This window comes from Micromonospora sp. WMMD734 (assembly GCF_049178975.1).
GTDB lineage: Bacteria > Actinomycetota > Actinomycetes > Mycobacteriales > Micromonosporaceae > Micromonospora > Micromonospora wenchangensis.
The window spans coordinates 5630195-5858209 of sequence record NZ_JBMHMK010000001.1; the positions used below are offsets into that span (position 1 = coordinate 5630195).

Here is a 228015-nt window from a genome sequence, read left to right on the forward strand (position 1 = left end):
GAGCGCCGCCGCCCGCGCCACCTGCTCGGCGAAGAAGTCGGCGCTGCGCAGCGAGAAGACCGGCGCCGAGTCCAGCGAGAGGTAGCGGGGCAGGCTGGCCGGATCCCGGCCGACCTCGTCGAGGGTACGGTCCATCCAGGCGCAGAGCGTCGCCACCCCGTCCCACCAGGCCGTCAGCTCCTCCTCACCGGTGCCGGTGGTGACCCAGCCCTGACCGAACCGGGCGGCCAGCCGCATCGACCGGGGCCCGTTGGCGGCCATCACGAACGGCACCCGGGGCTGCTGCACGCAGCCGGGGTTGTTCCGGGCGTCCACCGCGCTGAACCAGTCGCCCCGCCAGGTGGTGCCGTCCTCCCGCAGGATCAGGTCCAGCAGCTCGGTGAACTCGCCGAACCGGTCCACCCTCGGCCGGGGCGGCAGCGTCTCCCCGCCGAGCACCGCCGAGTCGAAGCCGATGCCGCCGACGCCGAGGCCCAGCAGCAGCCGCCCGCCGGAGATGTCGTCGAGGGTGGTGACCTGTCGGGCGAACGCGGCCGGATGCCGGAAGTTGGGCGAGGCGACCAGGGTGCCCAGCCGGACCCGTTCGGTCACCATCGCGGCGGCGGTCAGCGTCGACATCGAATCGAACCAGGGACCGTCGACCAGATCCCGCCACCCCAGGTGGTCGTACGTCCAGGCGTGGTCGAAGCCCCACGCGTCCACCTGCTGCCAGCGCCGACGCGCCTGTGGCCAGCGCTGGTCGGGAAGGATCACGATGCCAATCCGCATGATCGCCAGCGTAGGCAACAGGCCCGCCTCCGAGAGGGCCGAGGGTGGCACCTCATTCGCGCCGCGCCGCCGATTGTCGATCATCTGCCAGTACGGAGTGCTGTGCCGCATCTGCGCCCACAGTAGGGTGGGCCACACCGAAAGGATGGTGCTGCCGTGAACGTGCTTGACCTTATAGGTCACGTTGCCGACATATCGGCAGTGCCAATCGCGATCATCGGCTTCGGGGTCACCTACAATCAGGTAAAGAAGACGCGCAAGGCTGCGGAAGCCGCCGAAAGCGCCGCCCGAAATTCGCAAAAGGCCATCGGAAGAAGCAGTCTTTTGGGCCTGATCCCTCAGTTGCAGCGAGTCGAAGAGGAACTGGACCGCGCGATCAGAAGCGGCTCGGAGCCCGTCGTCGCCTCCTCGCTTCAATCCTGGCGCTGGCAGGCGGGCCAGGTACGCGGCCTCCTACAGGTTGGCAAATTGGCAAGACGTGAGCTGCTGGTCGACATCCAGGATTCCGTGTCGGCCGCGTCCCAGGCCCAGATTGAGCTGAGTGGGTCAGGTGGTGACCTGAACTTGGCCGCGGCGACAAAGGACGTGCGGGACGCGATAGCCAAGGTAACGAACGAGCTGGGCGCAATTGCGACCGTGCAGGGCATCCAAGCTGGAGGCGTTGACGATGCAAGGTGATTTTACGATTGGCCGCCTGCTCCACTTGGTTAGACTGCTGAACACAAGAACCGACCGCGGGTCCATCGAATGGAAACCCACCCCACGCATGAACCCGTTCGGCTCCAAGGCGTTCCGAACTTCCACCCCCTCCTCCTCCCTGACCCTCTCCTTCAACGGTCGTCGACACAACATCCGGATCATGGACGAGAATGGAAGTATCGTCGCAGAGTATTCAACCGGGAGCGACTCGCCCGAATCTCATGAGCTGGATTCTGAACTCGAACGGCTCTACGATCTGGTTCACGTCGAGACGTCGCGGGTGAACGAATCGATCGAACGGGTGATTCGCGAACTCGAAGGCGGGCTCTAGCACAGGGACCGCATATGCGCAGCGGTGGGCACTGGGCGTACCTCCGCGCTCCCGTGGGTCAGCGACGTCGGAGCCGGTCGTCGGGCTCCGGCCACGGGGTGGCCGGCATCTCGACCGGCCGGCGCGCCGACGCGCGGTCGACGACCTCAGTGGCCGTCAACTCGGGGACGGTGGTGAAGATCAGATCGGAGACGTCCGGACAGGCCAGATCACGGCCGAGCCTCTCCAGCCAGTCGTGCAGTTCGACGTCGTCGGCGTAGTCGAGCCGCATGATCCGATCGACGAGGGCCACGGCCTCGTCCCGGGTCAGCTTCGCCGGCACGGCAACCTCCTCGGTGCAGGAGGACGGCACCCGCATGAGCCTCGACGCAAAAGTGCCGACGTTTCCACCTCGGCCTGTCGCCCGGGTCATCCTGGGCAGGGTAGTCCTGGCGCGTCCTTTCGAGCTGATGTCGTCAACGAATCAGGCAGCAGGCGACGGACGGCGGGATAGGCAGCAGGCGACGGACGGCGCGCTGTGCTGACGTCCGACACCGCTGCGGTCATCGGTGTGAATCGTTCACGTCATCAGGTCTAAAGGGCGCGCACGGGCATATGTCCCCGCCATGCTCACCCGTGGGGCGTCAGGCCGCCGGGATCCCGGTGACCGGCGGGCAGTGGGGCGGCGAGCGGTGGTTCGGACGGGGTGGGCCCGGCGCGCCACCCTCGCCGTCGCGGGCACCAGAGGCGAGCCCGCGCGCCATCACGGTCCGGATGAGACACCGAAGGCCCTGACTCGGATTCGCATCCTGGTCAGGGCCTTCGCGGTGGAGCGGGTGACGGGAATCGAACCCGCACTGTCAGCTTGGGAAGCTGATGTTCTGCCATTGAACTACACCCGCAAGCGGGACCACTGTACCTGAGGTGACCGCGCCCGCGCACCCGGGCACCCCGCACGCCACCGATCACCTTGCGTAGGCAACCAGCCACCACCTGCTGAAACAAAACGGTCAGATGTTTCACAGAAGCAGCTTGGGGACGTTCTCAAACGTGTCGATCAGTTGTAACGTCACCCCCACGTTCACGACCTCGGCGCGACATACCCCCTGCCGCGCCGCCAGAAAGAGGTGGGCCCATGGGACTGCGTCCCAACCTGCTGACCCGGCGTGCCGCCGGTGTCGCGTCGACGACCTTCGCGCTGCTGTTGAGCACCGCTGCGGTGGGCGTCGTACCTGCGGCTTCCGCGTACTCCGCAGCCCCCGACAACACTTCCTGCGCGGAGCCGGCCGACGCCCACGCGGACGTCCACTCCGACGCCCGCGTCCGTGGCGGCAGCAAGGCTGCCCACAAGCGGCACGACCCCAACGAGCTGACCGCCAAGCAGGTCCAGGAGCGGGAGGCGGAGTTCGCCGCCGCCCTGCGCAACAGCGCCCTACAGTCGAAGTCCAGCTACCGCAGCGGCTCGACCGAGGGCACGACGGTGGCGCTGGCCCCGATCAGCATCCCGGTCGTCGTGCACGTCATCCAGCGGGACAGCACCCGGGCCGGGGGCAACATCCCCGACTCGATGATCAACTCGCAGATCAGCGTGCTCAACCAGGCGTACAGCGGTGCGACCGGTGGGGCCGCCACGGGTTTCACCTTCCAGCTCCAGAAGATCAACCGGGTCACCAACGCGTCGTGGTACCCGATCGTGCAGGGTTCCTCGGCCGAGCGGGCGATGAAGACCTCGCTGCGCACCGGCGGCAAGAACACCCTCAACATGTACCTGGGTGAGCTGAGCGACGACCTGCTCGGCTGGGCCACCTTCCCCAAGCGCACCCTGGACGTCATGGACGGCGTCGTGGTGCTCGGCGAATCGCTGCCGAACGGCACCGCCACCAACTACAACCTGGGCGACACCGGCACCCACGAGGTCGGCCACTGGCTGAACCTCTACCACACCTTCCAGGGTGGCTGCTCGGGCTCGGGCGACGGCGTCTCGGACACCCCGGCCGAGCGCGAGCCGGCCTACCAGTGCCCGACCGGCCGGGACACCTGCACCGCGACCGGCAAGGACCCGATCACCAACTTCATGGACTACACCTACGACTCGTGCATGTACCAGTTCACCGCTGGGCAGGCGAGCCGCATGGTGAACGCCTGGACCGCGTACCGCGCGTCGGCCTGACCGGCGGCGCCGCACAGCGTCAGGTGCCGGCTCCGTCCCCTGGGGACGGGGCCGGCACCGTCGTTTCCGGGGTCAGGCGGCGGTGCGACGGGTGTCGAACCCGTGCCGACCGCGCCGGGACGGGCGCTGGTCGGGCAGGCCGGCGACACCGTGCCGACCGGGCACCGGGTCGAGCCAGACCTGCACGGCGGGACGCCCGGCGTCACCGCTGAACGGGCCACCGTGCTCACGGCGGGTGAGCATGGCGACGTCGACGCTGAATTCGAAGAGCCGCCAGTCGACCTGGGGCGCGGCCCGGCCGATCTCGGCCACCAGCGCCACCCGGGCCGGGTCGGTCACCGGCTCGGCGCGACCGGCGACGTACGCCTCGTCGTCGCTGTCCTCAGGCGGAAACGAGTGGAGCGCGTAGCGGCCGTCGCGTTCGAGGTCACGCCGCTTGGGCGAGTCGACGACGAAGCAGAACAGCCCGCCGTCGGTGACCAGCGGGCAGACCGGGTGCACCCGGGGACCGCCGTCGGCGCGGACGGTGGCCAGGTAGCCGAAACCCGACCCGTACTGCTGGAGGAGAAGGCGGATCCCGTCGGCGAGTCGGGGCTCGTCGGCGGCGAATGCGGACCAGGATGCCATGTCGTCATCCTATCGAACAGGCGTTCGAAAATCAGTCCGACACGCAGGTCGAACGGCCCGACGTACGCCTCGGAGCCGGCGACGACGCCGGCCGGTGGGGCGGCCCGGTGGGCGGGTCCGGCCGAGGCGCTGGATATGGTGTCCCGATGCTGCTCTCCGACCGGGACCTCGTCTCCGAGATCAAGGCGGGCGCGCTGGCGCTGGAGCCGTTCGAGCCGAGTCTGGTGCAGCCGTCCAGCATCGACGTGCGCCTCGACAAGCTGTTCCGGGTGTTCAACAACCACCTCTACACCCACATCGACCCGTCGGTGCAGCAGGACGACCTGACGTCGATGGTCGAGGTGCCGGCGGGCGAGCCGTTCGTGCTGCATCCGGGCGAGTTCGTGCTCGCCTCCACGCTTGAGGTCATCTCCCTCGGCGACCAGCTCGCCGGCCGGTTGGAGGGCAAGTCGAGCCTGGGCCGGCTGGGGCTGCTCACCCACTCGACCGCCGGTTTCATCGACCCGGGCTTCTCCGGCCACGTCACGCTGGAGCTGTCGAACGTGGCCAACCTACCGATCACCCTCTGGCCGGGCATGAAGATCGGCCAGCTCTGCATCTTCCGGCTCTCCTCGCCGGCCGAGCACCCCTACGGCTCCGCGGTGTACGGGTCGCGCTACCAGGGCCAGCGGGGGCCGACCCCCAGCCGTTCCTGGCAGAACTGGCGCACCTGGACCATCGGCTGACGCGGCGTGCCGTGTCGGGGCCCCGGGTCCGGGGCCCCGACACGGTGGCTCAGCCGGGTCGGCCGTAGCTGTTGACCGGCCCGTCGTCGACCCGCTTCATCGTGATCGGTTTGCCCGCCTGGGAGGCGTGCACGACCCAGCCGTCCCCGACGTACATTCCGACGTGGTGCAGGTCGGAGTAGTAGAAGACCAGGTCGCCGGGGCGCAGGTCGGCCCGGCTCACCCGGTCGGTGACCTGGCGCTGCTGCCGGGCGTTGTGCGGCAACGACACCCCGGCCTTCGCCCAGGCCGCCATGGTCAGCCCGGAACAGTCGTAGTTGTTCGGTCCGGCCGCGCCCCACACGTACAACTTGCCGATCTGGGCGCAGGCGAACTTGACCGCCGTACCGGCCGGACCACCTGGGTAGCCTGCGGGGCACGGCGCCGGGCGCAGCGGCCCGCCGCCGCCGTTGCCGTAGACCTTGAGCCGCAACTTCTGCAACCTGTCGATCTCGGTGTTGATCTGCTTCTTGCGGGCCGCGAGCTGCGCTTCGGTACGGGTGAGCTGGGCGACCATCTCGTCCAGCGGCGCCTTGGTCGCGGCGAGTTCGTCGCGCAGTTCGGCGACGGCCCGCACCTCGCGCTGCTGGCGGCTGGCGAACCGGTCCAGCAGCCCCAGCTGTTCGACCACCTGGCTCGGGTTGCGGCTGCCGAGCAGGGCGTTGACGGTGGACATGTTCTCGCCCTTGTACGCCTGCACGGCGAGGCCGCTGACCTGGTTCATCGCCTGGTCGACACGGCGTTGCAGGGGGGCGATGCGCTTGCCGAGCGCGTCGGCCTGCCGGCGCTTGGCGGCGAGGTCGATGCGGGTGGCGTTGTGCTGTTCGATGAGCGGTTCGAGCTTGTTCCAGTCCTGGTCGATCTGCCGTTCGATCTCGGCGACCGAGGGGTCGGCGTGCGCCGCCGTAGGGCCACCGGTCAGTACGACCGCTGCGGCGGCCAGGGTGGCGAGGGTGGTGGTGAAGCGGGACCAGCGTGGGCGCGGCACCGTCGTGTTCCGGGCGACCTGGGTCGTCCGGTGCGACGGCGGCCGCGGGGCATGGTGTGCCACCGGGCTCCGGGCTCCTTCTTCCTCGACCGCCTACCGGGTTAGCTGACGGGTTCGGGCGGGAAGGGAGCGCCCTACCGCGGCGGTCGCGGATTCACCCCGGCGTACCTGGGTCCCCGGCTCGCCCGGAGGCGACTCGGCGGTGCCGGCCGACGCCACCCCGGGCGGGGCGGACCTGGTGCCGACCGACGATTGACCAGAGTAGAGATGGTCGTTATCGATCCGCAACCCGCCGGGCCGGCACACTCGGTGACCGGAAAACACGCAACCCCCGGCCCATCGGGCCGGGGGTTGACGTCTGCGCTGGTCAGGGGCGGCGGAAGCCGGCCACCGGCATGTAGTTGATGCTGGTCACCTGGACCGGCTTACCGGTCCGGGGCGCGTGCACCATCATGTCGTTGCCCAGGTAGAGCCCGACGTGGTGCAGGTCGCTGAAGAAGAAGACCAGATCGCCGGGGCGGGCCTCGGAGCGCGGGATGGCCTTGCCCTCGTTCCACTGCGCACCGGTGAAGTGGGTCAGCGAGATACCTGCCGCCTTGTACGCGAACTGGGTGAGCCCGGAGCAGTCGAACGAGTTCGGCCCGGTGGCGCCCCAGACGTACGGGTCACCGACCTGCGCGCAGGCGGTCGCGATCGCGGTCCGGGCGGCGGAGCTGACCACACCGTTGATCGTGGGGCAGCCGTTCACCTTCACCGTGGTCTTCGGCATCGCCGCCTGCAGCCGCTTGATCTCGGCATTGATCTGCTTCTTCTTGGCCGCGAGTTCCTTCTCCTGCTTCACCTCGGCGGCGATCAGCGTGTCGAGCTTCTGCTTCTCGGCGTCGTACTTGCGGCGGACCACGAGCACGGCCTCGACCTCCCGGCGCTGCTCGGCGGCGAGCCGGTCCAGGATGGTCAGCTGCGTGGCGAGGGTGCCCGGCTTGGTGGTGGTGAGCAGCGCGCTCAGCTCCTGCGAGGGGCCAGACTTGTAGTAGCGGGAGGCGAGGTCGCCGACCCGGCCCAGGGCGAGTTCGCTCTGCAGCGCCAGCGGCTCGATCTTCTTCTGGAGGTCGGCCGCCTTCTTGCGGTTGACCTTCAGCTGCTCCTGGACTTTGTGGTGGCTCTCGATGGTCGGTTCGATCTGCTCCCACTGCTTGTCGAGGGCCGCCTCGATCTCCTCGGGCGACGGCGCGGCGTGGGCCGGCACGGCGAACATCCCGGCACCGACGGCGACCGCCGCGACCAGGGTGAGCAGGCGGCGGGCGATCCGCCGGAGGGCTGCCGGCCGTACGGGCGGCTGGCCCTGGGCGTGACGGTGAGGGGGCATGGTTGCCACCGGCGTCGACTCCTTTGCAACCGACCGCCGGGCGCCTCGCTAAGGGGAAGAAGGAGGCAGACGTCCCACAGCGGCCGGTGCAACATTAGGGGCAGTCGCGGTGGGGAATCAAGGCGGGTGGGCAATCCATCACATCAGTGCAATCGCTTGCACACAAAGGGTGTCCACTCAATTTCCAACGATGGCAGTCAATACGTCGTCGAGCGTGACCACCCCCAGCGGGCGGCGACCGTCGCTCACCAGCACCATGTGCCGCCGCTCGCGCCGCATCGCCAGCAGCAGATCGGCCAACGTACGGTCCGGCGGGACCACCGCCAGCGGCCGGTAGACCTCGGCCGGCACCGGCGCGCGACGGGCCACCCCGGCGTACCCGAGGACGTCCTTGACGTGCACGAACCCCAGCACCCGGCGGGTGGAACGCTGCACCACCGGGAACCGGGACCGGCCGGTGCTCGTCGCCAACACCTCCAGCGAGGCCGGTGAGACGTCCTCGGCCACCGTGGTCACCGTGGACCACGGTTGCAGCGCGTCGGCCGCCGTCCGGTCGTGCAACGCCAGCGCCCCGGTGATCCGGGCGTGTTCCCCGGCGTCGAGCAACCCCTCGGTGCGGGCCTGGGCGACCAGCCCGGCCAACTCCTCGGCGGTGAAGACCGTCTTGACCGCGTCGGCCGCCTCCACCGCCCACAGCCGCAGCACCTGCCGCGCCGCCCACTTCATCGCCAGCAGCAACGGCTTGGTGGCCAGGCAGAACGCCAGCATCGCCGGCCCCAGCCAGAGCGCCGACGGCTCCGGCCCGGCCAGGGTGATGTTCTTGGGCACCATCTCGCCGACCACGGTGTGCAGGAACACCACCACGCCCAGCGCGATCAGGAAGGAGACCGGGTGCACCGCGCCCGCCGGCAGCAGCACCGCGTGGAACACCGGCTCCAGCAGGTGGGCCAGGGCCGGCTCGGCGATCGCGCCCAACCCGAGCGAACAGACCGTGATGCCCAACTGCGCCCCGGCGATCATCAGCGGGATCTGGTTCATCGCCGACAACGCCCACCGGGCCCGCTTCGAGGTGGCGGCCAACGGCTCCACCACCGTACGACGCGACGCGATCAGGGCGAACTCGCTGCCCACGAAGAACGCGTTGCCGAGCAGCAGCACCACCGCGACCAGCAGCTCAGTCATCGGCGTGCGGCTCCTCGGGGCGGACCACCCGGACCTGTTCGATCCGGTGCCGCTCCACCTCGACGACGGTGAACGCGTAGCCGTCCGCCCGGGTCGTCTCGCCCGGCAGCGGAATGTGCCCCAACCGGGCCATCAGGAAGCCCGCCAGCGTCTCGTACGGGCCCTCGGGGAGCCGGAAGCCGGTCTGCTCGAACAACTCGTCCCCGCGCAGCACCCCGTCGACCAGGACCGTCCGTTCCCCGCCCGGCACGGTCAGCCCGGTGGCGTGGACGTCGTCCACGGTGGCCGGGTCGAACTCGTCGGCGATCTCCCCGACCAGCTCCTCGACCAGGTCCTCGACGGTCACCACCCCGTCGGTGCCCCCGTACTCGTCGACGACGATGGCCAGGTCGGACCCGGCGGCCTTCAACGCCGCCAGCACCCCGTCGAGGTCCAGGCTCTCCGGGACGTACACCGGCTCGCGGGCGACCGAGGCGACGGTGGTGCGGGCCCGCGCGGCCAGCGGCACGCCGAGCGCGTCCGGCACGGCCGCGACCCCGGTGACCAGGTCGAGGGTCTCCTCGAAGACGGGGAACCGGGTGCGGCCGGTACGCCGGGACAGGTCCAGCAGCTCGGCGACGGTGGCGGTGGCCCGCAGCGCGATCACGTCCACCCGGGGGGTCATCGCCTCGGCGGCCCGTTTGTCGCCGAAGCGGATGGTCCGGCGCAGCAGCATCGCGGTGTCCGGCGGCAGCGCGCCCGCGCGGGCCGAGATGGCCGCGAGCAGCCCGAGCTCCTCCGGGGAGCGGGCGCTGGCCAGTTCCTCCTGCGGTTCCACGCCGAGCTGGCGGACCAGCCGGTTCGCCGAGTCGTTCAGCCCGCGGATCAGCCAGCCGAAGGCCCGGGAGAAGGCCCGCATCGGGCCGGCGGTGGCCAACGCCGCCGGCATCGGCCGGGCCAGCGCCAGGTTCTTCGGCACCAGCTCACCGAAGAGCATCGAGAGCAGGGTGGCCAGCGCCAGGGCGAGCAGCGGGCCGAACCGGTCGGTCCCGCCCAACGGGGCCAGCAGCGGGGCGAACAGCCGGGACAGGGCGGGTTCGGCCAGGTAGCCGGTGAGCAACGCGGTGAGGGTGATGCCGAGCTGCGCCCCGGAGAGCTGGAAGGACAGCTCGCGCAGCGCCCGGCGGACGGTGGCGGCGGTGGCGTCGCCGGCCTCGGCCCGTCTGTCGATCTCCGCCCGGTCAACGGTGACCAGGGCGAACTCGGCCGCGACGAAGAACGCGTTGCCGGCGGTCAGCAGCACGAAGCCGGCCAGGGGCAGCAGCGTGCCGAGCAGCAGTGAGTCGATGGACGTAATTGTTTCAGATCCTCCCCCGGCGGTCACCGGGGCGTGGCAGACGGTCACCGGCATCACCGCCGGGTCCGCCCACGGGCGGGGTTCGCGGCACGGAGTTAGCGTGGACGGCATGGCACCGCTGACCCTCGCTGACGAACTGGTCCTGCTCGCCTACGACGACACCGGCGTGAACCGGCTCGGCCGGCCGCACCTCGACTATGGGCTGTCCGGTGCGGTGCTGCTCGAACTGGCTCTCGCCGGTCGGGTCGAGGTGGCCGACGACCGGGTGGTGGTGACCGACCCGACGCCGGTCGGCCGTCCGCTGCTCGATGACGCCCTCGCGCAGGTGGCCGCCGACGGCAGGCGTCGCCGGCCCAAGGACTGGATCAGCCGGCTGGCCAAGGGGCTGCCCGACCGGGTGCTGTCGGGCCTGGTCGACGCCGGGGTGCTGCGCCGGGAGTCCGACCGGGTGCTGCTGGTCTTCCCGCGTACCCGTTACCCGTCGCCGACCGGCGCGGAGCCGGTGGCGGAGACGGCGGCCCGGCAGCGGATGGTCGACGCGCTGCTCGCCGACGGCCCGGTGGAGGCCCGGACGGCCGCGCTGCTCGGCCTGACCCGCGCGGTGGGGCTGGACCGCAAGCTCTTCCGGGAGCTGCCGAAGGAACGGCTCAAGGCCCGCGCCACGGAGATCGCCGACGGGGACTGGGCGTCCGCGGCGACCAAGAAGGCGATCGAGGAGACCCAGGCCGCGATCATGATCGCGACCACGGTCACCACCACGGCCGCCATCATCACCACCACGTCGTCCTGAGGGCCGCTGCGGCGGCGGCACCGGGTGGGGTGCCACCGCCGTCGTGCGTCCGCCCCGGCGGCGGTACGGCCTCAGCCGGCGGTCGGCGCGGTCTGCTTCTCGCCGGGCGCGGTGTCCGGCCTGACCGAGCGCAGCAGCACGCTGGCCACGTCGACCACCTCGACCTGTTCGCCGGCGCCCTTGCCGTTGACCCCGTCGTTGAGCATCGTCGAGCAGAACGGGCAGCCGACGGCGACGGTCCGCGCCCCGGTGGACATGGCCTCCTCGACCCGGTCCACGTTGATCCGCTTGCCGATCTTCTCCTCCATCCACATCCGGGCGCCGCCGGCACCGCAGCAGAAGGAGCGCTCGCTGTTGCGCGGCATCTCGATCAGGTCGGAGCCGGCCCCGCCGCCACCGTTGAGGGCGCTGCCGAGCACCTCCCGGGGGGCGGCGAAGACCCGGTTGTGCCGGCCCAGGTAGCAGGGGTCGTGGTAGGTGACGCCGCCGTCGACCGGCTGCACCGGGGTGAGCCGGCCGGTGCTGACCAGGTGGGCCAGGAGCTGGGTGTGGTGGACCACCTCGAACTCGCCGCCGAGCTGGCCGTACTCGTTGCCGAGGGTGTTGAAGCAGTGCGGGCAGGTGGCGACGATCTTGCGCTTGGCCTGCTCCCGGCCCTCGAACGCCTCGTTGAGGGTCTCGACGTTCTGCTGGGCGAGCATCTGGAAGACGAACTCGTTGCCGATCCGCCGGGCCGGGTCACCGGAGCAGGTCTCGCCCTCGCCGAGGATGGCGAAGGAGACGCCCGCCTCGTTCAGCAGGGTGGCGACCGCCCGGGTGGTCTTCTTGGCCCGGTCCTCGAACGCGCCGGCGCAGCCGACCCAGAACAGGTACTCGAAGTCGTCGACCTCGCCGACCCGGGGCACCTCGAAGCCCAACCCCTTGGTCCAGTCCTCGCGGGTGTTCTGCGGGGCACCCCACGGGTTGCCCTTGTTCTCCAGGTTGCGCAGCATCACGCCGGCCTCGGACGGGAAGCTCGACTCGATCAGGACCTGGTAGCGCCGCATGTCGACGATGTGGTCGACGTGCTCGATGTCGACCGGGCACTGCTCGACGCAGGCCCCGCAGGTGGTGCAGGACCACAGCACGTCCGGGTCGATGACGCCACCGGCCTCGGCGTCGCCGATCAGCGGCTTCTCGGCCTCGGCGAGGGTGAGCACGTCGAGGTGGGCGAGCTGTGCCGCGGTGGCCTTCTCCTCGCCGGTGAGGTCCTTGCCGCCGCCGGCCAGCAGGTAGGGCGCCTTGGCGTACGCGTGGTCGCGGAGGCTGAGCACGAGCAGCTTGGGCGACAGCGGCTTGCCGGTGTTCCAGGCCGGGCACTGCGACTGGCAGCGCCCGCACTCGGTGCAGGTGCTGAAGTCGAGCAGGCCCTTCCAGGTGAACTGCTCGACCTGGGCGACGCCGAACTGGTCCTTCTCGGGGTCGGCCTCCTCGAAGTCGAGCGGCTTGCCCTGGCTGGTCATCGGGCGCAGCGGGCCGAGCCCGGAGCCGGCGGGCCGGGCCGGCTCGCGCTTGAAGAAGATGTTGAAGAACGCCAGGAAGCGGTGCCAGGCGACGCCCATCGTCACGTTCAACGCGATGACGATCAGCCAGGTCATCGAGATGGCGATCTTGATGAGGGCGGCCACGCTGACCCCGGCCGGCCAGGCGGGCAGCAGCGCGCCGACGGCGTGGCTGACCGGGGTGGCCCAGACCGGGTACTCGAAGTGGTCGGTGGCGACCTTGAAGCCGCGGATCACGAACCCCATGATCAGCACGGCGAGGACGACCGCCTCGACGAAGTAGCCCTGCCACATGGTGGAGCCGGTGAACCGGGAACGCCCGCCCGGACGGGTCGGCCGGTTGCGGACCCGGATCGCGATCAGCACTACGATGCCGATCGTGCCGAGCACCGCGATCACCTCGGTGACCAGGCCGTAGACGGCGAGGCCGCCGATCAGCGGCAGGCCGCCGGTCGGCGAGACGACCTCGAAGTACGCCTCCAGCACGAGCAGCGACAGCACGATGAAGCCGACCATCACGAACCAGTGCGCGGCCCCCACCACACCCCACCGGAGCATCCGGGTGTGGCCGGCCGTCTCGACCAGCATCGTCTTCGCCCGGGTGCCCTTGTCGGCGAACCGTTCCGGCGCGGGTTGCCCCAGCCGGATGACGGCCACCATCCTCAGCACCGCGCGCACCGCGAGCCACACCGCCACGGCGGTGATGGCGGCGGCGAGGACCGTGGTGACGATCTGGACGCTACCCATCGAGTTGGCCTCCCGGTCTGCTGCCTGTCGAGCGGCTCGGCGACCGGGGGCCGGCTCAGGGGGTGGCCGGCGTGCTGCCGCCGCACCCCCGACCGGACCGGTCGATGACCTCGCTCCGCTCGGTCATGCAGTGCAGCCTACGCGAAAGTTACCCGACGGTAACGTGAATCTTCTCGCACCAGGCCACGCCGCCCTGCGGACACCATAGGGCTCCCGACGCCGAAGCGCCGGGCTGGGGCCGTCCGGGGTGACCTGGGACGTGTCGCGGGACGCGGCGGAGCGCCGCGCTCAACGCCAGCGGGAGAGCAGGACCAGCGAGCCCACCATCGCGCCGAAACCGACCGCGAGGTTCCAGTAGCCCCACGAGGCGACCGGGTACTCCTGCTCGGAGAGGTAGTAGACCACCAGCCAGCCGATGCCGCCGACGATCAGCGCGACAGCGGTCGCCGGCAGCCACACCGGGCTAGGCTTGCGCGTCGCCGCCGTCGTCGTCGGACGGACGTCCGTCGGCGGGGTGTACACCTTCTTCTTACGGACCTGAGACTTGGGCACGACGCTCTCCAGAGGGGTGACGACCTCGTCCGGCCTGACAACCGGGCGCGGGGGCGACGGTCCATGGCCAATAATGTTCGACAGCTAGCGTAGTCCGGAAGGCCGCTCCAGGCCATGAATGGGGTCGATCCGGTGCCCACGGTGACCGGATTCGGGCGGGTCGACGCGATGCCGGTGACCGTCCCGGGTCGTGACGGGCGTCACCACACGACGGGAGAGGAACGCTCGGTGGAGTACACATCCGGTGCCGCGTCCTGGCAGAAGGCCATGCGCCGGGCGGTCGCCGCCTTCCTGCCACGACGCCCCCGGCAGCGCCGGCCGGGCTGGTCGGTGGGCGTGCCGCTGATCGCCGCCGCGGCCGGGCTGCTCTTCACCACCACGGCGACCACCGCCGGCGGCACCGCCCTGCGCGAGGACCGCCGACCCCAGCTGACCCAGCTCATCGAGGACCGCCGGGAGCAGGTGGCCGAAAGCGAGCTGCGGGCCGCCCGGCTGCGCGCCGACGTCGAGGGCGAGACGGCAACCCTGGCCGACACCGACGAACCGATCAAGGAACAGCGCGACCGCGCCCAGGCGATCCAGCAGGCGGCCGGGTTCACCCCGCTCGCCGGGCCCGGGGTGACCGTCGAACTGAACGACGCCCCGAGGCGCAGTGACGGCACGTTACCCAAGGGCGCCACCAACGACGACCTGGTCGTCCACCAGGGTGACGTGCAGGCGGTGGTCAACGCGCTCTGGGCCGGAGGTGCGGAGGCCATGTCCATCATGAACGTCCGCGTGCTCTCCACCAGCGCGGTACGCTGCGTCGGTAACACCCTGCTGTTGCACGGCCGGGTGTACTCGCCACCATTCAAGATCGTAGCAATCGGCGATCCCGCTGCCCTCCAGCAGGCCCTCGCCGGCTCTCAGGGAGTCGGGTTGTTCAAGCAGGCGGTCGACCACTACCAGCTCGGTTACTCCGAGCGCGTCGGCTCCGTCGGCGTGCCCGCGTTCGAGGACTCGACGGCGCTGCGATCGGCGACGGTGCCGCGATGACCCGGCAGGGCGGGGACCCGCGCCGCGGCGACCAGCACGACGGGCCGACCGCCTTCCTCCCCCCGGTCGACCGGTCCACGCCGCCCGCCCCCGCCCGCCCGCAAGCCGGCGGCCCGCAGACCGCCCGTCCGCATACCGCCGACCCGCGAACCGCCCGTCCGCAGGCCGCCGGCCCCTGGCCCGCACCGGTGCTGCCCAACCGCCAGCCGCCGCCTGCCTGGCCGGGCCGCCCCACCCCACCCGCGCCCACCGGCCGGCAGCCGGACCGCACGGTCGACCCGGCGGCGACGGCGCTGCTCCCGGTGCTGCCGGCCCGGCCGACCAGCCCGGCGCTCGACTCCACCGCGCTGATGGGGGCGGTGCCACCGGCCCCCGAACCCGACGGGTCAGGCGACCCCGTCCCGCCCCCACCCCCGCCCCGCCGCGGTGAACGGGTGGTGCAGCTACGCCCGGAACAGACCGGGGAGGGCTACAAGAGCGTCTACTCGGAGCTGACCCGGCCCACCTTCGCCTCCCGGCTGCGGACCGGCGTCCGGGTCAGCGGCGAATTGCTGATCACCTTCGGCCTGGTGGTGCTCCTCTTCGCCGGCTACGAGATCTGGGGCAAGTCGGCCCTGGTCGACGCCCATCAGAGCAAGCTCAACAAGCAGCTCGCCCAGGCGTGGGGCCCGACCGGCGACCCCACAGTCAGCCCCACCGGCCCGGCCAAGGCGGTCGCCCCGGCCGAGGGCCAGCCGATCGCCGGGCTCTACATCCCCAGCCTCGACAAGAACTGGGTGGTCGTCGAGGGCGTCACCCAGGAGGACATCCGCTACGCCCCGGGCCACTACCCGAAGAGCGCGCTCCCCGGCGAGGTGGGCAACTTCTCCGTCGCCGGGCACCGCAACCGGGCCACCTTCTGGCGGCTGGACGAGCTGAAGACCGGCGACGCGATCCTCCTGGAGGGCAAGCAGGACTGGTACGTCTACAAGGTGTACCAGTCCCAGATCGTCCGCCCCGACCAGGTCGAGGTGGTCGCCCCGGTGCCCGGCAAGCCGAACGTGAAACCCACCCGCAAACTGCTCACCCTCACCACCTGCAACCCGAAGTTCGACAACTACCAGCGGCTGATCGTCCACGCCGAACTCGACCGTACGCAGCCCAAGTCGCAGGGGCCCCCGCCGGAGCTCGAGGGCTGACGGCGATGTACTCCTGGATCTGGCGCAAGCTGCCCTTCGGGCTGCCCGGCAAGCTGCTCGGCTCGGTGCTGATCGCCACCGCGACGGTGGCGCTGCTCTGGTACGTGGTGTTCCCCTGGGCCGAGCCGCTGCTGCCCTTCGACGACGTGCAGGTCACCCAGGACTCCGGCAATCCGGGCGGCGACTCCGCCGTCGACCCGGACGCGCCGGCCGGTGACGGGCACGACCTGCCGTACGACACCGACCAGAACAACACCCCACCCGCCCCCTCCCCAAGCCGGTGAGCCCATGCGTGTCCTCGTGATCGACAACTACGACTCCTTCGTGTTCAACCTCGTGCAGTACCTGGGGCAGCTCGGCGTGGAGTGCGAGGTCCGGCGCAACGACGAGATCGCCGTCGCCGAGGTCGGCCGGGTCGGCGCGGCCGGCATCCTGCTCTCGCCGGGGCCGGGCAGCCCGGACCGCGCCGGCATCTGCCTCGACGTCATCCACCGGTACGCCGGCGAGCTGCCGATCTTCGGCGTCTGCCTGGGCCACCAGGCGATCGGGGAGGCGTTCGGCGGCACCGTCACCCGGGCGCCCGAGCTGCTGCACGGCAAGACCTCCGAGGTGCGACACCACTCGGTTGGGGTGCTGGCCGGCCTGCCCGACCCGTTCACCGCCACCCGCTACCACTCGCTTGCGGTGCTACCCGAGACGCTGCCCGACGAGCTGGAGATCACCGGCTGGACGGCCTCCGGTGTGGTGATGGCGATGCGGCACCGGACGCTGCCCATCGAGGGGGTGCAGTTCCACCCGGAGTCGGTGCTCACCGAGGGCGGCCACCTGATGCTGGCCAACTGGGTCGCCGCCTGCGGCCACCCGGAGGCGCTGGAACGCGCCCCGGAGCTGGCCGCCGAGGTCGACGCCCGCCGCCGGGCCGCCTTCGCCACCCTCTGACGGGTCGCCGCGCCGGCTCCCGTCGTGTCCGCCGCGTCCCGTCGGCAGATCCGTGCCCGCCGTCCCCGACGGATGTCCGTCCCGACCCGCGCCCGCCGTGGCTCCCGGAAGAGGCGGGCCCGGCCCCTACGGACCGGGCCCGGCACGACGGGCGATACGGGTCAGTCGTCGTTGCTGCGGAACGGTGGGGTGGGTAGCGGGAACCCGCCCCCCGTGCCGTCGCCGGGCGGCGTGGTGGTCGGCGCCGGCGTGGTCGGCGCCGGCGGCGTCGGCGACTCGGTCACCTCCGGCACGCTCACCACGATGGTGACCGTACTTCCCTTGGCCTTCTTGGTGCCGGCCTTCGGGTTCTGGCTCTGCACCTTGCCGGCCTCGTCGGCCGGAACCTCCGAACCGAGTTCCGGGTTGACCTTGAAACCGGCGTTCTCCAGGGTCCGGGTGGCCTCCGTCTGGCTGAGGTCCTTGACGTCCGGCACCTCACGGACGTTGCCCCGGGAGACGGTGAGGGTCACCTCGGTGCCCTCCGGCACCTTCTCGCCCTCGGGCGGGGCGACGTCGAGGACGATGTCCTCGCTCTCCTCGCTGTCCTTCGTCACCACCTTGACCCTGAACTTCTCGTCCTTGAGCCGGGTCTCGGCGCTCTCGACCTTGCTGCCCTTGAGGCCGTTGGGGATGCTGACCTCGGGCTTGCCGCCGCAGAGGCTCACCGTCACCTGGCCGTTCTCCTCCAGCGCGGTGCCGGCCGGCGGGTCCTGCCTGACCACCGTGCCCACCTTGCAGGTGCTGTCGAAGACCTGGTCGCCGGTCGCCGGCACCAGGCCGGAATTGCGGATCTCGGCGAACGCGACGTCCTGCGTCTTGCCCGCCAGGTTGGGCACCGGGCTCTTCTTCGGCTCCTGGCCGTTCATCAGCAGCGCCGCGACCAGGGCGATCACCGCCAGTACGCCGACCGCCGCGAACGCCGCGATCACCCAGGCCGAACTCTTGCGCCGCTGCGGGTCGCCGACCCGGGCCGGAATCTGCCGGGTCTGCTGGCCGACGACCTGGGTCGGGTAGCCGCTCGCCGCCGCGGCCATCGGGGTCGTCTCGTCCTGGCTCAGGACGGGGGTGGCCATCACCGGCCGACCGGCGGCGGCGCGGAGCAGGTCGGCCCGCATCTCACCGGCGCTCTGGTAGCGGTTGAGCGGGTTCTTCGACAGTGCCTTGAGCACGATCGCGTCGATCGCCGGGGTGACGTCCGGGTTGATGTCGCTCGGCGTCGGCGGGGCCTCCCGCACGTGCTGGTACGCCACGCTGACCGGACTGTCGCCGACGAACGGCGGGTGGCCGCAGACCAGCTCGAACAGCACGCAGCCGGCGGCGTACACGTCGGAGCGGGCGTCGACGGCCTCACCGCGCGCCTGCTCGGGGGAGAGGTACTGGGCCGTGCCGATCACCGCGCTGGTCTGCGTCATCGTGGTGGCACCGCTGGCCAGCGCGCGGGCGATGCCGAAGTCCATCACCTTGACCTGGCCGGTCTGGGTGAGCATCACGTTGCCGGGCTTGATGTCGCGGTGGATGATCCCGTGCCGGTGGCTGAACTCCAGGGCCGCGCACATGTCGGCGCAGATCTCCAGCGCCCGGCGCGGCTGGAGCCGCCCCTCGACGCCGAGGACCTCCTTGAGGGTCCGCCCGTTCACGAACTCCATCACGATGAACGGGAGGGTCTCCCCGGTCGGGGCGGTCTCCTCACCGGTGTCGTAGACGGCGACGATCGCCGGGTGGTTCAGCGAGGCGGCGTTCTGCGCCTCCCGACGGAACCGCATCTGGAAGGTGGCGTCCCGGGCCAGGTCCGTCCGGAGCATCTTGATCGCGACGTCCCGACCGAGCCGGAGGTCCCGACCGCGGTGCACCTCGGCCATGCCGCCGTAACCGAGCAGCTCGCCGACCTGGTACCTGCCACCGAGCAGGCGGGCCTGGGCTGTCATCGCGTTCGTCGTCCTTCGCTCGTCGTCGTCTCGCCGGCATCCGGTCCGAGCCGTACCACCCGACGGTACGACGTCCCGGCCGGATCGTCGCGTCCGAGGGCACTCAGCGCGCCGGACGTCGTGCCCGACGTACCGGGGTCGCCGGTGCTCGTCCGCTGCCGCGCCGCGTAGGCGAGCACACCGGAGCAGACCAGCACCAGCACCGCCAGCAGGATCGCCAGGGTCACCATGCCGGACCGGGAACGGGCAGGTGGGGCGGGGGGTGGCAGGGGCTGTCGGGCGTACACGGGCCGGTCGGCGCGCAGCTGGGCGGGCGGCACCGAGGCCGCCCCCCGGAGCTGCTGCGGATAGGGCCGGGTCATCGGGGTGGCCTGGACCGGCGGACGCTGCGGGGTCACCGGCGGCTGCGGGTGCCGGGCCGCGACCGGCGGCCGGGCCTGCCCACCCATCGGCGGCCGGGCCTGCCCACCGACCGGGGGCCGCGCCTGCCCGCTCACCGCCGGCCGGTGCGGGTGCGCCGGCACGCCGGGCTGCTGCCGGGGTACGCCCGGCACCTGGGCGCGGGCCATCGGGCCGGCCGGGGAGGCCGGTGCCCCGGAGACCGGGCCACCGGAGACCGGGCCGGGATGCCCACCGTTACCGGCGCGGGCCTGCTGGGAGAGGGCCTGCTTGGCCTGCCGGGCGACGGAGGCCAGGGCGGCGGCGCTCGGCCAGCGGTGGCCCGGCTCCTTGGCCATTGCCCGCTCCACGATCGCCTTGACCTGCGGCGGAATGTCGCCGGGCAGCGGCCGGGGAGTGTCCCGCACGTGCTTCATCGCGATTTCGAGCGGGTTGTCCCCCTCGAAGGGCCGCCGGCCGGCGAGGCACTGGTAGGCCACCACACCGAGCGCGTACACGTCGGAGGCGGGCGTGGCGGTGGCGCCGGTGGCCTGCTCGGGGGAGATGTACGAGGCGGTGCCGAGCACCGACCCGGCGGCGGTGAGCTGGCCGACCAGCTCGGACCGGGCGATGCCGAAGTCGGTGAGCACCAGCGTGCCGTTCGGCCGGACGAGCAGGTTGCCCGGCTTGACGTCGCGGTGCACGATGCCCTTCTCGTGGGCGGCGTGCAGGGCGTCGGCGGCCTGGGCGAGCAGGGCCATCGTCCGGGCCGGGGTGAGCCGGCCGACCCGGCTGAGCGTCGCCGACAGGGCGTCACCCTCGACGTACTCCATGACCAGGAAGGCGATCTGCTGGTCGCTGCCGAAGTCGTAAACGTCGACCACGCCGGGGTGGTTGATGGTGGCCATGGTGCGCGCCTCGCCGCGGAAGCGTTCGGCGAAGCCGGGCTCGTCGAGCAGCGCCGGGAGCAGGCTCTTCACCGCCACCGTACGGCCCAGCACCTGGTCGGTGCCGCGCCAGACGTCGCCCATGCCGCCGCTGGCGATCCGCTCGTCGAGACGGTAGCGGTTGCCGAGCTGCACCCCGGGGCTGAGCATGTCAGCGGCCCCCCGCATCGGCGATGGCCGCCTGCATGATCTTGCCACCGATCCGGGCGGCCTCGGCGCTGCCGCCGCTGCCGGCCTGCTCCAGCTCCACGCAAACCGCGGAGACGGCGTTGCCGTTCTTGTCCAGGGCGAAGCCGATGAACCAGCCGTGGTCGGGCCGGTCCGGGGCGGACTGGGCGGTGCCGGTCTTGCCGCCGACGGTGTAGCCGTCGATGGCCGCCGAACTGCCGGTGCCGTTCCTCACCACGCTGACCATCATGTCCCGCAGGTCGTCGGCGACCTGGCCGCTGACCGGCTGGCGCAGCTCCCGGGGCTGGGCGTTGTAGTAGCTGGTGGTGCGGTCCGGCCCGAGCAGCTGCTTGACCAGGTAGGGACGCATCTGCCGGCCCTTGTTGGCGACCGAGCCGGCGATCAGCGCCCCCTGCAACGGGGTCATCCGCACGTTGTTCTGGCCGATCGAGGACTGGGCCAGCGCGGCCGGGTCGGTGCCGCCGTCGGGGTTCTGCATGTCGCCGGTGCGGCTGGCCGCCACCGGCAGGCCCCCCTCGCCGAGCTGCCCGACGGTGAGGTCGTCCTGCTCGAAGCCGAACTGGCGGGCCTTCTCCTTCACCGTGTCCGCGCCGAGCCGGACGCCGAGCTGGGCGAAGCCGGTGTTGCACGACTCGGTGACCGCGTCGATCAGGGTGACCTGCGCCTCCGGGCAGATCGACGCGGCGGCGTTGCGGATCGGCGTGCCCGAGGTCGGCGGGGTCCAGCTCGCCCCGGCCGGGATCTCGGTGTCCTTGCCGACCCCGTTCTCCAGCGCGGCGGCGGCGATCACGATCTTGAAGGTGGAGCCGGGCGGCAGGACCTCCGACAGCGCCCGGTTCTTCAGCGGGCCGTCCGGGTCCTGCTCGTACTTGTTGTAGGCCGCCGAGGCCACGTTGGTGTCGTGGTCGGCCAGCGGGTTCGGGTCGAAGCCGGGCATCGAGACGAGCGCCTGAATCGCACCGGTACGCGGGTCGATGGCGATCGCCGCGCCCTTCTTGACCCCGTTGCGGTTGTTACGCAACTGCTCGTAGGCGGTGTCCTGGGCGCGCTTGGAGATGCTCAGCAGCACGTTGCCGCCACCGCTCTCGTCGCCGGTGAACATGTCCTTGATCCGGTTGCCGAGCAGGGCGTCGCTGGTGCCGGCGAGGAAGTCGTTCTCCAGCCGTTCGATGCCGGTGTCGCCCAGGTTGACCGGCTTGTAGCCGAGCACGTGCGCGTACTTCGACCCGCCGGGGTAGGTGCGCTGGAACTTCAGCTTGCCGCCGGTCTCCTTGCTGGTGGCCACGGCGGTACCGCCGGCCTCGATGTTGCCCCGCCGACGCTCGTACTCGGCCACCTGGACCCGGCCGTTGTAGTCACTGTTGCGGTACTCGTCCGCCTTGTACGCCTGGATCCAGTTCAGGTTGGCGAAGAGCAGCCCGAACAGGACCATGACGACGACGCCGACGCGGCGCAGGGGCGCGTTCACGGGCGGATCACCTCCGTGGGAGCACCGTGCAGCTGTTCCGGCGGCCCGCCACCGGGCCGGCCCGCCGGGCCGCCGCCCTGGGCCACCGGCCGCCGGGCGGCGTCGGAGATGCGCAGCAGCACCGCGATGAGCAGCCAGTTCGCCATCAGCGACGAGCCACCGGCGGACAGGAACGGGGTGGTCTGACCGGTCAGCGGGATGAGCTTGCTGATCCCGCCGACGATCACGAAGACCTGCAGGCCCAGGGTGAAGGCGAGCCCACCGGCGACCAGCTTGCCGAACGAGTCCCGCACCGCCAGCCCGGCCCGTAGCCCCCGCTCGACGATGAGCAGGTAGACCACCAGCAGGGCGGTCAACCCGAACAGGCCGATCTCCTCACCGATGCCGGCGAAGATGAAGTCGTTCTGCACCTCGGGGATCTCCAGCGGCTCCCCGGCGCCCGGCCCGGAGCCGAACAGGCCACCGCTGCCCAGGCCGAGCAGCCCCTGCACCAACTGGTAACCCCGGTCGTACGGCTCGGCGAACGGGTCGAGCCAGATTTCGGCACGGGTGTAGAAGTTGGCGAACGGCCCACCCACCGTGCCGCCGAGCACGTACGCGAGGTAGGCGCCGCCGAAGAAGAGGACCAGACCGATCAGCAGCCAACTGACCCGTTCGGTGGCGATGTAGAGGGTCACCACGAACATGCCGAAGTAGAGCAGCGAGGTGCCGAGGTCCTTCTCGAAGACCAGGACCAGCAGACTGATCATCCACACCCCGAGCACCGGGCCGAGATCCCGCCCGCGCGGGAAGTCGATGCCGAGGATGCGGCGGCTGGCCAGTGAGAGCACCTCACGCTTGCGGACCAGGTAGTAGGCGAAGAAGACCAGCAGCGCCAGCTTGGCGAACTCACCGGGCTGGATGCTGAACCCGCCCACCCTGATCCACAGCTTCGCGCCGTTGATCTCGGAGAACCGGCCGGGCAACACCGCCGGGATCATCACCAGCACGATGCCGGCCAACCCCAGGGTGTACGCGTACCGGGAGACCGCCCGGTGGTCGCGCATCAGCACCAGCAGGCCGGCGGCCAGGATCACCGCCGCCAGCGTCCAGGCCAACTGCCGCCCGCCGGTGCCGGCGAAGATGGCGAGCGTCTCCCGCTCGGCCGGGGCGGCCTTGCCGAGGTCGAGCCGGCGCAGGAAGCCCACCCCGATGCCGTTGAGCAGGGCGACCGCCGGGAGCAGGGCCGGATCGGCGAACGGCGCCCGCCACCTGATCACCAGGTGCATCCCGAGGAAGACCAGCCCGAGCGCGGCGGCAGGCATCCAGAAGTCGCGGGTGACGGTGTCGAGCAGGTTCGCCTCGACGATCGCCCCGTACGCGGCCACCAGCACCATCGCCAGCACCAGCAGGGACAGTTCGGCGTTACGCCGGGACCGCGACAAACGTACGCCGGGCCGCTCGCCCGTCGTGGCGGGCGAGACTACCGGGTGGGCCGCTGCGGTCAAGGAGGTGTCCCTCGGATCTCAGCCGACGGTCACTCGGGCGACCGGCAGCCCGCCGGGTCTCCGGCCGGCGGAACCGCGTCGGAGGCCGAGGCGTCGGGTGTGGTGGGCGGCGTGGGAGTGCCGTTGGCACCCGGGACCCCGGTCACGTCAGGGCTGGGTGAGCCCGGGACGACCGGCGTCGACGGGTTCGCCGGCACAGGTGAGCCGGTGACCAGCGACGGCACCGGCGGGCAGACCGGCTTCAGGTTCGGGTTGGTCGGGGTGTCGCTGGTCAGCTCGGCCAGCCGGCGCAGCGCGTCCGGTCGGCTCTTGGCCTGGATGCCCTGCTTGACCTGCTCCTGGGCGGCCGGGGTGAGGTCGTCGAGCTTGGCCTGGCTGGTCGAGTGCACGCTGGACAGGTCGAGGCCGACCACCTGGCCGGGGACCCCGCGGAAGACCGCGAGCTGCCCGCTGTCGGTCGCTCCGACGTAGTACTGCCGCTGGGTGTAGCTCCACCCGGCGAAGAGGCCGCCACCGAGGATGACCAGCAGGGCCGCCAGCATCGCCGCGGTGCGCAGCGGCCGGCGCGGGCGCTCCGGGTCGTCGTCCCGGTTGGCCGCCGGCTCCTCCGGCGCGGGCGGACGCGGCGCGGACAGCGCCGACGCACGGGCGGCCGGGGTCGAGTCGTCGGCGGCGGTGGCCATGCCCCGGTCCCGGGCCGCGGCCCCGCCGACGATCGGGCTCGCCTCGACGATGTCCTGGTCGGTGGCGTCCGCGATGATCACGGTGATGTTGTCCGGGCCGCCGCCGCGCAGGGCGAGCTGCACCAGCCGCTCGACGCACTGCTGCGGGTCGGTGTACTCCCGGAGGCTGTCGCCGATGGTCTCCGCGCTGACCACACCGGAGAGGCCGTCGCTACAGATCAGGTAGCGGTCCCCGGGCAGCACCTGCCGGACGCTGTATTCCGGGTCGATGTCCCGGCCGTCGAGGGCGCGGGTGAGCAGCGAGCGCTGGGGGTGGCTGCTCGCCTCCTCCGCGCTGATCCGCCCCTCGTCGACGAGCATCTGGACGTAGGTGTCGTCCTTGGTGATCTGGGAGAACTCGCCGTTGCGCAGGAGGTAGGCCCGCGAGTCGCCGATGTGGACCATGCCGAGCTTGCTGCCCGAGAAGAGGGTCGCGGTGAGCGTGGTGCCCATCCCCTCCAGCTGCGGGTTGGCGTCCACGGTGTCGCGGAGCTGCTGGTTGGCGGTGCCCACGGCCGATCGCAGCGCGTCGACGAGCGCGTCCCCCGGGACGTCCTCGTCGAGCGGCGCCATGGCACCGATGACGATGTTGCTGGCGACGTCACCGGCGGCCATGCCGCCCATGCCGTCGGCGACGGCGAGGAGCCGCGGCCCGGCGTAGACGGAGTCCTGGTTTCCGTCTCGGATCAGACCGCGGTCGCTGTGGGCCGCATAGCGCAGGGTCAGAGTCATGGCCGTAATTCGAGAGAGGTGCGGCCGATGCGGATCGGCACGCTGAGGGGGACGGGGGTCGGTCCGGTGACCTTAGCGCGATCGAGGTACGTGCCGTTAGTCGAACCGAGATCCTCGACGAACCACTGCCCGTCCCGGGGCACCAGCCGGGCGTGCCGGGCTGATGCGTAGTCGTCGGTGATGACGAGGGTGGAGTCCTCGGCCCGGCCGATGGTGATCTGCGCTTCGCCGAGGGTGATCCGGGTGCCGGCGAGCTGGCCGGCGGTGACCACCAGCTGGTGGGCCGCCCGCCCCCGTTTCACCTTCGCCGGCTTCGCCGGCGGCTGCTGGGTGGCGGCCCCGACCGTGCGCGGCGCGGCCACCAGCCGCCCCGACCGGGCACCCGCGAAGAGATCCCGACGGATGACACCGACCACCGTGAACACGAAGATCCACAGCAGGATGAGGAACCCGAACCGGGCGACGGTGATGACGAGTTCCGGCAAGGCGGGTCAGCCGTCCACGCGGAAGGTCAGCGTCGTGGTGCCGAGCTGGATCATGTCGCCCGGGTTCAGGGCGACCGCCGAGACCCGCTGGCCGTTGACCATGGTGCCGTTGGTCGACCCGAGGTCGGTCAGCACGACCTGGCCGCCGTCGAAGTCCAGCCGGGCGTGTCGCCGGGAGATCCCGACGTCGGGCAGGCGCAGGTTGGCCTGGTCGCCCCGGCCGATCACGGTCGAGCCCATCTGCAACGGATAGGTACGGCCGTCGCCGGAGACCAGCCGGACGTTGCGCGCACCGCCGCCGTGGCCGGGCGGCGGCCCGTAGCCGCCCCCCTGGTCGTACGACGGGTAGGCCGGCGGGCCGGGGTCGTAGCCGCCGGGGGAGGAGACCGGAGCGACCTCGCCGCCGGTGTAGACCTCGGCGGTGACCCGGAACATGCCGGTGTCCAGCCCGTCGCCGCGCTCGACCTCGACGATCACGTCGCCGTAGACCGTCCACGCCTGCTCGCCGATGAACTCCGCCTGCGACTGGGCCAGCTCCTGGGCCAACGCGGCGGCGTACGGCGCCAACCGGCTGTGGTCGTACGGGGAGAGATCGATCACGTAGCGGTTGGGCACCAGGGTGCGGCCACCAGCGAGGATGGCCTTGTGCGCCTCGGCCTCCCGCTGCATGGCGTTGAGGATCTCCACGGGGTGGACCACCCCTTTGAAGACCTTGGCGAAGGCCCCTTCGACCAGGCCTTCCAGACGCTTCTCGAAGCGTTGCAGCACGCTCACCGGCTCCTCCTCGGGTCCCGAGGACATGATGGTATCTGGACGGCGCGCGTGCAGCTCGCGCGCCGCTCGGCCACCGCGCGGCGGCCCGTTCGGAGCGGCCCCCACGCCCGTGCTACTCTTTCGTCCGCCACGAAGGGTGACCGCTCGCAGGAACGGTAACCGGTCGAGGCGAGACCGCAGGACCGGGTAGCATGTTGCCGGCCCGCCGGAGACGGCGAAGTCGACATGTGACACCGCGTTCGACGGTTGTGCCACGGGGATGTGGCGGAATGGCAGACGCGCACGGTTCAGGTCCGTGTGTCCGAAAGGACGTGGGGGTTCAACTCCCCCCATCCCCACCACCAGATGAGGGCTCCGCAGCTGCGGGGCCCTCACTTCGTATCGGGGCGTAGCGGACGTCAGGCTATGCTCCGATGGTTTTTTCCAGCCTCCTACCTTGACCAGGAGTGTCGTGTGAGTGTCGCGTTGGTGACCGGGTCGGGCGGTCTGATCGGTTCCGAGGCGGTCCGGCACTTCGCCGGGCTCGGCCTGGACGTGGTCGGCATCGACAACGACATGCGGCAGGAGTTCTTCGGCGCCGAGGCCTCGACCGCGTGGAACGTCCGGCGGCTGACCGACGAGCTGGGGTCGGCGTACGCGCACCACAGCATCGACATCCGCGACCGGGACAGCCTCGGCAAGCTCTTCGCCCGGTACGGCCGGGACATCGCCGTGGTGATCCACACCGCCGCCCAGCCGTCGCACGACTGGGCGGTGCGGGACCCGTTCACCGACTTCGACGTCAACGCCGGCGGCACCCTCAACATCCTGCAGAACGTGCGCGAGCACTGCATCGACGCGCCGGTGATCCACTGCTCGACCAACAAGGTCTATGGCGACCGCCCCAACAGCCTGCCGCTGGTGGAGCAGGAGACCCGGTGGGAGATCGAGCCGGGGCACCCGTACGAGCAGGGCATCCGCGAGGACATGTCGATCGACGCCTGCCTGCACTCGGTCTTCGGGGCCTCCAAGGTCGCCGCCGACGTGATGGTCCAGGAGTACGGCCGCTACTTCGACATGCGGACGGCCTGCTTCCGGGGCGGCACGCTGACCGGCCCGGCGCACTCGGCGACCGAGCTGCACGGCTTCCTCGGGTACGTGATGCGGGCCAACATGGAGCGCCGCACCTACAAGATCTTCGGTTACCAGGGCAAGCAGGTCCGGGACGCGATCCACAGCTCGGACGTGGTGTCGGCGTTCGAGGCGTTCTTCCGGGAGCCCCGCTCGGCGGCGGTCTACAACCTCGGTGGCGGCCGGCACTCCAACACCTCCAACCGGGAGGCGTTCGCCCTGGCCGAGCAGATCACCGGCCAGGAGATGATCACCGAGTACGTCGACGCGAACCGGATCGGCGACCACAAGTGGTGGATCGGCTCGAACGAGGCGTTCCAGGCCGACTACCCGGGCTGGAAGCAGGTCTACGACGTACCCATGATCATGCGGGAGATCTACCAGGCCAACGTCGACAAGTGGGTGCCGGGAGCATGACCGCCCAGGGCAAGCGCAACGTCCTCGGCGTCCTGGTCGACGCCACCGACTACGCCTCGGCGACCGAGCAGGTGGTCGCGGCGGCCCGGGACCGCCGGCCGCTGGCGCTGACCGCGCTGGCCGTGCACGGGGTGATGACCGGGGTGCTCGACCCGGCGCACAACGCCCGGCTCAACTCCTTCGACGTGGTCACCCCGGACGGCCAGCCGGTGCGCTGGGCGCTCAACCTGCTGCACCACGCCGGCCTGGCCGACCGGGTCTACGGCCCGACGCTGACCCTGCACGTGCTGCGCCGCTTCGCCGACGAGGGCCTTCCGGTCTACCTGTACGGCTCGACCGAGGAGACGCTGGCGAAGCTGCTCCCGGCGTTGGAGCGGATGTTCCCGGCGCTGAAGATCGCCGGGGTGGAGCCGTCGAAGTTCCGTGCCGTGCAGCCCGGCGAGGACGTCGAGATCGCCGACCGGATCCGGGCCAGCGGCGCCCGGCTCGTCCTGGTCGGTCTGGGCTGCCCCCGCCAGGAGGTCTTCACGTACGCGATGCGGCCCCTGCTGGACATGCCGCTGATGGCCGTCGGCGCGGCCTTCGACTACCACGCCGGCCTGCTCCGGCAGCCGCCGCCGTGGATGCAACGGGCCGGGCTGGAGTGGTTCTGGCGGCTCGGGTTGGAGCCGAAGCGGCTCTGGCGGCGGTACGTCATCCTCAACCCGGCCTACCTGACCCGTCTCGCCGGCCAGAAGACCGGCCTGTGGAAGGCCCGGCCGCCGGCTCCAGCCACCGAACGGCCGGCGACCTTCGCGGTCTGATCCGTCCACTGCGGACGACCGGCCGGGACGACGAACCGGCCGGTCCGGTGCCGTTGGGCCGACCGGTCGGGGCACGGCCACCCCTACGGGATGCTCCGGGGTGGGAACAGGGGCCTGTCCCGGATTCGCCGCCCTCCGTTGTGGGCAAGGCTGTATCCATGGATGGGCATCTCGTCGTGCTGCTGTCGATCGCCGCCGTCTGGCTCGCCGCCGGCGTCGTCGCGGACGGACTACCCCGGCTGGACCGGGCCCGCGCCCTGCGCCGGCGTACCGGATGGCTGCTCGCCCTCTCGGTCGCCGGACTGGCCCTGACCGCGACGGTGTTGGCCGCCGGCACGATCAGCGGCGGGGACACCCCGGTCGACCGGGCCGCCGGGCAGCTTCCGCTGGTGGCGGTGCCGGCACTCGCGGTGGCCGCCTGCACGGTGCGCCGGGTCCGCCGGCTGCGGGCCGGGGCCGGCGCGTTCACCGCCGCGCCGGAGACCCCCGCGCCGTACGGCCTGCGGGCCGCCGCCGGGCACCCACTGATCGGGCTGCCGTTGCAGGTGACCGCGTTGGCCGCCGTGCCGGGCCTGTTGCGGGCCGGCGGGCTCGACCTGAGCGCCGGCAACGGGGTGACCGGGGTGGCGCTCACCGTCGGCGGGTTGGCCGTCCTCGCCATCGGGGTCCGCCACGGCCTGCGGCACAACCGGCTCGCCGAGCGGACCCTGCCGGGTGCCCGCCCCGCGCTGGCCGGGCTGCCCGCCTCATCGGCTGCGGCCGGCTCCCTGCACGTATAGCAGTTCCAGGATCGCCCGGGTCGCCTCGAACCACCGGTCCAGCCAGCCGGGCGGCGGGACGCTGCCCTTCGGCGGCAGCTCCAGCAGCAGTCCGCGCAGCAGCGGGTGGTCGATCATCGATTCGGGTGCCTCGGTGAGCCAGACGTCCCGGGCGGGCGACGGCTCGGCGAGCAGGTTGGGGTCGATCGACATCGGCGGCCCGACCTGTTCGGGCGCGGTGACACCGTCGTGATCGAAGTCGATGTCACCGGCACCCACCTCGGTGAGCATCGTGTCGCGGCGGACACTGCGGTACTTGCCGCCGAAGCGCTCGGCCCGGCCCGGGCCGTGGGTGAGGTTGTCTGAGCCGATCGTCGTCATCTGCGTATCGCCTGCCTCGCTCGGTTGCCGCCGTCTGCGGCGGATCGTCGACCAGCGCCGTACCGAGGGTTCAACGACCCGGGGCGCGAGTGGCGACGGGCCGGCCGGGGAGTGTCCCCGACCGGCCCGCGGTCAACGCCACGCTGCGTTGGTCAGTGTTGGCCGAACGCGCCGTTCCGAGCGTCGGCGACGAAGGCGTTCCATTCCCCGGGGGCGAATACGAGGGCGGGACCTGTCTTGTCCTTCGAGTCCCGTACCCCGACCGCCCCGATCACGTAAGCCACCTCGACGCAGTTGTCACAGTTCGGCCCACTTTTTGAGCTCTTGAACCAGGTTGCCTGCGTCAGGTCCTCGGGGAACCTCTTGGTCGCCATTTCCACAACGGCTCCTCTGCCAGTTCTGCGATGTGTGCTATGGACTCCTCGGGCTGCCTGGCTGCTGCTCGAATGTGATCGAAGATGAAGCTGTACTTCTGTAGCTCGTCGCTCTTCTCCAGGAAGAGCCCACCCGTGGCGTTCTCCGCGTACACGACATCCGGATCAACCGATTCGGGAAAGCTGAGAATGGTGAACGTCCCGTCCATGCCGGCGTGCGCCCCCACCTCGAAGGGCAGGACCTGCAACGTCACGTTCGGCAGTTCGGCCACCTCCACCAGCCGCCGGAGCTGGTTACGCATCACCGCGTCACCGCCCACCGGCCGACTCAACACCGCCTCATCGAGCACCACCCAAAGATCGACCGGATCGTCCTGGGTCAACAACGACTGACGGCCCAGTCGGACACGCACCCGTTGCCGCACCTGGTCGGCGGTGAAGTCCGGACGGGCCGCCTGGATCATCGCGCTGGCGTACTCCTCGGTCTCCAACAGACCGGGCACGACCTGCTGTTCGTACGCCCGGATGTGGCCGGCCGCCGCCTCCAGGCCGACGTACGCGCCGACGAGCACGGTGCTGTAGGGGTGCCACCACCCCTTCTGCCGCGCCTCGCGGGCGATCTGCACCAGTTCCTCGCTCTCCGCGCCGACCACCCCGTAGATGCGGAGCATGTCCCGCACGTCGCGGGGCGTCGCGGAGGTGTGCCCGGTCTCGATCCGCGAGATCTTGGAGGCGGAGCACTCCAACTGCTCGGCGACGACCTCAATGGTGATGCCGGCCCCGTCGCGCAGGCGGCGCAGCTCGGCCCCGAGCCGACGACGCCGGATGGTGGGACTCCGCCGTTCGCTCATCGCATCGCCCCAGGTGCCGATGACGGGGGAAGCTGCTGCCTCGCGCTCACCCGGTTACCTCCGGTCGATCGCGCCTACGTCCACACCCGCCGGAGGCGCGATCGACGGGCGGCGGGCGATCGTTCGCGGCAAGGGGTGGAACCGGTCGTCGGCCGGCCGCGTCGGGCGGAACCGCGTCCAGTGTGCCGCTCCGGAGTCGGCGTGATCAAGCGCCCGGTTCACGTGTCGCCCTCACGTATCGGCAAAAGTCGACGTGCAACTTGCATCCCGCATCACACTGATGCACTCTGTCCGTATGGTTCGAGTCACTCACCGTTTTCGGTCGATTTCCCGGTGTGATCAACGCCCCGGGCTCGCCCGGCCGGGTGGGTGCCCCGGGCCGCAGGATTCCACGAGACCTGCCCCGGGTTGATGACCCCGCCGCTGCACGCCCGAAGGCTGCGGCGGCGGGAGCGGTAACACCCGTGAGCAGCCGGGTGATGGCCGGGTGGCGCGATCCACCACCAGCGGGTACGCCCCCGGCCAGCACCACATCGAGCACCGGCCCGCGAGGCACAACCCCGTCGCCGGACCCGCAACCGTTCCCGTTCCGCACCGGCCGGCCACGCGACGCCGGCCATATCCTCCCAGGAGCCCATGTGCTTCCCCGCTCCGGTGACGTTCTGCACGTGACCCGCGCCGCCAGTGTGCAGTTCCTCAGGCCGATCACCTTCCGGGTAATCCGGGTGCTCGACTGGCCGACGTACGACGGCTGGCTCTGGCTCGACGGCTACCAGCTCAACGCCGCGGGCGACGCGGTCAGCCGCCGCTCGATCTTCGTCCAGCGGGCCGGGCTGACCCAGCTGCGGGCCGCAGCCGTACCGCGTCAGCACACCGCACGGTCACGCCGGCCGGTCAACCGCGCGCCGATCGCGGTGGGCTGACTCCCCGAATACCCGGCCGGAGGGCGTACCGCCGCCATAGAATCGGTACGCCCACCCCGGCGAACGTCTCCACCCCGCGCGTATCCGGCCCCTGAACCTGGGATGGCCATGGTCTATCTGCCCGCCGCGCGGCGGCACCACAGGTCCCGCCTCGGACCGGCCTTCGGGCTACTGGTCCTGATCGGCGTGGTCCTCACCCTCGTGGTGGTGACCCGTTACCCGGCCGAGTCGGCCACCCGGCTCGCCGAGCCGGTGCCGGCCCCCGAGATCACCGTGGCCGGGCCGGCCGACGCCCCGGCCGGCGACGACGGTACCCGGCCCGGCCTGCCGCCCCCCGTCGGGAGCAGGCCCGACACCCCACCCCCCGACACCTCATCCGGGGACGACCTGCCCGCCGACGGCGACGAAGCGGCCGACCCGGGCGGGGACGCGGCGGCCGACCGGGGGACCGCACAGTCCGGCGTCGGCGGCGGCGGTGCGTCCCCGCTCGCCGAGCCCCGACACCCGTCGGACGACCCGCAGACCGTCGTCCAGTCGCTGTTCTACTCCGGCCTGCTCGGGCTGGCCATCTCGCTGGCCGGGCTGGGCCTGGTGGGGACCAGACGCCGGATGTGGTGAGCCGGGCCGATGCGGGGCCCCGGCTCCGTCACCCGGTGGGGGTGGTGGTCGGGGTGGCGGTGCCGGTCGGCGACGTCGCCGGCTCGGCGGCCACCACCAGCGTCACCTCGTCACCCGCCGACACCTGCTGACCGGCCTCCGGATCGGTGGACAGGACGGTGCCGGGTGGCCGGTCCGACTCCCGCGTCTGCACCCGGGCGGACAACCCGAGCCGCCCCAGCAGGGCCTCCGCCGTCTCCTGGGAGAGGCCGACCAGCGGCGGCACCGCGATCTTCGCCGCTTCGGTCGACGGCGCGGTGGTCGGTGGGGTCGTCGGTGGCCCGGTGGTCGGTGCGCTGGTGGGCGGTGCGGTGGTCGGGGCGGCACCCGTCGTCGGCACTGCCGTCGGTGGTGGGGTCGGTGTCCCGTCCGAGGGCGTCTCCACCGCCCGCAGGGCCAGCCAGATCCCCACCCCGACGAGCCCGAACAGGACGAGCCCGAGCACCCCCAGGAGGATCGGCGTCCACCAGCGTCGGCCGCGCTGCTCCTCGGCGTACCACTCGGTCGGCTCCCGGGGACCGGCCGCCCGTGGCGGCGGCACCCCGGCCCGGCCGGACCAGACAGGCGTACCGGCCGGCTCGGGCCGGGTCGTCGCGTCGGCCGGGGGCAGCGGGCGGGTCGCGTCGTCGGCGGGCGGGTCCTGGCGGTCGTCGCTCATCGCACGTCCTCTCACCACCTGGCGGACGGCGGGCGCTCGACCCACGTGCGCGGCCCCGGGCCGGCCGGGCGGTCGTGGCCCTCGGCCCACCACGGTAACGGTCGGGGCCGGCATCCACCGGGACCGGCGCGGCGACCCGCCCGGTCAGAGCGTCGGCGTCGCCCCGGGGGTCGGCGTCGGCGTCTGTCGGTCACCGCAGGAGATGGCCACCTGGTCGTTCCAGTGCGCGGTCGCGTCGGCCGCCGGCAGCTGGGCGGTGACCTCACCCCGGTTGCCGGTGGGGTACCGGGGGAACAGGCCCACCTCGCCCAGTTCGTCGGCGGCGTCGTCGCAGTCCTCGCCGATCAGGTCCGGCACCTCGACCTCGGGGGCCGGCCCGCTGACCTCGACCCGCACGGTGGTGCCCGCCTTCACCGACGTGTCCTGGGCGGGCACGGTACGGGTCACCGTCCGGCCCGACCCGGTGCCGAACACCAGCCGCCAGCCGAGCTTCCGGTCGTGCAGCGTGTCCCGCGCCTTCTCGAAGTCGAGCCCCACCAGCCGGGGCACGGTCAGCCCGCCACCGGTGGCGGCGGGTGGCGGCGGTGCGCCGGTCCGCGCGGCGGTCGGCCGGGCGGTGGTCGGTTCGTCGACCGGGGTGGACGGCCCACCGGCATCCGCTGCCCCGGGGGTGCCGGTCTCCTGGGCGTCGGGTTCGGCAAGCGCCCACCCGACGGTGCCCCCGACGGTGGCCAGCAGGACCGTCGCCAGGGTGCCGCCGAGCAGCAACCTGGCCCGGCCCGGCCGGTCCCGTCGCACACTGTCCTGTTCGGTGTAGTCGTCGTCCATGCCGCTCCCGCCTCGTCCCCGAAACGGTACCGGCCGCTGCCCAGTGGTCACCGGCCGTGCTCCGATGCTCGTCCGACTCGCCGCCCCGACCGGGGAACGCTACAGTCCCGGCATGGCGGGACGGGGCTGGGGAGGATCGGTGCTCACCGCGCTGGGCGTCGCCGCCGGTGTGGGCGCCGCGCAGCTGGGCTTCGGCTACGGCCTGGGCATCATCAACTGGGCGCCGGTCGACGTCGGGGCCACCGAACCGTCCTGGTTCGCCAGCCTCGCCTGGGCTACCTGGATCGCCGCCGTCTCCACCGTCGCCGGGGCGGTCTGCGCCCAGCGGCTGCACGAGCGGGGCGGGGACGTCGCCGCCGGCAGTGCGCTGCACCGGGTCACCCTCGCGGTGGCGGGCGCGGTCGGCGCGCTGATCACCGTGCTGCTGGTCGCGGTGCCGTCGCGGGCCGCCTCGGTACCGGAGACCTTCTCACCGCAGACCGTCGCGGCCGGGTACGCCGGGGTGGGCGTGCTGGTGGGCCTGGTGGCGGCCGTCTGGGCGCTGCACTCGCGGGCCGCCGCGACGAACGTGATCGCCACCGTCGGCTGGCTCTGGCTGCTGGCCGTGGTCTCCGTCGTCGACGGGGTGCTCGCCGGCCGGGGGCTGACCAGCGCCCAGCTCGGCATCTGGCAGATCGCCCAGGACAGCCCCCGGTTCTGGTGGCGGGACCACCTCTACTGGCCGGGCGCGCTGCTGACCCTGGGCTCGGCCCTGCTGATCGGCGCGTCGGCCGCCCGACGGGCCGCCCGAACGCCCGAGCTGCGGCTCGGTGCGGTGGTCTCCGGGGCCGCCGGGCCGCTGCTCGTCGCGGTGGCCTACTTCCTCGCCGTGCCCCGACTGGCCACGATCTCCCCGGCCCAGGTCTCGGCCCACCTCGTCGCGCCCTACGCGGTCGTCGTCGGCGCGGCCGGGTCGGTGCTGGTGGCCTCGCTCGCCCAGCGGGCCGAACGACGGGCCGCCGCCCGGACGACGCCGTCGGTGCCCCGTCCGCGTACCGGCGGACCGGACGACCTGCCGGCCGGCACCGACCCGGTCGCGCCCTCCGAACCGGACACCCGGCCCGACCTCCCGGCCGACGCGGCGGAACCGTCGACCGGCACTGTGGTCGACGCCACCCCCGACCGGCAGCCGACCTCCGTCGCCGGCACGACCGGTCCGGCCGACCCGGGTGGTCACGCCGTGCCGACGCCGGCCGCCGGGGACGGTTCCCCCACGCCCGTGCCGGACGCCGGGGGCGGTTCCGCCGCGCCGGCGGTCGGTCGGGCCCGGCCGGTCCGTCGGGGCCGGAGCGCCCCGGCCACCGGTGCGCCATCCGCCGGCCCCGGGGCGGACCAGGACGCCGGAGCGCCGGGCGACGCCCAGCCGGGCGACGGGCCGGCGGGGGTACGCCCGACGGATCCGCCCGCCGTGCCCAGGCCCCGCCCCGGTCGCCGCACCCCCTGACCGTCGACCGCCCGCCGGTGGTTCAGTCCACCGGCCAGGTGTGCACCGGTTCGTTGCTGCGCTGGAGTTCGGCGTACCGGTTGGCCATGTGGCGCAGCGCCGCGTCCCGGTCCAGGTTGCGGTGCCGCTGCGCGGCCCACACCGTCTCGGTCTGCCAGACCGCGCCGTTGCGGCCGGTACGGCAGCGCTGTTCGATGATGCCGAGCAGGCGGTCCCGTTCGGCCGGGGCGACCCCGAACCGGTCCAGCCCGGTGGCCGCCTTCGGCAGGAGGGTGTCGAGGACCAGCCTGGTGACCGGCACCTCGCCGAGCCGGGGCCAGTGCAGCACCGCGTCGAGGCCCCGGCGGGCGGCGGCGTGGAAGTTCTCCTCGGCGGAGCTGAAGGTGAGTTGGCTCCAGATCGGCCGGTCGGACTCGGCCAGCCCGCGCGCCAGCCCGAAGTAGAAGGCGGCGTTGGCCAGCATGTCGACCACGGTCGGGCCGGCCGGCAGCACCCGGTTCTCCACCCGCAGGTGCGGACGGCCGTTCATGATGTCGTACACCGGGCGGTTCCAGCGGTAGACGGTGCCGTTGTGCAGTCGCAGCTCGGACAGTTGCGGGACACCACCGGAGTGCAGCACCTCGACCGGGTCCTCGTCGGCGCAGATCGGCAGCAGCGGCGGGAAGTACCTGACGTTCTCCTCGAACAGGTCGAAGATCGAGGTGATCCAGCGTTCCCCGAACCACACCCGGGGGCGTACCCCCTGGGCCTTCAACTCGTCCGGGCGGGTGTCGGTGGCCTGCTGGAACAGGGCGATCCGGGTTTCGGCCCAGAGTTGCCGGCCGTAGAGGAACGGCGAGTTCGCGCCGACGGCGACCTGGACGCCGGCGATGGCCTGGGAGGCGTTCCAGTAGTCGGCGAAGCTGTCCGGGGCGACCTGGAGGTGGAACTGGAGGCTGGTGCAGGCGGCCTCGGGGACGATCGAGTCGGTGTGCGTACGGAGCTGCTCCACCCCCCGGATGTCCAGCTCGATGTCCTCGCCCCGGGCACCGACGATCTGGTCGTTGAGCACCCGGTAGCGCTCGTTGGTGGAGAGGTTGTCGGCCACCAGGTGCTGCTCGGTCAGGGTGGGCAGGATGCCGACCATGACGATCCGGGCGTCCGACTTGGCCGCCCGCTCGTCGGCCCGGTCCAGGCTGCTGCGCAGGTCGGTCTCGTAGTTGGCGAACCCGGCCCCCTCGATCAACCGGGGCGTCGCGTTCAGTTCCAGGTTGAACTGCCCCAGCTCGGTCTGGAAGAGCGGGTCGGCGATCGCGGCGAGGATCTCGTCGTTGCGCATCGCCGGCTCGGCGTCCGGATCCATCAGGTTGAGTTCGATCTCCAGGCCGGTCATCGGCCGGTCGGCGTCGAAGCCGAAGTCGTCGAGCATCAACGCGAAGACGTCCAGGCAGCGCCGCACCTTCTGCCGGTAGCGGACCCGGTCCTCCCGGGAGAACGCGCCCTGCTCGACGTCCCTACCCATGTTTCCTCCAGGCGTGAGACGCGCGGGACGGTCACCGTCCCGGCGCGCAGTGTGAACCACCATAGGAGCGCCCACGCGCCGGGGCCAGTGCCCACCGGGTATGCGCTGTCCCGCTTTTCTACCCAGCGGCCGTCCACCAGCACCGGATGCCGCCGTCGCCGGACAGTGACAATCCGCACGCGGACATGGGGAAGCCCCCGCTCGCGGTGAGCGGGGGCTTCCCGTGCCGGGCTCAGGCCTGCCGGATGGCCTCGCCCTCGATCTCGATCTTGATCTTCTTGCCGACCAGCACGCCACCGGTCTCCAGGGCGACGTTCCAGGTCAGGCCGAAGTCCTCACGGTCGATCTCGGTGCTGGCGGTGAAGCCGAACACGTCGGTGCCGAACGGGGTGCGGCCGACGCCCTCGAACTCGACCTCCAGCTCGACCTGGCGGGTGACGCCCTTGATGGTCAGGTCACCGAGCAGGACGAACTCGTTGCCGTCGTGGGACTTCACGGCGGTGCTGCGGTATTCCAGCGTCGGGAACTGCTCGACGTCGAGGAACTCGGGGCTGCGCAGGTGGCCGTCCCGGTCGGCCTGGGCGGTGTTGATGCTGGCCGCCTGGATGGTGGCGGTGACCGAGGACTGCAGCGGGTCCTCGGCGACGGTGATGGTGGCGGTGGCGTCGGCGAACTCGCCGCGTACCTTGCTGACCATCATGTGCCGGGCGACGAAGCCCACCCGCTTGTGCGCGGCGTCCAGCAGGTAGGTGCCGGCGGCGGGGATGGTGAGGCCGTCCCAGTCGCGGGTAACCGACTCGGTGCTGGTCATGTAACTGCCCTCCGGGGAAGATTGTTTAGTAGCCCAACGACTGCCTGAGCAACTATAACCGCAGCAATATTCCCCGTGTCAAGCACTGCTAGGATGGCCTGGTGGACGAGACTGTGTTCGACGACCCCCGGATCACCGCCGTCGGCCTGCTGGTCGAGGCGCACGCCGGGCTGACCGCCCGGTTCACCGCCCAGTACGAGGAGCACGGCGTCTCCGCGGTCGAGTTCGAGGTGCTGATGCGCCTGGCCCGCTCCCCCGGTAACCAACTACGGATGACCGACCTGGCCGCACAGACCTCCCTGTCCACCAGCGGCGTCACCCGGGTGGTGGACCGGATGGAACGCGACGGGCTGCTCCGCCGCCGCGCCTGCCCCTCCGACCGGCGCAGCTCGTACGCGGTGGTCACCCCGGCCGGCATGCAGCGGCTGGACGAGACCCTGCCCGGCCACCTCCAGATCATCGAGCAGTGGTTCACCGGCCAACTCGAACCCGCCACCCTCGCCGCCATGCTGGACGGCCTGCGCCGGGTACGCGACGCCGTCCACCCGGGGGCGACCGCCGGCAGCACCGACCAGGCACCGACCGACGAGCCGCCGGCATCCTGCTGACCGTCCGTCACCAGGATGCCGGCGGACCGGCAGAAAAAGCGGCAGAACCCGTCCGACCCACCGGTCACAGAGCCGCCGATCGCCGCAAAACGGACGGCCCGGCTGGCTAGCCTTCATCCCGCGGGGGAGCACCGGGGGGTGCCGGCGCGAGCGATCGAGCGAGGGGTTTGACCAGGGGGCTCGCTCGCTCGCGCCACCCCCGCGTCTAGCCCAGCAGGCGTTCCTCGTCCGGCAGCAACCGGATGCCGCCGCGCCGGCACGCCTGCGCCAGCCGCTCCCGCACCTCGGCCGAGCCGGTGCTCACGGCCAGCCCGACCAGGGCCTCGACCACATCCCGCCGGTCCTGACCGGCCGCACCGGCGGTCTCCGCCACCGCGAACCACTCCGCCGCCAGCTCCCGGTCCCCCCGGTGCCGGGCCATGGTGCCCTCGATCAGCGCGCACACCGACTCCTCCGCCCGGACCGGCCCGCCACCGCCGGGCCGGCTCCCGGCCGCGCCCGGCTCCGACCGGGACCCGGGCGGCGTCGGACGACCGTCGCAGCGCAGCTCGGCCAGGATCTCGGCGGCCTCGTCGAGCCGGCCCGAGCGGGCCAACGCCAGCCCCACGGTGCCGAGCACCCGCCGCCGGTGCCCCGGATCACCCACCCCGGCCAGCGCGGCGACCACCCGCCGGCCCTGGTCCACCGCGTCACCGAGACGCCCCTCCAACCGGGCCACCTCGGCCAGGTCGGCCCGGGCCAGCAGACGCAGCCGGGGCTCCCCGCACTGGGCGGCCAGCCGGTCCACCGCGGCCAGCCGACGCCGGGCCGCCGACAGGTCGGCGAGACGGATCTCGTGCCAGGCCAGATGGTGCTGGGCGACCGCCATGTCCCGGGTCCGGCCGTGCCGGGTGGCCAGGGTCAGCACCGCGTGCGCCTGCTCGGCCGCCTCGTCGTAGCCACCGGTCGCGACCAGCAGGGTGCCGAGGATAGTCCGCGCCGCCAACTCCCCGGCCACGTCGGCCCGCCCGGCGAGCACCGCGAGCGCGGCCCGGGCGGCGGGCAGTTCCTGCGCCGCCGCGCCGTGCTCGGCGGCCAGCCGGGCCACCCCGAGCAGCGCCCAGGCCCGCAGCACCGGATCGGCGTCGGCGGTACGGGGATCGGCCAGCAGCCGGCACAGCCACTGCCGGCCGCTGACGTCCCGCCCCCGCATCCGCCACCAGCGGGTCAGGCAGGCGGCCAGCCGCAGCGCGGTGACCGGATCGTCCCCGGCGGCGTGTGCCAGTGCCGCGCCGATGTCGCCTGTCGCCTCGTCGAGCTGACGGACGGCCGCCGGCTGTCGCGCCCCGACCAGGTCCGGCGCGGTACGGGTCACCAGCCTGGTGATCACCACGGCGTGCCGGCGACGGACGGCGGTCAGCTCGCCCCGGCCGGCGGCCTGCTCGACGGCGTACTCGCGGACCGCGTCGAGCAGGCGGAACCGCAGCGGCCCGGCACCCCGGACGCTGAGCAGGCCCAACTCGACCAGCCGGTCGAGCAGCGGCACCGGGTCGACCACCACCGCCGGGTCCGGGTCGTCGGCGAGCAGTTCCTCGGCCAGCTCCACCGACCACCGGTTGGCGAACACCGAGAGCCGGCGCAGCGCCGCCTGCTCCCACCCGTCGAGCAGCCGGTAGCTGGTGGCGACCGCCTCGCGCAGGGTCACCGCGACCGTGGACCGGGCCGGGTCGTCGGTACGCCCCGGCGGCGCGGCCTCCCAGCCCCGTCCGCCGAGATCCGGGCCGGCCAGGTCGAGCACCCGGTCGCCGTACCGGTCGAGCAGTTCGGGCAGGTCGAGGATGCGGCCCCGGGCCGCCATCAGCTCGATCGCCAGCGGCAGGCCGTCGAGCCGGCGGACCAGCGCGGTGAGGGCGGGCAGCTCGTCCGGGCCGGGCGGTTCCGGGCGGACCCGGGTCAGCCGGGCGGTGAACAGGGCCGCCGCCGGCCACCGGCCCAGCTCGGCCGGGTCGACCACCCCGGCGGGGGGCACCTCCAGCGGGGCCACCGGGCGGACGAGTTCGCCGGGGATGCCGACCGGATGCCGACCGGTCGCCACCACCCGCAGGGTGGGCACCGCCGCGACGAGCAGGTGCACCACCTCGGCCACCGGGTCCGGGGCCCGTTCGATCGCGTCCACCAGCAGCAGCGCCGGGCGGCCCCGCAGCCGGGCGGCCAGCTCGGCGAGCCGGGCCGCGCCGAGCACCGCGCAGGCCGCGGCGAGCACGTCGTTGGCGTCGGAGCCGGTGCCGACCAGCACGCCGGCCACCCCGCCCGGGTGGGCGTCGGCCACCGCGTGCGCCACGGCCAGGGCGAGCGCGGTCTTGCCCACCCCGGCCAGGCCGACCAGGCTCAGCACCGGCGGCCAGCCGTCACCGGTCAGCAGGCCGGTCAGCTCGGCGAGTTCCCGTTCCCGGCCGATCAGCTCGACCGCCGGGGGCAGCGCCATCGGCGTACCCGGGAGGTCGGGGTCGCGGGGGACGGTGCCGACGCCGGGCGTGCGGTCCGGCAGCCCGGCGACGCCCGGGGCGACCGGGGTGGTCGCGGCCTGGCCGCGGGCGCTGGCGAGGAAGGCGGCGCGGGCCGCGCCGGTCAGGCCGAACGCCCCGGCGATCAGCTCGGCGGTGGTGCGGTGCGGCCGGTGGGCCCGGCCGCGTTCCAGGTCGCGGACCGTCCGCACGCCGACCCCGGCCCGCTGGGCCAGGTCGGTCTGGGTGAGACCGGCGGCCAGGCGGTGGGCCCGCACCAGCTCCCCGATCGGGGTACGACCACCCGCGGGCGAGTGATCATGATCCGGGGTCATGGGCAGGAAGGGTACGGACGGGATACGACGTCGGGCAGCCCTTCGTCGGCCTACTGACGAAGGGCTGCGGATACCCGACAGAGCACCGTTCCCGGCCGGCGGCGGACCCGTCGCGCGGGTATGGTCACAGCCCCAGGTCGCGGGCGATGATCATGCGCTGCACCTCGGAGGTGCCCTCGCCGATCTCCAGGATCTTGGAGTCCCGCCAGAACCGGGCCACCGGGTACTCGTTCATGAATCCGTAGCCGCCGTGGATCTGGGTGGCCTCCCGGGCGTTGTCCACGGCGATGGTGCTGGCGTGCAGTTTGGCGATCGCCGCCTGCCGCTTGAACGGCTCACCGGCGAGCATCCGGGCGGCGGCGTCGTGGTAGGCCAGCCGGGCGGTGTGCGCCTTCGACTCCATGTCGGCGATCTTGAACTGGATGGCCTGGTAGTTGCCGATCGGCTGACCGAACGCCTGGCGCTCCTTCGCGTACTTCACCGACTCGTCGACGCAGCCCTGGGCGAGGCCGACGGCCAGCGCGGCGATGGCGATCCGCCCCTCGTCGAGGATGCGCAGGAACTGGGCGAAGCCCCGACCGCGCTCGCCGAGCAGGTTCCCGGCCGGCACCCGGCAGTCGTCGAAGGTCAGCTCGTGGGTGTCCGAGGCGTTCCACCCCACCTTCGAGTACCCGGGCGCGACGGTGAAGCCGGGTGTCCCCGACGGCACGATGATGGTGGAGAGTTCCTTCGAGCCGTCCGGGTTGGTGCCGGTGACCGCGGTGACGGTGACCAACGCGGTGATGTCGGTGCCCGAGTTGGTGATGAACGCCTTCGACCCGTTGATCACCCACTCGTCGCCGTCCAGGACGGCCCGGGTCCGGGTGCCACCCGCGTCCGAGCCGGTGCCCGGCTCGGTCAGCCCGAACCCGGCGAGAGCCTCGCCGCTGAGCAGCTTCGGCAGCCAGCGGGCCTGCTGCTCGGCGGTGCCGAACCGGTAGATCGGCATCGCGCCGAGGGAGACCGCCGCCTCCAGGGTGATCGCCACGCTGGAGTCGACCCGGGCCAGTTCCTCCAGGGCCAGGCAGAGCGCGAAGTAGTCGCCGCCCATGCCGCCGTGCTCCTCGGGGAAGGGCAGGCCGAACAGCCCCATCTTGCCCATCTGCCGGACGATCTCGTACGGGAAGGTGTGCCGCTCGTAGTGCTCGGCGATCACCGGGGCGACCGTCTCGCGGGCGAAGTCCCGCACGCTGTCCCGCAGCGCCTCGTGCTCCTCGCTGAGCCGGAAGTCCATCGGTTCCTCCTGGTACGGGTGCCGCCCCCGGGCGCTCGTGACGCCGGGAACGGCGGATCGGGTGGGCGACCGGTCGGACCCGGTCGACGGTGGTGGCGGCGGCTCGACCGGGCGGGCCGGTAGGGGTCTGGCGGTCGGTCAGACCGGGGTGACCCCGTGCCGGCGGCGGGAGAAGTGCCGGTCCTTGCTGCGGGCGGCGGCGAACCGGCGGACCAGTTCGGCGCGCAGCTCGTGCGGTTCGACGATCGTGTCGATGACCAGTTCGCTGGCGAGCCGCACCACGTCGATGTCCCGCTCGTACTCGGCCCGTTTGGCGGCGACGAAGGCGGCCCGTTCGGTCTCGTCGGCGATCGCCGCGATCTTGTTGGCGTAGACGGCGTTGACGGCGGCCTCGGCCCCCATCACCGCGATCTTCGCGGTGGGCAGGGCGATCGTCGCGTCCGGCGCGAAACCGGGGCCGGCCATCGCGTAGAGACCCGCGCCGTACGCCTTGCGGACCACCACACAGATCTTGGGTACGGTCGCCTCGGAGATCGCGGTGATCATCTTGGCCCCGTGCCGGATGATGCCCTGCTTCTCCACCGCGCTGCCGACCATGAACCCGGGCACGTCGCTCAGGAACAGCAGCGGCACGTTGAACGCGTCGCAGAGCTGCACGAACCGGGTCGCCTTGTCGGCCGAGTCGACGAAGAGCACCCCGCCCTTGAACATCGAGTTGTTGCCGACCACGCCGACGACCTCACCGTCGAGCCGACCGAAGCCGACGGTCAGCTCCCTGGCCCAGAGCGCCTGGATCTCGAAGAACGAACCCTCGTCGAGCAGGCCCCTGACGTACCGGCGCATGTCGAACGCCTGCCGCTCGCTGGCCGGCACCAGCGCGGCCAGGTCGGCCTTGGCGGGCGCGGCGACGGCCGGGGCGGCCGGCGGCTGCTGTTGCCAGTTCGACGGCAGGTACGACAGGTAGGTCTTCACCACGTCGAGCGCGTCGGCCTCGGTCCTGCACAGGAAGTGCCCGACACCGGACTCGGCGCAGTGCACCCGGGCCCCGCCCATCGCCTCCAGGGTGGTCTTCTCCCCGGTGACCATCTCGACCATCCGGTCGGAGCCGAGGTACATGCTGGCGTTGCCCTCGACCATGGCCACCACGTCGCAGAACGCCGGAATGTACGCCCCGCCGGCGGCGCTCGGCCCGAACAGCGCGCAGACCTGTGGGATCGCCCCGGAGGCGCGGACCTGGTTCCAGAAGATCTTGCCGGCGCCCCGGGGGCCGGGGAAGAGGTCGACCTGGTCGGTGATCCGGGCGCCGGCCGAGTCGACCAGGTAGACCATCGGCACGCCTGTCGAGTAGGCCCGCTCGATGATCCGGATGATCTTCTCGACGGTGCGCGCGCCCCAGCTGCCGGCCTTGACCGTGGAGTCGTTGGCCATCAGGCAGACCGGCCGGCCGTCGATGGTGGCGGTGCCGGTGACCACGCCGTCGGCGGGCAGCCCCTCGGCCAGGGCGTTGGCGTAGAGGCCGTCCTCGACGAAGGAGCCCTCGTCGACCAGGAGCGCGACCCGTTCCCGGGCGAACAGCTTGCCCTTGCCGGCGTTGGCCGCATGGTATTTGTCGGCACCGCCGGAGCGGGCCCGCTTGCGTAGCTGCTCCAGTGCCTCACCGTCGAGCGTCACGCCGACCCCCTCGCCCCGCGCCTCGTGGGCGCGCCCGACCGCCATGCCGCCGTGGGCGTCGTGGTGGACGCGCCGACCAGCCTGAACGATCGTTAGGCTAGCGCATCCGGGCCCCGCCCGACCACCCGACCGACTTCCCCCCTGGATATTGATACTCAACTATCGATATGGCTACGCTCCAGACACCCCCTCCGGATTGGAGTGAGTCATGAACTCACGCGTCAAGCGCCTCGCCGTCGCCGCCCTGGCGACCGCGACGGCGACCCTCGGCATCACGGTCGCCAACCCCGCGCCCGCCTCCGCCGCGATGACCATCTGCTACAACACCAGCCAGGCGCCCAGCTACGCGAGCGTCGCCAACCAGGCCGCGTCGATCTGGAACAACGCCACCACCAACCTGACGCTCACCGCGAACTGCGGCACCAACCTGCGGATCTACCAGATCACCGGCGGCGGCTCGTACGCCCAGCGCACCAGCCTCGGCAACGGCCGGGTCTACATCGACACCCAGCAGGCCGCCCAGTACAGCCCGCTGCGGATCATGACCCACGAGATCGGGCACATCCTCGGCCTGCCCGACAACTACAACGGCAACTGCGCGATCCTGATGTCCGGCGGCAGCGCCGGCACCAGCTGCACCAACCCGTACCCGAGCACCACCGAGGCGAACCGGGTGAGCAGCCTGTTCGCCGGCACCCTCAGCGCCAACGACCGCCGCAGCGGCACCGGCAGCCAGGTCTTCAAGGACAGCTGGCCGGGTCTGCTCACCGTGGGCTGACCCGCGAGGCGATCCGACGGAGGGGCCGGCACCACGCCGGCCCCTCCCCGCGTCTCTCCGGTCTCCCAGCCGCGCGGTCGGCCGCCCCTCAGCGGGCGGTCAACCGGGTACGCGGGCCGGCCCGCAGCACCCCCGACGGCAGCCGCTTGCCGAGCAGTTCCTCGGCCAACTCGGCGACCCCGACCAGGGCGTCCAGGTCGATGCCGGTGTCGATGCCCATGTCGTGCAGCATGTGCACCGCCTCCTCGGTGGCCAGGTTCCCGCTCGCCCCCGGCGCGTACGGGCAGCCACCCAGGCCGCCGACGCTGGCGTCGAACTCGGTGACCCCCAGTTCCAGGGCGGTCAGCAGGTTCGCCAACGCCGTTCCCCTGGTGTTGTGGAAGTGCAGCAGCACCGGCACGTCGGGCTCCCGGTCGCGGACGGCGGTGACCAGCTCGCGGACCCGTCGGGGCGTACCCATGCCGGTGGTGTCGCCGAACGCGACCCGGTCCGCGCCGTCGCGGACCACCCGCTCGACGATCCCGGCGACCCGCCCCGGGTCGACGTCCCCCTCGTACGGGCAGCCGAAGCTGGTCGCCACGATCACCTCGGCCCGCGCGCCCGCGCCGTGCAGCAGGTCGATCAGCGCGGCGATGTCGTCGAGCGACTCGGCGGTGGAGCGGTTGACGTTACGCCGGTTGTGCGTGTCGCTGGCCGAGACCACCACCTCGATCTCGGTGAAACCGGCGGCCAGGGCCCGCTCGGCACCACGGGTGTTGGGCACCAGCGCCGAATAGCGGACCCCCTCGACCTTCCCGGCCCGCCGCCACACCTCGTCGGCGTCGGCCATCTGCGGGATCGCCTTCGGGTGCACGAACGACACCGCCTCGATCCGGCGCACGCCGGTGCCGGAGAGGGCGTCGAGCAGCCGCACCTTGGCCCCGGTGGGGATCGGCTCCTCGTTCTGGAGCCCGTCGCGCGGCCCGACCTCGCGGATCGACACCGCCGCTGGCATCTGACTCATGGTCACCTCGCTGTGACATCTGGTCGCCGGGGGTGTCCCGCGTCGCCGCCCCTCGTGGGGGCGACGGCCGGCGACGCCGGACGACAGGTGGTCCCTCCAGGGAACCACCACGCCGGCCGCCGCCGCCACGTCACCCCCGGACCGCCCGGGTGCCGGCCGCCCCGGGAGATCACCGGGCCGGCGGTCCCTCCACCAGCTCGGCGGCGCTACGCAGCACCGCCGCGACCGCGCCCGCCCAGGCCACCGCGTCCTCCCGGCCCAGGACCAGCGCCATCGCCACCGCACCCTCCGCGAACAGCGACATCGACCGCAGGTTCCGGCCCACCCGACGACGGTCGGGGCGCGGGCACGCGCCGTCGGTCAGTCTTCCGCTTCCCATGTTCTCCGCCCCCACGCCGCATGACAGGCGATGGCCTCTCCACCGCCCCGGTGGCGCGACCGGTTCCCGCCGCGCGGGCGTCGACCGACCGCCGACGAACGCGCGGCGACCGATCCGGTCGCATGACGGGCCCAACGACCGGCCGGGCCGCGCCGCACGCCGTTCTGGCCGGGCAGCACCGGGACGGGCGGCCAAAGTGGACCGTCCACCGACTGCTGCCGGACACCGGCACCGCACCGGGCCCGGGACCGTCCAACCCGGACGGCACCCGGCCCTACCCGGACAACGACCCGGCCAGAAACTGACCACGGAAACAGGCCGAAACGCTCACGATTTGCGGATGGAGGGTACGAATACCTTCCCGGGTCAGGCAGCTCTCCGCACGAAAGGTCCGCCCATGTCCTCCCACACCAGCACGCCGTCCCCGGACCGGGGACGGCACCAGCGGCACTGGCTCGTCCCACGCGAGCACCTGGCCGCCGGCTACGCGGCCCGGTACGGGTCGCCGGCGGTGTCCGAGTACGCGCTGGCGGTCCGCGACCTCATCGAGCGGTCTCCGGAGTTCGGGACTGTCGACACCTGGAGCAGGCTGGCCGAACGGATCTGCCGCAACCGGCCGGGCCGGGACCGGGACACCTGGCGCAAGCGGCTGTCCCGGCACTTCACCACCGAGACCAAGGGACCGCCGTGGCAGACCGTGGTGCTGGTGGTCGAGTGCACCGTCGCGGCAGCCGACCGGGCGGCCACCCTGAGCCGGTTCGAGCGGCTCTACGAGGCGGCCCGGGGCGAGCCGCCGACGGACCGCCGACCGGCCGCCGACCGGGCCCACCCCGACGGCTGCGGGCCGCCGGGGACCGCCACCGGCGGGGCAGCCCGTGCCGAGGGTGACGCCGGGCTGGTCATCGCCCAGCTCCGCGCGGAGAACGCCGTGCTGCGCCGTACGGTGGCCGCGCGGGAAGCCGAGAACGAACTGCTCCGCGCCACCCTCGACGCCGTGCACCGGACGGTCCCGAAGGGCCGCCCCCACCGGCTCCCCGACGGGGGCACCCACCCGGCGGACCCGTCCGGACGGGAGGCGGCCCTGCTCGACGGGCTGGCCCGCAAGGACCGCAACCCGGGGCACTTCCCCGCCGGCCCGACCCCGACCAACGACGCCCCGGCCGGTCGGCACCGCCCACCCCGGATCGACACGGTGTCGCTGCCGCCCCGCCTCGACGTCGTCGGCCCGCCACCGCACCGGCCGATGCCCCGGCCGTACCCGCCGGGCGGGACGCGGCGGGCCTGATCCCCCGGGCCCGCTCCAGGCGGACCCGGGGGATCAGGCCGGCCCGACCACGGGATCCGGGTCGGCGGACCCGTGGTCGGCCACGCCGGGGTCAGCGCATCCGGCCGACGATGCCGGTGTCGTAGTCGCCGGAGACGAACTCCTCGTTGTCCAGCAGCTCGGCGAAGAAGGGCAGGTTGTTCTTCGGGCCGGCGACCGCGAAGCCGGCCACCGCCGTCCGGGCCCGTTCGATCGCCTCGGCCCGGTCCGCCCCGGCGACGACGAGCTTGGCCAGCAGACTGTCGTAGAACGGGGTCACCGTGTTGCCGGCGACGTAGCCGGAGTCGACGCGTACCCCCGCGCCGGTCGGCTCCACCCAGGTGCCGATGACGCCGGGGCCGGGCAGGAACCGCTTCGGGTCCTCCGCGTTGATCCGCAGCTCGATCGCGTGCCCGCGCGGGGTCAGCGCGTCCGGGTCGAAGGTCGGTGGCAGGCCGGCCGCCACCCGCAGCTGCTCCTCGACCAGGTCGACGCCGTAGACCAGCTCGGTCACCGGGTGCTCCACCTGGAGCCGGGTGTTCATCTCCAGGAAGAAGAACTCCTGCGTGGCCGGGTCGAGCAGGCACTCCACGGTGCCCGCGTTGCGGTAGCCGACCGCCTCGCCGGCCCGTACGGCGGCGGCCAGGAACCGCGCCCGCAGTTCCGGGGAGACCGCCGGGGAGGGGGACTCCTCGACCAGCTTCTGGTTGCGCCGCTGCACCGAGCACTCCCGCTCGCCGAGCGCCACCACCCGGCCGTCGGCCAGGCCGAGGATCTGCACCTCGACGTGGCGTACCCGGGGGAAGTAGCGCTCGATGAGCACCGAGCCGTCGCCGAACATCCGCTCGGCGAACGCGCGGACCTTGTCGTACTCGGTGCGCAGCGCGGCCTCGTCGGCGGCCACCGCCATGCCCATCCCGCCGCCACCGGCGGCGGCCTTGACCATCACCGGGTAGCCGATCCCCGTGGCGGCGGCGACCGCCGCGTCGAGGTCGGTGGCCGGCTCGGTGGTGCCGGGCGCGACCGGTACCCCGGCCGCCGCCATCAGGTTCCGCGCGTTGATCTTGTCGCCCATCGCGGTGATCGCGTCCGCGCCGGGCCCGACCCAGACCAGCCCACGGGCCTGCACCGTACGGGCGAAGTCGGCGTTCTCCGACAGGAAGCCGTAGCCGGGGTGGATCGCCTGCGCGCCGGTGGCCTCGGCGGCGGCCAGGATCGCCTCGACGTTGCGGTAGCTCTGGGCCGGGTTCGCCGGTCCCACGCACACCGCCTCGTCGGCCTCGACCACGAACGGCAGGTCGGCGTCGGCCTCCGAGTGCACCGCGACCGCCCGGACACCGAGCCGTTTCGCGGTACGGATGATCCGGCGGGCGATCTCGCCCCGGTTGGCGACCAACAGCGACTCGATCATGTTTCCTCCAGCGTCCAGGGTGGGGACGGTTGCTCGACGTCCAGGGGTGCGGACGGATGCCAGGAAACCACGGTCGGGCCGTCGGCCACGAGTCGGGCGGGAGGGTCAGGAGTCGGTCTCGGCGAGCAGGGCGGCCAGCGCGGCGGCCCGCAGCAGCGCCGCCCGACGCCGCCGGTCGACCTCGCCGCCGAGGAACGGGGTCGAGTTCATCAGGCCGAACGCGGCGTGCGCCAGCACCCGTGCCTCGCCGTCGGGCAGCCCCGGGTGCAGCGCGGTCAGCACGGTCACCCACTCCTCGACGTACAGCCGTTGGAGCTTGCGGATGCGGCGGCGCGGCTCGTCCGGGAGGCGGTCCAGCTCGTGCAGGTGCAGGGCGATCACGGCCGGGTTCGCCAGCGCGAAGTCGACGTGGAAGTCGATCAGGGACTCCAGCGCGCCACGCGGGTCGCCGGGACGGCTGGCCGCCCGGTCCCGGCCACCGTCGAGCAGCCCCTCGCTGACCGGGATCAGCGCGGCGGCGAGCATCGCCTCCTTGCCGGCGAAGTGGTGGTAGAGGGCGGGGCCGGTCACCCCGGCGGCCGCACCGATGTCGTCCATGGAGACCCCGTGGTAGCCGCGGGCGGCGAAGAGCCCGACAGCGATCTCCAGGATCTCGTCGCGCCTCGACCGGCGCCGGCCCGCGCTGCCTGCGCTGCCCCTAGCCTGCTGCCCCACAGTCACCCGGCAAGCGTAGACCTCGGGCCGGACACCGGGGCCCCTCGGTTACCCGCGGGTTCACCAGGCGGACAGTGGCCGCGTGCGGGGGTGCCGCCGGTGATCGCCGGACGGCACGCCCCACCGGCCCTAGCCTGGGAAGGGAGGGAGGGTGGGATGACGGCACGACGGCCGGACCGGTCGCTGCTGCTCGCCGGTGGCCTACTGGTCGGCGCGGGCATCTTCGACGTGCTGTCCGGGTTCGGCGACGTCGACAGCGGCGACGTCTACGTCTCGCTGCACGCCGACGGGCTGGTCTTCTACGACCTCACCAACTGGGCCTGGCTGCACGTGGCGAGCGGGGTGCTGCTGGTGGCGACCGGCCTGGTCGTCACCTTCGGTCGCCGCGGGTGGGTGACGGCCGCCCTGGTGGTCGGGGCAGCCGTCGTCGTCGTACACGTGCTGTTCGCGCCGTACCACCCGATCGAGGCGTTGATCGTGGTGGGACTGACCCTCGCCGCCGTCCGGCTGGTCGTCCGGCACCGGCGCGGCGACCGGGACGGCAGCCGGGTCAGGACGGCTGGCAGACCTTCCCGGTGAAGGACGGGTCCGGCTGGCGGGCGTCGTTCCAGGCCGGGTTGACCCGGATCGCCAGCGGCGGTGCCTGCCAACCCGCACCGAGCTGCTGGAGCAGCGGATACTCCCGCCGCATCCGGCTCTCCGGCACCCCGGCGAGGAAGTGGATCAGGCGGTCCTGGACCAGGGACCGGCCCAGCAGCCCGCCGTGCACCCCGGGCATCTGGAACACCGGAATGCCCGTGTACTCGCCCGGGGGCGCCTCGGTGGCCGTGGTGGTCGGCAGGAACGCCACCATCCGTACGCCCGGCACCGGGCACATCAACTGGTTGCGGTAGAACGGCGCGTTGTCCAGCAGGGAGCGGATGAACGGCTCGTCCGGCCCGGCGTCGGTGACCCCGAACAGTTCGATCGTCCCGAGCAGGGCCCGGAGCTGCCAGCCGGTGGCCACACCCCAGCCGTGGGCCGCCCCGGCCGGCGGGTAGTACGCCCGCCCCGCGTTGATCAACGGGCTGAACATGACCAGGGTGTCCACCGCCGGGTGCGGGTGCTTTGCGAGGTAGGTACGGGCGAGCATCGCCCCCTCGCTCTCCCCGATCAGCGCCACCGGCCGGCCGGTACGCCCGTGCAGGCGGTCCACCTGTGTCCGGAGCAGGGCGGTCCCGCTCTCCAGCGACCGGTTGGTGTCCGACGACCGGTACGGCAGCGGTCGACCGTCCCCGTCCAACCCCCGGTAGGAGAACCGTTCCACGTTCGCGTCGACGGGCGGGGTGCCGTCGTAGGCCGACCCGTGGCCGGCGAGGACGATCACCGCGTGCCGGACGTCGGCGGGCAGCCGCTGCCCCAGCACCACCTGCTCGATCGTCACCCCGGCCGGGACGACCTGCACCAGCAGCGGGATCGCCAGCGGTACGGCGAGGGCCAGCGCGACGGCGATCGGGGTGACCGGCACCCGCGCCCAGCGCACCCGGGGGGCCAGCACGGCGACGTGCACGGTGCGTTCCCAGAGCAGCCCGTTGGCCGCCCCGGCGACCAGCGCGACGGGCACCGTCCACCAGCCGGGAACGCTCCAGCACAGCGCGCTCGCCACGGTGATCACCACGAAGTTCAGCAGCGACCAGCCGACCAGGGAGATCGACGGCAGTCCACGCCACCACGGCCCGACCACGGCGGCGCGTTGCAGGAACGGCGCGAGCAGGAACATCGGCAGCAGCGAGGCGAGCAGCACCCAGGAGAGCGCGACCACCGAGGCGGCCACCGAGATCAACGCCCACGGTGCGACCAGCACGACGACCACGACGGACAGGCCGAGGTTGCGGCCGAGCAGCCAGCGCAGACCGGGCCGGTCCACCCCGGCGGGCCAGGCGAGCGTGACCAGCCCGGTGGTGAGCAGCGCCCGGAACCCGATCACCAGCAGCAGTCCGACCAGGAAGTCGGGCCACGAGTCGTGGTAGACGTACAGCCAGCGCAGGTCGTGGTAGGTGTCGTACGGCCAGACGGCGGTGACCTGGGAGGACAGCCCTTCGGCGGCGACGAACCCGAGGCGGACCAGCAGCACCGCCTCGATCGCCGGGGGCAGGGCGGCCAGGGCGCACAGCGCTGTCAGCCGGGCTCGCGGTCGGTGCACGCCCTCTCCTCACCAGGTGACCGGGGTTCCCCTAGCAGGTTCCCCCGCCTGACGACCGCGTGTCGGGTCTACCGCCGAACTACCGCCGACCGGCTTGCCGCTCGTCCTCCCGATGGGGGGCGTCGCGCGCTGCTGGAGGCCGGCGAGCCGCAGCGCGATCCGGCGGCGCACCGGCGGCATCCCCGACACCGCGCGTAGCGCCAGGTCCCGCAGCGGCCGGCCGGCGGGCGGCAGGGTGGCCAGCCGGGTCAGCCTGGCGGCGAAGCCGACGACCTCCTCGGCGAGCGGTCGACGGCGGGCCGCGTAGTCGTCCAGCAGGGTGTCGGGGTGGCCGGCGAGGACGTCGCCGAGGGCGGCACCGAGGGCCACCGCGTCGCAGATGCCGAGGTTCATCCCCTGCCCACCGGCCGGGCTGTGCACGTGCGCCGCGTCCCCGGCGAGCAGCACCCGGCCACGGCGGTAGCGGTCGGCGATCCGGTGGTGGACGCGGAACCGGGAACTCCAGAGCACGTCGGTCACCCGGTCCGGCCGCCGGGTCGGGCCGCGTTCGTCGAGCAGCGCCTGGAGCCGGGCGGCGTCCGGGTCGCGGGGCGCGTCGGCAACGGCGGCGACCAGCCGGACCACGCCGTCCGGCAGGGGTGCCCACACCAGCGGACCCGGCCGGGCGAGGAAGAGGGCGACCTCGTCGCGGGGGAGCACGCTGTTCACCCGGACGTCGGCGAGCAGGAACGACTCGCCCCGGTCGGCCGGCCCACCGAAGCCGATGCCGGCCAGGTCACGGACGGTGCTGTGCATGCCGTCCGCGCCGACCACCCAGCGGGCCCGCACGCTCGTCCCGTCGGCGAAGCCGGCCACCGCTCGGTCGCCGTCGTGGTCCAGGCCGGTGAGCTGGTACGGCCGGTGCACCTGCCCGCCGAGGGCGGCCAGCCGCTCGGTGAGCACCGCCTCGGTCACCGACTGGGAGACCAGCAGCGCGTACGGGTACGTCGACGGCAGGTCCCCGAAGCCGAGGGTGAGCAGCACCCGGTCGCGGTCCCGCACGGTGAAGCGCGACGCCCGCAGCCCCCGGGCCACCAGTGGCGCGGTGACGCCGATCCGGTCCAACACCTCAAGCGTGTACGCGTGCACGACGGCGGCCCGGGAGGTGACCGGCGGCGCGGACGCCCGGTCGACCACTGTCACCTCCACGCCCTGTCGGGCGAGGGTGGCCGCGACGGTCAGTCCGGTCGGGCCGGCTCCCACCACCAGGACGTCGGTCTGCGCGGGCAGCATCTCCCACCTCCGTTGCCAACGAGCGTTTGCCAACATTTGTTGGCAACGGTAGGCCGGGTGGACACCGGAGGTCAACGCCTGTTGGCATAGAGTCGGGGACATGACCGCCCGCCGATCGGACGCCACCCGGGCCGCGATCCTGACCGCGGCCCGGCAGCGGTTCGCCGCCGACGGATACGAGCGCGCCACCATCCGGGCCATCGCCGCCGACGCCAGGATCGACCCGTCCATGGTGATGCGCTACTACGGCAGCAAGGAGGGGTTGTTCGCGGCGGCCGCCGAGTTCGACCTGCGGCTGCCGGACCTCACCGACCAGCCCACCGACCAGCTCGGTGAGGTGCTGGTCCGGCACTTCCTCGACCGCTGGGAGGGCGACGGGACGCTGGTCGCGCTGCTGCGTACCGCCGCCACCAACCAGGGTGCGGCCGACCGGATGCGGGCGGTCTTCACCGACCAGCTCGGCGCGACGGTGGCCGCCGTCGTACCCGATCCGGCGCAGGCACCCCGGCGGGCCGGTCTGGTCGCCAGCCAGATGCTCGGCCTGGCGCTGACCCGGTACGTGCTACGCCTGCCCCCGGTCGTCGACATGCCGCCGGCCGACCTGGTCACCTGGCTCGCCCCCACCGTCCAGCGCTACCTCCGCGCCCCCACCTGACCGCCGTCCGCCGAACGGCCGGCCGCCGGGTGCAATTGGGCGGATGTTGCGGTGTCCCGGGGCTGGATACCGCAACATCCGCCCAAGCGTGACCCAGCCGGGGGCGACCCGGGGCACGGCGGAGGGCTGGTCAGCCGGCCAGGCCGCCGGGCTGGTCGCCCCGGACCACGGGGGCCCGGACCAGGTTGCCCCACTCGGTCCACGAACCGTCGTAGTTGCGCACCTGCGGGAAGCCCAGCAGGTGGTGCAGGACGAACCAGGTGTGGCTGGACCGCTCACCGATCCGGCAGTAGGCCACCACGTCGTCGGCCGGGCTCAACCCGAGCTGGTCGGTGTAGATGGCCCGCAGCTCGTCGGCCGATTTGAAGGTGCCGTCGTCGTTCGCGGCGGACTTCCACGGCTTGCTCACCGCGCCCGGGATGTGCCCGCCGCGCAGCGCGCCCTCCTGCGGGTAGTCGGGCATGTGCAGCATCTCGCCGGTGTACTCGCCAGGCGACCGGACGTCGACCAGCGGCCGGCCCGCCGCCACGTGCGCCATCACCTGCTCCCGGTACGCCCGGACCGGCGCGTCGTTACGCTGCGGCACCGGATAGGCGGCGCGCGGCCGGACCGTCTTCTCCCGGGTCAGCTCGCGCCCCTCGGCGATCCACTTCTGCCGGCCGCCGTCGAGCAGCCGGACGTCGGCATGACCGAACAGGGTGAACACCCACAGCGCGTACGCGGCCCACCAGTTGAAGTTGTCGCCGTAGAAGACCACCGTGTCGTCCCGGCCGATGCCCTTGGCCGCGCACAGTTCGGCGAAGCTCTCCGCGTCCAGGTAGTCCCGGGTGACCTGGTCGTTCAGCTCGGTGTGCCAGTCGACCTTGACGGCCCCGGGGAGATGACCGGTGTCATAGAGCAGCACGTCCTCGTCGGATTCGACCACGACGAGACCCTCGTCGCCGAGGTGCTCGGCCAACCATTCGGTGGTGACCAGCCGCTGCGGGTCGGCGTACGACTGGAGGCGGGGATGCGGATCACTCGGCACAGACATGAGCCCAAGTTACGCCGGTATCCGGGGCGTCGGCCGCCCAACGGGACGGGACCGCCGGTCAGGCGCGGCGGTGGAGCAGGCGGCCGGCGACGACGGTGGCGAGGCAGCGACCGTCGTCGGCGAAGACGGCCAGGTCGGCGCGCCCGCCGACGGTGAGGGCCGGGGGCCGTGCCGCGTCGAGGACGGCGACGTCGTTGCGGGCCGCCGCCGCGCGTACCGCCGGGTCGGTGAGGTGGGCGGCGAGCACCGCGCCGACGCCCGATCGCAGCAGCACGTGCACCCGTTCGCGCGGGGTGGGGGCCGGCGGCAGCGGCCCGTCGTGCACCAGCGCCGGCCCGAGGGTGCCGGGCCACCGCCGCACCCGCACCGTCGGGTACGCCTGCGTCAGCTCCCCGACCGGCCCGACCGCCTCGATCCGGTCCCCGTCGACCAGCACCGCCCAGCCCGAGAGCGGCCCACCGTCACCCGGGGCCGGCCAGCCTGAGAGCGGCCCGCCGTCGCCCGGGGCCGGCCCGGCCGGCGGCGACCCACCGTCGCCCAGGGTCGACCGGTCCGGCTGTGACCCAGCGGAGACCTGCGCCGGCCGGCCCGACAGGGGCTCGTCGTCGGCCGGGACCGCCCGGCCCGGCGGTGGCCCGTCGCCTGGCGTCACCCGGCCCGGCGGAGACTCGTCGCTCGGTATCGTCCGGCCGGGTGGTGGCTCGTCGTTGAGGGTCAGGCGCAGCAGGGGGGCGGTGTGCAGGGTGCGCACGTCAGTCGGCGACCGGGCCGAGGATGGGGCGCTTCGCGGTGACCGTGTCGCCGGAGGACCGGCCGGTGAGCCGGCGGGTGACCCACGGGGCCAGGTGCCGGCCGACCCAGCTCAGGTCGGCGGCGCGGGCGGCGAGCCACGGGGTGGCGGCCGGGTGCTCCGGGACCAGCAGCCACTCCTCGTCGCAGCCCACCCCGAGCGCGGTCAGCACCTGGGCGGCGACCCGCCGGTGCCCGGCGGCGGACAGGTGCAGCCGGTCGGGGCTCCAGAGCATCGGATTGAGCCGGTACGTGTCGTCGGCGAACAGGTCGATCAGGATCGCGCCGTGCCGCTCGGCGATCTCGCCGACGATCCGGTTGACCAGCTCGATCCGGGGGGAGACGAGGCGCTGGCCGGGCAGCCGGGCCAGCACGTCGGCGAACCGGAAGAGGATCACGTCGGCACCGTTGGCGCGCAGTCGGGCCACCACGGCGTCGAACCGGGTCGCCAACGCGTCCGGGTCGAAGGTACGGCGCAGCACGTCGTTGCCGCCGGCCGCGAAGCTGATCAGGTCGGGCTTCATGGCGAGCGCGGCGGGCACCTGCTCGGCGACGACACTCGGGAAGAGCCGGCCCCGGATGGCCAGGTTCGCGTAGCCGAAGTCCGGCCCGGCCTCGGCGGCCAGCCGGGTGGCCACCAGGTCCGCCCAACCCCGGTAGGTGCCGTCCGGGTAGGCGTCGTCCATGCCCTCGGTGAAACTGTCCCCGACCGCCACGAAGCTTCGCCAGCGCACGCCGCCCCCTCATGCCCTCGTTGCCTGCGGCGACCAGTCTGTCACCGGCAGACCGTCGTGCGTCGCCGCCCACCGCCCCAACGTGGCGCAGGTCATCGACCAGCACTACGGGGGTGGGCCGGCCGGTCCCCGGCGGTAGGGGGCCCAGGCGACGAACCGCTCGAAAAGGTCACGCGGCGTCGGCCCGTCCTGCGGGTTCAGCCGGAACAGGTCGTGGCTCGCCTCGTGATAGAGCCCGGACAGATAGACGGCCAGGTCGACGGGGTGTGCGTCGTACTCGATGCGGAGCAGCAGCCGGGCCTCGGCGCACGGCCACGGGCCGCCGCAGGCCCGGCACACCCACAGCGGTCGCAGCGGCAGGTGCGGCCGGCCGCCCGGCGGGTGGGAGCGGGGCCGGTCGGCGTACGGGCCGAGACGCGGCACCGGAAACGGACGGAAGTTCACCGGTCTCGACCTCCTGGTGATGGAAACGGGGCCGCCCCCTGCACGGGGAGGGTCACCAGCGGGCCGGAGGGAAGGCGACCCGCTGGTGACATTCTGGTGATGACACCACTACGGTCGGAAGGCATCGACGCCGGCCGGGGCGAGGCCGGGTCGACGGAGAGGGCCGCCCGGTCGGACCGGGGAGGCGGCCGGGACAACCGTGGAGGACGTGTGGAAAGTGAACCGACCGCCGACCTGATCCGGGCACAACTGCGCAGACTGCGGCTGCATGCGGAGCTGAGTCAGGAGGAGTTCGGCAAGCTGGTCCACTTCTCCGGCTCGCAGATCTCCGCCATCGAGCTGGGCCAACGCCCGTTCGACAGGCTGTTCCTCAGGCGGGCGGACGAGGTCCTGACGACCGGTGGGCTGCTCACCTCACTGCTCAGGCTGGCCGAGCGCTACTCGCAACCGAACTGGTTCCGGCCCTGGCTGGAGGCCGAACGCCAGGCACAGCAGCTCTGGTGTTACCACCCGACGCTCGTCCCGGGTCTGTTGCAGACGGAGAACTACGCCCGTGCGGTGATCCGGGCCGACGACATGCTCAGCGACGACGAGGTGGAGCGGCGGCTCGCCGTCCGGATGGACCGGCAGAGCGTGCTCAGTCGTCAGCAGCCGCCGAAGCTGATCGCGGTGGTGGAGGAGGCGGTGCTCCGGCGCGCGGACGAGGGCTTCCGGGGCCTGATGGTGCAGCAGATCGCCCATCTGTTGGAGTGCGTCGACCAGCCGAACGTCAGTATCCACGTGATACCCGCCGAGGTCAGCACCCACGTGGGTCTCGCCGGCCCGTTCACGCTGGCACTCGGCAACGACAGCGGTTGGGTAGGCCATCTGGAGAATCAGCTCAGTGGCACCACGATCGACAAGGACGGGGAGCTGACTATCCTGATTGCACGGTGGGAGAGCGTCCGCAGCGAGGCCCTGCCCCACAACCAGTCGGCACTGCTGATGAAGGAAGTGATGACGTCATGGAGCTGACCGGTGCCACCTGGCGCAAGTCCACCCGCAGCGGCAACGGCGAGTGCGTCGAGGTCGCCGACGGTCTGCCCGGCGTCGTCGGGGTGCGCGACAGCAAGGACCCGACCGGGCCCGTCCTCACCTTCGACCGCCGGGCCTGGCGCTCGTTCGTCGCTGCCACCGGCAAGGGTGTCGGCACCCACTGACCCGTTCCGGCCCGCCGAGGCCGGCCGGCTACGTCGGAGGCCGACGGTCGCGTCGGAGGCCGGCGGCTAGGCCAGGCGGTAGACGGAGACGTGGGAGCGGGATTCGGCGGTGAACTCGCCGCCGGCCCAGTCCGCGTGCCGGCTCTCCAGGGTGAACCCGGCGAGCTGCCCCATCAGGTCCAGCTCGGCGGGCCAGACGTAGCGGTGCGGGGTACGGAACAGTTCCGCCTGCCGGCCGTCGCCGAACCGGAAGTGGTGGGACACCACGTGCTGCGTCAGCACGTCGTAGGTGTCCAGGCCGACGTAGCCGGGTTCGGAGTGCCACACCACCGCCTGCTGCCCGGGTGGGAGTTTGCGCAGCTCAGGCACCCACAGTTCGACAATGAACCGGCCGCCGGGGGCGAGGTGCCGGGCGGCGTTACGGAAGCACGCCACCTGTTCGGCCTGGGTGAGCAGGTTGGCGATCGTGTTGAAGACCAGGTAGACGAGGGAGAACTCGCCGGGGGCGACCGTGGTCGCCATGTCGCCGGGGACCACCGGGACGGTGTCCGCGTCCACCTTGGTGCGGAGTTGGGCGATCATCGGCGCCGACAGCTCGATCCCGGTCACCGGCACCCCCCGGGCGGCGAGCGGAACGGCGACCCGACCGGTGCCGATGGCGAACTCCAGTGCCGCCCCGTCACCGGCGAGCGCGGCCAACCGGTCCACCGTCGGCCCCAGCACGTCGGGTGCGAACATCCCCTCGCCAGGCGTGTCGTAGTGCCGAGCAGCCTCGGCGTCCCAGATCTCGTCCTGCCGCATGCCCCGATGCTCACCGCCCCAGAAACCCATGTCCATCGAATTACCCCCACGCCACCCCGCCGCCCCTCGCCCCCTCACCCTCTCGCCCTCTCGCCCCGGTGATCAAGAGGTTTGCGTCAACTGATCAAGAGCTTTGCGTCAACCTGAAGATCAAAGCTGACGCAAACCTCTTGATCACCGCGAAACGGCGGGGGCGGGGGGCGGGGGCGGGGGGCGGGGGCGGGGGCGGGGGCGCGCAGGGTGGGAGGGGGTGAAAGGGATCGCTGGGGTGGGGGGTGCGCCGGCTCGACGTGGCGCTCGACCTCGGCGGCCGGTTGTCGGCGGCTGGCTTGCGCGTGCTCGTCGACGACCGGGCCACCGTCTCGGCCGGGGTGAAGTTCACCGATGCCGAGCTGATCGGCATCCCGTGCGTCGTCGTGGTCGGCCGCCGACTCGTTGACGGGTACGTCGAGGTGCGCGACCGGGCGACCGGCGGACGCGACGAGGTGCCGTGGGACGGCCTGGCCGACCACCTGCTGAGTCGGGTTCGCGGCAACGGGGTGTAGCGGACGCGCCACGGGGTACCAAAGTCGGATCGACTACGGGTGTTGTGCGGAGGCTCTCATGTACCGGGTCAGTGACGTGATGACCAAGCAGGTGGTCTATCTGTCGGCGGAGACCACTCTGGACGAGGCGGCCAGGGTGATGAAGGAGGCCGACATCGGGGATGTGGTGGTCACCGACGGTTCCACGCTGGCGGGTCTGCTGACCGACCGGGACATTGTGGTCCGGGCCGTGGCCGAGTGCAGCGACCCGGCCAGCACCTCGATCGGCTCGATCATCACCCGGGAGGTGGTGATGATCGAGCAGCACGCCACGGCCGGCGAGGCGGTGGCGTTGATGCGCGAGCGGAACATCCGGCGCATCCTGGTCTGCGACAACGAACGCAAGCTCGTCGGCATCGTCTCCCTGGGTGACCTGGCGATGCAGCTCGACCCCAGCTCGGCGCTTGCCGACATCAGCGAGGGCGCCCCGAACAACTGAGCCCGAACGAACTGAGCCGGACACGACGGCCGGTTACCGGGCGGGTGGCAACGACGGCCGGTGCGCACGGGTGACGTGGCCGGGGGCAGGTGGACCCACCCCCGGCCGGGCCGGGTGCCCGGGGCGGGCCGACCGTCGGGCGGGGACGGCAGGGGACGGCGGTAGCCTGGCGGAATGCCCGAGATGCCGACGAAGCTGGCCGAGATCGTCGAGGAGTTCGCCGACGCGCCCCGCGACGTGGTGCTGGAGATGCTGCTGGAGTACGCCGACGTGGTCCCGCCGCTGCCGGCCGGGGTGGACCGCGACGACCTGGAGCAGGTCCCCGAGTGCCAGACGGCGTTCTTCCTGCGCGCCGAGGTCGCCCGGGACGGCACGGTGACCACCGTGTTCGACTGCCCGCCGGAGGCGCCCACCACCCGGGCCTTCGCCGGCATCCTCGCCGAGGGGCTGGCCGGGGCGAGCGCCGCGCAGGTGCTGGACGTGCCGGACGACCTCTACCAGCGGATGGGCCTGGCCCAGGCGATCAGCCCGCTGCGGGTACGCGGCGGCACCGCGATCCTGGCCCGACTCAAGCGGCAGGTACGGGAACAAGCAGGCTGAGCTGGGGGTTGTCTCCGGTCATGGAGATCGAGATCTACGCCGACGTGGTCTGCCCCTGGTGCTACATCGGCAAGCGCCGCCTCGAACAGGCCCTCGCGTCGTACGACGGCGAGGTGACCGTCAGGTACCGGCCGTTCCAGCTCGACCCGTCGCCGGTGACCACGTCCCGACCGCTGCTCGACGCGCTGGCCGCGAAGTTCGGTGGCCGGGAGCGGGCCGAGTCGATGGCCGGCCAGGTGACCCAGGTGGCCGCCGGGGTGGGGCTGACGTTGAACTTCGACCGGGCGGTGAGCGCCAACACCTTCGACGCGCACCGGCTGGTCCGGTTCGCCGACGAGCACGGTCGGGCGGGTGAGCTGGTCGAGGCGCTCTACCAGGCGCACTTCACCGACGGGGTCGACGTCGGCTCGCCGGAGGCGTTGGTGGCCCTGGCCGTCTCGGTCGGGCTGGACGAGGGCGAGGCGCGCGAGTACCTGGCCTCGAACGCGGGTCGTCGTGAGGTGGCCGCCGACCTGACCACCGCCCACCAGCTCGGGGTGTCCAGCGTGCCGACCTTCGTCCTGGCCGGCAAGTACGGCGTCACCGGTGCGCAGGAGCCCGAGACGCTGCTCGCCGCCCTGACCGAGGTCGCCCAGCGGGAGTCGGCCGCCTGACGCCCCGCGCGCCGGGGCGACATCGACGGGCACGATGTTTCACGTGCAACAACATCGATGAATGCGAATGACTATGCGGGCCGGGCCAGGCCCTCCACCACCCGCGCCCCGGGCAGCGCGCCGAGCGCCGGCCCCGGCAGGGCGATCTTGCTGTGCCGTACGCCGGAACCGATGATCACATGCGGGGTGGCGATCACCCGGGCGTCGACCAGGATCGGCCAGGACTCGGGCAGCCCGATCGGGGTGATCCCGCCGTACTCCATCCCGGTCGACTCGACCGCCTCGGCCATCGGGGCAAAGCTGGCCTTGCGGACGTCCAGCGTCCGGCGGACCACCCCGTTGACGTCGGCCCGGGTGGTGGCGAGCACCACGCAGGCGGCGTACCGGATCTCGCCCTCCCGCTTGCCGGCGATCACCACGCAGTTCGCCGACACGTCCAGCCCCACCTCGTACGCCGCGCAGAAGGCCGCCGTGTCGGCCAGCGTGGCGTCGATCGGGGCGACCAGGACGGCGTCCACGTCGACGGGGGCCTGTGCCGGCCACGCCGTCAGCGCGGCGGCCACCGGTGCCGCCAACAGGTCGGGGCGGGTCCGGGCGGGCTCGGTCTGCAAGGTTCCCATCACGGCAGCGATCCTCGCACCCCTGGCGACCGGCCGCCCGACGGGCCACCCCGCAGGTCAGCGCGGAGCGCCACGGGCCGACAGGTCAGTTGCCGCCGAGGAAGCTGTTCTCCCGCAGGAACGCCCGGTCGTCGGCCGACGCCGACTGCGCACCCCGCAGCACCTGGGGCCGACGGGCCTCCAGATCCTCCATGCCGTGCCGCACGGCGAGACGGATCACCCCGTAGAGGAAGACCAGACCGAAGACGTAGAGCAGCACCGTGACGACGAAGACCACCATGGGGTCACGGTAGGCAGGACCGGAACCCGTAGCCGGCTCATCTTCGGCCGGTCCCCCGTACGTGTCGACCTCACTTCAGCAGGTCCACGACGGTCAGCACGAGGAAGAACCCCACCACCGCCTCGCTGATGATCCACGAGTGCCGGTCCGCCCAGTCGCGCATCCGGGGCAGCACCCGGTCCGCCCGCTTCCCGAGCAGCAGCAACGCCAGCAGGGGCAGCGCGAGCAACAACAGGGTCAGCAGCACGAACGGCACCAGGTGCCACCACGGCAGCCCGTGCCGGGCGGCGGTCGCCCCGACCGTCACCATGGTCAGGTCGTCGGAGGGCATCACCACGAACAGCAGCAGGCCCAAGCGGAACGCGTACCCGAAGCCGGCGTGCTGGAGGCGGCCCATCCACGCCGGCTCCCCGGCCGAGTGCCGGCGCAGGAACACCACCACCGCCAGCACCACCAGCAGCGCCAGCACCACCCAGTCGATGACCGTCTCGACCGGCTTGCGGCCACCCCCGCCGCCCCCGCCGGCCGCATCCCTGACCAGGCGGAAGACCAGCCAGGCGAGGGTCGTACCGGCGGACACCACGAGCGCCGCGCCAGCCAGGAAGCCCAGCGACGCCCGGCGGGGCCGGTCACCGGAGGCGAGGAAGACCGCCGCCACCAGCTGCGTACCGGCCACCATCACCACGGCCATCGGCAGGATCGTCAGGACGTTCATCGCCCACCATCCTCGCCGCCGGGCCGGCCCGTCCGACGGGATTCCCCGGGATCAGGCGGGACCTCCCCGGGCCGGCACCACCCGCCCGGCGAGCAGCGCGCCGAGCAGCGCACACGCCACCGCCACGGCGAGCGTCCCCGCGTACCCGGCCGGGCCGGGCGTCGTCCCGGCGGCGAGCACCGTGCCGGTCAGCGCCAGCACGGTGGCGGTGAACAACGAGTCGGCCAGTTGCAGCGAGGAACTGTTGCGGCCCTGCTCGTCGGGGGCCGACAGAGCCAGCGTCAACACCGACAGCGACGGGAACGTCAACCCCATCCCCAGCCCGGCCACCGCCCAACCGGCCACCGCGACCGCCACCGGCACCGCCGGCCAGACGGCGAGGGCGACGGTGGCCGTGCCCGCCGCCACGCAGGCCAGCCCGAGCCGGGGCAGGGTCGCCGAGGACCGGGGCGGCGGCAGCCGACTCTGCGCCCAGGAACCCACCGACCAGGACAGCGCGCCGACGGTCAGCACCAGCCCGGCGGCGGTCGGCGAGAAGCCGCGTTCCCGGGACAGCATCAGCGGGATGACCACCTCCGCGCCCGCGAACGCCGCCGCCGCCAACCCGCGCAGCCCCACCACGGTGGGCAGGCCCCGGGCCGCCCGCAGGAACCCCGCCGGCAGCAGCCGGGGCGCACAGACCCCCAGGCCGGCCAGGGCCACCGCCACCAGGGTCACCGCGAGCACGCCGCGCTGCTGCCCCCCGTGGTGCAGCAGTGCGGCGCTCACCCCCGCCCCGGCCGCCCACCCGATCCGGGCCGCCGCGCCCGCCGGTGGCCCGGCCGGCGACGGGCGGTGCAGCGTCCGCAGGCCCGACTCGACCAGCAGCACCGCCGGCAGCGCCACCACCGGCACCGCGAGGAACACCCACCGCCAGCCCAGGTACTCCACGATCAGCCCGGCCACCGCCGGCCCGACCAGCGCCGGCACGACCCACGCCGCCGCGAACGCGGCGAACACCCGACGCCGCAACTCCTCCGGGTACGCCTGCCCGACCACCACGTACAACGCGACGGAGAGCAGTCCGGAGCCGAAGCCCTGCACCGCCCGGCCGACCACCAGGGTGCCCATCGCGTCGGCGCTCCCGGCGACGAACAGGCCGGCGACGAACAGGCCGACCCCGGCCCACATCGGCCCCCGCGGCCCCCGGGCGTCGCACCAGATACCGGAGAGCACCATGGCCAGCACACCGGCGGCGAACGAGCCACCGAAGGCGAGCGCGTACAGCCCCAGCCCGTCCAGCGCGCGGGCCACCGTGGGCATGGCGGTGCCCACCGCCAACGCCTCGAAGGCGAGCAGCGACACCAGGGCGACAATGCCCACCGTCATCGCCCGCAGGCGCGGGTCGTACAGGCGGGTGGCCGGGGTGAGGGTGGCGGTCACCGGACGACGCCGGGCGGTACGTCGGACATGCGCCCAGCCTGCGACCTGCACCCCGGTTCAGGTCAAGGGTGAGCCCGGTCTCGTCAGGCCGATTCCAACGCCTCGCCGAGCCCCTTGGCCAGCCCCGACAGGTGCTGGTCGGCGAGTAGGTGGCCGGCGGTGACCACCAGGGCCAGCGGCCACTCGATGACCTGGAGGGCGGCGAGCAACCCCACCCCGGCGTAGTAGGCGAGCTTGTCCGGTGGCGGCACCGCCACCTCACCGAGCATCGGCACCTCCACCCGCCTGGTGTACGCCCGGACCGTCTCCCGGGCACCGCTGAGGTCTCGCGTGATCGTGCTCATTCCGGCCTCCCTGCCTAGCCGTCGGGTCGTCAGCCGGATTCCACGGGCAACGCCGTCCATGCCCCGCCCCCGACGGAAACTTCCCCCGCCCGGGGGGCATAACGGACGCCCGGCCGGGAAGCCAGGCCGCCTGACGAACGCGGGAGGCGAGATGGCGTACGGCGGCAGTGGGCGGGACCGATCCGGCCGTACCCCTCGATGACCACGCTGGGCCGGGTGGCCGGCCGGGTGCTCCCGTCGGTGCCGGTGCCACCGCTGCTCGGCGAGGCGTCCCGTACCGTCGGTTCGGCCGCCGGCCGGCTGGCCCGGGTCGCCGGGTTGGCCCGCCGTCAGGTCTGGTCCCGCGACGGCCGGCACCACATCGAGGTGCACGGCGTCTGCCAGGACGGCGGCGACCGGCTGGCCCGTCAGGTCGAGGCGGCGTTGGAGCGGATGCCCGGGGTGGCCTGGGCGCGGGTGAACGCCCCCTCCGGCCGGGTGGTGGTGGCCGTCGGGGAACCGAAGCCGAAACTGCGCGACCTGATCGACACGGTGACCCGGGTCGAACGGATCTGCCCGCACGAGCCGGACCCGGAGATCCCGCCCCCGCACCCGCCGGAGGACGGGCCGCGTACCCCCCGCACGCTGGGCGCGCTCGCCTCCGACGCGCTGGGCCTGACCATCTCCGCCGCCACCCGCATCCTGCCGTTCACCCCGGTGCCGGGTGAGGTGGCCGGCCTGCTCAGCGCCGTCGACCTGCACCCCCGGCTGCACGACCTCGCCGGCCGGGGCTGGCGGGCGGACCGGCGCACCGAGGTGCTGTTTCCGCTCGCCGAGGCGGTCGTGCAGGGCCTCACCGGCGGCTGGGCGGGCATCGTCCTCGACGGCGCGCAACGGATCGTGCAGTGGGGTGAGGCGCGCGCCCAGCTCACCGCATGGACCCGCGCCGAGCCGGGGCTGACCGGTGACCCGGAACGCGCCGTCGCCCGCTCACCAGGCCCCGGGCGGCCCTGCCCCCGGCCCGACGGCCCCGTCGAACGGTACGTCTCGACGATGCTCGCCACCGGGGCAGCCGCCGGGGCAGCCGCGTGGCCGGTAGTCGGCCCGAAACGGGCCGCCGCGCTCGCGCTCGCCGCGCTGCCCAAGGCCCCCGGCAGTGGCCGCGAGGGGTACGCCGCCCAACTCGGCCGGGTGCTGGCCCACCGCGGCGTGATCGCCATGGACCGCAGTGTGCTGCGCGAACTCGACCGGATCGACACGGTGGTGCTGGACGCGGCCGTACTCGGCTCGGACCGGGGTGTCCTCGCCGACCTGGCCCCGCTGGCCGGCACGGACACCGGGGAGGTTGCCGGCCGGGCGTTCGCCCTCTTCGACCCCGACCGGCCGGACGACGTACGCGAGGCCGACGGCTGGCGACTCGGGCCGCTCGCCGGCCTCGACGCCGCCGACCCGGGTGACACCCCGCAGAGCCGACGGCTGCGCGCGACGGACGGCCCCCTGCTCGGCCTCGTCCACGACGGCACCCTCGCCGCCGTCGTCCGGGTCGCCCCCGAGCCGGCACCCGGCGTCGACGTGCTGCCCGCCGCCGCCCGGCACGCCGGTCTGCGCCTGGTGGTCGCCGGCCCCGACCCGCAGCGGTACGGCTTCGCCGACGCGGTGCTGCCCGGCGGGGACCGGCTCGCCGGCTCCGTCCGGGCCCTGCAACGCGACGGCGCGGTGGTGATGCTGGTTTCGGGCGACCGGGTGGCGCTGGCGGCGTCCGACTGCGGGCTCGGCACGGCCGGCCCCGACGACCTGCCCCCGTGGGGCGCCCACCTGCTCGTCGGCACCGACCTGCGGATCGTCGCGCTGCTCATCGAGGCGGCCGGGGTGGCCCGACGGATGACCGGGCAGAACATCAGGCTCGCCATGGCCGGCACCGGCCTCGGCGCGCTGGGCGCGTTCACCGCCGCCGTGCCGCAGCTGCCCGACCGCAGCCTCTTCGCCGTCAACGGTGCGGCGGCGGTGGCCTTCGCCAACGGGGTGTGGCGGGCCCGCCGGCTGCCCGGCCCGGACGGGTCCCCGGCACCGGCCGCCACCGCCTGGCACCTGATGCCGGTCCCGACCGTGCTGCGTCACCTCGACACCGGCCCGAACGGGTTGACCGACGCCGAGGCGCAACGCCGGCACCGGGTCGACCCGGACCCGTCGGGCGGACCGGTCGGCCTGTTCCGGGCGTTCGTCGACGAGCTGGCCAACCCGCTCACGCCGGTGCTGGCCGCCGGTGCGGTCCTGTCGGCGGCGTTCGGCTCGCTCGTCGACGCGGCCCTGGTCGGCGGGGTGGTCGGCGGGTCGGCGCTGGTCGGGGCGGTGCACCAGCGCAACACCGACCGTGCGCTGGCCGAGCTGCTGTCCCGCTCGGCGGTCACCGCCACGGTGCTGCGGGACGGGGTCGAACGGGTGACCGCCGCCGAGGACCTCGTCCCCGGCGACGTGGTGCTCCTCGGCCCCGGGGACGCGGTGCCGGCGGACTGCCGGGTGCTCACCGCCGACGGTCTGGAGGCCGACGAGTCGTCGTTGACCGGTGAGTCGCTGCCGGTGCCCAAGGGGGCCGCCCCGGTGGTCGCCGCCGCCCTGGCCGACCGTTCCTCCATGGTGTACGAGGGCACCACCGTCGCCACCGGTCGCGGCACCGCCGTGGTGGTCGCCACCGGTTCCGCGACCGAGTCGGGGCGGAGCCTCGCGCTGGCCCGGCAGGCCCCACCGGAGAGCGGGGTGGAGGCCCGGCTCGGCCGGCTCACCCGCTCGGCGGTCCCGCTGGCCGTGGCCTCGGCGGTCGCGGTGGCCGGGGCGGGGCTGCTGCGGGGCGTACCGCTGGGGCAGACGGCGGCGACCGCCGCGAACCTGGCGGTGGCGTCGGTGCCGGAGGGGTTGCCGTTCCTGGTCAGCGCGGCCCAGCTGGCCGCCGCCCGACGGTTGGCCGAGCACGGCGCGCTGGTCCGCAACCCGCGCACCATCGAGGCGCTGGGCCGGGTCGACGTGCTCTGCTTCGACAAGACGGGCACCCTCACCGAGGGCCGGCTGCTGCTCGCCGGGGTCGGCGACGGCGAGCGGTTCGCACCCGTCGACCGGCTCGACGACGGGTTGCGCCGGGTCCTCGCCGCCGGGCTGCGGGCCACCCCCGACGCGGCCGATCCGCAGGAGCTGCCGCAGCACACCGACCGGGCGGTCCGGTACGGCGCGCGGCAGGCGGAGACCACGGAGCAGACCGGCGCGGCCGGCTGGGCTGCGGTGGGTGGGCTGCCGTTCGAGCCGTCCCGGGGCTACCACGCGACAGTCGGGCGCGCCGCCGACGGTCTGCTGCTGAGCGTGAAGGGCGCCCCGGAGACGGTGCTGCCCCGGTGTGGCGCGTGGCGTCGGCCGGACGGCCGGGACGAGCCGCTGGACGACGAACGCCGGGAGCGGCTGCACACCGTGCTCGCCGACCGGGCCGGGGCGGGGCACCGCATCCTCGCCGTGGCGGAGTGCCGGGCCGGTGCCGCGACGGTCACCGACGACGAGGTACGCGGGCTGGTCTTCGTCGGTTTCCTCGCCCTCGCCGACGGGATACGCGACAGCGCCGCCCCGGCGGTCCGCCGGATCAGGCAGGCCGGCGTGCACACCATCATGATCACCGGGGACCATCCGGCCACCGCCGAGGCGATCGCGTCGGCGATCAGCCCGGATGCCGACGGGCAACGGGTGGTCACCGCCACCGACCTGGACCAGTGGGACGACGCGGAGATCGGTGAACGGCTGGGCCGGACCGACGTGGTGGCCCGGTGCACCCCGGCGCACAAGGTACGGATCATCCAGGCGTTGCAGAAGTGCGGGCGGACCGTGGCGATGACCGGGGACGGCGCCAACGACGCCCCGGCGATCCGGCTGGCCGACGTCGGCATCGCCCTCGGTCAGCGGGGCACCCCGGCCGCCCGCGCCGCCGCCGACCTGGTGGTCACCGACGACCGGCTGGAGACCATCATCGCCACCCTGGTCGAGGGACGGGCGATGTGGTCGTCGGTACGCCACGCGCTGAGCATCCTGGTCGGCGGCAACCTCGGCGAGATCGCGTTCAGTGTGCTCAGCGCCGCCGTCACCGGCCGGTCGGCGCTCAACGGCCGGCAACTGCTCCTGGTCAACCTGCTCACCGACCTGGCGCCGGCACTGGCCATCGCCGTCCGGCCCCCGGACGCCGACCACACCGACGGGTTGCTCCGCGAGGGCCCGGACGCGTCCCTCGGCGGCACCATGACCCGGGAGATCGGGTTGCGGGCCGCCGCCACCACCCTCGGGGCGACCGCCGGCTGGACGGTGGCCCGGTGGACCGGCCGGGAACGACGAGCCGGCACGGTGGCCCTGGTCTCGCTGGTCGGCACGCAGCTGGGGCAGACCGTCCTGGCCGGGGGCACCAGCCCGACGGTGCTCGCGTCGACGGCGGCGTCGGTCGGGGTGCTCGCCGCCGTGGTGCAGACGCCCGGGGTGAGCCAGTTCTTCGGCTGCACCCCGCTCGGCCCGGTGGGGTGGACCATCGCCGCCGGGTCGGCGCTCGGCGCGACCTTCGCCAACGGCGCGCTGACCCGGCTGGTGGAGCAGCTGCCGACCCGGGGACGGCCCGCCGACCCGAAGCCGGCGGGCTAGATCTTCGGCGGGGGTCAGGCCGGGGGCGGGGACCAGGTGGCGGCGGCGCGGCCCAACCGGTCGTTGACCGCCCGCCCGACCCCCTCGTCGGGGGCCGGTTCGGCGAGGATCTCGGTCACCCCGGCCGCGTCCAGCCGGTGCAGCGCGTCGAAGAGGCGGGCGGCGGCCTCGGTCACGTCACCGGTGGGCGACAACACCTCCACCGCCGCGTAGCCGGCCGGCGGGGCCGCCCGGAAGGCCAGGTAGCCCCGCCGGACGCCGCCGTTCGCCGCCGGCACCGCACCCGCCACCACCCGCAACGGGGTACGCGGCGCGTAGTGCGCGGCCAGCGTGCCGGGGGCCACCGGCTGCCCGGAGCTGCCCGACCGGACCGTCACCGGGCCGACCGCCGCGACGAGGTCCTCCACGGCGAGCGCACCGAGGCGCAGCACCACCGGCTGCGGGCCACGCGCGTCCACGATCGTCGACTCGATCCCGCACCTGGTCGGACCGCCGTCGAGCACCACGTCGACGGCCGCGCCGAGCCCGCGTACGACGTGCTCGGCCCGGGTGGGGCTGAGCTGCCCGAACCGGTTGGCGCTCGGGGCGGCCACCGGCACCCCGGCAGCCCTGATCAACGCACGGGCGGACGCCTCGTCGGGCACCCGCACGGCCATCGTGTCGAGGCCGGACGTGACGATCGGCGGGATCACGGCCGGCCGGTCCACGATCAGGGTGAGCGGCCCCGGCCAGAACCGCTCGGCCAGCGCCGCGACGGTCGGGGGCAGCCCACCGACGAGGGCCGGCAGGTCGGCGGCGTCGGCCAGGTGGGTGATCAGCGGATCGAAGCTGGGCCTCGCCTTCGCCTCGAAGATCCGCGCCGCGGCCCGGGCGTCCAACGCGTTCGCGCCGAGCCCGTAGACCGTCTCGGTCGGGAAGGCCACCAGCCCGCCGGCCCGCAGCACGTCGGCGGCCTCGGCGATGCCGTCGTGTTCGGCGGGCAGGACGCGGGGGAAGCCAGTGGTCACCCCCCGACGCTAGCCTGCCGTCGACGCCCGGACCGGTGCGGGTGGCCGTCGCCCGGCCGGTGGGGCGACGGTCGGCGCTCCCGGCCCGGTCACGCTCGCCGGCCAGCCGGGGACGACGTCGCGATGCCGCCTCACTCCGCCCGTCGGACCGGCAGGGACGGTTGTCCGGCCGGGTCGGGGCACGCTGACGGCCGGCCGCGCCGGGTCGCTGGAGGGTGACCCGGCAGGACTATTCCGCCGGGTCCGGTGCCGTCGCGGGCCGCCCGCCGGTCGGGGCGAACGACGCGCGTGGCGGGCCGGTCTCCGCCCAGCAGACGCCGCCCCGGAACTCGACGCCCGGGATGGTGTCGACGACCCGGGTGACGTCCGCGACGGAGGCGAGCGCCCGGGTGAGGTCAGCCCGTAGCTCTGCGCTGGCGGACGGCAGGTCGTCCTCCTCCTGCGCCCAGTCGACGTCGGCGGCGTGCAACTCGGCGACCGCGTGGTCGGTCAGCGCGGTCGGGTCGGTCACGGTGACGTCGATCCGGCAGTAGAGCTGGAGACGGCGGCTGCCCGGGTCACCATCGGTCGTCATGCGGCTCAACGGCTGACTGCTCCCATCGTGTGGAGGCTAGGGGATGCCCGCCGACCGTGCCGCCCCGCGCGGTCGGTCACCCTGCTGGAGAATTGCCGGCATGCTCCGCTCGCCGCGCGCCCTCCTGCTGGACTTCGGCGGTGTCCTGGCCGATGCGCCCCCGCAGCCGCCCGCCCCACCGGAACTCGTCCGACGGCTCTCCCGGCTCGTCGACGGCGCGGTGTCCGAACGGCAGATCGCCGCCGACCTGACCGGGGGCGCGCGACGGTACTCGGCCTGGCGCGACGACGCGGGCCGGACGGCCGACCCGGTGGAGCTGCCGCACGCCCGGGTGTGGGCGGAGTTCGTCACGGCATCGTGGCCCCGCCCGGCCCGCGACGCCGTCGACCGTGAGGCGACCTCCCTGTCGTACGCCTGGACCTGGCGGGCGGACTGGGCGGTGCGCCCAGGTATCCCCGAGGCGCTGGCGGCGGCCACGGGAGCGGGCCTTCCGCTGGCCGTGGTGAGCAACACCCTCTGCGGCGCCGCGCACCGGGATTTCCTGGCCGCCGAGGGGCCTGGCCGGGTCGTTCGCCGCCCAGTTCTACAGCGACGAAGCCGGTCCCCGGAAGCCCAACCCGCGCCTGGCGCTGCTGGCGGCGGAGGCCGTCGGGGTTCCGATCGGTGACTGCTGGTTCGTCGGGGACACCCTCGGTCGGGACGTCGAGTGCGCCCGCCGGGCCGGGGCGGGGGCGGCGATCCTGATGCGTTCCCCCCGCACCGACCGGGAACCACCACACCCCGCGGTCACCCCGGACGCCCGGGTCGAGGACGGCCACGGCCTGCTCGACCTGCTACGTCTGGCCCGAGGCTCCGCCGGCTGAGGAACGACCCGCCCGCATCGTGACGTCCGGGGTGCCGGAGGTACCACCCACGACATCCCGCATTTTGGCGGGTTCTCCTTTGCCATCGACTGGTAGGAATTCCGCGACCGGGCAATGTTGCCAGCGAAGGGTGGAATGGTGGCTGACGCGGGGAACCCGACCCGACACGTCGTCCTCATGGTCGACATCGAGCGTTACAGCGGGCGGAACAATGTGCTCCAACACCGCGCACAGCAGGCACTGGCAGAAGTCATGCGGGCGGCCTGGGAGGAGTTGGGCATCGTGCTGCCCGGGACGTTGCGCCAAGACAACGGTGACAGCCAGCTCGCGGTCCTGCCGCCGGAGACGAGTGAGCGGCGGGTCCTTCGGATCGCACCGCTCCTGGACCGGTTGTTGCGGGAGCACAACCAGGGCCTGTCCGCCGAGGCCCGGGTCCGGGTGCGGGTCGGCGTCCACCAGGGGCTGGTCCATCTCGACAGCGCGAACGGCTTTGCCGGCAGCGCTGTGGTGACCGTCTGTCGACTGGTCGACTCGCCGCAGCTCAAGAGCATGCTGCGCCGCTTTCCCCGGGCGGAGGTCGCGCTGGTCGTGTCGGATCTGATCTATCAGGACGTCGTCCGCCAGTATCAGGACCTGCCGCAGGATCAGTTCCTGCCGATCACCGCCAGCCTGCCGGACAAGGGTTTCGCGGCCCCCGCCTGGGTCTTCGTGCCGGGACAGGATGCCGCCGCATCGACCGTGCCGGACGCGTTCCCCGCCGATCCGCAGGAACGGACGGACCTGAACCGGGTGGACCGTCCTCAGGAGGTCGGCACGCCACAACCGCCGGCTGCCGGGCAGGTGTTCCAGCACATCACGTCGCACGGACCGGCCGCGTTCGGCAACGGGAACACCGTCACGACGTACGGTTCCGCCGACGACACCCGTCCGGGGCGGTCACCGCGGTGAGTACCGTCGACCCCCCTGCCGACCAGCCGGAGGAACCCCCCGTCCCGGCCCCGGGGAACGTCTACTCCGGGAACACCTCCCACGGGCCGACCGCCTTCGGTGACCACAACACCATCAACCAGGTGAACTACGGGAGCGTCCCGCCCACCCACTCGAGCGACGTCCTGTTGTCGAAAGCTCTGGAGACCCTGGCCGACGAGGTGGCGGTACGACGTCAGCGGGACGAGGAACGCAGCGGGGTGCTCAGCCGCCCGCTGCCGGTGCGATGGGCGGCAACCGAGGTCGCCGAGGCGTCGATGGGCGAGGTCACCTGGTCGTCGCTCGGCCTGACCCCGGCACAGCCTCCCACCGGCGGCCTCGACGATCTCGCCGACCTGCTCACCCACCGGCTACCCCATCGCCGTCTGGTGATCCTCGGTGCGGCAGGGTCGGGCCGGACCGTGCTGGTCACCCGGCTCGTCAGCACCCTGCTCAAGGAGCGGCTTCCCGGTCAGCCGGTCCCGGTGCTGTTGCCCGCCGGGACGTGGAACCCGGGCAAGCAACTCCTGCGTGACTGGATGGCGGAGCAGTTGGCCGGGGACTACCCGCATCTGCGAGCGTCGGTGCCCCTGTCCGGACCCCGTAAACGCCTCTTCGGCAGCCGTAAACGCCGGACGCTGGCGGCCTACCTCGTCGACAGGAACCTCGTGCTGCCCGTCATCCAGGGCCTGGACATGATCGGTGACGGGCTACGCGAAGAGACGATGAACGCGTTGCACGAGCTGGGGTCCACGGTCCCGCTGGTGGTGACCAGCCTCGTCGCGCCGTACCGGAGGGCGGTCGAGAGCGCGGAACGCGGCCTGTCCCGCGCCGCGGTGGTCGAGGTGTTGCCGCTCGCCTTTGCCGACATCCGGGGGTACTTCGCCCCCGAAGGGGTGAACAGTCGGTGGGGGCAGACGTTTCTCGATCTGGATGCCGATCCGGAAGCGCCGTTGACCAGAGCCCTGCGCACGCCGTTGCTGGTCTGGCTGGCCCGCACCACCTATGCCGGTGCCGCCGCCGACCCACGCGAGTTGTGCGACCGGGTCCGGTTCCCCGATCAGGCCGCCGTCGAGAATCACCTCCTCGACGGTCTGGTGTCGGTCGCCTATCCACCACAGCCGACGCCGGCCCGTCGGCGGGACACGGACGAGACCTGGCATCCCGACGATGCGAGGAGTTGGCTGCGCTTCCTAGCGCGGCACCTGCGCGACACGGATACCCACGAGATCGCCTGGTGGCAGCTGCACCGGACAATGCGGTTCCTCAGGCCGGCGCAGTACGCGGTGACGAATCTGCTGTTCTGGGCGTCGGTGTGGCTCGTCCACGGCAATCTCATCGTTACGGTCCTGTTCGCGGCCGTGACCACGCCGGTTGCGGTGAGTGAGCGACTCCGGACCCGACTCGGCTTCGTGCCGGCCACGCCGATCCACCGGGTGCAGGTCAGTGGACGCCGGTTGCGGCACCTCCTGCGTACGACATCCGTCAGGCTCATGCTGGCGTCCTTGCTGGCCGGCTCGGGAGTGGTGTTGTGGTACCTGTCAGGTGACAGCCTGCCGGGCATCATCGGTGGGCTCGGCCTGATGGCGTCGGCCGTGGTCGTTCCCGTCTGGAGCCTCCACCGACACAGGGTTAACGACCCATCCCGCGAGATCGTGATCGCCGAGGATCCCGCCCGCGCGGACAATCCCCTCGCCACCTTGCGGGCCGACCGCAGATCGGTGCTGGCACCCGCTGGCGCCCTGCTCGTCGCGGGGGTCACCCTGGCGCTGCTGTTCGGTGGTGGACTGCGGTCCCCGGTCGCCTACATGCTCGCGTTCGCGATCGGCTGGGTGGGCTACGGCGCCTGGACCGAGTATGCGATCGCGCGGGCCGTCCTGGCGATGCGGGGTCGGCTGCCCTGGCGGACGATGGCCTTTCTCCGCGACGCGGCCGAGCGGGGCGTACTCCGCCAGGTCGGTGCCGTCTACCAGTTCCGTCACCCCCGGCTTCGCGACCGGTTGGCCGCCGACCCTCCCGCACCGCCACGTCCCGACCACCTAGCCCCGCGGTAGCGCACCGTCCACGGACGACGCGCCCGGCACCTGGTGGACCGCGACGACAGCATCGAGCGGCAGAGCCGAGTAGACGTGCGGGAAGGGCTCACCGTCGGGGACGCCCTCCCAGCGCACCGCCGCGCCGAGAAGCCGGGCGTCGAGAGCGGCGACCACAAGCGCCGGCTCCTGCGCGAAGAACCGCAGCGCGGTCGCACCCACCTGCTCGCGCGAGGAGCAGTGGATGAAGCCGCTGCTGTGGTCGAGCGGTGAGCCGTCGAAGCGGCCGGCGGCCTCGAACTCGGCCCACTCGGCGGGCAGCAGGATCTTGTAAATCAGCACAGCCCAGGGTGGCAGATGGCCGGGTGATCCGCAGCCACCGCAACCCGTCAGCCTGGCCGAAGTTGGTCTGCGCCGGCGAAGGTACACGTGGGTTGTCCGGCCGGCGTCGGGTGCTGCGCGTGCCCGGTATCCCGCGCGTGTCCGGCCCGGCGGCTGCCGCTGTCGATCGCCTCCGCCTGCTATGCCGGTGGCGTGACCGGCCGCCAGGCTGCACGGGCCCCAGGACCTGTGGCCATCATGTGCCCGTTGATCTTCACGAGCTGTAACACCTGGTCAAGGGTGATGCTGGTGGAGCCCAGGGGACTCGAACCCCTAACCCCTGCCTTGCAAAGGCAGTGCTCTGCCAGTTGAGCTAGGGCCCCGAGGGCGGGTCGAGCCGCCGGGTGCTGGCTGGTCAGCGCAGGTCGGGCGAGGTGGTGGCCTCGTGCCAGAGGGCGCGCTCGTCGTTGGATTCCTTGACCTTCTTGGCCACCACAGCGGCGACGCCGATGATGCCGACCAGGAACAGAAGCTTCTTGAACATGGGGCGACCCCTCGCGCTCGACTCGACTGCCCGTCGGAACGGTGTGCGGTGGGGCTAGCTGGAATCGAACCAGCGACCTCAGAGTTATCAGCTCTGCGCTCTAACCGACTGAGCTATAGCCCCGCGTGGCGACGAGCAAGATTAACCCATCGCGTCGTCCGCTCCCAAATCGGGGTGGCCGACGCTCCCGCGCCTTCCCGACCGTACCGGTCGGCCCGCGACGGGGCGAGCCCTTTCCGCCCGCTCCCCGGGCCGGAGATCGATTCCGTTGAGCGGAGACAGCGGTATCGGGGCGGCCTGGACCACGGCTGGATCGACCCACGAGCGAGCGCCCCGAGCCAGGCGGAAAGCACGACGCCGGGGCGGCCGCTGTTCGCGGCGCCCCGGCGTCGGGTCGGATCAGTCGCGCTCGGCGAGCGTCAACTCGATCCCGCCGACCAGGTCGGCGCAGACGTTGTAGACGAACGCCCCCAGGGTGGCGAGCGCGGTGAACAGCACCACGTTGACCAGCCCGACGAGGGCGGACGTCAGGATGACGCCCTTCGCGGTGATCTGGAAGCCGCTGTCGGTGCCCTGCCCGCCACTGGCGCTGACCAGGTCGGTCAGGCTGTCGTTGACGCTCTGGAACACGCCCATCGCGTCCAACGCGAGGTAGAGCACCGAGGTCGCCACGACCACCACGATGAAGAGCACCACGGAGACGGCGAACGCGAACTTCATCACGGACCACGGGTCGATCCGCTTGAGGTTCAACCGGGCCCGGCGCGGCCCCCGGGAGGCGGCCGAGCTGACCGAGGTACGCGCGGCGCGTACCGCGTCACCCACCCGCGCCGCACCGACGGCGGCCGCACCACCGATGCCCGGGGGCAGGCCGCCACCGTTGGCGGGACGGGTGGTGTCCGGGCTCGGCCGGAAACCGCCGATCTTCGGCTGGGTGCCGGTCGTGGACGGGGAGGTCGCGGCCCCGACCGTGATCGGCTGTGTCGTGTTGCTCGACCGGCCCGCCGCAGCCACCGGCTGGGTGGCGGACGAGGGCGCATCGGTGCCGCCCGTCGGCTGGGGCTTGTCGGTCGTCCCCGAACCCTCACCGGGCTTGTCCGGCGGCGGTGCCATGCCGGGTGCCCGGGTGAACTTCGGGGCAGGCGCGTCGGCGGGGACGGTGGCCCGACCCACGGCGGCGCGGCCGGCGGGGGTTGTACCGCTCTTGGCGGCCTCCTCGTCGACCGGGGTGGCCGAGGTCCCCTTGTTCCCCGACTTCGCCTGTGTCTCCGTCATTCAACTAGTCCTGTTCGTCAGGCTCGTCGGCATTGCGAGCAATCGCCACGATAGTCACGCCGTCCGGGAGGTCCATCAGCTTGACCCCCATTGTGTTCCGGTCACGGGTACGGCGTACAGGCTTCACCGGAGTCCGGATGACGCCGCCGTTGCTGGTGATCGCGAACAGCTCGTCGTCCGGGTCGATCACGACCGCGCCGACCAGACCACCGCGGCGCTCGGTGATCTTCGCAGTCAACACGCCCTTACCTCCCCGGCCCTGGACCGGGTATTCCTCGATGGGGGTACGTTTCGCGTATCCCCCGTTCGTGGCCACCAGGACGTCCAGGCCCTCCCGGACGACCTCCATGGCCAGCAGGACGTCGTCGTCGGTGAAGCGCATGCCGATCACACCCGAGGTGGCCCGGCCCATCGGGCGCAGCGCCTCGTCGGAGGCGTTGAACCGGATCGCCTGGGCCTTCTTGGAGACGAGCAGCAGGTCCTCCTCCGGCGCCGCGAGCACGGCACCGACCAGCTCGTCCTCATCGCGCAGGTTGATCGCGATGACGCCGCCGGACCGGTTGGAGTCGAACTCCTCAAGTCGGGTCTTCTTCACCAGGCCGTTTCTCGTGGCCAGTACCAGGTAGGGAGCCACCTGGTAGTTCGGGATTTCGATGATCTGCGCAATCTGCTCGTCCGGCTGGAAGGCGAGCAGGTTGGCCACGTGCTGGCCCTTGGCCACCCTACTGGCCTCGGGCAACTCGTACGCCTTGGCCCGGTACACGCGGCCCTTGTTGGTGAAGAACAAAATCCAGTCGTGGGTGGAGCATACGAAGAAGTGGCTGACAATGTCGTCCTGCCGCAGCGTCGCGCCGCTCACTCCCTTGCCGCCGCGCCGCTGTGAGCGGTAGAGGTCGACCTTGGTGCGCTTGGCGTACCCGGTGCGGGTGATGGTGACCACCACGTCCTCGCGGGCGATGAGGTCCTCCATCGAGACCTCACCGTCGAACGGGACGATCTTGGTGCGCCGCTCGTCGCCCCACTTCGCGACGATCTCGCTCAGCTCCTCGGAGACGATCTTCCGCTGCCGCTCCGGCTTGGCGAGGATGTCCTTGAGGTCGGCGATCTCCAGTTCGAGCTTGGCCAGGTCGTCCAGGATCCGCTGCCGCTCCAGGGCGGCCAGCCGGCGCAGCTGCATGTCCAGGATCGCGGTCGCCTGGATCTCGTCGATCTCCAGCAGCCGGATCAGGCCCTGCCGGGCGTCGTCGACCGTGGGCGACCGCCGGATCAGGGCGATCACCTCGTCCAGCGCGTCCAGCGCCTTGGACAGACCGCGCAGGATGTGCGCCCGCTCCTCGGCCTTGCGCAGCCGGAACGCGGTCCGCCGCCGGATCACCTCGATCTGGTGCTCGACGTAGTACCTGATGAACTGGGCCAGGTTGAGCGTGCGCGGCACCCCGTCGACCAGGGCCAGCATGTTGGCGCCGAAGGTCTCCTGGAGCTGGGTGTGCTTGTAGAGGTTGTTCAGCACCACCTTGGCGACCGCGTCGCGCTTGAGCACCAGCACGATCCGCATGCCGGTACGCCCGGACGACTCGTCCCGGATGTCGGCGATGCCGCCGAGCTTGCCCTCCTTGATCAGCTCGGCGATCCGCTCGGCCAGGTTGTCCGGGTTGACCTGGTAGGGCAGCTCGCTGACCACCAGCGCCGGCCGGCCCCGCTTGTCCTCCTCGACCTCTACCACGGCGCGCATCCGGATCGACCCGCGACCGGTCCGGTACGCGTCCTGGATGGCCGACTGACCGACGATCAGCCCGTGGGTCGGGAAGTCCGGACCCTTGACGATCTCCAGCAGCGCTTCGAGGGTGGTCGCCTCGTCGGCCTCCGGGTTCTCCAGGCACCACTGCACCGCCGCGCCGATCTCGCGCAGGTTGTGCGGCGGGATCTTGGTGGCCATCCCGACCGCGATGCCCTCGGAGCCGTTGACCAGCAGGTTGGGGATGCGCGACGGCAGGATGGTGGGCTCCTTGGCCCGGCCGTCGTAGTTGTCCTGGAGATCGACGGTGTCCTCGTCGATGTCCCGCAGCATCTCCATCGCCAGCGGGTCGAGCTTGCATTCGGTGTTGTGGCTGACGAAGCCGTCGGAGACGAAGGAGTGGTCCTCGGTGTCCACCCGGACGCTGTAGACCGGCTGCACCCCCGCGTCGGTGATCTCGGTCACCTCGGCGTAGTAGAACCGGCCGTCGACCAGCGGCTCGACCACGTCGAGCACCCCGGCCTCGGTGATCCGGGCGGCGATCTCGTCGCGGTCCCGCTCCCAACGCTCGATGCGGTCGACGTTGTGCCGGCGCAGCCAGTCGCGCTCGGTCCAACGGGTCGCGCCGTGCTCCCGGATGAAGTCGCCCACCAGCGGCACATGGTCGCTGGACAGCGCCGTGCTGCTCGCCGGCGCCTGAGCCAGCTCGGACTCCAGCTTGGCCTGCTTACGGCCGAGGAAGCCGACGTGGGCGGCGAAGATCCGGGCGTCCCGGCGGTTGGTCACCACGACCTTGATCTCGCCGTCGTCGTACCGGGTCTGTCGGCTGATCACGCCGAACTCCAGCAGCAACTGCTGGACCTCGCGGGCCAACCGCTCGCTGCGGGTCGAGTACGAGACCTGGATGGTGTTGCGCGGCAGCAGCGACGAGGAGCCGTCACCCTCGAAGAGCGCCTGGAGGAACGCCCGCTTGATCGCGGCCGGCCCCTGCCACACGAACTCGGGCACGAACTTCGCGGCGCTGCGCGCTCCGGCCAACTCGCCGAGGATGCTGGCGCGCAGCGCCGACAGGTCCTGTACGTCCAGCTCGTGCAGGGTGCTGCCGGAGGCGATCACCCGCTCGCTGACGTACCGGGGGCCGCCGACGGCCAGGTCGTAGGCGGCGACGACGCGCAGGAAGTAGTCCCGGTCCACGTTGTTGAAGCCCGCGCGGGCCGCCGACACCCAGCCCTCCGACACGAACGCGCCGGCGAGCACGGCCGCCTCGACGTGTTCCAGCGTCGGGTAGCCGATCTCGTCCGGCACCGTCCGCTGGAGCACCACCCGGTCGCCCGGGGAGATCTCGGCGAGCAGCTTCCACAGCAGGGTCGGCACCCCGGCCACGTCCACCAGGCAGAGCACCGGGTGGTTGTGGGTGCCGGTCAGCTCGTACCCCTCGCGGGTGCGCAGCCGCAGCGTCGGGTGCTCGCCGGAGTGGAAGAACTTCGACGCGCGGACCAGGTCGCCGTTGCGGTCGCGGACCTTGAGGTCGACGTCGGTCTCGCTGCTCGGCGCGACGCCCGGCACGATGTCGCCGAGCCGCACGCTGCCGTCGGCGGTACGAATGCGGACGTCTGCGGTCAGGCAGTAGCGCATCGCGGCAGCCGGATCGTTACCGGGCGAGCCGAAGTTGCCGTTGCCGTCTACCAGCGGGTAGCGCAGCGCCCAGGGCTGGGCCATCCGGACCAGCGCGTCGTAGATGGCCGAGTCGCCGTGCGGGTGGAACTGCCCCATCACGTCCCCGACGACCCGGGAGCACTTCACGTAGCCCCGGTCCGGCCGGTAACCCGAGTCGTACATGGCGTAGAGGATCTTGCGGTGGACCGGCTTGAGCCCGTCCCGGACGTCCGGCAGGGCCCGCCCGACGATCACGCTCATCGCGTAGTCGAGGTACGAGCGCTGCATCTCGACCTCAAGCCCGACCGGCTCGATCCGGTCGTGCTGGACGACCGCCGCGAGTGGTGTCTCGGCGGTTTCCGGCTCGTTCGGGGTGGACTCGGGAGTATCGGTCACTGTTAACCCTTATCAGACTCAGAGTCGTGTTCGTGCTGTGGATAACGCTGTGGAAACCGGCCAGGCTGTGGATAACCCGGTGGACGACGGCCGGCCGGTGCGGCACCGGCCGACCGGGCCGTCAGATGTCGAGGAACCGCACGTCCTTCGCGTTGCGCTGGATGAACGAGCGGCGGGCCTCGACGTCCTCACCCATCAGCACGCTGAACAGCTCGTCGGCGGTGGCGGCGTCGTCGAGGGTGACCTGACGCAGGGTCCGGGTGGCCGGGTTCATCGTGGTCTCCCACAGCTCGGGGTAGTTCATCTCGCCGAGACCCTTGAACCGCTGGATGTCGTCCGGCTTGGCGTTGGGCTTCTTCTGCTGGCGCAGCGCGATCAGCCCGTCGCGTTCCCGGTCGGAGTACGCGTACTGGGCGTCGTCGCCCTTCTTGTTCCACTTGATCTTGTAGAGCGGCGGGGCGGCCAGGTAGACGTGGCCCAGCTCGACCAGCGGACGCATGAAGCGGAACAGCAGGGTGAGCAGGAGCGTCTGGATGTGCTGGCCGTCGACGTCGGCGTCGGCCATCAGCACCACCTTGTGGTACCGCAGCTTCTCCATGTCGAAGTCGTCGTGGATGCCGGTGCCCAGCGCGGTGATCAGCGCCTGGACCTCGTTGTTCTTGAGCACCCGGTCGATCCGGGCCTTCTCCACGTTGAGGATCTTGCCGCGGATGGGCAGGATCGCCTGGGTACGCGGGTCGCGACCCTGCTTGGCCGAGCCGCCGGCCGAGTCGCCCTCGACGATGAAGACCTCGGACTCGCGCGGGTCGGTGGACTGGCAGTCGGCCAGCTTGCCGGGCATCGAGCCGGACTCCAGCAGCGACTTGCGGCGGGCCAGCTTGCGCGCCTGTTGGGCGGCGATCCGGGCCCGGGCCGCCTGGGACGCCTTCTGGATGATGGTCTTGGCCTCGGCCGGGTTGCGGTCGAACCAGTCGACCAGCCGGTCGTTGCAGACCCGCTGCACGAAGCTCTTGACCGGGGTGTTGCCCAGCTTGGTCTTGGTCTGGCCCTCGAACTGCGGGTTGGCCAGCTTGACCGAGATGATCGCGGCCAGGCCCTCGCGGATGTCCTCGCCGGAGAGCTTCTCGTCGCCCTTGAGCAGCTTGCGGTCGGTGCCGTAGCGGTTGACCACGCTGGTCAGCGCGGCCCGGAAACCCTCCTCGTGGGTGCCGCCCTCGTGCGTGTTGATCGTGTTGGCGAAGGTGTAGACCGACTCGCCGTACGACTCGTTCCACTGCATGGCGATCTCGACCGACATGCCCTCTTCCTCGGCGGCGAACTCGACGACCGTCTTGTGCATCGGGTTCTTCGAGGCGTTGAGGTGCCGGACGAAGTCGGCGATGCCGCCCTCGTAGAAGAAGGTGACCTCGCGGGGCTTGCCCTCCTCGCCCTCGGCGACCCGCTCGTCGAGCAGGTGGATGGACAGGGCCCGGTTGAGGAAGGCCATCTCCTGGAGGCGGCGGTAGATGGTCTGGAAGTCGAAGTCGACCGTCTCGAAGACGTCCGGGTCCGGCCAGAAGGAAACCGCCGAGCCGGTGCGGTCGGTGGTCTCGCCCTTGTCGAGCGGCTCCGGCTTGGAGTTGTGGTACTTCTGCCGCCACACGTGGCCGGACTTGTGGATCTCGACGGCCATCCGGGTGGAGAGGGCGTTCACCACGGAGACGCCGACGCCGTGCAGACCACCGGAGACCGCGTACGCCTTGCCGTCGAACTTGCCACCCGCGTGCAGCACGGTCAGCGCGACCTCGACGCCCGGCTTCTTGAGCTTCGGGTGCAGATCGACCGGGAAGCCACGGCCGTTGTCGGTGACCCGGACCCCGCCGTCGGCGAGCAGCACCACGTCGATGGTGTCGCAGTAGCCGGCGAGCGCCTCGTCGACCGCGTTGTCCACGACCTCCCACACCAGGTGGTGCAGGCCACGCTCGCCGGTCGACCCGATGTACATGCCGGGCCGCTTGCGGACCGCCTCCAGCCCTTCGAGGACGGTGATCGACTCTGCGCCGTAATCCTGCTTGTCCTGCGCTGCCACCCTCGGCCACTTTCTCGCACCATCCGCGCCGGGGCGCGGGGGCGCGGGTTCGGCGGACAGGACGCGACGTCGGCGTGCACAGCGAGAGCCCCGCAGGGCGGTCGCGGATCGTGCGCGCCGGTCGCCGCGGTTGCCCGCGGATCGCGATCGGCCAGACCCGACGCGGGACGTTGATCAGGAGCCGGTGAGGGCCCCTGTCCGTCGCACCGCGTCAGGTCGTCGTCTCAGCGTCAATCTTACTGTGCGCACACGACAGAACCGCCACTCGGCACCCCTTGAAGGCGGCTCAGACCCTCGTAGCCGGCCGAATCTCGCTGTCCGCGACTCCCCCTACACGCCCCGGTCCGGTTTCCGTGCCCGCCGCCACCGGATCGTCCGGCTCGCCGGGTGGCACGGGGTCGCGTCGGGCGGTGGTCGTACCGTAGCTTTGCGGCGCGCGACGAAGTCGCTCGTCTTGATCTTTTCCGCCCGTAACCGGACGATGGACCCGATCGATCCGACACGTGCTCTCGAAAGGTGACACCAGATGGGGCTGGACAATGTCGCGGTGCACTGGCCGCGGACCGGCCGCTTCTACGATCCGGTCGCGCCGGCCGAGTTCGTCGACTTCGGCGAGATCGTCGATGTTCCCGGCATCTCCGCGCCGACCGCCGCGCTCGCCGAGCACATCGCCAAGACCGGCACGGTCCGGGCGACCGCCTACACCGAGCTGGTCGACCTGATCCTCGGGCTGGAAAATGTGCTCTACGCCACCGACGCCGCCGCCGAGGACGAGGATCCGGTGATCGACCCGGACGGCTGCGCCTGGATCGCCGGCGGGGTGGAGAAGTTCGTCGCCCAGCACCGGCCGCACGGCGAGACGGTGACCTTCGAGTCGGTCAGCGACGTGCTCCGCGCCCTGCTCGGCGACGGCCGCCTTGCCGAACAGCAGTTGCGCTGGCTGGGCAGCCGGCTCGACCGGCTGCGCGACGAGAACGGCGACCCGCCGCAGTGGGACTTCACCTGCGCCGAGCTGGGCGTGCTGGCCGCCTTCTACCGGCGCTGCGCCGACCGGGGGTTCGCGATCTACGCCGACGCCGAGCCCGGCCGTCGTCCCGGTCCGCAGCCCTGAGCCGACCCGGCAGCGGGGTCAGCTGTCCGGCGGCGTGGGTGCGGCGGTGACCGCGCCGTTCGCGGCGCCGATCACCCGGGTCAGCGCCGCGTGCAGGTCGCGTAGCTCGGCCAGCGGCAGCCCGAGCCGGGCGACGACCGCCGGCGGGATCTGCTCGGCGCGTGCGCGCAGCGCCCGACCGCTCCCGGTGAGCGACACGGCCAGGCTGCGTTCGTCGGCCGGGTCCCGCTCGCGGCGCAGGTAGCCGGCCACCTCCAGCCGCTTGAGCAGGGGCGACAGCGTGCCCGGGTCGAGTTGCAGCAGCCGGCTCAGCTCCCGGACCGACAGCGGCGCGTACTGCCAGAGCGCCAGCATGACCAGGTACTGCGGGTGGGTGAGCCCCATCGGCTCCAGCAGTGGCCGGTAGACCGCGACGACGCCCCGGGCGGCGACGGAGAGCGCGAAGCAGACCTGCTCCTCCAGGGCCAGCGGGTCCCCGTCGGGCTGTCCGTCCACGTGTGCACCTCCTCGTCGCCGTTGCGATGCTACCAATGATTGGTGTACCAATGGTTTGTACACCAATCGTCGAGGAGGGGTCGGTGCCGATGAGCGAGGACAAACCGGCGGCGAAGGCACCTGGCGAGGGTGGCCGGCTGCTGGCCTGGGCGTTCAAGAACCTGGCCGGCCCGCCGGAGGTGGCCGGCGCGGTGCAGGGCGGCTCCCGGCAGGCCCGCGACGCCTGGAAAGAGGACCTGGAACGACGCAAGCAGTGGAGCCGCGAGCAGCGCGAACGCAAACGCGCCGAGCGGGAGGCCCGCCGCGCCGAACGGTGAATCTCAGCCGTAGGTGTCGCGCGGCCCCCGACCGCGCACCCGGCGCGGACCGCGCGACCAGGACGGTGCCGCCGGCCCGTGGATGTGCAGCTTGCGGACCACGTTGTGGCCGACCTCCCCGGCGATCCGCTTCAACAGCGATCCGGCGAGCAGCCGCAACTGGGTGGCCCACGCGGTCGAGCGGGCCTCCACGGTCAGCTCGCCGTCCTCCAGCTTGACCGGGCGGCTGTGCTGGGCGATCTCCGGCCCGACGACCTTTTCCCAGGCGCCGAAGACGGTCGCCTCGGCCGCCGGTTGCTGCCAGCCCCGGGCCTTCATCAGCCGTTCCAGCACCGCGCCCAACGGCTGCGGGTCACGCGGGTCCGGTCCCGGCCCCGAATAGCCGCGCAGCCGTCGCCCACCGCCGTCGGCCGCGCCGGTCACCCCCGGCCGCCGGTTACGGGCCGCCGACTCCCGCCGGGCCCGCGCCGCGTCCAGCACCGCCCGTGCCAGTTCCGGCCCGCTCGCCTGCGCCGCCCCGGCGTCGGCACCCGACGCTCCGCCGGAACCCGCACCACCACCGGCCCCGTCGCGGCCCCGCGAGGTGGCCTCCGAACCACCGGCCCCGGCGTCCGCGCCGGTCCCGGCCGGTCGGCCCCGCGCGCCGTCCGCACCCCCACCGGCTCCCCCGGGGGTACGCGCACCGCGTGCCCCGCCCGGGGCGGTGCGCCCCGGGCGGCCCGTCGACCCGGCGGGCTGCTCCGGTTCAGTCGACACGACGCACCGTCCCCTCCCCGACGGCGTACCGGGTGCCGCGCAGGGCCACCGGGACGTCGTCGTCCACCGCACAGGTCACCAGGAGCTGACCGGCCCCGCCGACCAGTTCGGCCAGCCGTTCCCGGCGGCCCGTGTCCAGCTCGGCGAAGACGTCGTCGAGCACCAGCACCGGTTCGATCCCGTCGGCGCGCAGCAGGTCGTACCCGGCCAGCCGCAGCGCCAGCGCGTACGACCAGGACTCGCCGTGGCTGGCGTACCCCTTGGCGGGCAGCGGGCCGAGAGTGAGCACGAGGTCGTCGCGGTGTGGCCCGACCAGCGTGGTTCCCCGCTCGATCTCGGCCGACCGGGACTCGGCCAGCGCGGTCGTCAGCGCCTCGGCCAGCACCTCCCGGTCGGTGCCCACCCCGGTCAGCTCCACCGACGGCCGGTACGCGATCCCCGCCGCCCCGGTGCCCGCCGCCACCGCGTCGTACGCCTTGGCCACGTGCGGGGTGAGCGCGGCGACCAGTTCCAGCCGGCCGGCGAGCAGCTCGGCCCCGTGCCGCGCCAGGTGGGCGTCCCAGACCGCCAGGGTCGACAGGTCACCGCCGCGCGACCCGCCCGTCTTGCGGGCCAGGTACGCCGTACGCAGCAGGGCGTTGCGCTGCTTGACCACCCGGTCGTAGTCGGCGCGTACCCCGGCGTACCGGGGCTGCCGGAGCACCAACAGGTCGTCGAGGTAGCGGCGGCGTTCCGCCGGGTCGCCCCGGACGAGTTCCAGGTCCTCCGGGGCGAACAGCACCAGTCGCAGCGCGCCGATCACGTCCCGGGCCCGCCGGGCCGGAGAGCGTCCGAGCCGGGCCCGGTTGGCCTTTCCGGGAACGATCTCCAGCTCGATCAGCAGTTCCCGGCCGTCGTGCACCACCGCGCAGCGGATCACGGCGGCGCTCGCCCCCAGCCGGACCAGGGGGGCGTCGGTGGCGACCCGGTGCGAGTCCAGGGTCGCCACGTAGCCCAACGCCTCGACCAGGTTGGTCTTGCCGACGCCGTTCGCGCCGGTCAGGACGTTCGGCCCCGGCTCCAGATCGACGCCGACCCGCTCGTACGAGCGGAAGTCGACCAGTTCGAGCCGGCGGACGTACACAGCCTGTGGATGCCGCTCAGCGCTTGTGCACGGCGTGCCCGCCGAACTGCTGGCGCAGCGCGGCGACCGCCTTCATCGCGGGCGAGTCGTCCTGCCGGGAGGAGAACCTGGCGAACAGGGCGGCGGTGATGACGTTGAGCGGGACGGCCAGCCGGATCGCCTCGTCGACCGTCCAGCGCCCCTCACCGGTGTCGTCGGTGTACCCGGTCAACGTGGCCAGGTCCGGGTCCTCGTCCAACGCGCGGTCGAGCAGGTCGAGCAGCCAGGACTGGACGACGGTGCCCTCCCGCCAGGACTTGATGATCCCCGGCACGTTCGTCACCATCTCGGCGGCGGAGAGCAGCTCGAAACCCTCGGCGTAGGCGTGCATCAGGCCGTACTCGATGCCGTTGTGCACCATCTTGGCGTAGTGGCCGGCACCGACCGGGCCGGCGTGCACGAAGCCGTGGTCACCTGCCGGCTTCAACGCCTCGAAGATCGGCATCAGGTGGTCGACGTGCTCCTGCGCGCCACCGACCATCAGGGCGTAGCCGTTCACGTTGCCCCAGACCCCGCCGGAGACGCCGACATCGACGTAGCCGATGCCCCGGGCGGCCAGCCGTTCGGCCCGGGGGGCGTCGTCGCTGAACCGCGAGTTGCCGCCGTCGATGATGATGTCGCCCTCGCCCAGCACCTCGGCGAGCGCGTCGATCGTCGCGTCGGTGACGGCGGCGGGGACCATCACCCAGACCGCCCGGGGTGACTGCAGCTTGTCGGCCAGTTCGGCGAGGCTCGTGACGTCGCTGCGGTCGGCGTTGCGGTCGTAGCCGACGACCTCCTGGCCGGCGGCGCGCAACCGCTCGCGCATGTTGCCGCCCATCCGGCCGAGTCCTACCAGGCCGAGCTGCATCTGCTCCTACCTCCGTGCGTCCGGGTGCTGCCGGTGCCGATCAGCGGGACACGCGGATCGGCATGATGAGGTACCGGTACCCAGGGATGACCTCGCCATCCTCACCTGCGGGGGAAATCACCGCCGGCTTGAAGGCGTCCACGAAGCGCAGCAGGGCGTACTGGGCCCCCAGGTTGGCCAGGCCGTCGATCAGGTACTGCGGGTTGAACCCGATGGTCAGCGGCTCGCCGGTGAAGGTGGCCTCCATGGCCTCGCTGGCGCGGGCCTCCTCGGTGCCGCCGGCCTCGACGACCAGCCCGTCGGAGCTGAAGCTGAGCAGCACCGGGGTCGTCCGCTCGGCGACTAGGGCGACCCGCTTGACCACCTCGATCAGGGTGCTCACCGGCACCCGGGCCTCGGCGTTGCTGGTGGCCGGGAAGAGCGAGCGGACCGGCGGGTAGTTGGCCCCGTCGAGCAGCCGGCTGGTGGTGCGGCGGGTGCCGCCGGAGAAACCGATCATGCCTTCGCCGGCGCCGCCCTGGGACAGCGCCATGGTCACCTGGCCGCCGAGCGGGCCGAGCGCCTTGGCGGTGTCGTTCAGGGTGCGGGCGGGAACGAGCGCGTTGATGCTGATCTCGGGGTCGTCCGGGTTCCACTCCATCTCGCGCAGGGCGAGCCGGTAGCGGTCGGTGGCGAGCATCGCCAGGGTGCCGCCGGAGAGTTCCAGCCGGACGCCGGTCATCATCGGCAGCGTCTCGTCCCGGCCGGCGGCGATGGCCACCTGGCCGACGGCGGCGGCGAACGCGGCGGCCTCCACGGTGCCGGCGCTCTCCGGCATCTCCGGCAGGGCCGGGTAGTCCTCCACCGGCATGGTGGGCAGGGTGAACCGGGCGCTGCCGCAGACCAGTTCCAGGTGGGCGCCGACCGCGGCGATGTCGACCGGCTTGGCCGGCAGCGCCTTGGTGATCTCGGCGAGCAGCCGGCCGGAGACCAGGGCGGCCCCGTCGGCGTCGCCCTGCACCTCGACGGTCACCTGGCTGGAGACCTCGTAGTCGAAGCCGGAAACCTGGAGGTTGCCGTCGGTGACCCGCAGCATCACCCCGGCGAGCACCGGTACGGACGGCCGGCTGGGCAGGCTCTTCGCGGTCCACGCCACCGCTTCGGCGAGCGCGTCGCGCTCCACTCGGAACTTCATCAATGCCTCCGCGTCGACGTCAGCGACAACTCTCTCATGCCGACCGCTGCCCACCGTCCCGCCCGACCGTGCGGGTACCCATCGCACCTTAGGGCGCGTGGGCATCGGCTGTGCGCCCGACCCCGTGCTTCCGGTGCCGGGGCGACTGCCGACGGCAGCGCTGCGGCCCGATCCACAGGAAGTCCAACGGTGATGATTGGTTTTTGATTCTTCAGAAGAGATAACTCATCGTCTTCATCGCACCTGTGCAAACTGTGGGTAACTCGCGTCGTCGCAGCTCAGACACGTTATCCACCGGTGGGTTCGCTGTGGAGAACCGGGGGGTAAACCCCCTGCGCCCTCCACAGGCACCCGGTGTCCCCAGAGTTGTCCACCGTTGTCCACCGGTTGTCCACCGGTAATCCACCGGGTTTACCCCCAGCGCTGTGGACAACCGGTCGGGCCCGGACCGCCGTCGTCCCCAGAACCTTCAACAGGTTGCCCACAGGCCCACCGTCGTCGGTGGACAACGCCGAGGTTGTCCCCAGCCGTCCACAGCACTGTCCCCAGGGTTTGTCCACAGTCTGTGGGTAACCGGCTCCGGACGGAGCGTGGTTATCCACCGGTTGTGGAACAGGGGGTGTGGACAACCGGGTGGTCCTGTGGACAACGACGACGCCGTCATACCCCGATCGTGGCCCCTCGACCCGGTCGAGGGTCAACCTCGCCGGGGCGTACCGCCACGCAAACGCCCGGCCGAAGGGCTCGGCCGGGCGTCGGTGGTGCAGCGGGAGTGGCGTACGTCTCAGGTGTTCTGCTTGATCCGGTTGGTCAGCTCGGCGATCTGGTTGTAGAGCGAGCGCCGCTCCGCCATCTGCTGACGGATCTTCCGGTCGGCGTGCATCACCGTGGTGTGGTCCCGACCGCCGAACGCCTGCCCGATCCGGGGCAGCGACAGGTCGGTCAGCTCCCGACAGAGGTACATGGCCACCTGGCGGGCGTTCACCAGCACCCGGGAGCGCGAGTGCCCCCGCAGGTCCTCCAGGCTCACCCCGAAGTACTCCGAGGTGGAGACCATGATCTGGTCGGCGGTGATCTCGGGCCCGGTGCCGTCGGGGATGAAGTCCCGCAGCACCTCCTCGGCCAGCGACAGCTCGACGTTGGAGCGGGTCAGGCTGGCGAACGCGGTGACCCGGATCAGCGCCCCCTCCAGTTCCCGGATCGAGTTCGACACCCGGGAGGCGATGAACTCCAGCACGTCCGGTGGGGCGTACAGCCGCTCCTGGGCCGCCTTCTTCTGCAGGATCGCGATCCGGGTCTCCAGGTCGGGCGGCTGGATGTCGGCCAGCAGCCCCCACTCGAACCGGGTCCGCAGCCGGTCCTCCAACGTCGCCAGCTGTTTCGGCGAGCGGTCGGACGTGATCACGATCTGCTTGTTCGCGTTGTGCAGCGTGTTGAAGGTGTGGAAGAACTCCTCCTGGGTCCGCTCGCGGTTCTCCAGGAACTGGATGTCGTCGATCAGCAGGATGTCGACGTCGCGGTAGCGGCGCTGGAACGCGCTGGTCTTGTCGTCCCGCAGCGAGTTGATGAAGTCGTTGGTGAACTCCTCGGTCGAGACGTACCGGACCGAGCGGGCGTTGCCGAGCGTCTGGGCGTAGTGCCCGATCGCGTGCAGCAGGTGGGTCTTGCCCAGCCCCGAGCTGCCGTAGATGAACAGCGGGTTGTACGCCTTGGCCGGTGACTCGGCCACCGCGACGCTCGCCGCGTGGGCGAACCGGTTGGACGAGCCGATGACGAACGTCTCGAACATGTACTTGGGGTTGAGCCGGTTGCCGCTGGACTCCGTACCGCCGGGGCGTCGGTCACCGGCACCGGGGCGGTGGTCGACGCCGGCCCGACCGGGCCCGCTGTCGGTGGTGCCGTCGCGGGCCAGGCCGCGCGGACCCTGCGGGTCACGCGGCGCGCGCCCCTGGTCCCGGTACGCGGGCTCGTAGCCGCGCGGGTCGGCGTCCGGCCCGGGGGGGCGGTGGCGTTCCTCGACCCCGTGCCGCTCAGGGGCGGGGTGGTGCGGCGGGGGCTCGGCGAAGGCGACGCCGAAGAGGGTGTCCTGGCCGCCGTCGCGGCTCACCGGTACCTGGGGCGGGCGGTGCCCGTCGCGCTCCGGCGGCCCGGCCGGTGGCGGCTCCTCCCCGGCCTGCTCCGACGGCCGGGCCTCCCGCTGGTACGGCGGCGCGGGGTCGTCGTAGGCCGGCGACCGGAAGCCGGGATGATCGTCGACGGACGGTCCGGTGACCACCGGGGCGGCCTCGGGCCCGCTGCGGTAGACGGTGCCGGCCGGTCGCCCGGAAGCGTCCTCGGCGATCCGGACGGTGACCGCGACCTGGATCGGGCGGCCCAGCCGACGGGTGAGCGCCTCGGTGATGGCCGGCCGTAACCGGGACTCGATGACGTCCCGGGTGAAGGCGTCCGGCACCGACAGCAGGGCGGTGTCCTCGACGATCGCCCGCAGCCGGGTCAGCCGGAGGTAGGCGCGCTGCTGGGCGGAGATGATCTCGTCGGCGAGTTCGTCCGTCGCCGCGGTCCACACCGCGGCAAGGTCGATCGTTCCGGCCACCGTCGTGCCACCCCCTCGCCTCTGCTCCCGGCCGCCGCTGTGGTCCAGCGGATCGTGCCGGGCCCGCCACCGCGTTCGAGCGGGTGGTACCTCTCACCCACCGGACGGCTGACCGGCCGGCATCCACAAGTTATCCACAGCCTGTGTGTACCGACCGATTGTGGCCGCCCGCCGGACGCGGGTCGGACCTGCCCCCCTTGTCGCGAGGGCGTTGAAGCGGGTTCACCGTGCCGAACGATTCACTGCCGGGTCCGGTCTTGCACTCCGAACGACAACCCGGACCTGAAGCTGACCGCAAACGCGCACGGTAACAGCGACGGCGGGCCGCCATCAACCGACACCGCCCCGACGCCCCGTCGGAACCGGGACGCGGGGCCGGATCGGCGGCGGTACCGACCTGCGGAGCCGCAGCCCAGGGCGGTTTGACGGGCATTGCCCCCCTGCGTAGGCTGGAGGGGCTGCTCTGTCGCCCTCTGCTAGGGTGATGGGTGCTCGCTGTCCGTGGTCGCCGCCTCGCCCGCCGAGGTTCCGTGCCGCCGGGCAGCACCGATCGGAGGCCACCGGCGAGGTGGTCTGGTCCATCAAACGACCCCGGGCGAACCCGCACCGGGGACGTACGAAAACGGAGAGCCTGACGTGAGCAAGCGCACCTACCAGCCGAACAACCGCCGGCGCGCGAAGACCCACGGCTTCCGGCTGCGCATGCGCACCCGGGCCGGCCGCGCCATCCTGTCGACCCGCCGCGCCAAGGGTCGCGCCCGCCTGTCGGCCTGAGGCCGACCGGTCCGGCGACGTGGACAGTCGTGCTGACGGCCGCACAACGACTGCGGCGTAGCACCGACTTCGCCGCAGCGGTTCGGGGCGGTCGACGCGTCGGTCGCGGCGCGGTCGTCGTGCACCTGACGCTGCCGGCGGCCTCCACATCCACCGCGGCCACACCCATCGGGACAACCTCGCCGGAGCCGGCGCGGACCACCGACCCGGAGTTGATCTCCGAGTCGAGCCGCGCCGGCTTCGTCGTGTCCAAGGCCGTCGGCCCCGCCGTGGTCCGCAACAAGGTCCGCCGCCGGCTGCGGCACCTGGTCCGCGAGCGGCTGGCCACCCTGCCCGCCGGCAGCACCCTGGTGGTACGCGCCCTGCCCACCGCGGCCGGGACGCCGTACCTCCGGCTGGCGGGCGATCTGGACGCGGCCATCGCCGTCGCCCGGCAGCCCAAGCCGCGGAGGCCGCGGTGAGCAACAGCCCGATCGCGCCGCCGCGCCGGAGCATGGGTGCCCGGATGCTCAGTGGCCCTATCATCGCGTACCGTCGTTGGATAAGTCCGGCGTTGCCGGCCCGCTGCCGGTTCTACCCGTCGTGCAGTGCCTACGCCCTGGAGGCGGTGACCCGTCACGGTGCACTGCGGGGAGCCGGCCTGACGGTCCGGCGGCTGTCGCGCTGCCACCCTTTCCACCCTGGTGGACACGACCCGGTGCCGGAGCCGGGCCGCCGCCGACGCGCCGACGTGACTGGAGTCTGAGAATTGAGTCTCGACTGGATCTACTACGCGATCTCGTGGATCCTGCTGACCTGGCACTCGGCGTGGGACGCCATCGGGGTGCCTGTCGACGCGGTCCTCGGCACCAACTGGTCGTGGATTCTCGCCATCGTCTTCCTGGTGGTCACCGTCCGGGTGATCCTCTTCCCGGTCTTCGTCAAGCAGATCAAGTCCCAGCGGGCGATGCAGGCGCTCCAGCCCAAGGTCAAGGAGCTCCAGGAGAAGCACAAGGGTGACCGGGAGACGCTCCAGAAGGAGATGATGGAGCTCTACCGGAAGGAAAAGGCCAACCCGCTGATGGGCTGCCTTCCGATGTTCCTCCAGATCCCCGTCTTCCTGGGCCTGTTCCACGTGCTGCGCCGGCTCGACCCGGCCAAGGAGGCCAAGAGCCTCTACGGCTGGACGGCCGAGCAGTTCGACAGCGCCTCCAGTGCCAAGATCTTCACCGCCCCGATCGCCGGCAAGTTCGGCTCCACCGCCGACGAGTTGGCCCGCCTCGGTGCGAACGGCACCACCGTGAAGGTGATCGCCGGCATCCTGGTCCTGGTCATGATGGGCACCACCTACCTGACCAGCCGCCAGATGATCCTCAAGACCGGCTGGGCCGAGGACCCGCAGCAGCGGATGATCCAGCGGCTGATGCTCTACGGCATCCCGCTCTCCCTGCTGGTCTCCGGTTCGATCTTCCCGATCGGTGTGATCATCTACTGGGTCACCAACAACCTGTTCACCCTCGGCCAGCAGCAGTGGGTGCTCCGCAAGTTCCCGCCGCTGGTGACCAACAAGGGGGTCACCGGCACCAAGGCGACGACCCCGGGTGGTCGGAACCCGGTGCAGCCGGCCAAGTCCGGTGGTTTCCTCAACCGGAACAAGCCCGCCGCGCAGGTGCCGGCCAAGCCCGCCGCGCCGAAGGTCGCCGGGCCGAAGCCCGGTGCCAAGCCGGCCAACCCGAAGAAGGGCCCGGCCAAGCGCCAGGGTTGAGCCAGCCGGGCTGCCGCCGGCACGACCGGCGGCAGCCTCCGGTACCGCGCAGCCGCCGTGACGGCCGGCGCCGGGCCGGATGCGCCGCGCCCGACGCGGCAGCCGGGACTGCCCCTACCAGACGTGCCCGTGTCGACCGGCCCCCTTCCGCCGGCCGTCCCGGGAGACCAACGGACCCGACGGTCCGGCCGAGCTAGTACGGAGATGACACCGTGACCGACACCAGCATCCCCAGCGCGGACGCCTCGCTCGACGAGGAGACCGTTCCGACCGCCGCGACCGGTGAGGGTGAGCCCGCCGACGGCGGCAGGGAGAAGAAGTCCGCAGGCGAAGGCGAGTTGTTCGCCCAGAGCGAGATCGCCGCCGACTACATCGAGGGCCTGCTCGACATCCTCGACTACGACGGCGACATCGACGAGCTGGTATCCGGTGGTCGTCCGGTCGTCGAGGTGGTCGGCGGCCGGTTGCAGAACCTGGTCGGCCAGCGGGGTGCCACCCTGGAGGCGCTCCAGGAGTTGGCCCGGCTGGCGGTGTTCCGGCAGACCGGTTCGCCGAGCCGGCTCCTGCTCGACGTGGGTGGCTACCGCGCCACCCGGCGCAAGGAACTCGCCGCGGTCGCCAAGAACGCGGTGGAGAAGGTCAAGGAGCACGGTGAGCCGGTCCGGCTGGAGCCGATGTCGGCCTTCGAGCGCAAGTGCGTGCACGACGTGGTCAACGCGATGAGCGGCGTGGAGAGCGAGTCCGAGGGTGTCGAGCCGACCCGACGCATCGTCGTCCGGCCGGCGGACTGAACTGGTGTCCACCGACGACGCCACGACCGATACCGCTGCCGGCCCGGGTGGACCGCCACCCGGGCCGTCGCCCGAGCCGCCCGTACCCTCGGCGCAGGACGCCGCGCTCCCGACCGGGCTGGCCGCCGCCGCGCGGACGCTCTTCGGTGACCGGCTCGACCTGGCCACCGGGTACGCCGAACTGCTCGCCACCGACGCAGTGGTACGCGGCCTGATCGGCCCCCGTGAGGCACCCCGGATCTGGGACCGGCACCTGCTCAACTGCGCGGCCGTCGCCGAACTGATCCCCGAGGGCGCCAGCGTGATCGATGTCGGCTCCGGTGCCGGACTGCCCGGGGTGGTGCTGGCGATCGCCCGTCCGGACCTCAACGTCGTGCTGGTCGAGCCGCTGGCCCGGCGTACCTCGTTCCTCGTCGAGACGGTGGAACGGCTCGGGCTGGCCAGGACCGTCCGGGTGTTCCGTGGCCGGGCCGACGAGGCGTCCACCGGAGCGAGCGGTGTCGGCCCGTTCACCGCCGACGTGGTCACCGCCCGCGCGGTGGCGCCGCTGGACCGGCTCGCCACCTGGAGCCTGCCGCTGGTCGTCCCCGGTGGGCGGCTGATCGCCCTCAAGGGGGCCTCCGTAGCGGACGAGATCGTCGAACATGCCGGGGCGGTCGCCGCGCTGGGCGGCGGCGAGCCGACGGTACGACTCTGCGGAGCCGACCTCCTCGACCCGCCCACCACCGTGGTGGAGATCGTCCGGGAGCGGGTGCTCCGCGCTCCTGGCGCGAAGAAGGCCCCGAAGCGGTCGCGTAGCGGTCGCAAGCGCGTCCGCTGAACCCTGACCTGTCGGTCTGGAGCGCCACACGGTGTCACGGACTGCCCGACGGGTGGGGGAGCATCCATCCATCCGACAACGAAGATGGACCCGCCGCGCCCGTCCCCCGTAGGCTGACCGCGCGTCGATAGTGTGGGGCGGGCGGATGTTCGGGGCACCGGGTACCGATCGCCCCCGCCGGGCCGTACGCCCCGCGGTGTGAGCGCGTGTACGGCAAGCGAGACGGGGTGCGGACCGACCATCCGGAGCGGGTAGGGATGACAGGTGCATGACGACGGCAGGTACGACGACCCACGGGTGAACCGGCCCGAGGGGCCGGGCTCAGGCGTGGACCCTGTTTCACGTGAAACCGACCATCAGCAGGGCTGGACGACCGGCGGGCAGCCCACGATCCGTCCGCCGGAGCACGACCCGGGGGTACGCCGGGAGCCGCCCGCGGTCGGTGCCGCCCGTCCGGTGCCCGAGTCGTACGTGCCACCGCCCCCCGTGCCGGCCGGGCCCGACGGTCGACCGGTCAACGCCCCGGACGACCGGGCGACCACCGCGGTACGACGGAACGCGGGGGCATCCTCGCGCTTCGATACACCGGTGCACGGCAACACGCCACCGGTGCCCGTACAGCCCTCTCCCGGCGCGGTGCCCGATGCCGTGACCGTGATCGGTGCCCCCGCTCCCGGGGCCGCCGGTGCGGCGCAGGCCGCGTACGTTTCACGTGAAACCCCGACGCGCGAAGAGGATGATCCACCGTTGGCTATGGAGGCGATGCGCGCCGTGCAGATCCTTAATCCGAGTGGCGAGGTGACCATGCCCCGTCCCGAGCGGACCCGGGTGATGTGCGTTGCCAATCAGAAGGGCGGCGTGGGCAAGACCACGACCACGGTGAACCTGGCGGTGGCCCTGGCCCTGCACGGGAACCGGGTGCTGGTGGTCGACCTCGACCCGCAGGGCAACGCTTCCACCGGGTTGAACGTCCCGCACCATACCGGTGTGCCGGACGTCTACGACTGCCTGATCGACAGCGTGCCGCTGGCCGAGGTCGCCCAGGAGGTGGAGGGCATCCCCAACCTGTGGTGTGTGCCGGCGACCATCGACCTGGCCGGCGCGGAGATCGAGCTGGTCTCGGTGGTCGCTCGGGAGTCCCGGCTGAACCGGGCCATCGAGGCGTACCCGGGGCACTTCGACTACGTGTTCATAGACTGCCCGCCCTCCCTCGGACTGCTGACGGTCAACGCTCTGGTGGCCGCCCAGGAGGTGCTGATCCCGATCCAGTGCGAGTACTACGCGCTGGAAGGACTCAACCAGTTGATAAACAACATCAATCTGGTACGCCAGCACCTGAACCCGAAGCTGGCCGTCTCGACGATCCTGCTCACCATGTACGACCGCCGTACCCGGCTGGCCGACGCGGTGGAACAGGACGTCCGTAACCACTTCGGCGACAAGGTCCTTCAGGCCGTCATTCCCCGCAACGTCCGCGTGTCGGAGGCCCCGAGCTACGGGCAGTCTGTGATGACCTACGATCCCGGATCGCGGGGGGCCACGAGTTACTTCGAGGCCGCCCAGGAGATTGCCGAGCGCGGTGCCAAGGAGCCGGTGATCCGGAATGCGTAGTGCGGACGAGTCGCTGGGAGGCGTCGCATGAAGAACCGTCCACGGGGCGGTCTGGGTAGAGGGCTCGGTGCGCTGATCCCGACCGGGCCTGTGCAGGAGAGCAGCACGGCCACGGCGACCATGCCCGTGGAGGTCGACCCGGCGCGTCCGGTGATCGAAACGTCCGCCGATCCCGTGAGCCCGGCCCTGTCGATGCCCACCCCGACGGTCAGCGCGCCGCCGCCCGAGGAACCCCAACTCAGCCCGGTGCCCGGCGCGCGCTTCGCGGAGATCTCCGTCGACGCGATCGTGCCGAACCCGAAACAGCCCCGGCACGTCTTCGACGAGGAGGCGTTGGAGGAACTGAAGACCTCCATCCAGGAGGTCGGCTTCCTCCAGCCGATCGTCGTGCGTCAGCTCGACGGCGAGAAGTACGAACTCGTCATGGGCGAGCGGCGCTGGCGTGCCGCCCAGGCGGTCGGCCGGGAGAGCATCCCGGCAATCGTCCGGGAAACCAAGGACGACGCGATGCTCCGGGACGCGCTCCTGGAGAACATCCACCGGGCCAACCTCAACCCGCTGGAAGAGGCCGCCGCGTACCAGCAACTGCTGGAGGAGTTCGGCGCCACCCACGAGGAACTGGCCCGCCGGATCGGACGCAGCCGGCCGCAGATCTCGAACACGATCCGACTACTGAACCTGCCCCCGCAGGTCCAGCGTCGGGTGGCGGCCGGTGTGCTGTCGGCCGGCCACGCCCGTGCGCTGCTCAGCCTCGACGAGTCGGAGGCACAGGAGCAGCTCGCCCTGCGCATCGTCGCCGAAGGACTCTCCGTGCGGGCAACCGAGGAGATCGTTGCTCTGGCGCTCAGCGACGGCCCTACGAAGACGCCGGCCGCCAAGCGTCGGGCCAAGCCGCACGCGCCCGCGTTGACCGACCTGGCCGACCGGCTCTCCGACCGGTTCGACACCCGGGTGAAGGTGGACATCGGCCGGAGCAAGGGCAAGATCACGATCGAGTTCGCCACGGTGGACGATCTGGAGCGGATCGTCGGCATCATCGGCGTCGGTGAGGAAGAACAGGCGGAACCCGAGGACTGACGACCGTCCGGCCCGCCGGCACAGCCCCGTCCGCCCGAGCCTGCCCTGATCGTCGTTTCCGGCCGCGTACCCCGAGTGGGTACGCGGCCGGTCGCTTCTCCCGTGGAACTGCCAGTCGGAGTTGCTCGACCGTCCGGCTTGCTGTCGACGGGGGACACGAGGCTGGGCATGGTGCATTCCGGGATTCCCGACCTCCCATGCCGTCGAGGGCGGCGGATGGTCGGTCGACCTGACAACGGGACACCTGCGGAAGAGGACGTCGGCGTTGTCCGCCCGAGCGGACGGTTTCCCGGTGGAAGTCCGCTTCCGGGTGGCGTCAACTCGGCTGCCGCTTCCGGGGTGGCCGCCGTGGGCCCGACTGACCATGGCGGCGACGGCACCACTGGCCTACCCCGAGGTCCGTTTCACGTGAAACCCGGGATGCGGCGGCGATGCTCGGCTCCTCGTCACCGTGTGGCAAGCGGTGCTCTGGTGAACGACCAACCAAAGAGAACCGGACCCGACGGGTACGGACGGTGGCGAGCCAGCGAGCGCCGCGCTTCCAGTGTCGGTACGACCGGGCTCCGAAGCAGTGAGGCGGGGTGGTCGACGGCGCGCGAGCCTCGACTGTCCGGTGTGGCTGGCGGGAGTCTCGCCTCCCCCCATCCGACCCGGTGAGCCTTGTGAGCATGGACGACGACGGTAGAGGTGGAACCAGCCGGAACCGCAGCGCAGAGATCAGCCCTGGTTGGCTGCTCAGATCGCCTGGGACGCGATGAACGGCGTGCCCCACAACTGGGTCTGTCCGGGAGGCGTGAAGGCCGGCACGATTGAGCTGAGGGGCCCCACGGCGCGATCACGCCCGACCGGGCGTCGAAGGAGTGACCAGGAGGGTCCAACATCGCAACGTTTCACGTGGAACACCGGGTCAAGCGGCATTCATGACCACTCCGCCACTCCGCCGAGGTGACTCTCGCCAGCCGCCAGCAACAACCGCGCCGCGGCTCCCCACCCGATGACCTGCCGGGCCTACACCCCAGGTTGTCGACCACGCGGCGACCCAGCTACCGCTCACCATCCGGACCGGACCGGACCCGCGCCGCCACTCCCTTGTCTCCACCCGGCTGATCTCCTCGGTGCACCTCCGCGCGCGATCCGACCGATGGCCGGCTCTGACTGCGGGCCGTTGCCGGTGTGGAATCCATCGGCAGCGGCACGTCCATCCGGGTGACGTCGAGACCGGCCGAGTGGTGCCGGGCCGCCCCGCCGAGGACGCGACGCCGGCCCACCTGCACCCTCGAACACGCAACACGGGGCGCTGTTTCACGTGAAACCCGCCCGATCAGGTACCGGCCGGCTGCTTGCTCGGTGCCGATCGCGGTGTCCCGCAGTGCCACCTCCACCGAGGAAAGCAAAGTGGCCGACGTGAAGGGTGACCGGACCCCGCCGGTGGCCGCTCCTGCCTGCCCGCCCCGCGCCAGGGGCCAGAAGAGTGGACCCGGGTGACCTGATCCCCGGCACCCGTTGCGGAAAAACGGCGGTCACCCAGCAGCCAGGCGAAGCCCTCGATCGTTGAGGAAGACGGACCCCTGCATCCTGTGAACAGTGCTGTGGATGAAGCGCCGAAGTTATCCACAGAAGTTTTCCACAGGCCGCACCCGTTTCACGTGAAACAGCGCGTCAGAACCCTCCCCAGCCTGTGGATGACGGGGTGTGGTGGTGATCTCATCAGCCTGTGGACAACCGTCGTGACGCCCACTCGCGCCCACCCGTCAGCCGCCTCCCACTGGCCGAAATCACCTCATGATCAGCGGCGTTCGGGGTAGGGACAGCGGTCCTCGTCTCGGTTAGGGTCAGCGTCGTGCACGACACCCCTTCCCCCTCAGTTCCGGACTTCACCCAGTGGCCGTCGTTCCCCTTCGAAGGTGACCTGCGGGTCAAGCAGCTCGACGAGCCGGTAGCGGTCGAGCCTCCCCGCAAGGGCGAAGGGCTTCGGGAATGCATCGCCTGCAACGCGCCGGATGACGCGTACATCTGGGTGGGTGAGCGCTGGCGGGTCCGGGCGATGGATCGCCCCACCGGCCTGCCGATGGTGCTCATCCTGGAGTCGCGGTCCCACCTCGACCTGGGCGACCTGCCCAACCTGCTCGCCGCCGAACTCGGGGTGATGACCGTTCGGCTGGAGCGCGCCATCCGCTCGCTGGACGGGGTCGCCCGGGTGCACGTGAACCGGTGGGGCGACGGGTCCGCCCATCTGCACATGTGGTTCCTGGCCCGGCCCTACGGTCGGCTCCAGCTGCGTGGCACGTTCCTGTCGCTCTGGGACTCGATTCTGCCCCCCATCTCGGAATCCCAGTGGCGGGAAAACCTCGCGCACGTCGCGGCCTGGCTGGCCGAGTTCGGTGGACGCCCGCTCGCCGAGCCGCCGCGCATCCAGTGGCAGACGCCCTCCAGCATCGCCGCGCAGTCGTCGGCCGAAGCCGCAGCGGCAGCCGCCGAGGACGCCGTCTCGGTGATCGAATCGGAGGAGGAGACCCCGCTCCCGCTCCCGGAGCACGGGGCCACCCCGGACCTGCCCACCCCGCCGGCAGCACCCGCCGTCGCGGAGGACGCCGCATCGGGAAACGCCCAGGCGGAGCCGCCTGGCAACCGCACGCGGGGCGACGACGGTGCCCTGGGCGACGACCTCGGCCCGGAGACCGACCGGGACAGCGGTCAGCCCACCGAGGCCGCAACCCACCCGCGCAGCCCGGCAGGAAACCCGGGCACCGATCCGGCCACGAGCGGCCCCGACGATCCAACGGTGGAGGCCGCCCGGACCACCACGACCGACGACCCGACCGGAACCGGGGACCACACCGGCGGAACGGTCACCCCGGACCCCGCCCGGCGTTGACGGAGCCTCGGCGGCGGGCCGGTGAACCGCCGCGGGGCCGGTGGACAGCAGAGGGTCAGGATCGGCGGGCGGCGGCCCGGCCGACCAGCGTGCCGAGGACCTGACCAAGGTCAAGCCCGGCCGCCTGGACCGCCAACGGCAGCAGCGACGTCTCCGTCATGCCGGGCGAGACGTTGACCTCCAACACGTGGGGCTGGCCGTCCCCGTCGACGATCAGGTCGACCCGGGACAGGTCACGCAGCCCGAGCGCGGTGTGTGCGGCCAACGCCACCTCGGCCACCGCGCCGGCCACGACCGGATCGAGCCGGGCCGGCGCGTGCCAGGTGGTACGGCCGGCGGTGTAGCGGGCCGCGTAGTCGTACACCCCGTTGCGGGGGACGATCTCCACCGGCGGCAGCGCCTGCGGTCCGTCGCCGAGATCGAGCACCGACACCGCGACGTCCATGCCGGCCACGTACCGCTCGACCAGTGCCGTGGAGTCGTACGCGAAGCAGCCGACCATCGCGGCCGGGAGGGCGGCGGCGTCCTTGACCACGGCGGCGCCGAGGCCCGAACCGCCCTGCGTCGGCTTGACCATCAGTGGCAGCCCGAGCCGGTCCACGATCCGGTCGAGCACGGCCACCGCGCCCAGCTCGGAGAAACGGTCGTGCGGCAGGGCCACCCAGTCGGGGGTGGGAATGCCGTTCTCCCGCAGCACCGCCTTGGCCGACGGCTTGTCCCAGGCCAGCCGGGCGGCCCGCGCGTCACACCCGACGTAGGGCGCGTCGCAGAGGTCGAGCACGCCGCGCAGTGAACCGTCCTCGCCTGTCGCGCCGTGCAGGGCGATCACCACCGCGTCGGGCGGGTCGGCGGCGAGCGCGGGCAGCAGCGCCACGTCGGCATCGCGCAGTTCCGCCTCAACCCCGGCGCTACGCAACGCGTCGAGAACCCGCCGGCCGGACCGCAGGGAGACGTCCCGCTCGTAGGACAGGCCACCGGCGAGCACGAGCACGTGCAGGTCGGTGACGGTGGAACCGGTCACGAGGGAGCGTTCGACGGGGGTGACAGCCATGCCGGAATCATGCCAAGTCGGGGCCGGGGACGTCCGGACCACCCCGCCGGCCGCCGGTCGGGGTGACCGGCCCGAAGACCTGCCGCATCGCCAGCTCCTGCTCCATCACCCGGGCCAGCCGGCGCACCCCCTCGCGGATCCGCTCCGGGGCGGGGAAGGAGAAGTTGAGCCGCATGTTGCCGGTGCCGGTGCCGTCGGCATAGAAACCGGTGCCCGGCACGTACGCGACCCGGGCGGCGATGGAACGCGGCATCATCGCCTTGGCGTCCAGCCCGTCGGGCAGGCTGGCCCAGACGAACAGCCCACCGGTGGGCCTGGTCCAGGTGGTGCCCTCGGGCATCTGGTCGTGCAGTGCGCCGAGCAGCGCGTCGCGGCGCTCCCGGTAGAGCTCCCGGTAGACCTTGAGCTGTTCGCGCCAGGGCATCGTCGACAGGTACGTCGAGACGGCGGCCTGCGCGAAGGCGCTGGGGCAGAGGATCTGCGCCTCGCTGGCGATGACCAGCTTGTCGCGGACGGCGTGCGGGGCGAGGATCCAGCCCACCCGTAGCCCGGGGGCGAAGGTCTTGGAGAAGGTGCTCAGGTAGAACACCCCGTCGCGGCGGCGGGCCCGCAGCGGCGCGGGCGCGTCGCCCTCGAAACCCAGCTGGCCGTAAGGGTCGTCCTCGACCACCAGCAGGCCGGCCCGCTCGCAGATGTCGAGCACCCGTTCCCGCCGTTCGTCGCTCAGCGTCACGCCGGCCGGGTTCTGGTAGGTGGGGATGGTGTAGAGGAACTTCACCCGCCGGCCGGCGCGGGCCTGGTCGGCGATGGCCACCTCCAGAGCCTCCGGGATCAGCCCGTCGTCGTCCATCGGCACGTGCACGACCTGGGCCTGGGCGGCCTGGAACACCCCGAGTGCGCCGACGTACGTCGGGCCCTCGGCGAGCACCACGTCACCCGGGTCGAGGAAGAGCCGGGCCACCAGGTCGAGCGCCTGCTGCCCGCCGACGGTGACCACCACGTCGTCGGGGGAGGCACCGCAGGAGGCGTCGATGCCGGAGAGCGTCATCACCTCGCAGATCCGTTCGCGCAGCTCCGGGCTGCCCTGGCCGATGCCGTACTGGAGGGTGGTGGAGCCGTGCTCGGCGCCGAGCCGGCCGAGCATCTCGCCGACCGCGTCGAGCGGCAGCGCGGCGATGTAGGGTGCGCCACCGGCGAGCGAGACGACCTCCGGCCGGCTGGCGACCGCGAAGAGGGCCCGGATCTCCGAGGCGGTCATGCCCCGGACCCGCCGGGCGTACCGGTCGGTGTAGTCGTCGAGCGTCGTTCCGGTCATGACATCACCTCGATCGGGTGTCGGTCGGGCTCCCGCCCGCTGGGGTACCCGCGGTGCCGGCGACCATGGCGGCGCGGGACGCCGGTCGGCCGATCGTAGTCCCCGCCCGGCAGCCCAGCGGTCACGATTCGGGTCGGGTCCACATCCCGGACGCCCCGTCCCCGTCCCGGGTGGCTATTCGCGCGTCCCCTCCCGTACGGTCGGCAGGCGGCGTACGATCGCTCGTCGGGGACGCAGCGGGCGATGCTGCCGCCGCGGGCTGGTCTCGCCTCCGAGCCTAAGTGTGGGGATGCTCTGATGTCGCGACGTCTGGTCAGTCTGACCCTCGACACCCTGGAAGACCTGCCTCGCCCGTGCCGGCAGTGCGTCTACTGGGAGCTGGACCCGGTCTCCGCCGAGCGGGCCTGCGCCAACGGCGACCCGGGGCTGGAGAAGGAGGCGTGGGTCTCCCAGACACTGCTGGAGTGGGGTTCCTGCGGCAAGCTGGCGTACGTCGACGGGATGCCCGCCGGGTTCGTGATGTACGCGCCGCCGGCCTACGTACCCCGGTCGATGGCGTTTCCGACCTCACCGGTCTCGGCGGACGCCGCGCTGCTGATGACCGCCAACGTGGTGCCCACCTTCGCCGGTGGCGGGTTGGGCCGAATGCTGGTGCAGGGTGTCGCCCGGGATCTGACGAAGCGGGGCATCAAGGCGATCGAGGCGTTCGGCGACGCGAAGTTCGGTGACGAGCCGGACGACACCCGGGCCTGTGTCGCCCCGACCGACTTCTTCCTCTCGGTGGGCTTCAAGACGGTCCGCCCGCACCCCCGCTACCCACGCCTGCGCCTGGAGCTGCGCACCGCGCTGAGCTGGAAGTCCGACGTCGAGTACGCGCTGGAGAAGCTGCTCGGCTCGATGAGCCCGGAGAGCCTGCTGCGGCCGGTGCGCCCCGCCCCGGCCACCCGCTCCAGCGCGGGCTGACCGGGCGTCGACGCGGGCCGCGCCCGGCTCAGTCGCGGACCGCGCCGGCCGCCACCACCGCCCGCAGGGCGCTGACGTCGATCGAGCCGGTCGGCACGTCCCGTTCGACCGGGAAGAACATCCGCTGTACGGCCGCCACGAGCGCCTCGACGATCCGGTCCCGGAACCGGGGGTCGACCAGCCGGGCCCGGTCCTGCGGCGAGGTCAGGTAGCCCACCTCGACCCGTACGGCGGGCATCCTGGTCAGCCGCAGCAGGTCCCACGCCTTGGCGTGGGTACGGCAGTCGCGCAGCCCGGTCCGCGCCACGATCTCCCGCTGCACCAGCCCGGCGAGCCGCTCCCCGGTGGCCGAGGTGACACCGTTGTCGGTGCCGTAGTGGTAGGTGGCGACCCCGTCGGCGGCCGGGTTGGCGTGGCCGTCGGTGTGCAGCGAGATGAACACGTCGGCACCGAGGGAGTTGGCCAACTCGGCCCGGTCGATGTCCGGCAGGCAGGTCCGGGGCGCGGGACCCCGGGTCAGCTGCACCCGGACGCCGGCTGCGGCGAGCCGCCCCTCCAGCCGGCTGGCCAGGTCGTGCACCAGATCCGCCTCGGTCCAGCGCAGCGTCCCGTCGGCCACCACCATCCCCGGATCGGTGCCGCCGTGACCGGGGTCGATGACGACGGTCCGCCCGACCAGGGTGGGACCGGACTGCCGGATCGCGTCGGATTCGCGTAGCCACTGGGGTCGTCCGCCGACCACCTTGCGGCCGAGCCGGCGCAGCGCGCCCATCGTGTACGGCCCGCAGGAGCCGTCGGGTTTCAGCCCCACCTCACGCTGGAACTGCGCCACCGCCCGCGAGGTGCGTACGCCGTAGACGGCGTCGGCACCGCCGACGTCGTATCCCATCTCCAGCAGGCGTTCCTGTAGGGACCGGACGTCCTCGCCGATCAGCGGGTCGGGCACCGCGTGGTAGAGGGTCCGGGCGCCGAGCCGCCAGCGGGCGGCGTCCAGGGCCCGCCAGGTCTCGGCACCGACCCGCCCGTCCGCGCTGAGCCCACGCGACTGCTGGAAGGCCCGGACGGCACGTTCGGTGGCGGCGTCGAACTCGTCGCCGGGCGCGGTGAGGAGGTCCAGGCCGGTCAGGACGGCACGGATCTCGGTCACTGCCGGTCCGCGGTCACCGGGTCGGATCGGACGCACGCAGGACCCCCTCAGAGGTTGGCTGCCGGGCACCTTCGCTGACGGCCACGCTTGCGCCTCCGGTAGGACCAGCGCTTACGGAGCGTACCGTGGCCGGTTGCCGCCGGCCGGTGGTTCGTGCAGGTCAGCGGCCCGAACGGCCGGAACCCCGCACCCGGAGGGGTGCGGGGTTCCGGTGGTGGAGCGGGGTTTACAGGGCCGACTCGATCAGCCGGACCAGTTCGCCCTTCGGCTTGGCGCCGGCGATCGACTGCACCGGCTCGCCGTTCTTGAAGATGGTGAGGGTCGGCACGGACATCACCCGGTAGGCGCGGGCGGTCTCCGGGTTCTCGTCGATGTTGAGCTTGACGATGGTGACCTGACCGGCCATCTCGCCGGCGATCTCCTCCAGCAGCGGCGAGACCTTGCGGCACGGCCCGCACCACTCGGCCCAGAAGTCCACCAGGACCGGCTTGTCGGACTTGAGCACGTCAGCGGTGAAGCTGGCGTCGGTGACGACCTTGGTCGCTCCCACTATGACCCTCCTTCTCAGTTGTGGTGTTGCAGTCGTTCAGCTCAGGGTGGCGATGAACCGCTCGGCGTCGAGTGCTGCGGCGCAGCCGGTGCCGGCGGCGGTGATCGCCTGCCGGTAGGTGTGGTCGACCACGTCACCGGCGGCGAAGACGCCCGGCACACTGGTGCGGGTGCTCGGCGACTGCACCTTCACGTAACCCTCGTCGTCCAGCTCGACCTGGTCGCGGAAGAGTTCGCTGCGCGGGTCGTGGCCGATCGCCACGAAGACGCCGGTGACGTCGAGCACCTTGACGTCGCCGGTGTGCACGTTGCGGACCCGGACGCCGGTCACCTTGCCGTCGTCGCCGAGCACCTCCTCGACGGTGCTGTTCCACTCCACCCGGATCTTGTCGTTGCTCAGCGCGCGGTCGGCCATGATCTTGCTGGCCCGGAACGAGTCGCGCCGGTGGATGATGGTGACCGACTCGGCGAACCGGGTGAGGAAGCTGGCCTCCTCCATCGCGGAGTCACCGCCGCCGACCACCACGATGTGCTGGTTGCGGAAGAAGAACCCGTCACAGGTGGCGCAGGACGACACGCCGTGGCCGAGGTACTCCTGCTCGCCGGGCACGCCCAGCGGACGCCAGGCCGAGCCGGTGGAGAGGATGACGGCCTTCGCCCGGTAGGCGGTCTGCCCGACCCATACGGTGCTGACCGCGTCGGAACCGGTGTCGCCGGTGTCCTTCAGCTCGACCCGGGTGACGTCGTCGGTCAGGAACTCCGCACCGAACCGCTCGGCCTGCTTGCGCATGTTGTCCATCAGCTCGGGGCCGAGGATGCCGTCGGCGAAACCGGGGAAGTTCTCCACCTCGGTCGTGGTCATCAGCGCACCGCCGGACTGCACACCCTCGATCACGAGTGGCTTGAGGTTGGCGCGTGCGGCGTAGACCGCCGCCGTGTACCCGGCCGGCCCGGAGCCGATGATGATCAGGTTGCGGACCTCGTCCACTGCCGTCTCCCGATGTGTGTGTACGACATCGGCGGCGCACCGACGTCGATCCGAGCGCCGACGGTTCAACGACGTCGGCGGCTGACTTGCAGAACGTCATCGTACGAACCGGGGATTCCCGGACCGGTCGTCCGGTGGGTCACGTCACGCCATGCGGGACGAGTGGTGACCGGGCCCTCACCCTACCCGCGACTGGTAGCGGGTGTCCGCGCCGGATCCCGGCACACCGCACTCCGCGCCACTCACCCACGCCCACCGCGCGCCCGTGGCATCGACGAAGTGGACCACCAGCGCCGGCTCGCCGTTGAACGTGGCGTAGTCGACCACCTCGACGGTGACCGGACCCCGCCGGTGCGCCGCCGCGATGTCGGCCAGGCAGGCGTCGAGCGCCGCCCGCCCGGTCAGCCGGTCCAGCCCGGCGGGGGCGGCGAGCCGTTTGCTCTCCGGTGCGCCGGGGCTGATCTGGGTGGTGACCTCCGGCTCGTCACCGGGCTGGAGACCCGGCGGGGTGACGGGTTGGACCAGCGGGGCGTCCGTGCCGCCCCGCAGCGTCGACGGGGACCAGTCGACGCCGCTGCGCCGGGTCTCGCCGCTGAACCGGAATCCGCGCTCCGCGTTCTCCTGCGCCGGCCGGGCCATCGAGGTGGCCGCGTCCCGGCCGGTCGTACCGTCGATCAGGTGGGCGACGCCGAAGCCCACCGCGGCCAGCGATGCTGCGGCCAGGGTGACCGGCCCGGCGAGCCGTACCCAGCGTCGCCGCCGGCCGGGGCCCGACGGATCGGCACGCCCGTCGCCGGGTCGACCGCCGGGGGTACGCCGACCGCCCGGCTGCGTCGGCACCGGGCCACCCGCCCCGACCGGCCGGGTGTCGCCAGGTGCGGCCGGGCGCGCGGCCCGGCGGGACGGCTCGACGTCGTCGTCGGCGGCCGGACCGGCACCGGCGAGCACGGCGGTGAGCCGTTCCACCACGGCCAGGGGCATCTCCGGTGCGGCAGCACCCCAACCCGTCAACTCGTCGTGCACCCGGGCCATGGCGGGGGCCAGTGCGTCGTGTGCGTCGGCCCAGGCCGGGTCCTCGGCCACCAGCCGGGCGACGGCGGGGTGCTCCGGGGTGCCGTCCAGTGCCCCGCCCACATAGTCGGCGAGCAGGTCGTGGTCGACCTCCCTGAACTCCCGGCCCCTCACGTCTCCTCCTGGATGGCGTCCCGCCGGGCCTGCCCCGACCCCGATCGGACGCCGCTGGCCGGCTGCCGGTTCCCGGGTGTGACGTCGGGAACGCCCTGACTCGCCGGGTGGGGGCCGGTCGACCCGGCCGGGGGCGGCGACTGCCGGTCCCCGCCGGTACGCAGGTGCCCCAGCACGCCGGCCAGCCGGGCCCGGCCCCGGGCGCACCTGCTCTTCACCGTGCCCTCGGCCACGCCGAGGATCCGGGCGACCTCGGCGACCGGATAGCCCTGCACGTCCACCAGGATCAGCGCGGCCCGCTGCTCCACCGGCAAACCGGCCAGCGCCTGGCGCACCACCAGGGCGGTGTCGTGGTCGGTGGCCGGGGCGGCGGGCTCGACGCCGCCGGTGCCCCGGGCGTCGTCGGTGTGGTTGCCGTCGGGCAGCGGGACGGTGGGGTGCGCCTGCCGGCGGCGGAGCCGGTCCAGGCAGGCGTTGACCACGATCCGGTGCAGCCAGGTGGTGACGGCGGAGTCGCCCCGGAACCGGCCGGCGGCGCGGTGGGCGGAGAGCAGCGCGTCCTGGAGGGCGTCGGCCGCCTCCTCCCGGTCGCCCGTGGTCCGCAGGGCCACCGCCCAGAGCCGGTCGCGGTGCCGGTGGAAGAGTTCGGTGAAGGCGTCGCGGTCACCGGCGACGTGGGCGCGGAGCAGATCCAGGTCGGTGGTCTCGGGCTGCGACACCACGACCGACGCCGGCCCACCGGTCGCCGGGTCGGGTGACTGCCCGCCGCGACCGACCATCACCACGTCCGGCGGAGGCGGTGACGGAGGCGCGGCGGGCGGATCACGATCCCTGGACCGAGATCTCCTGGACGCCCAGCTTGAAACCCCGCTCGGTAGAGGGCAGTTCGGTGATCCAGAAGAGCAGGTACTGGTATTTCTGCTCGGGGTCGAACCCGTCGAAGGCCATCTTGGTGCCGTCGTGCTGCTCGAACGGCTGGCCGATCCGGGTCTTGAAGCCCTTGACCAGGTCCTTGTCGCCCTGCGAGGTGGACGGGAAGTCGCCGTCGCCGGTGAACAGCGCGGCGGAGACGCCGGAGTCCGACAGGGTGGCGGTGAGCGACTTGACCGTGTGCGGGGCACCGAGGTCGATCCAGACCCCCATGCCCTTCTTGTAGTTGCTGAAGTTGGCCGAGTAGTAGGTGTCGGTCTCCCAACCCTTGTCCTCGTCGCCGTCCATCATCTTCTCGGCGTCGTCCAGCTCGTTGCGCTGCCGGCTGTCCGGGTCGATGATCCGGATGTCCTGGATGGCGAGCTTGCGCACCACGGGGGCCGGGGTGGCGTCGCCGGCCGGCGCGCTGGTCGAGGGACGGGCCACCGGCTCGGTCTCCGGGCTGTCGTCGCCGCCCAGGGTGGTGATGCCGATGAGCAGGCCGACGAGGGCGACCGCCAGCAGCCCGGCGATGCCGATCGCGACCTTCCGGCCGCCCGCGGCGGCGAGCGGCGACCGGTCCTCGACGCCGTCGGCGGTGAACCGGATGGTGCCGGTCTGGTCGAGGAAGTGGTCCTCGGCGGGGATGTCGAGCCGACCCAGCTCGGCGGAGAGCACGTCCGACGACGGTGGGGCGATCTCGGCGTCGAGCAGGTCCATCGTCAGGTCGTCGAGGTACGCCGGCACGCCGGCCCGGACCTGCCGGGGGGCGGCGATGGCGCCGCTGGCGTCGCGGACGGCGTCGGGGATGGCGGCCCGGCCGTGGCCGGCGGTCGCGCCGCGCAGCGGGGCCTCGGCGTGCGGCCAGTGACCGGTGAGGGCGAAGTAGAGGACGCCACCCACCGCGCGGATGTCGGCTTCCTGGCTGTCGTCGCCGTCGGTGCGGGCGTCGGCCAGGACCACCCGGCCGTCGTCGCTGATCATCACGGTGCCGGGGTGCACGTTGCCGTGGACCATCCCGGTGGCGTGCACGGCGGCGAGGGCGCTGGCGACCGCGTTGCCGACGGCGGTGGCCCGGGCCGGGTCCAGCGGACCTTCGGCGACCAGGTCACGCAGGGACCGGCCGTCGACCCACTCCCGGACGACGTACGCCCGGACGTCTTCGTCGATCGCGTCGTAGACGCCGACCAGGTTGGGGTGGATGACTCGGCTGGCCGCCACGGCGGCCTGGAGCATCTCGGTGGCCGAGTCGCCGCCGGGGTAGCGGAGCACCACCGCCACGGGCCGGCGCAGGATGACGTCGACCCCCCGCCAGACCAGACGCCCGGCGCTGTCGTTGTTGATGTGCTCGACCAGCTCGTACCGCTCGGCGAGGATCTCACCGGCCGTGGGAGCACCGAAGGTCATGACCGGAGGAGCAGTTTCCTCCGCCTCCTGACCCTCGCCGACCTGGGTCACCCGTCCTCCCTCGGTGATCGTGTCGATCGATGGACCCGCGCTGCTGGGCATGTGGCTTCCCGCTCCGCCGTCGCTGGAACCGACCGGCGGCGTCGACTCGGGCGTCGGCCACCTGCCGTGTCCGTCGACAGCGACCTTACCCGGACCGCCCGTCATACCGACATGTCATCTTCCCGCCGCGCTCGACGGCCTGTCGCATATGGGGTGGAAAGTCCGGTTAACGCCACTCTCTCCCACGTTGCTGACACATGTACTGGCCAATCTAGACGCCCGTCGCAAACCGTCGACCTCCGGGCCGACCCACCGGCGACAATCAGGTGTCGACAGGTCTGGTTCCCGCCGAACGGCCGTACATGCTCAGCCTTACGGTTGGTTATCCACAGCCCTTTACGGTGACTGAGCGGCCAGTCATCGAGTTATCCACAGGCGTGTCCCCAGGCTGGTGATCCTCGTTCACCCTGCGTGTCCTCTGCCCGGCCCCGGGCTGGCCGGCGGGTCAGCGGCCGAGCCGCCGCCGCACCATCGCGACCACCTCGGTGATCTCGCCGATCCGCAGCACCATCGCCAGGCCCAGGTACGTCCCGCCGATCACCACCCCGCCGAGGACCAGCCGCACCGCCGCCGCCGTCCAGCTCAGGTTGCCCGGGTCGCCGGGCAGCAGGTTGACCACCAGCAGGCCGACCAGCGCCGCACCGAGCGCCGCCACCAGCACCTTGCCCATGGTCCGCATGATCCGGCCCAACCCGATCCGGCCCACCCGGGGCCGCAGCAGCATCGCCGAGAGCACCGCCGCCGCCACGTACGAGATCGCGTTGCCGAGCATCATGCCGGCCGCCGCGAAGGTGGCCGAGAAGGCGACGAAGACCCCGATCTGCACGGCCACCCGCAGGATCACCACCGGGATGTTGACCAGCGCCGGGGTGCGGGTGTCCGGCAGCGCGTAGAAGGCGAAGGTGAACAGCTGGCTGATCGCGAACGGCACCAGGCCCAACGCGGCGACCAGCAGCACCAGCGAGGTGGCCAGCGCGTTGTCACCGGTGAACGCGCCGTACCGGAAGACCACCACGGAGACCGGACCGGCCAGCACCGCGTAGCAGACCGCGATCGGGGCCAGCACCGCCGTCACCATCCGGGTGCCCCGGGACAGGTCGGCGGTGACGTCGGCGAACCGGCCCTCGGCGGCGGCGGCGCTCATCCGGGGCATCAGCGCCGTGATGATCGAGACGGCGATGATGCCGTGCGCCATCATCAGCAGCAGGAAGACGTTGTTGTAGATCAGCAGGCCGGCGTTCTCCTCGTCGCCACCGGCGGCCCGGGTGAGCAGGTTGACCACCACGAACAGGCCGAGCTGGTTGACCGCGACGTAGCAGAACATCCAGCCACCGAGCCGGGCCAGCTCACGCAGACCCAGCTCGCGGAAGTCGAACCGCAGCTTCCACCGGAAACCCACCTTGCGCAGCGCCGGCAGCAGCCCGGCCGCCTGCACCGCCACGCCGAGCAGGGTGCCCCCGCCCACCAGCAGGATCCGGTCCCAGCCGATGTCCTCCGGACCCAGCGCCTGCGCGCCGTACACCGCGATGTAGAGGCCGAACGTGCCGATGACGACCAGATTGTTCAGGATCGGGGCCCACATCGGCGCGGCGAAGTGCCCCCTGGTGTTCAGCACCGCCGCGATCAACGCGCTGACGCCGGTGAAGAACAGCATCGGCAGCATCAGGTACGACAGGTTGGTGACCAGGCCCGTGTAGGCCGCGTTCTTGCCACCGGCGTAGAGCGTGGTCAGGGTCGAGGCCAGCAGCAGGGCCAGCACCACCGTCACCGCGAGGGCCAGCACCGCGAGGGTCAGCAGCCGCTGGGCGTACGCCTCGCCCCGGTCCGGGTCGGCCTTGCGGCGGCGCACCAGCACCGGGATCAGCACGCTGGTCAGCACGCCACCGAGCAGGAATTCGTACACCTGGTTGGGCAGGAACTGGGCGGTGGTGAACGCGTCGCCGACGGCGCTGCCCAGCGCGGCGCCGATCATCAGGTTCCGCACGAAGCCGGTGCCCCGGCTGACCAGGCTGCCGATCGCCATCACCGCGCTGTTCGCCGCCGCGCTGGTCTCGGCGACCACCTCCTGCGGCGGCGCGGTCGCCTCCACCCCCGGCTGGTTCAACGGCTCGGCGGAGATGAAGGTCGCCCCGTCGTACGGCCGGGGCCCGTCGCCCCCCTGCGCGGCGTTCGCGCTGCGGTAGAGCCCGCCGCTCATCTCCAGCCTCCCCGGGGTACGTCGGAGCCGGCACCGGTCCGCACGTCCATGACCATAGTCAACCCGCACCCGACACCCGCGCCCGGCGGATCGGTTCCCGTCCCCGCCCGATAGGCTGGCGATCCCATGTCCGAAGCCTCCACACCCCACGCCGCCGCACGCCGTGAACTGACCACCGTGCAGCGCAACGCCGTCGCCGAACTGCTCCGCGTCTCCCCGGTCGCCGACGAACTGGGCCGCCGGTTCGCCCGTGCCGGGCACGAACTGCACCTGGTGGGGGGTTCCGTACGCGACGCCCTGCTCGGTCGGCTCGGCGACGACCTGGACTTCTGCACCGACGCCCACCCCGAGCAGACGCTGCGGATCATCAAGGGCTGGGCCGAGTCGATCTGGGAGACCGGTCGGGAGTTCGGCACCATCGGCTGCCAGCGCGACGGTCTCCGGCTGGAGGTCACCACCTTCCGCGCCGAGGCGTACGACCAGGTCAGTCGCAACCCCGTCGTCGAGTACGGCACGAACCTCACCGACGACCTGAAGCGGCGGGACTTCACCGTCAACGCGATGGCGGTCAGCCTCCCCGACCACCGGTTCACCGACCCGTACGGCGGGCTGGACGACCTGGCCGCGAAGATCATCCGTACCCCGGGCACGCCGGCCGAGTCGTTCGGCGACGACCCGCTGCGGATGCTGCGGGCCGCCCGGTTCGCCGCCCAGCTCTGCTTCGCCGTCCACCCCGACGTGCGGGCGGCGATGGTGGCGATGGCCGCGGACCTGGACCGGATCACCGCCGAGCGGGTCCGCGACGAGTTCACCAAGCTGCTGTGCGGCACCGACCCGATCACCGGGCTGCGGCTGCTGGTCGACACCGGGCTGGCCGACCGTTTCCTGCCCGAGCTGACCGGCCTCAAGCTCACCATCGACGAGCACGCCCAGCACAAGGACGTCTACGAGCACACCCTGACCGTGGTGAGCAACGCGGTGTCGTACGAGACCGACGGCTGCGACTTCGTGCTGCGGATGGCCGCGCTCATGCACGATGTGGGCAAGCCGGCCACCAAGGCGGTCGGGCCGGACGGCCGGGTCAGCTTCCACCACCACGAGGTGGTCGGTGCCCGGCTCACCAAGAACCGGATGAAGGCGCTGCGCTACCCGAAGGACGTCACCGCCCAGGTCACCAAGCTGGTCGGCCTGCACCTGCGGTTCTACGGCTACGGCCGGGGCGAGTGGACCGACTCGGCCGTGCGCCGGTACGTCACCGACGCCGGTGACCTGGTGGACCGGCTGCACAAGTTGACCCGCTCCGACTGCACCACCCGCAACCGGCGCAAGGCGGCCCAGCTCGCCGCCGACTACGACGCGCTGGAGGAGCGGATCACCCGGATCGCCGCCGAGGAGGACCTGGCCCGGGTCCGGCCCGACCTGGACGGTAACGCGATCATGGAACTGCTCGGGGTGCCGCCGGGGCCGGTGGTCGGCCGGGCCTGGCAGCACCTCAAGGAGCTGCGCCTGGAACGCGGCCCGCTCGACCGCGACGAGGCCGAGGCGGAACTGCGGCGCTGGGCCGCCGAGCAGGGCCTGAGCTGACCTGAACGACCCGAGGGGCCGCCCGGCACACGCCGGACGGCCCCTCGTCGCGTACGGTCAGCGGGTCTCGACCGCGCTGCCCTCGACCGAGGACTTGCCGTTGGCCGGGGAGCCGGCCGACGCCGCGCCCAGCTTGGCGAGCAGACCGGCCAGGTCGATGCCGGTGAGGTCGGAGCCGAGCTGGAGGCCCTGCGCCACGTTGCCGGCCACCGACTTGGTCAGCGACGACGCCCCGTCGGTCGAGATCACCGTCATCTTGTCGATCGCGCCGATCGGGGCGCTGGCCGCCTCGACCACCTGCGGCAGCACCTTGACCAGCAGGTCGAGCACGGCCGCCTCGCCGTACGCGGCGAACGCCTCGGCCTTGCGGGCCATCGCGTCGGCCTCGGCCTGACCCCGGGCCAGGATGGCGGTGGCCTCGGCCTGACCCTCCCGCTCGACCGCCTCGGCGATCGCGGACCGCCGACGCTGCTCGGCCTCACCCTCCTTGGCACCCTCGATCGCGTTCGCCTCGGCCAGCGCCGCCCGGCGGGCCCGCTCACCCTCACCGGTGAGCCGGGCCTGCTCGGCGGCGGCCTGGGCGGCGGCGATGGTGGCCTGCCGCTGCGCGTCGGCGTTCAGCACCGCCGCGTTGCGGGCCGCCTCCGCCTCCTGCTCCACCTTGTACCGGGCCGCGTCGGCCGGCTTGCGGACCTCGGTGTCGAGCTGCCGCTGCTTCAGCTCGGCGTTGCGCTCGGCCACCTTCTGCTGCTCGGAGAGGATCGCCTGGTCCCGCTCGGCCTGGGCGAGCGGCCCGGCCGCCGCCGACTTGGCCTTCGCCGCGTCGATCTCGGCCTGGATGCCGGCCTGCTTCAGTGACAGGTTCCGGTTCGCCTCGGCGATCGCCTCCTCGGCCAGCAGCCGCTCCTGCTCGGCCTGCTGCCGGGCGCGCGCCTCGGCGATGGCCGCGTCCTTGAGCACCCGGGCCGCCTCCGGCCGCCCCAGGTCCTGCAGGTACGACCCTTCGGCGAGGATGTCCTGGAGCTGGAAGGTGTCCAGCACCAGGCCCTGGTTGGTCATCGAGTGCTCGGCCTCCTCGGCGACCGCGTTGGCGAACGCGGCCCGGTCCCGGATGACCTCCTCGACGGTGAGTCGGCCGACGATCGAGCGCAGTGCGCCGGCCAGCACCTCCCGGGTGAAGTTGTCGATCTCGTCCTGCTGGTGCAGGAAGCGCTGGGCGGCGGCGCGGATCGCGTCCTCGGTGCCGCCGACCTTGACGATGGCCACACCGTGCAGGTCGGCCCGGATGCCCTGCTTGCTGACCGCGCCCCGGATGCCGACGTCGATCCGACGGCTGGACAGGTCGAGCGACTGGAGCTTCTGCACCACGGGCAGGACGAAGACCGACGCGCCGAGGACGACCTTCTGGCCGGAGTTGTCGGTGGACCGGCCGCCGTCGGCGGTCTGCGTGGTCCGACCCTTGCGGCCCGTGACGATGAACGCCTCGTTCGGCCCGGCCACCTTGATCCGGGAGAGCACGAACAACACGAGGACGAGGGCGAGGACGACCGCGCCGACGATGGCGATGAGCAGTGGCATGAGGTTCCGTCTCTGCGAGAAGAGGGGTCAGTAGGTCTCGACGTGCACGCTGGTCTCGCTCAGCGTCTGCACCACGAAGATCTGCGCGCCGAGCGGGATGGGCCGGTCGGCGCGGGCGTTGAGTTTCACGGGTTGGCCGGCGACGCGGACCCGGACCTCGCCGTAGCCGGCGTCCGGGATCGGGGTGACCACCAGGCCGAGCGCGCCGACCAGGTCGTCCCGGGTGGGGGTGGCGTCGGTGCGCATGTCGCGCGCCGCCCGGCTCAGCCGCCCCGCCAGCCACGCGGTGGGCACCGCGGCGAGCGCGCCGCCACCGACCGCCGCCGCGATCATCCCCGGGGTACGCCCACCGAGCAGTTCGTTGACGATGGCCGCGCCGAAGCCGAACGCGCCGAGGAAACCGGCGACCGCCTCGACGGAGACCGGACCGTCGACGTCGGGATGACCGAAATGCAGAAGTTCACCGCCGAGCAGGGCGAGCGCAAGCACGCCGACGCCCGCCCCACCGATGATCAGAAAGATGAGCGTCCCCGTGGCCACGACCTGCACGGTAGCGACCCGACGCAACGTCCCGCGTGATCATTTGGGGGCGACGGACACCGTCCGTTCGGCCAACTCCCGCGGCAGCGGCAGCCGTTGCAACTCGTGTCCGGCGGGGTTGGCAAGCACGACGTCCCGGTAACCACCTGGCCGCCGGTACAGCAGCCGGTCGTCGTCGACCCAGGCGACGTCGGCCACCGGCAGCGTGCCGAGCACCGTGCCGGTGACCGCGTCGACCAGCAGCGGCTCCCGCTGCCCCTGGACCACCACCCGGTTCCCGTCGGGCGACCAGGACCACGGACCGGCCGGGTCGCCGGGGATCTTGACGAACCGGGTCGGCCGCCCGTCGTCGGCGGAGAAGAACTGCACCCCCCAGCGCGAATGGCGGTTGCTCTCGGACTGTGGCGCGAAACTGTCGGTCAGGGGCAACGTCAGCTCCCGGCCGTCCCGGGTCCAGGTGAAGACGCAGTGGTCGGTGCAGCGGTACCTGACCGGGTCGATCCGGTACTCCCGGTACCGCCCGCCGACCTCCAGCACACCGAGGCGGTTCACCCCGCCCCGCAGGACGGTCACCGCCAACCGGCGGCCGTCCGGCGACCACTGGACGGCCAGCGCACCCCGGACCCGCTGCCAACGCAGCTTTCCGGTGGCCGCGTCGGCGAGGCCGAGCTGGCCGGGGTGCTGCTCGTCCCGGACGGCGGTGACCGTGCCGGTGGGGGCCGGCCACACCTCGGCGTATCCGCCGGCACGGACGTAACGGGACCGGGTGCGGTCCAGCACGTACCCGGTGCCGCCGGTCACGCCGCCGGTGACCACCCAGCCGCCGGGCAGCGCCAACGGCCGGGCCGGCCAGTCGGCACCGGGGGTGGGCAGCAGCGTCGTGCCGGGGGTGGGGCTCGGCGTGGGCTGAGCCGGTTGGACCGGTCGGTCCGGCCGGAGCAGCACGAGCGGCACCAGCAGGGCCGTGACCGCCGCCACCGCGACGCCCGCGGCGGCCACCCGCCGCCGGGTCCGCCGCCGTCGGCCCCGGATCAGCGCCGCCAGGGCCAGCCCCGGTGCCGGTCGCGCCTCCTCGGCGAGATCGTGTACGGCTGCCCGCAGCGCATCCTCCGCCGGCCGGTTCATCGCTCCACCTCCGGACTGCTGGCGGGATCGAAGGACGGCACCAGCTCCCGCAGCCGGGCCAGGGCGCGCGACGCCTGGCTGGCGACCGTGCCGGCCCGGCATCCGAGGAGCGCGGCGGTCTGCTCCACGCTGAGGTCCTCCAGGTAGCGCAGGGTCAACACCGCCCGTTGTCGGGGCGGCAGGCTCCGCAGCGCGTCGCGCAGCAGCATCCGCAGCTCGCTGTCGTGGCCGCTGTCCCGATCCCCGGGCCGCTCGGGCAGGACGGGCATCGGCACCTCGCGTCGCCGGGCCAGCCGTCGCCAACCGGAGACCTGGTCGTGGTAGAGGATCCGGCGCACGTACGGCTCGGCGTCACCCCGGATCCGGGGCCACCTGGCGTACGCCTTGGCCAGCGCGTTCTGCAACAGGTCCTCGGCGGCGTGCTGGCTGCCCGCCAGCGCGTACGCGACGCGCAGCAGCGCGTCCCCCCGTTCGTTGACGAACGCGGTGAACTCCCCGTCGGTGCCTTCGGTCACCGTTCACCTCCGTACCAAAGACGCCCGGCGGTGGCTGAACCTTGCCTCGTCCGACACACTTTGTCGCCGTCGCCTGCCGACCGCTGCCGCCTGGTCCCGAGCGGGACCAGGCGGGGAGGCGTCGGGCGCCCGTCCCGGGATCGGGCGGCGGTCCGTTGCGCCGCGCCGCACCTGAAGCGCCTTCCGCTGCACAGCGCGTGTATAAAACTACTTTCCCGCGCAATTATCGGTAGATGGGAGTTGACCGTTCCGGGCGAGGGGGAATGCCTTGCGCTAGCCGTAACTCCTATCTAGCATATTGACAACGCCGAATTGCTGATCCGAGGTGAAGATCCGGATAAATCGGACCTTGACGCGTACCTCTCCTCTCCAGGGGGCGCCAGCAGGGGCGTTCCTTTGCGAACGAGGAGGAATTCATGAGGGAATTCAGAATCAGTCGACGGGACGGGCTCACCGCGCTGGCCGCCGGCCTGGGTGCCGCACTGCTCGGTACGGGCCCTGCCGGTCGGGCGACGGCCGGGGTGGGCGGGGGCACCGGGCTGGCCACCGCGTCCCCGAAGGACCCGGTCGGGTACGACATCACGATTCTGAACGAGTCCGCGCTCGACGGCATGAATGCCATCCTCTTCCAGGAGATGCCCCAGCTCCCCAGCGACGCGGTGACGCTCGCCTGGATGTCGAAGATGTGCCACCCCTCCACCACGGTCGAATACCAGTGGACCATCGACTACAACTTCGTCTGGGGTCAGGTCGGCACACTCGTACCCGGAACGCAGTTCGTGGCGGGCCAGACCCTGTCGGCCGACCTGACCCAGAACAACCTGGTCACCCTCTCCTACGTCAAAGGCGGCTTCGAATTCGGGCCGACCAGTTCCTCCGGAAAGAACGGAAGCCTGATAATCAAGGAGGACGACACCGTTCCCGGGCCGGGCAACCAGGATCAGGGAAGCGTGGGCATCGGCATGTCGGGGGCCGGTACGTTCGTCGTGCCGACCCTGACGAACGCCGGAGTCGAGTTCGACCCGAAGCCCACCTACTGGGTCGCCTTCGGGAGCTTCGAGAGCAGCGAGGTGATGGACGTCTCCGAACTCACCACGCCCGCACAGGTGTCGTACCCCGACGGCATGACCAGCGCGAAGGCCGCCTTCGACGGCAAGAGCTGGAGCATCTCCTACGGGAACTAGGGCCGGCCCCGCCGCCCTGCCACCCCCGGTGTCGGTCGGGGCGGGAAGAATGGTCGGTATGCGCTGGACCGTGCTCGACTCGCCGATCGGGGAGTTCTCCGTGGCCACCGACGACACGGCGGTCTGCGGCACGCACTTCGGTCGGGTCACGTCGGCCGCCGACCGGCCCGCCGACGGGCTGGCCGGCCGGGCGGTCGCGGAGCTGCGGGCGTACTTCGCCGGTGAACTGACCGGGTTCACGGTGCCGGTGGGGGCGCCGCGCGGCTCCGAATTCGAGCGCGCCGTGTGGCGGGAGATGACCCGCATCCCGTACGGGGAGACGCTCACCTACGGCGAGGTGGCCCGGCGGGTCGGCGATCCCGGGGCGGCGCGGGCGGTCGGGGTGGCCTGCAACCGCAACCCGGTACCGGTGATCGTCCCCTGTCACCGGATCGTCGGCGCGGGCGGCAAACTGGTCGGCTTCGGTGGCGGGCTGCCCCGCAAGGTGACGCTGCTGGAGTTGGAGGCGGGGGTGGCACTGCGCCGCGCCTGGCTGCCCGAGGGGTGATCGCACAGTCCGTCCGCCCCGATCCGAGCGATCCTCGCCACCATCGTCCCGGACGATGACCCGGCGAGGAGGAGACGTGGCGTCGAGCGTGGTTGACCAGCCGACCGACGAGTTATACAACTCTGGTATGGCCTTCACCCTGAACCTGAAGCCCGAGGTCGAGCAGCGACTCAAGGAGCTCGCCGAGGCGGAGCACCGGTCGATGCACAAGACGGTCGAGGTGGCGGTACAGGCCTACCTGGACCGGCACGACCGGGACGAGTGGACCCGCCAGGCCGCCCGCCGGGTGTTCGAGGAGGACGCCGAGTTCTTCGCGATGTTGGGGGACAGATGACCCACCCCTGGCCGGACGCCGAGGATCTGCTGATCCTGCTCGCCGAGCACACCGGCCCCCGGAGTCAGGTACGCGACGCCGGGATACTCGTGGCGGCGGCGGCCCGACCGTACGCGCGGTTGGTCGGACAGGCCGCCTACCCGACCGCGCTGGACAGGGCGGCGGCACTGCTGCACGGGTTGATGATCTGGCGTCCCCTCGACCTGTGGAACGCCGGGCTCGCCTGGGCGGCGATGCGCATCCTCCTGTCCCGTTCCGGCCTGCGCCTCACCATGCCGGCCAAGGACCGGATGGCGTTGACCGACGCTTTGACCAGCGGCGAGGTCGACTCGGTCGAGGAGTTGGCGCTGCGGCTGTCGCCGTACCTGGAGATGGCGGACTGAACGCGCGAGGGCCGGGTCCGTGCGGACCCGGCCCTCGGCGGTGCGGTGGTCGGCGGGTCAGCGCTCGACGTCGCCGGTGATGAAGCCCTCGACGGCGGCGTGCGCGTCGTGGTCGGCGTACTGCACCGGCGGGGACTTCATGAAGTACGAGGAGGCCGACAGGATCGGGCCACCGATCTTGCGGTCCAGCGCGATCTTGGCGGCCCGGACGGCGTCGATGATGACACCCGCCGAGTTCGGCGAGTCCCACACCTCGAGCTTCAGTTCGGCGTTGAGCGGGGTGTCACCGAAGGAACGACCCTCCAGGCGGATGTACGCCCACTTGCGGTCGTCCAGCCACGGCACGTGGTCCGACGGGCCGATGTGCACGTCGCTCTTGACCATCTCGTGCGGGATCTGGGACGTGACCGACTGGGTCTTCGAGATCTTCTTCGAGACCAGCCGGTTGCGCTCCAGCATGTTCATGAAGTCCATGTTCCCGCCGAAGTTGAGCTGGTAGGTGCGCAGCAGCTCGACCCCACGGTCCTCGAACAGCTTCGCCAGCGCGCGGTGCACGATGGTGGCACCGACCTGGCTCTTGATGTCGTCGCCGACGATGGGCAGGCCGGCGTCGGTGAACTTCTGCGCCCACTGCGGGTCGGAGGCGATGAAGACCGGCAGCGCGTTGACGAAGGCGCAGCCGGCGTCGATCGCGGCCTGGGCGTAGAACTTCGCCGCCTGCTCGGAACCGACCGGCAGGTAGCAGACGACCACGTCGACCTGGGCGTCGCGCAGCGCCTTGGTCACGTCGACCGCCTCGGCGTCGGACTCCTCGATGATCTCGCGGTAGTACTGGCCCAGGCCGTCGAAGGTCGGGCCGCGCTGCACGGTGACGCCGGTGGGCGGCACGTCGCAGAGCTTGATGGTGTTGTTCTCGCTGGCGACGATCGCCTCCGCGAGGTCCATGCCGACCTTCTTGGCGTCCACGTCGAACGCCGCGACAAAGTCCACGTCCGATACGTGGTAGTCGCCGAAGGTGACGTGCATGAGACCCGGGACGCGGTCGTTCGGGTCGGCGTTGCGGTAGTACTCCACGCCCTGCACGAGGGACGAGGCGCAGTTACCCACACCGACGATGGCGACGCGGACGGAGCCCATAGCGTCTGCCTCCTTCTTCTTCATCACGGCCGCTCTTTCCTGGACTCTCCAGGCGGAGGCGGGCTGTTGTTGTCTCGTGGACCGTCGGCCACCCCGGGTCGCGGGGCGGTCGGGGCACGGCCGGAGCGCTCGTTGGCGATGAGCTCCTCCAGCCAACGGACCTCACGCTCGCAGGCGTCGAGGCCGTGGCGTTGCAGTTCCAGGGTGTACGCGTCGAGTCGCTCGGCCGCCCGGCCCAGCACGTCCCGAAGTCCTTCGCGACGTTCCTCGATCGTGCGCCGGCGGCCCTCCAGGATGCGCAGCCGGGTCGCCTGGTCGGTGCGGGCGAAGAACGCGAAGTGCACGCCGAAACCCGTGTCGTCGTACGTCTCCGGGCCGGCCTGCGCGATCAGCTGCGCGAACCGTTCCTTGCCCTCTGCGGTGATCTTGTAGACCACCCGACCGCGTCGGCTGGTCAGCGCGGGGACCTCCTCGGCGGTGGCGGGTGTCCCGGCCGCCTCGGTGATCCAACCTGCCGCCTGCAACCGGCGCAGGGTCGGATACAGGGAGCCGTAGCTGATCGCCGCCCGGATGGCGCCGAGCTTGGCGGCGAGCTCCTTGCGGAGTTCGTAGCCGTGCATCGGGGACTCCTGGAGGAGGCCGAGGATGGCGAGTTCCAGCACGGGCCATCCTTCCCCTGCCGTCGGGACGGAAGGTTAACCGCCTCGATGTATCGGACCGATACATCGCACGTTAGTACCTCGATCGGCGTCCGGGCAAACCCCCGTTGTGCGCCGACCTCTTCACGGATCGTGACGGTGGTCGCCCCGCCCGACCGGAGCGCGTACCCTTTGCCGCATGCGCACGTCTCGCCAGGTGGTCGACTACTCGCTCCAGAAGCGGGCGGTGCTGCGTGACCTCCATGCCGGGCGGGTCGGCACGTACGACGTCTGCGACGCGTCGCCGTACCTGAAGAACGCGGCCCGCTTCCACGGCGAACCGACCGAGCAGCGGTGTCCGATCTGCCGGAGCGAGAACCTGATCCACGTCCACTACATTTACGGGGACGAACTCAGGCAGTCGGCCGGCCAGGCACGTTCCCTGGCCGAATTGCCCGTGCTGGCCATGACGCTGCGTGAGTTCCAGGTCTTCGTGGTGGAGGTGTGCCCCGGCTGTGACTGGAACCATCTCGTCGAGCAGTTCCTGCTCGGCCGGGACGGGCTGGCCGAGGGTGGCCCGGAGCAGGGCACGGCGGAGGCCACCACCGCTGCCACGCAGGGGCGAAGGCGAGAGGCGCAACGGTGAACCTGGCTGATCCGGTCAACTCGGGTGGCGTACGACACAGTCACCGTGACCGGCGGCCCCTCGGCCCGAATGGCCCGAATGATGTGGAATTTGCAGCGCGTCCCCGGCTCCGCGCCGGCCTCCCGACGCGTGTGTCAACTCACGGCAACCCGGTGGTGACGCCCCCGCGTCCCACCGCGACCGGCAGGGTGTGAGGAATGAACTCGTACGGCGATCCCAGTTCCCCGCGTGCGCGGGCCCAGGTACCGGGTTCGAACGGCGGCCCCGGACCGGGGGCGGATGACGGGTACCCCCGGCGGGGCGGTGACGCCCGGGGCGCGGCCCCGGCTGGCCGGGCCCCGGTCGGCGGTGCCGCGCCCACCGGGCGGGCCTCGGCGGCGGTCCCGCCGCCGCGCGCGACAGGTGGCGCCGCCGGATCGGCCTCGGTCGGCCGGGCGACCCCGGGCCGGGCTTCAGTGCCGGTCTCGCCGGCCGGGCCCGGCCGGGCGTCGGTGCCGGTCTCCCCGGCATCGCCGGGATGGGGTGGCCCGGGTCGGGCGTCGGTGCCGGTCTCGCCGGCGGGCGGACCGGCCGGCCGGGCCTCGGTGGGGACAGCCTCTGCGGGCCGGGCCAGCGTCGGCGCGGCCTCGGTCGGCTCCGCCGGGCGGGCCTCCGTGGCGCGGGCCGGCGTCGCACAGGTCGGTGGCGGGCCGGGTGGCCCGAACGGGCCGAACGGGCCGGGGCGTGGCTATGGCGGTGGCGGCGGGCGCGGACGCGGTCCGGGGGACCCGGACGCGATGGCGCGGGCGAAGCGGCGCAAGCGGATCAACCTGCTGATCGCCGGCTTTGCCGTCTTCATCATGCTCGCCGGCCTCGGCGTGGTCGGGTTCACCTACTACTCCACCACCGTGGTACTGCCGAACCAGATCAAGCTGCCACTCGCCACCACCATCTACGCGAGCGACAACAAGACGGTCATCGCCAAGGTGGGCGAGCAGAACCGTACCTTCGTCTCGATCAACCAGATCCCGCAGCACATGCGCGACGCGGTGGCGGCGGCGGAGGACAAGAACTTCTACGAGCACGCCGGTGTCGACTACAAGGGCATCGCCCGCGCCGCCTGGAACAACCTCTCCAACGGCGACAAGCAGGGTGCCTCGACGATCACCCAGCAGTACGCCCGCAACGCCTACGAGAACCTCCAAGACGACTCGTACGCGCGGAAGGTGAAGGAGGCGATCGTCGCCTCCAAGCTCAACGATCAGTTCACCAAGGAACAGATCATGGAGCACTACCTCAACACCATCTACTTCGGTCGCAACGCGTACGGCATCGAGGCGGCGGCGTGGGCGTACTTCGGCAAGTCGGTCTCGAAGGTCGACGTGGCCGAGGCCGCCGTGCTCGCCGCGTTGATCAAGCAACCGGAGCCGAGCGCCACGCACAAGGGCTTCGACCCGTCGATCAACCCCACCGAGGCCAAGGACCGCTGGGACTACGTCATCAAGAACATGATCGAGATGCACTGGGTCGACGCCCCCGGCCGGCCGGCGCATCCGACGGAGTACCCGACGAAGACGTTGCAGACCCCCAAGGAGTCCCGGTCGGGCGTCAAGTTCGGGGTCAACACCCCGATCGGTAACGTCATCAACTACGTGTCGGCGGAGATGCGGGAGAAGAAGCTCTGCACCGACAACGACGCGGAGGTGACGGAGCGTAAGCCGCGCTGTTCGGCGATGCTCCGCGAGGGTGGTTACCGGATCAGGACCACCATCGACAACAAGGTGCAGAAGGCCGTCACCAGCGCCGCCCAGCGCAGCACCAAGGGCTCCGAGCTGGACGGTGCCCGCAAGAACCTGATGGCCGCCGTGGTCTCCATCGACCCGCGTAACGGTCGGGTGCTCGGCTACTACGGCGGGGACGACGGCACCGGTACCGACTACGCCGGCACCAACACCGACACCAACGGCAACGTCACCGGTGGGCACTCGCCCGGCTCCAGCTTCAAGATCTACACCCTGGCGGCGGCGCTGGAGGCCGGCAAGTCCGTCGAGTCGCGCTGGAAGGGCCGGGCCTTCACCCCGGAGGGCGTGGAGTTCCGGGTCAGCAACGCCGGCACCGACAACCCCAGCTGTGGGGACTCCTGCACGCTGCGGGAGTCGACCCTGAAGTCGTTGAACGTCCCGTTCTACCACGTCAGCCTGGACATCGGCCCCGACAAGATCGTCGACATGGCGGCCAAGGCCGGCGTCAGCATGATGTGGCAGACCAACGTGAGCCCGCCCAAGGGGCACGACCTGACCAAGGAGAAGGCCGCCGACCTGGCGCCCGACCCCTTCTACCACGTGGTCGCCTACGGCCAGTACCCGATCACCGTGCTGGACCACGCCAACGGCATCGCCACCTTCGCCAACAAGGGCATCTACAACAAGGCCCACTTCCTGATCTCCGCCGAGAAGCAGAACAAGGAGACCGGCAAGTGGGAGAAGCTCGGCGGTGAGCAGCTCAAACCGCAGAAGCGGATCAACCCCGACGTGGTCGCCGACGTGACCGACGTGCTGGAGGACTACCCGGGCCGGATCAACCACACTCTGGCCGACGGCCGGAAGGCGACCGCCAAGACCGGTACCTGGGAACTCAAGGAGGGCACCACCCAGAACGGTGACGCCTGGACCGTCGGATACACCCCACAGCTTGCCACCGCCGTCTGGGTGGGCAACAAGGGCAAGCGGGAAGCGATCAAGCTGAACAACGGCGACAACATCAGCGGTGCCACCATGCCCGGCGAGATCTGGGAACGGGTCATGAACGGCGCGCTCAAGGGCGAGGAAAAGCTGGACTTCCCGCCGGCGGCGAAGGTCGGCGACCCGGAGTCCGGCAACGGCACCCCGCCCCCGCCCCCGCCGCCGCCGTCGAACCCGAACGGGCAGAACTGCGCCCCGACCGACCTGCAGTGCCTCCTCGGCGGCGGCAACCAGGGCGGCAACCAGGGTGGGAACCAAGGCGGCAACCAGGGCGGAAACCAAGGCGGCAACCAGGGTGGTAATCAGGGTGGGAACCAGGGGGGCGATCCGCCGAACCCGCCCAACCAGAACCTCCCCGGCGGAAACGGCGGCGGCCTGCTGCCGACCCCACGCGCCCGGGACTGAGCCGAACCCGCACCGACAAGCATCAATGCCGCTGCCGGCGACCCGCAGACCTGCGGTCGCCGGCAGCGGCATGTCGCGGATGGGATGGTCCGCGTCGGGCGTACGGATTCCGCACCGCGACATGCTGCTCGTCCGGGAGCCATTCATAGGGCAGGATGCATTCTCATGAGCACCCAGCCGACGGCCGGCATCGACGACGCCGGGAGCAGCGACCACCCGTCCCGATCGGACGGCTTCGTCCGAGGCGTCTCCGAGGCGATCGGCGGGCCGCTCGGCGACCATGCGGTCGCCGTCGACCGGCCCGCCGGTCGGGAGAGCCGGTTCTGGACGGCCGCCCGGATCGTGCTGGCCCTGGCCTGCCTGACCCTGGCCCTGCACTGGGTGCAGAAGGCGCCCTGCCAGAACGGTGCCTGGCAGAACAACATCCAGTACACCCGGATGTGCTACACCGACGTGCTGGCCCTCTACTACGCCGAGGGCCTGCACGAGGGCAAGGTCCCCTACCGGGACCACCCGGTGGAGTACCCGGTGCTCACCGGCTACATGATGGGCGCGCTCGGCCTGCCAGTGCATTCGCTCGGCGTCGACGACCCGACGATCAACCAGGGCCGCTGGTTCTACAACGCCAACGCGTTGGCCCTCAGCGCGCTCGCTGTCGCCACCGCCGCGGTGATACTCGCCCTGCGCCGTCGACGACCCTGGGACGCGGCCCTGTTCGCGCTGGCCCCGGCGCTGTTCCTCACCGCCACCGTCAACTGGGACTTCCTCGCCATCGGACTGGCCGCCTTCGGGCTGGCCGCCTGGGCGAAACGACAACCCGCCCTGGCCGGCATCCTGCTCGGCCTCGGCGGCGCGGCGAAGATGTGGCCGCTGTTCCTGCTCGGCCCGATCCTGATCCTCGGCCTGCGCGCCGGTCGACTACGGGCCGCGCTCACCGCCGTCGCCACCGGCCTGGTCGCGCTGGTCGCGGTGAACCTGCCGGCGGCGATCCGCTACCCCGACAACTGGGGACGCTTCTTCGAGCTGAACACCACCCGGCCCATCGACTGGGGCACGCTGTGGTACATCGGGCGGTACCTCGACGGCAAGGTGAACACCGGCAGCCCCGGCGACCAGGGCCCGTTCCAGTGGCTGAACGCCAACATCCCGACCCTCAACAACCTGTCGTACGCCCTGTTCGGGCTGGCCTGCATCGGCGTGGCCGTACTGGCGCTGCGGGCACCCCGACGGCCCCGGCTGGCCCAGCTCGCGTTCCTGGTGGTGGCCGCATTCCTGATCTTCAGCAAGGTCTGGTCGCAACAGTTCGTGCTCTGGCTGCTGCCGCTGGCGGTGCTCGCCCGGCCCCGCTGGGGCGCCTTCCTCGCCTGGCAGTTCGCCGAGGTCTGCTACTTCGTCGCCTTCTACGGCGAACTGCTCGGCTCGGCCACCAGCCGTCCGGTCTTTCCCGAGGGGGTCTTCGTGCTGGCCTCGTCGCTGCGGCTCGGCACGGTGGTGGTGCTCTGCGTCCTGATCGTCAAGGACATCCTGCACCCGGAGCGCGACGCGGTCCGCCAGACCTACTCCGACGACCCGGACGGCGGCGTGCTCGACGGGGCCCCCGACGCCCCCTGGCTGTCAAAACTCCGCAGTAGGACCTCCGCCCCCGAACCCGAACCAGCCCCCACCCCCGCCTGAAACCCACCCCACCACCCCGACGCGCAAGTTCGAGACGGCCGTGCGCCCGTCAGGTTTGCGGGGGAGCCCAGCCGGCGCAGGGATCAAGCCTGACCGCCCGGAGCCGGCTGGGCTCCCCCGCAAACCCCCACCGCAACCCCGACCTCAGAGACGGAACACCACGGCGTTGCCGACCTGCTGGCGGGTGATGCCCAACTGTTCGACCGACGCCTCCACCGTCACCTCCCACGGCGTACCGACGATCTGGTCCCGCAACACCACCACGTTGCGGACGCCGAGGGTGCGCAGGTAGTCGACGCTGGTCTGGTCGGGGAAGGCCGCCGACACCCGGCGTACGTCGTCGAGCTGCTTCGGGGTGAAGCCGCTGCCCCCGTTGACCACCTGCTGGAACCGGCTGGTCGACCAGAGCATCACCGGCTGGTCCTGGTTCTGACCGCTGGGCAGCACCAGCAGCGGACCGTCCACTGTGCGCATCGCCTCCGGCTGCTCCGGCACCACCGGGTGCGGGGTGTTGTTCAGCCCCTCCACCAGCACCAGCAGCAGCGGCAGCAGGGTGACCGCCCGCAGCCACGGCGACGGCCGGGCGGACACCCGGTCGGTGCTGATCTCGCGTACCCGCCGGGCGAAGGCGCTCACCGCACCGGCCGCGAGCAGGCCGAGCAGGAGCGTCGTCCAGAGCATCATCCGTCCCGGGGTACGCAGCCCGTTGAACCCGGGCAGGTGTTCGAACAGCGGGGCGTAGGTGAAGGTGCCGTCGAAGAACCGGGTCCCCATCGCGAGGACCATGGTGACGATCACCCCGGCGAGCATCAGCAGCCGGTGCCGCAGCCGCCACACCGAGAAGAACAGCCCACCGGCCGCCAGCGCGTACAGCACGAAGCCCGGCAGCAGGGTCATCTCCGGATGCCAGGGCAACGCGGCCCGAGCCCCCTCGTGCAGCCCGCCCCAGATCCACGACTCGGCGGGCGCGGTGAAGAAACCGCTGGCCGGCGGCGAGTAGACGCCGATGTCGCCGAGGGTGCGTTCCGCGTTCGGGTGCAGCTCGGCGACCTTGAAGTACGGCACCGCCAGCAGCGCGCCGACGGCGGCGAAGAGCAGCCCGCCGACCAGGTCGGCGACGAACAACCGACGACCGAAGGGCCGCCGCGCGCCCCGTAGCCGCCGCCAGAACCACACCGCCGCCGCGACCAGCAGGACCAGCGCGAGGACGTACGCGAAGACCAGGCCGATGCCGAAGCCCAGGCTGAGCTGCCAGGCGGCCACCGCCCACCCGGCGTACGCCCAGCCGACCCGGCGGCGCTCGGGACGGTAACCGTGCCGCAGTGACCAGCCGTGTCCCCGGGCCAGCATGGCCAGCGCCAACGGGATACCACCGTTGGAGACGATGTGCAGGTGACCGGCCTGGGCGAGCAGCCACGGCGCGTAGGTGTAGCTGACCCCGGCGACGGCCGATCCGATCCGGCCCGCGCCCAACTGCCGGGCCAGCACGTACGCCCCGAACGTGGCCATCGCGTGGGCCAGCACGAACATGATGTTGTAGCGGAGCACGGCGGCGTCCGGACCGGTGCCGAGTAGGCCGGCTGGGGCGTACCCGAGCAGCATGTCGGAGAAGGCGAAGCTCCACGGTTCCGGGAAGAACGTGTTGGACTGGAACAGCTGCCCGGGGTTCGTTCGCAGGGCGTGCCCGGACCAGGCCATCTGCCAGGCCTGGAGACTCGGATCCCAGTAGTCCTGGGGGAGCGTGTAGAGCGGGTAGCGCAGGGTCGGCCAGGTCAGTCCCACGGCCAGGGCGAGCGAGGCGAGGACGGCGAGCGTCCACTCGTGCATCAGGAACCGGCCGGTGGCGCGGACGGCGCGTCCGGGGCGGCCGGGCACCGGCTCCGGCGCGGGCGCGAACGAGGTCCACGGATCGGCCTCGGCGGCCGGCTCCTGCCGCTCCGCTCCGCTCCCGGCCGGCTCGTCGCTTCGGTCCTTGCCGGCCTCGTCTTTCCCGGCCTTGTCCTCGCCGGGGTCGTCCTTCCCGGCCTTGTTCGTGCCGGGGTCGTCCTTGCCGGCCCTGCTTCTGCGGAACATATCCTTCCAGGTCCTGCGCCTGCCGGTCTGGTCGGGCGTCGTGCCGGTCTGGTCGGCTGCCGTCGCTGCGGGCTTCTCCGTCGTCGTCCCCGCCAGCTGGGCCTCTGCGCCGGACCCGGCCGGCTTCGGGTCGGAGTCGGTGGTCGGGGGTAGCCCGTTACCGTCCGGCTCGGAGCTGTCGCGCGCGTCGGGTGCCGGCCGGTCCTGCGGCGATCCCGCCCCGGGGGTGGGGTCCGTGCCGCCGGTCTGCCGTGCGGGTGGGCTGCCGCCCGTCGCGTTGGTGGTCATCGGAGTTCAGGCCCCCACGCCGAGCTGCTCGCGGAGGAAGGCGATGTCCGCGCCCTGACCCGCGGCCCCGCCGGGGGTCTCCACGATGACCGGGGCGTCGGCCGCCCGGATCACCGCCACCAGCAGCTCCGGGTCGATGGTGCCGCCGTCGAGGTTGTCGTGCCGGTCCTGCCCGGAGTTGAATCCGCCCTTGGAGTTGTTCGCGTGCACCAGGTCGATCCGGCCGGTGATCGCCTTGACCCGGTCGACCAGGTCGAGCAGTTCCTCGCCCCCGGCGTACGCGTGGCAGGTGTCGAGGCAGAAGCCCACCTCGTAGTCACCGAGGGCGTCCCAGAGCCGGGCCAGTGCGTCGAGCCGCCGGGCGCAGGCGTTGTCGCCCCCGGCGGTGTTCTCGATCAGCACCGGTACGGGGAACCCGCCGGAGTCGGCCGCGTACGCGAAGGTCTTGCGCCAGTTGTCGAAGCCGACCGCGAGGTCGTCACCGGCGTTGACGTGGCCACCGTGCACGATCAGCCCCCGGGCGTCGAGCTGCGCCGCCGCGGTGGCGTGGCCCAGCAGCAGCTTGCGGCTGGGGATGCGGATGCGGTTGTTGAGGGTGGCCACGTTGATGACGTACGGGGCGTGGACGTAGACGTCCACAGCGGCGGCGCGCAGCTGGTCGGCGTCCTCCCGGGGTTTCGGGGCCTTCCAGCCCTGCGGGTCGGAGAGGAAGAACTGCACCGCCTCGGCGGCACGGGTGGCCGCCTCCGTCAACGGGTCGGCCTGGTCGACGTGGGCTCCGATACGCATGCAGGCGAGCCTACGTCCCACCCCCGACGTGCGAGGGGTGACGGTGGTGGGCAAGTCGCGCCCGCGGGACGTGCGGCGTCACCGGTCGGGGCCGGCGATCGTTGAGGGGAGTGGAACAGCCGGACGAATAGTTTCAATTCGGCTATAACGTGACGATCGCCGTTGTATCGTCAGATAACAACAGGATGAAGCTCCGCGGGGTGTCCTCGATCCAACCTCATCGGTGTGGTCGTTCCTCCCCAGGTCCCACCCAAGGAATGCGGACGGGACGCCCCGCGGCCCCGTGGACAGGGGTCCGCCGTCGGCCTTCGGGTGTCGCGGCGGGCCCCTGTCACCGTCGTCGTCCCCACCGCCGACCTGCCGGGTCGACCTGCCCGGGGGTGATCGTCGGGACCGGGTATCCTGGTCCGGTTGTCCGCGTCCGGCCGGGTTCCCCCGGCGCGGGGCGGGCACGACGCACGACCTCCTGCCACGGAAGGACCGTGGCCGCCTAGCCCACAGGAGGTGAGCACGTCTTGCGTCACTACGAAGTCATGGTGATCCTCGATCCCAGTCTCGAGGAGCGCACCGTCGCCCCGTCGCTCGACACGTACCTGAACGTGATCCGGACCGCGGGTGGCTCGGTGGAGAAGACCGACGTGTGGGGCCGCCGGCGCCTCGCGTACGAGATCAACAAGAAGGCCGAGGGCATCTACGCCGTCGTCGACCTTCAGGCGACGCCGGAGGCGGTGGCCGAACTCGACCGCCAGCTGCGGCTGAACGAGTCCGTGCTGCGCACCAAGGTCATCCGACCGGAAATGCGCTAAGCATCCAACCCGGTTCGCCCGGATCAACCTCATCGTGATGTCGGAGGGCTCTGAGAGCCTGTACGGCAGAACGCTGAGTGCGCGAGGAGTTGGTCATGGCAGGAGACACCACCATCACGGTCATCGGCAATCTGACCGATGACCCCGAGCTGCGGTTCACCCCGTCCGGTGCGGCGGTCGCCAAGTTCCGGGTCGCATCGACGCCCCGGTTCATGGACAGGACCACCAACGAATGGAAGGACGGCGAGCCGCTCTTCCTGGCCTGCACCGTGTGGCGGCAGGCGGCGGAGCACGTCGCCGAGTCGCTCCAGCGGGGCGCCCGCGTGATCGTCTCGGGTCGGCTGCGCCAGCGGTCGTACGAGACCCGCGAGGGTGAGAAGCGCACCGTCATCGAGCTTGAGGTCGACGAGATCGGCCCGTCGCTGCGCTACGCCACGGCGAAGGTGCAGAAGATGTCGCGCTCCGGTGGCGGCGGTGGTGGCTTCGGCTCCGGTGGCGGTGGCAACCAGGGCGGCGGCGGAGGCAACTTCGACGACCCCTGGGCCTCTGCTGCCCCGGCCCCCTCCTCCCGCGGTGGTTCGGGCGGCAACTTCGACGAGGAGCCTCCGTTCTAATGGCGCCGAGCGCCCGCGATCGCAAACCAGGAGCACGTGCAATGGCCAAGGCTGCGGCACTTCGCAAGCCGAAGAAGAAGGTGAACCCGCTCGACAAGGACGGGATCACCTATATCGATTACAAGGACACCGCGCTGCTGCGCAAGTTCATCTCCGACCGCGGCAAGATCCGCGCTCGGCGGGTGACCGGGGTCACCTCCCAGCAGCAGCGGCAGATCGCCCGTGCGGTCAAGAACGCCCGTGAGATGGCGCTTCTGCCGTACACCGCCACGGCCCGCTGAGAGGAGGCACCGACATGAAGATCATCCTGACCCAGGAAGTTTCCGGTCTCGGTGCCCCCGGCGACATCGTCGAGGTCAAGAACGGCTACGGCCGTAACTACCTGCTGCCGCAGGGCTTCGCGATCAGCTGGACCAAGGGTGCGGAGAAGCAGGTCACGGTCATCAAGCGGGCCCGCTCGGCCCGGGAGATCCGCGACCTCGGCCACGCCAACGAGGTCAAGGGCCAGCTCGAAGGCCTGAAGGTCAGCCTGAAGGTCCGCGCCGGCGACGGTGGCCGGCTCTTCGGCTCGGTCACCCCGGCCGAGGTCATCGACGCCGTCAAGGCGGCCGGTGGCCCCGTCCTCGACCGTCGTCGGCTGGAGATGCCCGGTCACATCAAGTCGACCGGCTCCTACCCGGTGAAGATCAAGCTGCACCCCGAGGTGTCCGCCACGTTCGACCTCAACGTCGTCCAGGGCTGACCTCAAGCACCAGCAACATCCGTAGTGGCCCGCACCGGCATCCGGTGCGGGCCACTACGCACTTCCCACACTCCACGCCGCGGTGCACCGGGTCCGGCCGGGCCGCGCCCCGACAACCCGTGCGGTCAGCCGATCGGCTGACCGGTGACCGCGCTGATCATCACGGTGGACAGGCCGCCACCGACCACCGCCGCCGCCAGCGCCACCGTCGCCGGCCGCCAGGTCGTCCCGACCCGGCGCAACAGCACCGCCACCACCAGGCTGCTCAGCAACGACAGACCGAACCGGGGACCACCCGCGACCAGCGAACCCAGCGCATGGGCCCGGGGCGGCTCACACCCGCCACCGCTGATGTCCGTGACACAACCGGCCGGCGGCTGACCGTCCAGGGTCAACAGCCACAGGAACACCAAAACCGCCGGCACCAGGTAACAGGCCGCCGTGTAGACCAACGGACGCAGCGGACCACCCGGATCCGGGTCCAGTAGATCGTCCTCCAGGCGACGGTTCCACGAACCGGCACCCACCGCGCCGATCCGCTCCCGCAGCGAGGACGCCGACGCCGCCCGCCCGGCGGCCCGCCCGGACACCGGCTCCGCCCGACGACGGGGGGCCGCCCGGGGGCGCGGCGCGGTGTAACCCACCACCGGCGACCGGGGCGCCGAGGTCGGCGGATCCATCCAGCGGGGATCGTCACCCGCCAGGCGGGTACCCGACCAGAAACCCTCCGGCTGCCCACCCCACGGCCAGCCCTCACCGGTGACCGGCTGCGACGACCGGGGCGGCACCGACCGCTCCCACCGGTCCACCCCACCCGCGTCCCGCCGGTCGGGCCCGACCCGGTCCCACGGGCCCACCTCGTCGCGGTCCGGACGGTCGACCCGGCCCGAATCCCGACCGTCCCACCCGTCACCCTCCGCCGTCACCTGACCCCACCGGCCGACGTCCGTCCGGTCCCACTGGGCGGTGTCGGTGAAGCGGTCCCACTGGCCGGTGCTGTCGCTCTGCCCCCACCGCGACGACCCGCCGAGGCGGTCCCACCGGTCGTCGGTGGGAGGACTCTGCCAACCGTGCACGCCGGAGGCGTCCCACGGGTCCACCGCCGGGCGGTACTCCGGCTCCGCTTCGGCCGACCGGCTCCACGGGTCGGCCGCCGGGCGGCTCGCCGGGTCGGTCAGCGGCCGGGCCCACGACTCGTCGGTGTTGCGTCGCCGACGCCGGGGCGGCTGCTCGGGAACGGCCTCCACAGGCAGGTCGGAATCGTCACCACCGGACCAGATCACCTCGGGACGACGGGACGACGCCCGACGCGGGCGGGCCGTCGGGGCCGCCCCGGACACCGGCTCACCCTCGTCGGCGTCGGCCCGCCGGCTCCCGACGTACCCCTGCTCCTGCTGGGGACGGTCGAAGGTCCACTCCCGGGTGTGGTCGTCGGACCCGGGGCCCGCACCGACCGCCCGTGCCTCCCGGCGTTCGCTCTCCCGCCGCCGGCGGGCCGCCCGCCGACCCACCCCGGCGACCCGCCGGGTGTCGTCCTCGTCGTCGTCCGGGGCGGCGTGCCGACCCCGGCCGTCGGCGTGCGCGATGCCCGACTCGACCGCCCAGCTCGGCAGGTAGGCGTCGACAGGCTCCTGCTGCCCACGCTCGACCGCCCGACGCCGACTCGGCGTACGGTAGCGGTCCGTCGAGGAGTATGAATCCGACGGAACCGGGTCGCCGAGGTCGTCCCACGGGGCGATCGGCTGACGCGCGCGCGGGCTGCCCTCCCCGCGCTCCCAGTCCCGGTAACTCACGGCCGGAGCGTGACCCTTCTCAACCGAAAGTGCAATCCGCTGTCCAGGTGTAGCCGTTTCGCAGAGATAGTACGGGAAGACCGACCCAAGAGCCTTACCGGAAAATATTCGTCCACAGGCTGTGGATAGTGAACCCCCAGGTCGCAGCGCCTACCCTCAGAATTCCCCCACAGTTTTCCACAGGCTGTGCACACGCTGCGCACATGGTTGTCCACGCGCGTCCACAGGTTGTCCCGAGGCTCGTCCACCGCGCCGGTTGAGGGTCTGACCTCGGGGTCCGTATCGTGGGGCACCGACCGGTCGCGCGATGGCCCCCCGATCGACCTGACCGGACGGTGTCACACCGCCGGCGTACCGCCGGGCCGACCGCGACGCTGTGGAGGGGGAACCGTGTCGATCACCGACGACATGCGGGCGGAGCCCCGGGTCGCGGGGCAGTCGTCCGCCCCGCCGCCCCGCGACGGCCAATTCGACAAGACCCCACCCCAGGACGTCGCCGCCGAGCAGTGCGTCCTCGGCGGCATGCTGCTCTCCAAGGACGCGATCGCCGACGTCGTCGAGATCCTCAAGTCCACCGACTTCTACCGGCCCGTCCACGCCACCATCTTCGACGCCATCCTCGACATCTACGGTCGCGGCGAGCCCGCCGACGGCATCACCGTCGCGGCGGCCCTCGCCGACTCCGGCGACCTCGCCCGGGTCGGCGGCGCCCCCTACCTGCACACCTGCATGGCAGCCGTGCCGACGGCGGCGAACGCCTCCTACTACGCCCGGATCGTCGGCGAACGCGCCGTGCTGCGCCGCCTCGTCGAGGCCGGCACCCGGATCGTGCAGCTCGGCTACGGCACCGCCGCCGGCGGCAGCCGCGACGTCGACGACGTCGTCGACCTGGCCCAGCAGGCGGTCTACGAGATCACCGAACGGCGGGTCAGCGAGGACTTCGCGGTGCTCGCCGACATGCTCCAGCCCACCCTGGACGAGATCGAGGCGGTCGGCGCGCAGGGCGGCGTGATGACCGGGGTGCCGACCGGCTTCACCGACCTGGACCGGCTGCTCAACGGCCTGCACCCCGGGCAGCTCATCATCGTGGCCGGCCGCCCCGGCCTCGGTAAGGCACTGGCGCTCGACACGCCGCTGCCCACCCCCGACGGCTGGACCACCATGGGTGAGGTCCGCGTCGGCGACCGGCTGCTCGCCGCGGACGGCACACCGACCACGGTCACCGCCGCCTTCGCCGTCATGCACGGGCGACCCTGCTACGAGGTCGAGTTCTCCGACGGCAGCGTGATCGTCGCCGACGCCGGGCACCTGTGGCGGACCACCACCCGGACCCGGGCCCTCGCCCCGGCGGGCGGCACGCCGACGGGCGCAGCCCCGGACCCTGCCGAGGACGGCGTGTTCACCACGGCGCAGATCGCGGCGACGCTGCGTACCGGGCCGCAGGGACTCCCCCGCCACGCCGTCGCCACCTGCGCCCCCCTGCAACTGCCCGAGCGGGCGGTGCCCATCCCCCCGTACGGCCTGGGCGGCTGGCTCGGCGACGGCCGGGCCGACCCGGGCCACCTCGCCGGGTCCTTCCTGACGACACTGCGGGAGGTCGGTGTCCTCGCGGACAAGCACATCCCCCGCGACTACCTACGTGGTTCCGAGGCGCAACGTCGGGCACTGCTCGCCGGGCTGATGGACACCGCCGGCACCCTCACCCCGACCGGCGAGCACCGGTACACCTCGACGTCGCGGCGGCTCGCCGGCGACGTGCGGGAACTCGTGGTGGGTCTCGGCTACCGCTGCACGTTCACCGAGCGGCCGGCACCGGGTCGGACCGGGACGTCGTACACGGTCGCCTTCGCCACCCCGGACGCCGTCTTCCGGCGGGAGCCCAGGGCATCCGCCGAGGCCGTCCGCCTGCGCACCGACCCGGGTGTCCGGTACGTGGTGGACGTCCGGCCGGTGGCCAGCGTGCCGGTGCGCTGCGTGACCGTCGACAACCCCGACCACCTCTACCTGGCCGGCCGGTCGATGATCCCCACCCACAACAGCACGGCCAGCATGGACTTCGCCCGCAACGCGGCGATCCGGGCCAACCAGGCCGCCGCCATCTTCTCGCTGGAGATGAGCAAGGTCGAGATCGTCATGCGGCTCCTGTCGGCCGAGGCGCGGGTCCCGCTGCACGTGCTGCGCAGCGGTCAGCTCTCCGACGACGACTGGACCAAGCTGGCCCGTTGCATGGGGGAGATCAGCGAGGCGCCGCTGTTCGTGGACGACACCCCGAGCATGAACCTGATGGAGATCCGGGCGAAGGCGCGGCGGCTCAAGCAGAAGCACGACCTCAAGATGATCGTCGTCGACTACCTCCAGCTGATGACCTCACCGAAGCGTACCGAGAGCCGTCAGCAGGAGGTCGCGGACCTGTCCCGTGGCCTGAAGCTGTTGGCCAAGGAGGTCGAGTGCCCGGTGATCGCGGTCAGCCAGCTCAACCGTGGTCCCGAGCAACGTACCGATAAGCGACCACAATTGTCCGATTTGCGCGAATCTGGCTGTCTGACCGCGGAGACCCGACTGATCCGGGCCGACACCAATGCGGAAGTCACCATGGGTGAGCTGCTAGAGGCCGGGACGAGAGAAATCCCGGTCTGGGCGCTGGACGAGAATCTGCGGTACTCGCCCCGGACCATGACGCACGTCTTCCCCAGCGGTCGGCGCAAGGTGTTCCGGCTGACCCTCGCGTCGGGAAAGCAGATCGACGCGACGGCGAACCACCCCTTCCTCACCTTCGCCGGGTGGGTGCCGCTCGGTGAGCTGGCCGTCGGAGCACGGCTGGCCACGCCGAGACACCTGCCCCCGCCGCTGGCGATCCGGCCGTGGGTGGAGGCGGAGGTGGTATTGCTCGCGCACCTGCTCGGTGACGGTTCGTTCGTCAGACGCCAGCCGATCCGGTACGCCAGCAGGGACGAGGAAAACCTGGTGGCCGTGGCCGAGGCCGCGAAGCACTTCGGGATCAGCGCCATACGGGACGAGTACGAGGCCGCCCGGGTCACGACGCTCCGGCTGCCCGCCCCGTACCGACTGGCCCGTGGACGGCGTAATCCGATCGCAGAGTGGCTCGATGGACTGGGGCTCTTTGGGCTGCGTTCGCACGAGAAGTTCATTCCGCAGGCGATCTTCAGCATGCCCAAGGAACAGATCACGCTTTTCCTGCGCCACCTCTGGTCGACCGACGGCTCGGTCCATGTCAACAAGTCGGGTAGGGGCGGGCGTGTCTACTTCTCCTCCACCAGTCGCAGAATGCTTGAGGACATCTCCCGCCTCCTCCTGCGGTACGGCATCACCGCCCGCCTCAAAGTCGTTCCGGTAGCTGACCACCGTCCCCAGTACACCCTCGACATCTCGGGTCGGGACGACCAACTGCGGTTCCTGCGGGAGATCGGGGTGCACGGCGAGCGCGCGGCTGCCTGCGAGGCGCTGCTCACCGTGTTGGAGACGGTCGTGAGCAACACCAACGTCGACACGGTACCGACCGAAGTGTGGAACCAGGTTCGGGATGTCCTGGTAGAGCGGGGCATCAGCCACCGCGAGTTCGCGCAAGCAATAGGCACACAATTCTGCGGCAGCGCGCTGTGGAAGCGCGCACCGAGCCGGTCCCGACTGGCGAAGATCGCCTCGGTGCTCGACGCCGCCGACCTCGAACTGCATGCGACCAACGACATCTTCTGGGACGAGATCACCTCGATCGAGTCGCTCGGCGAGCAGGACGTCTTCGACGCGACGGTACTCGGCACCCACAATTTCGTCGCCAACGGGATCGCCACCCACAACTCGATCGAGCAGGACGCCGACGTCGTCATCCTGTTGCACCGCGACGACTACTACGACAAGGAGTCGCCGCGCGCCGGGGAGGCGGATTTCATTGTTGCCAAGCACAGAAATGGACCCACCGACTCGATCACGGTAGCGGCCCAGCTGCACCTGTCCCGCTTCGTCGACATGGCGATCGTCTGACCCGACGCCGACGCCGAGATCAGCCGAGCAGCGGAAACCAGCCGGCGGCCTCGCCCAGCGCCACCCGGTCCCCGTCGGTCAGCGGCTCCCGACCGGTGGCCTTGCCCAGGTAGGTCAGGTCGTCCCAGTCGGCGGGCCGGACGGTGTCGTCGCTGAGCAGGCCGTCCATGGTGGCGACCGCGACCTCGACGGCCAGCGGACCGGGCGGCGGCGCGGCGGGCAGGTCGGACACCAGGTCGAGGTGGTGCACGACGGCCTCGGTGGTCAACGTGGCCAGGAAGTCGGGCACCCGCAGCACGTGCCCCTGGGTGGTGACGTGGCCCCGCGGGTCGGCGGCACCCGCCGCGCGGACGGCGGCCGGGGCGGTGTCCGCCCAGATCCGGACCACGCCGGTGGGCCGGTCGAAGGCGGCGGCCGAGCGGCGTACCCACCACGCGTGCCGGGCCCCGGCGTCGGGGTCGGCACCCGCCGGGAACGACCGCCAGTAGCTGACATCGTCGGTGTCGGCCGGCCCGTCGACCGGGCTGGCCAGGGTGACCAGCGCCCGCCGGGCGTCGCCGAGCAGGTGGAAGAGCAGGTCGGCGACGAGCCAGCCGCGACACCGGGTGGGGCGTTGCAGGGCGTCGTCGTCGAGGTCGGCGACCACCCGGGTGATGCCGTCGTAGGCCTGCGCCAACGCGGTGTGCTGCCTGACGAACGTCATGCCGTGCAGCGTCGCACGCCCGGCGCGGTCCGGCATCCGGACCCGGAACCCGCCTGCCGGAACCCGGGCGGCCGGCGGCGGTGAAGGGACCGGGCCGGGCGCGGGAGGACCCGGCCCGGCCGTCGACGGAACCGGTCAGCCGAACATCTCGTCGAGGAAACCCTTGTGCTTCTTGCGCTTGTAGTGGCCGTGGTAGCCGTAGTGCTGCTGGTGGCCGTAGCCACCGTGGCCGCCGTACGCGGGCTGCGGCGGGTAACCCGGCGGGGGCGGAGGCGGCGGCACGGCACCGTAGCCCGGCTGGTGGCTCGGGACCGGCGGCGGCGGGGGCGGCGGCGGATACCCGCCCGGTGCCTGGACGTGCTGCTGACCGGGGACGGTGCCGGGCTGACCGGGCGCGCCCGCACCGCGCTGCCGGTTCCAGTTCGCCTCGGCCTCGAACAACTTTTCGAGTTCGCCGCGGTCCAGGAAGATTCCCCGGCACTCGCCGCACTGGTCGATGACGACTCCGCTGCGCTCGTACTGGCGCATATCTCCGCGACACTTGGGACAGGTGAGCTCCATCGCTCGACGGTACCCGGTCGGCGCAGCATTTCAGGCGGTGGTGATCAGCGCCGAGGTCACCTCGTCGTCGTCGACCTCGTGGAAGTCGTCGTAGTAGGCGCTGACCGCGGTGAAGTCGACCGGGTGCTGCGGGCAGACCACCTCGTCGGCCTCGGCGGCGAGCATCTCGTACGCCTGTTGTGCGCCCACCGGCACCGCGACCACGACCCGTCGGGCGCCGAGCCGCCGGGCGACCTGTACGGCGGCGCGGGCGGTCGCGCCGGTGGCCAGGCCGTCGTCGACGATCAGGGCGGTACGTCCGGTCAGGTCGAGCGGGGGTCGGCCGTGCCGGTAGCGGGTCTCCCTGCGGTCGAGTTCGGCCTGTTCACGGCGTTGCACCTCGGCGCGGTCGGCGGGGTCGAGCGGGGCGGCGACCTGGTCGTTGAGGACTCGGACCCCGCCGGGGCCGAGCGCGCCGAAGGCGACCTCGGGTGCCCGGGGCAGGCCGAGCTTGCGGACCACCAGCACGTCGAGCGGTGCGCCGAGCCGGTCGGCGACGACCCGGGCCACCGGCACCCCGCCGCGTACCAGGCCCAGCACGACGACGTCGGGCTGACCGGCCAGGGCGGTGAGCCGTTCGGCGAGTCGGCGGCCGGCGTCGGCGCGGTCGCGGTAGCTGCTCATGTCCTCAGGTCTACGCCCTGTGGGCAGGGTGCGTCGGGAACTCGGCGGAACCGGTGCCGGGCGGGTGGTGAGGGCGGGGGCCCAGGACAGCAGGGCGATCGGGTAGAGCAGGTAGCCGAAGCGGGTGGTCGGCATCAGCAGGATCGCGGCGAGCAGGCCGTACCCGCAGATCAGTGCGGTGGCGGCGGCGGTGCGGGGCGGGCGGCGGAGGAGCCGGACGGCGATCGCGGCGCCGACGGCGACGAGCAGGACGGCGGCGACGACCCGGCCGCCGGGCAGGGCGGTGGCGATCAGGTGGCCGGGGAACGGGGACTGGGCGGGGCTGGTGACCTGGCCGTGGCCGAGTGGGAAGCGCAGCACGTTCTCCACCAGCGCGTCCCGGTCGACCAGCAGGGCGGGGAACAGGGCGAGGGCGGGCAGCCCGAGCGCGCCGGCGGCCACCCGCAGCCCGGCCCGTCGGGTCGTCCCCCAGAAGATCAGGACCAGCGCGACCGGCCAGGCGAACAGTTTCAACGCGCCGGCCAGCCCGACCGCCAGCCCGGCCCCGCCGGGCCGCCCGGTGGCGGCGAGTGCCAGCGCCAGCAGGCAGAGCGCGAGGACGGGCAGGTCGTCGCCGCCGGTGGCGAGGGTGAGTGCGCAGATCGGTAGGACGGTGGCGGCCTGTACGCCGCGTAGCACCGCCGCTGCTCCGGCTGTTGCGCCGGTGGTCGGGGCGGGGCGGCGTAGTGCGACCACGGCCCAGGCCAGGGCTGCGGCGGTGGCCAGCGCGAACCAGACGCGGGAGTCGGTCCACCAGGTGTCGGTGGCGGCCCGGGGCAGCCCGAACAACGCCATCCCCGGCTGGTAGGGGGTGTAGCCGAGCAGCCGTTCGTCGGCGGGCAACGCGGCGATGGCGTCCGGCCCGAGGTAGGGGGTGCCGTGTTCGGCGAGCCGGATGCCGGCCTGCTCGACCACCACCACCTCCTCCTGGGCCCGGTCGGTGCGCCCGGCGGCCCGCTGCCCGGCCTGCATGATCAGCGGGAGCAGGGCGGTGCCGGCCCAGGCGAGGCCGGTGACCACTGCGCGGGCGGTGGTGCCGGCCAACCGGGGGTGGTGGCGGAGGAGGAACTGGGCGGCGACCAGGACGGTGGCGGCGAGGTAGCCGACGGCGGCGATGCCACCCCAGGCCCGGTGCGGCGGCAGGGTGGAGGTGGCGGCGGTGACGGCGGCGAAGATCGCCGAGAGCAGGTAGAGGCCGAGGTCGAGGGCGAGTCCACCGGCGGCGGTGTCGACGGCCCGGAGGCGGCGGGCGGCACGGTCGGCGGCGGTCACGCCGGCAAGTGTGGCAGACCCGTCGGGCGGTTCCGGGCGGGCTGGCGGCGGCCGGGGGTGCTGAGTCGGATGACCGCGCCGGTGTCGTGCAGCGGGGTGGCGAGACTGCCGGGGCGGCCGCCGGAGCCCCGTTGCAGCGCGGCGAGGAGCGCGCCGGCCGGCAGCGGGCGGGCGAACAGGTGTCCCTGGCCGGCGGCGCAGCCGAGCGACCACAGGGCCCGGCGCTGCGGTTCGCTTTCCACGCCCTCGGCGACGACGGCCAGGTCGAGGCTGCGGCCGAGGTCGAGGGTGGAGCGGATGACGGCCGCCGCCTCGGCGGAACTCTCCATCGCGGTGACGAAGCTGCGGTCGATCTTCAGTTCGTGCACGGGGATGCGGGAGAGCAGGGAGAGCGAGGAGTAGCCGGTGCCGAAGTCGTCCAGGGCGAGCCGGATACCGGAGTCGCGGAGCCGGTTGAGCACCCGGTCGACCACGTCGAGTTGGCTGAGGGTGAGGGTTTCGGTCAGCTCCAGGACGAGCCGGTCCGGGGGGAAGTCGTGGGCCTGGAGCCGGGCCAGCACTGCGCCGGGGAACCGGGCGTCGAGCAGGCTGCGGGGCGAGACGTTGACCGAGACGGGCAGGTCGAAGCCGGCGGTCCGCCAGCCGACGGCGGCGACGAGCGCCTGGTCGAGGATGGCCTCGGCGAACGCGGGGAGCATGCCGGAGCGTTCCACCGCCTCGATGAAGCGCAACGGGTCGATCACCCCGTGCCGGGGGTGGTGCCAGCGGGCCAGCGCCTCGGCTCCGGTCACCTCGCCGGTGCCGAGGTCGACGATGGGCTGGAAGTTGACGGTGAACTCGTGGTCGGCGACCGCGCGGGGCAACTCACCGCCGAGGGTGAGCCGGCGCAGGTCGGCGGTGTCCCGGGTGGGGGCGTACGTGGCGATCCGTTGGCCGGCCCGTTTGGCCTGGTACATGGCGACGTCGGCGCGGCGCAGCAGTTCGGGCATGCCGCCGGTGGCCGGGGCCGCCGCGATGCCGCCGCTGGCCTCCACGCTGATCCGCATGCCGTCCACGTCGATCGGTTCGTGCAGGGCGCCGAGCAGGGTCTCGGCCCGGTGGGCGGCGATGGCGGGGGCGGGCAGGTTGCGCATCAGCACGGCGAACTCGTCGCCGCCGAGGCGGGCGACCAGGTCCTCGTCGCGGGCGGCGGCGCGCAGCCGGTCGGCCACCCGCATCAGCACCTGGTCACCGGCGGCGTGGCCGAGGGTGTCGTTGACCTCCTTGAAGTGGTTGAGGTCGATCAGGACGAGGGCGGTCACCCCCTCGGCGTGCCGGGTGCCGAGCTGTTCGGTGCCCCGGTCGAGCAGTTGCCGGCGGTTGGCCAGGCCGGTGAGGGCGTCGTGGCTGGCGGCGTGGGCGTGTTCGGCGGCGACTCGGGCGAGTTCGGCGTACGCCTGGGCGTTGCGGACGGCGGTGCACAGCGCGGAGGCGAAGGTACGCAGGGTGTACTGCTCGCGTTCGTTGAGCCGGACCGGCCCTCGGAAGCGCAGCCGCAGCATGCCGACGTCGACGGTGCGGTCGTGGCCTTCGAGGCGGGCGGGCAGGACGGTGCCCTCGATCTCGCTGGGGGTGCCGGACGGGCCGTCGTAGGTGATCGTGCCGCTCGCGCCGCGGACGGTGCGGCCGGCGTCGCGCAGTTCGATCTCGACCTCGTCGGCGGAGAAGAGTTCGGTGGCCTGGGTGACGGCGGTGGTGAGGACCTTGTCCAGGTCGACCACGTTGAGCGCGTCGGTGGTGCGGGCCAGCCGTTGCCAGGCCTGTTGTTCGGTGCGGGACTTGACCTGGTTGGAGTAGAGCAGGTGCAGGCTGAGCACCAGGGGTGGCACGGCGAGCAGGAGCCGGGGGTCGGCCTGGAGGATGGCCAGGGTGACGGCGATCAGGAAGAAGCGGGCCAGCGCGCTGGTCAGGCGCAGGCCGAGGTCGTCGGCGAAGAGCCGGGGCAGCGGGGTGCCGGTGGCCAGCGCGATGACGGGCAGGGTGAGTAGTTCGTCGAGGACCACGGCGACGACGTAGGCGAGCCCGATCATGCCGATGGCGTTCGGCAGGGCGGTGTCCTGCGGGGACCAGCCGAGGGTGTGCAGGGCGACGCCGCCACCGGCCGCCAGCAGCATGCTCTTGGCGATGCCGAAGGTGGTCTTCAACGGTCCGCGTTTCATGGACAGCAGGGCTATCGCGACGCCGGTCCCGGTGGTCAGGACGACCAGGGGCGCCGGTGCGACGGCCAGCCCGAGGACGATCGCCGTCTCACTCCAGGAGACCGCGTGGACGGTGGCGCGGATGCGGATCTGCCAGTTGATCCGGACGCTGAGTGCGGCCATGAAGGCCAGTGCGACGGAGCGGGTGAGGTCGCCGCCGGTGAGGTCGAGGTGGACCAGTTGGTAGAGGGCGACGACGGCCGCTGCGGTTGCCACCACGCAGACGAGGCCGACGTGCAGCGTCAGCTGCCGCTCGGCCTCCGTCTTGCCTTCGTCCGGTCGCGCCACCGTGTCCTCGACAACCACTCCGTGTCGCTGAGCAGAGGCCAAGGCTACGTGGGGTCACGCCACCACCACAATCGTTCAGAGCCACTCGTGTGCGGACATCGCGTTCGCCCTCCCCTGGTCGTTGTCGCCGACCCTTGCGGTCGGGATCTGACAGGGGACAGCCTAAGGGCGGTTAGGCCGATTTTGGAGGTATAAATGTAACTATGAGCGATAGGTGAGAATTGAGTGCGTCTTGGTGACTTTCCGTTTCCATGGGGAAACGGAGTGCTGAGCGCTCCCGACGGTTCTCGTTAACGCTAGATAATGGTGCAGACGGCGGCTTCGCGACATCGGACGAGAGGGGTCGTTTGCCGTACGTCGAGGTGGCCGGTTGTGCGAGTGCGACAGATCACCCCATTGCGGAACGCAGCGTAGTCGGGTCGGCGCGGTGGTGCCAACGTCGTCGAAGTGGCCCGGTGGCGATTCGCGGTCACGGCGCGACGTAGGGTTTCTCGGGCATGACGATCTCGCGCGTGATGGTGTTTCCCGCTCTGTCGTCGATGCCAGAACCTATTAGTGGCGACCGATGAAATCGACGATGAACTACCGATCACGAATCGTCCCCAAGCGCTCGGTGTCGCTGTTCCCGGTCGTCGTCGCGCACCGGGCCGTACCCTCTGGTCGGAGCGCACCGCTAGGCTCCCGGACGTGACCGATCCCGCGCAGCTCAGCCACGTCGACGCCGCGGGCGCGGCCCGCATGGTCGACGTCTCCGCCAAGCCGGTGTCCGGCCGGGTCGCCGTGGCCGCCGGGCGGCTGCGCACCACCGCCGAGGTGGTGGAGCTGCTGCGCCGCGACGGGCTGCCCAAGGGCGACGCGCTGGCCGTCGGCCGGCTCGCCGGCATCATGGGTGCCAAACGCACCCCCGACTTGATCCCGCTGTGCCACCCGATCGCCCTGCACGGCGTCACCGTCGACCTCGAACTCACCGACGACACCGTCGAGATCACCGCCACCGCCCGCACCGCCGACCGGACCGGGGTGGAGATGGAGGCGCTGACCGCCGTCGCCGTCGCCGGGCTGACCCTGGTCGACATGGTCAAGGCGGTCGACCCGGCCGCCGCCGTGGACGGCGTCCGGGTGCTGCGCAAGACCGGCGGCAAGACCGGCGAGTGGGTCCGCCCGCAGGACCGGCCGTGATCCGGGCCCGGGTCGTCGTGGCGTCCAACCGGGCCGCCGCCGGGGTGTACGCCGACACCAGCGGCCCGCTGCTCGTCGCCGGTCTGCGCGAGCTGGGCTGCCAGGTCGACGAGCCGGTGGTGGTGCCCGACGGCGAGCCGGTCGGCGAGGCCCTGCGCGCCGCCCGCGCCGACGGGATCGACGTGGTGCTGACCAGCGGCGGCACCGGCATCACCCCCACCGACCGGACCCCGGAGGTGACCCGGGCGCTGCTCGATTACGAGATCCCCGGCATCGCCGAGGCGATCCGCGCGTACAGCCGGGACCGGGTGCCCACCGCGGCGCTGTCCCGGGGGTTGGCCGGGGTGCTGGGCCGGATGCTCGTGGTCAACCTGCCCGGCTCGCGGGGCGGCGCGAAGGACGGGCTGGCCGTGCTCGGGCCGATCCTCGGCCACGCGGTCGACCAGTTGCGCGGCGGCGACCACTGACCACACGCCCGGCGCGGCGGCGATAGGCTCGCGGAGGTGTACGCGTCCCGTTCGAACGGAGGCCCCCGGTGAGCACGGAAACCGCCGCTGCCACGGCCCAGGTCGCCGCGCCGCCGCCGGCCGGATGGGAGGAGGCCCGCTCCCGGGTGTACGCGGTCGGCCTCGCCGCCGCCCTGCCCCCGGTCAACCGGTCGCTTTCCGACGCCGACGGGTACACCCTGGCCGAGCCGCTGACCACCCGGACCGACCTGCCCGCCTTCCCCACCTCCAGCGTCGACGGCTGGGCGGTGCGCGGGGCCGGCCCGTGGGACGTGGTGGGACGGGTGCTCGCCGGGCAGACCCCGGCCGGGCTGACCGCCGACGGCACCACCGTCGAGATCGCCACCGGCGCGATGGTCCCCACCGGGACGACCGCCATCCTGCGGATCGAGGACTCGGGGCGTACCCCGGACGGGCGGGTGACCGGCACGCCACGCCCGAACCCGGAGTGGCGGGAGCCGGGCGAGGAGGCGGTGGCCGGCGAGGAACTGCTGCCGGCGGGCACCCCGGTCGACCCGGCGCTGATCGGGCTGGCCGCCTCCTGCGGGCACGACCAGCTCGCGGTGCGCCGCCAACCGCGCGCCGCGCTGCTGGTCTTCGGCGACGAACTGCTCACCGCCGGGCCGCCCGGGTCGGGCCGGGTCCGCGACGCGCTCGGCCCGGCGGTGCCGTCCTGGTTGCGGCGCTACGGCTGCCAGGTACGGCCCTCCGACGTGGTCGGCCCGGTGGCCGACACCCTCCCCGCCCACGTGGCCGCCCTGCGCGCCGCGCTCGCCGGGGCCGACCTGGTCTGCACCACCGGCGGCACCATGCACGGACCGGTCGACCACCTGCACCCCGCGCTGGAGGCGCTGGGGGCCGACCATGTGGTGAACACGGTCGCCGTGCGGCCCGGCTTCCCGATGCTGCTGGCCCGGCTGGTCGACGCCGACGGGCGGGTGCGGTTCGTGGCCGGGCTGCCGGGCAACCCACAGTCCGCGATCGTCGCCCTGGTGTCGCTGGTCGCGCCGCTGCTCGCCGGACTCCAGGGCCGGGCGCTACCGGCGCTGCCCCAGGCCACCCTCGCCGGGCCGGTGCCCGGCCGGGGGGATTACACCCACCTGGCGCTGGTCCGGCTGGACCGGGCCGCCGGCACCGCCCACCCGGTCCGCCACGTCGGGTCGGCGATGCTGCGCGGGCTCGCCGGCGCGGACGGGTTCGCGGTGATCCGGCCGGGCACCTCCGGCGAGGTCGGGGCCCGGGTGCCGGTCGTACCGCTGCCGTTGCTGCCCGGGGAGCGTACGTGGTGACGACCGGCCCGACGACGGCCCTGCTCGCGGTCACCGACCAGCCGCTGGACCTGGCCGCGCACGAGGCGGCGGTGGCCGACCGCCGGGCCGGCGCGGTGGTCTCCTTCCAGGGCGTGGTCCGCGACCACGACCACGGTCGAGCGGTGACCCTGCTGGAGTACGAGGGCCACCCGAGCGCCGTCGAGACGCTGCGCGCGGTGGCCGCCGAGATCGCCGCCGACCCCGACGTCTACGCGGTGGCGGTGTCGCACCGGATCGGCCGGCTCGACATCGGTGACGTGGCGCTGGTGGCGGCGGTGAGCACGGCACACCGGGCGGCTGCCTTCGCGGCGTGCGCCCGGCTGGTCGACGAGGTGAAGGCGCGGCTGCCGATCTGGAAGCGGCAGGTCTTCGCCGACGGCACCGAAGAGTGGGTCAACTGCCCCTGACCCGCCGGGGCGCACGCTCACCCTCGACCGGAGAGGTGCCGGTGCGTGAGCGTCGCTGGCCGGTGGGGTCAGCGGCGGCCGGCGGTGGCGGTGGCGCGGGCCAGCCGGTCGGCGTAGAAGGCGGGTTCGGCGCCGGGCCGCCACGGCAGGGCGGCGACCAGCACGATCAGCGCCAGTGCGAGCGAGTTCTCCATCAGCGCGCCGAACAGGCCGTTCTGGTAGTGCGACACCTCGGGGAGCTTGTGCTCGTACGGCCAGATCGGTGAGATCAGGAAGAGCAGGTACAACCCGAGCGCAGCAGCCCCGTGCCGCAGCCCGGTCAGCGTCGGGTACCAGATCGGCGGGCGCAGCCCGCTCACCCCGGGCGGCCCGCCGAACGCCTGCTGGCCGGTACGCAGCGACAACCCCCGGCTCGCCTCACGGCGGCGCACGGCGGCGTCGGCGAGCACGACGATCGCCGGGATGACCCAGACCAGGTGGTGCGACCAGGAGATCGGGCTGATCACGTTGGCGGTCAACCCGACCAGGGTGAACGCGGTCAACTCGTCGCCGTCGGCGCGGGCGTTGGCGGCCCGGGACAGCCCGACGGCCAGGATCAGCACCGAGAACGCCAGCCAGAGCAGGCCGGGCGTCTCGATCGAGTCGTAGAGCCGGGCCAACAGGCCGGCCAGCGACTGGTTGGGCGTCATGTCGGCGGCCCCGACCCGTTCGGTCTGCCACAGCACCCCGCCGAAGTAGGCCCGCGACTCGGTGCCGACCAGCGCGAAGCTGCCCAGGGTGACGCCGATGGTGGTGCCGACGGCGGTGGCGGCGACCCGCCACTGCCTGGTGATCAGGAGGTAGGCGATGAACAGCGCCGGGGTGAGCTTGACGGCGGTGGCCAGGCCGATGCCGACCCCGGCCCAGGAACCGCTGTAGAACAGCCGCAGGAACGGGCCGTCGGTGTCGCGGCCGTGGGTGCCCCGCCGGGAACGCCAGCGCAGGCCCACCAGGTCCGCCATGATCAACGCGAACAGGAGCAGGTTGACCTGGCCGTACCCCAGGGTCTCCCGGACCGGTTCGATGGCCGTGGCCATCGGCGTGGCGATGGCCACGGTGAACCAGAGCGGCCAGCCGAGCCGGTCGACGATCGGACGCAGCAGCGCGGCGAGGACCACCGCCAGGGCGGCGATGCTGCCGGCCGCGTTGACCCATCCGGCCACCTCGATCGGCAGCCCCGCCATCGGCAGCATGGCCAGCGCGGCGAAGGGCGGGTAGGTGAAACCCAGCGTGGTGGTGGGCGCGATGAACTCGTACAACTCGTGCCCGCTCGCCCACCACACCACCGCGCCGTGGTAGATCTTCATGTCGAAGAAGTTGTACGGCCGCCCGAAAGCACCGATGGCGAGCCATGCGGCATAGGCGACGGCGGCCACGATGCCGATCCGTACGACTGTCCTACGATCGATCCCACGCGTTGCGCGACGGACTGGGGCGAGGCGGTCCGCACGTCTACCGACGGTTGTCGGCATGGCGTGGCCACCCCCGTACCAAGGTCGTCCTACCCGTCCAGGTCCGGTAGGGAGCCTAGAACGGCGCCTCACGTTGCTGCCTCCCGCGTTATCCGACCGTGTCCGATCCCACACCAGTTTTTGACATTTCCACCGCGTTAACGGGTGTCGGGTGGTTCAGGTAATTCGCGGCCTTACGGGGGGTGGTGGCCGAATCGATGCAGGTCAGCCGGGAAGCCGGCGGGCAGCGGCGGCCGACCGGACGGCGATCCGGGCCTCCCGCCGGGCGGTACGCACCGCACGACCCACCGACCGTCGGGAGTGGCCGATGCGGTGACCGGCCCGCCAGCGCAGACCCGGCCTGCCCTCGGTGTCGGCGGCGGCGAGCAGCAGGCCGCCGAAGAGGCCGAGGTTCTTCAGGAAGTGCACCTGGTTGTTGTTCCGGGTCGTCGGATCGTCGTTGCTCCAGAACGGGTGACCGGCGGCGGTGGTGGGCACCAGCGTACCGGCCAGGACCAGCGCGGCCGGGCGGGTGAACTTCCCGGTGGCCAGCATCAGGCCGGCGGTGAACTGCACGGCGGCGTTGGCCCGGATCAACGTCTCGGTGTCGGTGGGGAGCTGCGGGGCGACCTGCTGGATCAGCGGCGCGACCCGGTCGGTGACCGGCTTGGCCGCCGGGACGAGCCGGTGGGGGTGCTGAAAGTTGCGGGCGCCGCTGACCACGAAGATGCCGCTCAACATGACACGGGCGAGGGAGCGCACGGGTTTCATGGCTCAGTCATACCCCGTTTGACGCTCCACTATCCGGGCAATGGCCGATCCGCGGCGGTCTGCGTGTCGACGGTCCGCACCGGTGCGTCGTCGTCCACCACCTCGCGGAACGGACGCGCGTACCGGCGGGCGCGGGCGCTGCGCCACGCCGAACGAAGCGACCGTCGCTGATGAACGCGCCCCGGCCGGTAACGTCGCGCGGGTGACGACCCTTCGGCTGCGCCCCGAGGGCCCGGCCGACGCCGGCCCGGTCCGCCGGGTGCTGGCCGCCGCCTTCGCCCGCCCCGACCGCACCACCCCCGGTGAGGTCGCGCTCGTCGACGACCTGCGCGGCAGCGCGGCGTGGCTGCCGGAGCTGGCGATGGTCGCCGAGTACGGCGGCGAGGTGGTCGGGTACGCGCTGCTCACCCGGGTGCAGGTCGAGGCCGACCGGACCCGCGTCCCGGCGCTGGTGCTAGGGCCGGTGGCGGTGGCCCCGCACCGGCAACGGGTCGGGCACGGCACGGCGGTGGTGCAGGCCGCCTTGGAAGCCGCCACCGAACTGGGCGAACGGCTGGTGGTGGTGCTCGGCGACCCGGCGTACTACAGGCGGTTCGGCTTCACCCGGGCCGACCGGATGGGGCTGGTCAGCCCCTGGTCGGGGCTGGGCGAGCCGTGGCAGGCGCTCGTGCTGCCGCCGGAGGTCAGCGACGCGCCGCCGCCACCGCGCGGCGAGGTGGTCTTCCCGCCCCCCTGGTCCCGGGTCTGAACCCGGCGGCTCCCCGCCCCCGTGGCCGGTACCGGCCCTCCGGCGGGTCGGTCGCCGCGTGGCCGACGTGGATCAGGCCGGCTGGGTGCGCAGGTAGCGGCCGAAGTGCGGGACGGTGAAGGCGACCGTGCCGCGTTCCCCGGAGTAGATCAGCCCCTTTTTGATCAACGCGTCCCGGGCCGGGGAGAGGCTCGCCGGCTTACGGCCCAACGCCCGGGCGATCTCGGCTGTCGGCACCGCGGCGTCCATGTCGTCCCGACCACCGCCGTCGACCTCGCCCGCCACCTGGGACAGGGTCGCCATCGCCCGCATGTACTCGCGTTCGGCAGGGGTGGCCCGCTCGAACCGGGACCCGAAGAAACCCACAGCCAGCTCCGCCTCCGCCTCCGGCGCGGCGACCCGCACGTCCGCGTCGGTGATCGGTGACCGGGGCGCATGGTCCCAGGTCGCCTTCCCGTACGCCTGGACGAAGTACGGGTAGCCGCCTGACGATTCGTAGAGCAGGTCGAGGGCCTTCTGCTCGTACTCCACCTGCTCCCGGCCGGCCGGCGCGCACAGTGCCTGGTCGGCGGCGATCCGGTCCAGCCGGTCGATCCGCAGGTAACGGAACAGCCGCTCCGAGTACGACTTGGCGGCGCTGAGCACCGCCGGCAGGTGCGGCAGACCGGCACCCACCACGATCAGCGGCGCGCCGAGCTGGGACAGTTCGTGGCAGGCCGCGCAGAGCGCCGAGACGTCCTCCGCGCCGAGATCCTGCATCTCGTCGATGAAGACGGCGATGCCGGTGCCCACGTCCCCGGCGACCGCCGCCGCGTCGGTGAGCAACTCCACCAGGTCGATCTCGATGTCGCCGGAGTCGGCCCGGCCGCTGCTGGCCGGCACGTCGATGCCGGGCTGCCACCTGTCACGCAACCGGGCCGCGCCGGCCCGCCCGGTGGTCGGCGCGCTGCGCTGCGCAAACGCCTTGAGTACGCCGAGGAAGGCGTCGATCCGCTCCGGTGCGCGGTGCCGGGGGGCCAGTTCCCGGACCGCCATGTGCAGGGCGGCGGCGACCGGTCGGCGCAGCGACTGGTCCGGCCGGGCCTCGATCTTGCCGGTGCCCCAGAGCCGGTTGATCGCCTGCGAGCGCAGGGTGTTGAGCAGGACCGTCTTGCCGACCCCCCGCAGGCCGGTGAGCATCAGGCTGCGTTCGGGACGACCCCGGGCGATCCGTTCCAGCACCACGTCGAAGACGTCCAGCTCCCGCCCCCGCCCGGCGAGTTCGGGCGGGCGCTGACCGGCACCCGGGGCGTACGGGTTGCGGACCGGATCCACGCATCGCACAGTATCGGGCCCTCTAGCCGGCGGACTAGAGATGCGTAGACGGGGCTACCGGCGTGTCGCCGGCCCGCCCCGGCGGCAGCTCTCGACACGGATATGGGGCTGTCTAGCATCCACGCTAGACAGCCCCATACTTTCCTGTTCAGCTCCGCTTGCGCAGGCAGAGCACGTAGTCGAAGAGGTCCACCGAGTTGTCGTGCACGTAGTTGGCGTTCGACTCCGGTGCCAACGTCCGGCACCGCTCCCCGTTCGTGGACGCCGGAATCCGCAACAGCACCTCGTACGTGTTCGGGCCGCACGGCACCTTGCGCAGTTCGGCGTCGCTGGCCGTACCGTCGTTGACCACGCAGTCGCCCCGGGCGATCTGTGCGGTCCTGGTCGGGGTGGGGGTCGGCTCGGTCGTCGGTTCCCCGGTCGGCTCCGCAGCGTCCGTCGGGGTGCTCCCCGTCGGACCGTTCGCGGTGGGGGTGGCGGAGCTGCTCGTCGGGGTCGCCGGATCGTCGCCCTCATCCGACGCCAGGAACACCCAGGCGCCCATCCCGACGCACGCGCAGAGCAGCAGGACCACCACCAGCCCGATGATCAGCGCGATCCGGCCGCCCCGTCCCTTCGCCGGTGGCGGGGTCGGATACCCGGCCTGCCCCGGGAAGGCCGGCGGCTGCTGTCCCGGGAAGCCGGGCGCGGCCTGGCCGGGATACCCGGACGTGGGCGCGGCCGCCCCGGGGAACCCGGAGGACGGCGGGGGTGCCGGCTGGCCCGGGTAGCCGGACGTGGGCGCGGATGCCCCGGGGAACCCGGGCGACGGTGGTGGCGGCGCGGCCTGGCCGGGATAGCCGACCGGTGGGGGCGACGCGGGTGCGTTGAACGCGCCCGCCGCCGGTGCGGCCGTCGGCCCGGCGGGCGGGAACGGCCCCGGCGGCGGGTAACCGGCCCCCGAGGACGCCGCCGGCTGCCCGGTCGGCGGCAGATAGGTGTCCGGCGGCGGGTAGCCCGCTCCCGAGGTGGGCGGCGGTGGGTAGCCGGCGCCCGAGGTGGGCGGCGGCGGGTAGCCGGCTCCCGACGTGGGTGGTGGTGGGTAGCCCGCCCCGGCCGTGGACGGTGGCTGGGGGGCCTCCGCTGCCGGCATCTGCGTCGTCGGGGAGTACCCGCCGGTCGCCGCCGGCAGCTGCGTGGTCGGGGAGTAGCCGCCGGCAGGTGGAGGCGGGGTCGCCTGACCGGCCCCCGACACCGGCAGTCGGGTGGTCGGCGGTTCCGGTGACGTGGCGATCGGAGTGGTCGACGCATCGCCGGTCACGGGGGCCGTCGGCGGCTCGTTGCGCAGCACCGTGGTCGGCGCGTCGTCCGTACCGGCCCAGATCGGCGCGGTCGGCGGCTCCGGCGGGGCCGCCGACATCGGTGCGGTTGCCGGTTCCGGCGTAGCGGCAGCGAGGGGGGCCGTCGGTGGTTCCGGCGGGGCCGAGATCGGCGCGGTCGGTGGTTCCGGCGGTGACGCGGCCATGGGGGCGGTCGGGGGTTCCTCCACCGCCGGCACGGGTGCCGTGGCCGGCTCGTCCGCCTCCCGCGACACGGGCACGGTCGGCGGCTCCGTTTCCTGTGCCCGGATCGGCTCGGTCGCCGCCTCGACCGGGGCGGTGTCCGGTTCGGTCGCCGAGCTGGCCGACACGGCGGTCGGCTCGTCGTCCGGGCCGGTCGGGACCTGCCCGGCGGACAGCGGCGCGGTCGGCTGGTCGTCGGCCGGGACTTCCCCGGTTGCGGGCACGGACCCGGACTGCCCGAGGGGCGCGGTGGGTGGCTCGGGCTCGGACCGGGCGAGGGGCGCGGTGGGCGGCTCGGGCTCGGACTGCCCGAGGGGCGCGGTGGGTGGCTCGGGCTCGGACCGGCCGATGGGTTCCGTCGCGGGTTCCGGGGAGATCGGGGCGGTGGGTGGTTCGGAGCCGAAGGGTTCGGTGGGTGGCTCGGACTCGGAGGCCGTGGGCCGGTGTTCCTTGTCGGGACGGCCGGAGTCGGGTGGGCCGAAGGTTGACAATCTCTCTCCCCAGGGGTGGGCTCAGCGCTGCTTCAGGCAGAGGACGAAGTCGAGGGTGTCCAGCTCGCTGTCGAAGAAGTACCAGTTGGTGTAGCCCTCCACCACGCCGCACTTCGCCTCGGCGTCCCTTTCACCACTGGTCGCCCCGTCGAAACGGCGGAGCACCTCGTACGTCTTCGGAGCGCACGGGGCGATCAGCAGCTTGGGCTTGCCACCGGCCGGGCCCTCGTTGCGGACGCACTGGCCCGCCTTGACGAACCGGGGGTCGGCCGACGAGGCGGGGGCGGGCGTGGTGGCTGCCGGACCGGAGGTCGCGCCGTCCGGCTCGACAGGCGTCGTCGGCAGGACGGCTTCGGTCGTGGACGTCGGTCCGTCGTCGTCGCCCAGCAGGTACCACAGGACGCCACCGCCGACGACCAGCACCGCGAGCACGACCAGCACCGCGACCAGCGGGCCACGGCCGCGCCCCGGCGTCGGCGCGTCCGGGTACGCCGCCGGCCCGCTGACCGCGTACGGGTCCACCGACCCGTACGGCTCCGGCTGCCGGTACGACGGGTCGTACGAGCGTCGCCCACCCCACGGGTCCGGGGAACCCCCCGGTGGTCCGTAGTTCGCCATGCCCGTCCTCCCGCGTGCCGAGATGCCGGTTATCCGGAAGACGCCACCGACGTGGTCACCGTAGCGTGGTCCTGCGATGACCTCATCTCCCTCGGCCGCGACACCCGCCCGACCAGCCCTGATCTGGACGGCACTGATTCTCGTCTACGTGCTGTGGGGTTCCACGTACCTCGGTATCCGGGTCGTGGTGGAGTCGATGCCGCCGCTCGGGTCGGCCGCCGCCCGGTTCGGTGGTGCCGCGCTGGTGCTGGCGGTCGTGCTGCGGCTGCGCCGGGGCAGGGGTGCGCTGCGGGTCGACCGCCGGCAGCTCGGTTCCGCCGCGCTGGTGGGGGTGCTGCTCCTGGCCGGGGGCAACGGCCTGGTGGTGCTCGCCGAGTCCGGTCCGTCCGGGGTGGCGGTGCCGTCGGGGATCGCCGCGCTGCTGGTGGCCACCGTTCCGCTGCTGGTGGTGCTGCTGCGGACGGTCACCGGGGACCGCCCGCCGGGGTGGACGTTCGCCGGGGTGACGCTGGGCTTCCTCGGCCTGCTGCTGCTGGTGCTCCCCCGGGGCGGGTCCGGTGCGGTGCCGCTGGTCGGGGCGTTGACCGTGGTCGCGGGGGCGGTCTGCTGGTCGGTGGGGTCGTTCCTGTCCAACCGGCTGCGGATGCCCGCCGATCCGTTCGTCGCCACCGTCTACGAGATGGTCGCCGGGGCGGTGGCCCTGTCCGTGCTGTCGCTGGCCCGGGGTGAGCTGCGCGGGTTCTCGCCGGCCCAGGTGACCGTCCGGTCCTGGCTCGCGTTGGCGTACCTGCTGGTGGCCGGGTCGCTGGTGGCCTTCTCCGCGTACGTCTGGTTGCTGGCGAACGCCCCCATCTCGCTGGCCGCGACCTACGCCTACGTCAATCCGGTGGTGGCGGTGGCGCTCGGCGCGCTGCTGGTCGCCGAGCCGGTGACCGGCCAGGTGCTGCTCGGCGGTGCGGTGATCGTGGCAGGTGTGGCGCTGGTGGTGACCACCGAGCGGCCCCGCCGGCCGGCCGTCGGCGGGGCTGTCCCGGTGCCGTCCCGCCGGTAACGTCGACGGCCGTGCCCCTCGGCCCGCTGACCACGAGCGTGTTGCCCGCCGCACTGCTGCCCACCGTCGGGTTGGTGGCGGCAGCGGCGGCCCTCGGTGCCCTGGCCGGCCTCGCCGCACCCGGTGTCGCCCGTGCCGTCCCGCCCGCCCCGGGCCGGGGTGCGGTGTCGGTCGGGCACGGGAAGCTCCCGGTGGTGGGGGCGGTGGTCTGCGGCGGGCTGGCCGCCGCGCGTGGTCCGGAGCCGGCACTGCCGGCGTTCCTGCTGGTGGCGTCCGTGGGAGTGGTGCTGGCGGTGGTGGATCTGACCAGCCTCCGCCTGCCTGACCCCCTGGTGGGTGCGGCGGCGCTCGGCGGCGGCACCGCACTGACCGTGGCCGCCGTCGCCGCCGGCACTCCCGGCCGCCTGGCGCTCGCGCTGGTCGGTGCCGCACTCTCCTTCCTGCTGTACGTGGTGCTGGCGTTGCTGCCCCGGTCCCGGCTCGGCTTCGGTGACGTGAAACTGGCGGCGGTGCTCGGCCTGCCGTTGGGTTGGCTGGGCTGGCCCACCCTCTGGCTCGGCCTGCTGCTGCCGCACCTGCTCAACGGGGTGCTGGCGTTGGCGCTGCTGGCCGCCGGCCGGGTACGCCGGGACACCGCCCTGCCGTTCGGCCCGGCCCTGCTCGCGGGTGCCTGGCTCGCCGCCCTCCTCGCCTGACCCGCGCCCCGGGACGGGTGGGCAGCAACATCGCGCACGGAGCGACATCAGCGCGGGCGGATACCGCTACCTCGCCCTGTAGGTCGGTCGACGGGCCGTCAGATCAGGCGAAGCTGACGGTCCTTGGGGCGGCGGGGCTCGGCCTCACCGAACCGTTCGAACAGTCCCGGGTCGACGACGTCCAGGAAAGGCGACGGTCGGCAGTCGCGTTCGGTGCCGTGGCGCACCCGGCGGGCGGCGTGGCTGACGTAGAGCCGGTCCTGCGCGCGGGTCAACCCGACGAAGAACAGCCGCCGCTCCTCGGCGATCGCGTCGTCGTCGGGTGTCGAGCCGGGCCAGCGCAGCGGCAGCAGAGCGTCCTCCACGCCGACCAGGAAGACCACCGGGAACTCCAGCCCCTTCGCGGCGTGCAGGGTGAGCAGGGTGACCGCCTCGGCGCGCGGGTCCAACGCGTCCACCTCGGCCCCGGTGGCGAGCTGGGAGAGGAAGAGTTCCAGGTCGTCGCCGCAGCGGCGGGCCAGCGGGGTGAGCAGGTCGACGGCGGTCCGCACGTCCTCGGGTCGGACGGTGCCGGCGGCGTCCAGGGTGGGGGCGGCGAACCGTTCGGCGAGCACCTGACCGGCGGCCCGGACCCGGGCGGGCAGCCCGCCGGTGGAGCCGTCGGCGTGCCGCAGTTCCCGGGCGATCGCCAGCACGCCGGGCCGGTCCCGCAGCCGGTCGTGCGACCGCTTCTGCACCGGGATGTTGGCCCTGGCCAGGGCGTCCACGATCGGGGCGGCCTGCGCGTCGGTACGGTAGAGCACCGCGATGTCGGAGAAGGACAGGCTGGTGGACCGGCCGTCGATGCGTCCGGAGTCCAACGACCGGTGGGAGAGGCCGCCGACCAGGTCGTCGACGGTGCGTACCACGAAGTCGGCCTCGTCGGCGACGGACGCCGCCGGGTAGCGGCCGACCAGCGGGGCCTCCGGGTCGAGCCGGGCCGGGTCGAGCCGGCGGCCCCGGACCAGCGACGACGGCGCGATGGCCTGGACGGCGGCGGCGAGGATCGGCGCGGATGAGCGGTAGTTGCGGTTGAGCCGGACCAGCCGGGCGTCGGTGAAGTCCTCGGAGAAACGCAGGAAGTAGCCGACGTCGGCGCCCCGGAACGAGTAGATCGCCTGGTCCGGGTCGCCGATCGCGCAGAGGTTGCCGTCGGCGGGGCTGAGCAGCCGCAGCAGGTCGTACTGAACGGCGTCGACGTCCTGGTACTCGTCGACGAAGATCCACCGCCAGCGTTCCCGGTAGTCCCGGACCAGCTTCTTGTCGCCCTTGAGCAGCCCGACCGGCAGGGTCAGCAGTTCGTCCAGGTCGACCAGGTCCTGCTTGCGCAGCAGCGCGGTGTAGCGGGCCGGGTCGTCGCCGGCCTCCGTCCGGGCGGCCGACCGCTCGGCGTCGTCGGCGATCCGGAAACCCTCCGGCAGGCCGGCAGCGGCGGCGTTCTCCCGCAGGATCGTCAACCCGAGGGAGTGGAAGGTGCCGACGGTGACGTCCTCGGCGACCGGGCCGAGCAGCCCGTCGAGCCGGTGCCGCAGCTCCTCGGCGGCCCGCCGGGTGAACGTGATCGCCAGGCACTGCTCGGGGAAGACGTTCAGCTCCGCGCAGAGGTAGGCGATCCGGTGGGTCAGCGTGCGGGTCTTGCCGGTGCCCGGCCCGGCCACGATCAGCAGCGGGCCGCCGGGCGCGGAGGCGGCCACCCGCTGCATCGCGTCCAACCGGTCCAGCAGGCCGGTGCCGACCTCCTCCATCCCGGCGAGCATCGGCTCGAACGGCTCGTGCGGCGACGGCGTCGGGGCGATCGGTGGCGGCGGCGGGGTCGGCGCGGGCTTCGGCTTCGGCTCGGCCTTGGCCGCCGTCGGCCGCTTGGCCTTCGGTTTCGCCGCCGGCTCCGGCGGCCTGCGCTGCGCCGGCACCGGTACGTCGAACAGCGTCTCCTGCCCCGAGCCGGCGGCCCCGCCCAGCTCGGCCGGGTCGAAGAGGGTGATCACGCCGTACTCGCCGTCGTAGCCGGGGACCCGGCGCACGTCGCCCCGACGCAGCCGGCCGATGCCCTCAGCGAGCAGCTCCCCACCGACCCGGCCGATCTCGTCGACCGGGGTACGGGTGAGGATCTCCAGCTCCGGGCCGAGCGCGGCGACCAGCTCGTTGAGTTTCCCCTCGACCTTCTTGGACCGGGGGCCCACCTTGTTGATCTCGCCGAGGATCTCGGCCAGCGGCACCAGGTGGGTCACCTCGCGGGCGTGCTCCGGGCGGTGCCCGTCGGGCCGGTCGGCGAGCTCCTCGACCCGGCTGAGCACCCCCACGGTCAGCGGCTTTCCGCACTCCGGGCAGCGCCCACCGGCCGCCCGGGTGCGCTCCGGCGACCAGTTGACGCCGCAGAGCCGGTGCCCGTCGGCGTGGTACTTGCCCTCCTCGGGGAAGAACTCGATCGTCCCGGCCAGCCCGTCACCGGTCCGCAGGGCGTCGCGGATGGCGAAGTAGTCGCGGGCCGACGAGAAGACGGTGGCCTCCCGGGCCAGGGCCGGTGGGGAGTGCGCGTCGGAGTTGGAGACCAGCCGGTAGCGGTCCAGGCTGCCGACCCGCCAGTTCATCGCCGGGTCGGAGGAGAGCCCGGTCTCCACCGCGAAGACGTGCTCGGCCAGGTCGGCGTAGCAGTCGGCGATCGCGTCGAAGCCGGACTTGGAGCCGAGCGCGGAGAACCACGGTGTCCAGATGTGCGCCGGCACCAGGTAGCCGTCTTCACTGGCCTCCAGGGTGATCTCCAGCAGGTCCCGGGAGTCCAGACCGAGGATCGGCCGGCCGTCCGAGCCGAGGTTGCCGATCCGGCCCAGCGCGGTGTTGAACCGGGCCACCGCGTCCAGGTCGGGCAGGTAGATCAGGTGGTGCACCTTGCGGGTCCGGTCGTCCCGCTTGTAGATGGTGGAGATCTCCACGCTCAGCATGAACCGGACCGGGTCGGCCTCCGCCGCGTCGGCCAGCCGGGGCGGCAACCGCCTGGCGATGTCCGCCTCGGCCTCCGGGCCGAGCCGGTACAGGCCGGGCTCGGCCGGTTGCAGGGTCTCCCGCAGGTGGTCGTACCAGGCGGGATGGGTGAAGTCCCCGGTGCCGAGCACCCCGATGCCCTTGCGTCGGGCCCACCAACCGAGGTTGGGCAGGGTGAGATCGCGGCTGCACGCGCGGGAGTACTTCGAGTGGATGTGCAGGTCCGCGACGAACGGCGGGACGCCACCAGGGGGAGCGGCGTTGAACGGAGGCACGCCGCATCCTGTCACGGCTGGTCCACTACCCGCCTGCCGCCACGCGTACGCGTGAGGAGAGCAATCCGGTGCTGGACTCCACCGCCCGGACGAGGTATGAGCCGGGCTGACCGACCAACCAGGCAGGTCACGGGGCGCGCAGCTCGACCAGGGTCACCTGTGGCGGTGCGCCGACGCGGACCGGGGGACCCCAGAAACCGGCCCCGTTGGTGACGTAGACCTTGGTGCCGTCGACCTCGCCGAGGCCGGAGACCACCGGCTGCTGCAGCTTGACGGCCAGATTGAACGGTGCGAGCTGCCCACCGTGGGTGTGCCCGGACAGTTGCAGGTCGACGCCGAACTTCGCCGCCTCGTGCACGGCGATCGGCTGGTGGGCGAGCAGCACCACCGGGCGGTCGACGTCCCGGCCGCCGAGCGCGGCGGTGAAGTCGGCGGGGCCGGCGACGCCGGTACCGTCGGCGGTGACGTCGTTGATCCCGGCCAGGTCGAGCACCCCGCCCCGGGCCCGGATCTCCTGCCGCTCGTTCTGGAGCACCCGCAGGCCGAGCCGGTCGACCTCGGCCACCCACTCCTCGACCCCGGAGTAGTACTCGTGGTTGCCGGTGACGAAGAAGCTGCCGTAGCGGGAACGCAGGTCACGCAGCGGCTCGGCGGCCTCGCCCAGCTCGGCGACCGACCCGTCGACCAGGTCACCGACGACCGCCACCAGGTCGGCGTCCAGTCGGTTGATCATCGCGACGATCCGCTCGGTGTGTACCCGGCCGCGCAACGGACCGAGGTGGATGTCCGACACGGTGGCGATGCGCAGCCCGTCCATGCTGCGGGGGAGCTTCGCCAGCGGGATGCGTACCCGGTCGAGTTGCGGCGGGCCGAGTGCGGTGCGGACCCCGTACCCGGTGATGCCGGCGGCGGTGAGTCCGGCGAAGATGGCGGCCCCCCGGGCGAGCAGCAACCGTCGTGACTCGTCGTGGTCGGGGTGGTCCACCGCCTCGGCGGCCGGCGGGTCGACGCCGCCGGCCGCACCCACCAGCGCCGGTTCCGGTGCGGCCGTGGTCGCCTCGGCGGCGGCGCTGCGGCGGCGCAGGACCAGCCGGGCCACCGCCATCGGCACTTCCAGCACCACCAGCACGATCAGCAGGTAGAACATCACCGCGAGCCAGAGGTAACCGGGCCAGGCCAGCCAGAACGCCCCGGCGATCTGGGTGCCGGCCATGGTCGCCGGGACGAGCACTGCCAGCAGGAGCGCGACGACCGTGCCGACCCGTCGCCACCGGCCGGGCCCGGTGGTGTCCTTGACCAGCCGCTTCCACAGGTAGAAGTGGATCAGGCCGGTGATCAGGGCGAGCGTGCCCACGAACCCCAGAATCGCCAACACGGCAGCCCTTCCTCAGCCGCCCGCGAAGGGGGGCAGCACGTCGATCGTGGTCCCGGCCGGCAACGGTGTCTGACGGTCGTGGCAGGCCACCCCGTCGACCAGGAAACTCGCCACCTGGAGCACCGCGGCCAGCCGAGGGCCGTGCCGCTGGGCGAGTTCGCCGAGGAGTTCGTCCAGCGGGCGGCCGGCGGATGCGGTCTCCTCGCTGCGGCCGGCGGCGGCCCGCGCGCCGGCGAAGTACCGGACGGTGAGGTCCACCCTCAGCCTCCGATCGCCGACATGGGTCGGACGGGTTGCAGGAACGTCGGGTCGTCGATGCCGTGGCCGGCCCGTTTGACCACCGTGGCGGCCTGCCAGCGGCGGGCGATGTCGGCGTCGTCCGCGCCGGCCCGCAACGCGCCACGCAGGTCGGACTCCTCCGTGGCGAACAGGCAGTTGCGGATCTGGCCGTCGGCGGTGAGCCGGGTCCGGTCGCAGTCGCCGCAGAACGGCCGGGTCACCGTGCCGATCACGCCGACCCGGGCCGGCCCGCCGTTCACCAGCCAGGTTTCGGCCGGGGCGGCACCCCGGTGCGCCGGGTCGGGGGTGAGCGCGAACCCGGCGGCCAGCGACGTGAGGATCTCGTCGGCGGTGACCATCGTGGCCCGGTCCCAGCCGTGCTGGGCGTCCAACGGCATCTGCTCGATGAACCGCAGCTCGTAGCCGTGGTCGAGGGCGAACCGCAGCAACGCCGGCGCCTCGTCCTCGTTGACCCCGCGCATCAGCACCGCGTTGACCTTCACCGGGGCGAGCCCGGCGGCGGCGGCCCCGGCCAGCCCGGCGAGCACGTCGGGCAGCCGGTCCCGCCGGGTCAGCGCGGCGAACCGGGCCGCGTCCAGGGTGTCCAGCGACACGTTCACCCGGTCCAGCCCGGCGTCGCGCAGCGCCGGGGCGAGCCGGTCCAGGCCGAGACCGTTGGTGGTCAACGAGATCCGGGGCCGGGGGGTGAGCGCCGCCACGGCGGCGACGATGCCGACCAGCCCCGGCCGGATCAGCGGCTCGCCCCCGGTGAACCGCACCTCGGTCACCCCGAGCCGCTGCACCGCGACCCGGACCAGTCGGACGATCTCCGCGTCGGTGAGCAGCTGCGGGCCGGCCAGCCAGGGCAACCCTTCGGCAGGCATGCAGTAGGTGCAGCGCAGGTTGCACTTGTCGGTCAGCGACACGCGCAGGTCCCGGGCGATCCGGCCGTACCGGTCGACGAGGACGCCGGCGGTCGTCGGGGCGGCGGTCACCCGTCGACCGTAGCGCGGCCGACGCCCCGCAGCGCCGCTCGGGCGGCACCGACAACCGCATCGCGGTACGCCCCGCCGAACAGGGCGGTGTGCACGAGCAGCAGGTGCAGCTGGTGCAGGGGCACCCGTTCCCGCCATCCGTCGGCGAGCGGCCACGCCTCCCGGTAGCCGGCCATGATCCGGTCGTGGTGCGGCGGCCCACCGAAGAGCGCCAGCTGGGCCAGGTCGGTCTCCCGGTGTCCACCGTGCGCCGCCGGGTCGACCAGCCACACCCGCTCGTCGGCACCCCAGAGCAGGTTGCCCGGCCACAGGTCGCCGTGCAGCCGGGCCGGCGGTTCGTCGCCGCCGAACTCGCCGATCCGCGCCACCACGTCTTCGACAAGCGCGGCGTCCGGGCCGTCGAGGGCACCGCCGTCGACCGACATCCGCAGGTACGGCAGGAGCCGTCGCCGGGCGAACCAGTCCGGCCACGGCCCGTCGTCGGGGGTGTTGTCCTGCGCGAGGGTGCCGATGAACCCGGGCCACGTCGCCCCGAACCGGTCGGCCCCGGCCCGGTGGGTGCCGGCCAGTTCCCGGCCGAACCGTTCGGCCGCGTCGGGCGTCGGCTCGCCGGGGTCGACCCAGTCGAGCGCCAGCAGCTCCGGCAGCGCCACCACCACCTCCGGTACGGCCACCGCGCCGGCCTCCCGCAGCCAGCGCAGCCCGGCGGCCTCGGTGTCGAAGAAGCCCGCCGGTACCTGGCGACCGGTCCGCTCCGGCCAGGTCTTGGTGAAGACCGAGTGGCCGTCGTCCAGGGTCAACCGGGAGGCCACGCAGCTGTCCCCGCCCGCCACCGGGGTCTCGCGGATGCGCTGGTGGGTCAGGAAGGTGGGCAGGTGCTCCGGGTGCGCCCGCAGGTACGCCAGGTTCATGAGCGCAAGGTAGCCGCTCGGACCGACCCCGGTGGGCCGCGTAACCTCCAGAATCGCACCGACCTGCACAAATACTCTCCGTATCTGTGGATAACCCGTGTGTCGTCCACAGGGCCTGTCGGAGCGGTGCCCGCCCACCGCACGCTGCCGGACATGAACGCGACCGACCGCCCCCGGCTCACCGTCCGCTCACCCGCCGACCTGATCACCGCCGTGCCCTACCTGATCGGCTTCCACCCCGTCGACAGCATGGTGGTGGTGGCGATGCGGGGCCGGCGGATCGTCTTCGCCGCCCGTGCCGACCTGCCCGGACCGGGCACCGATCCGGCCCTGCCGGCGCGACATCTCGGTGACGTGATCGGTCGGCAGGACGCCGAATCCACCACCGTCATCGGGTTCGGCCCGCCCGAACGGGTCACCCCGGCGGTGGACGCCGTCCGGTCGGCGCTGGCCGACCTCGGCCTGCCCGTGCTCGACGCGCTGCGGGTGACAGATCGCCGCTACTGGTCCTACCTCTGCGAAGCGCCTGACTGCTGCCCACCCGACGGCACCCCGTACGACCCGGACGCCAGCCAGGTCGCCGCTGCGGCGGTCTACGCCGGTCAGGTTGCGCTCCCCGACCGGGCGGCACTCACCGCCCAGGTTCTTCCCGCCGGGGGCGTCGACCGGGGTGCCCTGCGCCAAGCCGGCGACCGGGCCGAACGTCGCCTGCTGGGTCTGCTGGAGGAGGCCCCCGACACCGACGAGTTCGGCGAGCGGACCATCCGCAGGGCCGGCACCACGGCGGTACGTCAGGCGCAACGCCGGCACCGGCGCGGCGACCGGCTCACCGACGACGAGGTGGCCTGGCTGACCCTGCTCCTGACCCACCTGCCGGTACGCGACCACGCGTGGGAACGCACCGACGGCCGGGAGGAGGACATCGCCTTCTGGGGTGAGGTGCTGCGCCGCGCCGAGGAGGAGTTGGTGCCCGCTCCCGCCTGCCTGCTCGCGTTCGCCGCGTGGCGGGCCGGCCAGGGTGCGCTCGCCGCCGTGGCCCTGGAGCGGGCGCTGGCCGTCCGCCCCGACTACACCCTCGCCCGGCTCCTCGACGATCTGCTGCGGCGTGGTGTTCCGCCGTCCGACCTGGACGGGTGGCCGGCCGTGACCGAGTCGGAGGTGCTGCGCCGCCGCCGTCGCCGGCCCCGCCGCCCCCGCTGACCCAGCGGCCCCTGAACTGGCGGCCTGCTGACTCGGGCGGGCCCTGCCGGCCCCGTCGACCTGCTGATCTCGGCGGCCCGCCGGCCTCGATGGCCCGGCCGGCAGCAGGGTCACTGCCGGTGAGGAGGGTCGAGGCTAGGTGGTCTCGGAGAGAGATATGACTGGCAGTCATATTTATGCCTGACAGGAATGCTGCTGTCAGCGGCATGGTGTTGGAGCGGACACGGTCGGCACCTGCCGGGTCGTTCCCTGACGCGACATGCCTGCCCCGGATCTCGGGGCAGGCATGTCACGGGCAGGTCGGTCAGGCGCGATCAGCCAGCCCGGCGACGAACGTGCGCCACGAGGTCGGGGCGAACGTCAGGGCCGGCCCGTCCGGGTCCTTGGAGTCCCGCACGGCGACCGCGCCGGGAAGGTTGTCGGCAACCTCGACACAGTTCCCACCGCTGGTCCCACTTCGGGTGGACTTCCGCCACTGCGCATCAGTCAGTCTCACGGTTGTCCCCTCTCGCAGCCTTTCGATTAGATGCCGGTGTCTGGGCTGGTGGCTCAGATTCACCATCCAGGAACGTCTTCAGCGTCTCGTAGGCAGTGTTCCGGCGCCGCGAGGTAAGCGGGGGGCCGCCGAACGTCTACGCCTTCCTGGCAGTTGGCGCGAGGTGCCTGCATCGGGCTCGCAGCAGGTACCTCACCGTGCAGGTCGGTCAGGCGCGATCGGTCAGCCCGGCGACGAACGTGCGCCACGAGGTCGGGGCGAACGTCAGGGCCGGCCCGTCCGGGTCCTTGGAGTCCCGCACGGCGACCGCGCCGGGAAGGTTGTCGGCAACCTCGACACAGTTCCCACCGCTCGCACCGCTGCGGGTGGACTTCCGCCACGTGGCGTTACTGAGGTCCATGTTGGCTCCCAACTTCCTTCAACAGATCGATGGACTGCCGACGCGGGAGGGCCTCGTTCCGAACGTTCTCCCACCGCGCTTGGAGCGTAGCCAACTCATCATCCTTGTCGACCACAACGCCGCCAAGCTGGTTCTCAAGGTGTCCGACCCACACTCCACCGACGGACCGTGCCAGAGCGAAGGGTCCGGACAGTCCGACATGCAGCCCGGTGACTGCCGGGATGACGTGCACATGAACATGTGGCAGTTCTGCCCTGGCGATGAGTTGCGCGATCTGCTCCCCCATGACGACACCGAAGCCCTCTCCGGCGAGGCGTACCGCCCTCTCGTCGAGCACCGCCACCAATTGCGGAGGATGCGCGTCGGTCAGAATTCTCTGCCGGTCGATTCGTGCCGACACCCGTTGTTCCACCTCGTCGTCGGTGAGGCTGTCGACGGTCCGAAGAACCGCGCGGGCGTAGGCTTCGGTTTGTAGCAGGCCGGGAATCAGGTTCGGTTCGAAGTACCTGAGTTGGGTCGCGTTGCGTTCGGCGTCGAGCCACGGCAGGAACCACGACGGTGTGCCGAGCTTGCTCACCAGCCGTTCGAAGAGCCCACCGGTGCTGAGCGCCCGATCAGCTCCCTTGATGAAGTCCAGGGTCAGCGCCCGGGTGCCCCCCTCGACGGCACTGACGTGCGACGCGCTGAAGCCGGCACCCCGCCCGAACGCCTCCTGCGTCATCCCGGCGGCGCCCCGGGCACGGCGGATCTCGGCAACGACGAAGTCGGCAAGCGGATCTGGTACGTCAGCCATGCACAGCACCCCAATTTGAAGATCGACTATTCATGCCGCCACCCGCTCGGCGGCCCTTCATCCAGCTCGGCCCGGACTCCCGCTGCACCTTTCGAGCCTAGCGGCCTCCACATCAGAGTGTCACCAGGGCGGCGCTGTCGGTAGTGGTCGAGAGCTGGCGGTGGCGTCTGCCGGAGGGGCCGTCCGTGGAAGGGCGGCCGGCCCCTCCTCCACCCCGACACGGACACACCGACACGGACACACCGAACGCAAAGGAGACGCCGTGCCCAGGGAGAAGCCGAAGCCCGACAGGAGCCCGAAGCCCGCACCCCGCCCCCAACCCGTACCCGATCCCGGGCCGCCAGCGCGCCCGATCGTGCCCGGACCAATCGGACCGTTCGTGCCGCCGTACCGGGGGCCGGGACGGATGACCGACGTCGTGCCGGCACACCGCTGGGCGTACGGCCGGAACCAGGGGCCCCGGTGACTCCGCCGGGGGTCAGGTCGGGAGATGTGCTGCACCTGTCGCGTACCGCCAGTGTGCAGTTCATCCGGCCGATCACGGTCCGGGTCATCCGGGTGCTGGCCGACTGGCACACGTACCACGGTTGGGTGTGGATCGACGCGTACGAACTGAATGCCGCAGGCGAGGCGGTCCGGCGGCGGACCCTGTTCCTGATGCCGGCGGGCGCGCGCCGGCTCGCGCAGCCGGACCGACCGGCAGGGGCGTCGCTCCAGCAGGGTGGCCGGGGGCGGCGGCTCAGGCCGGTGGGGGCGCGGTGACCGGACCGCTACCCGGCCGGCACACGCCGCTGCGGCCGATCTGGCTGTGCCGGGTCGACGCGAACCCGTGGCCGTGCGGGGAGGCGAAGCTCGCCCTCCTCGCGCGGTACGGTGACGACCTACCCGGACTGCTCGCCCTGCTCACCGGGTTGTCGGCCGAGGCGGCCGAACACCTGACGCAGCTCGACAACGGTCGCCGGATCGACGTGACCGACCGCTTCCTCACCTGGGTCCGCCCGCCCTCCCGCTGATCCCTCCCCCGCTGTCGGGGTCGGCAACGGTTGCCGGTGGATTGTGGAGAGTTGTTGCGGCCCTGGCGACAAGAAATCTCCACGATCACGCCGCCCGACTGACGACCCCGCCACGAGTCGGCCGGCCGCGAGCGGGTCAGGGTGTCAGGGGGTGACGCGGTGGGTGCCGGTGTAGACGTTCATGGTCCGGCCACGCAGGAAGCCGACCAGGGTCAGGCCCGCCTCGTCGGCCAGGTCGGCGGCGAGGGTGCTCGGCGCGGAGACCGCCGCCAGCAGCGGCAGTCCGGCCATCCACGCCTTCTGGGTCAGCTCGAAGCTCGCCCGGCCGGACACCATCAGCAGGTGCCCGGCGAGCGGCAGCCGTCGCTGCCGGACCGCCCAGCCGACCACCTTGTCCACCGCGTTGTGCCGGCCGACGTCCTCGCGCAGCACCACCAGTTCCCCGTCGGGGGTGAACAGGCCCGCCGCGTGCAGGCCGCCGGTACGGTCGAAGGCGCGCTGCGCCGCGCGCAGCCGGTCGGGCAGTTCCGCCAGCAGTTTCGCCGGCACGGTGAGCGGGTCGTCGGCGACGGTGAACCGGGACCGGGTACGGATCGCGTCGATGCTGGCCTTCCCGCACACCCCGCAGGAGCTGGTGGTGTAGAAGTTGCGCGCCGGGTCCGTCGCCGGTGTCGGCACACCGGGGGAGAGCACCACGTCGACCACGTTGTACGTGTTGGGCGTCTCCACCCCGGAGCAGAGCTGGGCGGTGTGCACGTCGGCGTCGCTGCGGATCAGCCCCTCGGTCAGCAGGAAGCCGATGGCCAGGTCGAGGTCGTCCCCGGGGGTACGCATGGTCACTGCCAGCGGTCGGCGTCGACCCGGCCCGCCGGGGCCGACCCGGATCTCCAGCGGTTCCTCCACGGCGAGCGTGTCCGGCCGGCGCAGCGCCACCCGGGCGTCGTCCGCCGCGTCGAGGTCGATCCGGAGCACGCTCCGCCGGTCAGTGGCCCGTCCCATCCCGCCATCCTGCCCCGCCCGCCCGACCCCCCGCACGCTGACCACCCTGGCTGCGTCCACTGCGCCCGCCCGGCAGCCCTCGGCCGCCGGCAGCCGGCCGCCGGCGTCGGCACGGCAGCCGGGGACGGGACGGAACCGGGAGGCCGCGCGACCGGAGCACGAGGGTCGGGCCCGGCGGCTACCGTGGCCGGGTGACGGCGTACGCGGCGGTGGTGCTGGCCGGTGGGGCAGCCCGCCGGATGGGCGGGCGGGACAAACCGGCGGTGCCGGTGCATGGCCGGCCGATGCGGGACCTGGTGCTCGCCGCCGTCGCCGACGCCGTACCCCGGGTGCTGGTCGGCCCGGGTGGGGCGCTCCCGGCCGACGTGCTGGTGACCCGGGAGGACCCGGCAGGTGGGGGTCCGGTGGCCGCCGCGTCCGCCGGGCTGGCCCTGCTCGGCCCCGGTACGGCGGTCGTCGCCCTGCTCGCCGCCGACCTGCCGTTGCTCACCCGCCCGGCCGTCGGGGTGCTGCTCGCCGCGCTCGCCGCCGAATCCGGCCCGGCGGCGGCGGACGGCGTCTGCCTCGTCGACGACCGGGGGCGACGCCAGCCGCTGTGCGGGGTGTGGCGGGTGCCGGCGCTACGCGCCGCGCTGGACCGGGTCGCCGCCCGCCGAGCCCAGGCCGGTGCGCTGGCCGGGGCGTCGATGCGGGACCTGCTGGGGGAGCTGACGGTACGCGAGCTGGCCTGGTCCGCTGCCGGCCCGCCACCGTGGTTCGACTGCGACACTGACTCCGACGTACGCCGGGCGGAGGAGTGGACGCGATGACCGTGCTGGACGACTGGGTGACGGCGGCCTGCGCCGAGTTGGGTCTCGACCCGGCCGAGGTGTCGGTGCCGACCGTGCTGGACCTGGCCAGGGACGTCGCCCACCAGGTGCTACGACCGGGTGCGCCGGTCACCGCGTACCTGCTGGGGGTGGCGGTCGGACGCGGCGCGGACCCGGCAGCGGCGGCGGCCCGGCTCACCGGGCTGGCCGCGCAGTGGCCGGTGGAGCTGGGCGGCGAACGTCCCGACCGGTGATCCCGTCACGGCGTGATCCCCCGCCGCCACGATCGTCGGCGACGGTGTCCGATGGCGGTCGCGGTGGATTCGTTCTCCGGCCCGCCTGGGTAGGGTGACCTTGACGGACGGAGGCGATCATGACGGCGGACCACCCCGCGAAGCCGACCGGTGACCAGCCCGGCACCTCGCCGGCGCACCACGACCACCACGAGTCGGTCCTGCTGGACGAGCCGAGCACGGCTGACCTGCGGGCCAAGGTCACCGAGGCGTGGCGGGAGTTCGCCCGGGCGCTGGCCGCGCGGCTGCGTGAACTGCCCGCCGGGGCGCAGCTCGAACTGACCCTCGACCCGACCGCCTCCGGCACCGGTGACGCGGTCTACTCGATCAGTGTGACCGTGGGTGAGCAGGGCCGGATTTCCGCGCGGGCGGTGGGCAACGCCACCCTGCCGCAGGGCTTCCGGCTCGACCGCGCGGCGGTGGCCGACATGATCGCCCTCGGCTGGTCGCCGCCCGGCGTGGTGGCGGGCTCCGGCGAGCACTTCGGCCTGGACGGGTCGACCGGGGACGCCAGCAAGCTGGCCGGGCTGCTCTCCCGCACCCTGCGTGACGTGTACGGCGCACCGCACCCGGCCTTCCTGGTCTACCTCAGCCAGGACGCCGAGGGGGAGCCGTTGCCGATCGAGGCGCTCGGCACCGCGCGCGGCGAGTTCGGCCCCGACCGGGACGTCGAGGCCGACCTGGACGAGGCGCTGGCCGCCGCCGCGAGCGCCCAGAGCGCTGAGCAGGAGGTGCTGGACCTGCCCGAGCGGGTCCGGACGGTGGTGTCGACGATGCTCAAGTCGACCTCCGAGCACCTTCAGATCGACTCCGACGGGGACATCAACATCCGGGCCGGGTCGGCGATGGTTTTCGTCCGGGTACGTGACAATCCGCCGCTGGTGGACGTCTTCTCGCCGGTGCTGACCGAGGTCGAGCCGACCGAGCGGCTCTACGTGAAGCTCTCCGAGCTGACCAACCGGATGCCGATCGGCCGGTTGTACTGCGCCGACGACACGGTGTGGGCGTCCATCCCGGTCTTCGGCCGCAACTTCCAGGCCACCCACCTGATGCTGGCCGTGCAGGTGATGACCGGCCTCGCCGACGAGCTCGACGACCGGTTGCACGGCGAGTTCGGCGGCAAGCGGTTCTTCGGCGAGGGCGACAAGCCGAGTCGGGGCGACGGCGAGCACCGCACCGGCATGTACCTCTGATCCACCGCCCTGCGCGAGGGACACCGGCGCGCCGCAGCCGGGCCGGGTGTCAGGGGGTGGACGGGCCGACGCCCGGCGACTCGACCAGCCGGGACAGCACGATGGTGCTCCGGGTGGAGGTGACGAACGGCTCCGCCCGCAGGCGTTCGAGCGCCTCCTCCAGGTGCGAGATGTCGGCGGCCCGCAGGTGCACGAGCGCGTCGGCCTCACCGGAGACGGTGTACGCGCCGACCACCTCGGGGTGTCGGCGGGCGGCCACCCCGAGCTGGGTGGGGGTGGTCCGGCCGGCGCAGAACAGCTCCACGAACGCCTCGGTGGTCCAGCCGACGGCGGCCGGGTCGACCACGGCGGTGAAGCCCCGGATCACCCCGCTGGCCCGCAGCCGGTCGACCCGTCGCTTGACCGCCGGAGCGGAGAGTGACACCCGGGTGCCGATGTCCGCGTACGAGGTACGGGCGTCCGCCACGAGCAACGCAATGATTCGCTGGTCGACCGCGTCTATCTGCAACGTTCCGCCTCGGGGAAGCAATGGTTCTGGCTGTTACCAAACTTCTACGCTACCTACCCTTGGTGACCGTGAACCAGCAGCGCGTCCCGCGAAAGCGGACATATCTCATGTGTGCCCCGGAGCACTTCGCGGTCGAGTACGCCATCAACCCGTGGATGGACCTCACCGTCGGCGTCGACGTGGCACTGGCCGTCGAACAGTGGGACCGGCTGCGGCACACCCTGGTGGACCTCGGTCACGACGTGCACGTCCTCACCCCGCAGCCGGGGCTGCCGGACATGGTCTTCGCCGCCAACGGGGCGTTCGTGGTGGACGGGACGGTCTACGGGGCGCAGTTCAAGCACGAGCAGCGGGCCGCCGAGGCCGCCGCGCACCGGGAGTTCTACCAGAAGCACGGCTGGCACTTCATCGCGCCGAGCGAGACCAACGAGGGTGAGGGTGACTTCGCCTACCTGCCGGAGGCGCACGGCGGGCTGGTTCTCGCCGGCCACGGGTTCCGCACCGAACTGCCGGCGCACGCCGAGGCGCAGGAGGCGCTGGGCCGGCCGGTGGTGTCGCTGCGCCTGGTCGACCCGCGTTTCTACCACCTGGACGTGGCGCTCGCCTCGATCGACGACGGCAACGTCGCGTACTTCCCGGGGGCGTTCTCGGCGGCCAGCCAGCGGGTGCTCACCCAGCTCTTCCCCGACGCGGTGCTCGCCGACGACGAAGACGCGCTGGCCTTCGGCCTGAACCTGGTCAGCGACGGGGCGAACGTGGTGCTCAACAGCGACGCGACCCGGCTGGCCGGCAAGCTCAAGGCGGCCGGCTACACCCCGGTCCCGGTAGACCTGGCCGAGCTGAAGAAGGGCGGCGGCAGCGTCAAGTGCTGCATCGCCGAGCTGCGCCCCTGACCGACGCCGGCACCACGAGCGGCCGGCCCGACCGGGGCCGGCCGGCTCAGCCGAGGGTGGCGATCTCGTTGATCAGGACGTTGGAGAGCAACCGGCCGTCGAACTGCACCTTGCGCAGGTACCACTTCTGCTGCGGGGTACGCGGCTGGTTGAACTGCCACGGCCCGCGCGGGCTGTCGATCTGACCGATCTTGCCCAGCGCCAGGTTGACCTGCTGCGCGGTCGGCTCCGCGCCGGCCAGCCGGATCGCCTTGTCGAGCACCTGCGCGGCGTCGTACGAGGCCATCGCGTATGTGGTGGGAGAGACGTTGTAGGTCTTCCGGTAGGCCGAGGCGAAGACCCGGTTGGCGTTGTTGTTCAGGTCGGCCGAGTAGTTCAGCGCGGTCTGGATGGTGCCGGCCTTGAGGCTCTCGTCCGCGTTGACCAGGGTCGACCGCAGGTCGGCGAGGATGTTGCCCTCGGTCAGGAAGCCTGGCGCGTAGATGTCGCCGAACCAGCGGCTGCGGCGCAGTTGCCTGATGAACTGCTCACCGGCGGTGCCGGAGTAGAAGCAGAAGATCCCCTCGGGCTGGCGGCTGAGCGCCTCGCTGATCTGCGCGCCGAACTCGTTGTCGCCGGGGGTGGGGTTGGCGGTGGTGAGGATGGGGTCACCGATGATCCGGGGGTCGTCGGTGCCGAAGCCGTCCCGGAAGCCGTTGATCACGTCCTGGCTGGCGGTGCCCTCGGGGGCGACGATGGCGAGCCGGCTCCCGGTGGGAAGTGTTCGCCGCAGGTACGACCCGAGCGCCCGGCCCGGCTCGTCCAGCACGTACGACGTCCGCCAGATGTAGACGACGCTCTGCAGGCTGGGCGGGGAGGCGTTGGACCCGATCAGCGGCACCCGGGCCTTCTCCACCGCGTCCCGGATGCCGGACATCACTGTCGAGTTGACCACGCCGGTCATGGCGAGGACGTTCTGGCCGAGCAGGTTGTCGACGGCGGCTTGGCCGCTCTTGGCGTTGTCGCCCTCGTCGACGGTCACCACCGTCGTCGGGTGGCCGCCGAGCTGCTGCCCGTTCATCGCCAGGAAGAGCTGGAAGCCGTTCTCGATGTCGATGCCGATGGTCTTGCCGTCGCCGTTCTCCGGCCGGATCAGCCCGATCTTGATCGGCGTGCCGGGGGTCGGCGTCTCGGTGTCGTCCGTGCCGCAGGCGGCGGCGAGTCCGGTCGTGCCGAGCGCGGCCAGCAGTTGAAGGGCCCGCCTGCGGTTCATCTGCGACACCGAAATCCTTCCGGGAGCATTGCCGGGCGTCACCGCCCCTCCGGCGTTCTACCTGGCGGGCGACCCTGCGTCAATGGATCTTGATCTTCAAGCAACGACTGCAACGCAGCCCTTACCTGCGGCCAGGCCGCCGAGAGCGGGTCGATCAACCCGAAGTGCTCACATTCCGGCAGCTCAATGAGGGTGACCGGGGCGCCGGCGGCCCGTGCGGTGGCAGCATATGACCTGCTCAGAGCCGCCGGCACCTGGCGGTCCCGCATCCCGTGCAGGATCACCGTGCGTGTCCGTGGCGGCACCGAAAGGCGGGGATCGGCCACCGCGTACCGCTGCGGGTGTTCGGCCGGGCCGCCGCCGAGCAGCGCGGCCACCGCCCCCGAATCCAACCCCAGCCGGTACGCCTCGGCGAGGTCGGCGACCGGCGCCAGCGCCAGCACCCCGGCCACGTCCTGCGGGGCGTGCGCCGCCACGTGCAGCGCCAGCTGCCCACCCGCCGAGTGCCCCAGCAGCAGCGGCGGCCCCGGCGCGACCAGCCCCGGCAGGGCGCGGGTGGCCACCCCGGGCAGCGCCGCCACCCCGGCCCGGACGTCGGCGAGCGTGTTCGGCCAGCCACCGCCCGGTTGGCCGGTGCGCCGGTACTCCAGCTGGGCCACCGGCCAACCCGCCTCAGCCAGGGCGGCGGCGAGCGGGCCGGTGTGGGTGCGGTCGTACTCGGCCCGCCAGAAGCCCCCGTGCACCACCGCCACCAGCGGCCGGGCCGGACCACCACCGCCACCTGCCGGTCGGCGCAGGTCGACCAGCTGCTCCGGCGCGTCGCCGTAGGCGACGGTCAGGTCCGGCGGCGGGGCGGGCCGGCTGAGCACCGTCCGGGGGTCGTGGGACATGCCGGCGACGGTAGCGCGGCCGGTGGCGGTCCGGGTGGGTGCGACGGGAGCGGGTGGGTAAAGATGGGGCCATGACCGAAGCGCACCCCACTGGACAAGCTGACGAGCCGGGCCGCCCCGACGGGCAGTCGGGCACCGTGGTCGTGGTCGGCCCGGACGGCCGCCCGGTCGGCACCATGCAGACCGACGAGACCGCCGAGGACCCGACCCGCCTGGTCGAGCAGCCGGCCAAGGTGATGCGGATCGGCAGCATGATCAAGCAGTTGCTGGAGGAGGTGAAGGCCGCCCCGCTCGACGACGCCAGCCGGCACCGGATGCGGGAGATCCACCAGCGCTCGATCGTCGAGTTGAAGGATGGCCTCGCCCCCGAACTGCGCGAGGAGCTGGAACGGCTCTCGCTGCCGTTCGCCGAGGACCAGGCGCCCAGCGAGGGCGAGCTGCGGATCGCCCACGCCCAGCTGGTCGGCTGGCTGGAGGGGCTCTTCCACGGCATCCAGGCCACCCTGGTGGCCCAGCAGATGGCCGCCCGGATGCAGCTGGAGCAGATGCGCTCCGGTGGCCGTCCCGCCCTGCCCAGCGGCCCCGGCGCGATGATCCCCGGCATGCCCGGCATGGGCCAGCCCGGTGGCGAGGGCCACAACACCGGCCAGTACCTCTGAGCGTGCGCCGGGGCGTCGCCGCGCGGTGACGCCCCGGGGCGCTCAGCCCACCCCGAAGACCTTCTCCAGGTACGCCGCCACGCCGTCGGCGGTGTTCGCCCCGGTCACCTCGTCGGCGATCTCCAGCACGGCCGGGTGTGCGTTGGCCACCGCCACCGCCCGCCCCGCCCAGGTGAGCATCGGCACGTCGTTGGGCATGTCACCGAACGCGAGCACGTCGGCCTGCGCCACCCCGACCCGGGCCGCGTACCAGGCCAGCCCGGCGGCCTTGGTCACCCCGGCGGCGGAGATCTCCACCAATCCGCTGTACGACGAGTGCGTCGCCTCGGCCAGCCCCTCCAGCGCCCCCGCCACCACCTGCACGAAGGCGTCCGGGTCCTGGGTGCCGGCGCGGGCCAGCAGCTTCACCGCCGGCACCGAGGCCAACTCCTCAGGCGACTCGACCGCCCGGATGGCCTCGTGGTCGGCGTCCCAGCGCAGCGGGTAGTGCGCCTCGTGCCGCATCTCCCGGCTGTCCACGATCTCCACCGCGAAACTGACCTCCGGCACCGCCGCCCGTAGCCGGCGGGCCACCTCGGCGAGCAGCTCCGGGGCCAGCGGGTCGGCCCGCAACACCTGGTCGGTGTCCGGGTCGTAGACCACCGCGCCGTTGGCGCAGATCGCCGGCAACGGCGCGGCGAGCTGGTCGTACACCAGTTGGAGCCAGCGGATCGGGCGGCCGGTGACCAGCACGACGGGGGTGCCCGCCGCGGAGATCCGCTCCAGTACCGCCGCGGTGCGGGCGCTGAGCCGGCGCTCGTCGCCGAGCAGGGTGCCGTCGATGTCGCTGGCGACCAGCCGTGGTGTCTCTGCCATCACCGGGAGAGTAGCCGGTCGAGGTAGACCGCCACCCCGTCGTCGTCGTTGCGCAGGGTCACCTCGTCGGCGGCGGCCCGCACCAGCGGGTGCGCGTTGGACACCGCCACCCGCGACCAGCCGGCCCAGGCGAACATCGGCAGGTCGTTGGGCATGTCCCCGAAGACCAGCACGTCGGCCGGGTCGACGCCGAGCCGCTCGGCGACCACGCTCAGGCCGCTGGCCTTGTCCACCCCGGCCGGGGTGATCTCGACGAAGCCGAGCCCGGCCTGGGTGAGGGTGGCGACCTGCGGCGGGACGATCCGACGGGCGGTGGCCAGCAACTCGTCGACGTCGTGGTCGGCGGTCCGGACGAACGCCTTGATCACGTCGAGGGCGAGGCACTCCGCCCGGCTGCGCGCCTCGAACAGCTCGGGGTAGGGCCAGGACGGGTGATAGTCGCCCCACAGCGGCGCGTCGTGCTCGTCGGACCCCTCGACCATGACGGTCAGCGGGCCGACGACGGCCTCCAGGTCGGTCAGCAGGCCGGCCAGTACCCCGGCGGACAGGCGCTCGTCGCGCAGCACCACCGGGCCGGTCGGGTCGCTCTGGTCGACCACACAGCCACCACCGGCCATCACCAGGAAGTCGGCGGCCCGGATGTCGTTGCGGGTGAGTTCCTTGAGCCGGGGGCCACGACCGGTGGCGCCGACCACCGGGATACCGGCGGCCCGCACCCGGTCGAGCACCCCGTGGGTGTACGCCGACACGGTGTCGTCGCTGCGCACGAGGGTGCCGTCGAGGTCGGTGGCGATGAGTTTGGGCAGTCCCGGGCGGGTCATCGTTCCTCCTTGCCCGCCGCCGTCCGTACCGGTCTTCCGACCCGGTGTGACGGCGGGCAGCAACCGTACCTCGCCGTCCGGATCGCAACCACGGCTTCCGGGCGAATCAGCCGGCAACGCCCGGTGACCGTCGTACGACGCCCCGGGCGTCCACCCCGGCTGGGGCTCAGGGGTGGGATTCGCGGCGGGCGAACGGGACCGTCGGGGTGACGGTCAGCCCGGTGGGCGCGGCCGGCCTGGTGTAGTCCGCGTCCGGGTCGTCCCCGTGCGGGTCGTCCGCGTCCGGGTCGAGCCCCTCCGGGTCGGTCTGCGGGCCGACGGCGTCGACAGGCGGACCGTCCGGCTGCCGGACGGTGGTGAGCAGCGCCGCCCCGACCAGCGCGACGGTGACGAAGGCCATCACCAGGCCCCGGCCGTAGTCGACCCGGAACCCGTCCTCCGGGGAGTAGAACAGCGCCCGCTGACCCGAGTCGTCCAACGAGAAGGCGGTGACGGTGAGCAGGATCACCAGGACGCCCGCCACGGCCAGCCCGGCCACCCGGGCGTCGTGCCGGACCGCCGGCCGTCCGCGCAGGGTCAACGCCACCGTGACACCGAGTAGCAGGAGCCCCACCAGGTAGGCGATCCCGAAGCCGCCCACCTCGGCCACGCCACCGGGCACCCGGATGGTGCCGCTGCCCTCCGGCCCACCGTTCGGCACGGTCATCACCAGCCACTCCCCGGCCGCCGACGCCGTGCCGGCGACCGCACCGAGCAGGGCCAGCACCGGGGGCAGCCGCCGGTCCCGGCGCAGCGCGGCGGGCCAGTGCCCGAACCGGCCGACCGGCCGTCGTCCGGGGGCACCCCACTGCGGCACCGAGGTGTCATCCGAGCGGTCGTCCTGTCTCGGGATGGGGAGATCCTGGGACATCGGCTACCTTCCGCGTCGCGGGCCTGACCCGCATCATCCCACGTCGGCCCGGTGTGGGCCGGCAGCGTCGGGCCCGGAACGGCGCACGTCGGCCGCCGCCCGTGGTCGCGACCGGCACCCTCCGGCCGGCGCCCTTCGGCCGGCGGCGGTGGCCGGCCACCCCGCCCGGTCGGTCACCGCGGGCGAGGGCTTTCGACTAGCGTTCGGGTCATGCCTATCCGTACCGCATCCGCACGTTGGCAGGGCAACCTCACCGAGGGCGCCGGGACCGTCCGCACCGGAAAGGGCGGCCTGGAGGGGAACTACTCCTTCAAGTCGCGCTTCGAGGAGGGCGAGGGGACCAATCCGGAGGAACTGATCGGTGCCGCCCACGCGGGCTGCTTCTCGATGGCGCTCTCCAAGCAGCTCGCCGACGCCGGGGTGTCCGGCACCTCGGTGGAGACCACCGCGAAGGTGCACTTCGACAAGACCGACGCGGGAATGACCGTCACCCGGATCGACCTGGAGACCGTCGGTCAGGCCCCGGGCCTGGACGAGGCCCAGTTCACCAAGCTGGCCGAGGCCGCCAAGGAGGGCTGCCCGATCTCCCGGCTGCTCTCCCCCGGCGCGCAGATCAGCCTCACCGCCCGCCTCGCCTGATCCGTCCCGTCCGCCGTCCGGCCCGCCCGGGTCGGACGGCGGACGGGGTAGGCCGGCGGGACCGGTGGGCGGGCGGCGGTTCGGGCACAATGGGTGAGGTGCCCGTGGAGATGAGCCGTGAACGCTTCGAGGAGCTGGTCGGCGAGGCCCTCGACGAGGTGCCCGAGGGGTTGCTCCGGCTGATGAGCAACGTGGTCATCCTGGTCGAGGACGACCCGCCGCCCGGGGAGGACCTGCTCGGCCTCTACGAGGGGCACGCGCTCACCGAACGCGGCTGGAACTACTCGGGTGTGCTGCCCGACCGGATCTTCATCTACCGCCGGCCGATCCTGCGGATCTGCGCCACCGAGGACGACGTGGTCGACGAGGTGGCGGTGACCGTGGTGCACGAGATCGCCCACCACTTCGGCATCGACGACGAGCGGTTGCACGCGTTGGGCTGGGCCTGAGCCCGCCCCCGGCCCCGTCGGTCCGGTCGTCTGCGCGTACCTGACCGGTTCCGTGCGCGGAGCCGGGCTTGCCCGCCGCTCGGCCGATGCAGCGGGTTGCGGGGGCTGCCTACCGTGTGGTGAGCACACCCCCAATCAGGAGGAAGACCCAATGCGCAGCGCGCTGTTCTCCGCGGAGAACCTGGAGAAGGAGTCCGCCCAGCCCGGCATGCGGCTGCAGAACTCCAAGATGTTGAAGATCGAACTCAACGGCGAGGCGATGGCCCGGGTCGGGTCGATGGTCGCCTACCAGGGGCAGGTGCAGTTCCAGGCGTTGGGCTCGGGCGGCATCGGCAAGTTCATCAAGCAGCGGCTCACCGGCGAGGGCGTGCCGCTGATGAAGCTCAGCGGCCACGGCGACGTCTTCCTGGCCGAACTGGCCAAGGACGTGCACATCATCGACCTGGAGCCGGGCGACGCGCTGTCGATCAACGGGTCCAGCGTGCTGGCCTTCGACTCCACCCTGTCGTACGACATCAAGATGGTCGGCGGCGCGGGGATGGCCTCGTCCGGCCTGTTCAACTGCGTGTTCAGCGGCTACGGCCGGATCGCTATCACCACCAAGGGCACCCCGGTCGTGCTCAACGTCGACGCGCCCACCTACGTCGACCCGCAGGCGGCGGTGTGCTGGTCGGCCAACCTCCAGACCGGCTACCACCGGGCCGAGCAGCTCGGCCTGGGCACCCTGCTCGGCCGCAGCACCGGTGAGGCGTTCACCATGAGCTTCGCCGGGCAGGGCTTCGTCGTGGTCCAGCCGTCGGAGGAGCCGCCGGTCCAGGGCAGCGGCGGCCAGCAGCAGCAACAGGGCCTGCTCGGCGGCCTGCTCAGCTGACCTTCCGCGACGTGGGGCGGTTCCGGTCGGGACCGCCCCACGTTCGTCTGCACGGCCGGACCGGTGCGGCCCGCACCCGCGCCGCCGCCGGGACCCGGGCCGCGTGGGGTCAGCTCAGTTCGCCGGCCCGCAGTCGGGCCAGCCAGGCCGCCGCGTCGGTGTAGTCGGTGTCCGAGAGGCCGGCCGGCGCGGGGACCGGCCGGTCACCCGCCGCGTCGGCCCACCGGTGCCTGGGGTACGACCCGAGGAACCGCACCTCGGCGCAGACCCGCCGCAGCCCCTGCAACGCCTCACCGAGCCGGGCATCGGCGACGTGACCGGTGCAGTCGAGGAAGAAGACGTACCGGCCCAGCGCCTCGCCGGTGGGACGGGACTCGATCCGGGTCAGGTTGACCCCCCGCACGGCCAGTTCCATCAGCACCGACAGCAGCGCGCCCACCCGGTCGTGCGCGATGTAGACGGCCAGCGAGGTGAGGTCGTCGCCGGTGGGCGGCGGGGGCGGGCCGGGGCGGGACAGCAGGGCGAACCGGGTCACCGCGTCCGGATGGTCGGCGATCTTGTCGGCGAGCAGGGCCAGCCGGTGCCGGGCCGCCCCGATCGGGGCGCAGATCGCCGCGTCGTACTCGCCGGTGGCCGCGCCGGCCGCCGCCGCGCCGTTGGACAGCACGTCGATCACCGTGGCGTCGGGCAGGTGCGCGCGCAGCCAGTTACGGCACTGGGTGGACGCCTGCGGATGGGCGGCCACGCTGCGCACCCCGGCGGGGTCGGTGCCGGGGCGCGCGCCGAGCACGAACTCCACCGGCAGGATCACCTCCCGGGTGATCACCAGCGGGTCCCCCTCGGCCAGCTCGTCCAGGGTCACCCCGACCGCGCCGCCGATGGAGTTCTCCATCGGCACCAGCGCCGCGTCCGCCTCACCGGCCCGTACGCTCTCCAGCGCCTCGCCGACGCTGCGGGCGGGCGTACGACTGCCGCGTTCGGCGGCCGGGACGGTGCGCAACGCCTGCTCGGCGAAGGTGCCCTCGGGGCCGAGGTAGACGTAGCGGGTCGGCGGTGTTCCGGGCATGCCGCCCAGCCTACGCACCCGGTGGCAGCCCGGTCCCGCTGTCGCAGGCCAACGTCCGGATGGCGGGCGGCGCGACGGCCTTCACCTCGATCGAGCAGACATCGGTGCCGGCGGTGACCAGCCGCAGCGCATCCGGTTCCCCCCGGCTGACCGCCTGGAGTTCCTCGTGCCCGCTGACGGACAGCACGGTGTACTGCCAGCCGTCGGCGCACAGCGGGCCGTCGACGGCCCGTACCGACACGTCGCGGGGCAGCACGTCGCCCCGGAGCAACCCGATCACCCGGTCGGCCGACGGGCGGCCGGCGCAGGCCATCGCGACCGCCGCGACGGTGGGGCTCGGCAGCGTTGACGTCGGCGGCAGGGTGGGGGTCACCGGCAGCACTGGGGGCGACGTCGTCGGCGGCAGGGTCACCACCGGCGTGGGTGGGGCGACCGGGGCCGGCAGCTCCCGGTCGGGCGGGGCGGCGCAGCCGGTGAACGGCGACACGGCGAGCAGGGCCACGGCGAGCCGGGCGGCGACCGGCCGCCGGTACGGGGGGCGGCGGTGGGCGGGGTCAGGCGGCACGGGCCGGTCCTCGGGGGATTCGGGCGCGGGGCGTCGCGACGGGGGCCGGCCGTCACGGACCGTGGGAGGGGGCAGGTCGTGTGGCCGGTGGGGTGAACCCATCGTAGGAAAAACCGTCCGCCCGGTGAAGGCCGGCGCGACGCCCGACGCTCGCGCCCGACGCCGCCGCCCGGCGCGGGGCGGACCGGCGCGGGCGGTGCCGGGTCAGATCGGGGAGAAGAAGGTGAGTGAACCGGTGACCGAGCCGCCGGTGAGCATCGGGGTGGAGACGGCGTCGACGGTGGCGTAGGTGCTGGCGTCGCCGGCGGGCTGCACCCGCAGCAGACCCCGGGCGAGCCGACCGGAGTGCAGGGCGAGCAGCGGGGGGATCTTGTCGGTCTCCTGCTCGGGCAGCTCGTGCCGGGCGGCGGTGAAGTCGAGCAGCCGCAGGCCGCCTTCGAGCAGCGGCAGGCCGACCACGTCCTCGGGGGCACCGAGGCAGAGCAGTTCACAGCCGGCGGCGGAGATGGCGACCACCAGGGTGTCGGCGTCGATCAGGAGGCAGGGTTCCTCGGCGTGCGAGACGCTCGCCGACCACTTCCCGACGTTGTCGCACCCCGGCCCTGTCGGCGTCCGCGCCGGCGGCACGAACACGTCCGGGAGCGAGAGTTCGACGTGGGCCACCGCGCCTCCTAGGTACACCGACGGTCTGTCCACGCTAGCCGGTCTTCGTGACGGTCGCCGACCGCGCGGGAGCCACCGGCCGCCGGTGGAGGGATCAAGTGCCCTGGCGGGCGGCCGGCGACGGCGCGGACCGGCATGTCGGGGGGACCGGCACCGCGGGGCGTCGCCGGTGACGTTACCGGCGACCCGCCGGCTTGTCAGCGGCCGTTCGGCCCTCGTCGTACCACCGGTAGTCGCCGGTGGGACGGTACGTGCCGTTGTGCCAGGTCTGCGGGGCCTGGGCGACCCGGGACAGCTTCTCGGCGGTGGCCGGGCTGATCCGGTTGCCTCCGGCGACGAGGAGCCGGTCGAGCTCCCGGTGGGTCGCCATCATGCAGTCCTTCGGCAGGCCGTAGACGCTGATGACGCCGGAGCCGACGAAGGTCAGCACCGGCGTCACCGGGATCGGCAGCCCGACCGCCTGGCTGAGCGCCTTGCTGGCCCGCTTGGCGTCCCGCCGGGCCTCGGCCACGTACGGCGGGCGCTTGCCGTTGATCTGCACCACGTCCCCGGCGACCAGCACCCGGGCCCGGCCGTGGTCGGCGATGCTGACCGCGAAGAGCCCGCTGGGGCCGATGGCGAGGAACCCGGCGCGCTCGTCCTGCCCGTGGTCGCGCAGGACGTCGGAGACGTCGGTGCGCGGCCACTCGATGACGTGCCAGGCGGGACCCAGGTGGTCGAGCTGACCGAGCGCCCGCGCCCCGGCGGCCTCCAGCCGGCGGGCGCCCCGCTCGGCCCGGCGTCGACGTGCCCACTCCAGTGGGGTCGGACGGGCCGGATCGAGAGCCGCGGACCCGTCGGGACGGGGGTGCGGCACCGCCACGGGCGGCAGTGCCCGGGTGGGTACGGCTCGACGAGCGGGAAAGACAGTCATCGCGACCTCCGGCAAAAGGTCCCTCGAAAGTTATGTTCTCACTACCCTACGTCGCCACTGTGGGGGTTCGGCAAGTTGGAGCGCCGGAATGAGTGCGGATGAATGCCATATTCATCCGCAGTTCTTCCGCTGAACATCGTTCATCACTGCCCTACGCTGCGGGGGTGACCCACTACGTGGACAGCGAGGTCGGTCGACTCGGCACGGTGCTGTTGCACCGACCGGGTCCGGAACTGGCCCGCCTCACCCCCCGCAACAACGACTCGTTGCTCTTCGACGCTATCCCATGGGTCGGCCGGGCCCAGGAGGAGCACGACGCCTTCGCCGCCGAGCTGCGCGGACGCGGCGTGGAGGTGCTCTACCTCGCCACCCTGCTCGCCGAGACGCTCGCCGTCGCCGAGGCCCGCGCCGAACTCACCGAGCAGGTGCTCGCGTCGCCCCGGCTCGGCGACACCCTGCGCCGCCGGGTGGCCGACCACCTCGCCTACCTCGACCCCGCCGGGCTCGCCGACGTGCTCATCGCCGGCCTCGCCCACGAGGAGGTACGGATCAGCGCCGAACGCCCCGGCGGTCTGGTCTGGACCATGATGGACCGGCACGACTTCGTCATCGACCCGCTGCCCAACCTGCTCTTCACCCGCGACTCGTCACTGTGGATCGGCGACCGGGTCGGGGTCACCAGCCTCGCCATGCCGGCCCGCCGCCGGGAGACCACGCTGACCGACGCGATCTACCGGCACCATCCCCGCTTCGTCGGCACCCGGACCGTCTACCACCCCGGCCTGGAACACCTCGAAGGCGGCGACGTGCTGCTGCTCGCCCCCGGCGTGCTCGCCGTCGGGGTGGGCGAGCGGACCACCCCGGCCGGCGCCGAACGGCTGGCCCGGCAGGTCTTCGCCGCCGGCCTGGCACACACCATGCTGGTGGTGCCGATCGCCCAGGAACGGGCCACCATGCACCTCGACACCGTGTGCACCATGGTCGACGTCGACGCGGTGCTGATGTACCCCAACGTGGCCAGCACGCTGTCGGCGTACACGGTGATCGCCGGGCCGGACGGCGAGCCCCGGGTGGACGGCCCCGCGCCGTTCCTGCGCGCGGCGGCCGACGCGATGGACCTCGACCAGCTCCGGGTGATCGACACCGGCCTGGACCCGGTGACCGCCGAACGCGAGCAGTGGGACGACGGCAACAACACCCTCGCCCTGGCCCCCCGGCTCTGCGTCGGCTACGAACGCAACGTGGAGACCAACGCCCAGCTGGAGCGCGCCGGCATCGAGGTCATCCCGATCGCCGGTTCGGAGCTGGGCTCCGGCCGGGGCGGCCCCCGCTGCATGTCCTGCCCGCTGGTCCGCGAGCCGCTGCACCCGGCGGCCGGCTGAACCGTCCCACCCGGGCGGCCCGAACCGACGAAGCCGGCGCACCGGCCCGCCCGGCGGGCCGAGACGGCAGGGGCTAGCTAGCGGAGGGTGAGCTGGCGGCCGAGCAGGCCCTGACGGGCCCGGCGGCCGGCGGCGTCCAACGGCTCCTTCTCGGCCAGCGCGTCGGCGTACCGCTCGGCGAACGCGGCCACCGGCTCCTCCCACTTGGCGGCCGGGACGTCCTCCGGCAGGTCCCAGACGGGTGCCAGCCGGCCGTGCGCCCGGAACATGCCGGCGAACTTCGTGCCCTCGCCGAGGGTGAGCGCACCGGCGGCGGAGAGCCGGGAGAGCGCGTCCAGCGCGGCGTCCTCGTCGTCGCCGAGCACCCAGCGCACGTGCGCCTTCTCCGGCACCTGGCACCAGTAGGCGGCCCGTGCGGCGGCCAGCTTCACGGTCGGGTAGATCGCCGCGTTCGCCCGCTCCAGGGACGCCTGCACGGTCGGGTCGTCGGCCGCGCCGGGGTCGAGCCAGAACTCGAACCCGTCGTGCATCGTGATCTCCAGCGGGCCGTCCACCAGGATGTCCTGCAGGCGCGGGCCGGGGCCCGGCAGCGGCGGCACCGTCACCGCCCCGCCCGGCTCGGTACGCAACGCGCACAGCAGCGCGTCGGCCAGGTCCCGGGAGACGTCGCCGGACTGCTGGTGCCGCTGGAGGCCGATGAACACCCGGCCGTCCGGCTTGGTCATCGCCGGGGCGGCCATCGGCAGCACCGTCGCCAGGGTGACCGGGCGGTCGCCGTGCTCCTCGACCAGGTCGGGGGTGAGCCGCAGCGGTGCCGAGGCGGCCGGTACGAGTTCGCGCAGGGCGATCCACTCCGGCTCGTCCACCAGCCCCTCGAACGGACGGGGGACGAAGACGTCCCGGATCTTCTCCCGGCGGGGAGCGGCCTCGGCGCGCTGGTTCTTTCGACGCTTGCTCACGGCGAGACAGCCTAGAGCCCGACGGGCGGCGGTGGGGGAAGGACCCGCCCCGCTCAGCCGGCGGCGACCAGGTCCGGCCGGCAGTCGGCGGGGTCGAACTCGGCCCAGACGCTCTGCCCCAGGCCGTCCCGGTCGACCCCCCAGCGGCTGGCCAGGCCGGCCACGATGTGCAGGCCCCGTCCGTCGACGGCGTCCGTGCCGGCGGCCCGCATCCGGGGGCCGGCCCCGGCGCCGCCGTCGGTCACCCGGACGGAGACACCCGGCCCGGTCCGGGTCGGACGCAGCCGCCAGGCGACCCGGACCACCCCGCCGGGCAGCGGGTCGGCGTGCCGGACCGCGTTGCCGACCAGTTCGGCCAGGACGGCCACCAGATCGGCGAGGAGCGGCGGGGGCACCAGGTCGGCCAGTTCGTCGGCGAGCCGGTGCCGGGCCAGCCGCGCGCCGGTGGGGTGGTGGGGGACCACCACACACCACGAACGCTCGACTCGTCCCGTCGACACTCCGGCTCCTTCTCGGCCCGTGCCCGCGGTGGGTCGTCCGGCCCACCTGGCGGCTCACCCGCGGGGGAGCCGCACCTCTGCGACGGTACCGCCACCGTCGCGTGGACGTAGGGATACCCATCCATTCTGCTGTTCAACGATCCGGCGGACGAGATAGAGGCCGAGTCCGGCACCCGGATAGGCCCGCCGGTCGCCGGACTCGCCCTGCCAGAACCGGTCGAAGGCGCGTTCGACGTGTTCCGGCCGGATGCCCACCCCCCGGTCGGTCACCCGGAACGACACGGTCTGCCCGTCGGCCGAGGCGAACACCTCGATCGGGGAGTCCGCCGGTGCCCACTTGCCCGCGTTGGTGCACAGCTCGGTCAGCACGGTGGTCAGGCTGCGCCGGTCCCCGAGGGCCTTGGGCAGGTCGGCCGGCACGTGCAGGAACAGGCGTCGACGCAGGTCGCCGGGGAGGTCCAGGACCGCCGCGCGCAGCGCCTCACCGAGGTCGAACGGGACGGCCGGCTCGTCGTCGGAGCGTCCGTCGGTGGCCGAGGTGAGCAGCCGGTCGACCAGCCGGGCGAGTTCGTTGGCCCGTTGACCGATCACCCGGGCCGCCTGCCGCCGGTCGTGGTCGGTCAGCGACTCCCAGTGGTCGGTGAGGGTGTCGGCGTACCCCTTGATGACGGTGACCGGGGTACGCAGCTCGTGGCTGGTCACCGCGACGAAGAGGTCGCGGTCGGACTCCCGGCGTCGCTGGTCGGTGATGTCGCGGAAGGTGATCACCCGCAGCGTGCCCGGTCCGACCAGCTCACCGGCGGTGATCCGCAGCCACCGCCCGTCCGGGAGCTGGTGGTCGAGCAGCTGGCCGGCCGGGGGGAGCGGGAACGGCAGCGGCCGGTTCATCGCGTCCCCGGCGCTGCGCCCGGTGACCTCGGTGGCGGCCGGGTTCCACAGCCGGACCCGACCGTCCCGGTCGACCACGGCCAGACCGTCGGCCAGCGCCGCGACGACCGGGCCGTCGCCGTGCACCGGCAGGCCGCTCTGGTCGCCGTACATGTGGGCGATGCAGGAGGCGAGGTAGCCGAGGGTGGCGTGCTGGACGCGGTCCTCGGTCTCGTCGTCGTCGGTGTAGAGGGCGTGCAGGGTGCCGACGGTGAGCCCGTTGAGTTCGGCGCGGGCGACGATCATGCGGCGCAGGCCGTTGCCGACCAGTTCCGCGGCGAGCGGACCGTCGAGATGGTCCAGCCGGGCCTGGCGGACCCGGGGCCCGGTGAGCAGGCAGACGGTGGCCGGGTCGGAGGCGGGCAGCGGACGGCCGATGGTCCACTCGGCGCAGCCGCTGGCGGCGATCACCCGGCCACCGGTCGGGGCGAACTCGACGAAGGCCACGCAGGCCGCGCCGAGCGTGGGGCGGGCCGCCCGGAGCAGCGAGGTGAGCACCGGCAGTCCGGCCTCACCAGAGTTGATCATCTCGATCACCGCGCCGTGGTCGGTGATGAGGGCGGCGAGGTCGGGGCGTTCCGGCATGCCCCGAGTCTGCCCCGTACCGGGCGGTTCGGGCACCCCCCGCAGGTCACCGGGCTCGGGCAGCCGGTGCCGACCCGAACCCCCGGCGTCGGCCGGGGGCCGGTGTGCCCCGGGCGTCACCGGCCCAGCCGGGCCAGGGTGTGCGCGGGCCGGTCGGTGATCACCCCGTCCACCCCCGCGTCGAGGACCAGCTCCAGGTCGGTGGGCTCGTTGACCGTCCAGACGTACACCGGGTGGCCGGCGGCGCGCAGCGCGGGCACCAGCCCCGGGCGGGCCCGGACCAGGCCGATGCCCGGCCCGGCGATCCGCGCCCCGAACGGCAGCCGGCCGAGCCGCAGCCAGCGCGGCAGCACCTCCAGCAGCAGCACGGTCGGCAACGCCGGGGCCAGTTCGCGGACCCGGCGGACCGCCAGCGGGGAGAACGACATCACGGTGACCTGGACCGGATCGTCCGGGCCCGGCTCGGCCAGCCCGTGCCGGCGCAGCATGGTCACCAGCCGGCGCTCGACGTCCCCCCGGTAGCGGGACGGGTGTTTGGTCTCCACCAGCAGCCGGACCGGGCGGCCGGCGTCGCGGACGGCGGTCAACAGCCGGTCCAGGGTGAGCAGCCGGGTACGGCTGTCGTCAGGTGCCACGCCGCCGTCGTCCGGCGCGCAGCCGGGATGCCAGGAGCCGAAGTCCAGGGTCTCCAGCTCGGCCAGGGTGCGGGCGCTGACCAGGCCGTGACCGTTGCTGGTCCGGTTCAACCGCCTGTCGTGTACGCAGACCAGGTGCCCGTCGCGGGTCAGCCGGACGTCGCACTCCAGCCCGTCGGCGCCCTCGTCGAGGGCCCGCAGGTAGGCCGCCAGGGTGTGCTCGGGCAGGTCGGCCGACGCGCCCCGGTGCGCGAAGACCAGTGGATCAGCCATCCTCCGCTGCTCAGATGACCTGGCCGGGCTGCCCGTCCCCGGTGACGACCGGCCTGCCGACGGCCGCCCACTGCCGCATCCCGCCGTCGGCGTTGCGGACCTGCTCCCAGCCGTTGCCGAGCAGGTAGCCGACGACCTGGGCGGAGCGCCCGCCGGAGCGGCAGATGACCGCGACGTCGCGGTCGGTGGGCACCTCGGCGAGCCGGGCCGGCAGTTCCATCATCGGTACGTGATGCGCGCCGGGCGCGTGGCCCGCCGCCCACTCGTCGTCCTCGCGGACGTCGAGCAGGTAGGTTTCGTCGTCGATCGCGGTCACGGGGACACTGGGAACCTGGGATCCGAACACGGTCGAAAGCCTAGATCCTCGGTGCCGTCGGCGGCACGTCGGCGCTCGGCGTGGCGGCCTGTCGACGGTGGGACGGTCAGAGCCGGTTGACCCAGCGCGGGTTGGCCCGTGACCACTCGGGCAGCCGGTCGGTGCGGACGGCGTCGAAGAGTCCGCCGCCGCCGTTGTCGAGCACCACGTACGAGATGCCGTCGATGGTCTGCGGGTAGGACGGGAGCTGCACCCCACGTAGCGCGTCGGCGGGCAGCGACCGCAGGGCGAACAGCAGTTCGTCCAGGGGTACGCCGTTGGTGTCGACGGTGAGTGCGCTGCCGACCGCCCGCAGCACCCGGTCGAGTTGCACCGGGTCGGTACGCAGGTGGGTCTCGCCGGCGCGGTCCATCATCGCCCGCAGCATCTGTTGCTGGTGCCGCTGCCTGTCGTAGTCGCCGTTGGGCAGGTCGTAGCGCTGCCGGGCGTAGTCCAGCGCCCGTGCGCCGTCCATCTGCTGGCAGCCGACCGGGAAGAGGACGCCGGTGTGGATCGAGCGGACCTCGGTGTCGACGCACATCCGGATGCCGCCGAGCAGGTCGATGACGCGTCGGAAGCCGGCGAAGTCGACCAGGGCCGCCCCGTCGAAGCGGATGCCGGTGAGCTGGGTCAGGGTGGCCGAGAGCAGGCGGGTGCCGCCCTCGCCGCCGCCGCCGTGCTCGTACGCTGCGTTGATCTTGTCCTGGCCCCCGGCGTAGCCGACGCCGTCCGGGGGAATGGTGACCAGCAGGTCCCGGGGGACGGAAATCAGGTACGCCTGCCGCAGGTCGGGTGGCACGTGCACGATCAGGATGGTGTCCGACCGCTGGTCCGGCCCGGATGCGCCGGGGCGTTGGTCGGAGCCGACGATCAGGTAGTTCAGCCCGGCTTCCAGTTCGGTGCGGGCCTGCCGGGCGTCGGGGGCGAGCAGTTGTTCCTTGCTGACCGTGCGGTCGTAGCGGTGGGTGAGCAGTCGTACCCCGACCACGGCGAGCCCGGCGAGCAGCACCAGGGTGAGGCCGACGCCGAGCAGGACCCGTGGCCAGCGTGTCCGGCGTCGGACGGGCGGCGGTGTGCCCCGCCCCCGGTCGGATCGCGCTGACCTGGCCGTGACGCCCTCCCCGTGGCCGCAACGTGAATATCTCTCACGTCAGGCTACGGTCGGGTGACCGGCTCCCGGGCCGGTTCGCCGTGACTACCGGCCGGTCACTTGCGGGTGGACAGCACGCTCGGGTTGGCGTAGACGAACTCGCCCAGCTTGTCTTCCTTGATCGCCTGGAACATGTCCAGGGTCTGCTGGCTGAGCGCCTCACGGTTGTTGGCGTTGCCGTTGAACGTGCCGCCGTTGGTCCGCAGCATGGTCAACTCGTTGGCGGTCACCCCGCGCATGGTGAACACCAGGTCGGCCACCGGCACGCCCCCGGTGTCCAGGATGAACGCCTTGCCGGCCGCCTTGATCAGCTGGTTGACCTTGACCGGGTTGGTCAGCATGCCCTTGTCGGTGGCCTTGCGGGCCATCGCCTTGATCAGCTGCTGCTGGTTCTGCTGGCGGTCGTAGTCGCTGTTGGGCAGGCCGTAGCGCTGCCGCGAGTAGTCGAGCGCCTGGAGGCCGTTCATCTCCCGGCAGCCCTTCTTGTAGACCACCGGGGTCATCGGCCGGCCGGTCTTCTTGGCGTCGGCGTTCCACATCTGCTTGCCGTCCACGATCATCATGTGGTGCGACTTCACCTCGTGGCTGACGCAGATGCGCACCGTGCCGAGGGTGTCGATGACGTTCTTGAAGCCACCGAAGTTGATGATCGCGGCGCCGTCGAAGCTGACCCCGGTCATGTTCTTGATGGTCTGGGCCATCAGCTGCGCGCCGCCCTCCCAGCCGCCGCCGTTGCGCGCGCCGGCCTGGAACGCCGCGTTGATCTTGTCGGTGCCGCCCTTGAAGCCGCTCTTCTTGAACGCCGGGATCTGCGCCTCGGTGTCCCGGGGGATCGAGACCAGGTACGCCTGGTCGTGGCTGGCCGGGATGTGCAGCACGATGATGCTGTCCGAGCGGACGTCGTCGGCGGCCCAGCGCTCCCGGGCGTCCACGCCGAGCAGCAGCATGTCGATCGGGCCGTCCAGGTTGGCGCCGCCCTCGGCCTCGGTCTTGCCCGCCCCGCCGAGCAGGTTGCGCTGGGCGATGTTGCCGGTGGCCTGACTGATCAGCGCCTTGCTGCCGACGATCGCGACACCGCTGGTCAGCATCAGCACCGCGCCGAAGACCACGGTCAGCCGGGCCCACAGCGGGTCCTTGCGCCGGGTGCGCTTGCGGGCCGTACCGGAGGGCCGACCGCCGCGACCGCCAGATGGCGGGACGGCGGCCGACGCCCGGTAGGGGTCGGCGCTCAGCGACGATGGGCGGGGGCTGGTCTGAACCGGCATGCGTGCTCCAGCTCGCGTGATCGGGGGGCGGGACCACTTTACGTACCGCTTCCCGGCAAGGCGAGGTCGTCACACGCACAAATCCCAGACAACCTGACCTTTAGCCCCATGATTCATCCGTTCGGGCGAATCGATGCGACCGGACGGCCGTTGGCGTCCGATGATCAAGCGGTCCGGAAACGACCTCTGATGACGTCCGTCGAAATCTGCCTGACACATGGGGGCGGACCGCGCCGGCCCGCCCCCGCCCCGTCAGTTGCCGGCGGCGGCCTTCTTGTCGGCCGCCACCCAGTCCGCCATCGTGTCGGCCGACATCGCCTTGAACATCGCGAGCGCCTTCTCCCGGTCGGAGACCACCACCGACTCGCCGTTGATGGTGTCGCTGCCGAGGTTCGGGCTGGTCAGGAACGTCAGGTTCTCCCCGCGCAGGTTGCGGAACTGGATCGCCATGTCGCCGAGGGAGAAGTCGTTGTCGACGGTCACCGCGTCGGTCACCGACTGGAGGAACGCGTTCAGCTTCTTGGGGTTGGTCAGCGTGCCCGTGCTCGCCGCCTTGTCCATCAGCGCCCGCAGGAACTCCTGCTGGTGGCGCATCCGGGCGAAGTCGCCCTGGGGGAACTGCTTGCGCTGGCGGATCCAGTCCAGCGCCGTCGCGCCGTCCATGTGCATGGTGCCCTTGGTGAACTTCCGGTACGGCTTGTGGATCGAGGTGATGCTCTGGTCCACCTTCAGGTCGACCCCGCCGAGCGCGTCGGTGACCTCCTTGAAGCCACCGAAGTCGATCGCCATCACGTTGTCGATCCGGACGTCGGTGAAGCACTCCACGGTGCGGACCGCCAGCGGCAGGCCACCGAAGGCGAACGCCGCGTTGATCTTGGCACGCTGACCGGAGTCGCACGCCGCGCCCGCGCTCTCGGGGATCGGCACGTACAGGTCACGAGGGATGGAGACCAGGTAGGCCTCCTGGTGGTCGGCCGGGATGTGCATGACGATCAGCGTGTCCGCCCGCCACTCGCCCGGCTTGTCGACAGCCGCGTCCGGGTCCCGCGAGTCCGTTCCGACGAGCAGGATGTTGAGCGCCCCGTCGACCGCCTTCGCCGGCCGGCCGCCGGTGATCTCCGAGAACGGGTCGGTGCGGGCCAGGTCCTCGTTGAGGTTGCGGGTGTAGAACCAGGCCCCGATCCCGCCGAGCAGCGCCACCACCAGCACCGTCACACCGGCCACCAGGGCGATCCGCCCCCAGCGCGGGCGCGGCCCGCGCCGGCCGTAGTTCCCCGGCCCGCCCGGCCCCGAGGGTGTGCCGGGGCCGCCCGGTCCGCCCGACCGGGGCTGGTTCTCCTGGTACGACGGGTACCACTGCGCGTCGGACTGCCGGGCGGGCCCGGTGGAGCCCCGGTCGGCACCGGGCACCGAGGCCCGGCCCGCGCTGCGGTGCAGGTAAGGGAGCGAGGCGCCGGCTGACGAGGTCGCTGACATGCGTTTCAGCGTACGTAGGCAGGTCGAGCGTTCGCCGAATGTGAAGCCCGTCGACAGCCCCGCGTGGCGCGGGGGAGCTACCCTAGCCGGTCGCGGAAATGGTCGATGGTGCGTCGCAGGCCCTCTTCGGGCGAGACCTCCGGCTGATATCCGAGCAGGTCCCGGGCGAGGGTCAGGTCGGGACGGCGCATCTCCGGATCGTCCGCGCTTCGAGTGACGTAGGTCACCTGTGACGTGCTGCCGGAGAGTGACACGATCAACTCGGCGAGTTGCCGCATGGTGAGTTCGTGTTCGGTGCCGCAGTTGATCGGGCCGGTCTGCGTCGAGTCGAGCAGCAGCAGGATGCCGCGCACCAGATCGTCGACGAAACAGATCGAGCGGGTCTGCTCGCCCGTGCCGTGCACCGTGATCGGCTCGCCCCGCAACGCCTGGGAGATGAAGGTGGGGATCGCCCGGCCGTCGTCCGGACGCATCCGCGGGCCGTACGTGTTGAAGATCCGCACGATCGCCGCGTTCAGCCCCCGGCTGCGGTGGTAGCCCATGGTGGCCGCCTCGGAGAAGCGCTTCGCCTCGTCGTAGACGCTGCGCACCCCGATCGGGTTGACGTTGCCCCAGTACGTCTCCCGCTGCGGGTGTTCCTTCGGGTCCCCGTACGCCTCGGAGGTGGAGGCCATCAGGAATCGGGCGTCGTCGGCGACCGCGCGGTCGAGCAGGTGCAGGGTGCCCACCGAACCGACCCGGAGGATCTCCACCGGCAGCTTCGCGAAGTCGGTCGGGCTGGCCGGGGACGCCATGTGCAGGATCGCGTCGAACCGCTGCGCCAGGGCCGGGTGGTGGGTGGGCAGCCCGTCGGAGATGTCCGCCTCGACCAGGGTGAACCGGGGCTGCTCGGCCAGGTGCGCGACATTGTCCTTGGAGCCGGTGACGAAGTTGTCCAGCGCGACCACCGTGCACCCGCGTGCGATCAGGGCGTCCACCAGGTGCGACGGCACGAACCCGGCACCGCCGGAGACCAGGACGCGGTGACCGTTTCCGAACCGCTGGGCAACCTTCATGGCGGCCAGCCTACTTCTCCCCACCGCCCGGGGCCCGGTCGACCCGAGGCCACGGCGCGCCCGTAGCCTGCCCGTCCCCGCCCGGTGGGTGTCGCGTGCGGGGTGACCGACGGGTGGGCCCCCGACGCGACCGCTCGCGTCGGGGGCCCGGTGCCGGTCGTTCAGTGCGCGCCCGCGCCGGTGAGGGCACGCACCTCCAACTCGGCGTACTTGTCCTCGTCGTGCTCCTTGGAGATCACCGTGCCGATCCAGCCGCAGAGGAACCCGAACGGGATGGACAGCAGACCCGGGTTCGACAGCGGGAACCACTGCCAGTCGTGGTCCGGGAACATCGAGGTGGGTGCGCCGGAGACGACAGGCGAGAAGAACACCAGGAACACTGCGGAGACCAGGCCGCCGTAGATGGCCCAGACCGCGCCCGAGGTGTTGAACCGCTTCCAGAACAGGCTGTAGAGGATCGCCGGCAGGTTGCCCGAGGCGGCCACCGCGAACGCCAACGCCACCAGGAAGGCCACGTTGAGGCTCTGCGCGTAGATCGACAGGGCGATCGAGACCGCGCCGATGACCAGGGCCGAGATCCGGGCCACCCGGACCTCCTGACGTTCGGAGGTCTGCCCCTTCTTGATCACGTTGGCGTAGAAGTCGTGCGCCAGGCTGGACGACGAGGCCAGGGTCAGGCCGGCGACCACCGCCAGGATGGTGGCGAACGCGACCGCCGCGATGATCGCCAACAGGGTCGCCCCGCCCAGGTCGCCGCCGAGGAAGGACCTGCCCAACTCCTCGGCGAGCTGCGGCGCGGCGGTGTTGCCGGCCTTGTCCTGCGCGACGATCTCCTTGCCGCCGACCAGCGCCGCCGCACCGAAGCCCAGGGCCAGCGTCAACAGGTAGAAGGTGCCGATGATGCCGATCGCCCAGAGCACGCTCTTGCGGGCCGCCTTGGCGGTCGGCACCGTGTAGAAGCGGATCAGGATGTGCGGCAGGCCGGCGGTGCCGAGCACCAGGGCGATGCCCAGCGACAGCAGGTCCATCTTGTTGTAGAAGGTCTGGGTCGAGTTGCCGGCAACCTCGACGCCGTAGCGAAGCCCGGGTTCGAGGAACGCGCTGCCCTTGCCCGACGTCGCGGCGGCGTCACCGAGCAGCGCCGACAGGTTGAAGTTGTACTTCGCCAGCACCAGCACGGTCATCACCAGCGCGCCGGTCATCAGCAGGAACGCCTTGACGATCTGGACGTACGTGGTGCCCTTCATGCCACCCACGGTCACGTAGATGATCATCAGGGCGCCGACCATGATGATGGTGGCGACCTTGGCGGTGTCGGCGTCCATGCCCAGGAAGGTCGTGCCCGGCTTGATCCCCAGCAGCAGCGCGACCAGGGCGCCCGCGCCGACCATCTGGGCCAGCAGGTAGAAGATCGACACGGTGATGGTGGAGACCGCCGCGGCGGTACGCACCGGCCGCTGGCGCATCCGGAACGCCAGCACGTCGGCCATCGTGTAGCGGCCCGAGTTGCGCAGCAGCTCCGCGACCAGCAGCAACGCCACCAGCCAGGCGACCAGGAAGCCGATCGAGTAGAGGAAACCGTCGTAGCCGTACAGGGCGATGATGCCGGCGATGCCGAGGAACGACGCGGCCGACATGTAGTCGCCGCCGATCGCCATGCCGTTCTGGAAACCGGAGAAGGACCGGCCGCCGGCATAGAAGTCGGTGGCCGTCTTGGTCTGCCGGCTGGCCCAGATCGTGATCGCCAGGGTCACCGCCACGAACACCAGGAACAGGGTGATGGTCAGGTTGCGGGCGGTGCCGCCACCCGCCTCAACCGCGAGGACCGGATTCATGGGTCACCTCCCCGATCTCGGCGCGGATGCGGTCGGCGGTCGGGTCGAGCTTGCGGTCGGCGTACCGCGAGTAGAGCCAGGCGATCAGGAACGTCGAGACGAACTGGAGCAGACCGAAGATCAACGCCACGTTGATGTTGCTGCCGAACAGCTTCGTGCCCATGAAGTCCCGCGCGTAGGCGGAGAGGATCACGTAGAGCGCGTACCACAGGAAGAACGCGACGGTCATCGGGAAGACGAAGCTGCGCAGCGCGCGGCGCAACCCGACGAACTCGTCCGACCGTTGTACGGCCAGATAACGCTCCGCCGCCGAGTCGGCCGGGGCGGGCGTGGGTGTGTCCGTGGACATCTGTGGATCACCACCTTCACAGGCATCGGGAGTTTTGCGCACCGTAGAGAGCGGCCTGCCTGCGAGAAAAGGTGCAGATCGATCCCGGCAGTCCCCTGCGCCGAACGGTCCCCCACCTGCGCCCAGTGACCCACGTCACCCCGCTCACCGGCCCCGCTCCGGCCCGCTCCCGCCCCGCTCCTGCCCCGCCGGCCCTGACCGGCCGTGATCCACTCCTGGGGGTCGATGCAGCGGTATCCGGCCGCCCGTGACACCGCTGTGTCGGCGACATGGCGACGCCACCCCCTCCACCCGGGCGGCTCGGGTCAGGGAAGCTGGTGGTACCGGCCCCGATGGTGCAGGAGGGGCGGGGTGTCGGTGACGATCTCGACCGTCTCGATGGTCGCCTCGACGAGGAGGGCCCAGCCGTACTCCCGGGCGGTGTCCAGGCGGCAGCCGGCCCAGCTCCCGGCGTCGGCGGGCACCGGCCCGTAGGGCGTGTCGGTCCACGCGTCGGTGGCGAACAGCCCACCCGGCGAGGGGAAGAGCCCGGCGAACCGGTCGGCGAGCTGCCGGTGGGACGGCCCGAGCGGGGCCACCGCGAACCGGCCGGCCTCCTCGATCGCCGGCCACAGGTCGGCCTCGGGGTCGACCAGGCCGAGCAGCCGGTCCGGCTCACCCTCGGCGACCAGGGTGGACGACACGGTCAGCCCGGCCGGGCCGGGAGCGGTCCAGAGCGTCACCGGCGCGGCGAGCCGTCCCCGCAGCCGACGGGCCGGCGAGCGTTGCCCGGTCGGCACCGCGAACGGGTCGGTGTGGTGGATCTCGGCACCGGGGTTTGGATTCACGTGAAACATTGTGGCCCCCGCCCCGTCCCGCGTTGCCCGGTCGGGGCGAGCGACGGCCGCGTCTTCATGATCGTCTACGCCCGGGTGATCACGACACGCCGATTCGGTGCCGCTCAGCCGTAGACGATCATCGGAGCTCCCCGCCGAGCGGGCGCGTGCCCAGCCGAGGAAGCGTTCGTGCAGGTCGGCCGGCCGGGCGTGGCCGTTGAGCTGGCCGAGGTGGTCGCCGGCCTCCACCATCAGCGCACCCAGGTAGACCAGCAGGGCGGTCCGCTGGCCCCGGTACTCGACCAGCAACGTGAGCCGGGCCGGCTGGCAGGGCCAGGGCGCGCCACAGGCCCGGCAGCGCCACAACGATCGCATCGCCACGTGCGGCACGAACCTTCTCACCACCTGCTCCACCCCCCACCGTGCCGACATCCCGGGTACGCCAGGAAGGATCTCGGAGAGTTCCGGCCTCCCTGCGGGCCGTTTTCCGCCAAGATCCGGGCCACCTCGGGCGGGGAGTGTGAGTGCCGGTGGCCGGTGCGGTGCCGCAAGCGGCAAGCGGTGCCGAACGGGGTCGATGATCTCGACCGGGTGGGCCGGCGACGCGGATGCGGCACTGAAGCCTCCTTCGCGGGGTTGGGGGTCGCCCCGGCCGGAGTTGACCGGGGCGACCCGCGCAGGACCGGTCGCCGGGACGCTCCCTCCACCGACCGGGCCGCGTGCCCTCCACCCTGGACTCGGCAGCCGGGGCAGGGGAGTATGCCAGCGGTTACTACGGAGCGCGTTCGCGTACTTACCAGATGGGTGAGTGATGGACTTCGAGATGTGGGTCCGGGCGTTGAAGGCGGCCAGGGCCGGTGCCGGAGTGTCCCAGGAGGGCCTGGCCGGCCTGGTCAAGTGGAGCCCGTCGTTGATCGCCGCGATCGAGACCGGTCGCCGCCGGCCGACAATGGAGTTCGCCGTCGCGGCCGACGAAGCCCTCGGCACCGGCGGCCTCCTCGCCGGCCTCCTCACCGACCACGAGGGGGAGCGGGCACCGTCATGGTTTCTGCCCTGGCAGAGTTACGAGGTCCAAGCGGTCCGGCTGCGTAACTTCGAGCCGTGTCTGGTACCCGGGCTGCTCCAGACCGAGGACTACGCCCGAGCCGTCTTCTCGGCCGGCGGGCTCCAGCGGGACGAGCGGGTGGAGGAACTGCTCGCGCTCCGGATGAGCCGACAGGCGGTACTGGGCCAGGACGACCCACCCGAGTGTGTCTTCGTCATCGACGAGAGCGCACTGCGGCGGTCGATCGGTGGGCCGGCGGTGATGGATCGGCAGTTGGGACGGCTGCTGGAGGCTGCTGAGCTGCCCCATGTGCTGCCGCTCGATGCCGGCGCGCACGTCTCGCTGGGCGGCGGGTTCGTGCTGGCAGAACTGCCTGGGAGCGAGCAGGTCCTGTGTCTGGACAACACCGCCCGGGGGCAGATCGCGGACCATCCGGAATGGATTCGACTGATGCTGCGCAAGTGGGAGAGTCTGTTGGGTGAGGCGCTGGCCGAGCGGGCCTCGCTCGATCTGGTCAACAAGCTGAAGGTGACCCCATGACCTCTGACGAGCCATGCTGGCGGACCTCGTCGCGTTCCGACGACTCCGGTAACTGTGTCGAGGTGGCGGACAATCTGCCCGGGGTGGTGCTGGTCCGGGACAGCAAGGACCGCTGTGGCCCGACGCTCCACTTCACCCCCGACACCTGGCGTTCGTTCGTCACCTCGGCGGGAACCGCCGCCGGGCTGAAGGGACCACGGGCGTGCCGCTGAGCGCCGATGACCGGCTGGCGATCCACGAACTCGTCGCGCTGCACGGCCACCTGATGGACGACGGGGCGTTCGACCGGTTGTCCGAGCTGTTCACCGACGACTTCGCCTACGACGTGACCGCCTACGGGTTCGGCGTCCTGCGGGGGTACGCGGCGTTCGCCGAGGCGGCGCGGGCCCTGGGCGACGGCAACCCGCTCGGCCACCACGTGACCAACGTCGTGGTCAGCGAGGACGCCGACGGCACCGTCCGGGTCCGTTCGAAGGGGCTCGGCGTGCCGGTCGACGGCCCGGTGGGCACGGTGGTCTACGAGGACGTGGTCCGTCGGGTCGAGGTACAGCCCCCGGTAGGGGCGGACGGTGCGCGGCGGCCGGCGACGGGCTGGCGGATCAGCTACCGGAGGGTGGTCCCGCGTCGTCGACCGCTGCATCCCGAGGGGCGGGGTCAGCACCCCGAGGGGTGAGGTCCGTCGCCCGGGGCGTGCCGTCCGTCTCGACGGACAGGGTGGCGCGGGCGGCGGCCAGCACCTGCGGGTCGGCGCAGCCGGCCGCGTAGCCGGCGATCCGGCGACGGATGTCCCGGGTGAGCAGCCAGACGCCGATCCGGTCGGCGACCGGCCGCAGGAAGGCCGGCCGGCAGCGGAAGCTGTACCGCCAGGTGGCGACCGTGTGCCCCGGCTCGGGTGCCGGGGCGAACCGCCAGCCACCGGCGAACATCTCGAAGAACCACGGGCCGCGCACCATCTTCATCCCCACGTTCGTCGGTGGGGCGAAGGAGACGTACTCGCTGATCATCGTCAGGCCGTGCCGGGACCGGGTGAAGGTACGCACCCCCTTGCCGGGGCGGGTGGCCCCGTCGACGAAGTGCTGCTCGCGGACGAACGGGTCCCACCGGTAGCGCACCGGCGCGACGGTCTGCGACACCGCGAACGCCACCTCCGGCGGGACCGCGACGGTGGTGACCGCCTCGACGACGGGCATCAGCGGCGGGGGGTGACGGTCGACAGCAGCTCCGGCATCCGGCGGTCCAGCACGTCCCCGGCCAGGTACGCCCCGAGCAGCGCCGCCCCCACCCCGTACGCCGCGCCGACCGGCAGGGCCAGCCAGAGCCAGACGTCGCCGAGCAGCCCGGCGGCTACCACCATCGGTACGGCGGCAGCCGCCGAGCCGACCATGGACAGCAGGGTGAGCATGCTCTTGGCGACCCCGGAACCGCCGTTCATCGCGAACGGGTTGCTCGTCTCCGGCAGCGAGTACGCCCCGAGCACCGAGATGAACCCGTTGATCGCCAACCCCACCCCGTACGCGGCGAGCAGCGCGCCCGCCGCCACCCCGAACCATTCCGGCCGGCCGAGCACCCCGCTGATGACCAGGGAGACGACGCCGAGCATCGGCAGCACGTACACGGAGAAGGCGGTCATCCGGGCGCGTAGCTCCAGCCGACCCGGCACCCCGGCCACGACGTTGGCCGCGTAGGCGCTGCCGTCGAAGCCGAACTGGTTGGCCAGGGTCACCGAGGCGAGCACGCCGACGAAGAGCATCGAGATGCTGAGCAGCACCGGCGACGGGTCCCCGGTGGCCTCGAAACCCTCCTCGCCGACGGCGAACCCGGCGCCACCGAGGTTGACCATCACCGGGACGAAGATCCCGACCACCGCGATGGTGATCAGGTTGGCCCGTCGCCGGGCGTCCCGCCACCAGTAGCGGCACTCGCGGGCCACCAGCGCGCCGAACCGGTCCCGGCGGGCCCAGCCGACCGCCCGGGGGAAGAGTTGGGCGACCGCGCCGCCGGTCGGTGCCTGGCGGGCCTTGGCCGGGGCGGCGCTCGCCGCGCCGACCATCGCCGACTCCAGCGACCGGGACCACCAGAGCAGCAGCACCCCGATGGTCACCGCGGTGATCAGCAGCTTGACCGGTACCGCCCAGGCCCGGCCCTCGGCCACGTCCAGGCCGATCGTCCAGGGCGCGCCGAACGGGGTCCAGCCGACGATCCGGGCCACCCCGACCAGCCGGTCCCAGTCGGCGGTGCGGACTGCGGCCAGCACCACGAGCTGCAACGGGCCGAGCAGCGCGGCGACCACGGCGAGTAGCACGGCGGCCAGGTCGCGCACCCGGCGGGACCGCAGCATGGTGGCGAACGCGCTGGTCACCGCGCGGCTGGCGGCGACGCAGAGCAGCACCCCGGCGACCACGCCGACGGCGGCGACGACCCCGGCGACCGGGCCGCCGAGCAGCCCGGCGCTGACCACCAGCCCGGTGACCGCGACCAGCACCGCGAACACCGGGACGCTGACCAGGGCCGCCGCGAACAGCCCGGTGACCAGGGTGCGGCGGGACAGCGGCAGCAGGGCGAACCGGGCCGGGTCGAGGGTCTCGTCGACACCGAAGAAGACGAGCGGCAGCAGCAGCCAGCCGAGCACCAGCACCCCGCCGCCGAACGCCGCCGCCATCACCGCGTACCGGGGTTCGTCGGCGAAGCCGGGCGCGGCGAACATCAGGAAGCCGCCGGCCGCGAACCAGAGCCCGACCAGCACGCCGGTCACGAACAGGGCGATCCGCCAGCCCTGGCCCCGGAAGTTGTTGCCCATCACCCGCAGCTTGAGCCGGACGAAGTGGCGCGGGGAGACCGGGCGGACCCGCTCGGCGGGTGTGCTCACCGGGACAGCCACGCCAGCTCCTCACCGGTCGCCGTCCGGCCGCCGACGACCTCGACGAAGACGTCCTCCAGGGACCGGTCGCCGCGTACCTCGGCGAGGGTGCCGACCCGCTTGATGGTGCCCTCGGCGAGGATCGCCACGTGCGAGCAGAGCCGCTCGACGACCTCCATCACGTGGCTGGAGAAGACGACGGTCCCGCCGCCGACCACGTACCGGTGCAGAATGTCGCGGATCAGCGCCGCCGACACCGGGTCGACCGCCTCGAACGGCTCGTCGAGTACCAGCAGCCGGGGGCCGTGCAGCAACGCACAGGCCAGGCCGATCTTCTTCTTCATACCGGCGGAGTAGTCGACCACCAGGGTCCGGCCGGCGTCGGTGAGGGCCAGCACGTCGAGCAGCTCCGCCGCCCGCTGGTCGACCACCGCCGGGTCCATGCCGCGCAGCAGACCGTGGTACGCCAGCAGCTCCGCGCCGCTGAGCCGGTCGAACAGCCGCACCCCGTCGGGCATGACGCCGAGCAGCCGTTTCGCCCCGACCGGGTCGCCCCAGACGTCGTGCCCGAGCACCCACGCGTTGCCGTGGTCGGGCCGCAGCAGCCCGACGGCCATCGACAGCGTGGTGGTCTTGCCGGCGCCGTTGGGGCCGAGCAGGCCGTAGAACGAGCCGGCGGGGACGGCCAGGTCCACCCCGGCGACCGCCACCTTGCCGTCGAACTGCTTGGCGAGACCACGAAGTGCCAGCGCAGGGTGTTCACCAGTCATGCTCCGACCGTATCCGGACCGGGCGAGGAGCCGCTCCCGCCAGGGGACGATCCCGGCTCATCCCGCAGGCGGACGACCGCGCAGGGTGGCTCCGGGAAGACGAGGGCCGATCGGGACGAACGGTCAGGAACGGAGCGACTCGGGGGCGTGCAGGCGGAGCATGGTGACCCCGACGTCGACCGGGGTGCGGCGGCGGGTCGCCATCGACACGGCGATCATCACGGTGAAGGCGAGCGGCACCGTCCACGCGGCCGGTTGGGTGGTGAGGGTGGCCGGCCATCCGGTCAGCGGCGGCCCGAGCACGGTGACCAGCACCGCGCCGATCGCCGCGCCCCCGCCGACCAGCACCCCGGCCGCCGCGCCGAGGTCGGTCAGCCCGCGCCACCAGATGCCGAGCACCAGCAGCGGGCAGAAGCTGGACGCGGCGACCGCGAAGGCCAGCCCGACCACCTGGGAGACGTCCAGCCCGGAGACGTTGAGCGCGAGCACCGCCGGCACCCCGCCGGCGATCACCGTGGCCAGCCGGAAGCCGCGTACCGAGCCGTGCCCCAGGACATCGGTGGAGATCACCCCGGCGACGCTGGTGAGCAGCCCGGACGAGGTGGACAGGAAGGCGGCGAACGCCCCGGCGGCGACCAGGGCGGAAAGCAGCCGCCCGGTGACGCCGTCGCCGAGCGCCGCCTCGGGCAGCAGCACCACCACCGCGTCGGTCTGCCCGCTGACCAGCAGTTGCGGGGTGTAGATCCGGCCGAGCACGCCGTACAGCGTGGGCAGCAGATAGAAGACGCCGACCATGGCCAGCACCACCAGGGTGGTCCGCCGGGCCGACGCGCCGTCGGGGTTGGTGTAGAAGCGCACCAGCACGTGCGGTAGTCCCATGGTGCCGAGGAAGGTCGCCAGGATCAGCGAGTAGGTGGCGAACAGACCCCGGTCGTCGTCCCCGGCGGCGCTGGGCAGCAGCCAGTCGGTGGCCCCGTTGGCGACCCCGGACACCTCGGGCACCGGGTCCCCGGCGGCGAAGCTCAGCTCGTCGCCAGGGCGTACCTCACGGATGGTGCCGTCGGGGAAGGTGAGGGCCGCGCGGTGCTCGACCACGACGGTGGTGGCGGTGCGGAACGCCGGTCCGTCGGGCGGGGTCACCGCCGGGCGGGCGTCGGCCTGCCACTGCAGGGCCAGGAAGATCGCGGGTACGGCGAGCGCCGTCAACTTCAGCCAGTATTGAAAAGCCTGCACGAAGGTGATCGCCCGCATCCCGCCCAACGCCACGTTGGCGGTGACCACCGCCGCGACCAGCAACGCCCCCACCGGGTACGGCGAGCCGGCGACCGTGGCCAGGGTCAGTCCGGCGCCCTGCAACTGCGGCACCAGGTAGAGCCAGCCGATGAAGATGACGAAGACGGTGGCCAGGGTACGCAGCCGGCGGGAACCGAGCCGCAGCTCGCAGAAGTCGGGCAGGGTGAACGCCCCGGACCGGCGCAGCGGCGCGGCGACGAACAGCAGGAGCGCCAGGTAGCCGGCGGCGAAACCGACCGGGTACCAGAGCACGTCGACGCCGTACTTGAGGATGAGTCCGGCGATGCCGAGGAAACTCGCCGCCGACAGGTACTCCCCGCCGATCGCGGCGGCGTTCCAGGTCGGACTGACCGTCCGGGACGCCACCAGGAAGTCGGAGGTGGTGCGGGCCAGGCGCAGTCCGTAGAAGCCGATGCCGACGGTGATCAGGGTGACCGCGACGATCGCCGGTACGACGTACCCGTTGCCCATCTCAGCGTTCCGGTCGTTGGACGAGGTCGACGAAGTCCTGTTCGTTGCGTTCGGCGAGCCACACGTACGCCCAGCCGACGACGATGAGGAAGGGGAACGAGACCACCCCGAGCAGCAGCCAGGGCAGGTTGACGCCGAGCACGGTGACCCGGCCGACCGGGGGCGCGATGGCGAACAGCCAGGGCAGCCCGCCCAACCCGACCAGCACCAGCAGGCTCAGCCGCAGGGCGAGGGTGAGCTGTGCCCGGACCAGGCCCCGGACCAGCGCCTCACCGACCCGGGTCTGTTGGGTCAGCTCGGTGCGGGTGTGGGCGGCCCGGGTGTCCCGGCGGGAGACACCGGCCAGCACGATCCGTACCCGCCCGGTCGACCGGGGGGCCGGCGGCCCCGGGTCCACCGGTGGCGGTTCGGGGTCGTGGTCGGCGGTCACCCGGGCAGTCTCGTCGGCCCCACCCGAATGTCAAGTGTCGTCCACCGGGGGTGTGGACAACCTGTGGACAAGGCGGACCGGCCTGTGGACGACGGTGGGCGACCCGGCGACCACCGTAGCGTTAAGTCTGATTCGTCCTCACCGGAACGTCACCAGGAGATCATCTGTAACGGCCTTGCCGGCATTGACCCAGGCCCCTACGCTGGGGCAGCCAATCCCTTTCTCATCGAACACGGGGTCTCTATGCGCAAAATTCGCACTCTCCTCGGCGTCGGTCTCGCCGGAGCATGTGCACTCGCCGTGGTGCCGGGTACGGCCTCCGCGGCTCCCGTCTCCGCGCCGCTGCAGAAGGCGGCGGCCCTCGACGACGTGACCGGCGCCTACTACCCGGTCTCCCCGGCCCGGCTGCTGGACACCCGCGACGGCACCGGCGCCCCGGTCGGCAAGATCGGCGCCGGCAAGAAGGTCGACCTCCAGGTCGCCGGCCGTGGTGGCGTACCGGCCAGCGGCGTCGGCGCGGTCGTGCTGAACGTGACCGTCACCGGTCCCAGCGCCGCCAGCTTCCTCACCGCCTACCCGACGGGCGAGTCCCGCCCCACCGCCTCCTCGGTGAACTTCGCCAAGGGCTGGCTGGGCTCCAACAACGTCACCGTGAAGCTCGGCTCCGGTGGCAAGGTCTCGGTCTACAACAACAGCGGCTCGACCGACGTGATCGTCGACGTGGTCGGCTTCTACGCGGGCGACAACAGCCTCACCAACCGCGCCGGCGGCCAGTACGAGTGGTACCTGCCGGAGCGCATGTGGGACAGCCGGGAGGACCCGGAGGGCAAGCCCCCGGCCGGTCAGGTGCTGGAATACTCGCTCAACTTCGGCCCCGACTACAACCCGCACGTCAAGTCGTTCGTCTTCAACGTCACCGCGGTGTCGCCGGCCAAGTCCGGCTTCCTCACCGCGTGGTCCGGCAGTGGCGCCCGCCCGGCCGCCTCGACGGTGAACTACCTCGCCGGCAAGAACGTGCCGAACCTGACCTTCGTGCAGACCACCCCGTGCACCGGCACCGAGCAGTACAACTGGTGCACCGCTGGTGCGCCGAAGTTCAGCATCTACACCTCGCAGTCGGCGCACGTCCTGGTCGACCTGGTCGGCGTGGTCGACGACGGCGAGTCCTCGTACGGCATGCGGTTCGCCCCGCTGAGCCCGACCCGGATCGTGGACAGCCGCTCCAACCTGGGCATCTCCGGCGCCATCCCGGCCAACGGCACCCGCAAGGTGACCGCCCCGGAGGCGCTGGTCACGCCCGACACCGAGGTGCTGGCGATGAACGTCACCGCCGTCACCCCGACCAACAACACGGTCATCACCACCTGGCCGGCCGACTTCGACGGCATCGGCAAGCCCGCCACCAGCAACCTGAACCCGTACGCGGGCCAGGTCGTCTCCAACGGCGTGCTCGGTGTCATCGGCCCGAACTACGCGTTCAACGTCAACAACCTGTCCGGCAGCACGCACCTGGTCGCCGACGTGGTGGGCACGTTCTACTACCCGCCGGCGTCCACGGCCAAGTCGGCCACGTCGCTCAAGGGCGGCAAGGCCAAGCCGAGCGCGGTCCCGGCCGCGAACCGGCGCTGACCGACAGTCGCCACGACGGCTGACCATCGGCCGTCACCCGGAGCGCCCCGACCCACCCGGTCGGGGCGCTCCCGCGTTTTCCGGCGGTGAATGCTTCCATCGATATGGCCTTGCCGCTCGTGATCACCGCCCATAGTGTGTGGTCCACAATCACTCTTCCTTCTTCACGGGGTAATGCATGCGCATTTTTCGCGCCCTACTCGGCATGAGCATTGCCGGGACCTGTGTGCTGGCCGTACTGCCGGGGGTGGCGCTGGCCGCGCCCACCGCGCCGTACACGGTCCTCACCGTCGACGTCGGTGACCAGACCGGCGGCTATCCGATCTACCGCTCCGACGTCTTCGACCGTGACAACTCCACCGTCTCCGTGGTCCCACAGAGCAACGACCGGCTGGCCTTCGAGACCAACCGGGCCGGCTCCTACGTGCGGCTCACCATCCAGCCGCCGGCCGGCGAGCAGTGGACCGCCGGTCAGACCTACCAGGCGACCTGGCAGGGCGACGGCGGCACCGCCGCCATGGACCTGGCCTCGGACGGGCGCGGCTGCGGCCACGTCACCGGGTGGATCAAGGTCCGGCAGGTCGAGCGGGACGGCGACACCGGTCTGGTCGACGCCTTCGCCGCCGCCTACGAGTACAGCTGCCGGGACAGCCTCTACTACACCGGCACGGTCAGCGGCGAGCTGCGCTGGAACTCGTCGGTGGACTACGTGGTCGCGCACGGCGAGCCCAACCCGGTGAGCTTCAACTACCAGGAGCTGGCGGTGCCCAGCGCGGCCAGGACGGTGACCTTCCGGGCCGTCGGCAGCGCCCCGATCACCTTCGGGGTGGCCAGCCTCGGCGGCCCGACGCCCGAGGCGTTCGCGCTGCTCGGCTCGAACTGCACCGGCCGGACGTTGGCTCCGGGCCAGACCTGCACGGTCTCGGTCGCGGCCAACCCGACCAGGGAGGGGGTGCAGCAGGCGAGCCTGCTGCTCGCCGACGACAGCGCCTCCGGCACCCGCCGGGTGCAGTTGGCCGTGGAGGGCTTCCGGGGCGTCACCGGCAGCTACTACCCACTGGCACCGAAGCGGCTGATGGACACCCGGTCCGGGTTGGGCGCGGCCAAGGCCAAGATCGGCCCGGGTAAGAAGGTCGACCTCCAGGTCACCGGGCGGGGTGGGGTGCCGAGCAGCGGTGTCGGCTCCGTCGTGCTGAACGTGACTGTCGTCGGCCCGACGGCGGGGAGCTTCCTGACCCTCTACCCCGCCGGTCAGAGCCGTCCGACCGCCTCCTCGATCAACTTTGCGAAGTCGTGGCTCGGCTCGAACAGCGTCACCGTCAAGGTGGGCTCCGGCGGCAAGGTGTCGGTCTACAACCACGCCGGTTCCACGGACGTCGTGGTCGACGTGGCGGGCGTCTGGGCGGGGAACAACTCGCTCTCCAGCCGGGGGCAGGGCGGCCAGTACCAGTGGATCAAGCCGTACCGCCTCTACGACACCCGGGAGGAGGGCGGTCCCCTGAAGGCCGACTACATCATGTGGAGTTGGCTCAGCTTCGGTGACCTCAACACCCACGTCAAGGCGCTGGTCGTCAACATCACCGCCGTCTCGCCCCGCAAGGCCGGCTACCTGACGGCCTGGAACGGGCAGGGTGACGTGCCGAGCGCGTCCACGGTCAACTATCCGGCCGGCAAGGTGGTGCCGAACCTCGCCATCGTGGAGACGGTCGAGTGCACCGAGTGCGGCGGACGGCGGGCCCCGCAGTTCTCGATCTACACCTCGCAGACCACCCACCTGGTGGTCGACGTGGTGGGTGTGATCGACGACGGCACCGTCCCGGACGGCCTGCGGTTCACCCCGATGTCGCCGACCCGGATCGCGGACAGCCGGATCGGCCAGGGCCTGCCGAGCGTCCTCGGGCCGACCGCCGTCGGCAAGGTCACCGCACCGGCGAGCATGCTGACCCCCAGCACGCAGGTGCTCGCGATGAACGTCACCGCGGTCACCCCGACCAGCAACACCGTGCTCACGGTGTGGCCGGCCGACTCGGCGATGACCCGGCCCACGGCGAGCAACCTCAACCCGGCCGCCGGGCAGACCGTCTCCAACGCGGTGCTGGGCATCCTCGGTCCGACCCAGGGCTTCAACGTCTACAACCACTCGGGTAACACCCATGTGGTCGCCGACGTGGTCGGCACGCTCTGGGTCTACCCGGGTACGGCCGCCCCACCCACGGGCCGGGCCACGTCCCCCGGCGGCAGGCTCAAGGTGATCGACTCCGGCGTGGGCGCCCCCTCCCCACGCTGACCGTCACCAACGACGAAGGGCGTCCCGGCCTCGGCCGGGGCGCCCTTCACCGTTCCCGCGCCAGGGGGCCGATGTTGCGGCATCCGGGCACCCGGTCACCGCAACATCGCCGACATTGCGACGATCATGACGGCCAGCGCGCCGGCAGCGCGCACCCGGCTCAGCGGTTCCAGTCCTGTTTGGCGGCGCGGACCAGCTTGTCCTTCAGCTCCCGGGTGTGCCGGCGACTCACCGGCAACTCGGCGGCGTCGATCAGCACCACGTACCCTGAGTTGACCAGGCGCAGCTCCGCGATCAGCCGCAACTGCACCAGGTACGACCGGTGGATGCGGACGAAACCCGCGTCCGCCCAGCGTTCGGCGAGGGTGGCCAGCGACACCCGGACCAGGTGCGACCCGTCGGCGGTGTGCAGCCGGGCGTAGTCGCCCTGCGCCTCGACCCAGCGCACCGCCGAGCGGGGCAGCATCCGGGTCGTCCCGGCCAGCTCCACCGGGATCGTCGGGTCCTCCTCGGCACGGGCCAACGCCGCCGGGTGCGACGGCACCACCCGGGAGCCCATCACCCGGCGCAGCGACTCGGACAGCCGTTCGGCGCGTACCGGCTTGCGGACGTAGTCGGTCGCGCCCAGGTCGAACGCGTCGACCGCCCCGTCGTCGTACGCGGTGACGAAGACGATCGCGGGCGGCCTGGCGAACCGGCGCAGCACCCGGGCCAGTTCCATGCCGTCCAGGCCGGGCATCCGGATGTCGAGGAAGACCACGTCGACGTCGGTGTCCCGCAGCACCCGCAGCGCCTCGGTGGCGTCACCGGCCGTGTGCAGCCGGGCCACCCGGGGATCGGCCCGCAGGTGGTACGCCAACTCGTCGAGCGCCGGTGGCTCGTCGTCGACGGCCAGCACCCGCAGGAACCCGGAGGCGTTCACCGCGCCGCCCCGCTCGTTCACGCGCCGGCCCGTACGCCGGGGTGGAACTTCGGGATCCGCAGGCTCACCTTCGTACCCGAACCGGGGCCCGTCTCGACGACCAGGCCGAACCCGTCGCCGAACACCGAGCGGAGCCGCTCGTCGACGTTGGAGAGGCCGACGTGCTGGCCCGGGTCGTCGGTCGGGTCGCTGCCGGCCCTGCTCAGCTCGGCGATCCCCGCGGTCAGCGTGGCCGGGTCCATCCCCACTCCGTCGTCCTCCACAGTGATGTGACACTCGGCACCCGCGTCCCGGGCCTCGATGCTCACCATGCCGGTACCGGGCTTGCGCGACAACCCGTGCCGTACCGCGTTCTCCACAAGCGGTTGCAGGCACAGGAACGGCAGGGTCACCGGCAGCACCTCCGGGGCGACCTGCAACCGCACCTGCAACCGGTCACCGAACCGGGCCCGTTCGATGGTCAGGTAGCGATCGATGGAACGCAACTCCTCGGCGAGGGTGGTGAACTCCCCGTGCGCCCGGAAGGAGTACCTGGTGAACTCGGCGAACTCCAGGATCAGCTCCCGGGCCCGCTCCGGGTCGGTGCGCACGAACGACCCGATCGCGGTCAGCGCGTTGTAGATGAAGTGCGGGCTGATCTGCGCCCGCAACGCCCGGATCTCGGCGCGGGCCAGCCGCTCCCGCGACGAGTCCAGCTCGGCCAGCGAGAGCTGGTTGCCGGCCCAGTGGGCGGTCTCCAGGGTGGCCTGCACCAGGCCCGGCGCGGGCGGCCCGTCGGCCACCGCGACCAGCGCCCCGACCACCCGGCCGTCGGCCGACAGCGGCGCCACCACCGCCCCCCGGACCAGGCAGTCCACCCGGTCGCAGTGCAGCTCCGACTCGCCCAGCACCGTCGACCGGCCGGTCTCGGCCACCCGCCGGGCCGCCGCGAGCAGTTGCCCGCCGTGGTGTCCGCCGCGCCCGTCGAGGGCGAGCAGCGTGTCGGCGTCCGTCAACGCCAGCCCGGCCGCCCCCACCAGGGCCCGCAGATGGCGTACGGCCTTCGCCGCGCCCGCCGGGTGCAGCCCGGTACGCAGCGGCTCGGCGGCCAGCCCGGCGGTGTGCAGCACCTCGTAGGTGGCCCGCTGGGTGGCGGTGGCGATACCCCGTCGACCGCGTAGCCGCAGCGCCGCCCAGAGCGCGGCGGCGAGCGCGGTCACCAGCGAGACGACGCCGACCACGGCGGAGAGGTTGCCACCCACCCCGCGATCCTGGCCTGTCCGGCCCGCCACGCCAAGGGGTTCAGTACGCGCCCTTGCGGGCCAGCACCACACCGACCGTGCGCCACAGGATGCTCAGGTCGTACGCCAGCGACCAGTTGTCGACGTAGTAGAGGTCGAGCCGGACCGCCTCGTCCCAGGACAGGTCGGAACGGCCGGACACCTGCCACAGCCCGGTCATCCCCGGCCGGACCAGCAGCCGCCGCCGCACGTCGCCGAGGAAGTCGCCGTCATCGGCGGGCAGCGGACGCGGCCCCACCAGCGACATCTCCCCCCACAGCACGTTGATCAGCTGGGGCAGCTCGTCCAGCGAGGAGGCCCGCAGGAAGCGGCCCACCGGGAACACCCGGGGGTCCTGCTTCATCTTGAACAGCATGCCGTCGGTCTCGTTCTGGTCGACCAGGCCGGCCAGCCGTTCTTCGGCGTTGACGTACATGGTGCGGAACTTCCACACCCGGAAGGTCCGCCCCTCGTGGCCCACCCGGGGCTGGCGGAAGAAGACCGGCCCGGGGTCGGACAGCCGGATGGCCAGCCCGATGGCGAGGAAGACCGGGACGAGCAGCAGCAGGCCCAGCCCGGCGGCGATCCGGTCCATCAGGTTCTTGGCCAGCAGCGCCGGCCCGGACAGGGTCGGCTCCTCCACGTGCAGCAGCGGCAAACCCTCGATCGGGCGGATGTGCACCCGGGGGCCGGCGATGTCGGTGAGCTGCGGGGCGACCACCAGGTCGACGCCGGAGCCCTCCAGTTGCCAGGCCAGCCGGCGCAGCTCACCCGGTTCGGCGCTGGCCGAGCCGCAGACCGCGATGGTGTCCCCGCCGACCTCCCGCACCAGGGCCAGTACGTCCCGGCCGGCGTACACCGGGACGGGGGTCTGGATGCCCCGGGCGGCGGCGTACCCGTCGGTGATGTGGATGGCCACCGGCACCAGGCCGGCGCTCGGGTTGCGGGTGACCGCCGTGTAGACCTCCAGGCACTCCGGCAGGGTGCCCACCAGCACCATCCGGTGCCCGGCGTGCCCGGCCCGCCCCCGGATGCGGTGCAGCACGAACCGCGCGGTGATCCGGAAGAGGAGCACCAGCACCAACGCCCCGGCCAGGGCGAAACCCACCGTGTAACGCGAGAGGTCGGTCTTGGTGGCGAAGGCGACGAACGACACGGTCGCGGTGACCGCGACACCACCCCGGATGACCCGCTTGTACTCCTCCGGCCCGAGGCCGAGGTAACGCCTGTCGTAGGCCCGGTTGCCCCAGAGCGCCACCAGCCAGCCGAGCGGCACCAGCAGGAAGACCACCGTGTAGAACCAGGTCGGGTCCGCCTGCGCGTTGTAGAAGCCGGCCCGTGCCTGACCGAACGCCTCCTGGGCGATCCAGTCGGCCAGCACCACGGCGGCGAAGTCGAGCAGCAGCAGCGCCGCCGTGTACGGGCGGTGCCAGCGGGACACCCGACGTCGGGCGCGGGCCCAGGCCGACCGGGGCACCCCGTTGTGTGACGGCGGTGTCGGCGGCTGGATCTCGAAGCTGTCGACGTGCCGCACGAGTTTGCTCCGGCCTGTGTTGGTTACCGGGCGCTGGAGGCTTGTCGTCACCTCAACCCATGTCCTCCCGCATGACTCGCGCCGCTCACTCGCCGTGAGGGGCCCGGGTCGCCCACCGTTCCAGTCTCCCACGCTGGCAGCGGGTCAAACGCGGAGCCGGGGGGCTTTGCGTCTGGGGTCGCCAACGGGGAACCGGCCGACTTCACGTCAGTTTTCGAAGCCGGGGACCGAGCCACTATACCGATGGACGGCCACCGGGGTAGAGCGCGGACGGGGACGTTCCGCGCGCCAGGGACGATACCTCTCCGTAACAATGGCGCGGTGTGACTCACCGTACGAGACGGGACAACCGACGGTCAGCGAGCGGTTTGCCCCCGGTCTGGCAGGTCGGGCAGTACTGGAGGCTGGAGTCGGCGAACGAGACTTCCCGGACGGTGTCGCCACAGACCGGGCAGGGCAGCCCGGTGCGGGCGTGCACCTTCAACCCGGACCGCTTCTCGCCCTTCAGCTCCGCCGCCCGGTGCCCGGCCGAGCGGCGTACCGCGTCGCCCAGCACCGTCCGGGTCGCGGCGTGCAGGGTGGCGAGCTGGTCGTCGGTGAGCCGGTCGGTGATCGCGAACGGGGACAGCTTCGCCGCGTGCAGGATCTCGTCGGAGTACGCGTTGCCGACCCCGGCGAGCACCGCCTGGTCGGTCAGCACCCCCTTGACCTGCCCCCGTCGGCTGCGCAGCCGTTCGGTGAAGGTGGCCAGGTCGGCGTCGAGCGCGTCCGGCCCGAGCTTGGCGACCCCGGGGACCTGTGCCGGGTCGGTCACCAGGTAGGCGGCGAGCTTCTTCTGGGTGCCCGCCTCGGTGAGGTCGAACCCGGAGCCGTCGTCGAGGCGTACCCGTAGGGCGATCGGGCCCTTGCCGGGGCGCAGCGGGGTGGTGGACGGGAACGCCTCCCGGTAGTGCAGCCAGCCGGCGCGGGCCAGGTGCACCACCAGGTGCAGGTCACCGTCGAAGATCACGTCGAGGAACTTGCCGTGCCGCCGGGCGTCGGCCACCGCCCGGCCCGACACCGCCGTGGGCGCCGGGTCGTACGTCTTCAGGGCGCTGATCGCGGCGACCTCGACCCGGTCGACGCGTCGCCCCACGGCACGCTCACGCAGGTACCCCGCGAGCGCCTCCACCTCCGGTAGTTCGGGCACGAGCCAACGGTAGCCTTCTTTCCCGTGAGAATCGTGGTGGCGCACAACCGGTACCGGGAAGCCCAGCCGTCGGGTGAGAACACGATGGTCGACTCGGAGATCGGGCAGCTCACCGCGGCCGGGGTCGAGGTGCTGCCGTTCATCCGCAGCTCCGACGAGATCCCGTCGATGCCGAAGTCGGCCAAGGCGCTGCTGCCGATCTCACCGATCTACGCCCCGCGTGCCCAGCAGGAGCTGTCCCGGCTGCTCACCGAGCACCGGCCGGACGTGCTGCACCTGCACAACCCGTACCCCCTGCTCTCGCCCTGGGTGGTGCGGACCGCGCACAAACATGGCGTGCCGGTGGTGCAGACGGTGCACAACTACCGGCAGGTCTGCTCGTCGGGGATCTACTTCCGCGACGGCGTCATCTGCCAGGACTGCAAGGGCCGGGCGTTGGCGGTGCCGTCGATCGTGCACCGCTGCTACCGGGACTCGCGGGCGCAGAGCGCGTTGATGGCGGCCACCCTGGCCGTGCACCGGGGCACCTGGCGTTCGGTGGACCGGTTCATCGCGCTCACCTCGGCCATCGCCGACCATCTGACCGACTACGGCATCCCGGCCGAGCGGATCGTGGTCAAGCCGAACGCGGTACCCGACCCGGGCGCACCCACCCCGCTCGGCGAGGGCTTCCTCTATCTGGCCCGGCTGACCCCGGAGAAGGGCGTCGACCTGCTGTTGGACGCCTGGCGGCGGCACCCGGTGGGCAGCCTCGGCACGCTGCGGGTGGCCGGTGACGGCGAGCTGCGTCCGCTGGTCGAGGCCGCCGCCGCCGAGCGTGCCGACGTCGTCTACCTGGGCCAGCTCGACCGGGCCGGGGTACGCGCCGCCGTGGAGGCGAGCGCCGTGGTGATCGCCGCCTCGATGTGGCACGACGTGCTGCCCACCGTGATCATCGAGGCGTTGGCCAGTGGCCGGCCGGTGCTCGGCACCGCGCTCGGCGGCATCCCGTACCTGGTCGGCGCGGACGTCCCGCACGAGCCCGCCGGCACCGGCCCGGCGGCTGTCGCCTCGGCGGTCGCCGGTCACGCCCCGCCGCCGGCCGGTCCGCCGGCGGTCCCGGCCGGCCTGCTCGGCGGCACCGCCGGCTGGGTGGTCCCGCCGGACCCGGCCGCGTTGGCCGCCGCGCTCCCGGTCGCGCGGGCCGGTGCCGCGCTGCTCTCCGCCCCGGCCCGGCTGCGGTACGAGCAGACGTTCCACCCCGACGTGGTCCTCAAGCGGCACCTGGCCATCTACGCCTCCCTCACCCGCGCCAACTGACTCCGATCGCGCGGCGTGCAGGCAAGCGGCCAGCCGTGTAGGTACAATGATGGCGTTGTCGGCACAAGGGAGGCGTGTTGTGAGCACCGTTTCCGTGCGTGAGTTCTCCTACAACCCCAGCGCGATGTTCGCCCGGGTCGAGCGAGGCGAGTCGATCGAGGTAACGCGGCACGGCAGCGTGATCGCCGTCCTGCTGCCGGGTTCAGGGACACTCGGCAGATACGCGTCCCTGGTGGCCAAAGGCGTGATCCGTCTCAAGGCGACCACCACGAGCGACCTCGACCGGCTACCTCGTTACGACGTGCCGCCCGATGTATCGCCTCTCGATCTGCTCCTGGCCGACCGTGAGGCCGATGATCGGTGATCTACCTCGACTCGTCCGCCTTGATCACGCTGCTCTCCGGCCGCACCTACGCGACGCAGCTGAAGGAGTTTCTGGCAGACCGGGCCGGCATGCCGATGGCGACCAGCTCTGTCGGGTTCGTCGAGACGGTACGCACCCTCGACCGGATCGGAGACTATCCGGATGCCATGCAGATGCTGGCTCGTAACTTCACCGAGATCCTGTTGACCGAGGAGGTCCGGGATTCCGCAGCCGCGCTTCCTACCGGGATCCGGACGTTGGACGCATTGCACGTGGCAAGCGCTCAGATCCTGGGCGATGCGCTCGACGTGCTGGTCACATACGACAAGCGGATGGCGGACATCGCCGCCTCGGTGGGCCTGCCGGTCGCGGCTCCCGGTACTGATTAGCCAGCCTACACTGGTCAGGTCACCCCGAGGGCGGCGGCGAGCGTGACGATCGTGGCCGGGGCGTGTGGGGTGCGGGCCACCTGGGCGAGCACCTCCCGGGCGGCTGGCCGGTGGCGTACCTCGGCGGGGGCGATCCGGTCGGCGTCGGCGAGCACCCGGCCGGCGTTGGCCGGGTCGTCGGCCTGGAGGTAGGCGCGGGCCGCGTCGATCAGGTGCGCCGCCCGGTGTTCCAGTGGCAGCCACCGCCAGGCGTCCCGCCGGGTCGTCCGCTCGTGCCAGGCCACCGCCTCGCCGGCATCGCCCAGGTCGAGGGCAGCGACGGTACGGGCGAGGTCCACCGCCGTCGGCCCGAACGCCGTCCGGTGGTGGTCGTGGCCCTCGCCGACCTGCGCGGCCATCCCGGCGGCCTCGTCGAGGAGGTCGGCGACGGCGCGGTTGTCGCCCTGGCGGGCCGCCCCCAGCGCGGCCTGCACGAGCAGGGTTCCGCACAGCGACAACTCGCCGGGGCCACCGTCGTCGGGGCCGAGCAGGGCGATCCGGTACGCGCCAGCGAGCGCCGCCGACTGCGCCGCACGTGCCCGCCCCGACGCGCGGAACACCTGGCCGAGCTGCACCGTGGCGGCGGCGACCAGCAGGGGATCGCCGGCCCCGGTGGCCATCGCCCGGTCGGCGGCCAGCCAGCCCAGATCGGCCTCGCCGAGCTTCACCAGCAGCGCGGCGGTGAGCCGGTACACCTCCACCAGCAGCGGCCGGTTCGACTCGTGATCGTCGGCGGAGATCCGCTGCGCGCCGGCCAGCAGACCCGGCAGCACGTCGACCACCTGCGGGTACCTGGCGTACTGGAACTGCACCCAGGCGTGCCCGACGTCGCGCGCCACCCGGCCGGCCGGCACCGCCGGGCGGGTCGCCGGTCGACCGAGCGCGATCTCGTACGTCGACAGGGCCTCCCGGATCCGCTCCACCCCTTCGATCCGGGCGGTCGTCGTGGCGGGCCGGGCGTCCCGGCCGAGCAGCACGGCGGTGTCGATCCGCAGCACGGCGGCGATGTCCCGCAACGTCGACACCTTGTCCAGCGACCGGACACCCCGCTCTATCTTGTCCACCCAGGATTTCGACCGGCCGAGCCGGTCCGCGAACACCTGCTGCGACAGTTTCCGCCGCGCCCGCCAGTACGCCACCCGCCGGCCGACCGGCAGCAGCTCACTGCTGTCCACGACGCCACCGCCGGTCCGGTACCGCCCGGGTGGTTTCCTCGGCCGGTACCCGCTCCGCCTCGGCCTGGGCGAGAATCCGTTGCCGGGCCGCCTCGCGTTCCGCCGCCTGGATCTGCTCGCCCCGGTCGTCGTGGTCGGGCCCGCGTCGGGCCGTCACGACCAGCACCCCGCCCGGTATTCCCCTGCCAGGGTCAGCAGCGGCCGTTCCGGCAGGTCGGGCACCCGCGCTACCCCTGTCACCCGGTACGCCGCGACGCGCTCGGCGTGGTTCGTCGCCGGCCGGAGACGGTCGAGCGGGTTCACCCGCCGCCGCCCGAACGGCCACCAGCACCGCACCAGCAGACCGGAGTACGCCGGATTTTTCGCATGCCGAGCCATGGATCCTCCCACAACTTCCGGAGACAGGACGGGTTCCGCCACGGAGTGCCGTGAGTGGCCAGAGTGCCCGACTACCGCCCACTCAGAAGACCCGATCCGGCACCCCCTGTCAAGTATGGAAGGGGGTCGACTGGCTTCGTATCACCAGCTGGAAGCTCATAACGGTGATGCAGCTGGGACTTCCAAGTTGGGAAGGGGGCATAATCAGGATGCTTCGATAGTGGGCTGGCGGCGGAGGCTATACGGAAGCGCGGAGCTTCAGGAGCGCTTGGGGGTGTCGCGCGTCCGTATCGTCCAGCTCACCAGCCGCGCCGACTTCCCGGAGCCGTTCGACCGGTTGGCCGGCGGGGCGGTATGGCTCGTGGAGGACGTGGAAGCTTGGATCACCAAGCACCAGCCATGGAAAGCTCGGGGCGCGGACGAACCGCCGCCGCCGGAGATGTAAGCGGCCCAAACCCGTGGGCCGAAGCAGCGGTATCCCGGCGCGGTCGACACCCCAAGTTCGCCCCAAGTGAGTTGATCAAGGTAGGCGTGGCAAGTGATGCGTCACCAGGTCTTACTCCTCAGCGAGTCCGCCCTCCGGCGGAACCTCGGCCCTGTCTGTCAGGGTGAGTTGAGGCCAGCGGTTCATAGCAAGTCCGCCGGACAGGGCGAGTTCAGGATTGAGAAGCGTTGAATGCTGCTGTAGACGTTGTGACGGCCCAGGATGGGGTCATGAGTCGCAAGAAGGGCCCGCGTTCGGAAGGGCCGCGTGCCCGCCGGTCGTTCACCCCGGGGCAGAAGCTGGAACTCCTCGCCGGTTACGAGCAGGCCGTCGCGGCTGGTGAGGGCGGAGCGTTCCTGCGGCGGGAGGGCTTGTACTCGTCGTTGATGTCGGAGTGGCGCCGGGCCCGTGACGCCGGCCTGTTGCAGGGCAAGCCGGCCGGTGAGACGGTCGGGAGGCCGTCGGCGGAGCAGGCGGAGATCGCCCGGCTGCGGCGGGAACTGGCGCAGGCGCAGGCGAAGCTGGCGCGGACCGAGACGGCGTTGACGATCATGGGAAAAGCACGAGAGCTCTTGGAGGACATCTCCAGGAGCGATCCGGACGGTCCGGACGTGTTCGGGCTCGGCAAGCGCTGATGGCCGCGTACCGGGAGTTGACCAGCACCGGCACCACGACCCGGGCCGCGGCGGCGATGACCGGGATCGCCCGGTCCAGCGCGGAGCGGGACCGGCGCCGGCCGACACCATCGCGGCCGGCTCGGCGGACGCCTGCGAACGCGCTCACCCCGAGCGAGCGCGGGCAGGTGCTGCGGCTGTTGAACAGCCCGGAGTTCGTCGACGCCGCCCCGGCTCAGATCTACGCGGCGCTGCTGGACCAGGGCGTCTACGTGGGCTCGATCGCCACCATGTACCGGCTCCTACGCGAAAACAAGCAGGTTCGCGAGCGTCGCCGGCAGGCCCGGCACCCAGCCAGGCAGCGTCCCGAGCTGATCGCCGACCGGCCGGGGCAGGTCTACACCTGGGACATCACGAAACTCGCCGGACCGGTCAAGGGCGTCTACTACGACGCCTACGTAATGATCGACATCTACTCCCGGTACATCGTCGGGGTCCGCGTGCACGCCCGCGAGTCCGGTCCGCTCGCCGAGTCGATGATGCGCGAAGTGTTCGGCGCCCACGGTGTCCCGCACGTCGTGCACGCCGACCGGGGCACCTCGATGACCTCGAAGTCGGTCGCTGACCTCCTCGAAGACCTCCAGGTGACCCGCTCGCACTCCCGGCCGAAGACCTCCAACGACAACCCGTACAGCGAGGCCTGGTTCAAGACGTTGAAGTACGCGCCGGTCTTCCCGCACCGATTCGCGTCCCTGGCCCAGGCACGGGCGTTCATGGCCGAGTTCGTGACCTGGTACAACCACGCCCACCGGCACTCCGGGATCGGGTTGCACACCCCCGCAGACGTCCACCACGGCCGCCACCACGCCGTCCGCGCCAACCGCCAGGACACCCTCGCCACCGCGCGGGCGGCGCACCCGGAACGATTCGGCACCACCCGACCCCTACCCAAGATCCTCGACCTGCCCAACCAGGTCTGGATCAACAAACCCGAACCGGAACGACAGGCCGCTTAACTCCCGCTGGCCTCAATCCCTTGACACGTTCCGCGGCGACCGCGTGACGATACGTGCTTATCTGCCCCATCTCGCCGCGCTCGCCGACCGCTCGAACGTCACGATCCACAACGGTGGCGCGTGTGTCGAGGTGGCCGACCTGCGCAACGGGGTGGCCGTTCGGGACAGCAAGGACAAGGCCGGCCCCACCCTCGCCTTCGACCCACGGCTGGCGCACCTTTCGACTCCCTCAAGAGCAACTGACGCCACCCGTCGTACCGAATGCGGTAGTGACCTGGCCCCGGCCCTCGTTTCGCACGATGGTGGCTCGTCGGCCATGACCGGCGACGTTCATGAGCGCGGATCCCTCGCGTGCCAGGGGCGCGGGTTGATCAGTACGGCCGGCCTCCGAGAGGGTCAGGGGGCTACCCGTTCCAGCTGACGCCCCAGTACGCGGTGACCTTTCGGAGGTCGCCGCCGTACCTGCTCGCGCCTTCCCGCTGCCAACCACAGTCGATCAGGCGGATCGATACGGCCCGCTGCTGGGGGTAGCCGAAGACGATCGCATGTTCGACAGTCCCACCGAGTAGACACATCTCATCCTGGGGCGGGTCGGTGGGCAGGCTATTCAGGTACGCGGAAAGTTCGTTGACGCGCTCGGTGATCCTCCGGCTGGCATCCAGCCGTAGCGGTATGGCGCTGTCGTGCCGATACGTGCAGAGGAGCATCTCGGTAGCCGTTGCCGGTACCAGATCAGCCGCGCCGCCAGACGGCGAGGAGCGCTCGTCCCAGGCGTCCGGGCAGCGGGCGGGGCCTTCCTCGGTGTTGTCCGTGGACGCTGGCTGAGCCTGTGCGTGTGCCGGTCCCTCTTGACCGCGCAGCAGAGCAAGGGCCCCGCCGAGGCAGACCACGGCCAGCGCCGACGCGGCTATCGCGAGACGCCATCGCCCGAGCGGGTGTCCTGCGTCGTCGACCGTCCGCGCCACCCCGACAACCGCCCTTCACCGTTTCCTGTGCCGCTGACATGGTAGGTATCCCTGGCCTGGCACTCGGAAAACAACAACCGAGGCCGTTCGTGTTGGGGGGCCCACCAAGAAGTATTCATGAAGTCGACGAATGGCGTTGGAGGCTGACATGACGAACCCGGACCTCACCGGCGCGGTGTGGCGGAAGTCCACCCGCAGCGACGGCAACGGTGGCGCGTGTGTCGAGGTGGCCCACCTGCGCAACGGGGTGGCCGTCCGGGACAGCAAGGACAGGACCGGCCCCACCCTGGCCTTCGACACCCACGGCTGGCGCACCTTCGTCGACTCCCTGAAGCACAACTGACGCCGCCCGTCGTACCGACTGCGGCAGTGACCTGCCCCGGCCCCCGTCGCGGAAACCGGGGCAGGCTGCTTTCCCACCTCGTTTAGGCTCGACGGTGGGCTGGTATGCACCGGAACCATCGCTGTCCGAGATCGAGGGCAGCCCGTTGCGCATCTGGCCTACCCCCGACGTCATGGGCTCTCTTCCCCCACACCCCGGTGATCAAGAGGTTTACGTCATCGGGAAGATCAAAGTTGACGCAAACCTCTTGATCATCCGGTGGATCCGAGCGGGAGAGGTGGCCTGCCGGGCGTGGGGAAGCTGACGCCGTAGGTGTTGGGTTGATGTAGCGGTAACCCGGTGGGGTCGATACCCCAACTTCGCCCCAAAAGAGTCGATCAAGGCGGGCGGGCGCGGCGCGGGGCGGTCAGGGGGCGGAGCGCAGGCGCTCGACTTCTGCCGCCGCGCTGACCTGGAAGACCTCGATGAACCGCAGCAGCGTGCGTAGCTCCTCGTCGTCGAAGGCGGCCAGGTCCTGGAAGGTCCGCGCGGTCAGGCCGGAGTAGTAGGCGTCGATCCGGTCGAGCCCTTCGGGGGTCGGTTCGATGAGGACGCGCCGCCGGTCGTTCGGGTCGGGTATGCGGCGGACGCAGCCGGCGTCGGCGAGCCGGTCGATCATCCGGGAGGCCGATCCGGGGGTGATGCCGACCTGTCGGGCGAGCACCCCGGCCGTGGTCGGGCCGTGCTGCTGCAACGCGTGCAGGCAGTGGAAGTCGCTCACCACCACACCCATCCGGCTTGCGACCAGGCTGTTGATCTGGATCAGGTGGGTGATCCAGTCCGGCAGCCGACGGACGACCTCCTCGGCGAGCGGGTCGGTGCCGGCCCGGTCTGCCTGACCCGTTTTCCGCGTGGTCATCGCGGAGCCGGCGCGTGGGGCATAATTCCTCCTATCGTTGCGCGGCGCAACTGTTGCGTCCCGCACTCATCATCGCACCCTCCCCGACCTAGGAGTGGGTCTTGCCCCGTTGTTCGCCGAACCGACGCCCCGACCGACCCCGACGAGGGGCTGAACGATGACCGACCTGCCCGGCACACTCCAGGCGACCTTCGTCCCCGCCGAGAACGCGATCGCCTGGTGGGGCGTCACACCGCTGACCGGGGCGATCCGTGCCCACGGCCTGCCCGAAGGCCGCCCCGGCGTCTGCCGGCTGGCCCTGCCGGTGGCCGGCCGGATCACCGTGACCAGCGTCCCGGTGCAGTTGGCAGAGCTGGACGAGGCGCTGCCGGCCCTGCGTACGCTCGACCCGGGTGCGACGGTCGGCGAGTCCGTCCGGGCGTGGCGGGACGCGGCCGGCCTGTCGCCGGGTGACGCCGAGGGCTACGCCACGCTGGGCAAACAGATGCCGGTGGCGGCCCATGCCGTGGTCAACGACGACGGCACCGCCATCACCGCCGCGTCCGCCCTGCTGACCCGGTTCCGCCAGGCGGTGACCACCCGGGACGCCCTGCGCGGCACCGACATCCGGGCGACCCTGCGGCCGTACCAGATCGACGGGGTGGCCTGGCTCGCCGCCCGACCCGGGCTCGGGCACGGCGGCGTGCTCGCCGACGAGATGGGCCTGGGCAAGACCCTCCAGGCCATCTGCCTGCTCGCCACCCGCCGCTCGCCCGAACCGCACCTGGTGGTCTGCCCGACGTCCCTGGTCGGCAACTGGCGCAGGGAGATCGCCCGCTTCGCACCGGCCGTGCCGACGGTCAGCTACCACGGCGCGGGCCGTCGACTGCCTGACACCTACCGGCCGGGAACGGTGGTGATCACCAGCTATCCGGTGCTGCGCCGCGACGAACCGTTGACGGCCACCGACTGGGACGTGGTCGTCCTCGACGAGGCGCAGCAGATCAAGAACCCGGACGCGTTGGCCAGCCGGGCGGCGGCCCGCCTGTCCGCCCGCTCCCGGATCGCCATGACCGGCACGCCCGTGGAGAACCGGCTGGACGAACTCTGGTCCCTGCTGCACGTGACCAACCCCGGCCTGCTGGGCACCCGCGCCCGGTTCCGGCAGCGGTTCGTGACGCCGATCGAGCAGCGCCGCTCCGTCACCGCCGCCGCCGCCCTCGGCACCGTCGTCCGGCCGCACCTGCTGCGCCGTACGAAGGCCGAGGTGGCGACCGAACTGCCAGCCAAGCAGTACTCGACGACGATCTGCACCCTCACCGACGAGCAGGCCCGGCTCTACCGGGAGGCGGTGGACCGGGCGTTCGCCGACGGTCTGGGTGCCGGCATCGAACGCAGCGGACGGGTCCTGGCCCTGCTGACCTCGCTCAAGCAGATCTGCAACCATCCCGCCCAGTTCCTCCGGGACGGCCCCGCCCGGCCGGGGCGCTCCGGCAAGTTCGACCGGGCCACCGAGATGCTCGCCGAGATCGTCGAGGAGAACGACCGCGCGCTCGTCTTCACCCAGTACCGGGCCATGGGCGAGCTGCTCGCCGACCACCTGGCGGACAGCCTGGGAGCGGGTCCGGTCCCGTTCCTGCACGGTGGCCTCCCCGCCGCCCGGCGCGACGAACTCGTCCGGGCGTTCCAGGAGGACGACGACGCTTCCGGCGTGCTCCTGCTCAGTCTGCGGGCGACCGGCTTCGGCCTGAACCTCACCCGGGCCAGCCACGTCATGCACTACGACCGCTGGTGGAACCCCGCAGTCGAGGAACAGGCGACCGACCGGGCGCACCGGATCGGCCAACAACGCACCCTGAACGTCTACACCCTGGTCACCGGCGGCACCATCGAGGACCACATCGCCCGGCTGCACGACAGCAAACGGGGGCTCGCCGAGATCGTCTCCGGCGACGCCGAGGCGGCCCTGTCCCGGCTGTCCGACGACGAACTGCACGCGGTGCTCGACCTCGACCCGGGAGGCTCCCGTTGATCCCCGCCGAGTTCGGCGCGACCCCCTGGGGCCGCTCCTGGGTGCGTACGGTCGCCTCGACGGCCGCAGCCGGCCCCAACGCCCTGCTGCCGAGAGCGCGCAGTCTCGCCCGCAACCACGCGGTCACCCTGTCGGCCGACGGCGGTCGTCTCGAAGCCGACGTACGGGTGTCCGGCGTCGGCAACCGGGTCCGCCTGGTGCTGCCGCCCTGGCCGGCCGAAACCCGGGAGCAGGCGGAACGCCTGATCGCCACGGCGCTGGCGGACAACCGCGGGCTGGCCCCCGGTGACCTGCCGGACAGCCTGGACGGCGACTTCCGGCGGCACGGCATCAGCGTCGGTGTCGGGCTCGACGAGCTGGTGTCCGAATGCGACTGCCGGAGCCGACGCCGCCCCTGCCTGCACGTACTGGCCACGATCTATGCGTTGTCCCAGCTGGTCGACGAGCGGCCGGCACTCGCCGTCGAGTTGCGGATGTCGCCCGCCGCGCTCGCCCCGCCGCCGGACCCGGACTGGGTTCCGCTGGCCGACGTCGACCCGGCCAGCTTCTACGGCGGCTGACCCGGCCACCGGCACGACCGGGGGTGGTCCGCCGCCGGGCCACCCCTCCACCCCGCCACCCCGCCACCCCGTTGATCAAGAGCTTCGCGTCAGCTCTGATCTTCCAGGTGACGCAAAGCTCTTGATCAGCAGGGTGGTTGGGGCAGGGGAAGCCTTCTTGTCGCGTGTGCGGGTTGGGAGGGGTTGGTGGCCGGGTGGGCCGGAGGTCGGCGGTGTCCGGGAGCCGTCAGTCCTGGCTCTGGTGATGGCGGAACTTCCTCCCGTAGCCTGATGGGCCGTATCCACAGTGGATAGCGGAGCTGACCGGGAGTTTGACGCATGGTGACGGATGCCCACGATGGGCCGGTTCCGGAAGTGGCCGGAGGTGGGCAGCGGGTCCTCGATCTGCTGGACAAGGCGATCACCCTCCAGAGCCCCCTGGTGCGCAAGAACATAGCCCGCGCCCGCCAGCGCAACCCGGAGGCGACCCCCGCAGAGGTGATCCGCAACCTGGAGCGGATGTACGTCAGCGCCCTGACCGGGACGGGTGCCGCAGTGGGCGGAGCCGCAGCAGCGCCCGGCGTCGGCACGGGAGTCGCGCTGGCGCTGTCGGGAGGCGAGTTCCTCTCTTCGCTCCAGTTGAGCGCCCTCTTCGCGCTCTCCATCGCCGAGGTGCACGGCGTGCCCATCGACGAGGTCGAACGCCGCCGGACGATCGTCATGGGCATCATGCTCGGCGGCTCCGGCTCCGCCACCATCACCAAGATGGCTGAACGTACGGGGCAGCACTGGGGGCGGCTGATCGTCGGGCAGGTTCCCGGCGAGACGTTGCGCCAGATCAACAAGGTCCTGGGAAGGCACTTCATCACGAAGTACGGCACGAAACAGGGCATCATCGTTCTCGGTCGGGTGGCACCGTTCGGCGTCGGCGCGGTGATCGGCGGTGGTGCCAACGCCGCCCTGGCTGCCCTGGCCGTGCGGGCCGCCCGTCGTGCCTTCGGCCCACCCCCGACGTCCTGGCCGGGTGATACCGGCGCGGGGCCGGACATCTGAGCGGCCCAAAGCCGGTGGGCCGAAGTAACGGTGTCCCGGTCCGGTCGATGCCCCAACATCGCCCCAATGCGATCGATCAACCCGGGTGCGGATCTCAAGGACCCATTCGATGCTCTGTGGGGTCCTTCTCCGATCCTGGCGAAGGAGGCAGCCCGCGCACATTCCCGTCGTGCGCGCGGACCGCCTCCGTCAAGACGGAACTGCAATGCCGGACCTACGTGCAGGTGACGAGCGCGGGTCGCCCGCCCCGGCCGTGACCGGGTCCTATCGGTAGACGATGTTCGACGAGGTGTACTTGCAGTACGTCCCGTCGGGGCCACTGCCGGTCTTGACGGGTTCGGCACCGGAGCTGTTGCCCGTGTAGCGATCGCAGATGGAGATCTTCCGGCTGCTGTCGCCGTAGATGGTGATGCCCGAGAACGTCGCGGTGTCGCCGTAGTTGGTGTTGATGCCGGCGAGCACCTTGCCGGGGGCGGTCACGGTGACGTTCTGGATGACGACGGTCCGCTTGTACTGGGTCGAGCAGTTGCCGCACGACCGGTACAGCTTGCCGAAGTTGCTGACGTCGAAGTTCTTGATGGTCAGCTTGCCGCCGCCGTTGTGCTGGAACACCTTGTCCGAGGCGGACCGGGCACCCCCGCCGTCGACGGTGTAGTTCGCCGACGAGCCGCCCTTGAACGTCGCGGCGTCCTCGCCGACGTCCTCCCACCACACGTTGACCAGCGTGCAGCTGCCCTTGCAGTGGATGCCGTCGGCGGCCGGCGAACCGATGATCACGTTCTTGATCGTCGCGCCGTCGGCCAGCTCGAAGATCGGCTTCTGGCTCTCGCTCTGGCCGCCGTCACCCATCGCGCCGCCCGCCTTGTAGCGCACCAGACCGAAGTCCCGGGTACCGCTGATCGACTGGGTGCTGGTGACGGTGGTGGTGCTCTTGGCGGTGGGCCAGGTGGCGGCCTGGGCGCCGGTCTGGGTCACGACCAGGCCGGCGGCGACCAGCCCGACGGTGGCGAACGGCAGCAGGGCGACCTGCCACCGTCGGCGTCGTGGCGTCGCGCCGTTGTCACGTGTGCTCACGTGTCCTCCGAGACGGGTGATGGGACGGGGTGGGCGGCGGGCAGTCGTCCGCACGCGCAGAAGCGCTTTCCGCTACCCGCCGTATACGCTAGGAAAGCGCTTGCCTGCGATCTGACACGTTACGACACTCGTCGATGGAACGAAAGGGCTGTCCGGGAGAGGCCACGTTCCTGCTGCCGGAGTCGACACGCGACACCGCGCAGCCGGTGCAGGAGTCCAGCAGCGGCGCTGCATCGAACGGCGGATCCTACGGGCCTTCATCGCGTTGCTTGCGGATCTGCCGAAGAAGGGTGAGGTCGGCATCGAGGACTTGGTGACCGATCTGCCGGTCGAGGTCGACGACACGTTCGAGTTCCCGGATCGCCTGGTCGAGGTCGCCGCCCGCTCTGTGGATCATGGCGATGTGGTACCGGGTGGTGGCTTCGCCGGCCTGGTCGCCGACCTCCCGCCGGATGGACAGGGCCTGGTGGTGATGGTCGAGGGCGCGCTGCCGATCGCCCAGCTCGTGGTACGCCGCGCCGATGTTGTTGAGGATGGATGCTTCGCCAGCCCGGTCGCCGACCTCGCGGATGATGGCCAGGGCCTGCTGGAACTGGTCGAGGGCCCGCTGCACCTCCCCCAACCCGCTGTACACGTCGCCGATGTTGTTGAGGGCGGCGGCCTCGCCAGTCCGGTCACCGACGGCACGTTTGATGGTGAGGGCCTGGTGGTAGTGGTCCAGGGCCCGCTGTGGATCCCCCAACCTGTCGTACACCGCGCCGATGTTGTTGAGGATGGATGCTTCGCCAGTCCGGTCACCGACGGCACGTTTGATGGTGAGGGCCTGCTGGTAGTGGTCGAGCGCCCGGCGCGGGTTTCCCACGTTTCTGTAGACGGTGCCGATGTCGGTGAGGGTGGTGGCTTCGCCGGTCCGGTCGCCGACCTCCCGGGTGATGGTGAGGGCCTGGTGGTAGTGGTCGAGGGCTCGGGATGAATCTCCCAGACCGCTGTGGACGCCGCCGATGCTGGTGAGGGTGACGGCTTCGCCGGCCCGGTCACCGACTTCCCGTTGCAGGGGGAGGGCCTGCTGGTAGTGGCCGAGGGCCCGCTGCCGGTCCCCCAGGCCGAAATACACCCGACCGATCTGGCTGAGCGTGGCGGCTTCGTTGCCCCGGTGGCCGGCCTGCCGGTACAGGGTCAGAGCCTGCCGGTAGTCCTCCAGCGCCGGCCAGGGCCGACCGGTCGCCGAGCGCGCCCATCCCCGGTCATAGAAGGAGCCGGCATCCGGTCCCAGGGTCAGGGTGGCGGTGGCGATGGCCTCGACGTCGGTGAACCGCGAGGTAGGCAGCCACACCCGGCTCACCCGGTCACCGACGTCCCGGGCGATCTGCGGCTGCCGACCGGCGACCGCGAGCCGGTGCACCTCGACCCAGCGGGCAACGGCGTCCGCCACACCCATCCCGCTCCTCCTGACGCTCCCTGTTACCGCCGGACCGTGGCACCATCCGGCAACCGGCGGTGCACCGATCGTGCATGTTCTACCCCGCAGGGAGGTGGTCGTGAGTCGGAAAGCCGTCACCCGAGGCGGGTTCACGCAGCGGTTCCGGGACGTGAGGGAGACGTACAGTAGCCACCCAAGGTCCACCGTCGATCACCCGGCGGTGGGTGGTCCCGAACCGGTGCGACCAGGCGTATCAGCATAGACGCAGAAAAGGCCACAGTGGAGGTTGCCGGGGCGCGGACCGCGAGCCGCACGGCGGAGCCGTGGGCCGCACCGACCTGACCACCACGACGGGGATGGGCAGATGAGCACCTTCGACCTGGAGGCCTTCGCGCAGACCTCGGACCACCATGAGCTGCGGCTGTCCGCCGACGGCCAGCCACCACGGACCCGCAGCCTGGACCGGGCCACGGTCGACGAGCTGATCACCCTGGTAGGCCGCGACTACAGTACCGACGCTGCCTACCAGGGGTACAGCGCGACCCGGCTGGCCGCGCTGGGGGCCCGGCTGACGGAGTTCCTGGACGGCGACGAGCGGTGGCTGGCCCCGTTGCTGGCCCACCCCGCCGGGGCGGTGCTGCGGATCAGCGCCGAACAGCGGCTGCGACACCTGCCGTGGGAGTTGCTGGCCCGGGAGGGCGGATTCCTGACGGTGGCCGGGCGGGCACCGCTGTTGCCGGTCCGTACGGTCGGCACCCACGCGGCGTTGACCGGCCAGGTTGCGCCGGGTAACCGGCCGTTGCGGGTGCTGTTCATGGCGGCCTCGCCCGAAGGTGTCGAGCCGGTGCTCAACTTCGAGGGCGAGGAGGCGGCGATCCTGGCCGCGACCCGTCGCACCGGCACCGATCTGGTGGTCGAGGAGAGCGGCACCCTGGAGGGCCTGCGGTTTCTCAGCCGTGACTACGGGCCGGGTCACTTCGACGTGCTGCACCTGAGCGGGCACGCCACCACCGCCGGTGGGCAGCCGGTGTTCCTGCTGGAGGACGAGTACGGTGCGCCCACCAGGGCGACGGCCGACCAGCTCGCCGAGGCGATGCAGGGGCACTGGCCGAGGCTGGTGTTCGTCTCCGGCTGCCTGACCGCCGACGCCCCGGAAGGCGGGGTGTTCCCGTCGATGAGTGAGAGCCTGGTGCAGGCCGGTGCCCCGGTGGTGCTGGGCTGGGCGCTGCCGGTCGGGGACGTCTCCGCCACCGACTTCGCCGCCGCGCTCTACCGGGCACTGGCCGACGGCGGGTCGTTGGACCGTGCCGTCGTCGAGGCCCGCCGTCACCTGTTCCACGACAGGAAGAGCAGCTACTGGCATCTGCTCCGGGTCTACGCCGACCGGTCCCCGCTGGCCCCCCTGGTCACCCCGCTGCACACCAAGGGTCGCAAGCGGTTGCAGGTGCGCGCCGCCGACCAGCAGTTCCTGGACCCGCAGACCCAACTGTCCCGCGTCGCGTCCCGCGCCGAGTTCGTCGGCCGGCGGCGGGTCATCCAACGCTGCCTGCGCGTCCTGCGGCAACCCGCCGACACCCCCGGCGCGGCGCAGGGCCTGCTGCTGGCCGGCATGGGCGGGCTCGGCAAGAGCAGCCTCGCCTCCCGGCTCCTGGAACGCATGCCCACGCACCAGCGTGCCGTCTGGTACGGCCGGGTCGACGCCATCAAGTT

Annotated in this window: 217 protein-coding genes, 4 tRNA genes, 3 pseudogenes and 1 riboswitch (2 of these 225 only partly in view); of the genes and pseudogenes, 91 read left to right on the forward strand and 133 right to left on the reverse strand. The window is 72.2% G+C overall.

The features are described from left to right. On the reverse strand, window positions 1–768 hold the 5' portion of the coding sequence (locus tag ACN267_RS24345) for an LLM class flavin-dependent oxidoreductase (protein WP_204958441.1). The gene continues 114 nt to the left of window position 1, outside the view; only the first 768 of its 882 coding nucleotides appear in the window; the start codon lies at window positions 766–768; its stop codon lies beyond the left edge, outside the window. A 156-nt stretch (window positions 769–924) separates the two neighbouring features. On the opposite strand from ACN267_RS24345, the gene ACN267_RS24350 reads away from it, so the two are divergent. Further along, window positions 925–1446: a hypothetical protein gene (locus tag ACN267_RS24350; protein ID WP_204958440.1), complete on the forward strand. Its 522-nt coding sequence runs from the start codon at window positions 925–927 to the stop codon at window positions 1444–1446. After that, the gene (locus tag ACN267_RS24355) at window positions 1430–1798 is read left to right on the forward strand and encodes a hypothetical protein (protein ID WP_204958439.1); all 369 of its coding nucleotides are present in this window, start codon (window positions 1430–1432) and stop codon (window positions 1796–1798) included. Before ACN267_RS24350 ends, ACN267_RS24355 begins: the two co-directional genes overlap by 17 nt. Window positions 1799–1856: 58 nt before the next feature. Here the strand turns inward: ACN267_RS24355 and ACN267_RS24360 are convergent, their stop codons facing one another. Continuing rightward, on the reverse strand, window positions 1857–2120 hold the full coding sequence (locus ACN267_RS24360; RefSeq protein WP_281901525.1) for an e9imm peptide: 264 nt from the start codon (window positions 2118–2120) through the stop codon (window positions 1857–1859). Window positions 2121–2605: 485 nt separating this feature from the next. Continuing rightward, a tRNA-Gly gene (locus tag ACN267_RS24365) sits at window positions 2606–2679 on the reverse strand. 233 nt (window positions 2680–2912) lie between these two features. Here ACN267_RS24365 and ACN267_RS24370 point away from each other — a divergent pair. Next, window positions 2913–3947 (forward strand): zinc metalloprotease, encoded by a 1035-nt coding sequence (locus ACN267_RS24370; RefSeq protein WP_204958438.1) that lies wholly within the window; start codon window positions 2913–2915, stop codon window positions 3945–3947. 72 nt (window positions 3948–4019) lie between these two features. Here ACN267_RS24370 and ACN267_RS24375 read toward each other — a convergent pair whose 3' ends face one another. Then, a complete protein-coding gene (locus ACN267_RS24375; RefSeq protein ID WP_204958437.1) occupies window positions 4020–4574 on the reverse strand; it encodes a pyridoxamine 5'-phosphate oxidase family protein in 555 nt (184 codons plus the stop codon). A gap of 146 nt (window positions 4575–4720) precedes the next feature. On the opposite strand from ACN267_RS24375, the gene dcd reads away from it, so the two are divergent. Next, entirely contained in the window at window positions 4721–5299 is a 579-nt protein-coding gene (gene dcd, locus ACN267_RS24380; protein WP_204958436.1) for a dCTP deaminase, read from the forward strand. A 49-nt stretch (window positions 5300–5348) separates the two neighbouring features. Here the strand turns inward: dcd and ACN267_RS24385 are convergent, their stop codons facing one another. The 4 genes from ACN267_RS24385 to ACN267_RS24400 all read right to left on the reverse strand — a co-directional run bounded on the left by ACN267_RS24385 (window position 5349) and on the right by ACN267_RS24400 (window position 10174). Further along, the gene (locus ACN267_RS24385; protein WP_204958435.1) at window positions 5349–6389 is read right to left on the reverse strand and encodes an NlpC/P60 family protein; all 1041 of its coding nucleotides are present in this window, start codon (window positions 6387–6389) and stop codon (window positions 5349–5351) included. A 12-nt stretch (window positions 6390–6401) separates the two neighbouring features. Beyond that, window positions 6402–6538: riboswitch (cyclic di-AMP (ydaO/yuaA leader) on the reverse strand. A 155-nt stretch (window positions 6539–6693) separates the two neighbouring features. After that, window positions 6694–7692: a C40 family peptidase gene (locus tag ACN267_RS24390; protein WP_204958434.1), complete on the reverse strand. Its 999-nt coding sequence runs from the start codon at window positions 7690–7692 to the stop codon at window positions 6694–6696. A gap of 177 nt (window positions 7693–7869) precedes the next feature. Further along, the gene (locus ACN267_RS24395) at window positions 7870–8874 is read right to left on the reverse strand and encodes a hemolysin family protein (RefSeq protein WP_204958433.1); all 1005 of its coding nucleotides are present in this window, start codon (window positions 8872–8874) and stop codon (window positions 7870–7872) included. Continuing rightward, window positions 8867–10174, reverse strand: a complete 1308-nt coding sequence (locus ACN267_RS24400; RefSeq protein ID WP_421490489.1) for a hemolysin family protein — start codon at window positions 10172–10174, stop codon at window positions 8867–8869. Before ACN267_RS24400 ends, ACN267_RS24395 begins: the two co-directional genes overlap by 8 nt. Before the next feature lie 145 nt (window positions 10175–10319). Between ACN267_RS24400 and ACN267_RS24405 the strand changes: the two genes are divergently transcribed. Next, window positions 10320–11000 carry a GOLPH3/VPS74 family protein gene (locus tag ACN267_RS24405; RefSeq protein WP_281901533.1) on the forward strand — a complete coding sequence of 227 codons (681 nt, stop codon included), beginning with the start codon at window positions 10320–10322 and terminating at the stop codon, window positions 10998–11000. 71 nt (window positions 11001–11071) lie between these two features. On the opposite strand, the gene ACN267_RS24410 is transcribed toward ACN267_RS24405, so the two are convergent. Both ACN267_RS24410 and ACN267_RS24415 read right to left on the reverse strand, forming a co-directional pair. Further along, entirely contained in the window at window positions 11072–13288 is a 2217-nt protein-coding gene (locus tag ACN267_RS24410) for a (Fe-S)-binding protein (RefSeq protein ID WP_204958430.1), read from the reverse strand. Between the two features lie 288 nt (window positions 13289–13576). After that, a complete protein-coding gene (locus tag ACN267_RS24415; protein WP_204958429.1) occupies window positions 13577–13840 on the reverse strand; it encodes a cell division protein CrgA in 264 nt (87 codons plus the stop codon). A 228-nt stretch (window positions 13841–14068) separates the two neighbouring features. Here ACN267_RS24415 and ACN267_RS24420 point away from each other — a divergent pair, with 228 nt between their 5' ends. From ACN267_RS24420 to ACN267_RS24435, 4 genes are read left to right on the forward strand one after another with little or no spacing between them, the layout of a single operon-like run. Then, window positions 14069–14875 carry a DUF881 domain-containing protein gene (locus tag ACN267_RS24420; protein WP_204958428.1) on the forward strand — a complete coding sequence of 269 codons (807 nt, stop codon included), beginning with the start codon at window positions 14069–14071 and terminating at the stop codon, window positions 14873–14875. Beyond that, entirely contained in the window at window positions 14872–16053 is a 1182-nt protein-coding gene (locus ACN267_RS24425; RefSeq protein WP_204958427.1) for a class E sortase, read from the forward strand. Before ACN267_RS24420 ends, ACN267_RS24425 begins: the two co-directional genes overlap by 4 nt. Window positions 16054–16058: 5 nt before the next feature. After that, entirely contained in the window at window positions 16059–16337 is a 279-nt protein-coding gene (locus ACN267_RS24430) for a hypothetical protein (RefSeq protein WP_204958426.1), read from the forward strand. A 4-nt stretch (window positions 16338–16341) separates the two neighbouring features. Beyond that, window positions 16342–16992, forward strand: coding sequence for an aminodeoxychorismate/anthranilate synthase component II (locus tag ACN267_RS24435; RefSeq protein WP_421489731.1), 651 nt, complete (start codon window positions 16342–16344; stop codon window positions 16990–16992). 161 nt (window positions 16993–17153) lie between these two features. On the opposite strand, the gene pknB is transcribed toward ACN267_RS24435, so the two are convergent. Genes pknB through ACN267_RS24470 form a run of 7 tightly spaced genes read right to left on the reverse strand, consistent with a single transcriptional unit; the run spans window position 17154 to window position 26168 of the window. Further along, a complete protein-coding gene (gene pknB / locus ACN267_RS24440) occupies window positions 17154–18959 on the reverse strand; it encodes a Stk1 family PASTA domain-containing Ser/Thr kinase (RefSeq protein ID WP_421489732.1) in 1806 nt (601 codons plus the stop codon). Then, complete coding sequence (locus ACN267_RS24445) at window positions 18956–20434, reverse strand: serine/threonine-protein kinase (protein WP_204958937.1); 1479 nt, start codon at window positions 20432–20434, stop codon at window positions 18956–18958. The genes pknB and ACN267_RS24445 overlap by 4 nt, the downstream gene beginning before the upstream one ends. Before the next feature lies 1 nt (window position 20435). After that, complete coding sequence (locus ACN267_RS24450; RefSeq protein WP_281901542.1) at window positions 20436–21941, reverse strand: peptidoglycan D,D-transpeptidase FtsI family protein; 1506 nt, start codon at window positions 21939–21941, stop codon at window positions 20436–20438. Then, window positions 21938–23428, reverse strand: a complete 1491-nt coding sequence (locus ACN267_RS24455) for an FtsW/RodA/SpoVE family cell cycle protein (protein WP_372445970.1) — start codon at window positions 23426–23428, stop codon at window positions 21938–21940. The genes ACN267_RS24450 and ACN267_RS24455 overlap by 4 nt, the downstream gene beginning before the upstream one ends. Window positions 23429–23457: 29 nt before the next feature. Beyond that, window positions 23458–24882, reverse strand: a complete 1425-nt coding sequence (locus tag ACN267_RS24460; RefSeq protein ID WP_204958422.1) for a PP2C family protein-serine/threonine phosphatase — start codon at window positions 24880–24882, stop codon at window positions 23458–23460. Continuing rightward, entirely contained in the window at window positions 24879–25367 is a 489-nt protein-coding gene (locus ACN267_RS24465; protein WP_204958421.1) for an FHA domain-containing protein FhaB/FipA, read from the reverse strand. The genes ACN267_RS24460 and ACN267_RS24465 overlap by 4 nt, the downstream gene beginning before the upstream one ends. Before the next feature lie 6 nt (window positions 25368–25373). Further along, window positions 25374–26168: an FhaA domain-containing protein gene (locus ACN267_RS24470; RefSeq protein ID WP_204958420.1), complete on the reverse strand. Its 795-nt coding sequence runs from the start codon at window positions 26166–26168 to the stop codon at window positions 25374–25376. 228 nt (window positions 26169–26396) lie between these two features. Here ACN267_RS24470 and ACN267_RS24475 point away from each other — a divergent pair. From ACN267_RS24475 to ACN267_RS24490, 4 genes are all read left to right on the forward strand, one after another. Continuing rightward, window positions 26397–26482: transfer RNA gene (locus ACN267_RS24475), tRNA-Leu, on the forward strand. Window positions 26483–26546: 64 nt separating this feature from the next. Then, window positions 26547–27668: an NAD-dependent epimerase/dehydratase family protein gene (locus ACN267_RS24480; protein ID WP_421489733.1), complete on the forward strand. Its 1122-nt coding sequence runs from the start codon at window positions 26547–26549 to the stop codon at window positions 27666–27668. After that, the gene (locus tag ACN267_RS24485; RefSeq protein WP_204958418.1) at window positions 27665–28471 is read left to right on the forward strand and encodes a WecB/TagA/CpsF family glycosyltransferase; all 807 of its coding nucleotides are present in this window, start codon (window positions 27665–27667) and stop codon (window positions 28469–28471) included. The genes ACN267_RS24480 and ACN267_RS24485 overlap by 4 nt, the downstream gene beginning before the upstream one ends. A 158-nt stretch (window positions 28472–28629) precedes the next feature. Beyond that, on the forward strand, window positions 28630–29250 hold the full coding sequence (locus ACN267_RS24490) for a hypothetical protein (protein WP_421489734.1): 621 nt from the start codon (window positions 28630–28632) through the stop codon (window positions 29248–29250). Here the strand turns inward: ACN267_RS24490 and ACN267_RS24495 are convergent. The 3 genes from ACN267_RS24495 to ACN267_RS24505 form a co-directional block, all read right to left on the reverse strand. Continuing rightward, window positions 29218–29610 (reverse strand): hypothetical protein, encoded by a 393-nt coding sequence (locus tag ACN267_RS24495; RefSeq protein WP_421489735.1) that lies wholly within the window; start codon window positions 29608–29610, stop codon window positions 29218–29220. The two genes, ACN267_RS24490 and ACN267_RS24495, sit on opposite strands and share 33 nt — an antisense overlap. 152 nt (window positions 29611–29762) lie before the next feature. Beyond that, window positions 29763–29984, reverse strand: a complete 222-nt coding sequence (locus ACN267_RS24500; RefSeq protein ID WP_091253343.1) for a DUF397 domain-containing protein — start codon at window positions 29982–29984, stop codon at window positions 29763–29765. Then, complete coding sequence (locus ACN267_RS24505) at window positions 29954–30835, reverse strand: helix-turn-helix domain-containing protein (protein ID WP_204958415.1); 882 nt, start codon at window positions 30833–30835, stop codon at window positions 29954–29956. The genes ACN267_RS24500 and ACN267_RS24505 overlap by 31 nt, the downstream gene beginning before the upstream one ends. Before the next feature lie 638 nt (window positions 30836–31473). Between ACN267_RS24505 and ACN267_RS24510 the strand changes: the two genes are divergently transcribed. Continuing rightward, a complete protein-coding gene (locus ACN267_RS24510) occupies window positions 31474–31758 on the forward strand; it encodes a hypothetical protein (protein ID WP_088645737.1) in 285 nt (94 codons plus the stop codon). A 102-nt stretch (window positions 31759–31860) separates the two neighbouring features. Further along, on the forward strand, window positions 31861–32376 hold the full coding sequence (locus ACN267_RS24515) for a hypothetical protein (protein ID WP_281901550.1): 516 nt from the start codon (window positions 31861–31863) through the stop codon (window positions 32374–32376). 28 nt (window positions 32377–32404) lie between these two features. Here ACN267_RS24515 and ACN267_RS24520 read toward each other — a convergent pair whose 3' ends face one another. Continuing rightward, on the reverse strand, window positions 32405–33073 hold the full coding sequence (locus ACN267_RS24520) for a PASTA domain-containing protein (protein ID WP_204958414.1): 669 nt from the start codon (window positions 33071–33073) through the stop codon (window positions 32405–32407). Window positions 33074–33217: 144 nt separating this feature from the next. After that, window positions 33218–33901 (reverse strand): PASTA domain-containing protein, encoded by a 684-nt coding sequence (locus ACN267_RS24525; protein WP_421489736.1) that lies wholly within the window; start codon window positions 33899–33901, stop codon window positions 33218–33220. 112 nt (window positions 33902–34013) lie between these two features. Between ACN267_RS24525 and ACN267_RS24530 the strand changes: the two genes are divergently transcribed. Next, window positions 34014–35384 carry a hypothetical protein gene (locus tag ACN267_RS24530; RefSeq protein ID WP_421489737.1) on the forward strand — a complete coding sequence of 457 codons (1371 nt, stop codon included), beginning with the start codon at window positions 34014–34016 and terminating at the stop codon, window positions 35382–35384. A gap of 22 nt (window positions 35385–35406) precedes the next feature. Here the strand turns inward: ACN267_RS24530 and ACN267_RS24535 are convergent, their stop codons facing one another. Both ACN267_RS24535 and ACN267_RS24540 read right to left on the reverse strand, forming a co-directional pair. Next, entirely contained in the window at window positions 35407–36885 is a 1479-nt protein-coding gene (locus ACN267_RS24535; protein WP_204958411.1) for a glutamate--cysteine ligase, read from the reverse strand. Window positions 36886–37117: 232 nt separating this feature from the next. Beyond that, entirely contained in the window at window positions 37118–37696 is a 579-nt protein-coding gene (locus ACN267_RS24540; RefSeq protein WP_088645742.1) for a YceI family protein, read from the reverse strand. 101 nt (window positions 37697–37797) lie between these two features. On the opposite strand from ACN267_RS24540, the gene ACN267_RS24545 reads away from it, so the two are divergent. Further along, window positions 37798–38304, forward strand: a complete 507-nt coding sequence (locus ACN267_RS24545; protein WP_204958410.1) for a MarR family winged helix-turn-helix transcriptional regulator — start codon at window positions 37798–37800, stop codon at window positions 38302–38304. A gap of 205 nt (window positions 38305–38509) precedes the next feature. Here the strand turns inward: ACN267_RS24545 and ACN267_RS24550 are convergent, their stop codons facing one another. From ACN267_RS24550 to ACN267_RS24560, 3 genes are all read right to left on the reverse strand, one after another. Next, entirely contained in the window at window positions 38510–41122 is a 2613-nt protein-coding gene (locus tag ACN267_RS24550; protein ID WP_421489738.1) for an ATP-binding protein, read from the reverse strand. A 124-nt stretch (window positions 41123–41246) separates the two neighbouring features. Continuing rightward, window positions 41247–42395 (reverse strand): acyl-CoA dehydrogenase family protein, encoded by a 1149-nt coding sequence (locus ACN267_RS24555; protein ID WP_421489739.1) that lies wholly within the window; start codon window positions 42393–42395, stop codon window positions 41247–41249. A 138-nt stretch (window positions 42396–42533) separates the two neighbouring features. Next, window positions 42534–44066 carry an acyl-CoA carboxylase subunit beta gene (locus ACN267_RS24560; protein ID WP_204958407.1) on the reverse strand — a complete coding sequence of 511 codons (1533 nt, stop codon included), beginning with the start codon at window positions 44064–44066 and terminating at the stop codon, window positions 42534–42536. A gap of 208 nt (window positions 44067–44274) precedes the next feature. Between ACN267_RS24560 and ACN267_RS24565 the strand changes: the two genes are divergently transcribed. Next, window positions 44275–44844: a snapalysin family zinc-dependent metalloprotease gene (locus ACN267_RS24565; protein WP_204958406.1), complete on the forward strand. Its 570-nt coding sequence runs from the start codon at window positions 44275–44277 to the stop codon at window positions 44842–44844. Between the two features lie 88 nt (window positions 44845–44932). Here the strand turns inward: ACN267_RS24565 and ACN267_RS24570 are convergent, their stop codons facing one another. Both ACN267_RS24570 and ACN267_RS24575 read right to left on the reverse strand, forming a co-directional pair. Further along, entirely contained in the window at window positions 44933–45847 is a 915-nt protein-coding gene (locus ACN267_RS24570) for a hydroxymethylglutaryl-CoA lyase (RefSeq protein ID WP_372445969.1), read from the reverse strand. Between the two features lie 169 nt (window positions 45848–46016). Beyond that, the gene (locus ACN267_RS24575) at window positions 46017–46151 is read right to left on the reverse strand and encodes a hypothetical protein (protein WP_421489740.1); all 135 of its coding nucleotides are present in this window, start codon (window positions 46149–46151) and stop codon (window positions 46017–46019) included. A 472-nt stretch (window positions 46152–46623) separates the two neighbouring features. Here ACN267_RS24575 and ACN267_RS24580 point away from each other — a divergent pair, with 472 nt between their 5' ends. Continuing rightward, window positions 46624–47511 carry a hypothetical protein gene (locus ACN267_RS24580; RefSeq protein WP_421489741.1) on the forward strand — a complete coding sequence of 296 codons (888 nt, stop codon included), beginning with the start codon at window positions 46624–46626 and terminating at the stop codon, window positions 47509–47511. A 91-nt stretch (window positions 47512–47602) separates the two neighbouring features. Here ACN267_RS24580 and ACN267_RS24585 read toward each other — a convergent pair whose 3' ends face one another. Further along, window positions 47603–48940, reverse strand: coding sequence for an acetyl-CoA carboxylase biotin carboxylase subunit (locus ACN267_RS24585; RefSeq protein WP_421489742.1), 1338 nt, complete (start codon window positions 48938–48940; stop codon window positions 47603–47605). A gap of 105 nt (window positions 48941–49045) precedes the next feature. Beyond that, complete coding sequence (locus ACN267_RS24590) at window positions 49046–49660, reverse strand: TetR/AcrR family transcriptional regulator (protein ID WP_145917209.1); 615 nt, start codon at window positions 49658–49660, stop codon at window positions 49046–49048. A 150-nt stretch (window positions 49661–49810) separates the two neighbouring features. On the opposite strand from ACN267_RS24590, the gene ACN267_RS24595 reads away from it, so the two are divergent. Next, a complete protein-coding gene (locus ACN267_RS24595; RefSeq protein ID WP_281901576.1) occupies window positions 49811–50233 on the forward strand; it encodes a DUF7144 family membrane protein in 423 nt (140 codons plus the stop codon). Here ACN267_RS24595 and ACN267_RS24600 read toward each other — a convergent pair. Together ACN267_RS24600 and ACN267_RS24605 are read right to left on the reverse strand one after the other, a co-directional pair. Continuing rightward, window positions 50205–51836: a hypothetical protein gene (locus tag ACN267_RS24600; RefSeq protein ID WP_421489743.1), complete on the reverse strand. Its 1632-nt coding sequence runs from the start codon at window positions 51834–51836 to the stop codon at window positions 50205–50207. The two genes, ACN267_RS24595 and ACN267_RS24600, sit on opposite strands and share 29 nt — an antisense overlap. A 9-nt stretch (window positions 51837–51845) precedes the next feature. Then, window positions 51846–53108: an FAD-dependent oxidoreductase gene (locus ACN267_RS24605; RefSeq protein WP_421489744.1), complete on the reverse strand. Its 1263-nt coding sequence runs from the start codon at window positions 53106–53108 to the stop codon at window positions 51846–51848. Window positions 53109–53208: 100 nt separating this feature from the next. On the opposite strand from ACN267_RS24605, the gene ACN267_RS24610 reads away from it, so the two are divergent. Beyond that, window positions 53209–53763: a TetR family transcriptional regulator gene (locus tag ACN267_RS24610; protein WP_421489745.1), complete on the forward strand. Its 555-nt coding sequence runs from the start codon at window positions 53209–53211 to the stop codon at window positions 53761–53763. A gap of 130 nt (window positions 53764–53893) precedes the next feature. Here ACN267_RS24610 and ACN267_RS24615 read toward each other — a convergent pair whose 3' ends face one another. From ACN267_RS24615 to ACN267_RS24630, 4 genes are all read right to left on the reverse strand, one after another. Beyond that, window positions 53894–54796 carry a sulfurtransferase gene (locus ACN267_RS24615; protein WP_421489746.1) on the reverse strand — a complete coding sequence of 301 codons (903 nt, stop codon included), beginning with the start codon at window positions 54794–54796 and terminating at the stop codon, window positions 53894–53896. A gap of 58 nt (window positions 54797–54854) precedes the next feature. Further along, window positions 54855–55547: an imidazolonepropionase-like domain-containing protein gene (locus ACN267_RS24620; RefSeq protein WP_421489747.1), complete on the reverse strand. Its 693-nt coding sequence runs from the start codon at window positions 55545–55547 to the stop codon at window positions 54855–54857. Window position 55548: 1 nt separating this feature from the next. Beyond that, window positions 55549–56319, reverse strand: coding sequence for an SGNH/GDSL hydrolase family protein (locus tag ACN267_RS24625; RefSeq protein ID WP_088645756.1), 771 nt, complete (start codon window positions 56317–56319; stop codon window positions 55549–55551). Between the two features lie 105 nt (window positions 56320–56424). Continuing rightward, window positions 56425–56763, reverse strand: coding sequence for a hypothetical protein (locus tag ACN267_RS24630; protein ID WP_204958396.1), 339 nt, complete (start codon window positions 56761–56763; stop codon window positions 56425–56427). Window positions 56764–56973: 210 nt separating this feature from the next. On the opposite strand from ACN267_RS24630, the gene ACN267_RS24635 reads away from it, so the two are divergent. Together ACN267_RS24635 and ACN267_RS24640 are read left to right on the forward strand one after the other, a co-directional pair. Next, the gene (locus ACN267_RS24635; RefSeq protein WP_204958395.1) at window positions 56974–57777 is read left to right on the forward strand and encodes a helix-turn-helix domain-containing protein; all 804 of its coding nucleotides are present in this window, start codon (window positions 56974–56976) and stop codon (window positions 57775–57777) included. Beyond that, complete coding sequence (locus tag ACN267_RS24640) at window positions 57768–57962, forward strand: DUF397 domain-containing protein (protein WP_204958394.1); 195 nt, start codon at window positions 57768–57770, stop codon at window positions 57960–57962. Before ACN267_RS24635 ends, ACN267_RS24640 begins: the two co-directional genes overlap by 10 nt. 66 nt (window positions 57963–58028) lie before the next feature. Here the strand turns inward: ACN267_RS24640 and ACN267_RS24645 are convergent, their stop codons facing one another. Beyond that, entirely contained in the window at window positions 58029–58763 is a 735-nt protein-coding gene (locus ACN267_RS24645; RefSeq protein WP_204958393.1) for a class I SAM-dependent methyltransferase, read from the reverse strand. 281 nt (window positions 58764–59044) lie between these two features. Here ACN267_RS24645 and ACN267_RS24650 point away from each other — a divergent pair. The 4 genes and pseudogenes from ACN267_RS24650 to ACN267_RS24665 form a co-directional block, all read left to right on the forward strand. Next, window positions 59045–59308: pseudogene (locus ACN267_RS24650) on the forward strand (His/Gly/Thr/Pro-type tRNA ligase C-terminal domain-containing protein); the annotation flags it as partial. Window positions 59309–59366: 58 nt separating this feature from the next. Further along, window positions 59367–59786, forward strand: coding sequence for a CBS domain-containing protein (locus tag ACN267_RS24655; RefSeq protein WP_204958392.1), 420 nt, complete (start codon window positions 59367–59369; stop codon window positions 59784–59786). 174 nt (window positions 59787–59960) lie between these two features. Then, window positions 59961–60386: a SufE family protein gene (locus ACN267_RS24660; protein ID WP_204958391.1), complete on the forward strand. Its 426-nt coding sequence runs from the start codon at window positions 59961–59963 to the stop codon at window positions 60384–60386. Window positions 60387–60406: 20 nt separating this feature from the next. Continuing rightward, window positions 60407–61039, forward strand: a complete 633-nt coding sequence (locus ACN267_RS24665) for a DsbA family oxidoreductase (protein WP_421489748.1) — start codon at window positions 60407–60409, stop codon at window positions 61037–61039. A 71-nt stretch (window positions 61040–61110) separates the two neighbouring features. Here the strand turns inward: ACN267_RS24665 and ACN267_RS24670 are convergent, their stop codons facing one another. From ACN267_RS24670 to ACN267_RS24690, 5 genes are all read right to left on the reverse strand, one after another. After that, entirely contained in the window at window positions 61111–61659 is a 549-nt protein-coding gene (locus ACN267_RS24670; RefSeq protein WP_204958389.1) for a YbaK/EbsC family protein, read from the reverse strand. Window positions 61660–61744: 85 nt separating this feature from the next. Then, a complete protein-coding gene (locus ACN267_RS24675) occupies window positions 61745–61939 on the reverse strand; it encodes a hypothetical protein (RefSeq protein WP_088647200.1) in 195 nt (64 codons plus the stop codon). 70 nt (window positions 61940–62009) lie between these two features. Next, window positions 62010–62654: a GAP family protein gene (locus tag ACN267_RS24680; protein WP_421489749.1), complete on the reverse strand. Its 645-nt coding sequence runs from the start codon at window positions 62652–62654 to the stop codon at window positions 62010–62012. A gap of 51 nt (window positions 62655–62705) precedes the next feature. Beyond that, a complete protein-coding gene (locus ACN267_RS24685; protein WP_421489750.1) occupies window positions 62706–64076 on the reverse strand; it encodes an MFS transporter in 1371 nt (456 codons plus the stop codon). A gap of 83 nt (window positions 64077–64159) precedes the next feature. After that, window positions 64160–64420: a hypothetical protein gene (locus ACN267_RS24690; protein ID WP_204958386.1), complete on the reverse strand. Its 261-nt coding sequence runs from the start codon at window positions 64418–64420 to the stop codon at window positions 64160–64162. 198 nt (window positions 64421–64618) lie between these two features. Between ACN267_RS24690 and ACN267_RS24695 the strand changes: the two genes are divergently transcribed. Next, the gene (locus ACN267_RS24695) at window positions 64619–69055 is read left to right on the forward strand and encodes an HAD-IC family P-type ATPase (protein ID WP_421489751.1); all 4437 of its coding nucleotides are present in this window, start codon (window positions 64619–64621) and stop codon (window positions 69053–69055) included. A gap of 14 nt (window positions 69056–69069) precedes the next feature. On the opposite strand, the gene ACN267_RS24700 is transcribed toward ACN267_RS24695, so the two are convergent. Both ACN267_RS24700 and ACN267_RS24705 read right to left on the reverse strand, forming a co-directional pair. Continuing rightward, entirely contained in the window at window positions 69070–70038 is a 969-nt protein-coding gene (locus ACN267_RS24700; RefSeq protein WP_421490490.1) for an L-threonylcarbamoyladenylate synthase, read from the reverse strand. 253 nt (window positions 70039–70291) lie between these two features. Next, window positions 70292–70636: a hypothetical protein gene (locus ACN267_RS24705; RefSeq protein ID WP_204958384.1), complete on the reverse strand. Its 345-nt coding sequence runs from the start codon at window positions 70634–70636 to the stop codon at window positions 70292–70294. Window positions 70637–70736: 100 nt separating this feature from the next. On the opposite strand from ACN267_RS24705, the pseudogene ACN267_RS24710 reads away from it, so the two are divergent. From ACN267_RS24710 to ACN267_RS24720, 3 genes and pseudogenes are all read left to right on the forward strand, one after another. Further along, window positions 70737–71499: pseudogene (locus tag ACN267_RS24710) on the forward strand (HAD-IA family hydrolase). 177 nt (window positions 71500–71676) lie between these two features. Continuing rightward, window positions 71677–72447: a hypothetical protein gene (locus ACN267_RS24715; protein WP_421489752.1), complete on the forward strand. Its 771-nt coding sequence runs from the start codon at window positions 71677–71679 to the stop codon at window positions 72445–72447. Continuing rightward, entirely contained in the window at window positions 72444–74519 is a 2076-nt protein-coding gene (locus ACN267_RS24720; protein ID WP_421489753.1) for an NACHT domain-containing protein, read from the forward strand. Before ACN267_RS24715 ends, ACN267_RS24720 begins: the two co-directional genes overlap by 4 nt. Here the strand turns inward: ACN267_RS24720 and ACN267_RS24725 are convergent. The 7 genes from ACN267_RS24725 to gyrB all read right to left on the reverse strand — a co-directional run bounded on the left by ACN267_RS24725 (window position 74505) and on the right by gyrB (window position 82493). After that, window positions 74505–74840 (reverse strand): DUF952 domain-containing protein, encoded by a 336-nt coding sequence (locus tag ACN267_RS24725; protein WP_421489754.1) that lies wholly within the window; start codon window positions 74838–74840, stop codon window positions 74505–74507. The genes ACN267_RS24720 and ACN267_RS24725 overlap by 15 nt on opposite strands. Before the next feature lie 286 nt (window positions 74841–75126). Continuing rightward, window positions 75127–75202, reverse strand: a tRNA-Ala gene (locus ACN267_RS24730). Window positions 75203–75234: 32 nt separating this feature from the next. Further along, window positions 75235–75363, reverse strand: a complete 129-nt coding sequence (locus ACN267_RS24735) for a DLW-39 family protein (protein ID WP_211291697.1) — start codon at window positions 75361–75363, stop codon at window positions 75235–75237. 49 nt (window positions 75364–75412) lie between these two features. Then, window positions 75413–75486: transfer RNA gene (locus tag ACN267_RS24740), tRNA-Ile, on the reverse strand. Between the two features lie 276 nt (window positions 75487–75762). Next, the gene (locus ACN267_RS24745; protein ID WP_421489755.1) at window positions 75763–76638 is read right to left on the reverse strand and encodes a DUF3566 domain-containing protein; all 876 of its coding nucleotides are present in this window, start codon (window positions 76636–76638) and stop codon (window positions 75763–75765) included. A gap of 4 nt (window positions 76639–76642) precedes the next feature. Then, a complete protein-coding gene (gene gyrA / locus ACN267_RS24750) occupies window positions 76643–80425 on the reverse strand; it encodes an intein-containing DNA gyrase subunit A (RefSeq protein ID WP_421489756.1) in 3783 nt (1260 codons plus the stop codon). 121 nt (window positions 80426–80546) lie between these two features. Next, complete coding sequence (gene gyrB / locus ACN267_RS24755) at window positions 80547–82493, reverse strand: DNA topoisomerase (ATP-hydrolyzing) subunit B (RefSeq protein WP_204958378.1); 1947 nt, start codon at window positions 82491–82493, stop codon at window positions 80547–80549. A gap of 526 nt (window positions 82494–83019) precedes the next feature. Here gyrB and ACN267_RS24760 point away from each other — a divergent pair. Continuing rightward, entirely contained in the window at window positions 83020–83604 is a 585-nt protein-coding gene (locus tag ACN267_RS24760; protein ID WP_421489757.1) for a hypothetical protein, read from the forward strand. Between the two features lie 18 nt (window positions 83605–83622). Here ACN267_RS24760 and ACN267_RS24765 read toward each other — a convergent pair whose 3' ends face one another. Continuing rightward, window positions 83623–84099, reverse strand: a complete 477-nt coding sequence (locus tag ACN267_RS24765; protein ID WP_281901615.1) for a MarR family winged helix-turn-helix transcriptional regulator — start codon at window positions 84097–84099, stop codon at window positions 83623–83625. An 89-nt stretch (window positions 84100–84188) separates the two neighbouring features. On the opposite strand from ACN267_RS24765, the gene ACN267_RS24770 reads away from it, so the two are divergent. Continuing rightward, entirely contained in the window at window positions 84189–84416 is a 228-nt protein-coding gene (locus ACN267_RS24770) for a hypothetical protein (RefSeq protein WP_145917177.1), read from the forward strand. A 3-nt stretch (window positions 84417–84419) separates the two neighbouring features. Here ACN267_RS24770 and ACN267_RS24775 read toward each other — a convergent pair whose 3' ends face one another. The 5 genes from ACN267_RS24775 to dnaA all read right to left on the reverse strand — a co-directional run bounded on the left by ACN267_RS24775 (window position 84420) and on the right by dnaA (window position 90951). After that, window positions 84420–85172 carry a DUF721 domain-containing protein gene (locus ACN267_RS24775; protein WP_307821167.1) on the reverse strand — a complete coding sequence of 251 codons (753 nt, stop codon included), beginning with the start codon at window positions 85170–85172 and terminating at the stop codon, window positions 84420–84422. After that, window positions 85162–86295, reverse strand: a complete 1134-nt coding sequence (gene recF, locus ACN267_RS24780; RefSeq protein WP_281901619.1) for a DNA replication/repair protein RecF — start codon at window positions 86293–86295, stop codon at window positions 85162–85164. Before recF ends, ACN267_RS24775 begins: the two co-directional genes overlap by 11 nt. Before the next feature lie 16 nt (window positions 86296–86311). Beyond that, entirely contained in the window at window positions 86312–87184 is an 873-nt protein-coding gene (gnd, locus tag ACN267_RS24785) for a phosphogluconate dehydrogenase (NAD(+)-dependent, decarboxylating) (RefSeq protein ID WP_204958374.1), read from the reverse strand. A 40-nt stretch (window positions 87185–87224) separates the two neighbouring features. Beyond that, window positions 87225–88358, reverse strand: a complete 1134-nt coding sequence (gene dnaN, locus ACN267_RS24790) for a DNA polymerase III subunit beta (RefSeq protein ID WP_088643664.1) — start codon at window positions 88356–88358, stop codon at window positions 87225–87227. Window positions 88359–89142: 784 nt separating this feature from the next. Further along, window positions 89143–90951: a chromosomal replication initiator protein DnaA gene (gene dnaA, locus ACN267_RS24795; RefSeq protein ID WP_204958373.1), complete on the reverse strand. Its 1809-nt coding sequence runs from the start codon at window positions 90949–90951 to the stop codon at window positions 89143–89145. 636 nt (window positions 90952–91587) lie between these two features. Between dnaA and rpmH the strand changes: the two genes are divergently transcribed. The 9 genes from rpmH (at window position 91588) to ACN267_RS24840 (ending at window position 100643) form a co-directional block, all read left to right on the forward strand. Beyond that, a complete protein-coding gene (gene rpmH, locus ACN267_RS24800) occupies window positions 91588–91725 on the forward strand; it encodes a 50S ribosomal protein L34 (protein WP_007073824.1) in 138 nt (45 codons plus the stop codon). Between the two features lie 29 nt (window positions 91726–91754). After that, window positions 91755–92186, forward strand: a complete 432-nt coding sequence (rnpA, locus tag ACN267_RS24805; protein WP_421489758.1) for a ribonuclease P protein component — start codon at window positions 91755–91757, stop codon at window positions 92184–92186. Between the two features lie 44 nt (window positions 92187–92230). After that, window positions 92231–92470, forward strand: a complete 240-nt coding sequence (gene yidD / locus ACN267_RS24810) for a membrane protein insertion efficiency factor YidD (protein WP_204925644.1) — start codon at window positions 92231–92233, stop codon at window positions 92468–92470. Window positions 92471–92473: 3 nt separating this feature from the next. Beyond that, on the forward strand, window positions 92474–93469 hold the full coding sequence (yidC, locus tag ACN267_RS24815; protein ID WP_204958371.1) for a membrane protein insertase YidC: 996 nt from the start codon (window positions 92474–92476) through the stop codon (window positions 93467–93469). Window positions 93470–93681: 212 nt separating this feature from the next. Continuing rightward, window positions 93682–94260 (forward strand): protein jag, encoded by a 579-nt coding sequence (locus tag ACN267_RS24820; protein ID WP_145922477.1) that lies wholly within the window; start codon window positions 93682–93684, stop codon window positions 94258–94260. 118 nt (window positions 94261–94378) lie between these two features. After that, window positions 94379–95080: a 16S rRNA (guanine(527)-N(7))-methyltransferase RsmG gene (gene rsmG, locus ACN267_RS24825; protein WP_421490491.1), complete on the forward strand. Its 702-nt coding sequence runs from the start codon at window positions 94379–94381 to the stop codon at window positions 95078–95080. A gap of 264 nt (window positions 95081–95344) precedes the next feature. After that, window positions 95345–96691: a ParA family protein gene (locus tag ACN267_RS24830; protein ID WP_421489759.1), complete on the forward strand. Its 1347-nt coding sequence runs from the start codon at window positions 95345–95347 to the stop codon at window positions 96689–96691. A gap of 27 nt (window positions 96692–96718) precedes the next feature. Then, window positions 96719–97768, forward strand: a complete 1050-nt coding sequence (locus tag ACN267_RS24835; RefSeq protein WP_204958369.1) for a ParB/RepB/Spo0J family partition protein — start codon at window positions 96719–96721, stop codon at window positions 97766–97768. Between the two features lie 1840 nt (window positions 97769–99608). After that, the gene (locus ACN267_RS24840) at window positions 99609–100643 is read left to right on the forward strand and encodes a hypothetical protein (protein ID WP_372445968.1); all 1035 of its coding nucleotides are present in this window, start codon (window positions 99609–99611) and stop codon (window positions 100641–100643) included. 55 nt (window positions 100644–100698) lie between these two features. Here the strand turns inward: ACN267_RS24840 and ACN267_RS24845 are convergent, their stop codons facing one another. Both ACN267_RS24845 and ACN267_RS24850 read right to left on the reverse strand, forming a co-directional pair. Then, a complete protein-coding gene (locus ACN267_RS24845; protein ID WP_421489760.1) occupies window positions 100699–101694 on the reverse strand; it encodes a D-alanine--D-alanine ligase family protein in 996 nt (331 codons plus the stop codon). Window positions 101695–101701: 7 nt separating this feature from the next. After that, on the reverse strand, window positions 101702–103009 hold the full coding sequence (locus ACN267_RS24850) for a PLP-dependent aminotransferase family protein (RefSeq protein ID WP_281901631.1): 1308 nt from the start codon (window positions 103007–103009) through the stop codon (window positions 101702–101704). A gap of 297 nt (window positions 103010–103306) precedes the next feature. Here ACN267_RS24850 and ACN267_RS24855 point away from each other — a divergent pair, with 297 nt between their 5' ends. Continuing rightward, window positions 103307–103972, forward strand: a complete 666-nt coding sequence (locus ACN267_RS24855; RefSeq protein WP_204958366.1) for a GNAT family N-acetyltransferase — start codon at window positions 103307–103309, stop codon at window positions 103970–103972. A gap of 28 nt (window positions 103973–104000) precedes the next feature. On the opposite strand, the gene ACN267_RS24860 is transcribed toward ACN267_RS24855, so the two are convergent. From ACN267_RS24860 to murJ, 7 genes are all read right to left on the reverse strand, one after another. Then, window positions 104001–105155, reverse strand: a complete 1155-nt coding sequence (locus ACN267_RS24860) for an N-acetylmuramoyl-L-alanine amidase (protein ID WP_281901634.1) — start codon at window positions 105153–105155, stop codon at window positions 104001–104003. Window positions 105156–105345: 190 nt separating this feature from the next. Beyond that, window positions 105346–105669 (reverse strand): thioredoxin, encoded by a 324-nt coding sequence (trxA, locus tag ACN267_RS24865; protein ID WP_088643651.1) that lies wholly within the window; start codon window positions 105667–105669, stop codon window positions 105346–105348. Window positions 105670–105705: 36 nt separating this feature from the next. Next, window positions 105706–106656, reverse strand: a complete 951-nt coding sequence (gene trxB / locus ACN267_RS24870) for a thioredoxin-disulfide reductase (RefSeq protein WP_204958364.1) — start codon at window positions 106654–106656, stop codon at window positions 105706–105708. Between the two features lie 177 nt (window positions 106657–106833). After that, entirely contained in the window at window positions 106834–107841 is a 1008-nt protein-coding gene (locus ACN267_RS24875; protein ID WP_421489761.1) for a hypothetical protein, read from the reverse strand. After that, window positions 107838–108626, reverse strand: coding sequence for an RNA polymerase sigma factor SigM (sigM, locus tag ACN267_RS24880; protein ID WP_421489762.1), 789 nt, complete (start codon window positions 108624–108626; stop codon window positions 107838–107840). The genes ACN267_RS24875 and sigM overlap by 4 nt, the downstream gene beginning before the upstream one ends. Before the next feature lie 37 nt (window positions 108627–108663). Next, window positions 108664–110259 carry a protein kinase family protein gene (locus tag ACN267_RS24885; protein ID WP_204958361.1) on the reverse strand — a complete coding sequence of 532 codons (1596 nt, stop codon included), beginning with the start codon at window positions 110257–110259 and terminating at the stop codon, window positions 108664–108666. Between the two features lie 445 nt (window positions 110260–110704). Then, window positions 110705–112456, reverse strand: a complete 1752-nt coding sequence (gene murJ, locus ACN267_RS24890; protein ID WP_421489763.1) for a murein biosynthesis integral membrane protein MurJ — start codon at window positions 112454–112456, stop codon at window positions 110705–110707. Between the two features lie 126 nt (window positions 112457–112582). On the opposite strand from murJ, the gene ACN267_RS24895 reads away from it, so the two are divergent. After that, window positions 112583–114040, forward strand: a complete 1458-nt coding sequence (locus ACN267_RS24895) for a CCA tRNA nucleotidyltransferase (protein WP_421489764.1) — start codon at window positions 112583–112585, stop codon at window positions 114038–114040. Between the two features lie 57 nt (window positions 114041–114097). On the opposite strand, the gene ACN267_RS24900 is transcribed toward ACN267_RS24895, so the two are convergent. The 4 genes from ACN267_RS24900 to ACN267_RS24915 are packed head-to-tail and all read right to left on the reverse strand — an operon-like array spanning window position 114098 to window position 117798. Further along, entirely contained in the window at window positions 114098–115618 is a 1521-nt protein-coding gene (locus ACN267_RS24900; protein ID WP_204958358.1) for a flotillin family protein, read from the reverse strand. A 27-nt stretch (window positions 115619–115645) separates the two neighbouring features. After that, a complete protein-coding gene (locus tag ACN267_RS24905) occupies window positions 115646–116167 on the reverse strand; it encodes a hypothetical protein (protein WP_281901646.1) in 522 nt (173 codons plus the stop codon). Between the two features lie 30 nt (window positions 116168–116197). Further along, a complete protein-coding gene (locus ACN267_RS24910) occupies window positions 116198–117283 on the reverse strand; it encodes a hypothetical protein (RefSeq protein WP_421489765.1) in 1086 nt (361 codons plus the stop codon). Next, window positions 117280–117798: a SigE family RNA polymerase sigma factor gene (locus ACN267_RS24915; protein WP_281901649.1), complete on the reverse strand. Its 519-nt coding sequence runs from the start codon at window positions 117796–117798 to the stop codon at window positions 117280–117282. Before ACN267_RS24915 ends, ACN267_RS24910 begins: the two co-directional genes overlap by 4 nt. A gap of 416 nt (window positions 117799–118214) precedes the next feature. Between ACN267_RS24915 and ACN267_RS24920 the strand changes: the two genes are divergently transcribed. From ACN267_RS24920 to ACN267_RS24935, 4 genes are all read left to right on the forward strand, one after another. Then, complete coding sequence (locus tag ACN267_RS24920) at window positions 118215–118982, forward strand: hypothetical protein (RefSeq protein WP_204958354.1); 768 nt, start codon at window positions 118215–118217, stop codon at window positions 118980–118982. 58 nt (window positions 118983–119040) lie between these two features. After that, window positions 119041–119529 carry a methylated-DNA--[protein]-cysteine S-methyltransferase gene (locus tag ACN267_RS24925; RefSeq protein WP_421489766.1) on the forward strand — a complete coding sequence of 163 codons (489 nt, stop codon included), beginning with the start codon at window positions 119041–119043 and terminating at the stop codon, window positions 119527–119529. 127 nt (window positions 119530–119656) lie between these two features. Then, on the forward strand, window positions 119657–119863 hold the full coding sequence (locus ACN267_RS24930; RefSeq protein ID WP_204958352.1) for a ribbon-helix-helix protein, CopG family: 207 nt from the start codon (window positions 119657–119659) through the stop codon (window positions 119861–119863). Continuing rightward, entirely contained in the window at window positions 119860–120246 is a 387-nt protein-coding gene (locus tag ACN267_RS24935) for a hypothetical protein (protein WP_421489767.1), read from the forward strand. Before ACN267_RS24930 ends, ACN267_RS24935 begins: the two co-directional genes overlap by 4 nt. Before the next feature lie 57 nt (window positions 120247–120303). Here ACN267_RS24935 and ACN267_RS24940 read toward each other — a convergent pair whose 3' ends face one another. Next, complete coding sequence (locus ACN267_RS24940) at window positions 120304–121383, reverse strand: inositol-3-phosphate synthase (RefSeq protein ID WP_204958350.1); 1080 nt, start codon at window positions 121381–121383, stop codon at window positions 120304–120306. A 23-nt stretch (window positions 121384–121406) separates the two neighbouring features. Next, window positions 121407–122045, reverse strand: coding sequence for a PadR family transcriptional regulator (locus ACN267_RS24945; protein WP_145922454.1), 639 nt, complete (start codon window positions 122043–122045; stop codon window positions 121407–121409). A 175-nt stretch (window positions 122046–122220) separates the two neighbouring features. Between ACN267_RS24945 and ACN267_RS24950 the strand changes: the two genes are divergently transcribed. The 3 genes from ACN267_RS24950 to ACN267_RS24960 all read left to right on the forward strand — a co-directional run bounded on the left by ACN267_RS24950 (window position 122221) and on the right by ACN267_RS24960 (window position 127466). Continuing rightward, on the forward strand, window positions 122221–122667 hold the full coding sequence (locus ACN267_RS24950; RefSeq protein WP_204958349.1) for a DUF5318 domain-containing protein: 447 nt from the start codon (window positions 122221–122223) through the stop codon (window positions 122665–122667). 197 nt (window positions 122668–122864) lie between these two features. Beyond that, a complete protein-coding gene (locus ACN267_RS24955; protein WP_421489768.1) occupies window positions 122865–125792 on the forward strand; it encodes a transglycosylase domain-containing protein in 2928 nt (975 codons plus the stop codon). A 165-nt stretch (window positions 125793–125957) separates the two neighbouring features. Next, complete coding sequence (locus ACN267_RS24960) at window positions 125958–127466, forward strand: glycosyltransferase family 87 protein (protein ID WP_281901655.1); 1509 nt, start codon at window positions 125958–125960, stop codon at window positions 127464–127466. Between the two features lie 144 nt (window positions 127467–127610). Here ACN267_RS24960 and ACN267_RS24965 read toward each other — a convergent pair whose 3' ends face one another. Next, complete coding sequence (locus tag ACN267_RS24965) at window positions 127611–129827, reverse strand: hypothetical protein (protein ID WP_421489769.1); 2217 nt, start codon at window positions 129825–129827, stop codon at window positions 127611–127613. Between the two features lie 6 nt (window positions 129828–129833). After that, on the reverse strand, window positions 129834–130616 hold the full coding sequence (locus ACN267_RS24970) for a deoxyribonuclease IV (protein WP_204958345.1): 783 nt from the start codon (window positions 130614–130616) through the stop codon (window positions 129834–129836). 515 nt (window positions 130617–131131) lie between these two features. Between ACN267_RS24970 and rpsF the strand changes: the two genes are divergently transcribed. The 4 genes from rpsF to rplI all read left to right on the forward strand — a co-directional run bounded on the left by rpsF (window position 131132) and on the right by rplI (window position 132778). Then, complete coding sequence (rpsF, locus tag ACN267_RS24975) at window positions 131132–131422, forward strand: 30S ribosomal protein S6 (RefSeq protein WP_088643630.1); 291 nt, start codon at window positions 131132–131134, stop codon at window positions 131420–131422. 77 nt (window positions 131423–131499) lie between these two features. Next, window positions 131500–132036: a single-stranded DNA-binding protein gene (locus ACN267_RS24980; protein WP_204958344.1), complete on the forward strand. Its 537-nt coding sequence runs from the start codon at window positions 131500–131502 to the stop codon at window positions 132034–132036. A 41-nt stretch (window positions 132037–132077) separates the two neighbouring features. After that, window positions 132078–132317 carry a 30S ribosomal protein S18 gene (gene rpsR, locus ACN267_RS24985; RefSeq protein WP_007073789.1) on the forward strand — a complete coding sequence of 80 codons (240 nt, stop codon included), beginning with the start codon at window positions 132078–132080 and terminating at the stop codon, window positions 132315–132317. A gap of 14 nt (window positions 132318–132331) precedes the next feature. Continuing rightward, a complete protein-coding gene (gene rplI, locus ACN267_RS24990) occupies window positions 132332–132778 on the forward strand; it encodes a 50S ribosomal protein L9 (protein WP_088643629.1) in 447 nt (148 codons plus the stop codon). A 125-nt stretch (window positions 132779–132903) separates the two neighbouring features. Here the strand turns inward: rplI and ACN267_RS24995 are convergent, their stop codons facing one another. Next, entirely contained in the window at window positions 132904–134571 is a 1668-nt protein-coding gene (locus ACN267_RS24995; RefSeq protein WP_421489770.1) for a hypothetical protein, read from the reverse strand. 408 nt (window positions 134572–134979) lie between these two features. On the opposite strand from ACN267_RS24995, the gene ACN267_RS25000 reads away from it, so the two are divergent. Further along, on the forward strand, window positions 134980–138570 hold the full coding sequence (locus ACN267_RS25000) for a replicative DNA helicase (RefSeq protein WP_421490492.1): 3591 nt from the start codon (window positions 134980–134982) through the stop codon (window positions 138568–138570). Between the two features lie 19 nt (window positions 138571–138589). Here the strand turns inward: ACN267_RS25000 and ACN267_RS25005 are convergent, their stop codons facing one another. The 5 genes and pseudogenes from ACN267_RS25005 to ACN267_RS25025 form a co-directional block, all read right to left on the reverse strand. Continuing rightward, a complete protein-coding gene (locus tag ACN267_RS25005) occupies window positions 138590–139273 on the reverse strand; it encodes a maleylpyruvate isomerase N-terminal domain-containing protein (protein ID WP_421489771.1) in 684 nt (227 codons plus the stop codon). Between the two features lie 135 nt (window positions 139274–139408). Further along, on the reverse strand, window positions 139409–139834 hold the full coding sequence (locus ACN267_RS25010; RefSeq protein WP_281901661.1) for a zf-TFIIB domain-containing protein: 426 nt from the start codon (window positions 139832–139834) through the stop codon (window positions 139409–139411). Window positions 139835–139864: 30 nt separating this feature from the next. Then, a complete protein-coding gene (locus tag ACN267_RS25015; RefSeq protein WP_204958926.1) occupies window positions 139865–140497 on the reverse strand; it encodes a phosphoribosyltransferase in 633 nt (210 codons plus the stop codon). 27 nt (window positions 140498–140524) lie between these two features. Further along, window positions 140525–141808, reverse strand: a pseudogene (locus ACN267_RS25020) (glycosyltransferase 87 family protein); the annotation flags it as partial. Then, a complete protein-coding gene (locus ACN267_RS25025) occupies window positions 141805–144351 on the reverse strand; it encodes a putative bifunctional diguanylate cyclase/phosphodiesterase (RefSeq protein ID WP_421489772.1) in 2547 nt (848 codons plus the stop codon). The gene ACN267_RS25025 and the pseudogene ACN267_RS25020, both read right to left, overlap by 4 nt. 669 nt (window positions 144352–145020) lie before the next feature. On the opposite strand from ACN267_RS25025, the gene moaC reads away from it, so the two are divergent. The 4 genes from moaC (at window position 145021) to ACN267_RS25045 (ending at window position 147735) form a co-directional block, all read left to right on the forward strand. After that, the gene (gene moaC / locus ACN267_RS25030; RefSeq protein ID WP_421489773.1) at window positions 145021–145512 is read left to right on the forward strand and encodes a cyclic pyranopterin monophosphate synthase MoaC; all 492 of its coding nucleotides are present in this window, start codon (window positions 145021–145023) and stop codon (window positions 145510–145512) included. Further along, on the forward strand, window positions 145509–145979 hold the full coding sequence (locus ACN267_RS25035; RefSeq protein WP_204958336.1) for a MogA/MoaB family molybdenum cofactor biosynthesis protein: 471 nt from the start codon (window positions 145509–145511) through the stop codon (window positions 145977–145979). Before moaC ends, ACN267_RS25035 begins: the two co-directional genes overlap by 4 nt. A gap of 68 nt (window positions 145980–146047) precedes the next feature. Next, window positions 146048–147307: a molybdopterin molybdotransferase MoeA gene (locus ACN267_RS25040; RefSeq protein WP_281901663.1), complete on the forward strand. Its 1260-nt coding sequence runs from the start codon at window positions 146048–146050 to the stop codon at window positions 147305–147307. Then, window positions 147304–147735, forward strand: a complete 432-nt coding sequence (locus ACN267_RS25045; RefSeq protein ID WP_281903316.1) for a molybdenum cofactor biosynthesis protein MoaE — start codon at window positions 147304–147306, stop codon at window positions 147733–147735. Before ACN267_RS25040 ends, ACN267_RS25045 begins: the two co-directional genes overlap by 4 nt. Before the next feature lie 68 nt (window positions 147736–147803). Here ACN267_RS25045 and ACN267_RS25050 read toward each other — a convergent pair whose 3' ends face one another. After that, on the reverse strand, window positions 147804–149246 hold the full coding sequence (locus ACN267_RS25050) for a glycosyltransferase 87 family protein (RefSeq protein WP_204958334.1): 1443 nt from the start codon (window positions 149244–149246) through the stop codon (window positions 147804–147806). A 204-nt stretch (window positions 149247–149450) separates the two neighbouring features. Further along, a complete protein-coding gene (locus tag ACN267_RS25055; protein WP_204958333.1) occupies window positions 149451–149996 on the reverse strand; it encodes a DoxX family protein in 546 nt (181 codons plus the stop codon). Window positions 149997–150198: 202 nt separating this feature from the next. On the opposite strand from ACN267_RS25055, the gene ACN267_RS25060 reads away from it, so the two are divergent. Continuing rightward, window positions 150199–150744, forward strand: coding sequence for a GNAT family N-acetyltransferase (locus ACN267_RS25060; protein WP_421489774.1), 546 nt, complete (start codon window positions 150199–150201; stop codon window positions 150742–150744). A 72-nt stretch (window positions 150745–150816) separates the two neighbouring features. Here the strand turns inward: ACN267_RS25060 and ACN267_RS25065 are convergent, their stop codons facing one another. From ACN267_RS25065 to ACN267_RS25075, 3 genes are all read right to left on the reverse strand, one after another. Beyond that, window positions 150817–152058 carry an ATP-binding protein gene (locus ACN267_RS25065; protein WP_204958331.1) on the reverse strand — a complete coding sequence of 414 codons (1242 nt, stop codon included), beginning with the start codon at window positions 152056–152058 and terminating at the stop codon, window positions 150817–150819. Window positions 152059–152206: 148 nt separating this feature from the next. Beyond that, entirely contained in the window at window positions 152207–154090 is a 1884-nt protein-coding gene (locus ACN267_RS25070) for an LppU/SCO3897 family protein (RefSeq protein ID WP_421489775.1), read from the reverse strand. Between the two features lie 21 nt (window positions 154091–154111). Continuing rightward, the gene (locus tag ACN267_RS25075; RefSeq protein ID WP_239485262.1) at window positions 154112–154708 is read right to left on the reverse strand and encodes an LppU/SCO3897 family protein; all 597 of its coding nucleotides are present in this window, start codon (window positions 154706–154708) and stop codon (window positions 154112–154114) included. Window positions 154709–154784: 76 nt separating this feature from the next. Between ACN267_RS25075 and ACN267_RS25080 the strand changes: the two genes are divergently transcribed. Beyond that, window positions 154785–155759: an EamA family transporter gene (locus ACN267_RS25080; RefSeq protein ID WP_204958330.1), complete on the forward strand. Its 975-nt coding sequence runs from the start codon at window positions 154785–154787 to the stop codon at window positions 155757–155759. Window positions 155760–155770: 11 nt separating this feature from the next. Then, on the forward strand, window positions 155771–156454 hold the full coding sequence (locus ACN267_RS25085) for a prepilin peptidase (protein WP_281901673.1): 684 nt from the start codon (window positions 155771–155773) through the stop codon (window positions 156452–156454). Between the two features lie 98 nt (window positions 156455–156552). Here the strand turns inward: ACN267_RS25085 and ACN267_RS25090 are convergent, their stop codons facing one another. From ACN267_RS25090 to ACN267_RS25110, 5 genes are all read right to left on the reverse strand, one after another. After that, the gene (locus tag ACN267_RS25090) at window positions 156553–159747 is read right to left on the reverse strand and encodes a UvrD-helicase domain-containing protein (protein ID WP_421489776.1); all 3195 of its coding nucleotides are present in this window, start codon (window positions 159745–159747) and stop codon (window positions 156553–156555) included. 127 nt (window positions 159748–159874) lie between these two features. Continuing rightward, entirely contained in the window at window positions 159875–161122 is a 1248-nt protein-coding gene (locus tag ACN267_RS25095) for a metallophosphoesterase (protein ID WP_204958328.1), read from the reverse strand. A 12-nt stretch (window positions 161123–161134) separates the two neighbouring features. Next, window positions 161135–161380: a MoaD/ThiS family protein gene (locus ACN267_RS25100; protein WP_204958327.1), complete on the reverse strand. Its 246-nt coding sequence runs from the start codon at window positions 161378–161380 to the stop codon at window positions 161135–161137. 2 nt (window positions 161381–161382) lie between these two features. Beyond that, window positions 161383–162396 (reverse strand): GTP 3',8-cyclase MoaA, encoded by a 1014-nt coding sequence (gene moaA / locus ACN267_RS25105; protein WP_281901680.1) that lies wholly within the window; start codon window positions 162394–162396, stop codon window positions 161383–161385. Further along, window positions 162393–163307 carry a fructosamine kinase family protein gene (locus tag ACN267_RS25110; RefSeq protein WP_421489777.1) on the reverse strand — a complete coding sequence of 305 codons (915 nt, stop codon included), beginning with the start codon at window positions 163305–163307 and terminating at the stop codon, window positions 162393–162395. Before ACN267_RS25110 ends, moaA begins: the two co-directional genes overlap by 4 nt. A 153-nt stretch (window positions 163308–163460) precedes the next feature. Between ACN267_RS25110 and ACN267_RS25115 the strand changes: the two genes are divergently transcribed. Next, the gene (locus ACN267_RS25115) at window positions 163461–164507 is read left to right on the forward strand and encodes a DUF4192 domain-containing protein (protein ID WP_204958324.1); all 1047 of its coding nucleotides are present in this window, start codon (window positions 163461–163463) and stop codon (window positions 164505–164507) included. Between the two features lie 304 nt (window positions 164508–164811). Here the strand turns inward: ACN267_RS25115 and ACN267_RS25120 are convergent, their stop codons facing one another. The 3 genes from ACN267_RS25120 to ACN267_RS25130 form a co-directional block, all read right to left on the reverse strand. Beyond that, window positions 164812–165003, reverse strand: coding sequence for a DUF397 domain-containing protein (locus tag ACN267_RS25120; protein ID WP_281901687.1), 192 nt, complete (start codon window positions 165001–165003; stop codon window positions 164812–164814). A 208-nt stretch (window positions 165004–165211) separates the two neighbouring features. Further along, window positions 165212–165403, reverse strand: a complete 192-nt coding sequence (locus ACN267_RS25125; RefSeq protein ID WP_281901689.1) for a DUF397 domain-containing protein — start codon at window positions 165401–165403, stop codon at window positions 165212–165214. Further along, window positions 165390–166196, reverse strand: coding sequence for a helix-turn-helix domain-containing protein (locus ACN267_RS25130; RefSeq protein WP_281901719.1), 807 nt, complete (start codon window positions 166194–166196; stop codon window positions 165390–165392). Before ACN267_RS25130 ends, ACN267_RS25125 begins: the two co-directional genes overlap by 14 nt. Window positions 166197–166658: 462 nt before the next feature. On the opposite strand from ACN267_RS25130, the gene ACN267_RS25135 reads away from it, so the two are divergent. Both ACN267_RS25135 and ACN267_RS25140 read left to right on the forward strand, forming a co-directional pair. Continuing rightward, window positions 166659–166958 (forward strand): hypothetical protein, encoded by a 300-nt coding sequence (locus ACN267_RS25135; RefSeq protein ID WP_421489778.1) that lies wholly within the window; start codon window positions 166659–166661, stop codon window positions 166956–166958. Further along, on the forward strand, window positions 166955–167209 hold the full coding sequence (locus tag ACN267_RS25140) for a flavin reductase (RefSeq protein ID WP_204958320.1): 255 nt from the start codon (window positions 166955–166957) through the stop codon (window positions 167207–167209). The genes ACN267_RS25135 and ACN267_RS25140 overlap by 4 nt, the downstream gene beginning before the upstream one ends. Before the next feature lie 144 nt (window positions 167210–167353). Here the strand turns inward: ACN267_RS25140 and fdhD are convergent, their stop codons facing one another. Beyond that, window positions 167354–168208 (reverse strand): formate dehydrogenase accessory sulfurtransferase FdhD, encoded by an 855-nt coding sequence (gene fdhD / locus ACN267_RS25145; protein ID WP_421489779.1) that lies wholly within the window; start codon window positions 168206–168208, stop codon window positions 167354–167356. A 50-nt stretch (window positions 168209–168258) separates the two neighbouring features. Between fdhD and mobA the strand changes: the two genes are divergently transcribed. The 3 genes from mobA to ACN267_RS25160 all read left to right on the forward strand — a co-directional run bounded on the left by mobA (window position 168259) and on the right by ACN267_RS25160 (window position 170503). Then, window positions 168259–169017, forward strand: coding sequence for a molybdenum cofactor guanylyltransferase (mobA, locus tag ACN267_RS25150; RefSeq protein ID WP_421490493.1), 759 nt, complete (start codon window positions 168259–168261; stop codon window positions 169015–169017). Beyond that, entirely contained in the window at window positions 169014–169271 is a 258-nt protein-coding gene (locus ACN267_RS25155; RefSeq protein ID WP_204958318.1) for a DUF6457 domain-containing protein, read from the forward strand. Before mobA ends, ACN267_RS25155 begins: the two co-directional genes overlap by 4 nt. 119 nt (window positions 169272–169390) lie before the next feature. Next, window positions 169391–170503, forward strand: coding sequence for a T3SS (YopN, CesT) and YbjN peptide-binding chaperone 1 (locus ACN267_RS25160; RefSeq protein WP_204958317.1), 1113 nt, complete (start codon window positions 169391–169393; stop codon window positions 170501–170503). 49 nt (window positions 170504–170552) lie between these two features. Here the strand turns inward: ACN267_RS25160 and ACN267_RS25165 are convergent, their stop codons facing one another. Beyond that, complete coding sequence (locus ACN267_RS25165; RefSeq protein WP_204958316.1) at window positions 170553–171011, reverse strand: Lrp/AsnC family transcriptional regulator; 459 nt, start codon at window positions 171009–171011, stop codon at window positions 170553–170555. 59 nt (window positions 171012–171070) lie between these two features. On the opposite strand from ACN267_RS25165, the gene ddaH reads away from it, so the two are divergent. After that, entirely contained in the window at window positions 171071–171904 is an 834-nt protein-coding gene (ddaH, locus tag ACN267_RS25170; RefSeq protein ID WP_421489780.1) for a dimethylargininase, read from the forward strand. Between the two features lie 46 nt (window positions 171905–171950). Here ddaH and ACN267_RS25175 read toward each other — a convergent pair whose 3' ends face one another. Then, window positions 171951–173165, reverse strand: a complete 1215-nt coding sequence (locus ACN267_RS25175; RefSeq protein WP_421489781.1) for an ABC transporter substrate-binding protein — start codon at window positions 173163–173165, stop codon at window positions 171951–171953. 29 nt (window positions 173166–173194) lie between these two features. Further along, entirely contained in the window at window positions 173195–174046 is an 852-nt protein-coding gene (locus ACN267_RS25180; RefSeq protein WP_204958314.1) for an alpha/beta hydrolase family protein, read from the reverse strand. 71 nt (window positions 174047–174117) lie between these two features. On the opposite strand from ACN267_RS25180, the gene ACN267_RS25185 reads away from it, so the two are divergent. After that, the gene (locus tag ACN267_RS25185) at window positions 174118–174705 is read left to right on the forward strand and encodes a bacterial proteasome activator family protein (protein ID WP_204958313.1); all 588 of its coding nucleotides are present in this window, start codon (window positions 174118–174120) and stop codon (window positions 174703–174705) included. A 42-nt stretch (window positions 174706–174747) separates the two neighbouring features. On the opposite strand, the gene ACN267_RS25190 is transcribed toward ACN267_RS25185, so the two are convergent. From ACN267_RS25190 to ACN267_RS25200, 3 genes are all read right to left on the reverse strand, one after another. Further along, window positions 174748–175560 (reverse strand): HAD family hydrolase, encoded by an 813-nt coding sequence (locus tag ACN267_RS25190; protein ID WP_204958312.1) that lies wholly within the window; start codon window positions 175558–175560, stop codon window positions 174748–174750. Further along, window positions 175560–176381, reverse strand: coding sequence for an HAD family hydrolase (locus ACN267_RS25195; protein ID WP_204958311.1), 822 nt, complete (start codon window positions 176379–176381; stop codon window positions 175560–175562). Before ACN267_RS25195 ends, ACN267_RS25190 begins: the two co-directional genes overlap by 1 nt. A 166-nt stretch (window positions 176382–176547) precedes the next feature. Next, window positions 176548–177291, reverse strand: coding sequence for a hypothetical protein (locus ACN267_RS25200; protein ID WP_421489782.1), 744 nt, complete (start codon window positions 177289–177291; stop codon window positions 176548–176550). 210 nt (window positions 177292–177501) lie between these two features. Here ACN267_RS25200 and ACN267_RS25205 point away from each other — a divergent pair, with 210 nt between their 5' ends. The 3 genes from ACN267_RS25205 (at window position 177502) to ACN267_RS25215 (ending at window position 179250) form a co-directional block, all read left to right on the forward strand. Beyond that, a complete protein-coding gene (locus tag ACN267_RS25205; protein WP_088643598.1) occupies window positions 177502–177930 on the forward strand; it encodes an OsmC family protein in 429 nt (142 codons plus the stop codon). A 104-nt stretch (window positions 177931–178034) separates the two neighbouring features. Next, complete coding sequence (locus ACN267_RS25210) at window positions 178035–178379, forward strand: metallopeptidase family protein (RefSeq protein ID WP_204958919.1); 345 nt, start codon at window positions 178035–178037, stop codon at window positions 178377–178379. 151 nt (window positions 178380–178530) lie between these two features. Then, entirely contained in the window at window positions 178531–179250 is a 720-nt protein-coding gene (locus tag ACN267_RS25215) for an AIM24 family protein (RefSeq protein ID WP_088643597.1), read from the forward strand. Between the two features lie 109 nt (window positions 179251–179359). Here the strand turns inward: ACN267_RS25215 and pheA are convergent, their stop codons facing one another. From pheA to ACN267_RS25235, 4 genes are all read right to left on the reverse strand, one after another. Further along, entirely contained in the window at window positions 179360–180316 is a 957-nt protein-coding gene (gene pheA / locus ACN267_RS25220; RefSeq protein WP_204958309.1) for a prephenate dehydratase, read from the reverse strand. Window positions 180317–180326: 10 nt separating this feature from the next. Further along, the gene (locus tag ACN267_RS25225) at window positions 180327–180881 is read right to left on the reverse strand and encodes a hypothetical protein (protein ID WP_372445964.1); all 555 of its coding nucleotides are present in this window, start codon (window positions 180879–180881) and stop codon (window positions 180327–180329) included. A gap of 204 nt (window positions 180882–181085) precedes the next feature. After that, window positions 181086–181544, reverse strand: a complete 459-nt coding sequence (locus ACN267_RS25230) for a hypothetical protein (protein ID WP_204958308.1) — start codon at window positions 181542–181544, stop codon at window positions 181086–181088. 175 nt (window positions 181545–181719) lie between these two features. Then, the gene (locus ACN267_RS25235) at window positions 181720–182457 is read right to left on the reverse strand and encodes a hypothetical protein (protein WP_204958307.1); all 738 of its coding nucleotides are present in this window, start codon (window positions 182455–182457) and stop codon (window positions 181720–181722) included. 164 nt (window positions 182458–182621) lie between these two features. Between ACN267_RS25235 and ACN267_RS25240 the strand changes: the two genes are divergently transcribed. After that, window positions 182622–183839: an arginine deiminase gene (locus tag ACN267_RS25240; protein ID WP_204958306.1), complete on the forward strand. Its 1218-nt coding sequence runs from the start codon at window positions 182622–182624 to the stop codon at window positions 183837–183839. A 77-nt stretch (window positions 183840–183916) separates the two neighbouring features. Here the strand turns inward: ACN267_RS25240 and ACN267_RS25245 are convergent, their stop codons facing one another. From ACN267_RS25245 to ACN267_RS25300, 12 genes are all read right to left on the reverse strand, one after another. Then, on the reverse strand, window positions 183917–184798 hold the full coding sequence (locus ACN267_RS25245; protein ID WP_204958305.1) for a DUF5926 family protein: 882 nt from the start codon (window positions 184796–184798) through the stop codon (window positions 183917–183919). Between the two features lie 53 nt (window positions 184799–184851). Next, window positions 184852–185298, reverse strand: a complete 447-nt coding sequence (locus tag ACN267_RS25250; RefSeq protein ID WP_372445963.1) for an ATP-binding protein — start codon at window positions 185296–185298, stop codon at window positions 184852–184854. A 54-nt stretch (window positions 185299–185352) separates the two neighbouring features. After that, on the reverse strand, window positions 185353–186810 hold the full coding sequence (locus ACN267_RS25255) for an ATP-binding protein (RefSeq protein ID WP_204958304.1): 1458 nt from the start codon (window positions 186808–186810) through the stop codon (window positions 185353–185355). Window positions 186811–186926: 116 nt separating this feature from the next. After that, window positions 186927–187718 (reverse strand): glycerophosphodiester phosphodiesterase, encoded by a 792-nt coding sequence (locus ACN267_RS25260; RefSeq protein ID WP_421489783.1) that lies wholly within the window; start codon window positions 187716–187718, stop codon window positions 186927–186929. A gap of 10 nt (window positions 187719–187728) precedes the next feature. After that, on the reverse strand, window positions 187729–188064 hold the full coding sequence (locus ACN267_RS25265) for a rhodanese-like domain-containing protein (protein ID WP_204958302.1): 336 nt from the start codon (window positions 188062–188064) through the stop codon (window positions 187729–187731). A 76-nt stretch (window positions 188065–188140) separates the two neighbouring features. Next, a complete protein-coding gene (locus ACN267_RS25270) occupies window positions 188141–189082 on the reverse strand; it encodes an LCP family protein (protein WP_421489784.1) in 942 nt (313 codons plus the stop codon). 197 nt (window positions 189083–189279) lie between these two features. Further along, window positions 189280–190488, reverse strand: coding sequence for an LCP family protein (locus ACN267_RS25275; RefSeq protein ID WP_421489785.1), 1209 nt, complete (start codon window positions 190486–190488; stop codon window positions 189280–189282). A gap of 252 nt (window positions 190489–190740) precedes the next feature. Then, window positions 190741–191964, reverse strand: a complete 1224-nt coding sequence (locus ACN267_RS25280; protein WP_204958299.1) for an LCP family protein — start codon at window positions 191962–191964, stop codon at window positions 190741–190743. A gap of 77 nt (window positions 191965–192041) precedes the next feature. Beyond that, window positions 192042–193019, reverse strand: a complete 978-nt coding sequence (locus ACN267_RS25285; protein WP_421489786.1) for a GDP-mannose 4,6-dehydratase — start codon at window positions 193017–193019, stop codon at window positions 192042–192044. A 161-nt stretch (window positions 193020–193180) separates the two neighbouring features. Beyond that, window positions 193181–194854: a solute symporter family protein gene (locus tag ACN267_RS25290; RefSeq protein ID WP_204958297.1), complete on the reverse strand. Its 1674-nt coding sequence runs from the start codon at window positions 194852–194854 to the stop codon at window positions 193181–193183. After that, entirely contained in the window at window positions 194832–195203 is a 372-nt protein-coding gene (locus ACN267_RS25295) for a DUF485 domain-containing protein (RefSeq protein WP_204958296.1), read from the reverse strand. The genes ACN267_RS25290 and ACN267_RS25295 overlap by 23 nt, the downstream gene beginning before the upstream one ends. Before the next feature lie 305 nt (window positions 195204–195508). After that, on the reverse strand, window positions 195509–196393 hold the full coding sequence (locus ACN267_RS25300) for a flavin reductase family protein (protein ID WP_421490494.1): 885 nt from the start codon (window positions 196391–196393) through the stop codon (window positions 195509–195511). A 436-nt stretch (window positions 196394–196829) separates the two neighbouring features. Between ACN267_RS25300 and ACN267_RS25305 the strand changes: the two genes are divergently transcribed. Genes ACN267_RS25305 through ACN267_RS25315 form a run of 3 tightly spaced genes read left to right on the forward strand, consistent with a single transcriptional unit; the run spans window position 196830 to window position 198276 of the window. Then, on the forward strand, window positions 196830–197603 hold the full coding sequence (locus ACN267_RS25305) for a helix-turn-helix domain-containing protein (protein ID WP_421489787.1): 774 nt from the start codon (window positions 196830–196832) through the stop codon (window positions 197601–197603). Then, on the forward strand, window positions 197600–197815 hold the full coding sequence (locus ACN267_RS25310) for a DUF397 domain-containing protein (protein ID WP_281901752.1): 216 nt from the start codon (window positions 197600–197602) through the stop codon (window positions 197813–197815). Before ACN267_RS25305 ends, ACN267_RS25310 begins: the two co-directional genes overlap by 4 nt. After that, window positions 197806–198276, forward strand: a complete 471-nt coding sequence (locus ACN267_RS25315) for a nuclear transport factor 2 family protein (RefSeq protein ID WP_421489788.1) — start codon at window positions 197806–197808, stop codon at window positions 198274–198276. Before ACN267_RS25310 ends, ACN267_RS25315 begins: the two co-directional genes overlap by 10 nt. On the opposite strand, the gene ACN267_RS25320 is transcribed toward ACN267_RS25315, so the two are convergent. From ACN267_RS25320 to ACN267_RS25340, 5 genes are all read right to left on the reverse strand, one after another. Next, the gene (locus ACN267_RS25320) at window positions 198203–198793 is read right to left on the reverse strand and encodes an SRPBCC family protein (protein WP_421489789.1); all 591 of its coding nucleotides are present in this window, start codon (window positions 198791–198793) and stop codon (window positions 198203–198205) included. The genes ACN267_RS25315 and ACN267_RS25320 overlap by 74 nt on opposite strands. Then, entirely contained in the window at window positions 198793–200481 is a 1689-nt protein-coding gene (locus ACN267_RS25325) for an ABC transporter permease (RefSeq protein WP_281901758.1), read from the reverse strand. Before ACN267_RS25325 ends, ACN267_RS25320 begins: the two co-directional genes overlap by 1 nt. Continuing rightward, window positions 200466–201230, reverse strand: coding sequence for an ABC transporter ATP-binding protein (locus ACN267_RS25330; RefSeq protein WP_281901760.1), 765 nt, complete (start codon window positions 201228–201230; stop codon window positions 200466–200468). The genes ACN267_RS25325 and ACN267_RS25330 overlap by 16 nt, the downstream gene beginning before the upstream one ends. Before the next feature lie 123 nt (window positions 201231–201353). Further along, window positions 201354–202994, reverse strand: a complete 1641-nt coding sequence (locus tag ACN267_RS25335; protein ID WP_204958290.1) for a cation acetate symporter — start codon at window positions 202992–202994, stop codon at window positions 201354–201356. Window position 202995: 1 nt separating this feature from the next. After that, entirely contained in the window at window positions 202996–203391 is a 396-nt protein-coding gene (locus tag ACN267_RS25340; protein ID WP_204958915.1) for a hypothetical protein, read from the reverse strand. Between the two features lie 276 nt (window positions 203392–203667). Here ACN267_RS25340 and ACN267_RS25345 point away from each other — a divergent pair, with 276 nt between their 5' ends. Together ACN267_RS25345 and ACN267_RS25350 are read left to right on the forward strand one after the other, a co-directional pair. Next, window positions 203668–205053: a hypothetical protein gene (locus ACN267_RS25345; protein ID WP_421489790.1), complete on the forward strand. Its 1386-nt coding sequence runs from the start codon at window positions 203668–203670 to the stop codon at window positions 205051–205053. Between the two features lie 205 nt (window positions 205054–205258). After that, on the forward strand, window positions 205259–207340 hold the full coding sequence (locus ACN267_RS25350; RefSeq protein WP_421489791.1) for a choice-of-anchor D domain-containing protein: 2082 nt from the start codon (window positions 205259–205261) through the stop codon (window positions 207338–207340). Between the two features lie 160 nt (window positions 207341–207500). Here the strand turns inward: ACN267_RS25350 and ACN267_RS25355 are convergent, their stop codons facing one another. From ACN267_RS25355 to ACN267_RS25370, 4 genes are all read right to left on the reverse strand, one after another. Further along, window positions 207501–208262 carry a LytR/AlgR family response regulator transcription factor gene (locus tag ACN267_RS25355; RefSeq protein WP_281903321.1) on the reverse strand — a complete coding sequence of 254 codons (762 nt, stop codon included), beginning with the start codon at window positions 208260–208262 and terminating at the stop codon, window positions 207501–207503. 17 nt (window positions 208263–208279) lie between these two features. Next, window positions 208280–209503, reverse strand: a complete 1224-nt coding sequence (locus ACN267_RS25360; protein ID WP_204958287.1) for a sensor histidine kinase — start codon at window positions 209501–209503, stop codon at window positions 208280–208282. A 40-nt stretch (window positions 209504–209543) separates the two neighbouring features. Continuing rightward, the gene (locus tag ACN267_RS25365; protein ID WP_204958286.1) at window positions 209544–211055 is read right to left on the reverse strand and encodes a sugar transferase; all 1512 of its coding nucleotides are present in this window, start codon (window positions 211053–211055) and stop codon (window positions 209544–209546) included. A 328-nt stretch (window positions 211056–211383) separates the two neighbouring features. Further along, window positions 211384–212244: an Fpg/Nei family DNA glycosylase gene (locus ACN267_RS25370; protein ID WP_088643573.1), complete on the reverse strand. Its 861-nt coding sequence runs from the start codon at window positions 212242–212244 to the stop codon at window positions 211384–211386. Between the two features lie 24 nt (window positions 212245–212268). On the opposite strand from ACN267_RS25370, the gene ACN267_RS25375 reads away from it, so the two are divergent. The 3 genes from ACN267_RS25375 to ACN267_RS25385 all read left to right on the forward strand — a co-directional run bounded on the left by ACN267_RS25375 (window position 212269) and on the right by ACN267_RS25385 (window position 214296). Further along, window positions 212269–213543: a glycosyltransferase gene (locus tag ACN267_RS25375; protein ID WP_421489792.1), complete on the forward strand. Its 1275-nt coding sequence runs from the start codon at window positions 212269–212271 to the stop codon at window positions 213541–213543. Window positions 213544–213622: 79 nt separating this feature from the next. Then, complete coding sequence (locus ACN267_RS25380) at window positions 213623–213907, forward strand: type II toxin-antitoxin system Phd/YefM family antitoxin (RefSeq protein WP_067306508.1); 285 nt, start codon at window positions 213623–213625, stop codon at window positions 213905–213907. Continuing rightward, entirely contained in the window at window positions 213904–214296 is a 393-nt protein-coding gene (locus ACN267_RS25385; RefSeq protein WP_145922393.1) for a type II toxin-antitoxin system VapC family toxin, read from the forward strand. Before ACN267_RS25380 ends, ACN267_RS25385 begins: the two co-directional genes overlap by 4 nt. A gap of 14 nt (window positions 214297–214310) precedes the next feature. Here the strand turns inward: ACN267_RS25385 and ACN267_RS25390 are convergent, their stop codons facing one another. Genes ACN267_RS25390 through ACN267_RS25400 form a run of 3 tightly spaced genes read right to left on the reverse strand, consistent with a single transcriptional unit; the run spans window position 214311 to window position 215888 of the window. Beyond that, a complete protein-coding gene (locus tag ACN267_RS25390; protein WP_421489793.1) occupies window positions 214311–215510 on the reverse strand; it encodes a helix-turn-helix domain-containing protein in 1200 nt (399 codons plus the stop codon). Further along, the gene (locus ACN267_RS25395) at window positions 215497–215667 is read right to left on the reverse strand and encodes a hypothetical protein (RefSeq protein WP_421489794.1); all 171 of its coding nucleotides are present in this window, start codon (window positions 215665–215667) and stop codon (window positions 215497–215499) included. The genes ACN267_RS25390 and ACN267_RS25395 overlap by 14 nt, the downstream gene beginning before the upstream one ends. Beyond that, entirely contained in the window at window positions 215664–215888 is a 225-nt protein-coding gene (locus ACN267_RS25400) for a hypothetical protein (RefSeq protein ID WP_421489795.1), read from the reverse strand. The genes ACN267_RS25395 and ACN267_RS25400 overlap by 4 nt, the downstream gene beginning before the upstream one ends. A 274-nt stretch (window positions 215889–216162) precedes the next feature. Between ACN267_RS25400 and ACN267_RS25405 the strand changes: the two genes are divergently transcribed. From ACN267_RS25405 to ACN267_RS25415, 3 genes are all read left to right on the forward strand, one after another. After that, window positions 216163–216333 (forward strand): DNA-binding protein, encoded by a 171-nt coding sequence (locus tag ACN267_RS25405; RefSeq protein WP_421489796.1) that lies wholly within the window; start codon window positions 216163–216165, stop codon window positions 216331–216333. A gap of 227 nt (window positions 216334–216560) precedes the next feature. Further along, window positions 216561–218002, forward strand: a protein-coding gene (locus ACN267_RS25410; RefSeq protein WP_421487888.1) for an IS3 family transposase whose coding sequence is annotated in 2 segments (ribosomal slippage) — window positions 216561–216933 and window positions 216933–218002 — 1443 coding nt in all. Because the reading frame shifts where the segments join, the coding sequence is not laid out codon by codon here. A gap of 151 nt (window positions 218003–218153) precedes the next feature. Further along, window positions 218154–218423, forward strand: coding sequence for a DUF397 domain-containing protein (locus ACN267_RS25415; RefSeq protein WP_421490495.1), 270 nt, complete (start codon window positions 218154–218156; stop codon window positions 218421–218423). Here ACN267_RS25415 and ACN267_RS25420 read toward each other — a convergent pair. Then, window positions 218407–218967 (reverse strand): hypothetical protein, encoded by a 561-nt coding sequence (locus ACN267_RS25420; RefSeq protein ID WP_421489797.1) that lies wholly within the window; start codon window positions 218965–218967, stop codon window positions 218407–218409. The two genes, ACN267_RS25415 and ACN267_RS25420, sit on opposite strands and share 17 nt — an antisense overlap. Window positions 218968–219115: 148 nt before the next feature. Between ACN267_RS25420 and ACN267_RS25425 the strand changes: the two genes are divergently transcribed. After that, window positions 219116–219310, forward strand: coding sequence for a DUF397 domain-containing protein (locus ACN267_RS25425; RefSeq protein WP_421489798.1), 195 nt, complete (start codon window positions 219116–219118; stop codon window positions 219308–219310). A 406-nt stretch (window positions 219311–219716) separates the two neighbouring features. On the opposite strand, the gene ACN267_RS25430 is transcribed toward ACN267_RS25425, so the two are convergent. Then, the gene (locus tag ACN267_RS25430) at window positions 219717–220208 is read right to left on the reverse strand and encodes a MarR family winged helix-turn-helix transcriptional regulator (RefSeq protein WP_421489799.1); all 492 of its coding nucleotides are present in this window, start codon (window positions 220206–220208) and stop codon (window positions 219717–219719) included. A gap of 157 nt (window positions 220209–220365) precedes the next feature. On the opposite strand from ACN267_RS25430, the gene ACN267_RS25435 reads away from it, so the two are divergent. From ACN267_RS25435 to ACN267_RS25445, 3 genes are all read left to right on the forward strand, one after another. Next, entirely contained in the window at window positions 220366–222219 is a 1854-nt protein-coding gene (locus ACN267_RS25435; protein ID WP_421489800.1) for a DEAD/DEAH box helicase, read from the forward strand. Further along, the gene (locus tag ACN267_RS25440; RefSeq protein ID WP_421489801.1) at window positions 222216–222779 is read left to right on the forward strand and encodes an SWIM zinc finger family protein; all 564 of its coding nucleotides are present in this window, start codon (window positions 222216–222218) and stop codon (window positions 222777–222779) included. Before ACN267_RS25435 ends, ACN267_RS25440 begins: the two co-directional genes overlap by 4 nt. 318 nt (window positions 222780–223097) lie before the next feature. Beyond that, the gene (locus tag ACN267_RS25445) at window positions 223098–223811 is read left to right on the forward strand and encodes a hypothetical protein (RefSeq protein WP_421489802.1); all 714 of its coding nucleotides are present in this window, start codon (window positions 223098–223100) and stop codon (window positions 223809–223811) included. Window positions 223812–224075: 264 nt separating this feature from the next. Here the strand turns inward: ACN267_RS25445 and ACN267_RS25450 are convergent, their stop codons facing one another. Next, the gene (locus ACN267_RS25450) at window positions 224076–224885 is read right to left on the reverse strand and encodes a pectate lyase (RefSeq protein ID WP_307821153.1); all 810 of its coding nucleotides are present in this window, start codon (window positions 224883–224885) and stop codon (window positions 224076–224078) included. 247 nt (window positions 224886–225132) lie between these two features. Further along, a complete protein-coding gene (locus tag ACN267_RS25455) occupies window positions 225133–226317 on the reverse strand; it encodes a tetratricopeptide repeat protein (protein ID WP_421489803.1) in 1185 nt (394 codons plus the stop codon). A gap of 352 nt (window positions 226318–226669) precedes the next feature. Here ACN267_RS25455 and ACN267_RS25460 point away from each other — a divergent pair, with 352 nt between their 5' ends. Continuing rightward, window positions 226670–228015, forward strand: the 5' portion of a protein-coding gene (locus ACN267_RS25460; RefSeq protein ID WP_421489804.1) for a CHAT domain-containing protein. 910 nt of this gene lie beyond the right edge of the window; 1346 of the gene's 2256 nt are visible here — the first part of the coding sequence; its start codon is at window positions 226670–226672; its stop codon lies beyond the right edge, outside the window.

What these genes read in the sequence shown, in the direction of transcription:
- ACN267_RS25275 (WP_421489785.1), bottom strand. Translation starts at nt 190,488, where the DNA reads ATGCCGGTTCAGACCAGCCCCCGCCCATCGTCGCTGAGCGCCGACCCC.
- ACN267_RS25400 (WP_421489795.1), bottom strand. Translation starts at nt 215,888, where the DNA reads ATGGCTCGGCATGCGAAAAATCCGGCGTACTCCGGTCTGCTGGTGCGG.
- ACN267_RS24920 (WP_204958354.1), top strand. Translation starts at nt 118,215, where the DNA reads ATGAGGGAATTCAGAATCAGTCGACGGGACGGGCTCACCGCGCTGGCC.
- ACN267_RS25255 (WP_204958304.1), bottom strand. Translation starts at nt 186,810, where the DNA reads ATGCCGGAACGCCCCGACCTCGCCGCCCTCATCACCGACCACGGCGCG.
- ACN267_RS25000 (WP_421490492.1), top strand. Translation starts at nt 134,980, where the DNA reads ATGCGGGCGGAGCCCCGGGTCGCGGGGCAGTCGTCCGCCCCGCCGCCC.
- ACN267_RS24745 (WP_421489755.1), bottom strand. Translation starts at nt 76,638, where the DNA reads ATGACGGAGACACAGGCGAAGTCGGGGAACAAGGGGACCTCGGCCACC.
- ACN267_RS25180 (WP_204958314.1), bottom strand. Translation starts at nt 174,046, where the DNA reads ATGTCCCACGACCCCCGGACGGTGCTCAGCCGGCCCGCCCCGCCGCCG.
- ACN267_RS24535 (WP_204958411.1), bottom strand. Translation starts at nt 36,885, where the DNA reads ATGGGTAGGGACGTCGAGCAGGGCGCGTTCTCCCGGGAGGACCGGGTC.
- ACN267_RS24670 (WP_204958389.1), bottom strand. Translation starts at nt 61,659, where the DNA reads ATGGGAACCTTGCAGACCGAGCCCGCCCGGACCCGCCCCGACCTGTTG.
- ACN267_RS24490 (WP_421489734.1), top strand. Translation starts at nt 28,630, where the DNA reads ATGGATGGGCATCTCGTCGTGCTGCTGTCGATCGCCGCCGTCTGGCTC.
- ACN267_RS25430 (WP_421489799.1), bottom strand. Translation starts at nt 220,208, where the DNA reads ATGACCACGCGGAAAACGGGTCAGGCAGACCGGGCCGGCACCGACCCG.
- ACN267_RS25185 (WP_204958313.1), top strand. Translation starts at nt 174,118, where the DNA reads ATGACCGAAGCGCACCCCACTGGACAAGCTGACGAGCCGGGCCGCCCC.
- ACN267_RS24520 (WP_204958414.1), bottom strand. Translation starts at nt 33,073, where the DNA reads ATGAGCGACGACCGCCAGGACCCGCCCGCCGACGACGCGACCCGCCCG.
- ACN267_RS25310 (WP_281901752.1), top strand. Translation starts at nt 197,600, where the DNA reads ATGACCTCTGACGAGCCATGCTGGCGGACCTCGTCGCGTTCCGACGAC.
- rpsR (WP_007073789.1), top strand. Translation starts at nt 132,078, where the DNA reads ATGGCCAAGGCTGCGGCACTTCGCAAGCCGAAGAAGAAGGTGAACCCG.
- ACN267_RS24575 (WP_421489740.1), bottom strand. Translation starts at nt 46,151, where the DNA reads ATGTCGCTGTTCGCGGAGGGTGCGGTGGCGATGGCGCTGGTCCTGGGC.
- dnaN (WP_088643664.1), bottom strand. Translation starts at nt 88,358, where the DNA reads ATGAAGTTCCGAGTGGAGCGCGACGCGCTCGCCGAAGCGGTGGCGTGG.
- ACN267_RS24640 (WP_204958394.1), top strand. Translation starts at nt 57,768, where the DNA reads ATGGAGCTGACCGGTGCCACCTGGCGCAAGTCCACCCGCAGCGGCAAC.
- yidD (WP_204925644.1), top strand. Translation starts at nt 92,231, where the DNA reads ATGCTCAGTGGCCCTATCATCGCGTACCGTCGTTGGATAAGTCCGGCG.
- ACN267_RS25425 (WP_421489798.1), top strand. Translation starts at nt 219,116, where the DNA reads ATGACGAACCCGGACCTCACCGGCGCGGTGTGGCGGAAGTCCACCCGC.
- rplI (WP_088643629.1), top strand. Translation starts at nt 132,332, where the DNA reads ATGAAGATCATCCTGACCCAGGAAGTTTCCGGTCTCGGTGCCCCCGGC.
- ACN267_RS24925 (WP_421489766.1), top strand. Translation starts at nt 119,041, where the DNA reads ATGCGCTGGACCGTGCTCGACTCGCCGATCGGGGAGTTCTCCGTGGCC.
- ACN267_RS24505 (WP_204958415.1), bottom strand. Translation starts at nt 30,835, where the DNA reads ATGAGCGAACGGCGGAGTCCCACCATCCGGCGTCGTCGGCTCGGGGCC.
- ACN267_RS25345 (WP_421489790.1), top strand. Translation starts at nt 203,668, where the DNA reads ATGCGCAAAATTCGCACTCTCCTCGGCGTCGGTCTCGCCGGAGCATGT.
- ACN267_RS24570 (WP_372445969.1), bottom strand. Translation starts at nt 45,847, where the DNA reads ATGAGTCAGATGCCAGCGGCGGTGTCGATCCGCGAGGTCGGGCCGCGC.
- ACN267_RS24885 (WP_204958361.1), bottom strand. Translation starts at nt 110,259, where the DNA reads ATGCCCAGCAGCGCGGGTCCATCGATCGACACGATCACCGAGGGAGGA.
- ACN267_RS25190 (WP_204958312.1), bottom strand. Translation starts at nt 175,560, where the DNA reads ATGGCAGAGACACCACGGCTGGTCGCCAGCGACATCGACGGCACCCTG.
- ACN267_RS25330 (WP_281901760.1), bottom strand. Translation starts at nt 201,230, where the DNA reads ATGACTGGTGAACACCCTGCGCTGGCACTTCGTGGTCTCGCCAAGCAG.
- ACN267_RS24495 (WP_421489735.1), bottom strand. Translation starts at nt 29,610, where the DNA reads ATGACGACGATCGGCTCAGACAACCTCACCCACGGCCCGGGCCGGGCC.
- ACN267_RS25285 (WP_421489786.1), bottom strand. Translation starts at nt 193,019, where the DNA reads ATGAAGGTTGCCCAGCGGTTCGGAAACGGTCACCGCGTCCTGGTCTCC.
- ACN267_RS24900 (WP_204958358.1), bottom strand. Translation starts at nt 115,618, where the DNA reads ATGCCACTGCTCATCGCCATCGTCGGCGCGGTCGTCCTCGCCCTCGTC.
- ACN267_RS25320 (WP_421489789.1), bottom strand. Translation starts at nt 198,793, where the DNA reads ATGCCCGTCGTCGAGGCGGTCACCACCGTCGCGGTCCCGCCGGAGGTG.
- ACN267_RS24370 (WP_204958438.1), top strand. Translation starts at nt 2,913, where the DNA reads ATGGGACTGCGTCCCAACCTGCTGACCCGGCGTGCCGCCGGTGTCGCG.
- ACN267_RS24715 (WP_421489752.1), top strand. Translation starts at nt 71,677, where the DNA reads ATGGTCGACATCGAGCGTTACAGCGGGCGGAACAATGTGCTCCAACAC.
- ACN267_RS25110 (WP_421489777.1), bottom strand. Translation starts at nt 163,307, where the DNA reads ATGAACCTGGCGTACCTGCGGGCGCACCCGGAGCACCTGCCCACCTTC.
- ACN267_RS24375 (WP_204958437.1), bottom strand. Translation starts at nt 4,574, where the DNA reads ATGGCATCCTGGTCCGCATTCGCCGCCGACGAGCCCCGACTCGCCGAC.
- ACN267_RS24910 (WP_421489765.1), bottom strand. Translation starts at nt 117,283, where the DNA reads ATGAACCGGCCGGCGGAGGATGCGCTGCGGGCAGCCGTACACGATCTC.
- ACN267_RS24540 (WP_088645742.1), bottom strand. Translation starts at nt 37,696, where the DNA reads ATGACCAGCACCGAGTCGGTTACCCGCGACTGGGACGGCCTCACCATC.
- ACN267_RS25075 (WP_239485262.1), bottom strand. Translation starts at nt 154,708, where the DNA reads ATGGCGAACTACGGACCACCGGGGGGTTCCCCGGACCCGTGGGGTGGG.
- ACN267_RS24610 (WP_421489745.1), top strand. Translation starts at nt 53,209, where the DNA reads ATGACCGCCCGCCGATCGGACGCCACCCGGGCCGCGATCCTGACCGCG.
- ACN267_RS24425 (WP_204958427.1), top strand. Translation starts at nt 14,872, where the DNA reads ATGACCCGGCAGGGCGGGGACCCGCGCCGCGGCGACCAGCACGACGGG.
- ACN267_RS25115 (WP_204958324.1), top strand. Translation starts at nt 163,461, where the DNA reads ATGAACGCGACCGACCGCCCCCGGCTCACCGTCCGCTCACCCGCCGAC.
- ACN267_RS25290 (WP_204958297.1), bottom strand. Translation starts at nt 194,854, where the DNA reads ATGAATCCGGTCCTCGCGGTTGAGGCGGGTGGCGGCACCGCCCGCAAC.
- ACN267_RS24525 (WP_421489736.1), bottom strand. Translation starts at nt 33,901, where the DNA reads ATGGACGACGACTACACCGAACAGGACAGTGTGCGACGGGACCGGCCG.
- ACN267_RS24585 (WP_421489742.1), bottom strand. Translation starts at nt 48,940, where the DNA reads ATGATCGAGTCGCTGTTGGTCGCCAACCGGGGCGAGATCGCCCGCCGG.
- ACN267_RS24595 (WP_281901576.1), top strand. Translation starts at nt 49,811, where the DNA reads ATGACGGCACGACGGCCGGACCGGTCGCTGCTGCTCGCCGGTGGCCTA.
- ACN267_RS24660 (WP_204958391.1), top strand. Translation starts at nt 59,961, where the DNA reads ATGCCCGAGATGCCGACGAAGCTGGCCGAGATCGTCGAGGAGTTCGCC.
- ACN267_RS25305 (WP_421489787.1), top strand. Translation starts at nt 196,830, where the DNA reads ATGGACTTCGAGATGTGGGTCCGGGCGTTGAAGGCGGCCAGGGCCGGT.
- ACN267_RS25015 (WP_204958926.1), bottom strand. Translation starts at nt 140,497, where the DNA reads ATGAGCAGCTACCGCGACCGCGCCGACGCCGGCCGCCGACTCGCCGAA.
- ACN267_RS25335 (WP_204958290.1), bottom strand. Translation starts at nt 202,994, where the DNA reads ATGGGCAACGGGTACGTCGTACCGGCGATCGTCGCGGTCACCCTGATC.
- ACN267_RS24690 (WP_204958386.1), bottom strand. Translation starts at nt 64,420, where the DNA reads ATGAGCACGATCACGCGAGACCTCAGCGGTGCCCGGGAGACGGTCCGG.
- ACN267_RS25050 (WP_204958334.1), bottom strand. Translation starts at nt 149,246, where the DNA reads ATGCCGACAACCGTCGGTAGACGTGCGGACCGCCTCGCCCCAGTCCGT.
- ACN267_RS25280 (WP_204958299.1), bottom strand. Translation starts at nt 191,964, where the DNA reads ATGTCAGCGACCTCGTCAGCCGGCGCCTCGCTCCCTTACCTGCACCGC.
- ACN267_RS24470 (WP_204958420.1), bottom strand. Translation starts at nt 26,168, where the DNA reads ATGTCCTCGGGACCCGAGGAGGAGCCGGTGAGCGTGCTGCAACGCTTC.
- ACN267_RS24430 (WP_204958426.1), top strand. Translation starts at nt 16,059, where the DNA reads ATGTACTCCTGGATCTGGCGCAAGCTGCCCTTCGGGCTGCCCGGCAAG.
- ACN267_RS24565 (WP_204958406.1), top strand. Translation starts at nt 44,275, where the DNA reads ATGAACTCACGCGTCAAGCGCCTCGCCGTCGCCGCCCTGGCGACCGCG.
- ACN267_RS24735 (WP_211291697.1), bottom strand. Translation starts at nt 75,363, where the DNA reads ATGTTCAAGAAGCTTCTGTTCCTGGTCGGCATCATCGGCGTCGCCGCT.
- ACN267_RS25160 (WP_204958317.1), top strand. Translation starts at nt 169,391, where the DNA reads ATGACGGCGGACCACCCCGCGAAGCCGACCGGTGACCAGCCCGGCACC.
- ACN267_RS24515 (WP_281901550.1), top strand. Translation starts at nt 31,861, where the DNA reads ATGGCCATGGTCTATCTGCCCGCCGCGCGGCGGCACCACAGGTCCCGC.
- gnd (WP_204958374.1), bottom strand. Translation starts at nt 87,184, where the DNA reads ATGCAGCTCGGCCTGGTAGGACTCGGCCGGATGGGCGGCAACATGCGC.
- ACN267_RS24615 (WP_421489746.1), bottom strand. Translation starts at nt 54,796, where the DNA reads ATGTCTGTGCCGAGTGATCCGCATCCCCGCCTCCAGTCGTACGCCGAC.
- ACN267_RS25080 (WP_204958330.1), top strand. Translation starts at nt 154,785, where the DNA reads ATGACCTCATCTCCCTCGGCCGCGACACCCGCCCGACCAGCCCTGATC.
- ACN267_RS24675 (WP_088647200.1), bottom strand. Translation starts at nt 61,939, where the DNA reads ATGGTGGTCTTCGTCGTCACGGTGCTGCTCTACGTCTTCGGTCTGGTC.
- ACN267_RS25055 (WP_204958333.1), bottom strand. Translation starts at nt 149,996, where the DNA reads ATGAAACCCGTGCGCTCCCTCGCCCGTGTCATGTTGAGCGGCATCTTC.
- ACN267_RS24500 (WP_091253343.1), bottom strand. Translation starts at nt 29,984, where the DNA reads ATGGCGACCAAGAGGTTCCCCGAGGACCTGACGCAGGCAACCTGGTTC.
- ACN267_RS24435 (WP_421489731.1), top strand. Translation starts at nt 16,342, where the DNA reads ATGCGTGTCCTCGTGATCGACAACTACGACTCCTTCGTGTTCAACCTC.
- ACN267_RS24935 (WP_421489767.1), top strand. Translation starts at nt 119,860, where the DNA reads ATGACCCACCCCTGGCCGGACGCCGAGGATCTGCTGATCCTGCTCGCC.
- ACN267_RS24845 (WP_421489760.1), bottom strand. Translation starts at nt 101,694, where the DNA reads ATGGCTGTCACCCCCGTCGAACGCTCCCTCGTGACCGGTTCCACCGTC.
- ACN267_RS24705 (WP_204958384.1), bottom strand. Translation starts at nt 70,636, where the DNA reads ATGACGACCGATGGTGACCCGGGCAGCCGCCGTCTCCAGCTCTACTGC.
- ACN267_RS24970 (WP_204958345.1), bottom strand. Translation starts at nt 130,616, where the DNA reads ATGCGTATCGGAGCCCACGTCGACCAGGCCGACCCGTTGACGGAGGCG.
- ACN267_RS24645 (WP_204958393.1), bottom strand. Translation starts at nt 58,763, where the DNA reads ATGCGGCAGGACGAGATCTGGGACGCCGAGGCTGCTCGGCACTACGAC.
- ACN267_RS25295 (WP_204958296.1), bottom strand. Translation starts at nt 195,203, where the DNA reads ATGTCCACGGACACACCCACGCCCGCCCCGGCCGACTCGGCGGCGGAG.
- ACN267_RS25215 (WP_088643597.1), top strand. Translation starts at nt 178,531, where the DNA reads ATGCGCAGCGCGCTGTTCTCCGCGGAGAACCTGGAGAAGGAGTCCGCC.
- ACN267_RS24445 (WP_204958937.1), bottom strand. Translation starts at nt 20,434, where the DNA reads ATGCTCAGCCCCGGGGTGCAGCTCGGCAACCGCTACCGTCTCGACGAG.
- ACN267_RS25155 (WP_204958318.1), top strand. Translation starts at nt 169,014, where the DNA reads ATGACCGTGCTGGACGACTGGGTGACGGCGGCCTGCGCCGAGTTGGGT.
- pknB (WP_421489732.1), bottom strand. Translation starts at nt 18,959, where the DNA reads ATGACAGCCCAGGCCCGCCTGCTCGGTGGCAGGTACCAGGTCGGCGAG.
- fdhD (WP_421489779.1), bottom strand. Translation starts at nt 168,208, where the DNA reads ATGGGACGGGCCACTGACCGGCGGAGCGTGCTCCGGATCGACCTCGAC.
- ACN267_RS24695 (WP_421489751.1), top strand. Translation starts at nt 64,619, where the DNA reads ATGACCACGCTGGGCCGGGTGGCCGGCCGGGTGCTCCCGTCGGTGCCG.
- ACN267_RS24410 (WP_204958430.1), bottom strand. Translation starts at nt 13,288, where the DNA reads ATGGGTAGCGTCCAGATCGTCACCACGGTCCTCGCCGCCGCCATCACC.
- ACN267_RS24460 (WP_204958422.1), bottom strand. Translation starts at nt 24,882, where the DNA reads ATGACTCTGACCCTGCGCTATGCGGCCCACAGCGACCGCGGTCTGATC.
- ACN267_RS24390 (WP_204958434.1), bottom strand. Translation starts at nt 7,692, where the DNA reads ATGCCCCCTCACCGTCACGCCCAGGGCCAGCCGCCCGTACGGCCGGCA.
- ACN267_RS24395 (WP_204958433.1), bottom strand. Translation starts at nt 8,874, where the DNA reads ATGACTGAGCTGCTGGTCGCGGTGGTGCTGCTGCTCGGCAACGCGTTC.
- ACN267_RS24485 (WP_204958418.1), top strand. Translation starts at nt 27,665, where the DNA reads ATGACCGCCCAGGGCAAGCGCAACGTCCTCGGCGTCCTGGTCGACGCC.
- ACN267_RS24965 (WP_421489769.1), bottom strand. Translation starts at nt 129,827, where the DNA reads ATGACCACCAACGCGACGGGCGGCAGCCCACCCGCACGGCAGACCGGC.
- ACN267_RS24760 (WP_421489757.1), top strand. Translation starts at nt 83,020, where the DNA reads ATGGGGCTGGACAATGTCGCGGTGCACTGGCCGCGGACCGGCCGCTTC.
- ACN267_RS25260 (WP_421489783.1), bottom strand. Translation starts at nt 187,718, where the DNA reads ATGGCTGATCCACTGGTCTTCGCGCACCGGGGCGCGTCGGCCGACCTG.
- ACN267_RS24960 (WP_281901655.1), top strand. Translation starts at nt 125,958, where the DNA reads ATGAGCACCCAGCCGACGGCCGGCATCGACGACGCCGGGAGCAGCGAC.
- ACN267_RS24480 (WP_421489733.1), top strand. Translation starts at nt 26,547, where the DNA reads ATGCTCCGATGGTTTTTTCCAGCCTCCTACCTTGACCAGGAGTGTCGT.
- ACN267_RS25445 (WP_421489802.1), top strand. Translation starts at nt 223,098, where the DNA reads ATGGTGACGGATGCCCACGATGGGCCGGTTCCGGAAGTGGCCGGAGGT.
- ACN267_RS25010 (WP_281901661.1), bottom strand. Translation starts at nt 139,834, where the DNA reads ATGGAGCTCACCTGTCCCAAGTGTCGCGGAGATATGCGCCAGTACGAG.
- dcd (WP_204958436.1), top strand. Translation starts at nt 4,721, where the DNA reads ATGCTGCTCTCCGACCGGGACCTCGTCTCCGAGATCAAGGCGGGCGCG.
- murJ (WP_421489763.1), bottom strand. Translation starts at nt 112,456, where the DNA reads ATGAGCGGCGGGCTCTACCGCAGCGCGAACGCCGCGCAGGGGGGCGAC.
- ACN267_RS24530 (WP_421489737.1), top strand. Translation starts at nt 34,014, where the DNA reads ATGGCGGGACGGGGCTGGGGAGGATCGGTGCTCACCGCGCTGGGCGTC.
- ACN267_RS24580 (WP_421489741.1), top strand. Translation starts at nt 46,624, where the DNA reads ATGTCCTCCCACACCAGCACGCCGTCCCCGGACCGGGGACGGCACCAG.
- ACN267_RS24950 (WP_204958349.1), top strand. Translation starts at nt 122,221, where the DNA reads ATGCGCACGTCTCGCCAGGTGGTCGACTACTCGCTCCAGAAGCGGGCG.
- ACN267_RS24895 (WP_421489764.1), top strand. Translation starts at nt 112,583, where the DNA reads ATGTCCGAAGCCTCCACACCCCACGCCGCCGCACGCCGTGAACTGACC.
- ACN267_RS25205 (WP_088643598.1), top strand. Translation starts at nt 177,502, where the DNA reads ATGCCTATCCGTACCGCATCCGCACGTTGGCAGGGCAACCTCACCGAG.
- ACN267_RS24940 (WP_204958350.1), bottom strand. Translation starts at nt 121,383, where the DNA reads ATGGGCTCCGTCCGCGTCGCCATCGTCGGTGTGGGTAACTGCGCCTCG.
- ACN267_RS24550 (WP_421489738.1), bottom strand. Translation starts at nt 41,122, where the DNA reads ATGACCCCGGATCATGATCACTCGCCCGCGGGTGGTCGTACCCCGATC.
- ACN267_RS24835 (WP_204958369.1), top strand. Translation starts at nt 96,719, where the DNA reads ATGAAGAACCGTCCACGGGGCGGTCTGGGTAGAGGGCTCGGTGCGCTG.
- ACN267_RS25235 (WP_204958307.1), bottom strand. Translation starts at nt 182,457, where the DNA reads ATGACTGTCTTTCCCGCTCGTCGAGCCGTACCCACCCGGGCACTGCCG.
- ACN267_RS24405 (WP_281901533.1), top strand. Translation starts at nt 10,320, where the DNA reads ATGGCACCGCTGACCCTCGCTGACGAACTGGTCCTGCTCGCCTACGAC.
- ACN267_RS25300 (WP_421490494.1), bottom strand. Translation starts at nt 196,393, where the DNA reads ATGCGATCGTTGTGGCGCTGCCGGGCCTGTGGCGCGCCCTGGCCCTGC.
- ACN267_RS24770 (WP_145917177.1), top strand. Translation starts at nt 84,189, where the DNA reads ATGAGCGAGGACAAACCGGCGGCGAAGGCACCTGGCGAGGGTGGCCGG.
- ACN267_RS24555 (WP_421489739.1), bottom strand. Translation starts at nt 42,395, where the DNA reads ATGGACTTCCGGCTCAGCGAGGAGCACGAGGCGCTGCGGGACAGCGTG.
- ACN267_RS24665 (WP_421489748.1), top strand. Translation starts at nt 60,407, where the DNA reads ATGGAGATCGAGATCTACGCCGACGTGGTCTGCCCCTGGTGCTACATC.
- ACN267_RS25130 (WP_281901719.1), bottom strand. Translation starts at nt 166,196, where the DNA reads ATGGCTGACGTACCAGATCCGCTTGCCGACTTCGTCGTTGCCGAGATC.
- ACN267_RS25195 (WP_204958311.1), bottom strand. Translation starts at nt 176,381, where the DNA reads ATGACCCGCCCGGGACTGCCCAAACTCATCGCCACCGACCTCGACGGC.
- ACN267_RS25350 (WP_421489791.1), top strand. Translation starts at nt 205,259, where the DNA reads ATGAGCATTGCCGGGACCTGTGTGCTGGCCGTACTGCCGGGGGTGGCG.
- ACN267_RS24850 (WP_281901631.1), bottom strand. Translation starts at nt 103,009, where the DNA reads ATGACCGGAACGACGCTCGACGACTACACCGACCGGTACGCCCGGCGG.
- ACN267_RS24680 (WP_421489749.1), bottom strand. Translation starts at nt 62,654, where the DNA reads ATGAACGTCCTGACGATCCTGCCGATGGCCGTGGTGATGGTGGCCGGT.
- ACN267_RS24605 (WP_421489744.1), bottom strand. Translation starts at nt 53,108, where the DNA reads ATGCTGCCCGCGCAGACCGACGTCCTGGTGGTGGGAGCCGGCCCGACC.
- pheA (WP_204958309.1), bottom strand. Translation starts at nt 180,316, where the DNA reads ATGCCCGGAACACCGCCGACCCGCTACGTCTACCTCGGCCCCGAGGGC.
- ACN267_RS24655 (WP_204958392.1), top strand. Translation starts at nt 59,367, where the DNA reads ATGTACCGGGTCAGTGACGTGATGACCAAGCAGGTGGTCTATCTGTCG.
- ACN267_RS24855 (WP_204958366.1), top strand. Translation starts at nt 103,307, where the DNA reads ATGTCGCGACGTCTGGTCAGTCTGACCCTCGACACCCTGGAAGACCTG.
- ACN267_RS25200 (WP_421489782.1), bottom strand. Translation starts at nt 177,291, where the DNA reads ATGTCCCAGGATCTCCCCATCCCGAGACAGGACGACCGCTCGGATGAC.
- ACN267_RS24930 (WP_204958352.1), top strand. Translation starts at nt 119,657, where the DNA reads ATGGCCTTCACCCTGAACCTGAAGCCCGAGGTCGAGCAGCGACTCAAG.
- ACN267_RS25435 (WP_421489800.1), top strand. Translation starts at nt 220,366, where the DNA reads ATGACCGACCTGCCCGGCACACTCCAGGCGACCTTCGTCCCCGCCGAG.
- ACN267_RS25125 (WP_281901689.1), bottom strand. Translation starts at nt 165,403, where the DNA reads ATGGACCTCAGTAACGCCACGTGGCGGAAGTCCACCCGCAGCGGTGCG.
- ACN267_RS24955 (WP_421489768.1), top strand. Translation starts at nt 122,865, where the DNA reads ATGAACTCGTACGGCGATCCCAGTTCCCCGCGTGCGCGGGCCCAGGTA.
- ACN267_RS25005 (WP_421489771.1), bottom strand. Translation starts at nt 139,273, where the DNA reads ATGACGTTCGTCAGGCAGCACACCGCGTTGGCGCAGGCCTACGACGGC.